Here is a 230,686-nt window from a genome sequence, read left to right as displayed (position 1 = left end):
CATCGCCCCGCAGGCGACCGAGCAACAACTGCGCGACTATCTCGGCAGCTTTGGCTTTCAGGGGGACAAAGCCCTGGAGCCGGTCGGCCCGTTCTCCGGCGGCGAAAAAGCCCGTCTGGTGCTGGCCCTGATTGTGTGGCAGCGCCCGAACCTGCTGCTGCTCGATGAACCGACCAACCACCTGGATCTCGATATGCGCCAGGCGCTGACCCTGGCCCTGCAGTCCTATGAAGGCGCGATGGTGATTGTCAGCCACGACCGGTATCTGTTGCGGGCCACCACCGATGATCTGTACTTAGTACACGATCAGAAGGTCGAACCGTTCAACGGCGATCTGCACGACTACCACAAGTGGCTGACCGAGCAGCAGCGCAACGAGCGCCGTGAACAACAGGCCGCCAAACCGGAAACCAGCAAGGACAACAGCGCCGCCTCGCGCAAGGAGCAGAAGCGGCTGGAAGCGGAGTTCCGTAAACAAACCGCGCCGCTGCGCAAGCAGATTGACAAGCTCGACCAGCAGATGGAAACGCTGATGGCCCAGATCAGCGATGCCGAGGCCCAGCTGTCGGATCCGAGCATTTATGACGCCGACAACAAAGCCCGCCTCAACGAGCAGATGCAACGCCAGGGTGATGCCAAATCGACGCTCGAAGATGTCGAGCTGACCTGGATGGAGCTGCAGGAGCAGTTGGAAGCCATGGAAGCCGAGTTTAATGGCTGACGCCAAATCCCAAACTCAACCCCGGACTCAGCACCATAGTCAGACCCGGCCCGATCCGGCCGGGTTCTGGCCCTTCTGCCTGGCGCACTATGCCCGTCCCGGCGTTGAGGCGGCCTGCCTTGCCCTGCAAGACCGCCATCACGGCAATGTCAATCTGGCTTTGCTGCTGCACTGGCTCGACACCCAAGCGCAGGCCCTGCCCGAACACGGCCTGGCACAACTTGGCGAGGCTCTGAGCGACACCGACGCGCTGCTGACCCCCTACCGGGTCATGCGCCGCGCACTCAAGCCTCAGCTCGACCCGGCTGGCTACCAGCAGCTGCTCAACTTTGAGCTCACCCTCGAGCAACGCCAGCAGCAAGCCCTGCTCAGCCGGTTGGCACAGCTGTCCCTGTGCCCGAAAATCTCAGCCAGTAACCTGCAACAGTACGGCCGCACCCTGGCCCTGCCGCTTCCCCTGCTTCGTCAGCTTCAGGGCTGCGACGCAGTCTGAGCCGCAGTTGTGCTATAACACCAAGAACTCGACTCAATCAGCCAACACCCATGACTCCTTTTGAACCGGCCAGTGGCCTGCGCAATGCCCATCTGCAAACCCTGCTGCCGCGCTTGTTGCGCCGCGCTCCGCTCTTCACCCCGCTGACCCAGCGGATTGAAACCCCGGATGGCGATTTTCTCGACCTCGCCTGGACGGGTCCCGGCAACGACTACCCGGCCGACCAGCCGATCCTGGTCCTGTTTCACGGCCTGGAAGGCAGTTTTCACAGTCCGTATGCCAACGGTCTACTTTACGCGGCAAAACGCCGGGGCTGGCTTGGGGTGATGATGCACTTTCGCGGCTGCAGCGGCGAAATCAACCGCCTGGCACGCAGTTACCACTCCGGGGAAACCAGCGATGCCGCCTTCTTCCTGCGCTGGCTGCGCCACCAGTTTCCCCGCAATCCACTGTGGGGCGTCGGTGTCTCGCTCGGCGGCAACATGTTGGTCAATTATCTGGCCAAGCATCAACAGCATAGCGAGCTTGCCGCGGCGCAGGTGATCTCCCCGCCGCTGAACCTGGCTTCCTGCTCGGCGCGGATCGAACAGGGGTTCTCACGGCTCTACCAGCAATACCTGCTCGGCTCGATGAAGAAAACCCTGAGCCAGAAGGTTCAGGCGCTGCCGGAGGAGATGCCGCTGGCGCTTGAACAGGTCAACGCCATCCGGACGCTGCGCCAGTTCGATGACTGGGTGACTGCCCCCCTGCATGGCTTCCGGGATGCCGAAGACTACTATCGCCAGTGCAGCGGGCTCGACAAGCTCCAGCACATCACGACCCCGTTGCGGATCATCCATGCCGCCGACGATCCGTTTATGACCCCGGCCGTGATCCCCACCGTACCGCTACCCGAGAATATCGACTATCACCTCAGCCCGTACGGCGGCCATGTCGGGTTCGTCACCGGATCGTGGAACAAGCCGCAGTTCTGGCTCGAGCACACCGTCCCAGCCTGGTTTGAAGCCCGGGCCGGGGGCAAAGCCTGAGCCGGGGTGCAAATCAACACAACGTGGCGCAACCGGATGAGCGCGCAACAGATGGACTCTACAAGCGATGCAATTGTCAATATAATCGACCTATCCGACATCGCCTGTAGAGTTTGCAATGATTATTCCCTGGCAAGACATTGACCCCGACACCCTGACCAACCTGATTGAACATTTCGTGCTGCGCGAAGGCACCGACTACGGTGAAAGCGAGCTCACGATGGCCGAGAAAGTCAGCCATGTACGCCGCCAGCTGCAAAGCGGTGATGCCGTCATTGTGTTCTCCGAATTACATGAAACGGTCGATATCAAACTTCGCCGCCAACTGGACGCATAACACCGCACGGCGGCGGTGACTCACCTGCAAATTTAGCAATCCGGCTTGACCTGCCCCCTGCTCGCCTGTTAATAACTCTTTCCGTTATTGTTAACGACAGGGTTTGTCATGTCTGCAAAACATCCGATTATTGCTGTTACGGGCTCCTCGGGCGCCGGTACGTCGACCACTTCCGAAGCCTTTCGCAAAATGTTCAACATGATGGGCATTAATGCGGCCTGGCTGGAAGGCGACAGCTTCCACCGCTTTACCCGACCGGAAATGGACGTCGAGATCCGTAAGGCCAAAGAGCAGGGCCGGCATATCAGCTACTTTGGTCCTCAGGCCAATGACTTTGCCCAACTGGAAAACTTTTTCCGTCAGTACGGCGATGACGGCAGCGGTAAATTCCGCCGCTACCTCCACACCTTCGATGAGGCCGTGCCCTACAACCAAATGCCGGGTACTTTTACCCCATGGCAGGATCTGCCGGAAAATACCAATGTCTTGTTCTATGAAGGACTGCACGGCGGGGTAGTGGATGGCGATATCAATGTCGCCCAGCATGTCGACCTGCTGATCGGCATGGTACCGATCGTCAACCTGGAGTGGATTCAGAAAATTGTCCGCGATACCCGCGATCGGGGTCATTCCCGCGAAGCCGTGATGGACTCCGTGGTCCGGTCGATGGATGACTACCTTAACTACATCACCCCGCAGTTCTCACGCACCCATATCAACTTCCAGCGCGTGCCGACAGTTGACACCTCCAACCCGTTTACCGCCAAGGCAATTCCGAGTCTGGATGAAAGCTTTGTGGTGATCCGCTTTCGTGGGATCAAAAATGTCGACTTCCCGTACCTGCTGGCGATGATCCAGGGCTCGTTTATGTCACGCCACAATACCCTGGTGGTGCCGGGCGGCAAGATGAGTTTCGCGATGGAACTGATCATGGGGCCGCTGATCCAGCAGCTGATCGAAACCGGCAAATTCGGCTAAACCGGCTTCCGACTCATATCAGAGCGTGACGAGAAGACTGGCTTCTCGTCACACGCGAACATCCTTACGCTGGCACTACGGCATAGGAGTGGGTCATCTCTACCCCTTCACCCAGCATCAGGCACACCGAGCAGTACTTCTCCAGCGAATCCGCCACGGTTTTGGCCACCAGCGCTTCGTCCAGATCATGGCCGGTGACGACAAAGTGTAGGTTGGCGGTGGTAAAAATGCGCGGCGCCTGCTCCCGGCGGACCGAGGTAATTTGCGCTTCACAGCCGGTGATCTGCTGGCCGGCGGATTTCAGCCCGTCCACCACATCGACCGAGCTGCAACCGCCCGCAGCCATCAGGACCAGCTCCATCGGGCTGGGTGCTGTCGCTCCGCCATTGCCGTCCATCACCACGCTGTGACCGGAGTTGGACTGCCCCAAAAATGTCATCTCTTCGACCCATTTCACCCGTGATTGCATTGCTTACTCCTTACTACTGACAGGGGTTTCAGACACTATCTCACAACTGTGTGATCATGTGCACAGTTAGAACGGCAAAATGCCAATTTCAGATAGATCAATATCAAGAAAAACCCGGCGAAAAAAGATAAACTCTCAACTAATTATTCACGTGAGCTTGCAGCCCAGCGGCTGACTGGCATATCCTAGTCGGCGAACAATGTTATTGTGATGCTCAGCCGCGAATTATAGGGATGTCATTGCTGGGCAACAAACGCAGAGGAAGTTAGTAATATGGTTCCAGGTAAACCTCAAACAGATCCAACGCTAGAGTGGTTTCTTTCGCATTGCCACATTCATAAATACCCATCAAAGAGCACTTTGATCCATGCGGGCGAGAAAGCAGAAACTCTCTACTACATCGTCAAGGGTTCTGTTGCCGTATTGATCAAGGATGAAGAAGGCAAGGAGATGATCCTGTCTTACCTCAACCAGGGCGACTTCATTGGTGAGCTGGGCCTGTTCGAAGAAGGCCAAGAGCGTACCGCCTGGGTTCGTGCTAAAACCCCATGTGAAGTGGCTGAAATCTCATTCAAGAAATTCCGTCAGCTGATCCAGGTGAATCCGGACATCCTGATGCGTCTTTCTGCGCAAATGGCAAGCCGCCTGCAAGTCACCAGCCAGAAAGTCGGCGACCTGGCCTTCCTGGATGTAACCGGTCGTATTGCCCAGACGCTGCTGAATCTGGCCAAGCAGCCAGATGCCATGACCCACCCGGACGGCATGCAGATTAAGATCACCCGTCAGGAAATCGGTCAAATCGTCGGTTGTTCGCGTGAAACCGTCGGTCGTATCCTGAAGATGCTGGAAGAGCAGAACCTGATTTCTGCCCACGGCAAAACCATTGTGGTTTACGGCACCCGCTAAGCGCCGACCCAATCCTATTTCAAAAGCCGCACTCAGTGCGGCTTTTTTCATTTCAGGCCTTGTTCCATTTCGGAGCTGATTTCATTTCTGAGCTTTTTCCATTACAGCGCTTTTCAATTATAGAGCTTTCAGTTACAGCGCTTTCTTCAATCCTGTGACCGGTACGCCCTGCCGGCCCCTCCGGCTTGCACTCTGCCAATTTAATGCTACATTGAGCATATTGCTGGATCGGTATGCCATACGAAGGCATCCCCCGGACAGGTGGCCTCTCGGCAACGAACCACCGAGCAATCAACGGACAAAAAACCGACAACGGACTCACACAAAATCGAGCAACCAACGAACTGTAACGATATGGATATCGAACGTTTTGCGCCCAACACCAGCACCACCCCACCGACGGTGCTGCAAGCTCTGCCCGCCACCATCGAAATGACCGGTTTTAGCGATCCGCGCCACTACCTGGCGCAGCAACCCCCGTTAGATCCCGAAAGCCGCCACCAGGATCAGGAAACCGCCTGGGTGCCGCCGCTCGACAGCCAGCATTAGCCCAAGACCGTTGCAAAAAAACGTTGCAAAAGTCGTTGCAAAAACCGTGGCAACGACATCGGCGAAACGCTTGCTGAGCAATCTGACGGACATAAAAATACAGCCCGGGTAATCTCTTACCCGGGCTGTTGATGGATTCAACGAAGCAGCAGTGCCTCAATGAGCGAACACGGAGGCACGGCTCCTCAGCGCGCGATCACTGATTGGTACTTTCGAAAATCTTATCCGCCGAGGCTTCAACGAAGCCGCGATACAGCTCGCCGTCCGCTGTCGGATAACGCTTGGCAAACTCATAGAACCCGCCCGGGATCTCCCGAACGCCGTCCAGGAAGTTGACCGCCACCCGATCCGCCATGGTCGATGACTGCTCCAGCAACACTTCCGGGCTGCCTTTCACTTCACCGCCCGACTCATTGATCGCAAAACCGTTATGGCGCAGCAGGTGGTTGACCTCGTGTACTTCGGTGAACTGCTCCAGCTGGTTGATGCTCACGGTAAAGTGGTTGGCACCGAAACCATGGGCCGCAACCCAGCCGGCATACTCACTTTCTGCCGACAGCAGCTCGTAAGTAGCATAATCGAGGTCCCACAACCGGCCACCATACAGGAACGCCGGATCGTTCAGAGCCGACTCCGGCACCTGGCTGACCAGATCGCGAACGGTTTGCTGCAGCAGGGATGAGAACTGCCCGACCAACAACTCACTGATAAAGACCTTCGGTGCCGCCGGATTCGGATGCTCGAAATGCTCGGCATACAGCTTCTTCGCTTCGAAGTGATACTTGCCGCACGGCTTATAGCCAATCGCAATAAACGGTGCCGCCAGACGATCCAGTCCGACCTGCGGCAGGTTAAATGTCCGCAGCGCGATATGATCGTTGAGCAGGGGTTCATCTTCCTCAAGCAGGTCATGAACCTGCGCGGCTGATGGACACAAACGCTGGGTGTAATCTTGCCACAGCGCGTTAAACAATTGTTCGACCTTTTCCATGTTGCTTGTTCCCCTTACCTAATCGCAGTGTCGCGGCCGGCGCGACTTACAGAGTGATCCCCGGCGACAGTTGTGCCGGCAATTCGGTATGCTCGCCTTCCATCGATGCCATCGGGTAGGCACAGTAGTCGGCCGCATAGTACGCGCTCGGACGCAGGTTGCCCGAAGCGCCCGGACCACCAAACGGTGCATCACCGCTGGCACCGGTCAGCTGACGGTTACGGTTGACGATCCCGGCACGGATATGGTCAATAAAGTATTGCCACTCGTCATCCTGAGTCGTCACCAGACCCGCAGACAGGCCGTAACGCGTGTTATTGGCCAGCTCAACCGCTTGGGCCAGATCATCATAGCGGGCCACCTGCAGCAGCGGACCGAAGTATTCTTCATCCGGCAGCTCAGCAATCTTGCTGACTTCAATGATCCCCGGCGTGACCACGGCGCCCTGACCACGTTTGGCCTCCAGCAGCACCTCACCACCCAGGCTCACCAGGTTTTCCTGGGCACGGATGATGTTATCCGCCGCCGTGACCGAAATTTGCGGGCCCATAAACGGCTGTGGCTCGGCAAACGGACCATCGACATTGAGCTGCGACGCCGCTTCGACCAGACGCGTCAGCACTGCATCGCCTTGCGGACCTTTCGGCAGGTACAGGCGACGGGCACAGGTACAACGCTGGCCGGCACTGATAAAGGCCGATTGAATAATAGTGTAGACAGTGGCATCGAGCTCGCCATAGTCCTTGGAGATCACCATCGGGTTGTTGCCGCCCATTTCCAGGGCCAGCATTTTATCCGGCTGGCCGGCAAACTGACGATGCAGGATATGACCGGTATTGGCACTGCCGGTAAACAACAGGCCGTCGATCCCTTGTGAGCCCGCCAGGGCTTCACCGGTAGCACGTGCGCCTTGTACCAGGTTGATCACGCCATCCGGCAGACCCGCCTGTTGCCACAGTTTCATGGTTTCTTCCGCCACTTTCGGCGTCAGATCCGATGGCTTGAAGACCACGGTATTGCCCGCCAGCAAAGCCGGTACAATGTGGCCGTTCGGCAGATGACCCGGGAAGTTGTACGGGCCGAAAACCGCCATCACGCCCAACGGACGATGGCGCAGCACGGCCTGAGTCCCATCGGCCACTTCTTTTTGCTTGAAGCCGGTACGCTCTTCGTAGGCACGCAGGGAAATGGCAATCTTGCCCACCATGGCACCAGCCTCGGTGCGGGTTTCCCACAGCGGTTTGCCGGTTTCTTCAGCAATGGTCCGGGCGATGTGCTCACTGTTCTCTTTCACCAGATCGGCAAATCGCTCGACAATTGCGCGGCGCTCGCTCAGATCAGTTTTCCGCCAGCTCACCAGCGCCTCACGGGCAGCGGCCACGGCCTGCTCTACCTGCTCGGCGGTCGCGCTCTGGCCCTGCCAGATCACTTCGCCGCTGAATGGGTTGAGCGACTGCATCGCGTCACCTTCACCCGCGAGCCATTTGCCTGCAATCCATTGTGTCATGATGTTCTCCCGTCAGTTATTGCTCAATCAGGCGAACCTGATCACCATCTTGTACTTGCAGTGCGGCGGCCATGTCGGCGCTAATCACTACCTCTTGCTGATCGTTCTGCAGCGTCGCCTTGCCGACCACGGCACGGAAGTGCTCGAACGAGGTATTACTGATAATACAATTGCGGCCTTGCGTCCCCTCGCCAATCGCAACGGTGAAACGCTTGGAGTGACGCACCGACTCAATATGGCGCACGTCACATTCAACGGTCGGGCCCGCATCGAAAATATCGACATAGCCGCGGCAACTGAAGCCTTCTTTTTCCAGCAGACGCAGCGCCGGTCGGGTCTTTTCATGAACCTCGCCAATCACTGCCTGTGCTTCCTGGCTCAGCAGGTTGACGTAAATCGGTAGTTTCGGCATCAGGTCGGCGATAAAGCCTTTCTTGCCAATCCCGGTCAGATAGTCGGCCAGGGTAAAATCAATCGAGAAGAAGTGCTCTTTGAGCCACTCCCAGAACGGCGAATGGCCACTATCATCAGAGACCCCGCGCATTTCCGCGATAATGGTTTTATCAAAACGTTCCGGGTGCTCCGCCAGCATCATAAAACGACACTTGGACAGCAGACGGCCATTGAGGCCTTTGCGCCACTGCGGACGCAGGAACAAGGTGCACAGCTCGCTCACCCCAGTATAGTCATTGCCCAATGTCAGGGTTTTCACCACATTGTGAACATTGAGACGACGGGATGAATGGACCACGGTGCTCAGATGATAAGTGTAAAACGGGGTGTCCAGTCCAACGGCAGCCTCAATGGCTGTCGTGCCGGCAATCTCTCCGGTTTCCGTATCTTCCGCCACCATCAGGTAGCCTTCCGGCCCCGGCTGGGTGACGTGTTTGGCAAAACTCTCTACCGAGTGACTGATTCGATTACTCAGGATTTCTTCGTTCACCGGTAATGACGTAAAGCCATGGCCAGACTCTTCTGCACATTGCATCAGTGCCGGCAGATCGGCTGCTGTAATAGGACGAATAACCAGCATCGCATTCCCTCCAGATGCAGGTAGCGGCATGAGGCCACTAACTTATCGTTATGAATTTATGTGGGTAACCTGTCTTCTACGCAGGCAAAAATGCAGCGGCCAGCTCCTGTCAGCCGCTGCAATTAATCAGATAGGACTTATTGGTATAGTTTGGCGATCGCACGTTCCAGACGCGCCATCCCTTCATCAATGTCAGCTTTCTCAATCACCAGCGACGGTGTAAAGCGCACCACGTTGGCCCCGGCAACCAGCACCATCAGCCCTTCTTCACCGGCAGCGACCAGAATGTCACGTGCACGGCCCTGCCACTCTTCCGTCAGGGCTGCACCCAGCAGCAGGCCTTGACCGCGTACTTCAGCAAAGATTGGGTACTTGGCATTGATTTGTGCCAGACCGTCACGGAACCATTGCTCACGCTCTTTCACGCCTGCCAGCACTTCCGGTTTGGAGATTTCATCAACCACCGCTTCTGCAACCGCACATGCCAGCGGGTTACCGCCGTACGTCGAGCCGTGAGTCCCCACTTTCAGGTGCTTGGCCAGCTCCGTCGTGGTCAGCATAGCACCAATCGGGAAACCACCGCCCAGCGACTTAGCCGTACTCAGGATATCCGGCGTCACGCCCAGGCCTTCGTAGGCATAGAATGTACCGGTACGGCTGTTACCCGTCTGAACTTCATCGAAGATCAGCAGCGCGTTGTGTTTGTCACACAGCTCGCGAACGCCCTGGATGAATTCCGCCGTAGGGGAAATGATCCCGCCCTCGCCCTGCAGCGGCTCCATCATCACCGCACAGGTACGGTCAGACATGTGCTCAGCCAGGCTTTCCAGATCGTTGTAAACCATGTGAGTAATGTCGCCTGGTTTCGGACCAAAACCATCAGAGTAAGCCGACTGGCCACCGACCGTGACAGTGAAAAACGTCCGGCCGTGGAAGCCCTGCTTAAAGGAAATAATTTCAGATTTTTCCGGACCAAACTTATCCACCGCATAACGGCGTGCTAGTTTCAGCGCCGCTTCGTTAGCTTCGCCGCCGGAGTTGGCGAAGAAAACCTTGTCTGCAAACGTCAGCTCTGTCAGCTTCTTGGCCAGGCGCAGGGCCGGCTCGTTGGTCATGACGTTACTCAGGTGCCACAGTTTGTCTGCCTGAGATTTCAGCGCATCGACCATGATCGGATGACAATGTCCCAGACAGCTCACTGCGATCCCACCGGCAAAGTCGACATACTCCCGGTCTTCCTGATCCCAAATCCGCGATCCCCGGCCTTTCACCGGAATAATCTGCATTGGGGAATAACAAGGCACCATCACCTCATCAAACAGCTCACGTCCTACTTTTTGATCCATTGCCATCATCCTTTCCTTCTGTGATTTGCTTCTACAGCATAGTATTTACATTTTATTAACCAATTCAATAGCAGAAAATTTTTTTTAACGCTGCTCTGACTTGGCCAACGCTCTGCGCGATACATATTTATGCGGGTTTGTATGAGAATTATTAACCACAGGTCGGATAAAAGTGTTTTTCCATATAGGAAATAACGATGTTCCCGGGGGCAAGCGGTGCATAAGATTGCCCGCCAGGTTAGCGCGGCAGAAATGAAGGATTTGTTAAAAATAGTGATAAAGATCGCGGAATTGAGACCCGAACCGGAAGACACAAAGGGGAAATACCAGCGGGGGCCGGATGAGTAACCCGCCAATTTCCCCCTACTGTCACGTCAGAAACAACATATTCTACTGTTGCAACCCTTTTCGTGTGTCTCAGCGGCGAAGAAAGTTAGCCAACAGCTGGTGTCCCTGCTCGGTCAGGATGCTCTCGGGGTGAAATTGCACCCCTTCCAGCGGCAGCGTTTTATGGGCAATGCCCATGATTTCATCCATCTCCCCGTCGCGCTCAGTCCAGGCGGTAATGTCGAAGCAATCGGGCAAGGTGTCCGCTTTCACGACCAGGGAATGGTAGCGGGTGACGGTGAGGGGCTGATTCAGCCCGGCAAACACGCTGCGCCCGGTATGGACCACCGGCGAGGTTTTCCCGTGCATGACCTGCCGTGCCCGTACCACTTCGGCGCCGAACACCTGCGCCAGCGCCTGGTGCCCGAGGCAAACCCCTAAAATCGGCAGCTTCCCGGTAAAATATTCAATCGCCTGCAAGGAAATGCCGGCTTCATTCGGCGTACAGGGCCCCGGCGAAATCACCAGATGGCTCGGTGCCAATGCTTCTATCCCGGCGATGTCGATCTCGTCATTGCGGACCACCTGTACATCGGCGCCCAATTCGCAAAAGTACTGGTAGAGGTTGTAGGTAAAGGAGTCGTAGTTATCGATCATCAACAGCATAGATACATCAGCTCTCGGGTAAGTCGGCGCCCTATTGTGCTATAGAGAACCAGAAAGGCAAGTCGAAAGCGCACCCGGCTCCCCTGACATCCGAAACAGTCGTCGTCACAACCGGCGGCATAAAAAAGCCGACCTGGCGGTCGGCTTCTTCCGTAAACACAACCCGTTACGGGCGCGGGACGAAACCCACCACCTCAAAGGCTTTTTTCAGGGTCTCGGCCGCGCGGGCAGAGGCTTTCTCGGCACCGGCTTTCATCACGGCATCCATATAGGCGCGATCTTCACGGATACGTCGGTACTCGGCCTGAATCGGCTCCAGCATCGCCACCACCGCTTCGCCGACATCCTTCTTGAACGGACCGTACATTTCCACGCCCTGGTACTTCGCCTCAATATCAGCAAAGCTCAAGCCTGTCGCTACCGAATACAGGCCCATCAGGTTTGAAATCCCGGCCTTACTCTCCAGATCGTGCGCAATGCGTGGCGGGGTTTCCGTGTCGGTCTGGGCCTTGTTGATCTTCTTGATGATCGATTTCGGCTCTTCCAACAGGGTGATCACATTCTTGCGATTGTCATCCGACTTCGACATTTTTTTGCTCGCATCCTGCAGGCTCATCACGCGGGCATTCACGGTCGGGATATACGGCTCCGGCACGGTGAAGATCGGGCTGTCCGGGCAGTAGATGTTGTTGAAACGAGTCGCGATATCCCGCGCCAGCTCCAGGTGCTGCTTCTGATCGCTGCCGACCGGCACCTGATGCGCACCGTAGAGCAGGATGTCAGCGGCCATCAGCACCGGGTAGTCAAACAGACCGACGTTGACGTCATTGGCATGACGCGCCGACTTGTCCTTGAACTGGGTCATCCGGCTCAGCTCGCCCATCTGGGTGTAGCAGTTCAGCAACCAGCCCAGCTGCGCGTGCTCCGGCACGTGCGACTGGACAAACAGGGTACTTTTCTTCGGGTCAACACCGACCGCCAGGCAGATCGCCAGTGCGTCCAGGGTCGCTTCGCGCAGGGCGATCGGGTCCTGACGAACGGTGATCGCGTGCAGGTCGACCACGCAGTACTGGCAGTCATAATCATCCTGCATCTGTTCCCACTGACGCAGCGCACCCAGATAGTTACCGATACTTAATTCACCAGAAGGCTGGACGCCACTCAATACAATGGGTTTGCTCATGATGCGATTATCCTATGTCACTCAAGTAAGCAGCGGCCCGGGGCCGCTGTCTGAATCAAAAAAACGGGGATCCAGTCAGTGCGGCTGACTGTACTAGCTGCCTAGTTTAACCACTTCAGCCAGTTGGCTAAAGTGATCCAGCACAATATCGGGATCACTGGCACTGATCGGCTGGCCATAGTTGTAACCATAGGTCAGACCGACAACATAACATGTGGCTGCTTGAGCTGCCAGAATGTCGTTGCGCGAGTCGCCGACCATCAGCAGCTCGCGGGCAGCGAGGCGATGTTTTTCCATCAGCCAGTGCAGGGCAAACGGATCCGGCTTTTTCTGCGGGAAAGTATCGCCGCCGATCACGTCGACAAAATAGTCGGCAATCCCGTGCTGAGCCAGCAGGTGCGGCAGAAACTGCGCCGGTTTGTTGGTCACAATCGCCATCGGGATCCCGGCGTCGCGCAACGCATCCAGCGTGTCCTTCACGCCCGGATAGAGGGCGCTCTGACGGTGGCCGCCTTCATCGTAGAAGCGGTCAAACAGCTGGCGGGCCTCGCGGTGCAGCGCAGGATCCAGATCCGGGTCCACCTCAATGCTGCGGCTCAGGGCGCGGCCGAGCATGATCTCAGCGCCGTTACCGATCCAGGTGGTCATTTGGGCAATCGTCACCTCAGGACGCCCCAGCGCCTGCAGGGTTTTGTTCACTGCATCTGCCAAATCCGGCACACTGTCCAGCAGGGTCCCGTCGAGGTCGAAGGCGACAAATTTAATCCCGTCAATCATCTTCATGCGCGTGTCACCTTCGCCAGTTCAGCCCGCATTTCATCGATCACGGCTTTATAATCCGGCTGACCGAAAATTGCCGAGCCGGCCACAAACATATCCGCTCCCGCTTCCGCAATTTCCCGAATGTTGTCGACCTTCACGCCGCCATCAATTTCCAGGCGGATGGTGCGGCCGGACGCATCGATACGACGACGAACTTCCCGCAGTTTATCCAGAGTGCCCGGAATGAAGGACTGCCCGCCAAAGCCCGGGTTGACCGACATCAGCAGGATCATATCGATCTTATCCATGATGTAATCGAGGTAGTGCAACGGCGTCGCCGGGTTAAATACCACCCCGGCCTGACAGCCATGCTCTTTGATCAGCTGCAGGGTGCGATCCAGGTGCTCAGTGGCTTCGGCATGCACGGTGATCATGGTCGCCCCGGCCTTGGCAAAGTCCGGAATGATCCGATCCACCGGCTTCACCATCAGGTGGACATCAATCGGCGTGGTGATCCCGTAGTCGCGCAGCGCTTTACAAATTGGCGCGCCAAACGTCAGGTTCGGCACATAGTGGTTATCCATCACGTCAAAGTGCACGACATCTGCACCCGCTGCCAGCACCTTCTCGACATCTTCGCCAAGACGCGCAAAATCTGCAGACAGGATCGATGGAGCGATCAAAAAATCCTTCATGTTCAGCCTCTATACGGTAATTACGGGATCAGAAATCGGCGCAATTCTACCCGATCCGTTCACGGATGTCTTATTTCAAAGGGGCGTTGAATGCTTTCTCGGTCAACGGGGTCGAGCGATTCAGTCAGGATGACTATGCTTGAAGGGGAAGCGTGGCGACGATGACGATCGCACTTCAACTGAAAGGACTGATATGGAGCAGGGACATGGACAACCGACATCCTCCGCAACACCCGGCCAAACCAACGAAAACCACACGGCCGCTCCTGAGCGCAGCCGCTGCCTTGTTCGGGGTGCAGTCAGAGCGTAACCGACAGGCCGATTTCAGCCAGGCTTCGGCCCGGCCGTTTATTGTTGCTGGGGTTGTCGGGATTTGCCTGTTTGTGGCGCTGCTGATCGTGATTGTGCGCCTGGTAACTGCATCCGCAGGCCCTTAGGCCTGCGGTGGGCGGAAAAGCGCCAGCAACTCATCGACTTTGTTACGGCCACTGCCGTTACGGCTGATGGTGCGCTTCACTTTCACCACCGAGAGCTCGGCCCCGTGGTACAGACGGCGGGTCAGCGTGGTGTCGTGGTTGGAGATCAGCACCGGAATATCGCGCTCCAGGGCGGCTCGTTCCGCAACATCAGCCAGGGCAGCCTGATCGTCCAGGCTAAAGCCGTTACCGGCATAGGAGGTAAAGTTCGCGGTGGTCGAGAGCGGTGCATACGGCGGATCGCAGTACACCACGCAGCCCTTGCGGGCCCGGGAAAACGTCTGATGGTAGCCTTCGCACACAAACGTGGCCCGCTTGGCCTTCTCGGAAAAATACCCCATTTCCTCTTCCGGAAAGTATGGCTTTTTATAGGAGCCGAACGGCACATTGAAGCCGCCTTTCTTGTTATAGCGGCACAGGCCGTTAAAACCATGGCGGTTCATGTAGAGGAAATACAGCGAGCGCAGGTATGGATCCTGAGTCTGGTTAAAGGCGGCTCGGATTTCCAGGTATGCCTCTTTACGATTGTACTCCGGGGTAAACAGATCGCGGGCATCACGGATATAACGCTCCGGCTCGGTCTTCAAAATGTTATACAGATTGATCAGATCCGGGTTGATATCAGCCAGCAGGTATTGTTCGAAATCGGTGTTGAGGAAGACAGAGCCCGCTCCGACAAAAGGCTCAACCAGTTTACGCGCAGGTGGTAAATGCCGCTCGATTTCCTCGACCAGAGAGTACTTGCCTCCAGCCCATTTCAGGAATGCACGATGCTTTTTCATTCAGCTTACCACCACCAGTACCGATATTGTTTCGAAGGGTGGCGGATTGTACCCCATTTCACCCCAACTCTGATACCGGTTCACGTAAATATCTGCCTGTCTCTGCCATTATTTCACGCGATCAAGCTCACGGTGGATTTGCGCATAGGATTTCACCCATGGCTGAACCTGCTGCAACCGGGCTGGCAAACGTGACTCCGCACGCCGGGCAGCAACCACGCTCGGATAATCGCCGGTGACAATGATGAACCACGGCTCGCCATTGCGGCGGGTTTCGTAGATCTCGGCAATCCGGGCGATATCGTACTGGGAAATAAACTGGTTCGCGGCCGTCAGCGATCGTAGCGCCGCCAGCTGCAAGGCATAATGCCGGGCATCCACCGCTTTCAGGGCCACGCCCAGTTGCGGCGTCGGTGCAACCACCGGTAACGGTGCTGGTGCCGAGACAGGGGCAGCTTCGGGCGACGACGCTGGCTCCTGTGACTCCTGCACCAGCGGTGCAGACGGTGATGCTGCCCCTGTATCCGGGGCTTGTGGCGCTGATGCCTCCGGGGCAACTGCCGGGGCTGGGGTCAATCCGGTTTCCGCTGCTGACGGCACCAAAGCTGCCGCCGCCCGCTCGCCACTGCCGCCAAGCGCCTGCTCGGTCAGCATCGCATCCACCACATCCGAGGGGACGACAACCCGGGGCGGCGTATCACTGCGCCCGACCGTCAGCCCTTCAATGGAAACAGCCGGTGGCAAATGACCGCTGTCCTCAATAATCGGCGTACTTCCCCCATTCTGTTGGGCGAACGTTGGCTGCTTCATTTCTTTCGCCGGTGATGCCACCGGTGGCAGAGAGTGCGCCTCATCAAACCGTCCGGTCGACAAGGCCGCCTGTGGCGCCTGCGTTTCACGCAAGTCGAGCACCGACAAGGCAGCGATCTCCGGTGCCACATCCAGATCGGCTTCCATCGGCGCTGGGGATTGACTGAAGAACCAGGTGCCGATGCCGGCCAAAGCCACCACCAGCAGGGCTAGCATCAGAATTAGGGGAGAAAATTGACGTGACGATCCACCGACCATAGTTGTCTGCTCCGTATTCGCTAATTGCATCAAAGCCCCTGGCAAAGGCTCAACCAGCCGGGCCTGCTCCTTCAGATTGCGCCGACGATTGGCCTCCAGCCGATCGAACGCAAGCACAACTTCGACAAATGTCAGGGCTTCCTGTTCGCTGAAATCCGCAATTTCCAGTTCCAGCGGCATGCTTCCCTGGCCATGCGAGGCTTGGCTAAGGTATTTATCCAACCGCCCCGGCTGGCTGAACAGCAATACATTAACCTGCCAACCCGGGGTCGCCTTGGCTTTCTGAACCAAGGCCCATAATTCGGCAACCAACGTGGCACTCAACAGATGCGCATCGTCGATCACCAACAACAAATTCACCGGCAACCCACCCACCAGCATATGCTCAAGACTTTGCAAAATTGGGTCTTGTTCGTTAAACACCGGCTGAGGGATCAACTGCTTGATCAAAATGGAGCGGTGCTGCGCCGGGCTCTGGGACGGGTGACACAGCAACAGGCTTTGGTTGCTTTGACCGGCCCAAAGTTCCAGGTAGCGCTGTGCGAGCCAGGTTTTTCCCGCGCCGTCACGGCCGGTGATCTGGATCAGGTTGGAACTAAAACGGGTCAGGAACTGAATTCGGGAAAGAAGCTGGATCTGGCTGTCCACATCCAGCATAGCGACAGAAGTGTCACGAGTCATGGGGGTTCACAACATCAAGATTGAATCACACGACGTAGAATATCATGCGGCACATCCGCAACAACCTCAGCGCTCCCGATCGACGTCGGCAACACCAGTCGAAGCTGGCCGGACAAGACTTTCTTATCTCGCATCATGTGTTTCATATAGCAATCGAAATCCATCTCCGCAGGCGCGGCGATCGGCAGGTTGGCCTGCGCAAGCAAACGGATAATCCGCTCAACATCCGCTGGCGCCAGCAAGCCGTGTTCACTCGCAGTTTGGGCCGCCTGGACCGTCCCGGCAGCGACTGCTTCACCGTGGAGCCAGTTGCCGTAGCCCATTTCTGCTTCAATGGCGTGGCCAAAGGTATGGCCCAGGTTCAGCAGGGCTCGCACCCCGGACTCTTTCTCATCCGCGGCCACTACATCGGCTTTGATCTGGCAGCAACGCCGGATCGCATACGCCAGGGCTTCGGTATCCAGGGCCTGAAGTTTGGCCATGTTCTGCTCAAGCCAGACGAAAAAGTCGTGATCGGCAATGATCCCGTATTTGATCACTTCCGCCATCCCGGCTGCAAATTCGCGCGGCGGCAGTGTGTGCAGGCAGTGCGTATCAATCACCACCGCTTTGGGCTGGTAAAATGCCCCGATCATATTTTTGCCCAGCGGATGATTCACTGCGGTCTTGCCGCCAACCGACGAATCGACCTGAGCCAGTAAGGTGGTCGGGACCTGAATAAAGTCCACGCCGCGCTGGTAGCACGCCGCGGCGTACCCGACCACATCCCCAATCACCCCGCCGCCGAGCGCAACCAGGACGACATCCCGGCCGTAATTGCCTTCCAGCAAAAAGGTCATGATTTGGTTAAACGTGTCCAGGGTTTTGAACTGTTCGCCGTCCGGCAGGGAAAGGAGGGAAACTTCGCAAGGCAGAGAACGGATGGTCGCCATCACCTGTTCGGCATAAAGTGGCGCCACCGTCTCGTTACTGACCACAACAACCCGTTGCCCACGCTTGATGGCAGAGGAAAACAACGCCGGGTCATCAAATAACTCGGCGCCAATTGAGATAGGATAACTTCTGTCATCAAGATTAACGTGGATCCGTTCCATGGTCAGTATCTCTGTTTCAATGAATTATCGTTCGTCCAGCATCTTGATGATTTGATTCGCCACGACTTTGGCGCTTTGATCATCAGTGCGGACAACGTAGTCTGCTACCTCTTCATACAAAGGATTACGCTCTTTTGCAAGCTCTTCCAGTACTTCACGTGGGGTATCGGTCTGAAGCAGAGGACGTTTCTTGTCACGCTGGGTACGCGCCAGCTGTTTTTCAATGGTAGTTTCAAGATATACCACGATACCGCGGGCAGACAGACGGTTGCGGTTTTCCTTGCTTTTTACAGAACCACCCCCTGTTGCCAGTACGATTCCTTGTTCTTGAGTCAGATCATCGATCACTTTCTCTTCGCGAACTCGGAAACCCTCTTCACCTTCAACATCGAATACCCAGCTGATATCGGCTCCAGTACGCTCTTCAATCACAGTGTCCGAATCCAGGAACTCCATATGCAGCTGTTGTGCAAGATGTCGACCAATAGTACTTTTGCCGGCACCCATAGGTCCGACCAGGAAAATATTTCGTTTTTCAGCCATTTTTAGCAATTTTACGCGCGGTTAATAAAACGACACCGCCCGCAGGCTATCGATTACAAAAGCCCGAGGCGCCAAGTTCCTCACTTTTCATTCGTGATAAGACCGAAAATTATCTCAGGACTCGCTATCACTTGGCAATAGCTAGAGCCATTCATTCCCAATTTAATTCCCGGTCGGAAGCCGCGCCGCAGCTACTGCATGACAATTTTTGGAGTCACGAAGATCAACAGCTCTCGCTTGGTAAACTGCTCCAGCTTATGGCGAAACAACGCCCCCAGCACCGGTAAATCCCCCAATAACGGGACCTTGCGCATGATGTTGTTGATCTGGTGCTGGTAAATCCCACCGAGCACCACGGTCTCCCCATTTTCGACCAGCACCTGGGTGCCGATCCGCTGGGTATCAATGGCAACGGCTTCGCCGGTGCCGGTCTTCACCTCGCTGCCTTTCTTGTCCTGAGTCACCATCAGATCCAGCACCAGTTTATTATCCGGCGTGATTTGCGGCGTCACCATCAGGCTCAGGACGGCCTTTTTAAACCCGACCGAGACCGCCCCGCTGGAGGACGCCTCGAGATAAGGGATTTCTGTCCCCTGTTCGATATACGCCATCTTTTTGTCCGTGGTGACCAGGCGGGGACTGGAAATAATTTCCAGCTTTTTCTCCGACTGCAGCGCCGAGAGCTCAAGGTCCAGCAGGATATCGCCCATCTTCGCCACCTGGAATGCGACCCGCGCCGCCCCAGGCTCGGTGGCCCCCAGATTCACATTAAGAAAATCGGTCACCGGTGTTTCACTGCTCTCCAGCAAGCCGGACGAGACGAGATTACTCTCGATCGAACCGCCGACCGTGGTGTCGCCATTGCTGCCCAACACACCCCACCGTACCCCGATTTCGTCAACATCGTCTTCATTGACCGACACAATCCGGGCTTCGATGTGCACCTGCTTCACAGGGATATCCAGCGCGGTCACGATGGATTTGATTTTGTCGATATGCTCTCCCAAATCATGAATAATCAACGCATTCGTCCGCTCGTCCACATGCAGTGAGCCCCGCTCCGACAGCATGCTGGAGCCTTCTTCCTTACCCCGCAGCAACTCGGCCAATTCCGTCGCTTTGGCATAGTGCACCTGAACAATGTCCGAACGTAGCGTCGCCAGTGCCAGTGCCTGTTGCTTCGCTTCCAGCGCTTGCTGCTCACTCAAAGCCAGCTCCTGCTTCGGCGCAATCAGCACCACCGAGTCTTTGACCCGCTTATCCAGCCCCTTGGCCTGCAAGATGATATCCAGCACCTGCGGCCAGGGAACGTTATCTAACCGCAAGGTGACCGTGCCGGTGACACTGTCGGACACCACCAGATTGAAATCGTTATATTCGGCGATCAACTGCAAGACATTACGGACGGGAATATCCTGAAAGTTAATTGAAATCGGCTTGCCGCTATAGCTGATTTTCCCGGCCGACGCTTCCGTCGGCAGCGCGGTCACCATCACGCTGAGCCGTGCCCCTTCCAGGCGGTAGTCATAGTGGAAAGCGTCGCTCATCGTCAATTTCAGCCGGGTCCCTTTCTCCCCGCGCAGCGTCTCCACCGATGTCACCACGGTCGCAAAGTCCGCGACATCCAGAACATAAAGCATGTCATCGTCAATCGCTGCATCAACCAGCTCCACATACAGCTGCCGTCCGACCTGGCGGACATCGACCAGCGTCCGGGTTTTGGCCAGTTCAACACTGACAATCCCCCGTCCTTCGCCATCGCGCCGGAAATCAATATCCAGGATCTTATTGTCCACCACCTCAATGGCCGACGCGGATGCCGCCACCAACCACAGCAACATCCCGGCCGCCCATACTCCAACGGCGTCCCAGCGCCAGCGTCCAGCTCTTTTCATGCTCAATTCGCGGTTCATCATGCGTACTTCTCTAATTCCATCTAACCTGTCGGTTCCGTACCAACAATTGATAACGAAACCGTGCGCGTCAGCCAGCACCCGGCGCCATCCGGCAGGGTTTCCACCAGCTCCAGACCGGTTGTTCCCACCCGGGTCACCCGACCATAATTCAAACCGAGGTAATGCCCCCGGCGTACCTTGACCAGTTGTTGTGTCGGGGTATAAACCAACGCCCAGCGCTGCTTGCCATCCCCAATCACCCCCTTCATCTCCAGTTGCTCCAGGGCAAACTGCTCCAGCGGCATCGGTTTACGCTGGTCTTCCGGCTGCCAGCATGCGGTCTCTTCCTGAGTTTCCGGCACCCGCTCTTCAGCACGCGGGCGGGCAAAAGGCACCCGCTCGTCGGCCAGCACAAACGGATCCGCCCGGTAGACATACTCCGCCGGTAAGGCTTCAGTCTTCGCCGTAGCCTGCAGCGTTGCCTGTGCAATCACCTGCTCTACCGAGCCTTCATTCGCATGACACCCCCATAGCAGCCCGGCGATAACCAATACATACCATCGTCCCATCATCCTATCCTCCCTGTTGCGGCGGTTTGAACCGATACGTACTGGCCGAAACCGTCAGCTTCAACAGCACTGAAGACGACGGCTCACTGACCAGATCCAGCTGAAAGTCACTCAGGGTGACAATCCGGGACAACGCTGCCACCGCAGCGGCGAACTGACCGATCTCCTCATAGCTGCCGGTGAGCTCAATACTGATCGGGAGTTCAAAAAACAGCGGGTGCTCGACCGTCGGCGCCCATTCAATCCGTTGAAAATCCAAACCATTGCGGATCCCGATGTCATTAATGCCGGACAACAGGCTGGCAAGCTCTTTCTCTTCCGGCAGTTGCTGAACGACCTGCTGATACCGTCCACCCAGCGCCGTCAACTGCTGGCGGATCAGCGGCAGCGCCGCGGCCTGATTGGCTCGGATCACCAGTTGCTGATGCAATCCTGTTTCCCGCTGCTTTAGCTCGGCCAGCGTGGCCTGGGAAGGTATGAGCCAAAACCAGTATCCCGCCCCCGCCAACACCAGCGCCAACAACAGCGCGGCCAGGCATTGCGGTAAACGGGGCCAGTCCGCAATTTCATCCAGTTCCAGATCCTGCCATTCGGTCACGGGTTCTCTCCTTGTACAATCGAGCCGCTGCTCCCAGCCTGCGGCTGCTTCAACACAAAAGAGACGCTGAACGCGCTGGTGGCCGGTTCATCCTCTTCGCGACCGGCCAGTATCGAGTGGATGGTCACGTCGCTAATCCAGGGAGACTGCTCAGCCCGGGACAACAACATCGCCAGTTGACCGTTGGAATCCCCGTCCCCTTCCAGGGCAACCCGACGCTCCGCCAGGCTGACCTGATTGAGATACACACCTTGCGGCACAACCGCCGGAAGTAAGTTGAGTAGATGCGTCACTTGGTTCCGCTCTTGCTGGATCTCCTCAATGACCGCCAACCGCTCATGAAACGCCAGCCGCTGCCGCTCCAGTTTGGGCAACATCGACAACTGATGCTCCAAGGCATCAATGGCCTGTTCCAACTGTTGGTTTCGCCCCTGCTGCACGCTTTGCTGCCCGGCGAGGTAGGCATTTGCGCCCACGACACCGGCAGCCACTACCAGACAAGTCGCGGCGATCAATGCATAGAAGTGCTGGCGATGCTGCTGGCGTTGCCGATCGCGCCAGGGCAGGAGGTTCAGTTTTTCCATCATGGTGCCACTCCCCGCAGTGCCAGCCCGGTTGCCACAGCGTACTGACTGTAGAGATGTTCCCCTGCAATCTCGCCCAGCTTTTTATCACTCGGCAGGCACCGAAACGGATTCAGCCACCGCACTTCCAAACCTAATAACCGTGCCAGCAGGCTCTCCGAGACCACATGCTGGCCACCACCACACAGCCAGACGCCTTCGAGCGGTGCAGTCGCATGGGTCGAGTTGTAGAGCTGGAACTGACGCCGAAGCTGATCCGCCAACTGCTTGGTAAAGGCTTCACTTTGTTCAGAATCCGGCATCGTCAGCACCGGCTCTCCCGCTGCCCGGGTCGGCGTCAGTTGGCCGGCACCCCAGGCAATTTCCCGATGATAGGCACCGCTGCCGGCCGGGTGCACCGCAAATTCAGTCAGCCGATGGCCGATATCCACCACGCCCCACTGGCCGGACAGGCCCGACTGCTCGGCCGTAAACGTCGCCAACCAGAGCAACGCATGGGTTTGCAGTTCCATCACGTCCGGCCGTAGCCCAGCCTTTTTCAGGCATTCCACCCGCGGATCCAGGGTGGCCTTGCGCGCGGCAAACACCTGATAAGGGGCTGTTGCCGACAGTTCACTCGGTCCCGGCGACACCGCCGGATAAAAATCGAGCCGCAGCTCATCGACCGGAAACGGCGAGGACGCGCTTAAAGCCTGGGTCACGGCAAACTCAGCTTCTTCATCGGTCAGATTGGTATCGAGCTGGATCACCTTACTGATCACCGCGCTGTCCGGCAGAGCCAAAATCGTGCGACGGGCCCGCCGGGGCAGGCTTTTCCGGATTTGACGTATCGCTGACAACAGCCCCCCGACATCCACGGTATGCTGATCATTTATAATCGGCGTCGTCGGCACGACTTCAGCGAACGCGACCAAGGCCAGTTGCGATTTCTTCTGGCTCAGCACAACGGCTTTGATACTATGGTGGCCGATATCAATCCCGACAGTCAGTGGGTTTTGAAACATACCGTGCTATGCTCCCAGTAGCGGACATGCAATATATTTTTCATCTAAACACCAACCTATAGCGTTAATTTTCTTTGAGTTATCTTTATACTTACTGATTGAAATAGAGTGAACGGTCAAACGATGGTGTAACAGGAATTCTCAAGTGAAGTTCATAAAGCGATTACTCATACTTGCAACGGGTTGCATATTTCTTGGGGTCGGTACAATCTTTGGTTTTTATCAATACGTAAAGCCCGAACTCCCGGATGTCGCAACACTGAAAAATGTTGAATTACAAACTCCGATGCAGGTGTTCAGTGCCGACGGCAAACTGATCTCTCAATTTGGCGAGAAGCGTCGGATCCCCCTGTCACTTGATGCCATTCCGCCGCAGATGCTCCATGCGTTCATTGCCACCGAGGACAGCCGTTACTACGAACACCCGGGGATCGACCCGATCGGGATTGCCCGTGCCGCCATCGTCGTCGCTGTCTCCGGCTCTGCCAAGCAGGGCGCCAGTACCATTACCCAGCAGTTAGCCCGGAACTTCTTTCTCACCAATGAGAAAAAGATCATGCGGAAGGTCAAAGAGATCTTCATCGCCATTCACATTGAGCAGCTGCTGAGCAAAGAAGAAATCCTTGAGCTCTATCTGAACAAAATCTACCTCGGCTACCGCGCCTACGGCGTCGGTGCTGCAGCGCAGGTGTATTTCGGCAAGGAAGTGAACCAGCTGACCCTGGGCGAGATCGCCGTGATCGCCGGTTTGCCGAAAGCGCCGTCGACCATGAACCCGCTCTACTCGATTGACCGCGCGACGACCCGTCGCAATGTGGTGCTGAGCCGGATGTTCGACGAAGGCTATATCAGCCAGGCCGAGCTAGATCAGGCCCGTTCGGAGCCGATTGTCGCCCGCTACCACGGCGCGGAAATTGAGCTGAGCGCACCGTACTTTGCCGAGCGTGCCCGGGCCTGGATGATCGAGCGCTATGGCGAGGATGCCTACACCTCCGGGATGCGGATTTACACCACAGTGGATCCGAAACTCCAGCAGGCCGCGCAGACTGCCGCGATCAACAACCTGCTGAGCTACGACCAGCGCCATGGCTACCGCGGTGCCGTGGCCACCCTGTGGCAGCCGAAACAAGCGGCCTGGCCGAGCGAGAAAATTATTGAGCATCTGCGCCAGCAACCCGGCTATGGCACGCTGCAAGCCGCAGTTGTGACCGCCGTGGACGGCAAGTCCGCGCAAGTTATGACCAAAGACGGGGCCCAGCACACCCTGGCATGGGACGGCATGAAATGGGCCCGCCGTTATATGACGGATGAGCGTCAGAGCGCCGCCCCGACCACTGCGGCAGAAATCCTCGCCCCGGGTGAGCAAATCTGGGTTGAGCAGCGAGAGCAAGACTGGGGGCTGAGCCAGGTGCCGGACGCCAACACCGCGTTTGTCGCCGTTTCGCCGCAAAACGGCGCGGTGAAAGCCATGGTCGGCGGGTTCAACTTCGTCCACAGTAAATTTAACCGGGCCACCCAGTCGGTGCGCCAGGTCGGCTCCGGGATCAAACCCTTCATTTACTCGGCCGCGCTGGATAAAGGCATGACCCTGGCGACTCTGGTCAACGATGCCCCGATCAACCGCTGGGATGAGAGTATGGGTACCGCCTGGCGACCGAAAAACTCGCCACCGACCTATAACGGTCCGACCCGGCTGCGCCTGGGCCTGGCCCAGTCGAAGAACGTGATGGCGGTACGGGTACTGCAAAATGTCGGTCTGGACGATGCCATCAGTTACCTGACCCGCTTTGGCTTCAAACGCGAAGACTTGCCGCGAGCCGAAGCGATTGCACTGGGCGCAGGCAGCCTGACCCCGCTGGAAATGGCCCAGGGCTTTTCGGTCTTTGCCAACGGCGGCTACTATGTCGAGCCTTACTTCATTGAGCGGGTCGAAGATGCCTACGGCAACCTGATCTACCAGGCCAACCCGAACCAGGTCTGCGATACCGAGTGCCAGCGCGGGCAGCAGCAAGCCGGCAACACCGTCACCGCCAGCAAGGCCGTGCTGCAAGGCATTGCCATCAGCGAGCAGGAGCTCAGTGACAACGGCAGCGCTGACGCCGAGCAGGCGCCACGCTACGCACCTCAGGTGATTTCGGAGCAAAATGCTTTCCTGATCCGCGAGATGCTGGAGAGCAATATCTGGGGTGGCGGTGACTGGCGTCACGGCACCGGCTGGAACGGGACCGGCTGGCGCGGCCAGGTCCTGAAACGCCGGGATATCGGCGGCAAGACCGGCACCACCAACGATTCGAAAGATGCCTGGTATTCCGGGTTCGGTCCGAACATCGTGGCCACCGCCTGGGTTGGTTTTGACGATCACAGCCGCAACCTGGGCCGGACCAGCTGGAACAACAACCTGGACAAAGAGCAGATTTCAGGAGCCGAATCCGGCGCCAAGACGGCACAGCCGGCGTGGGTCTCCTTTATGGAGCAAGCCCTGGTTGATGTGCCGATCCAGCGCAAACAGCTCCCGGACGGGATCATTCAGGTCCGCATCGACCGTGATACCGGCAAACTGAGCAACCGGACCGACTTCAGCTCGATGTTTGAATATTTCGAGAAAGGCACTGAGCCGACCGAGACAGCCAGCGAGAGCGGTGCCGGGGGTATTTTCGAAGCCGACAGCTCGGATGAACTGTTCTGATCCCAAGCTACGTCACCCATACGAAAGCGCCCCCTGATTTCAGGGGGCGCTTTTTTTCATCGGCCCTCGCCGACGAGTTGCCGGAATGGCCTGGTTGAAACAACCTTGCGAGAACAACCTAGCTAGAACAATCCAGGCACAATGCGACAGAACCAGCGCTAGGCCGGATCAGAGAGCACCGGCGCCGGGTGATCCGCTGTTTCCCGGGCAAACTGCGGCTGCATCTGCTCGCCAATCAGCGCCGCCAGCTTTTCATAACGGCCCCGTAACGGGGAGCCCGGCCGGTACGCCAGTACAATCTGGCGGGTCGGCACGGGATCTAAGGCCCGGATGTAGCAAATCCCGTCCCGCTGGCGCGTAGCCGGGGTCGCCAGTTGCGGCAACAATGTGATCCCGCTGCCCGCAGCGACCATATTACGCAGCGTTTCCAAGCTGGTTGCCTTAAAGCTGCTGTCTTCCTGCGCCCCGACGGCAAAACAGAAGCCCATCGCCTGATCGCGCAGGCAATGGCCGTCGCCCAGCATCAGCAGGGTCTGGCCATTGAGCTGAGCCATGGCCAGGCTCTCCCGGGCTGCCCAGGGATGTTCCTGCGGCACGGCCAGCACCATCGGCTCATGGTAAACCGGTAACTCCAGCAGGTGCTCGGTCTCCTTCACCGCCGCCAGCACAATACAATCGAGCTTGCCTTCTTCCAGCTGCTGCACCAACTGATGGGTCTGGGCTTCATGCAGATACAGCTCCAGCTGCGGAAAGGCGGCTTTGAGGTGCGGAATAATATGCGGCAACAGATACGGCCCCACCGTCGGGATAAAACCGATATGCAGCGGCCCGGCCATACTGTCTCCCTGCTGGCTGGCCAGCTCGGTCAGCACCTTCACTTCCATCAGGATCTTCCGGGCCTGGGCCACCAGGCTGAGGCCGGCGTCAGTAAACAGCACCCGGCGACTGGTGCGCTCGAGCAGTGAGACTCCCAGCTCATCTTCCAGTTTACGGATCTGCCCGCTCAGCGTCGGCTGGCTGACGAAACAAGCCTCTGCTGCCTTGCGAAAATGCTTGTGCTCCGACAATGCCACCAGATATTCAAGATCGCGGATGTTCATGGCGCCCCTTTTGTTCATAGAATAAAGCTATCAAAACCATAGCAGCAAACGATTAGAACTATCAATACATTCGCGACATAATTCTCCCATCAAAACGGAGCGGGATAAACAAAGCTCCGGTTGTTACCAACAAAACAAATTAAATATTCATCAATTTAAGGGGAAACATTATGTTTGCATCTAAAGAAGGCCAAGCCGTCCCACAAGTTACCTTCCGCACTCGCCAGGGCGATCAGTGGGTGGATGTCACCACTGCCGATCTGTTCGCAGACAAAACCGTGATTGTCTTCAGTCTGCCGGGCGCCTTTACCCCAACCTGTTCATCCAGCCACCTGCCACGTTACAACGAGCTGGCCTCGGTCTTTGCCGAGCACGGTGTCGATGACATCCTGTGTGTTTCCGTCAACGACACTTTCGTGATGAACGCCTGGAAAGCCGATCAGGAAGCCGACAACATCACCTTTATCCCGGATGGGAACGGTGAGTTCTCCCAAGGTATGGGCATGCTGGTCAGCAAAGAAGATCTGGGCTTCGGCGCACGTTCATGGCGCTACAGCATGCTGGTGAAAAATGGCGTGGTTGAGAAGATGTTCATCGAGAACGACGAGCCGGGCGACCCGTTCAAGGTTTCCGATGCCGATACGATGCTGAAGTACATTGCCCCGGAGCACCAGCTACAGGAATCGATTACGGTCTTCACCAAGCCGGGCTGCCCGTTCTGTGCCAAAGCCAAGCAGAGCCTGATTGACCACAACCTGCAGTATGAAGAAGTGATCCTGGGCAAAGATGCCACTACGGTCAGCCTGCGTGCCGTGACCGGTCGCAGCACCGTGCCGCAAGTCTTCATCGGGGGGCAGCACATCGGTGGCAGCGAAGAGCTGGACGCATACCTGAGCGCCTAACCGGGCAGCAATGTTGCAGGGTCGCAAGGCCCTGCCTTTTATCGGCAGTGTGATTGGAGAGATAAGAATGAAAACCCTGAATGTTGATGTGGCGGTGATTGGCGGCGGGACAGCCGGCCTCGGCGCTTACCGTGCGGCCAAGGCGCATACAGACAGCGTCGTGATGATTGAAGGCGGCCCGTACGGCACCACCTGTGCCCGTGTCGGCTGTATGCCGTCCAAGCTGCTGATTGCGGCAGCTGAAAGCGTTCACCAGATCGAAAAAGCGCCGGGCTTTGGCATCTACCCACAAGGCGAGATCCTGATCAACGGCCGTGAAGTGATGGATCGGGTCAAGCGCGAGCGGGACCGTTTCGTCGGCTTCGTGCTGGAAGGTGTGGATGAGATCCCAGCCGAAGACAAAATTGCCGGCTATGCCCAGTTTATCAATGACACCACCCTGATGGTGGATGACCATACCCGGATTGAAGCCAAGCGCATTGTGATTGCAACCGGCTCCCGCCCGGCCTACCCGGCGGTCTGGAACGAACTGGGCGATCGCCTGATCATCAATGATGATGTCTTCGAGTGGGACGATCTGCCCCGCGCCGTGGCGGTGTTTGGTCCGGGCGTGATTGGTCTGGAACTGGGTCAGGCACTCAAACGCCTGGGCGTTGAAGTCGTGATGTTTGGCTTAGGTGGCCAGGTCGGCCCGCTGACCGACCCGGCAATCATGGCTTATGCCAATCAGGCCTTTAATGAAGAATTCTATCTGGATGCGGATGTCAAAGTCGAAAGCATGAAACGCGACGGCGACGAAGTTGAGATCCAGTATCTGGACAAACAAGGTGAACTGGCCGTGATCCGGGTGGATTATGTGCTGGCCGCGACCGGCCGCCGTCCGAATGTCGACAAGCTGGCGATTGAAAACACCAACATGACCCTGGATGAGCGCAGTGTCCCGGTGGCGGACCACTTCACGCTGCAAACCTCGGTCGAGACGATTTTCATTGCCGGTGATGCCAGCAACCAGCTGCCTCTGCTGCATGAAGCCGCGGATCAGGGCCGGATTGCCGGGGACAACGCTGGCCGCTTCCCGGATATCCGTGCCGGTCTGCGCCGCTCGAAAATTTCTGCTGTGTTCTCAGATCCGCAAATTGCGCTGGTCGGGGAAACCTACAAAGAAGTCAGCGAGCGTCTCGGCAACTGTGGCTGTTTCGAAACCGGTGTCGTCTCGTTTGAGAATCAGGGCCGCTCCCAGGTGATGCTGCGCAACAAAGGCCTGCTGCACGTTTACGGTGAACACGGCACCGGCCGTTTCCTCGGTGCCGAAATGATGGGCCCGAATGCCGAGCACCTGGCTCACCTGCTGGCCTGGGCACACCAGAACAAAATGACTGTTGCTGAGATGCTGGACATGCCGTTCTATCATCCGGTGATTGAAGAAGGGGTTCGGACCGCGCTGCGCGATCTTAACGCCAAGCTACACCTCGGCCCGCAGATGATCAAACACTGCCTCGACTGCGGCCCGGGCTGCTAACCTGTTCCAACACTCTAGCACTGCCTTGCACTATGATTTGCCCTCCTCCGGAGGGCTTTTTTCCAGTACACTCTGAAGTCTTCCCCGTTTGAGGAGACGGACATGGGTTGTCCCCACTGCCACCACTCACAGGCCTTTCGCCGTAAACTCGGCCGTTGCCGCCGCTGTATTTTGCAACTGATCCTGCTCAGCACCCTGAGCTGGTGTGCCTGGTTCTATTACTACCTGCCGACGCCGACTCAGGTGGAATCCATCACCCTGTTATTTGCCGCCAGCGCCTTCAGCCTGTTACTGCTGGCCCATGGGGTGGCCGCTCTGGCGCGTATACGCAACCCCCATCCATCCCCATCCCGCTGAATAAAAAAACCGGCCGCGATACCAGAAGCATCGGGCCGGGGTCGGACTAGAACTAGGCGTCTAAAATTCAGTTCAATATCATGTAAGTAACCCAGCCAGCGCTCGGTCAGGCCACGTTGACCGTCGGAATCGACTGCTCTTTATCGAGCCGCACTTCCAGCGCCACCTCATCACAGGCATGCTGGCGCGGACAACGGTCGCAGTCTTTCATCACTTTCTCCGGCAACAGCGATTTCGAGGTCGGAATAAAACCCTGCTTCATAAAGAACTCCGGTACCCGGGTCAGCACGAAGACTTTCTTGATCGCCATCTGATCCGCTTTCTCAATCAGGTGATCGACAATAGCTTTCCCCTGTCCCTGATGCTGCCAGCCGGCTTCAACCCCCAGCGAGCGAATTTCCGCCAGCCCCGAGTCATACACATAGAGCGATGCGCACCCGGTCACCGTGCCATGATGCTCGGCGACCGCAAACGAGCCGATATCCCGCACCAGTTCGTTGCGCATCCGCGGCAGATTTTCCCCCAGCCCGGCCCAGTACGCGACCATACCTTCAATGGCATCGAGATCGGTCAAGCGCGCACCACGAACCTTCACGCCCGGGGTATAGCGTTTTTCCAGCCGCTTCTCAGCCTGGGAAATCGCATAATCCACCTGGTTCGGCGCGACCCCACCCAGGGCGCAGCGCTTCTCCAGACACGACTCGATGGTCAGGATCGGATAAACATCGTCATCAATCACCGCCGAGAACGACTTCATCTCGGCCAGCGACATCTCTTCCAGCGCGCAACCTTTGGCAATCGCCGCCACCACAGCGACCCCGACAATATGATGCGCTTCACGGAACGGAATGCCCTTGGCGACCAGATAGTCCGCCAGCTCGGTGGCGTTGGAATAGCCCTGCATCGCGGCTTCCAGCGTCCGCGCCTGGTTGACCTTGATCCCTTCAAAGCACAGCGCGGCCATTTCCATACAGTCATGCCAACTGTCGAGCGCGTCGAACAGGCCTTCCTTGTCTTCCTGCATGTCCTTGTTATAGGCCAGCGGCAGCGCTTTCACCGTCATCATCATCCCGGCCATCGCGCCGTAAACCCGGCCGCATTTACCCCGGATCAGCTCCAGAGCATCGGGATTTTTCTTCTGCGGCATCAGGGATGAGCCGGAGGTGACCGTATCGGCCAGCTCGATAAAGTTCGACTCACCGGAGTTGTAGAAGATCAGATCTTCTGCCATCCGGGACAGGTGCAGCATCGAGATCGACGCCGTCGACAGCAGCTCCATCACATGGTCGCGGTCAGACACCGAGTCCAGGCTGTTGCGGGTTGCCCGGTGAAAGCCCAGGCTGTGGGCCAGCGCCTCCCGATCAATCGGGTACGCCGTCCCGGCCAGTGCGCCCGAGCCGAGCGGACAGGTGTCCAACCGGTTCAGCGCATCCTGCAACCGCGAATGATCCCGCTCGAACATCTCAACATAGGCCAGACACCAGTGGGCAAACGTCACCGGCTGTGCCCGCTGCAGGTGGGTGTAACCCGGCAGCACCGTGCCCTGGTTCTCCCGCGCCACCGACACCAGCTGACTTTGCAGCTTATCGAGCATCATCAGCAGTTGCTGGCCCTGCTGGCGACACCACAGCTTCAGATCGGTCGCTACCTGATCGTTGCGCGAACGGCCGGTATGGAGTTTTTTCCCCAAATCCCCGACTTTGCCGATCAGTTGCTGCTCGACCCAGCTGTGGATGTCTTCGGCATCCGAGTGCAGGATCTGCTCCGGATCTTCCATCACCGCCAGCTTCAGCTCGTTCAGCGCCAGCTCCAACCGCTGCTGCTCGTCTTCGGTCAAAACGTTGACCTGACGCAGTGCCTTTGACCATGCAATGGAGCCAACGATATCTTGCTCCGCCAAGCGGTAATCAAAGCGCAGGGAATCGTTAAACTCTTTGAACCGTGTGTCTGCTGCCTGACTAAAACGTCCGCCCCATAATGCCATGGTACTTCTCCTATGTTTCGCTATTCGACGTGTCTCATTGCTTGCGGTGTAGGGTTATTTATTTTTCTTCTGTTCGTTCAGCGCACGGATCCGGCTGGCCAGCGAGTACAGGCGGATAAAGCCTTCCGCGTGGCTGTGATCGTACACTTCATCTTCGCCGAAGGTCGCAAACTCTTCCGAGTACAGGCTGTTGAGCGAGCGCTTCTGCACCACGGTAGCCTGCCCTTTATACAGCTTCACCACAACCTCACCGCTCACATCTTGCGCCAATGCCTCGGCTGCAGCCAACAGCGATTTACACAGCGGTGTGAACCAGCGACCGTCGTAGATCAGGTGCGAGGCTTTCAGGCCCAGCGACTCACGGAACTCAAACGATTCTTTGTCCAGCACCAGCTGCTCGACCGCACGCAGGGCTTCATTCATGATGGTGCCGCCCGGAGTTTCGTAACAGCCGCGGGATTTCATCCCGACCAGACGGTTCTCGACGATATCGATCCGGCCGACGCCATGCTCAGCACCCTTGGCGTTGAGGTAGGTCAGCGCCTGCAACGGTGACATGGCCTCGCCGTCCACGGCAACGATTTCGCCTTTATCGACCAGAATCGATACGGTTTCCAGGGTGTTCGGCGCATCTTCAGGATCTTTGGTCCAGACCCAGCACTGCTCATTCGGCTGGTTCCAGGTATCTTCCAGCACGCCGCCTTCGGTCGAAATATGCCAGGCGTTGGCATCACGGGAGTAGATTTTCTCCAGCGACGCGGTACACGGAATCTTACGCTCGGCCAGATAATCCAGCAGGGCTTCACGGCTGCGCAGATCCCACTCCCGCCACGGGGCAATCACGGTCAGTTGCGGTGCCAGCGCGGCGTAAGCACTTTCGAAACGCACCTGGTCATTGCCCTTCCCGGTACAGCCGTGGCACAGGGCATCGGCACCCACTTCCAGCGCACACTCAACCTGGGCTTTGGCGATGATCGGCCGGGCCATTGAGGTACCCAGCAGGTATTTGCCTTCGTAAATCGCGCCGGTTTTCAGGCTCGGATAAATATAATCGGCCACCATCTCATCTTTCAGATCGGCGATGTAACAAGCCGAAGCACCGGAAGCCAGCGCTTTCTCCTCAATCCCTTCCAGTTCCGCTTCACCCTGGCCGACATCGGCGACAAACGCCACCACTTCACAACCGTAGTTCTCTTTCAGCCAAGGAATGATGGCTGAGGTGTCCAGACCGCCGGAATAGGCCAATACAACTTTCGTTACCTTACTCATAATGCTCTCCTGCTTGCCTGCTCGACGGTCACCGCGCTCAGGCGTATTGAATCAATCAAAAATGATGGGGTGGAGCCAACCGGCTCACACAGCAAATTTAGTCCCGATACTTTGTCCTTCGAACAACTCGGCTAGTTTGTCGGGGTAGCGCCAGGTGGCGACTTCAATCGGTCGGCCCAGCGCCTTCGCCGCTTCAAAGGCCGCCCGGACCTTGACCACCATGCCGTCGGTGATCACCGCTTGGGCAATCAGGGCCTCGGCCTCGGATTCATTCAGGGCCGCAATCAGCCGTCCCTTGCCATCCAGCACGCCGCTGACATCCGACAGCAGTACCAGTTCGGCTTCCAGTGCCGCGGCAACCGCAACCGCCGCCTGATCCGCATTGACGTTCATCAGCTCACCGTGGCTGTCGAGGCCAATCGAGCTGATGATCGGCAGATAACCTGCGGCCATCACCTGTTTCACCAGCGTACTGTCGCCCGGCGCCGCTTTGCCGACCGAGCCCAGTGCCGGATCCAGCTCGCTCACCTGACACAATCCGCCGTCAGCCAGACTCAGGCCCACAGCCGCCACACCGGCTTTGATCGCCTGGCCCTGCAGCAGCTTGTTGGCTGTTCCGGCCAGTGCCCCGGCAATGAACGGAATCTGATCTTTCGGGGTTACCCGCAAGCCATCTTTCTTCACCGTCTCGAGCTGCATTTTCGTCATCAGCTCGTCCACCAGATACCCGCCGCCATGGACCAGCAGCAGCGGACGCTGCGCCTGCTCGCGGTAATGGCTAATCGCATTGAACAGCTTCTCCAGGGTCTCAGTACATGATAGTGCTGCGCCCCCTAACTTAATCACCAACGGAACCCGATTCATGATGCTCTCTCCTCAACCCATACCAGCCTGCCCTTACACCAGGGCAGTTAACGGCGCAAAACCATTTCGAATGTTTATGCACTGCATCGCCTGAGACGATGCGCCTTTCAATAAATTGTCAATCGCAGATGTTAAGATAATGTGCTCATCCTGTACCTGCCAGCCGATATCACAGAAACAGGTATTCACCACATCCTGAAGCCGGGCCGGTTGCTCACCGAGCAAACGCACCGCATTGGGCTCGTCCTGACCGGTATACGCCTGGGCCATCGCCGCACTGACTTCGCCCGCACCGACGCCGTCAGCCAGCTTGGCGGTAATCGTTGCCAGGATCCCGCGCTTGAAGTTGCCTAAATGCGGGGTGAAAATCACGTCGCAGTCCAGGTGGGTCGCGATTTCCGGTTGGTGACGGTGGCTGAACAGCCCGTAAGCCTGCAGGCTGACTTCGCAGAAACTGTTGACCATGCTGGCTTTACGCCCGGCTCCGGAGACACCGCTGACCGCATTGATCACCGGCCATTGGGTGGTGTCGAGCAGCTCGCCCGCCAACAGCGGTTTCAGCGCCAGTTGTGCCGCGGTCGGGTAACATCCCGGCACCGCCACCAGCTGTGCTTGGGCAATCGCGTCATGGTTCCATTCGGCCAGGCCATACACCGCCTGGGCCAGCCACTCCGGATGCTGATGTTCAAAGCCGTAGTAGCGGGTGTAAAACCCATTCCCTTCCACCCGAAATGCTCCTGAGAGATCAAACACCTGACAGCCGGCAGTCAGAAACACCGGGGCCAGGTCATGACTCACTTCGTGGGCCGTAGCCAGCAGGACGATGTCGGCCTGCGCGGCAACCGCCTGCGGGTCCGTCAACGGCTGGAGCGGCAGATCCACGATCCCTTTCAACTGACCGTGCAACTGACTGATGGGCTTGTGGGCATCCTGGCTCCCGGCGGAAACAAACAGACCGGCCAGGTGCAACTGGGGATGGCGATTCACCATGCCGGCCAGCTCCGCGCCGGTATAGCCGCTGGCACCGATAATGAAGGTGTTCAACATAACTGATTCCGTATTTTGACTTTCAGGGATTTGAAACTGGGCTGTGGTACAGCCGTGACAGGGTGCAAGCGCACCAGGCGGTGAGACTTAGCGTCGTCGGAGGGAATGTGAATATTGAATGCTCGCCTGGCTCATGTTAACAACTTCCTACAATCATTGTTGCTTTTTCGGTTCACCGACCGGGTTTCCCCCGTCGTGACCCATAAAACCCAAGTTAAATTTTTATTCATTAACTTTGCATTTGTATGTTTACCGATTCAACCTGCGTCTGTCAACCACAGCGTTAAAAAAAGTAGCAATTTCATTCGACGCGGTCAGATTGTCTGTGATAACCAGACGGGCCAGGGACTTCCCCCTACAGCACCCATCCTGTGGAGTATTTACGAAAGTTTTTTACAGTATGATTGGCTGATCATGACAAATATCAAACTCATGGCATTTAACTAGTCTGAAAAGGGATCAAAGTTGACCTTCGACCGGGATCACAGATAGATTGTCGGGTATAGACGAGTAAATTGGATGTAACAAAATTACGAGATGGATACGCTATGAACGAACTGTACAGCGCGTTAAGAAGTAACGTCAGTATGCTTGGCCACCTGCTGGGCAACACCATTAAAGAAGCCCACGGTGAGGCGCTTCTGGACAAAGTCGAGACCATCCGCAAGCTCTCGAAATCAGCCCGCGGCGGCAACCAGGCCGATCGCGAAAAACTGATCGATGAGCTGCAGAATCTGCCCGATGACCAGTTGCTGCCGGTTGCCCGGGCCTTCAGCCAGTTCCTCAACCTGACCAATATTGCCGAGCAGTATCATACGGTCTCTCGTCATTGCGAAGCCCATGTGTGCAACCCCGATGCGATTGACGACCTGTTTTCCAAGCTCAATCAGCAGCAAATCAGCCAGTTGGACTCCATCCAGGCGGTGCGCGATCTGAATATTGAGCTAGTGCTGACCGCTCACCCGACGGAAATTGCCCGCCGCACCATGATCCACAAGCTGATTCAGATTAATAAGTGCCTCTCGAAGCTGGAACTGAGCGAGCTGTCACACAGCGAGCGCCAGCGGGTGGAGCAGCGTCTGGAGCAGTTGATCGCCCAGGCCTGGCACTCCGACGTGATCCGTCAGCAGCGCCCGACCCCGCTCGATGAAGCCAAGTGGGGCTTTGCCGTGGTTGAGAACTCACTGTGGGAGGCGGTCCCGGAATTTCTGCGCCAGTTCGATGAGAAGCTGACCAAGCATCTCGGAGAAGGACTACCGCTTGATGCCGCGCCGGTGAAGTTCTCTTCCTGGATGGGCGGCGATCGCGACGGGAACCCGTTTGTCACCGCCAAAGTCACCCGTGAAGTGCTGTTGCTGTCGCGCTGGAAAGCCGCCGACCTGTACCTCGGCGACATCCAGGAGCTGGTCAGCGAGCTGTCGATGGTCAAATGCAATGACCAGGTCCGTGAGCTGGCAGGCGAAGAGCACGAACCGTACCGGGCAATCCTCAAAGGCCTCCGTACCAAACTAACCGAGACCCGGGATGTTCTGGATGCCCGTATTAAAGGCCAAAATGCCCCGAGCACCCCGATCCTGGAAGACGTCAACGAGCTGTGGGAGCCACTCTATGCCTGCTACCAGTCGTTGCACGAATGCGGCATGGGGATCATTGCTGACGGCCTGCTGCTGGACGTTCTGCGCCGGATCAAGTGTTTCGGCATTCACCTGGTCCGTCTCGACATTCGCCAGGAGAGCACCCGCCACTCGGATGTGATTTCCGAACTGACCCGCTATCTGGGCCTGGGGGATTACGATCAGTGGAGCGAGCAGGACAAGGTCGCCTTCCTGGTCCGCGAGTTGTCCTCCAAACGTCCGCTGCTGCCGCGTAACTGGCAGCCGTCGGACAACGTGCAGGAAGTCATCGACACCTGCCGGATTATTGCCGAGCAACCGCGCGAAGCGCTGGGCGCCTACGTCATTTCCATGGCCCGCACGGCCTCTGATGTGCTGGCGGTCCACCTGCTGCTGCAGGAAGCCGGCTGCCCGTTCCGGATGGATGTCTGCCCGCTGTTCGAAACCCTCGACGATCTCAATAACGCCGAATCGGTGATCAGCCAGCTGATGAACATCGACTGGTACCGCGGCTTTATCCAGAATCACCAGATGGTCATGATCGGCTACTCGGATTCGGCCAAAGATGCCGGGGTCATGGCCGCAGGCTGGGCCCAGTACCGGGCGATGGAAGCACTGGTCAACGTGTGCGAGGAAGCCGGGGTGGAATTAACCCTGTTCCACGGCCGTGGCGGCTCCCTCGGCCGCGGCGGTGCACCCGCCCATGCCGCACTGCTGTCACAACCGCCACGCAGCCTCAAAGGCGGCCTGCGCGTGACCGAGCAGGGCGAAATGATCCGCTTCAAGCTGGGACTGCCGGAAGTCGCGGTCAGCAGCCTGAACCTGTACGCCAGTGCGATCCTCGAAGCCAACCTGCTGCCGCCACCGGCACCGAAGCAGGACTGGCGCGAGCTGATGGATGTGCTGTCGGAAATCTCCTGCGACGCCTATCGCGCCATCGTGCGCGGCAACCCGGATTTCGTCCCGTACTTCAGGGCCGCAACGCCAGAGCTGGAGCTGGGCAAGCTGCCGCTGGGCTCCCGCCCGTCGAAGCGCAACCCGAAAGGCGGCGTGGAAAGCCTGCGGGCGATCCCGTGGATTTTTGCCTGGAGTCAGAACCGCCTGCTCTTGCCGGCCTGGCTGGGTGCCGGGGAAGCGATTCAGTACTCAATTGATAAAGGCCATGCCAAGCAGCTGGAAGAGATGTGTCGCGAGTGGCCGTTCTTCTCCACCCGCCTGGGGATGCTGGAAATGGTGTACACCAAAACCAATATCGAAATTGCCGAGTATTATGATCGCCGCCTGACCGACCAAAGCCTGTGGCCGCTGGGCGAGCAACTGCGCGCGCAGCTGCAACGGGATATCAAGACGGTACTAACGGTCGAAAACAGCGCTCACCTGATGGAGCAGAACCCGTGGGGTGCGGAGTCCATCCGCCTGCGTAACATCTACGTTGAACCCCTGAACATGCTGCAGGCCGAGCTGTTGTACCGGACCCGTCAGCAGGAGACCCCGTCGCCGATCCTGGAAGAGGCGTTGATGATCACCATCGCCGGGATTGCCACCGGGATGCGCAACACCGGCTAATCCGGCCCGTTACATCCCGCATCAATTCAGGCCACCGCCCGGCGCGGTGGCCTGTTGTTTTCATCCCCCGCACCACAGCCCGGCACTTTTTCCGGGTCTTCCCACCGAAATAAGTTTTTCGTTCTGTGACTCAATAATGAGACGAAATGTAACTAAGCGCATAGTCTACAGTAATTGCATGCACTGTGAACAAAGGTGAATCTAAAAGGATTGCAGTGCATCTTAAACCTTAAGATATAGACAAACATCACAAGATGAACAATTAGCCGTGACTAAAAATGGTTATTATCACAATTCAGTGTCGATAAAGATCATATTGATGTGTATGCTACGTGATCCCGATCAGGCACTGCAACAAGACGATTATAACGGACGCCAAAGAGCGACGAGTAACGTGCCCTGATTGTTTTTATATTTGTAGTATTTTAACGGATAGAAGAGATGTCACTACCACATGTAATTTTGACGGTGTTGAGCAGTCGCGACGCAACCGGTTACGATATCACCAAAGAATTTTCACACAGCATCGGCTACTTCTGGAAAGCCAGCCATCAGCAAGTGTACCGCGAGCTGAACAAGATGGCCTCCAACGACCAGGTCACCTGCAAACTGGAGCCACAGGAAGGGAAGCCGGACCGCAAAGTCTACTCCATCACCGATCTGGGCCGCCAGGCACTGTTCGAGTGGTTCCAGGAGCCAGCACGCAACCCGACCATCCGTGACGAGTTCTCCGCCAAACTGCTGGTTTGCGGCGTGTATAACTCCGTCCCGATGCAGCAGCAGCTGGAGGCCCTGATTGAAGAGTCTCACACCCTGATGAACCATTACCACGAGCTGGAAAAAGTTCACTTCGGCGATTACAAGAACATGGATCGCCAGTCCCGCCTGGATCGCCTGACCCTGCGCCGCGGTATCCATAACCGCCAGGCCTGGATTGACTGGGCAGAAGAGGTGCTGGCCGAGCTGAAAGACATGGACAGCGACAACAGCAAGGTCGCCCTGAACGACTAAGCCGAATGCAGGGTAACCCTGCATGCGATACAAAAAAGCCGCAATCGCGGCTTTTTTATTACTTTGACGTTGTGATCACTTGACCCTGTGTTGGTTTTGGCTGCTTTGGCCCGAGAAGGCCATCGCGGCAACATCTGCCCCTGAACGACCTCAGGCGATTCAGGCCGGTTGCACCTGCGCAGGACGCACACCCAGAGTGTGACAGATAGCGTACGTCAGCTCTGCCCGGTTCAGGGTATAGAAATGGAAGTCCTTCACGCCTTCGCGGCTCAGCACCCGCACCAGGTCAATCGCATTGCTCGCGCCGACCATCTGGCGGCTCAGCAGGTCATCATCCAGACCTTCATACTGCTTCTCCAGCCAGTTCGGGATTTTGACATTGTTGGCCAAGGCAAAACGTTTGGCCTGCTTCATGTTCGACACCGGCAGGATCCCCGGGACAATCTCAACATCGATCCCGGCAGCCACACAACGGTCCCGGAAACGCAGGTAGCTCTCGACATCAAAGAAAAACTGGGTGATCGCCCGGCTGGCCCCGGCGTCGACTTTGCGCTTGAGGTTGATCAGATCGGCCTGAGCGCTTTTGGCTTCCGGATGTACTTCCGGATACGCCGCGACCGAGATATCAAAGTCTGCTTCTTCGCGCAGCAGTTTGACCAGATCCACCGCATACATGTCCGGCTTCACCCCTTTCTCCGGCAGATCTCCGCGCAAGGCGACGATATCACGGATCCCGTTGTCCCAGTAATCCCGGGCAATGGCGCGCAACTCATCCCGGGTTGCATCAATGCAGGTCAGGTGCGGGGCTGCCACCAGGCCGGTCTGCTCTTTAATATCTTTGATAATGGAGTGGGTGCGGTCCCGCTCACCGGAATTGGCACCGTAGGTCACTGACACAAACTTCGGTTTGAGGTTTTTCAGGCGCTGGATCGACTCCCACAGCGTCTGCTCCATTTGCGCGGTGCTCGGCGGAAAAAATTCAAATGACACATTGATGTTCCCATTCAGATCGGCAATGTTCTGATTCAGCGCGTCAAAATGGCTTGCGTATGAATACCCCATAATCTTTTCCTTCTGCTCCGGCCCCGGCCGCGGTCCTAATCCGTGATGACGTCAAATAACCGTTTAGACGTCTATATGTCTACAGAATGTCTTGTAACCAATTTCTTGTCAACCTGCCCATCATGAAATTTACTCAACTTGATCGTGCATGATCTTCATCCACCGACGGACCGGCCAAAACACAAAAGCCCGCAGTCTGCGGGCTTTTGAATACCAGGGAGTGGTTACCGCCATCAAGACAAGTATAGGCGGCAATTTTCACTGCTCTGACGCGAAAAAACAGGATCAACGCGAACGGGTGCTTGCTATAACAAGCCCGCCAGACGATTAATATCCGACAGCAGCGCCCCGGCAGTCACATCCCGGCCGGCCCCCGGCCCGCGGATCACCAGCGGGTTATCCCGGTACCAACGGCTTTCAATCGCGAAGATGTTGTCACATGGCAACAAGTTGGCCAGCGCATGTTCCGGCGGCAGCGCCTCGACGCCGACGACAGCGCGCCCCTGCTTATCAAGCCGCGCCACGTAGCGCAGCACCAGGCCGTCTTTCTGGGCTTTTGCCAAGCGCTTGCCCAGCCGTTGGTCCAACACTTCTCCCTGCTCAAAGAAGCCGTCCAGGCTCAGCGATGCGAGCTCATCCGGCACCAGCGACTCCACCCGGACCTGCTCCGGCTCCAGCGTCAACCCGGATTCACGCGCCAGAATCACCAACTTGCGCATCACATCGCTGCCATCGAGATCATGGCGAGGATCCGGCTCTGTCAGCCCCTGCTGCCAGGCCTGCTCAATCAGCTGGGAGAACGGCACACTGCCGTCATACTGCTGGAACAACCAGGACAGGGTGCCGGAGAAAATCCCCGACAGGGCCAGGATCTCATCTCCGCTCTCCAGCAAATCGCGCACCGTGTGGTTGATCGGCAATCCCGCCCCGACGGTGGCGTTATAGAACCAGTGCCGGGTGCTTTTAGCAAAGGCATCCTGCACCGCATGGTACTGCGGCCCCGGTGCCGAGCCGGCCACCTTGTTGGCAGAGATCAGGTGCAGGCCGATCTCTGCAATTTGCGGATATTTCGCCGCCAGTGCCGCACTGGCCGTGACATCCAGCAGCACCACATCATCATAAGGATGGTTGGCCAGGGCCTGGAACAGCTCCCCTTCCCCGTATGAAACGGCTTCATCTTCAAACGCCGTCAGGGCCCGCGCCGGATCGATGCCCTGAAAATCAATCCAGTGGCGGTCGCTCCCGGCCACGCCAATCAAGGTAAAGCTCTTGCCGTGACGTTTTTCCAGGTTGGCCTGCTCTTCCTGGAACAGTTCCAGCCAGCGACTGCCGATATTGCCTTTGCCGCACAACACCAGGCCAATGCGCTTCTGGGCCTGGAACAGGCTCTGGTGGATCTGGCCAATCAGCGCCCGGGTATCGACCCGGCGCAACACCGCCACCAGGCTGAGTCCCTGCTCCGATTCACTGATAAATTCCACCGGCTGATTCTTGAGCTGATGCGAGAAACCGTAACAATGAACCGGATTACCGATCACCCCGGCGCCCACAGCCGCAACCATGGCAAAGCCTTCCCGCAGCCGCAGCTCGGCGGTGATCCCGCTGTCCTGCAGCGAGCCCAGCACCCCGTTGACCACTTCCCGGGTATAGGCGAGCCGGATCCGTCCCTTGTCGGCTTCGACACTCTGCGCCAGCGGCGGCAACTGAATCCGTTGCAGCAGTCTGGCCAGCTCGGCCTGGATCGGGGCCAGATCATGCGAGCGGGCAATATCGAGCTCAATCAGGCAGACATCATCAAGCGAAGTAATAATTTTTGCGCCGCGCCCCGAGGCCAGCACCCGCTCGACCCGGGTCGAGCCCGATTCCGGCTGATGGCTACAACGCAGGGCCAGATCAATCGCGCTCTGGGCCACCGGCTGCAGCGTCCGGCTGTGCAGCACCGGCGCTGCCAGACGGGCCAGTTCGCTGGCTTCATCCAGCCGCAACAGCGGCAACAGGCAGGCGTCCGCCACCAGCCGCGGATCGGCGCTGTACACCCCGGCAACATCGCTCCAAATCGTCACCCGCGCCACTTCCGCCAGGGCGCCGATCACCGTGGCTGAATAATCCGAGCCGTTGCGACCCAGCAGTACGGTTTCACCGGCCGCATTGCGGGCCATAAATCCGGTGATCACAATCCGGTGCTGGCTGTGCTGGGCCAGCTCAGCCGTCAGCAACGGCCAGGACTGGGCGCGATCGACTTCCGGCTGCGCGGCCCGCTCGGCCCGCAAAAACGTCCTGGAATCCAGGTACGTCGCCGGCATCGCCTGTTGCGCCAGCAACGCGGCGAGCAACCGGGCAGACCACAGCTCGCCATGACCAAGTACCGCGGCCACCGCCGCTTCCGTCAAATCCGGACCACTGAGCTTGGCCAGCGCACTGAGCTCCAGGTGGAGCTGAGTTTGCAGATCATCCGCAGCCGGGCCGGTCACGAGCTCACTGATCAGTGCCTGCTGAAACGCCCGCAGATCCTGCAACGCGTCATGGGCCTGCCGGCCATCTTTTCGCAGCAACTCGACCCAGGCGATCAGCTGATTGGTGGTCTTGCCAGCGGCGGAAACCACAATCAAATCTTCAGGACCGGCATATTCACCGATGATCTCGGCCACCCGGCGATAACACGCCGGGTCCGCCAGGCTGCTGCCGCCAAATTTGTGGAGTTGTCGTGTTATCGGCTGGCTCATCCCGTCACCTCCGCTGCCAGGGCAAACGCCTGCGCCAAATCGGCAATCAAATCATCGGCATCTTCCAGCCCCACAGACAACCGGAGCAGGGACGGCTTGATGCCCGCTTCGGCTTGCGCCTCGTCCGACATCGCCCGGTGGGTCATACTGGCCGGATGGCAGATCAGACTTTCGGTCCCGCCAAGGGACTCCGCCAGAGAAAAGCATTGCAGTTGGCGGACAAACAATTCCAGTTGTGCCTGGCTGCCGGCGATTTCAAAACTGAGCATCGCGCCGAATCCCTGCTGCTGCTTGAGCGCAATCGCATGGCCCGGATGCTCGGGCTGGCTCGGATGGTAGATTTGCCCGACCAACGGCTGGCTTTGCAGGTAAGCGAGGATCCGGGCGCTGTTCTCTTCGTGCAGCTTCATCCGGGGAGCCAGGGTCCGCAGGCCGCGCAGCGTGAGATACGCATCAAACGGCGCGCCGGTGGCACCAATGCAGTTGGCCCACCAGGCCAGGGTTTCCGCCTGCTCCGATGTTTTGGCAATCAGCACCCCGCCGAGCACGTCGGAATGGCCGTTAATGTATTTGGTGGTCGAGTGGACGACAAAATCCGCCCCCAGGGCGATCGGCTGTTGCAGGATCGGCGACAGGAAGGTGTTGTCCACCGCAACCAGCGCCCCGGCCTGATGCGCCTGTTCGCACACGGCGGCGATATCGACCACCCGCAGCAACGGGTTGGATGGTGTTTCCACCCAGACCAGCTTGGGCTGTTTGGCCAGTGCCGCCGCCAGCGCGACCGGATCGGTCTGATCGACAAAACAGACCTGAAAATCCCCTTTCTGAGCCCGGGTATGGAACAGGCGGTACGTGCCGCCATAGCAGTCATGCGGAGCCACCACCAGGTCATCCGGCCCCAACAGGGCAGTGACCAGCAAGTTGATCGCCGCCGTACCGCAGTTCGTTACCACGGCCCCGGCGCCCCCTTCCAGCGCAGCCAGCGCTTCGGCCAACGTATTGCGGGTCGGGTTGCCCGAGCGGGAATAGTCAAACTGCGGCACTTCCCCCAGTTGTGAGAAGCTATAAGTCGAAGTAAGGTAGATAGGCGGCACCACCGCATTAAATTGGGTGTCCGATTCGATCCCAGCGCGGACGGCAACGGTCGCTCGCTTCTTGTCACTCATATTTACTTTCCTTGTCTGAGGGCTGGCCCTGCGGTGCAGAACGGATTAGCACCAACATTAGCCACAAACCATAAAGACGTCAACACTTCTGGACGTCCATATGTCTTTGCTTGTGGCGGTAAATCCCGCTAAAATTCACCCATCATCTAATTTAATCAATCCAATATCGCTGAGAAGGTAGAAAATGGCAGAGTGGAATGGCGAGTACATCAGCCCATACGCGGAACACGGTAAGAAAAACGAGCAAGTCAAAAAAATTACCGTTTCGATTCCATTGAAGGTACTGAAAATCCTGACTGATGAGCGTACCCGCCGTCAGATCAACAACCTGCGTCACGCCACGAACAGTGAGCTACTGTGCGAGGCATTCCTGCATGCCTACACCGGTCAGCCGCTGCCTACCGACGATGACATCCGCAAAGACCGTCCGGATGATCTGCCGGCCGAGGCCAAAGCCCTGATGGACGAGATGGGCATCAAGTACGAAGACATCAACGAATAATCGCTGCTTTTCTGCCGCCAGATACAAAAAAACCAGCCCGTGGGCTGGTTTTTTCCTATCCGGCTGAATTATTTGTCAGCCATGTAATTGACCGGCATGTCGATTCGGGCAACGCCGGATTCAACCGCAGCCACCGCCACGGCTTTGGCCACGCGCGGCAGCAGACGCGGATCCATTGGTTTCGGAATAATGTATTCCGGACCGAAGGCCAGGCTGTCCACGCCAGCCGCTTTGAGTACTTCTGCCGGGACCGGCTCTTTGGCCAGTTCACGGATCGCCTTCACGGCTGCCAGTTTCATCTCGTCGTTAATCGCACTGGCGCGCACGTCCAGGGCACCGCGGAAGATGAACGGGAAGCACAGCACGTTGTTGACCTGGTTCGGATAGTCCGAACGGCCAGTGCCCATGATCAGATCATCACGTACGGCATGCGCCAGCGCCGGCTTGATTTCCGGATCCGGGTTAGAACACGCAAAGACCACCGGCTTGTCAGCCATCAGCTTCAGGGCTTCCGGTGACAGCAGATCCGGACCGGACACGCCGACAAAAATGTCTGCGCCTTCGATCACGTCTTCCAGCGTGCGCTTGTCGGTATTGTTGGCAAACAGCTGCTTGTATTCGTTGATGTCGTCACGGCGGGTATGGATCACGCCCTTACGGTCCAGCATGTAGATCTTCTCACGCTGCGCACCGCACTTGATCAGCAGTTCCATACAGGCCACGGCAGCCGCACCAGCACCCAGGCAGACGATCACGGCTTCGCTGATCTCTTTGCCTTGCAGTTCCAGAGCATTGAGCATCCCGGCCGCGGTTACGATCGCGGTGCCGTGCTGGTCATCGTGGAACACCGGCACCTGGCAACGCTCGATCAGACGCTTTTCAATTTCAAAGCAGTCCGGCGCTTTAATGTCTTCCAGGTTGATGCCGCCGAATGTATCGGCAATGTTAGCCACGGTATCGACGAACTCGTCAATCGTGCGGTGTTTCACTTCGATATCAATCGAATCCAGACCGGCAAAACGCTTGAACAGCAGGGCTTTACCTTCCATCACCGGCTTGGATGCCAGCGGGCCCAGGTTCCCCAGGCCAAGGATCGCAGTGCCGTTACTGATCACCGCCACCATATTGCCTTTGGCGGTGTACTTGTAAACATTGTCAGCGTTTTGGGCGATTTCACGCACCGGCTCAGCCACACCCGGGCTGTAAGCGAGGGCAAGGTCTTCAACAGTATCAGCAGGCTTGGAGAGCTCTACGGCAATTTTGCCTGGTACAGGGTAAGCATGGTAATGAAGCGCTTGTTGGCGAAAGTCTTCAGACATAGTGTTTCAGATCCTGAAAGAAAATGAGGTTCAGTTGGTGTAGTGGGAGATAAATCATATGCTATAGCGGTAGAAAATCCTAGCCGAGCCCGGCTGGTCGAGCCAATAATCTCCCACTGCTGTAGTCAGGTATCGCGAATTTATGATCCGCATACCGCAAAATGGGTGGAAATCCTCGCACTGGCCTGTAAACATCCCGGCTCCGTCCGGCAATCGCGGCAGAATAGACTAATTTGCGCGCAGGCTGCGGGAAAACAAAAAGGGGACGCCTGGCGTCCCCTTTTTTCGGAAGTCTTCTGGCAATTACTTGCTAGACAGCGCACCGAAACGCTTGTTGAACTTGTCAATACGACCACCGGTGCTCACTTGACGCTGCTTACCAGTGTAGAATGGGTGACACTTGTCACAAACATCCAGGTTGATGTCTTTGCCCAGAGTTGACTTGAATACGAACGCGTTGCCGCAAGAACATTTCGCGTTTACTTCTGTGTATTCTGGGTGGATACCTTGTTTCATGGGATAACCTCAATAGTAAGGCCGTGTCGCTCTCCCGATCCAAAGCCGGGCACCACACGTCGTTAATAACAATAGGCGTAATGGGGGTTCCAGTACACCGAATCAGGCGGCGTATAGTAATCAAACAATCCGCCCAAATCAACTGATACGCTCCCTTTTTCGCCACTTTGCGCCTGCCTCCGGGCAAGGTACACTCTCTGATCTTAGTCAATGCTGAAAATTGCGGTTTGTTATGGCCTCCAAGATTGCCCGCGTGGCACTCCCTGTTCCCCTGGATAAACAGTTCGACTACCTGATCAAGCCCGACCAGGCCCCGGTGATCGGCGCCCGGGTGCGGGTGCCGTTTGGCCGCCAGCAATTGGTGGGGGTGGTGATCGCCCTCACCGATCAGTCTGATTTCCCGCTCACCCAGCTCAAAGGGATCTCGGCCGTGCTCGATCCCGCGCCGCTGTGGCCGGATTCCCTGTTCGAGTTGCTGAGCTGGGCCAGCAGTTATTACCAGTATCCGCTCGGCGACACCCTGGCCAATGCCATGCCGACCCTGCTGCGCAAGGGGCGTGAAGCCTCGCCGGCCAGCCTCAAGGTCTGGCAACTGACCGACACCGGCCGCGATCAGCCGCTGCCGACCCGGGCCCCGCGTCAGGCCCAGGTCCTGAACCTGCTGCGTAGTGACCGCTGGAGCCACGAAGCCCTGCTGGCCGAGGAGATCAGCGCCGCGATTCTCAAAACCCTCAGTGACAAGGGCTGGATCGAAGCCTGCGAAGCCCGGCCGCCGCAACGGGCCTGGGCCGACGACTTTGCCATCACCGAGGAGAAGCCCCGACTCAACGAAGAGCAGGCCCTGGCCGTCGCGACGGTCAACGCCAATCCCGGCTTCGGCGGCTACCTGCTCGAAGGCGTGACGGGTTCCGGCAAAACCGAGGTCTACCTCAACCTGCTCGAGCCGGTGCTGGCAGCGGGAAAACAGGCGCTGATCCTGGTCCCGGAGATCGGCCTGACCCCGCAAACCATCAACCGCTTTCGCCGCCGCTTCAATGTGCCGCTGCAAACCGTCCACTCCGGACTCAATGACACCGAGCGGCTGTCGGCCTGGCTGGCCGGGCGAGACAACCAGGCGGGAATTATTATCGGGACCCGCTCGGCGCTGTTCACCCCGTGCCATAACCTCGGGATCATCATTGTCGATGAAGAGCATGACGCCTCGTACAAGCAGCAGGACAGCCTGCGCTACCATGCCCGCGATCTGGCGGTGATGCGCGCCAGTAAGGAAAACATTCCGATCATTCTCGGCTCGGCGACCCCGGCGCTGGAAAGCCTGCACAATGCCAACACCGGCAAGTACCACCACCTGACCCTGACCCGCCGCGCCGGCAATGCCCGCCAGGCCCGCCACGGGGTGCTGGATGTCAAAGGGCTGTACCTGGAAGCCGGGCTCTCCGCCCCGCTGATCGCCCAGATGCGCAAACATCTGGAAGCGGGCAACCAGGTGATGCTGTTTCTCAACCGCCGCGGCTTTGCCCCGGCCATCATGTGCCACGCCTGCGGCTGGCTGGCCGAGTGTCAACGGTGCGACGCCTACTACACCTTCCACCAGCAATCCGGTGAGCTGCGCTGCCACCACTGTGCCACTCAGCGGCCGGTGATGCCCCAGTGCCACCAGTGCGGGTCGACTCAGCTCCATGCGGTCGGAGTCGGCACAGAACAGCTTGAGCAACAGCTGGCGACCCTGTTCCCCGACTACAAAACCGTCCGCATCGATCGCGACAGCACCCGGCGCAAGGGCAGCCTGGAGAACTACCTTGAAGCGATCCGCAACAACGAATACCAGATCCTGATCGGCACCCAGATGCTGGCCAAGGGCCACCACTTTCCGGATGTCACCCTGGTCGGCCTGATTGATGTCGACAGCGCCCTGTTCAGCAACGACTTTCGCGCCAGCGAGCGGCTGGCCCAGCTGTTTATTCAGGTTGCCGGGCGGGCCGGACGGGCCAGCAAACCCGGGGAAGTGCTGCTCCAGACCCACCATCCCGAGCATGCTCTGCTGCAGGCCCTCCTCCACCAGGGCTACGATGCCTTCGCCCGCAGCGCACTGACCGAGCGCAAGCAGGTCTGGCTGCCGCCGTTCACCTACCTGACCCTGTTTCGGGCCGAGGCCAACAACAGCGAGCAGACCGAGCAGTTTTTGCAGCAGGTGCGGGGGATTTTCGAAGCCAGCCCGTTGTATGACCAATACACACCGGTCCTCGGTCCCAATCCGGCCCCGCTGGCCCGCCGGGCCGGGCGCTATCGCTGGCAGCTGCTGCTCCAGGCCCCGGATCGCAAAACCCTGCAACGCATGCTGACCGTGGCCAAACCGGCCATCCAGATGTTGCCGCTGGCCCGGAAAGTTCGGTGGTCGATCGATGTCGAACCCCAGGATTTAACTTAAAATGAACAATGCGACTTACATCACATCCCGGATGTAATTTATGCTAATTTGACCATGTTTAATCCCGGAAGGAGCGCCTACAATAGTAGGCTCGCTGGTAAAGGTATCTGCCCGGTTTGGCTAGGATCCTCCGGCAATAATGAGAGAAATAATAAATAGAGAGGAACTGCAACTATGGCGACAATGAAGGATGTTGCCCAGCTAGCCGGCGTCTCGACGGCCACGGTCTCCCGTGCCCTGATGAACCCGGAAAAAGTGTCGGCCTCAACCCGCAAAAAGGTTGAGCAGGCCGTCATGGATGCTGGCTATTCCCCCAACTCCCTGGCTAGGAATCTGCGTCGTAACGAATCAAAAACCATTGTCACAATCGTGCCGGACATCTGCGATCCTTACTTTACCGAGATCATTCGCGGGATCGAGGAAGCAGCGATGGAACACGGCTACCTGGTCCTCCTGGGTGACAGTGGGCAACAAAAAACCCGAGAAAACTCCTTCGTCAACCTGGTGTTTACCAAGCAGGCGGACGGGATGCTGCTGCTCGGCACGGATCTGCCGTTTGATGTCAGCAAGCCGGAGCAGAAAAACCTGCCGCCGATGGTGATGGCCTGCGAGTTTGCACCAGAGCTGGAGCTACCGACGGTCCACATCGACAACCTGACCGCTGCGTTTGAAGCCGTCAACTACCTGACTCAGATGGGCCACAAGCGGATCGCCCAAATCGCCGGACCGGACACGGCCGCGCTGTGCCAGTTCCGCTCGCAGGGCTACCAACAGGCCCTGCGCCGCGCCGGCGTCGAGCTCAATCCGGCCTATACCGTCAAGGGCGACTTCACCTTTGCCGCCGGTGCCCGCGCCGTCACGGCCCTGCTGTCGCTTCCGGAGCCTCCCACGGCACTGCTGTGTCACAACGATGTGATGGCAATCGGTGCCATGCAACAGGCCAAACGCCTGGGCTTCCAGGTCCCGCAGGATCTGTCGATTGTCGGCTTCGATGACATCCAGTTCGCCGAGTACTGCGATCCGCCACTGACCACGGTGTCGCAGCCACGCTATGAAATCGGTCGTCAGTCAATGCTGATGCTGCTCGATATCCTGCAAGGCAAAGACATCAGCTCCGGCTCGCGCCTGCTCGATGCCAAGCTGGTGATCCGGGAAAGTGCAGCACCGCCTGTCGCCTAAACTAGACACGAAAACCCGCTGTGGGCTTATGTTTTGGGCATAAGCTCACAAAAATCACTCAAACGCATCCCGGCTTACACGCCGGATTGACTCCCGCCACTGGTCAGTGCCGACGCAACTTTGTACCATAACGGCCATTGTTATTTCCGTTGATACAGAATCAGACTGTGGCCACAAAAGATTATGTCAAACGTGGGCGAGCGCCGAAGAAGTCGACCCGCAATTCTCGCAAGGCACCGGTATCCGGCGGCTTTCCGATCAAATGGGCGCTGATTGCGCTTTGCCTGGTCGGTGCCCTGGGCTACGGCCTGTATTTTCTGTCCACCAGCCCGGCCCCGAAGCCGGCGACCACGACGCAGCCCAAACCGGCGCTCCAATCTGCGCCCAAACCGGCGCCGAAACCGGCACCCAAGCCTGCGCCAAAACCCGAGCCGAAGCCGCAAACCACCCTGCCGCCGAAGCCGGAGGAGAAGTGGCGTTATATTGAAGAGCTGGAAAATAAAGAAGTGAAGGTTGAGGCCAAAGCACAACAGCAACCCACCCGGCCCTACCTGATGCAATGCGGTGCCTATCGCAGTGCCGATCAGGCCGAGCAGCGCAAAGCCATGATTGCCTTCCAGGGACTGACCAGCCAGATTAAGGTCAGCCAGGGTGAAAAAGGCAGCTGGTACCGGGTAATTCTCGGCCCGTACCCACAAAAGCGCAAAGCCGAGAGCGACCGCAACCAGCTGCGCCGGGCCGGTATTGAACCCTGCGCCATCTGGTTCTGGGAATAAACCGGCACGCAGCCGCCACAAGAACAGGATGCCCCGCCGGCATCCTTTTCTTTTGGCCCCTTCCTTGAAAACCGCCCCCCTGATCCCCAAATATACTTCTATACCGATACCGGCCCAGGCCGGACAGACTCAAAGAGGTAAAACCGTGACCACAATCGTATCTGTACGTCGAAACGGTAAAGTTGTTATCGCCGGTGATGGCCAGGTGTCCCTGGGCAATACCGTGATGAAAGGTAACGCTCGCAAAGTGCGCCGTTTATACAACAATAAAGTACTGGCAGGCTTTGCCGGCGGTACAGCGGACGCCTTCACTCTATTCGAGCGTTTCGAGCGCAAGCTGGAAATGCACCAGGGCCACTTAATGAAAGCCGCGGTCGAGCTGGCCAAAGACTGGCGCACTGATCGCATGCTGCGACGCCTGGAAGCCCTGCTGGCGGTGGCCGATGAAACTTGCTCGCTGATCATTACCGGCAACGGCGATGTAGTGCAGCCGGAAAATGACCTGATCGCCATCGGCTCCGGTGGCAACTTCGCCCAGGCGGCGGCAACGGCCCTGCTGGAGAACACCGATCTCGATGCCCGGGAGATTGCAGAAAAATCGCTGAAAATTGCTGGGGATATCTGTGTCTTCACCAACCAGTTCCATACCATCGAAGAACTTGAGAGCAAGTAAGGAAGCCCTATGTCTGAGATGACGCCTCGCGAAATCGTCCACGAGCTTGATCGCCACATCATCGGTCAGGACAAAGCCAAGCGCGCTGTAGCCATTGCCCTGCGTAACCGCTGGCGCCGCATGCAGCTTCCTGAAGAGCTGCGGGTCGAAGTGACCCCGAAAAACATTCTGATGATCGGCCCGACCGGGGTCGGTAAAACCGAAATCGCCCGTCGCCTGGCCAAACTGGCCAATGCGCCGTTCATCAAGGTCGAAGCGACCAAATTTACCGAAGTCGGCTATGTCGGCAAAGAAGTCGAAACCATCATCCGCGACCTTACGGATGTTGCGGTGAAGATGACCCACCAGCAGGCGATGGAAAAAGTCCGTTTCCGCGCCGAAGAGCAGGCTGAAGATCGGATCCTTGACGTGCTGCTACCACCGGCCCGCGATGCCTGGGGCCAGAATGAAGCCGCAGACAACAGTTCCGCGACCCGCCAGTCGTTCCGCAAGAAGCTGCGTGAAGGCAAGCTGGATGACAAAGAGATCGAAATCGATGTCGCGGCGCCGCAAATGGGTGTGGAAATCATGGCCCCTCCGGGCATGGAAGAGATGACCAACCAGCTGCAAGGCATGTTCCAGAACCTGGCCGGCAACACGACCAAAAAGCGCAAGATGAAAATCAAAGACGCGATGAAGGCAGCGACCGAAGAGGAAGCGGCCAAACTGGTCAACCAGGAAGAACTCAAAGAGAAAGCGATTTTCGCGGTCGAAAACCACGGTATCGTGTTCCTCGATGAGATCGACAAGATCTGTAAGCGCGGCGAAACCTCCGGCCCGGATGTCTCGCGGGAAGGGGTTCAGCGTGATCTGTTGCCGCTGGTTGAAGGCAGCACCGTGTCGACCAAACACGGCATGGTCCGCACCGACCACATCCTGTTCATTGCCTCCGGCGCCTTCCAGGTGGCCAAGCCTTCGGATCTGATCCCTGAGCTGCAAGGCCGCCTGCCGATCCGCGTCGAGTTGGAAGCCCTGAGCAGCAATGACTTCAAGCGCATCCTGACCGAGCCGAATGCCTCGCTGACCGAGCAATACCAGGCCCTGATGGCCACCGAATCGGTGAACATCGAGTTTGACGAAAGCGGGATCGACAAGCTGGCCGATGCCGCCTGGCAGGTCAACGAGCGAACCGAGAACATCGGTGCCCGCCGCCTGCACACGGTGATGGAGCGCCTGATGGAAGAGCTGTCCTTCGAGGCCACCGAGATATCCGGCGAGAAAATCGTGATCAACGATGCCTATGTCACCGAGCGTCTGGGTGAGCTGGTAGAAGATGAAGATCTGAGCCGCTTTATCCTGTAACGCCTCGCGCGAGATGCACCTGCGACACAATTCCCAAACGGTGCCAGCTGGCACCGTTTTTTGTTCTCGGACAAACATTGGGCCGATAAAGTTGCCCCACGCTGCATATCCGCCATAATAGCTCTTCGATGGTTTTCGAATTAAGCACATTATGACTCCTTCTTCATTCGCAATCTGGCTTGATGCGGCAAGACCGAAAACCTTGCCGTTGGCCGTCACCTCCATTGTCAGCGGTAGCGCCGTCGCCGCCTGGCAGGGACACTTCTCCGCGCTGATCGCCGGCCTCGCCCTGATCACCGCCCTGCTGCTGCAAATCTTGTCGAACCTGGCCAATGACTACGGCGATGCCGCCAAAGGCACCGATAACGCCGATCGTCTGGGTCCGCAGCGCGCAATTCAGTCCGGGCAAATCACGCCCGAGGCAATGCGCAATGCGATGATCCTCAACATCATCCTGACGGTCAGCAGCGGCCTGAGCCTGATTCTGATTGCCTGCAGCACCCCGCAGGATATTGTCGGCTTTCTCCTGCTCGGCCTGATGGCCATTGCCGCCTCCATTGCCTACACCGTCGGCAATAAGCCGTACGGCTACCGCGGGCTGGGCGATCTGTCCGTGCTGATGTTCTTCGGCTGGCTCGGTGTGGCCGGGACTTACTACCTGCAAGCGGGCCAGATTGACTCGGTGATCATGCTGCCGGCCACCGCCTGCGGCCTGCTGGCCGTTGGCGTGCTCAATATCAACAACCTGCGGGATATCGATAACGACCGCGCCTGCGGCAAACTGACCCTGGCGGTGCGGATGGGGCCAAGCTGGGGGCGGAAATATCACCTGTGCCTGCTGCTGGCCAGCGTGCTGTGCCTAGCGCTGTTTGCCGTGCTGGAGCTGGAATCGCCCTACGGCTGGCTGTTTGCCCTGAGCGCCCCACTGCTGTTTCGCCACGGCCAGCAGGTCTTGCAGGCCGCGGACGGTGCGGCGTTGCGGCCGATGATGGCCACCATGGTCAAATGTGCCCTGCTCACCAACCTGCTGTTTGCTGCCGGGGTGGTGCTGGCGGCATAGGGAAAGCGTCCGTGCAGTGGCCGGGCTCTGACGGCCACCGTACGACGCTTTGGACAACGAGGATTGCAATGCCCTCGCAGGTGGTTATACTTTCAACAGGTTAGCCTGTACCCGATGGTCGGCGTACCGCCGGGCAACAACTTTTCTATTGCCACAAAGAAGAAGCGAGCTTATGGAATACAATACCTCCGAACTATGCGATATTTACCTGGACCAGGTCGATGTTGTTGAGCCCATGTTCAGCTCTTACGGCGGTCGCAGCTCATTTGGCGGCCAGATCACCACCATCAAATGTTTTGAAGACAATGGTCTGATCCGTGAGGTGCTGCAGGAGTCCGGTGTCGGACGGGTATTGCTGATCGATGGCGGCGGCTCGCTACGACGGGCACTGGTTGATGCTGAAATTGCCCAGCTGGCGACCAACAACGAATGGGAAGGGCTGGTGGTGTATGGTTGCGTGCGCCACGTCGATGAGCTTGATGAGCTGGAGATCGGGATCCACGCCATGGCTTCGATCCCGGTCGGCGCCGATCAGCAAGGGACCGGGGACGTCGATGTGCCGGTCAACTTTGGCGGCGTGACCTTCCTGCCGGAAGATCACCTCTATGCCGACAATACCGGCGTGATCCTCTCACCGGAGCCGCTGGATATCGAATAGTTCGACCGGCGCGGATCGCCCCCAAACAAAAACAGAGCCGCCCGGCTCTGTTTTTTGCATCCTGATACCGTCAAACGGCGGCCAATGCATCCGCCCGGCAGGGGTAGCGCTTATTCTACGCTGTCCATTTTACCCAGCAGGTTGCGAACGCGCTCTTGCCATGCCTGATGGTCATTGCGCAGTTTGGCATTGTCCTGCTCCAGCGTTTCACGACCGGCACGCAGTTCTTGCGCTTCGCTGGCCAGAGCATCATTCTTTTCTTTCAGTTCTTCAACTTCCATTTGCAGCAGGGAAATTGTATCAACAGCCATTTGCACTTTGGCTTCTAGCTTTTCCAACATTTCTAATGACATATTGTTCACCCGGTCTCCGCCTGGCTGATTACCCTAAACCGTTAAGGTAATTTCCCTCAGGCATAATTACATTACTGTTGCACCTATTCTAACGAGGCCACTGCCGTCTGGCATCTACAAATCGGTCGCTTTGTGGCAAGTGAGCGTTTTTTGCCCAATCCTGACGCTGATTTTACTACCGCTTCCTCCCGCGTTCTTGACCCCTGTCCGGTTTCCTTCGCCGGTGCGCGAGAGCCGCGCACCGGCCCGGGCGGCGGGCTCGAACGAAAATGGGTAAAATTGCGATCGGACTCAATTTTCATGCACCAAGGGCATGCTAATTTTTAGCTTGATCGTATCTCTCTTGGAATTATCCAAGACATTGCCCCATTTGGGCGAGCCCGGCCAAAGTGTCCGGGCTTTTTACTTTTGGATCAAACAGATAAAACCATCGCTCGCCGCTTCTCCCGCAAGGCTTTGCAATCTCACCACCGCCAAGGGCGCAACCTGCGCATAAATCATACAAAACGAAACCGTTTGCGTTAGCGAACAAAATCAGCCTTATTTTATGCTCGAACGCACAGTTTTTATTTCTTAACATTTTCATCACGTTTAATTTGAGTACATTAAGAGCGAATAAGAAAAACAATGACCCAACCACTCTGACAAAAGGACTGAGCAACCATGACAACCCAAAAGCAACACACACTGCTTGGCGAATGCATCGCCGAGTTTATCGGGACCGGCTTGTTAATATTCTTCGGCGTCGGCTGTGTCGCCGCACTGGTTTTGGCCGGGGCGGAATTCGGCCAGTGGGAAATTAGCATCGTTTGGGGCTTTGGCGTCACCATCGCCATCTACTGCACCGCCGGTGTCTCCGGGGCCCACATTAACCCGGCGGTCACCATCGCCCTCGCCCTGTTCCACGGCTTCGACAAGCGTAAAGTCGGCCCGTACATTGCCGCGCAAATGCTCGGCGCATTCTGCTCGGCGGCCCTGGTCTACACCCTGTACGGCAACCTGTTTACCGACTTTGAAGCCAGCCACCAGATCATTCGCGGCAGCGAGGCCAGCCTGGCCACCGCCGGTATTTTCTCAACCTACCCGAACCCGGCCCTGTCCTTCGGCGGCGCGTTTGCAGTGGAGTTTGTGATCACTGCGGTCCTGATGTTTGCCATCCTGGCGATCGGCGATGAGAAAAACGGCGCGCCACGTGGTGCCATGGGTCCGGTACTAATCGGGATCCTGATTGCCGTGATCGGTGGCTCCCTGGGCCCACTCACCGGTTTCGCCATGAACCCGGCCCGTGACTTAGGTCCGAAGTTCTTCGCTTACCTGGCCGGTTGGGGCGATATCGCACTGACGGGCGGCAAAGATATTCCTTACCTGATTGTACCGATGCTGGCTCCGATTTTCGGCGCAGCCTTCGGCGGCTGGCTCTACCCGAAAGCAATTGGGGCCTACCTGCCGGGCAATGCACAACCTGAATCCGCACAAGGCGCAGAAGCACCTGAAACCGCACAAGCCTAAGCCGACCTCGGCTACCCTATAATGACTACAAGAGGAAAGCATCATGACTACAGAGCCAAAATACATTGTCGCCCTTGATCAAGGCACAACCAGCTCCCGCGCCGTAGTGCTGGATCACAACGCGAACATTGTGTGCTCGTCACAGCGTGAATTTACTCAAATCTATCCGAAAGCCGGTTGGGTGGAACATGATCCTCTGGAAATCTATGCCACGCAAAGCTCAACCTTAGTGGAAGCCCTGGCCAAAGCCGGGATCCGCTCTGACCAGGTCGCTGGCATCGGCATCACCAACCAGCGTGAAACCACCATCGTCTGGAACAAGCAGACCGGTAAGCCGGTGTACAACGCGATTGTCTGGCAGTGCCGCCGCACCGCCGACATCTGTAACGAGCTAAAAGCGCAGGGCCTGGAAGAGTACATCCGCGACAATACCGGCCTGGTGGTCGACCCGTATTTCTCCGGGACCAAAATCAAGTGGATCCTCGACAACGTCGAGGGCGCTCGTGAAGAAGCCGAAGCCGGCAACCTGCTGTTCGGGACCGTCGATACCTGGCTGATCTGGAAAATGACCCAGGGCCGCGTCCATGTCACCGACTTCACCAACGCCTCGCGTACCATGGTGTTCAACATCAACACCCTGGAGTGGGACGAGAAGCTGCTCAAGGCGCTGGATATCCCGTTGTCGATGATGCCGGAAGTCAAAGCTTCGTCGGAAGTCTATGGCCAGACCAACATCGGCGGGAAAGGCGGCACCCGAATTCCAATCGCCGGGATCGCCGGGGATCAGCAAGCCGCGCTATTCGGCCAGATGTGTGTCGAAGCCGGTCAGGCCAAGAACACCTACGGCACCGGCTGCTTCCTGCTGATGAACACCGGGAAAGAGAAAGTCGCGTCGCAAAACGGCCTGCTGACCACCCTGGCCTGTGGCCCGGAAGGTGAAGTGGCCTATGCGCTGGAAGGGGCGGTCTTCATGGGCGGCGCATCCATCCAGTGGCTGCGTGACGAAATGAAGCTGCTGAATGACGCCAGCGACTCTGAGTATTTTGCCGAGAAAGTCGGCAGCGCCAACGGCGTCTACCTGGTCCCTGCCTTCACCGGCCTGGGCGCGCCGTACTGGGATCCGTATGCCCGCGGCACCATTGTCGGCCTGACCCGTGGCGTCAATGCCAACCACATCATCCGCGCCACGCTGGAAGGTATCGCCTACCAGACCCGCGACGTGCTGGATGCGATGCAGGCCGATTCCGGCATTGAGCTGGCCAACCTGCGTGTCGACGGCGGCGCCGTGGCGAACAACTTCCTGATGCAGTTCCAGTCGGACATCCTCAACACCGAGGTTCACCGTCCGGTCGTCACCGAAGTCACCGCGCTGGGTGCCGCATACCTGGCCGGTCTGGCGGTGGGTTTCTGGGGCAGCATTGACGAGCTGAAAGACAAGGCCAAGCTGGATCGCAGCTTCCACCCTTGCGGCGACGAGCAGAAACGTCAGCGCCGCTACAAGGGCTGGAAACGCGCCGTCGAGTGTGCCAAAGGCTGGGCACTGAACGAAGACGAGATCTGATCCCGTTTCCACATACGATGTCACTCTCAAAGGCCTGCTCCGCAGGCCTTTTTTATCGCCATACAACCTTGATGCCCCCTCGCGCGACACGCATCAGGAAATAACGCAAACGTTTCCTTTTTGCTGTGTTAAAATCGCGCCCAGATTTTCAGCCCCAGTTTTCTAGATTCGGAGTCCCCATGAAACGCGATTTAGCAATGGCATTTTCCCGTGTAACCGAAGGCGCTGCTCTGGCCGGCTACAAATGGCTTGGCCGCGGTGATAAAAATGCCGCCGACGGCGCTGCCGTGGAAGTGATGCGCACGCTGCTGAACCAAACCGAGATTGCCGGTGAAATTGTGATCGGTGAAGGCGAGATCGACGAAGCCCCGATGCTCTACATTGGCGAGCAGGTCGGAAGCGGCGGTGATGCTGTCGATATTGCCGTTGACCCCATCGAAGGCACCCGCATGACCGCCATGGGCCAGAACAATGCCCTGGCTGTGCTGGCCGCCGGTGAGAAAGGCTCGTTCCTCAAAGCGCCGGATATGTACATGGAGAAACTGGTGGTTGGCCCTGCTGCCAAAGGGGAAATCGATCTCCACCAGCCACTGGCGGTGAATCTGGAAAAAATTGCCGCCGCCCTCGGCAAACCTATCAACGCCCTGACGGTGACCACCCTGGCCAAACCGCGTCATGACGCGGTCATTGCCGAAATGCAGGCCATGGGCGTGCGCGTGTTCGCCTTCCCGGACGGGGACGTTGCGGCTTCAATCCTGACCTGTATGCCAGACAGCGAAGTGGATGTGATGTACTGCATCGGCGGCGCGCCGGAAGGCGTGGTCTCTGCCGCGGCGATCCGTGCCCTGGGCGGCGACATGCAGGGCCGCCTGCTGCCGCGCCACCTCGTCAAGGGCGACACGGCGGACAACCGCCGCCTGGGCGACATCGAAATCACCCGCTGCCGAGAAATGGGCATTGAAGCCAACACCGTGCTGCGCATGGAAGACATGGCCCAGAGCGACAACGTGATTTTTGCCGGCACCGGGATCACCAAGGGCGATCTGCTCGACGGGATCAGCCGCCAGGGCAATATTGCGACCACCGAAACCCTGCTGATCCGCGGCAAGTGCCGCACCATCCGCCGCATCAAATCGACCCACTACTTAGATCGCAAGGACGACGCCATCAAAGGCCACATCCTGTAACGTCTTCAGGCCAGGCCCCTCCCGGGGCCTGGCTACACGCCCGCGCGCCATTCTTTCCCCCTCCTTGCCGGTTCTACCGCTATACTTAGCTTTGTAAAGCTGTTGCTTTATTTACTTGGCTGGCTACATAATAAACCGACACAGGAAAATAAAGCTGCTATGAAAACCATTGATAAAATTCTCAACCGGATGAAACGCGACGGCCCGGTCACGGCCAAGATGCTGGCAGATGAGCTCAGCCTCACCACCATGGGCGTCCGTCAGCACCTGCAGGGACTGGAGGAAGAGGGCCTGGTCGATTTCCAAGACATCAAGGCTAAAGTCGGCCGTCCGACCCGACACTGGAACCTGACGGGCAAAGGGCACCGGCGTTTTACCGATCGCCACGGTGAACTGATTATTCAAATGCTTGATTCTGTCGAGGAGATTTTCGGTGTCGACGGACTGAGCCAGGTGGTCGAACGGCGGGAGAATCAAACCTTTGAACAATATCAGCATGCCATGGCGGCCAGCACCGATTTAAAAGAAAAACTGGAAATACTGACTACACTGAGGGAACAGGAAGGCTATATGGCAGAGCTGCATCAGGACGGCGAGACATTCGTTCTGGTGGAGAACCACTGCCCGATCTGCCATGCCGCCAAACGCTGCCCTTCATTATGCAAATCGGAACTCACCGTCTTCCAGCGCCTGCTGGGAGCAGCGTATCAGATAGAACGAAACGAACACATTATTGCCGGAGAGAGGCGCTGCGCTTATCGAATACAAAAAATGTAAATTAGGAGAGAATTATGGCCGACTGGATCCCCGCAGAAGTCATCACCAACCGCCACTGGAACAGTGATTTATTCAGCCTGAAATTACAGGCCAACATTGAACCCTTTAAAGCCGGACAATTTACCAAACTGGGGCTTGAGATCGACGGTAAACTGATCCAGCGGGCCTACTCTTTTGTGAATCCGCCCAGCGACCCGCACCTGGAAATTTACGCCACCCGGGTCGCCGACGGCGAGTTATCCCCGCGTCTCCACGCCCTGGAGCAAGGCGACACCGTCTATATTTCCGCTCGTGCCAGCGGCTACTTCACCTTAGATGAAGTTCCGCCCGGTGACCACCTGTGGCTCCTGGCCACCGGGACTGCGATTGGCCCGTACCTGTCGATCCTGCGTGAGGCGCAAGTCTGGCAACGCTTTCGCAAAGTCATCCTGGTCCATGCCGTGCGCTACGCCGCAGACCTCTCCTATCAGGGAGAGATCAATGCGCTGAAAGAGCTGCACCCCGAGCAACTGATTGTGCAGCCGTTCGTCAGCCGCGAGCCCGCGCCGCTGTCCCTGACCGGACGGATCCCGCAGGCCATCGCCGACGGGATGCTCGAGCGCCATATCGGCCTGTCCTTAACCCCGGAACACAGCCAGATCATGCTGTGCGGCAACCCGGAAATGGTCCGGGATACCCGCAACATCCTAGAAACTATGGGCTTTAGCAAGAACCTACGCCGTACCCCAGGTCAGATCACGATGGAGCGCTACTGGTAAGCCCATCCTTCGGGACCGGAGTCTCATCCGGTCTCACCCGATCTCATAGCAATCTCTTGCATGGTCTCAGGAATGAGCCAGTCGCCCTCCCCCCGGCTGGCTAACTTTAAGGCATAACACATCAACCATATCCCTTGCCCGGCACGGTCTTGCGCAAGGGAACCAGCAGCGCGAGGTGCGCGACAGGGGAGCTGTTATGCAAGACTTACCATCATTTGATGAACTTAAAGCCATGGCCGAACACGATCCGCAGGCGCTGGAAACGTTGCGGCTGACGATGAGCGAAGAGATCATCCAGCACGCTAGTCCGGCCATGCAGCCGCGCCTGCGCGCCCAGATGAGCCACATCAACCAGGTCATTGCCCAGGGGAAAAACCCCAACCATACCAATGTGATGTTGATGGCAGAGCTGCAACAGCAGCTCAAGCGCTTTGCCCAGGCGCTCAATGCGCCGGAGACCCTGACCGAGCATGAAGCGGCGGTGATGCCGTTCCGCCGTCCCGAGCAAAAAACGCCGCCAACCGGCACCTAGTCGTCCGCTCTAGTTGCTGATCCGCATATAACTGTCGCGGTCCATCTCGCGGATCTCAACCGTCAGGCTGTTGATCCCGGCACCGTGTTGCTCCAGCACCGACAGCAGCCCGCGAGACAATTCACGTTTTTGCGCGGGCTCACGACCGGACAGCAGGCTCAGCTCGACATGAATAAAGGTGTTGAGATCCCCTTCCTGGCCGACCAGCCAGGCACGACACGGGTAACTGCGGGATTTGACGGCCGAGGCATCGAACAGGCCGCAGGCCAGCAGGCACTGGTGCAAGTCTTCCAGCAAGCCGGGAACATTCACCCGCTCGGCAACCGGCTCCGCATATTCCATCAATAAGTTAGGCACATTTCCCTCCATGAATTTTGCAAGGTTACGTCAGACACCCTGTCTGCCTGCCCTCACGTTACCTGATCCCCGACCGAACGCCAAAAGCACGGCAGATTTTTCTACGGCCGATCACGCTCTGATGTTGCGATCGCGCAACCCCAAACCACATTTTTTTTAAAATATTGCCTACCAGGAGTTCACTTTTCGCGGCGAAAAAGGTACAACCGGGCACAGAAATGATTTCGGACAGAAAAAATAGCACTGAAAACTGTTATATTTTTTCACTCGCGCGGATACCCAACAGCCTAGTTGTCTGGCAGCGCTCAGAGAACTACGCTTTTTGGTATTCTTTTTTACGTCAAATTGATTTGGAGAAAAGCTATGCGCCATCCTGTGGTTATGGGTAACTGGAAGCTAAACGGTAGCAAGGAAATGGTATCTAACCTGCTGAAGGGCCTTGATGCTGAACTCAACGGTGTTGAAGGTGTTGACGTAGCGGTTGCTCCACCAGCGATGTATCTGGATCTGGCCGAGCAGCTGATCGGCAAGGCAAGCAACAAAATCATTCTGGGTGCCCAGAACGTGGACATCAATGCCAGCGGTGCCTTCACCGGTGACATTTCTCCGGAGATGCTGAAAGACTTCGGCGCCAGCCACATCATCATCGGTCACTCTGAGCGCCGTGAGTACCACAACGAGTCTGACGAGTTTGTGGCCAAGAAATTCGCTTTCCTGAAAGAGCACGGCCTGACGCCGGTACTGTGTATCGGTGAGTCTGAAGCTCAAAACGAAGCCGGCGAAACAGTGGCGGTATGTGCCCGTCAAATCGACGCCGTGATCAACACCCAGGGCGTGGAAGCGCTGAACGGTGCCATCATTGCTTATGAACCAATCTGGGCCATCGGGACCGGCAAAGCAGCGACAGCTGATGACGCGCAGCGTATCCATGCCGCGATCCGTGCTCACATCGCAGAGAAAAGCGAAGAAGTCGCGAAGAACGTTGTGATCCAGTACGGCGGCTCAGTGAAGCCAGAAAACGCAGCCGCTTACTTTGCCCAGCCTGACATCGACGGTGCCCTGGTTGGCGGTGCTGCGCTGGACGCAGTCAGCTTTGCCGCTATTGCCAAAGCTGCCGCAGAAGCGAAGAAATAAGCAACCTGCTGGCATCTTCCCAGAACAACAGAAAACCGCCTCCGGGCGGTTTTTTTGTGCCAGGGAGAGCAGCGTGAGGCCATAAAAAAACCGGCGTTATCGCCGGTTTTTTCGAGATACGGCCAAGCGGTTCACCTGGCGCAGAGCATTGCGGATTTAGAACAGCTTGTTGGCCAGATCGTACAGATCGGTACGGACCGGACGCTTCATGTTCTCAATCGCATCAATGATGTCATGGTGAACCATCTTCTCATTCTGGATCCCCACACAACGGCCGCCTTCGCCTTTCACCAGCAACTCAACCGCATAGGCGCCCATGCGGGAAGCCAGAATGCGGTCAAACGCGGTCGGCTGGCCGCCACGCTGAATGTGACCCAGCACAGTCGCGCGGGTTTCACGGCCGGTTTCATCTTCAATGTACTTGGCCAGCTCAGTGGCATCGGTCATCAACTCGGTCAGGGCAATGATCGCGTGCTTCTTACCTTTGTAGATCCCTTCTTTGATCTTGGCCAGCAGCTGCTCTTTGTTCAGGCCGGTTTCCGGGGTAATGATGTACTCACAGCCACCGGCAATCGCTGACATCAGGGTCAGATCGCCACAGTGGCGGCCCATCACCTCAACAATCGAAATCCGCTGGTGAGAAGACGAGGTATCCCGCAGGCGGTCAATCGCATCAATCACGGTATTCAGCGCCGTCAGGAAACCAATGGTATAGTCGGTGCCCGCCACGTCGTTATCAATCGTGCCCGGCAGACCGATACATGGGTAACCCATTTCGGTCAGCTTCTTAGCCCCCATGTAGGAGCCGTCACCGCCAATTACCACCAGCGCATCAATGCCGTGGATTTTCAGGTTTTCAATCGCCTGGGCGCGCACTTTCTCGTCTCTGAACTCAGGAAAACGCGCCGAACCCAGGAAGGTCCCGCCCTTGTTGATCACATCCGACACGCTCGAGCGGCTCAGCTTCTCAATGCGGTTTTGGTGCAGGCCCTGATAGCCGTCGTACACCCCGTACACTTCCAGGCCTTCAGACAATGCCGCACGAACCACACCGCGGATCGCCGCATTCATTCCAGGTGCGTCACCACCACTGGTCAAAACACCAATCTTTTTAATCATGGTTACCCTCTGAACTTTGGGAATTGAAATATCAAATCCGACACGAGTGACCGAGGTTCCCCCGCTCGATCTCATCCGCCCGATACACGGCCGATGCCCGTGTAAACTGTAACTTTCCTACTAATGTAAGAGTATTACAATTTTGATAAAAACATTTGTTGATTCATGTCACGATCACCTCGGACTCCGGTACCGATATTTTCGGGCCTCGCCAAGATAAATCAAAACCAATGACATTCGGATGAACAACCAGGCCGCAAGCGCATGACCCGACATCATGCCCTAAGTATATATCCTGTCATCAGAGCCACCAGCTGTGCGTGAGGGGGAGTGACAACCGTGGGCGAGCATCTTTTTCTTCCATGATAATCACGCCAACTCCCGGGCACTCACTGGGTCATGTTGCGCAGTATAGCTTTTTTACGTTGAAAATTAATAACAAAAAAGAAAGGAATCTGATTTTCGCGAGGGAGGTTCGAGTTTGTAGGCAAGCGGGGCGACAACCGGCCGCAGCCAAGCTGCGGCCCGCGGAATCTACTGATCTTTTGCGTCACGCCAGCGCTGCTCACACTGCGCCTGACGCTCATTCATCAGCTGCTGAAACCGGGTTTTCTGTTCATCCGTCAGCATGCTGAACATCTCATGGCGGTTTTTCATCATCGCGACCCGGCGCTCGACCTGCTGATCAATCATACTCTGCGCCAGCGTGCGTGCCGCCGCTTCGTCAAAGGTATCAGCCATCATCAGGGCCTGCATTTGCTGATGGTGAGCCTGCATTTGCTCACGATTTCCGCCGGCCTTCATCGCTTCACGCTTGCTCTGACGCATGGCTTTCAACTGCTGTTGCTGCGCATCACTCAGATCCAGCTCTTGCATCAGGTGACGGCCATCCTCCATCCCACAGCCACCGCGGCCTTCCCCTTTGCCATGATGGCCGTAAGCCAGCACTGAGGCCGAACCGAGTGCCAAAGGCAGTGCAATCACCATTGCCAACATTTTCTTCGTCATTTTCATGTGTTCCTCTCCCATCTCGTGGTCATCGGGTCTGTCTTAAGCTTAACGAAACTCTGGTAAACTGCTGTCGGCAAAACGTAAAGCTGCGTAAAGCTCCGGCTGCCGACTTGGTTCAGACCACAAGTTTAGCGATACTGGGAGCATCCTGATTTTTCTCCCGCGACGGGGCGCGCGCCCTGGCACACGAAGGTAATCGCCATGACAAACATCCTGCTGGTAGATGATGATACCGAGCTGACGGCACTGCTGACCGACATTCTGGAGCTGGAAGGCTTCACGGTAATTGAAGCCAATAACGGCGAGCAGGGACTGGCGAAAGTGAATGCCGACATTGACCTGATCCTGCTCGATGTCATGATGCCGGTGATGAACGGCACCGAAATGCTGCGCCGGCTACGTGAACAACACCAGACCCCGGTGCTGATGCTGACCGCCAAAGGCGAAGAAATTGACCGGGTCCTGGGGCTGGAGCTGGGCGCGGACGATTACCTGCCCAAACCGTTCAGCGACCGCGAGTTGCTGGCCCGGATGCGGGCGATTTTGCGCCGCACCCGTCCGTCTTCGGAAGACCCGCGTGACCCGCCGGAATGCCTGCACTACCAGGATATCGACATCTACCCGGGACGCCAGGAAGTGCTGTGCGGAGGGCTGCCGCTGGTCATGACCGGGACCGAGCTTGCCCTGCTCAGCTATTTCATCAGCCATCCCGGGACCATCATCGCCAAAGAGGAGCTGAGCCTGGAAGTGCTGGGCAAGCGGTTGACGCCGTTTGACCGGGCCATCGATATGCATGTCTCGAATCTGCGCAAAAAACTGCCGCCGCGCGATGACGGCAAACCGCGGATCAAAACCCTGCGCGGCAAAGGCTACCTGCTGGTTGAGGCAACACCATGAGCCCGGCGTTGGCCCACTGGCGCGCTGCGGCAAGCCGCCACCGGGACGCCCTCATGAAATTCCCGCTATTCTCCAGCCTCTACGGCCGCATTTTTGCCATTTTCTGGCTGACCCTGCTGCTGGTGGTCTTCACTCTGGTCCTGCTGCCAATCCTGGATCCACGAACCCAGCACACCATTCCCGCGCCTGATTTGCACCGGTTTCAGGCTGCAGCGCAAAACATCGGCTCGCGGCTGACCGAAGATCGCGGCCCGGCAGCGCAACGGCTACAACAATTCACTCATGACAGCCGCCGCAAGGGATTTCAGCTCTACTTCACCTCGACCGAGGGGGAGATCATCGCCCCGGACGGCCGCAATAAAGCCTTACGCAACTTCATCACCATGGCGGACGACCCCGCCAAGCCGCGACAACGGCTCTACGGGCGCTGGATGATGGCCGGACCGTTTCAGGTCGATGCCCAGCCGACACCGGTACTGATGTATGTCGGCCGGATCTGGCACCGGCCACCGCCCTTTTTTATCCAAATCCTCGACAAGCCATTGCAGCTGCTGCTGGTTACTATGCTCGTCAGTACCCCGCTCCTGCTGTGGCTGGCCTGGGCCGTGACCATTCCGGCCCGGCGCCTGCAGCAAGCCGCCGAGCGGGTCGCGACCGGTCAGTTCGAGGCCGATCCGACGCTGGAGGCCGGTCCCCGCGAGTTTCGCCAGGCCGGGGCCAGTTTCAACCAGATGGTACGGGCGATCAACCAGACCATCAGCGGCCAGCAGCGCCTGCTGTCGGATATCTCCCATGAACTGCGCTCGCCGTTGACCCGGCTGCGGATGGCAACCGCACTGGCCAAGCGCAAGCAGGGCGAAAGCCCGGAGCTGGCCCGGATTGATACCGAAGCCGAGCGGCTGGAAAAAATGATCAGCGAGCTGCTGGAACTCTCGCGCATGCAGAGTAACGGCCAGCGGCAGCACGAGCACACCGATGCCAACAGCCTGTGGCTGGAGATGCTGGAAGATGCCCGCTTTGAAGCCGAACAGTGCCAGAAGCGACTCGATTACGGCGCGCTGGAAGCCTGGCCGCTCAGCGGTAACCCGGGACTGCTGATCAGTGCGCTGGAAAATGTAGTCCGCAATGCGATCAAATATGGCCGCGAGACCATTCAAATCCGCTTCCAGCCGGGTGACGACCACCTGGAAGTCTGGATTGATGACGATGGTGAAGGCGTGCCGGACAGCGAGCTCGGGGATATCTTCCGCCCCTTCTACCGCGTGTCGACCGCTCGGGATCGCAGCAGTGGCGGGACTGGGCTTGGTCTGGCCATTACCGACAGTGCCATCCGCCAGCACAACGGCACCGTCAGTGCCAGCCGCAGCCCGCTGGGCGGCTTGCAAATTCGCCTGACGTTACCGCTCGACAAGCCCCCGGCTTAAACGGCCACCCGGCTCAGGAGACACCACGCCCGAGCCGGGCCACCAAATTACTGACAGAGCAGATTACTGACAGAGCAGATTTCTGACAGAACAGTTTGTTGCCGGAGCTGGTTACCCGGAGCGAATTCCGGTGGCAGCACAATAGCATTTGCGCCCCGGCGCCGGACTTGCCACAATGACGCCACCTAATTTTTCGCCTGACCGATCTATGTTTGATATTGCGTTGTATGAGCCGGAAATCGCCCCCAATACCGGCAATATTATCCGCCTGTGTGCCAACTGCGGTGCCAACCTCCACCTGATTGAGCCGCTGGGCTTCGATCTGGAAGAGAAGAAACTACGCCGCGCCGGACTGGACTACCACGACCTGGCCCACGTCACCCGCCATGCCAATTTCGAGGCCTTTCTGGCCGCCGTCGGCGAGCGACGGTTGTTTGCCTGCACCACCAAGGCGACCCAGTTCCACACCCAGGCCGAATTCCGGGAAGGGGATATTCTGCTGTTCGGCCCGGAGACCCGCGGCCTGCCCGCCGAGATCATCGACAGCCTGCCCCCGGCCCAGCGATTGCGGATCCCGATGCACCCGGACAGCCGCAGCCTCAACCTGTCCAATGCCGCTGCCATTATCGGCTATGAAGCCTGGCGCCAACTGGGATTTGACGGCGCCTGCTGACACCTGCCGCGATAGCGCCCGATCAAAAAAGCGAGAGCCCGGCTCTCGCTTTTTTAATTCTCGCTTCTGGCGTGATTCCCCAGAGTGATGCTCCGTGTCCATCATGCTCCGGTATCCTTCGCGCGGCTTTAAATCCCGTCTCCGGCAATAAACGTCTGGGCCGAGCCGTTAAACTGCTGGTCCATATCCATTGATGGTTTGTCACTGCTCGGGCGTCCGACAATTTTCGCCGGCACCCCGGCCACCGTGGTATGCGGTGGTACCGGATTCAGCACCACAGAGCACGAGCCAATCTTGGCCCCTTCGCCGACCTCGATATTGCCGAGGATCTTGGCCCCGGCACCAATCATCACCCCTTCGCGGATCTTCGGATGACGATCGCCGCTCTCTTTCCCGGTCCCCCCGAGCGTCACATCCTGCAGGATCGACACATCATTCTCGATCACCGCCGTTTCCCCGATCACAATCCCGGTGGCATGGTCAAACATGATCCCCTGACCAATCCTTGCGGCCGGATGCACGTCCACCTGACAGGTAACCGAAATCTGATTTTGCAGATACACCGCCAGCGCGACCCGTTTCTGTTTCCACAACCAGTTGGCGACCCGATAGCCCTGTAGGGCATGATAACCTTTGAGGTACAACAGAGGGATCGAGTACATCTCCACCGCCGGGTCCCGCTCGACGACCGCCCGGATATCACACGCCGCCGACTCAGTGATCATGCAGTCCGCCGCAAAGGCTTCCTCAATCACTTCCCGCACGGCCATGGCCGGCATCGAAGGGGTAGCCAGTTTATTGGCCAGGATGTAACTCAACGCCGCCGCTAAATTATCATGCTTGATAATGGTGGCATGATAAAAGCTGGCCAGCATCGGCTCCTGATCCGACTGCTCTCGCGCTTCCCGCTTGATCGCCTGCCAGACCGCATGTTGTTGACATTCCCTCACATCATCCTCTGTATCGTCATCAGTTCCAAATATCCAGCTGATTTACTTCTCAGCTGGGTATAACTTTAACTCGCTCTGAAAAAAAAACAACGCGAGCCTTGCGGGCTCGCGTTGTTATATGCGTCAGCTTTATACGCACAAGCCGGAGCAGATGACGATCACTCGTCTTTCTTCTCACGCGCCAGCAAGGCTTTGGCGGCATCCCGGGCATCTTTGCCCTGATACAAGACCTGATAAATCTGCTCAGTGATCGGCATCTCCACCCCGTAGCGCTGGGCCAGAACCCAGACTTCCTTGGTGTTGCGATACCCTTCGACCACCTGGCCGATCTCAGCTTGGGCAGCGTCGACATCTTTGCCCTGGCCCAACGCCAGGCCAAAGCGCCGGTTGCGTGACTGGTTATCGGTACAGGTCAGCACCAGATCGCCCAAGCCGGCCATCCCCATAAAGGTTTCCGGTTGCGCGCCCAAGGCGGCCCCCAGACGACACATTTCCGCCAAACCGCGGGTGATCAGGGCCGTCCGGGCATTGGCACCAAAACCAATACCGTCCGACATCCCGGCACCAATCGCGATTACGTTTTTCACCGCGCCGCCCAGCTGCATCCCGATAAAATCGGTATTGCTGTACACCCGGAACGTTTTGCTGCAGTGAATTTTCTCCTGCAGATCACGCACAAAAGTCTCATCCGGCGACGACACCGCAATCGCGGTCGGCAAGCCAGCGGCCAGCTCTTTGGCAAACGTTGGCCCGGACAGCACCGCCAGCGGAATGTTCTCTCCCAGCACTTCCGTCGCCACATCTTTGAGCAAACGGCCGGTTTCCGGCTCCAGCCCTTTGGTGGCCCAGCAGATCCGCGAATCTTCCCGCAGGAAAGGTTTCACGTTCGCCAGCACGTCACCAAACACATGGCTCGGCACAACCACCAGCAGATCCCGGCTGGCTTTGACGGCCGCTTCCAGATCCGCCGAGATGATCAGCGAGTCGGGAAACGCCACCCCCGGCAGGAAGGCTTCATTGGCACGGTCCATTTCCAGCTGCGCCATATGCGCCGGCTCATGGCCCCACAAGATGACATTGGCCCCGTTACGGGCCAGCGAAATCGCCAATGAGGTCCCGTATGAGCCTGCGCCCAGGACGGTCATGGTGATGGCTTGATTGGCATTCTGATTCATATCGGCCACGCAGCGAATTAAGCTTCGCTGTTCTCAGCGTTTTCCTGCGCCTGGCTTTGCAGGTAGTTCATAAACAGCGCATCGAAGTTCACCGGTGCCAGGTTCAGTTGCGGGAACGTGCCTTTCACAACCAGGCTGGAGATCGTTTCACGCGCGTACGGGAACAGGATGTTCGGGCAGAAGGCACCCAGGCAGTGAGCCAGTTGCGGCGCTTCCATGCCAGCGACAGAGAAAATACCACCTTGCTGAACTTCACACAGGAACGCTGTGTCTTCGGCATTTTTCACGGTGACCGTCAGGCGCAGAACGACTTCGAACACACCTTCAGCCAGCTCGCGGCTTTGGGTATCCAGGTCCAGTTTCACATCAGGATTCCACTCTTTCTGGAACATTTCTGGTGAATTCGGCGCTTCAAAAGAGACGTCTTTCAGGAAGATACGCTGGATCTGGAAGTTCTGTTGCGCTTCGTTGTTTGCTGCTTCAGCCATTTTCGTGTCCTTTTTCTCTCACTCTCAACTACATGAGATTTTCAAATTCGCAGCCGCACCGATGGATCGTCACGAACTGCACAAAGGGTCAAGCGGGATGGACGCGCCACCCCGCCCGAATACTTATCGCTTGCCTTTACCTGATTTGCTGCGGATCAGCGGCAGGTTGGCTTCATTCCAGGAGATCAGGCCGTCTTTCAGCAGGCTGACCTTTTCAAACCCGGCGTTATGTAACAGGTTCGCGCTTTCGTGCGCCGTCTGGCCTGTTTTGCATACCACAATGATTGGGTCGGATTTGTGCTTTTCAAGCTCAGCAAAGTTTTGCTCTTTGATCTGGCTCGGCAAAATGTGAAGTGCGCCCGAAATATGGCCCTGACGATATTCATCGCGGCTGCGGATATCGATAAAGACACCGTTCTCACGATTGGCCAGTGCTGTCGCCTGGTTCGGGGTCACCACCGTGTAGCCGGCTGTCTTCTGTTTGACGTACGACGCGATGATCGCCACCACCAAACCAACCCAAATCAGAGATAAAATGGGATTACTTGTAACAAAATCGATATATTGCTGCATGATTTTCGCTCTATTTCTCTCAATATCAGACACCTGAGGCCAGGGCCAGACTCCAGCTTAAAAGGACCCTGAGTATACCCGTGGCAACCTTATTGTACAGTAAGCAACAGTAATTCCGCGCCATCGCTCACTGGATCCCCTTCGCAGTATACGCGCTCATCGTCTCCTGTTCGGCACGACCTTTCAATGAAATTGAAAAAAACTCTCATTTAGGGCTTACACTTCAAGGCAGAAATGAATATATTTTTACGTAAGAAGATAACAATCTATTTACAGCGTTGTTTGATCCTGACCTACATTTTTGGCCATTATCTGTAGTAAAATTACGTATCAGCCGGATCAATCACCTTAGCTGTCTGCCCGCTCAGCCCAGACGGTTAAGGTAATTGGTCTAATTGAATACTCAGATTTCTAACTTTACGAGAGGACAAGATATGTCTGCTAAGAAGCCACTGGCTTTAGTGATCCTGGATGGTTGGGGCTACCGCGAAGACAACACCAGCAACGCCATTGCCAATGCCAGCACCCCGGTTCTGGACGGACTAATCGCCAACGAGCCGAACACGCTGATCTCTGCATCGGGGATGGATGTCGGCCTGCCTGACGGCCAGATGGGGAACTCTGAAGTTGGCCACACCAATATTGGTGCCGGTCGCGTGGTTTATCAGGACCTGACCCGGATTACGAAATCCATTGCCGATGGCGATTTCTTCCAAAATGATGCCCTGGTTGGCGCGATGGATAAAGCGATCAACGCAGGCAAAGCGATCCACATCATGGGCCTGATGTCCCCGGGTGGCGTACACAGCCACGAAGATCACATCGCCGCAGCGGTTGAAATGGCAGCCCAGCGTGGCGCCGAGAAAATCTACCTGCACTGCTTCCTGGATGGCCGTGATACGCCACCACGCAGCGCCCTGGCATCACTGGAGCGTTTCGACGCCCTGTTTGCCAAGCTCGGCAAAGGCCGCACGGCATCTCTGGTTGGCCGCTACTACGCCATGGACCGGGACAACAACTGGGATCGCGTTGCGCAAGCCTACGACCTGCTGACCGCTGCCAAGGCAAACTTCACCGCCGATAGTGCCGTCGCGGGCCTGGAAGCCGCTTATGCCCGTGACGAAAACGACGAGTTCGTCAAAGCCACCGTGATCCGTGCTGCAGGTCAGGAAGATGCTGCCATGGTCGATGGCGATGTCGTGATCTTCATGAACTACCGTGCCGACCGTGCCCGTCAGATCACCCGTACTTTTGAAACCGACTTTGCCGGCTTCGAACGTGCTCAGTTCCCGCAACTGGCTGATTTCGTGATGCTGACCCAATACGCGGCTGACATTAACCTGTCGATCGCCTTCCCGCCGGAAAGCCTGGAAAATACGCTGGGTGAGTGGCTGTCAAAACAAGGCAAGAAGCAGCTGCGGATCTCTGAAACCGAGAAATACGCCCACGTGACTTTCTTCTTCAACGGCGGGGTCGAAAACGAGTTTGACGGCGAATCACGCCAGCTGGTTGCCTCACCGAAAGTCGCGACTTACGATCTGCAGCCGGAAATGAGCGCGCCGGAGCTGACCGACAAACTGGTCGCCGCAATCAAGGGCGGCGAGTTCGACACCATTATCTGTAACTACCCGAACGGCGACATGGTCGGCCACACCGGTGTTTACGATGCTGCGGTAAAAGCCTGTGAAGCCGTTGACAGCTGCATCGGCCGTATTGTTGAAGCGATCCGTGAAGTCGACGGCCAGTTGCTGATCACCGCGGACCACGGCAATGCCGAAATGATGGTGAACCCGGAAACCGGCGGCATTCACACCGCGCACACCAACCTGCCGGTACCGCTGATCTACGTCGGCAGCAAGGCCCTGAGCCTGAAAGAAGGCGGCAAGCTGTCTGATCTGGCGCCGACCATGCTGGCGCTGTCCGATATGGAAATCCCGTCAGAGATGTCTGGTCAGGTGCTGTTTGATCTGAAATAATCCCTCCTATGCGGGATCAGATCAAACGCCTCAACCAACTGCTCCGCGCCAGTGCTTTTAGCACTGGCGCTTTGCTATGCCTGGCGTTTACCCCGCCAGCCCTTTCGGCCAGCCAGCAACAGCTCGACGGCGTGAAACAAGAAATCTCCCGTCAGCAAAGTCAGCTGGGAAGCAAGCAGAAAGAAATCAATACGCTGCAACAATCGCTCAAACAACAAGAGCTGGCCATTGCCGCAACCGCCCGGAAAATTCATCAGGCTGAGACCAAGGTCAGCGCCCTGAAGCGCTCGATCCAGACGCTGCAACAAGAGCAACAGGCCCTGTTCCAGCAACAGCTGGGCCAGCAAGAGATGCTCAAAGAGCTCATCAATGCCCACTACCGGCAGGGAAAACACAGTCAGCTGGCAACCTTACTCAGCGGTATCGATCAGGATCGCCTGGATCGTATGACGGTGTATGCCGAGCGACTGAGCCAGGCCCGGGCCCGGGTACTGGATGAGCTGGCGGCGACCAAAACCGAGCTGCAGCTCAAAACCCATCAGTTGTCTCAGCAACGCCAGCAACAGCAGGATTTACTGACTCAGCTTACCGACGAAAAACGTCAGTTGGAGCGGGAACAACAGCAGCGGCAAAAAACCGTCCGCACCATTAAAGGCCAGCTCAAGTCAGATACCCAGTACCTGTCCGAGCTCAAGCAGAATGAAAAACGCCTGGTCGACGAGATCGCCAAAGCCAAAGCGGCCGCCGAGGCCGCACGCCGGGTGGCGATGAACGGCCTGGCCGGACAACAGGGGAAACTGCCCTGGCCGGTCAAAGGCACGGTCCGCCATCGCTTCGGCAGCCCGCAGCAAGGAGAACTGCGCTGGAAAGGGCTGGTGATCGACAAACCCAAAGGCAGCCAGGTCAATGCCATTTATGGTGGCAAAGTTGTCTTTGCTGACTGGCTGCGCGGCTACGGCCTGATGGTCGCCGTGGATCACGGCAAAGGGTATATGAGCTTTTACGGCTATAACCAGACCTTATTGAAAAAAGTCGGGGATACGGTACAGCCGAACGAAGCCATTGCGTTGGTGGGAGACAGCGGGGGCCAGGAAACCGCGGCGCTCTATTTTGAGATCCGCCGCAAAGGCACCGCCCTCGATCCGCAAGGCTGGCTGACGAGGTAGACGGCAAGGGAGCAGAACGAAGTGCAACGGATTGCAATATGGGTTTCTCTGCTCTGCGGACTCTGGCTACCGGGCCCGCTGGCTGCCGCACGACTGGCCATTGTCATCGATGATCTGGGCTACCAGGCAATGCCCGCTGAACTGGCCCGCCTGCCGGCCGAAGTCAGCATCTCTATTTTGCCCGATACCCCTTACGATCTGAACACGGCCTACCTGGCCCGCGGGCAACACCGGGACATTCTGCTGCACATGCCGATGGAGCCTGAACACTCCGCACCGCTTGAGCAAACCACCCTGACCCTGGCGATGTCACGGCAGCACTTACAACGCACGCTGCGCCACGCCCTGAGCCGGGTGCCTTATGCCATGGCGGTCAATAACCATATGGGCAGTGCCTTAACCCAGGATATCCGGGCCATGGACTGGGTGATGGAAGTGCTGCGCGAGCAGGGGCTGTATTTTCTCGACAGCCGAACGACAGCCAAATCAGTCGCCCTCAAACGGGCCAACCGCCAGGGCGTCGTGGCCCTGCGCCGCCATGTCTTTCTCGACCACCTCAGAACCCCGGCGTTCGTCAGTCATCAGCTCCAACAGGCCATTAAGCAGGCTCAGCGGGACGGCTATGCCATTGCGATCGGCCACCCCTACCCCGAGACCTTGAGCACCCTGGCTGAGCAACTCCCGACCCTGGCCGGCCACAATGTCCGGCTGGTCCGCTTATCCGAACTCTATCCCTAGCGCCAGGACGTCACACGTCCCGGGTCACCTGCTCACAGTAGTGTGATTCCAGCATCAGGACCTGCGCTTTGCCTTTGGCGGTGGTGAGCGGACGAACAATACTCAGCATTTGCAGCACGCCCTGGTAAATCACCGCCTTGGTAATTTGGGCCCCGACGGCCTGAGTTGTCTGGTAGCAAATCCAGCTGGAGGCCACCAGTTTCAGGGTATTGGCCAGGCTGAGCAGCTCCGCATCATCCAGATCCAGCAGCCCGCTGGCCCGGAAGCTCTTCATCATCGCCATGATGTTGCCGTGTAGGGATTCCTGGGCCGCCAGATATTTCTGCTGCAGCGCCGGATCCCGGCGCAAAATATCCGGCAAATTGGCATAGAAAAACCGGTAACGCCACATCAGCATGAACACCGCATCCAGGTAACCCAATAGATTATCGGCGGTTACGGCCGCCGCTTCCTGAGGCTGGAAACGAATCCGTAAATCCTGAGCGTATTCATCAAAAATACTGTGTATAATCTCTTCTTTATTACGAAAATGATAATACAGATTGCCGGGGCTGATCCCCAGATGAGCGGCAATATGGTTCGTGGTTACATTAGGCTCACCGCTGTCGTTAAACAGTGTCAGTGCGGCCTGAATAATTCTGTCGCGGGTCTTCATTTGCTTCTCACTATCGTCACCCGAGGGCAATAGTGTAATGTTATCACAAAGAATATTCATCGCGGTGGCAGTGATGCGGCCGTGGTCCCAATGCATCAAATACGGGAAGACGCATGATTATTGTAACTGGTGGCGCCGGCATGATCGGCAGCAACATTGTCAAAGCGCTCAATGAGCAGGGTCGTAACGACATCCTGGTGGTCGACAACCTCAAAGATGGCACCAAGTTCGCCAATCTGGTTGATCTGGATATCGCCGACTACATGGACAAAGAAGACTTCATCACCCAGATCATGGCCGGTGATGAATTCGGCACCATCGATGCGATTTTTCATGAAGGCGCCTGCTCTGCCACCACCGAGTGGGACGGCAAGTACATGATGCTGAACAACTACGAGTATTCGAAAGAGTTGCTGCACTACTGCCTGGAGCGCCAGATCCCGTTCCTGTACGCGTCTTCAGCGGCCACTTACGGCGGCCGTGACCACGATTTTATCGAAGAGAAACCGTATGAGGGCGCGCTGAACGTCTACGGCTACTCCAAGCAGCAGTTCGACAACTATGTCCGCCGCCTGTGGCAGGATGCCGAAGCCCACGGCGAAACCCTGTCGCAAATTACCGGCTTCCGCTACTTCAATGTCTACGGACCGCGTGAGCAGCACAAAGGCAGCATGGCCTCAGTCGCGTTCCACCTGCACACCCAAATCAGCAAGGGCGAGCAGCCGAAACTGTTCGAAGGCTCGGAAAACCTCAAGCGTGATTTCGTCTACGTCGGTGATGTCTGCAAAATGAACCTGTGGTTCTGGGAGCAAGGTGTTTCCGGGATCTTCAACTGCGGCACCGGCACCGCAGAGTCCTTCACCGAAGTCGCCAAAGCCGTCGTGAAACACCACGGCAAAGGGAACGTCGAAGAAATTCCATTCCCGGAGCACCTGAAGGGCCGTTACCAGAAGTTTACCCAAGCCGATCTGACCAAGGTCCGTGCCGCTGGCTACCCGCACGAGTTCAAGTCGGTCGCCGAGGGCGTTGCTGAGTATTTGACGATTTTGGATCAGTAAGACGCGCGCAGGCAGCAGGAAATAGAGTTGGCAAGCGGGCCTCCCGCTTGCTTAACTGAGGTACTTCGGAACCCGTCATGCCATCGTTTTCAACCGCTGCCTGTCACGCCGCTCATTCGAACTCAGTAAAAAATGCACGCAACTTTGTGGTATGCTGCGCCTGTTGCACAAAGCATCACGCCATCCTGGTAACAGGGGACGCGTGTCTGTTGGGCGAATAAAAATAAACAAAAGCATACCGCCCTAAGCACATATTTACGGTGACCCAAACGGCACAGCCTACGTGCTCATGACGATTTCATCCATCATCAAAAACAAACAATGACAGCCGACGGTCACAAGAGATTTCAGTACATGGCGAACAACCGAGCAGTATTACATATCTGCCTGTCAAAGGGATGGGGCGGACTGGAGATGTATCCCATTCGCACCGGCAAGCAATTGATCGAAAAAGGCTGGAAAGTACTGGGGCTGTGCATTCGGGGCACCCGCGTTGCCGAAGGAATGCGCGAACAAGGCTTTGAAGTTTTCGAAATCAACAGCAAAGCCGCAGTGCTGCCCCAGCTGGTGACCCTGAAACGCTGGCTGGCGGCCCACCACGTCGACATGATCCACTGTCACAAATCCGGCGATGTCGTTGTTGCTGCCCTGCTCGACACCGTCGGGGATTTCAAAGTCATCTTTACCGAGCACATGGGTAGCTCCAGCTCCAGAAACGATCTCTATCACCGCTGGGTCTATCGGCATGTCGACCAGGTCTTGTCGATCAGCAATTTCACCAAACAACGGAATATCAAAGCGCTTCCTGTCCCGGTGGAGAAAATCCGTCGGCTCTGGCTCGGGACCGACATCCGCCCAGCCATTGATGATCCGGCACAGATTGCCGCCATCCGTGAGGAACTCGGTATTCCACCGCATGCCATCGTGATCGGCACCGTAGGGCGAATCGACAAAGGTAAAGGACAACGCGAATTGCTCGAAGCCTTTCTCAACCTGACCCAGCAGCATCCGGCCCAGCCGTTGCACTTACTGATTGTCGGCGGGTTGAGTGCGGAGCAAGGTTCAGACGATGGCATCGTCGCCGAGATGCAACAGGCGATCGCTTCGTCCGGCATGGCATCACAGATCCACCTCGCCGGCTTTCGCCGGGATACCGGCAACATGCTTGCGGCGATGGACATTTGTGCGATTCTCTCGCACCAGGAAGCCTTTGGCCTGACGGTCATTGAAGCCATGGCCGCCCGGAAACTGATCCTGGGCGCATCCACCGGTGCGGTCCCGGAAATTCTCGGCGAGGATTACCCTTACATCACCGACCCGCTGGATATCCCCGCGATTACCGACACGCTGGCAACCATGGTCGGTAAGATCGATTCGCTCAGACCGCTGGCTCAGGCGCTCCAGCACCGCGCGGCGCAACACTTCAGTACAGAAACACATATTACGGCACTAGAATTAATTTATGATGAACGTTAATCAGGCAATCAAGACATCGATAAATGTCGCGGTGATCGAGAAAGCCCTCATTGCTTTTTTCGGGCTGTCCCTGTTTACCTCGAAAGCCGGTCTGAATATTTCTGTCGGATTACTCCTGCTGTATTTTATCTGCGCCTGCTTCACCAACCAGGAATATCGCCATCAGGTCGTGAAATGCAAAGTTTTCTTGTTAGCGATCGGACTCTATCTGGTGGGCCTGCTGTCGACTATTATCTACCCGACAACCGGCCCCGATACCCTCTACTTTGCCCGAAAGGCTGCATTTCTGCTCGCGATTCCTTGCCTGTTCCTGTTGAACCGAAAACCGGAAAATAAGCGCGTTGCCATTCACGCCATGATAGCCAGTTTTCTCATCGCCGCCCTACTCGCGCTCTATAATGCCGTGAGCTTGGAAAGCTGGCAGGGGCAACGGGTCAGCAGTTTTCTGGACGTCGGACGTTGGTCAGAAGTCTTGACCTACTTTCTAGTATTTCTGCTACCTTTATCGCTGGACTGTAAAGAAAGTGTGAAAAATCGACTTTTTTTCAAATTCTTATTGATAATCGGCTACATATGTCTAGTAATCAGTGGTTCACGTGGCCCCATGCTCGCAACATTCGGTATCAGCGTACTTTTCCTTCTTATCTCAAACCGTCAAATTTTTTATCGCGTAGCTATTGCCGCCTTAGTTATTTTACCGTTATTAACTATTGTATTTCCTTCTAAGTTTAATCTTGTCCAAGAACGAGTTGCCAGCATTGTAAACACCAAAGACCAATCGAACTCAGCCCGCCTCAATATTTGGCGTACAGGTTTATTATTTGCAGAAGAAAATCTTCACAACAACCCTAAAGCATTTTTCTTTGGCTCAGGCCCGTTGAATTTCGAGCATGAATTTAGAAGCTTTACCATAGAGCGAAATAACAATACAGATATCACTCAAACACAAATATTTTCTTATACTGACACACATAATGGTATTTTAGATTCCTCGCTAAAGCTCGGTATTATTTATGAGGGACTTTTTATCATGCTAATATTGTCAATCGCTCGCGCAATGTTACACGCGACACCTAACATCAAATATTCGGGATTATGTGTCATCGCAGCATTTTTCATTATTGGTATGTTTTATACCAATCAATTAGAATATCAGACAATCTGTTTTTTCTATTTTTTATCGATATCTCTCTGCCATAAGCAAAGGGATATATATCAATAAAAATCTTAGTTATAAAAAATATCATAATTTATCGAAGCGATTAAAATGATACGTTCCTGTTAGCAAAAACAACTTATGTTTTTTTGCTAACAGGAATTAAACTTATGACTTAACAAGCCAATACTCCAGTATCACACTGAGGGTTAATCACCTACATCAAAATCGCTACATTTATTAGTGGGATTTATTAAAACAATGTGATAATCACCATCTAATCACATATATGAATCGGGTAAAATTACTCTCTGAAAAACTCAAACAAATTTAGTCATCTCTACAATCGACGTCAATATCAATATGTAACCATCAGAATAGATATACAATTTTAACTGTAACCTATATGCCAACTATGTGTGACCCACATATCACAGTTTATGTGTCTTTCATCTATTAAATATAGACATTCTCACATTTAAACCCTACCTTTTTAATCTATTTTTCTATATGATAAAGGAAAAACAGACCAATGTGGGCGAAATGAATTTACTATTCAAATTAAGAAATAAAGTCAGAATATCTGGGAATAATTATATAGATATATCATCCAACTCCAGAATCCGACAATGTGACATTTCCATCAAAGGTTCAAATAACACACTCATCATCAAAGATGATGTCAATATCAAGGGATCCAGCTTGGAAATTAACGGTAACAATTGCACTATGATTTTTCATGAAGGGTCCGTCATCGGTGAGCGGTGTTACTTTTCCTGTCGTGAAGCTAACACCACGTTATCGGTGGGTAAAAACGCCATGTTTTCCAGAAATATTAAAATCATGACCAGTGATGGCCATGATATTTATCAAAATGGGCATCGAATCAATCCGGCCAAAGATATCTGCATTGGCGAACATGTCTGGATCGCAGATAATGTCACTGTGCTCAAAGGAACCTCTATCGGCGATCACAGTGTCATTGGTATGAATGCACTGGTCACCAAAGATATCGGCGACAACAAACTTGCTGTGGGAAGCCCGGCTAAAGCCATCAAGGATGGTATCACCTGGGATGAAAAGCTGACTTTTTAGATTCGGAGAAAACATGAAATTCTTAAAAAAGCTCTACTTTTACCTGCGAGCTATCCCAAAAACCCTATTATTTAACTTTTACTACCTGCCGCTGAATCAGGCTCTCAAGTTGCCGCTCATTGTCAGCCATCGTGTCAAAATCGAGCGCCTGTCCGGCAAAATTGAGCTCGTCGGCCAGATCAGAACCGGGAAAATCCGGATTGGCTTCGGCAAAGTTCAAATCGCCGACCCTGCCCGTTCGCGCGCGTTATGGGCCGTCTCGCCACAGGGCTGCATCACCTTCCATCCCAAAGTCAAACTGGGCACAGGGACGAAACTGGATATCCGCGGCCACCTGGAGATCGGGGAAGGGGCCAACTTCACCGGTGAGGCCACCATCGTCTGTAACCATAAAATACAGTTTGGCAGAAACTGCCTTGTTTCCTGGCAAACCCTGTTTATGGATACCGATCAGCACAGCATCGTGGATCAACATCATCAGCGCCTGAATCCGGACCAGCCCATCCAAATCGGCAACGATGTATGGATTTGCGCCAAAAGCACCATCCTCAAAGGCGTCACCATCGGCAACAACAGTATTGTGTCCGCCAATGCCAACGTCACCTGGGCATTTCCTGAATCCGATCTGATCCTCGGTGGTAATCCGGCGAAGCCAATCTCCAGCCTCGAAGGTAAAAAATTCGTTCATTAGCGCCGCCTTTCCTTATAAACTTCACAACAGATAGATTGACTCATCAGGCACGACGTGAAATGAAAATACTAATTATTGGCCCATCCTGGGTCGGCGATATGGTGATGTCGCAGACGCTTTATACCAGCCTCAAGCAGCAGCACCCACACGCCACAATTGATGTGATCGCGCCCGCCTGGTGTAAACCGCTCCTGGAACGCATGCCGGAAATCAACCAGGCGCTCGAGATGCCGATTGGCCATGGTGAATTCAACTTAACAGGCCGCTACCAGATCGGGAAATCCCTGCGTGAACACGGATATACCCATGCCTATGTCCTGCCGAATTCCGCCAAGTCTGCACTGATCCCCCTGTTTGCCAAGATTCCGTCCCGAACCGGCTGGAAAGGGGAGTCACGTTACGGGCTGCTCAATGATCTGCGCAGCAACAAAAAACAATTCGGATTGATGGTCGAGCGCTACTGCGCCCTGGCCTACAACAAGGCCCGGATGGCGGACAGCAGCTGCCTCCCGGCTATTCCGCATCCGAAACTGAATGTGGATCTCGCCCAACAAGCCGCCTCAATGGCGCGGTTAGGCCTCAGTGACGAGCGTCCTGTGCTGGGGATGTGCCCGGGGGCTGAATTTGGCCCGGCCAAACGCTGGCCTGAACACTATTTTGCCGAAGTCGCCAACGCCATGATTAAAGCCGGTTTCCAGGTCTGGCTGTTTGGCTCACAAAAAGATCAAACCGTAACCAATGACATCGTTTCGCAGCTGGCGCCGGAACATCGCCAGCATTGCGCGAACCTGGCCGGTCAAACGCAGCTGGTTGAGGCCATCGACCTGCTGGCGAAGTGCCGGATTGTCCTGAGTAACGACTCGGGCCTGATGCACATTGCTGCGGCTGTCGGCACCAAAATTGTCGCCCTGTATGGCTCTACCTCGCCCGACTACACCCCGCCGCTCGCCGAGCAGGTTGCCATCCTCCATACCGATATCGAATGCCGCCCGTGCTTCAAGCGCGAGTGTCCTTACGGCCACCTGAAATGTCTGAAAGAGCTGATGCCGTCGCGGGTTGTGGACGCGATCCACAAACTCAACGTAGAAGCACAAGCATGATGCTGAGATACCTTTATTCGGCCCTGCTGTACCTGGCCTGTCCGTTCTTTCTGATCAAGCTATACCGGGCTCATCCGGACAAGCCCGCGGTCGGTCGCCGCTGGCGGGAACACTTTGGCTTCTGTCCGCCGCTCACAGGCCAGCGGCCTGTCTGGATCCATGCGGTTTCTGTCGGCGAGGTGATCGCTGCCAGCGAGCTGATCCGCGCCTTGCACCGCCAGCATCCGAACCAGGCACTGCTACTCACGACCACCACCAGCACCGGCGCCGCTCAGGCCGCCAAGCTGGCAGATATTGCCGAACATCGCTATATGCCGCTGGATTTCGGCTGGGCCGTGCGCCGGTTTCTGAACATCACCCGGCCCCGGGCATTGCTGATCATGGAAACCGAGCTGTGGCCAAACACCCTGCACCAGGCCAAGCGTACCGGTATTCCGGTAACCGTGCTCAACGCCCGCCTGTCCGAACGCTCTTGCCAGCGCTACCGGAAAGTCCAGCCGCTGTTTGATCTCGCCCGCACAAACATTGACCTGCTGCTTTGCCAGCACCCGGATGATGCCGAGCGCTTTCAGCAGCTCGGGATCAGCCCATCACAGGTTCAGGTGACCGGCTCCCTGAAATTTGACCTCACCATCAGCGACACCATCCGCAGCCAAGGCGCCGCGCTGCGTCGGCAGCTGGGTTCACGCCCGGTGTGGATTGCCGCCAGTACCCACCAGGGAGAAGATGAACAAATCCTGGCTGCCTTCCGGCAAATCAAAACCCAATGCCCGGACGCGCTGCTGATGCTGGTGCCACGCCATCCCGAACGCTTTGCTGCCGTCGCCCAACTGTGCCGTCAGGATGGATTTCAACTGATGCGGCGCACGGATGCTGGCGATCAGCCAATCCCGGCCTCATGTGAGATTTACCTCGGCGATACCATGGGGGAAATGCTGATGATGTTTGCCGCGGCCGATATCGCTTTCGTCGGCGGGAGCCTGATCGGGGACAAGGTGGGTGGCCACAACATGCTGGAACCTGCCGCCCTGGCCAAGCCGGTATTAACCGGGCCCAGCTACTATAACTTTACGGACATTGCCCAGCAGTTGATCCATCGCGGCGGCTGCTGGGTTTGTGAAGACGCGGCGCAGTTAGCCCAACAAGTCACCACCCTATTGCGTGACACGCAGCAGTGTGAAGCCATGGGCGCCAATGCACGAGCGGTGCTGGAAGAAAACCAGGGGGCCATTGCGAAGACCCTGGCGGCTATCTCACAGACCTTAACAGCGCAATAATCCTGATAACTCAGGACCTGACAGGGGCCTCGCCCGCGAAGCCCCTGCCGGCAGTGTATTTTGGCCAGAAACAAGAAAGTCAGCCGCAGCTGACTTTCTTGGCCTAGACATGCGCCGAACTCAGGGCTTGGGTGCCCCTTTCTTGATTAAATCTTTTGCATCGGCATGGATCCACTTGCCTCGCGGCTTATCCATGTACTGAAAATACTCATTGGTAAAGCATCCCTGAATCGCGGTATAGCGGTAGCTTCTGATGTAAGCATCCTCGCCTGCCAGCGCTTGCTCAAGCACGGCCGGACCGGTCGTAAAATACACCCCTTTCTGCGCATCATAGTGTTGAATATTCTTCACCACCTGCGCGATGGTTTTCTGCAACACCGGGTTATTCGGCTTCGTCGCAATGAAAAAATTGGTGATTTGTCGGTCCTGCTTATTTGAGATAAAGACATGCTCTCTCCCCCGGGTGATCCGGGACAGCGGCCACACTAGACAGGCGTCAATGTCCATATAAATCCCCCCCAGCTTATCCAGGGTCAGCAGGCGCCATAGATCCGCCTGGGCGGCACCGTCCGTGATTTGGCAATAGCTCTGGTAGATCTCGTCAGAGGCGTTCGCCTTGATGAATTCCTGACGCGCCTCGGTGCTGACATAATAGTAGTCGTGATCCAAAGACATCAGGCGGTTGAACAGATAGTTCAGATAGACCGGCAGGGTGGATTGGTTGGAGAAATTGGTTTGCCAAATCACCTTGGGGATCCCAGCATCATTCGCCGCTTTGATCTTCGCTTTCGAATAAACCGGGATCTCAAATCGTTTTTTCGGGAACAACCAGTGGAACGGATAAGAGAGCACTTTAAAGCAGTTGCCCAATAATTTAATCCCGCGGTTGGTCAATAAAATAATAAAATTCTTCATTTGTTCGTCATAAAAATTAAAGTTGAACAGTATGGCGATAGCCAGCCATGAGTGCTTCCCAATCATCCTCAACCCACAGGATGGAGAAACGCTGAAGTTCCTTTCTTAAGGACCGTAATAGCCTATCAAGGTTTTGCTGCTTCCATACCTCTCCTTTCCGCTGGGAACACTTATCAAAGTCGATCAGCCAGCACTGTCCTTGGTTATCTAATAGTATATTGTGAATGTTTAAATCTGTGTGGCAGACGCCGAGATCATGCATCTGCCGGATCAATTGACCAACCGCGGCCCATTCCGCGGGCGCCATTGGACGCTGCTGCATCACCGCCACCAAATCCTGCGCGCCCGGCACTTTTTCGGTCAGAATATCAGCCCGGTATCCGAAACCGCAGCGCACCGCCCGGGCCGCCACCGGCCGCGGCACCCGGACCCCACCCTCAGCCAGCAATTGCAACAGTCGGAGCTCCTGCGCGCAACGGGTGTTGTCCCAGCCGGTGAAAATATATTGATCCCGAATAAGCTTTCCCAGTAAGCCGCCACGCCAGTAATGACGCAACGCCATCGGCAAGACGGGCGTCTCGATAAAATACGTTGTTCCGCGTCCTCGGGCCTGACCGCTAATCGCTCCCCGCTGCTGCCAATACTGCGGGTCAAAGCTGCGTTCCGGCTCAGCGTCAAGCAAAGCCTCATCAAACCAGATCCGGGAATTTGTTGATGATATAACTTGCATATGTGTTTAAATCTGTGGTTTTACAATTTTTTATCCCAGCTGCATAATGCAGACTTCTATTTTCCAGAGCAATGAAGTATGAGCTTATTTTTGTCTCCTCCCACATCTTTATGTGTTTTACGGCTCTCCGCCATTGGTGATGCCTGCAATGCCAGCGCGATGGTCCAAGCGATCCAGCGACAATGGCCGGAGACAAAAATTACCTGGATCATGGGCAAAGCCGAAGCCCAGCTGCTGGGCGACCTGCCCGGCGTCGAAGTGATCCCGTTTGATAAAAAGCTCGGCTGGAAAGGCTATACCCAACTCTGGCGCCAGCTCCGCGGCCGGAAATTCGATGCCCTGCTGCATCTGCAAACCGCCCTGCGGGCCAGTATTGTCAGCCTGGGGATCCGGGCCAAACACCGACTGGGCTTTGATCACACCCGCAGCAGCGACATGCAGAAATGGTTTATCAACCATCCGGTTCCTTCCCCGCGTTCGGCACATGTACTGGACGGTTTTATGGCCTTTGCCCGGGAATTAGGGATTGAGGATACCACCGCGCGCTGGTCACTGCCGCTTGCCACTGCCGAGACGGACTGGGCGTCACAATATATCACGTCCGGCCAGCCGACTCTGGTGATTGTCCCGGCCGCCAGCAAAGCCTTCAAGAACTGGACGGCGACAGGCTATGCCAAGGTTGCAGAATACGCCGCCGCCAAGGGGATGCAGGTGATTCTGGCCGGCAGCCCGGCCAAGGTCGAGGTCGAACTCGCTGAGCAGGTATGCGCGCAATGCCAAGTGCCGTTGCTCAACCTGGTCGGACAAAGCTCGCTGAAGCAAATGCTGGCCCTGCTGTCGGCAGCGGATCTGGTGATCGCCCCGGATACCGGTCCGACCCACATGGCTGTCGCCGTCAACACCCCGGTGATTGGCTTATATGCCCACCACAACCCGCAACGCACCGGTCCGTACCGGTATCTGGATTATGTGGTGAGTGCGTACCGGGAAGCGATTGAAGCTGAAACCGGCAAATCCCCGGAACAACTGAGCTGGCGAAGTCGGGTCAAAGCCGAAGATGCCATGAGCCGTATTCCGCCCGAGGCCGTCTGCGCCATGCTGGATAAAGCCCTAACCGATTTTTCTATTCTCGAGGAGACACCATGAGCACACAGAAGCCGACACTGGCCGTGGCCCTGATCGTGAAGAACGAAGCCGACAACCTCCAGGCTTGCCTGGCGTCCGTCAGTGGCTGGGTCGATGAGATCATCGTGCTCGACTCGGGCAGCACCGACCATACCGAGGCCGTCGCACGCCAGTATACCGACAAGTTTTATGTCAATGCCGAATGGCCGGGCTTTGGCCCCCAACGCCGCCTGGCGCAAAGCTATGTCACCGCGGATTATGTCCTGTGGCTGGATGCCGATGAACGGGTCACACCGGAACTCCGCGCCAGCATCGAACAGACGCTGGCCAACCCGCAGGCCAACACGGTCTACAGCATTGCCCGGCTCAGCTGGGTGTTTGGCCGTTATATCCGCCACTGCGGCTGGTATCCGGATCGGGTCAACCGCCTCTACCCGACGGCGCTGACACAGTACAACGAAGATTTGGTCCATGAAAAAGTGGAACTGAATGAAAGCATGCAGGTGGCCAAGCTGGACGGGGATCTCCTGCACTTTACCTACAATGATCTGCACCACTACCTGGTGAAGTCAGCCGGTTACGCCAAAGCCTGGGCTGAGCAGCGGGAAAAACGCGGTAAGCGCAGCAGTATCAGTCAGGGACTGCTGCATGCGCTGGGCTGTTTTCTCAAGATGTATGTGGTCAAGGCAGGCTTCCTGGATGGCAAGCAAGGCTTGCTGCTGTCAATCCTGTCCGCCCACTCGACCTTCGTCAAATATGCTGATTTGTGGATCAGGACCAGTACGGCGCCGCCCAAGTCACCGCTTGAGTAACCACATCGTCGATCTCAATCAGACTCATGTCCGTCTCGGTCTCCTTGCCCGCAGGCGGACAAAACGCCAGATGACGTCCCTCGGTATTGAGCGTTTTCCAGCGCAACGGTGTGGCCGAGCGTTTGTTCGGGAAAAAACCCAGGGTCGGAACATCCAGTGCGGCGGCAATATGTAACGGCCCGGTCGAGCCCGCCATAAACAGGGACGCACACGCCAACGAGCAGGTGAAATCCTGCAGGCCGTCATTGCGATCATAAACCACCGCACTGACATGCGGATGCACCCGTTCATACAGTGAGGCCGCCATGGCTTCCTCCCCCGGTCCGGCAGTCAGGACAAACTGGCAATCAACGGACGCGCCAACCCCTTGGATCAACGCCGCATACTGCGCCAGTGACAAGTTATTGGCCGAGCCGCCGCTCCCGGCATGCACGAAGCACCAGCGTTTGTCCGGATCCAATCCCAACTGAGCCACCAGCTTCGCCCGCTGGGCATCCAGGGCCTGCGGGCTGAAATGCAGATAAGGTCCCCGGGGCTCCTCAATCGCGAGGCATTGATCCCGGAGGAAAAACCGGATCAAATCCAGGTTGTACTCAAATTCAGGTTTCGCAGACTGCGATCGGCGCTGCTTGAGGCGGCGGTTAAACAACACTTGCGCCAGTTTGGTGGCTGGCGCCAGCCGGTACGGGATCCCGGCCCGCCACAACAACATCGCATTATAGCCGGTCGAAAACAGGCAGATCCCGGCATCGAACCGCTCGGCCATGAGCGTGTCGAGCAACGCCGCCTGTGCAGCTTTGTCCGCTTTTGGGGTCGGATCAATAATCACTTCGTCAATCCACGGACACAGCCGGGCAATCGGCGCCGTGTAGTTGGGAACCAGTGCCGTGATATGACTCTCGGGCAACGACTGCTTCAGCATCGCAAAACTGGGCCAGGCCAGCATAAAATCACCAATCTTGTCATTGCGTACAACGAGAATTTTTTTCATAGCACCTTGTTCCAACGAGTCTCAACGGTCCGGATCTTACAAGATATCGTTCACCCGCCATAGGGATTGCGGTAAAGATTAGAGAAACCGGCAGTTTTTTTGATAGCATATCGTGATTCAGAGAAAGAGGATCGCCCTGTGAGCCAAAATAAAAACACCCGTGTCATCTATCCCGGCACCTTTGACCCTATCACCAACGGCCACCTGGACCTCATCGAGCGTGCTGCCGCGATGTTTGACCATGTGATTGTCGGCATTGCCTTCAGCCCGAGCAAAAAGCCGCTGTTTGACTTAGAAGAGCGGGTCACGCTGGCGAAAGAAGTCACCGCTCACCTGAATAACGTCGAAATCGTCGGATTTTCCGGGTTGCTGGTCGACTTTGCCAAAGAATATCAGGCCAATGTCCTGGTCCGGGGACTACGCGCAGTCTCGGACTTCGAATACGAGTTCCAGCTGGCCAACATGAACCGTCGCCTGATGCCCGAACTGGAAACAGTCTTCCTGACCCCGGCCGAAGAAAACTCCTTTATCTCTTCGACCATCGTCAAGGAAGTGGCCCTGCACAAGGGCGATGTGAGCCAGTTTGTCGCTCCGTCCATTGCCGAAGCCCTGGAGCAGAAGCTGCACGGCTGACCGACGCGCCGGAAAAGCCCCCTTTTCCGGCAGCCTCCGGCGACGTCGCCCTTAGGTCTGGCAGTCGGTACAATACACCGTTGACCGCTGCCCGATTTTCATCTCACTGAGCGGCTTGTCGCAACGCGGACACGGCTGGCCCGCCTTGCCATACACCAGCAGCTCCTGGGCAAAATAGCCCGGTTTACCCTCAGCGTTCTTGAAATCTTTCAAGGTCGTACCGCCCTGCTCAATCGCAAACGCGAGCACCGCTTTAATCTGATCGACCAGCGCCGCGAGGCGCGCACGAGAAATCTGCCCGGCAGCCCGTTTCGGATGGATCCCGGCACTGAACAGCGATTCATTGGCGTAAATGTTCCCGACCCCGACCACCACCTGGTTATCCATGATGAACTGCTTGATGGCCGTCCGCTTGCCCTGGGCCTTCTCGAACAGATAGTCCGCCGAAAATGCCGCATCAAGCGGCTCCGGGCCGAGCTTGCCCAGCACCTGATGCATCTCCTCCGGCGGCTGTTGCCACAGCCAGGCCCCGAAACGACGGGGATCGTTATAGCGCAGCACCTCACCACTGGCGAGCACCAGATCAACATGATCATGCTTTTCTGCCGGGATCCCGCTCGGCAGGATCCGCAGGCTGCCCGACATGCCCAGATGCACAATGGCGTAGCCGATATCGGTTTCGAGCAACAGGTATTTGGCCCGGCGGCTGACCCGGCGGATCACCTGCCCTTCAATCTGGCAGATCGCTTCCGGCACCGGCCAACGCAGCTTCGGATTCCGGACAATGATCCGGGTCACCGTCTGGCCCACCACATGAGGAGTGATCCCCATCCGGCTCACTTCAACTTCAGGTAATTCAGGCATCTTGCGTTCCCATGGGTTTCACATTCATTCCGGTGACGCCGGAAACAGGTAGGCTTCATCGACCGTGACCGCCAGCCACTGTCCCTGCCAGTTGCGGAGCAGCCAGAACTGCGGCAGTTGGTAGCAAGTGACCCGGATCGGCTCTTGGGCCGATGCCAGCCAAATTTCGGCGGTTCTCGGGGCCGTCAGCTGCGGCTTCAGCTGTGCCATGAGGGCATCCTCAACCGGGGTACCGGCCAGGGCCTGCCAATGGGCTACCACCTGCGCGGCATCGGGCAGCGGCGGCTGGCTGCGCCAGGCACCGGATTCCTCACGCAACAGTTCGTGGGCCGGCAGCACCAGCCGGTTGATCTCGGCTGATTCCGGCAGCAGCAACGCCAGCGCCGGTGTCCCCGCAGCCTCATTCGCCGCCTGACGGTTTCTGAGCAGATCCGGAAACTGGATCACGGCAATAAAAAGGATCACGCCGATAATGATGACGTTATTCCAGCCCCGCCGCGACAATCTCACTCCCATACCGATCCCCCGCATCAACATTCAATGTCTGCATCATACCCAGCGCCCCGGTAATAATCACCTCAGTCCGGGGAAAATCCGCAGCCAATGCCCGCCACGCCCCTTGTTGCTCAAACGCCAGGTATAAAAAAACCCAGCAAATGCCGGGTTTTTATCAAAGAGGCAGAACCAATTACTTGATTTTAGCTTCTTTGTACATAACGTGCTGGCGAACTACTGGATCAAATTTTTTGATCTCGAATTTGCCTGGCATGTTACGCTTGTTTTTGTCGGTAGTGTAGAAGTGGCCTGTACCAGCAGATGATACTAGACGGATCTTCTCACGAATGCCTTTAGCCATTGTTCAAATCCTCTTAAACGTTCTCGCCGCGAGCACGCATATCAGACAGAACGACATCGATGCCTTTCTTATCAATGATACGCATACCTTTCGCAGAAAGGCGTAGTTTAACGAAGCGTTTTTCGCTTTCTACCCAGAAACGATGAGTTTGCAGGTTCGGCAGAAAACGACGCTTGGTGGCATTACGTGCGTGTGAACGGTTGTTACCCGTTACAGGACGCTTACCAGTTACTTGGCATACTCGGGACATTACTGTCTTTCTCCAAATCGTTTCAGCTCGATATCTACCATGGCCCGTTCAATGTGAAATTCAGTTCCACACTCAGCCACAGCTATCAAAGGTCGCGCATTATACTAAGTCAAAACCAGTTGCTCAAGTCCCGAGCAGATCCTTTCTCAACTTTTTGGTCAAATTGTGGCTATTTTATAGCCAACCTCGTTCAGCAAAAGAGACAGTTTCTCCGTCGCCGACAACAAAATGATCCAGGATACGAATATCAACCAAGGCCAGCGCATCGCTGATCCTCCTTGTTATTCGACGGTCTGCCTGACTCGGCTCTGCCACGCCCGAGGGGTGATTATGCGCTAAAATGAGCGCCGCTGCATTAAGTTCTAACGATCTTTTTACCACTTCACGCGGATAAACGCTGGCGGCATCGATTGTTCCTTCAAAAAGCACCTCCCCGCTCAACACCCGGTGTTGATTGTCGAGAAACAGTACATAGAAAGCTTCCCGCTGCCGATCGCGCAATTTCTGGCTCAGGTAGCGCCGGGTATGATCCGGACTGGTCAGCGCATCTTCCTTTTTCAGCGTTTCCTCAAAATGGCGGTGGCTCATCGCCATAACCGCCTGCAACAGGGCGTACTTTGCCGGTCCCAACCCTTTGTGGCGACAGAACTCCGCCTGGTTGGCGGCCAGCAGCGCCCGCAGCGAGCCGAAATCTGCCAGCAACTGGGTCGCCAGCTCCAGGGCATTCATCCCGGCGACCCCGGTGCGCAAAAAAATGGCCAGTAGTTCGGCATCGGTCAGCGCCTCCGGACCGTGCGAGAGCAACTTCTCCCGCGGCCGGCTCGCTTCCGGTAACAGTTTCAGTGACATTACAATCCCTCCCCTCAAAGTCCCTCAGCAGATGTCGCCGGGCGCGCTCAGGCAAGCCCGCCGTCGGGAAAATGGGAAATCATTCGCACTCTTTTATGCATCCCAGACCGAAGTCGCGGCCATGTTTTGCGCTTGCCGACACTCCACCGGACAAACGCAACCTCGCCTCTTTTGGGGCCTTTTTCCGCGATACCGGCGGCGGAGCTTGATCTCAAACGGTGAATCCGCCGCTGGTTGGTGCTATCTTTGGTGCCCGGAATCAACAGGCTCAGAGAGACAGAGGCACCATGCAAACATTGGCCGGAAAGAAAATACTGCTGGGGATCAGCGGCGGGATTGCCGCCTACAAATGTGCGGAACTCACCCGCAGGCTGATAGAACGCGGCGCCGAAGTACGGGTTGTGATGACCAAGGCCGCCAAAGAGTTTATCACTCCGCTAACGATGCAGGCGGTCTCGGGCAAGCCCGTCGCCGACAGCCTGCTGGATCCGGCCGCTGAAGCCTCCATGGGCCATATTGAGCTGGCCAAGTGGGCCGATCTGGTCCTGCTGGCACCGGCCACCGCCGATCTGATTGCCCGCCTCAGCGCCGGCATGGGCGATGATCTCCTGACCACTCTTTGTCTGGCCACCGACGCGCCGATTGCCGTCGCACCGGCCATGAATCAGCAGATGTACCGCAACGTCGCCACTCAGGAAAACCTGGCCACCCTGAGCCGGCGTCATTTCCCGATTTGGGGTCCGGCCAGCGGCGAGCAGGCCTGTGGCGATGTCGGCCCGGGCCGGATGCTGGAGCCGATGCAACTGGTCCACCAGGTAGAGCACTTTTTCCACCCGGCTGATATGGCCGGGATCAAACTGGCGATCACCGCCGGTCCGACCCGTGAGGCCATCGACCCGGTACGCTACCTGACCAACCACAGCTCCGGCAAAATGGGTTATGCCATTGCCGAGGCGGCTGCCAGACGCGGCGCGGACGTCACCCTGATCAGCGGCCCGGTGAACCTGGCAACTCCGGCCGGCGTTACACGGGTGGACGTCAGCAGCGCCGAGCAGATGCATCAGGCAGCCATGCGCCATGCCGAGCAGCATGACATTTTCATCGCCTGCGCCGCCGTGGCCGATTTCCGACCGGCCACCATCGCCGAGCAGAAAATGAAGAAAACCGACGACAGCGACACCATGGTGCTGCAACTGGTCAAAAACCCCGATATTGTCGCCAGTGTCGCCGCCCTGACCGAGCACCGCCCGTTTACCGTCGGCTTTGCCGCGGAAACCCAGGATGTCGCGCAATATGCTCGCAGCAAGCTGAGCCGTAAGAACCTCGATCTGATCTGCGCCAACGATGTGTCCGTTCAGGAGCAAGGGTTCAACAGCGATCACAATGCCCTGCACCTGTTCTGGCCCCAGGGCGACAAGGCCCTGCCGCTGGCCTCCAAGCACGCCATCGGCGAGCAGTTGATCGACGAAATTCTGACGCTCTACCGCCAGCAGCACCCAAGCCGATAACCCGGCGGTCCCGGATAAAAACTCGCCACCCAGTGGCGAGTTTTTCGAGCAAGATCAGGCAACAACATCACTTCCCCTTCAGAGCCCGGCTTTTTTGCCGATAAAGCGATCAGTATCTAACACCTGTGCTTTTCACAACGCGACTGCATCGCTAAGATAAGCGGGTTTTGTGCTGCCCGAGGGCAGACTCATTTCGAAAAGGAACGGTTATTCATGGCTGGCAACAAAAAAAACAATCGCCGCGAAGAAATATTGCAAGCGTTAGCGCAAATGCTGGAGTCTGCCCAGGGCAGCCAACGCATTACGACCGCCAAGCTGGCAGCACAGGTTGGTGTTTCCGAAGCCGCCCTGTATCGCCATTTCCCGAGCAAGGCCCGGATGTTCGAAGGCCTGATTGAATTTATCGAAGACTCAATCACCACGCGGATCAACCGCATCCTCGATGAGGAAAAAGACACCCTGAACCGGCTGCGGATGGTGCTGCAACTGATCCTGGGCTTTGCCGAGCGCAACCCGGGCCTGACCCGGATCATGACCGGCCATGCCCTGATGTTCGAGCAGGACCGCCTCCAGGCGCGGATCAACCAGCTGTTCGAGCGCATCGAGACCCAATTGCGCCAGATCCTGCGTGAGCGCAAGCTCCGTGAAGGGAAAGGGTTCCCGGTGGAAGAGAATATTCTCGCCGCCCAACTGCTGGGTCAGGTCGAGGGTAGCCTGAACCGCTTTGTCCGCTCCAATTTCAAATACAAGCCGACGGAAAGTTTCGACGACTACTGGCGGCTGCTGAGTGCCGAACTGGGCTAAGTCCGAGACGAACGACACCCAACAAAAAAGCGAGAGGCATCCCTCTCGCTTTTTTGTTGATTCCGGATTGGCAGCTGTTAGATACCGTATTGCGCGCGGTACGCTTTCACCGCTTCCAGATGCTGCGCCATGCCCGGTTGCTCTTCCAGGTAGCGTACCACATCGCCCAGAGACACAATCGAGATCACCGCGCAGCCGAAGTCGCGCTCGACTTCCTGAATCGCCGACAGCTCGCCCTTGCCTTTTTCCTGGCGATCGATGGCCACCAGCACCCCGGCCAGATCCGCGCCGTTCGCCTGGATGATTTCCATCGACTCGCGGATGGCAGTACCGGCGGTGATCACATCATCGACCAGCATAATCCGTCCTTCCAGTGCACTGCCGACCAGGTTGCCGCCTTCCCCGTGCGCCTTGGCTTCCTTACGGTTAAAGCAGTATGGGGTATCAACATCATGGTGATCGGCCAGTGCTACCGCCGTGGTCGTCGCAATCGGGATCCCCTTGTAAGCCGGGCCGAACAGAACGTCATACTGGATGCCGGCATCCACCAAAGCCTCAGCGTAAAAACGGCCCAGACGTGCCAGATCACGCCCGGTGTTGAACAAGCCGGCATTAAAGAAATACGGGCTTTGACGGCCGGATTTCAGAGTAAACTCACCAAATTTCAGCACCCCTTTCTCCAGGGCAAATTCGATGAACTGACGCTGATATGCTTTCATGGTTTCTCCTTATAGAGCATCTATGTGTTGGTACAATATCTTGGTGCTATTGTTTCAGGTGCTATCGTCTCAGGCGCAGCACCGTTGCGCTGCCCGCGGGGTTGCCCCAACGCCGGATATAACCGGCCGCAGGACAAATTCAGCGCAAAAAAAAGCGGCTCCAACAGGAACCGCTTCAAAATCAATTTTCCAGCGCTCGCTTCTGAACGCTGATGATGTCGGCAATGCCGTCTTTGGCCAACGCCAGCATCGACAACAGCTCTTCGTGGCTGAACGCCTCGCCTTCCGCCGTGCCCTGAATTTCAATCATCTTGCCGGCTTCGGTCATCACAACGTTCATATCGGTTTCAGCGGCTGAATCTTCGGCGTAATCGAGGTCACATACTGCCTCGCCGTTGTAGATCCCGACCGACACCGCTGCAACCATCTGTTTCAGCGGGTTAGTTTTCAGCAGACCATTGGCCAGCATATGGTTAATCGCATCAACCAGTGCGACCATCGCCCCGGTAATGGATGCCGTGCGCGTGCCACCGTCGGCCTGGATCACATCACAGTCAACCGTGATCATCTGCTCGCCCAGCACTTCAAGATCCACCGCGGCACGCAGGCTACGGGCGATCAGGCGCTGGATTTCCATGGTCCGACCGCCTTGCTTACCGCTCGCCGCTTCACGGCGGTTACGTGAGTGCGTGGCCCGTGGCAGCATGCCGTATTCGGCCGTCACCCAGCCTTTCCCTTTGCCCTTCAGCCAACGCGGCACATTTTCTTCCACACTGGCCGTACAAATCACCTTGGTGTTGCCGAACTCAACCAACACCGAGCCTTCAGCATGGGCCGTGAATTGACGAGTGATAGTGATGGGACGCACTTGATGATTTGCTCTTCCGCTTGGACGCATCGGGATTTACCTTTGGCTTGCTGACATTAACCGGCGATTATAGCCAGTTCTGCCAGCCGGTGCACGTAAAACCCACCCCGCCCCCACTGCCGCTTCATTTCCTTTATCGCCAAGGCCGCGTATAATCAAGGCACTGTCTGCGCTACGCACTGATCCAGCCTGACATTGGCTTCCTGCTCCCGGTGATCAGCAAGCCACAACGTAGCGCCACTCTTTTTCTAACTAAGGGCCATCAGCCAATGATCCACAGCATGACCGCCTATGCCCGTCGCGAAGTCAAAGGCGACTGGGGTACTGCCGTTTGGGAAATCCGTTCGGTCAACCAACGTTACCTGGAAACTTACCTTCGCCTGCCGGAGCAATTCCGCAGCCTGGAGCCGGTGCTGCGCGAGCGTTTTCGCAAACGTCTGGCCCGCGGTAAGGTCGAGTGCAGCCTGCGCTTTGAAACCAACCCGGCCGCCAGCAGTGATCTGCGGATCAATGAAGCGCTGGCCAAACAGGTCATTCAGGCTGCCAAGTGGGTTAAAGACACCGCCGGGGAAGGCAGCATCAGCCCATTCCAGGTCCTGAACTGGCCGGGTGTGATGGAAGCGCCGGAGCAGGATCTCGATACCATCAACCAGGAGCTGCTGGTCGGCTTCGATGACGCCCTGACCGATTTCATCGCCGCCCGCGCCAGCGAAGGCGACAACATGAAGGTACTGATCGAGCAACGTCTGGATGCCATTGCCGGGGAAGCCGACAAGGTGCGCCAGCAAATGCCGGAGATCATCAACTGGCAGCGTGAGCGTCTGACCAGCCGCTTTGAAGAAGCCAACGTCGAACTGGATCCGACCCGCATTGAGCAGGAGCTGATCCTGATGGCGCAGAAAGTCGACGTCGCCGAAGAGCTGGACCGCCTGGACTCACACGTCAAAGAAACCCGTAAGATCATGAAAAAAGGCGGTGCCTGCGGCCGTCGCCTCGACTTCATGATGCAGGAGTTCAACCGCGAGTCGAACACCCTGGCGTCTAAATCGATCAATGTCGACATCACCGCTTCAGCCGTTGAGCTCAAGGTGCTGATCGAGCAAATGCGCGAGCAGATCCAGAATATTGAGTAAAAGTTTCTGAGTTTACTTAAGCTGACCCATTTTTACCCAGCCCCTGCTTTAAGGGGCTTTTTGTTTTCACCAGATTTCAAATTCTTTCCTGTATTTTCCATCAATAGGTGAGTTTTCTGGTGAGTAACTTTCCCTTGCTGACGCACGCGATGCTGCCTTCCAACAACGAAAGCTTATTCAACAAGGAATCACTCCGTGACATCGCTTCTCGTGGTGTCTTCGCTGATCCAAACTGCCAAGCTCGATCTACAGATACAAAAACAGCCGCTCATGGCGGCTGCTTTATCCGTCAGAAACACAGGTTATTTCTCAACGCGGTTCATATATTTATGTTCCAGCGTATTCACGCGAATCCGATCGCCGTTTGCGATGTATTCAGGCACCTGTACGGTCAGACCCGTACTCAGCACCGCTGGCTTGGTCCGCGCACTGGCAGATGCACCCTTAATGGAAGGATCTGTCTCGACGATGTCCAGATCAACCGTTGATGGCAGTTCCAATGCCACTGGCGCACCATTCACGACCAAGACATGCAGACCTTGCGTATCTTCAGTGATAAAGAGCAGTTCTTCTTCAATTGCATCTTTATGGAAGTGATATGGGGTGTAATCTTCATTATCCATGAAGATGTACTCTTCACCGTCAATGTAAGAGAACGCCGCAGGGTGGCGACTGAAATCTGCCAGGGTGATGATGTCATCCGCTTTGAAGCTGACATCCGCTTTCGCGTTGGTCGCAACATCATACATACGCATCCGGTACAAACTGTTTCCGGCACGGCCACTTGGCGTCAACTTATTGACTTCCTTTACAAAATAAACTTTACCATCGTGTTCAATGGCTGCAGACTTTTTAATCTCACTCGCCTTTGGCATTTTCATAACTCCGATTCATCGTTGATGGCGAGAAAATAGCATGAAACCACATGAAGACAAGTAGGCAATGAAAAAATTGAGCTTTCTTATCCCTTGGCATAAGCAACCGGAACAAGGTGCTAAAAGGCATAGAAAAAGTCATCAAACGATCGTCCATCTCAGTACTTTTGCAAGCGTTTCAAACCAATATGAACCGTCCGTGCTGACTTCCCCGAATGACAGGTCAGGCCCTTGTCGTGGTCGAATGATCCCGGACACCACTTTCCGTGGAAAATTGCCACCGTAACAAGCAGTGTTTAATGACAAGAAAGCGTCGCTCATTGACTGCTGAGTTCAACTTAGAAGCCGCATTTTCGAAACGCAACCCTTGAATCCAAGCCCTGCTCCCTCAGGGCTTATTGATATCTGGACCCTCTTTATTTCCGCACCGGGGTTTCGCCCCACTCGGCGAGCAAGGCTTCCTTAAACACCCGTAGTTTGGCTGAATGCAACTTAGAGGGTTGATGGACCAGTGACAGCCGGTGCGCCGGGGGATTGAACTCGGTCAGGATCGGTTGCAGCTCGCCGCGGGCGATCGCCTCGCGGGCAAAGAAAGTCATCACCTGCACCACCCCGACCCCGAGCCGCGCGGCATCAAGCAGCGGATCGCCGTGGTCGAACACCAGGTTGCCATCCACTTCCAACATTTTCTCCTGATCGGCTTCAGTGAAGCGCCAGCGCACCGGGCGCCCGGTATGAGGATTACGCACTTGCAGGCAATTATGCGACGCCAGATCATCCGGATGCACTGGCATGCCGCGGCGGGCCAGATACTCCGGCGAAGCGACCATCTGCCAGGTTAGCGGCGCCAGCGGCCGGGCAATCAGGCGCTGATCCCGGATCTCCCCCGTGCGCAGCACGGCATCAAACCCTTCTTCCACCAAATCGACGATGCGATCGCTCATCACCACTTCGATGTTCAGTTGCGGATACGCTGCCAGCCGCTGGGCCAGGATCGGCATCAGCACCACCCGACCGAACGCCGACGGCGCACTGACTTTCAGCAACCCCGAGGGAGAACTGCGACGGTCCTGCAACTCCTGACCAAGTGCCGCCAAATCACCCAGCAGCGGGGCACTGCGCTCATAAAATACCATGCCGTCTGGTGTCAGACTCAGGCGCCGGGTATTGCGGTGCAGCAGGCGCACTCCGAGCTGGTGCTCCAACCGACTGACCGCACGGGAGACCCCGGACTGAGTCACCCCGAGCTGGGCCGCCGCATCGGTAAAGCTCAGACATTCGGCGACCTTGAGAAACTGGCGAATCGCATTGAGATCCATGATTTTATTCATTACTGAAAGGATAGTGACCGGGTTAATCAAACTTATTGCATAAGTGATACTGGTGCAAGTGACATCCACTTCATCACAAGGATTGCTTATGCACACCACCGCCAAACCGAGCATACCGGTTTCCGTTTATGTCCTGGCTCTGGGTATTTTCGCCATGATCAACTGCGAGCTGCAGGTACTCGGCATGATGCCGCAAATGGCCCGGGATCTGGACATCTCCATCTCCCAGGTCGGCTATCTGGTCTCAATTTATGCCGCCGCCATGGCGCTCGGCGGCCCGCTGCTGACGCTGGGGCTGGGAACCCAGTCGCCGAAGAGAATCCTCTACCTGCTGTTTGCGCTCTTTATTGTCGGCGAAATACTGGGGGCGCTGGCCCAGAACTATCCCCTGCTGATCGTCTCCCGACTGATCACCGGTGCCGTGTCCGGGGCCTTCTTCGGCACCGCGCTGGGCACCTGCCACCGTCTGGTCGCGCCCGAGCTGGGGATCCGCGCCGTCGCCATCGTGCTGGCTGGGATCATGGTCGGCACCATCCTGGGACTGCCGCTGGCGAGCCTGGTCGGCGAGTATTACGGCTGGCGCGCCAGCTTCTGGTTCGTGGTCGTCCTGACCGTTCTGGCAGCTGTGGGCACGGCCGCGCTGCTCCCCGCCTTACCCGCCGCTCCAAAAATCGGCCTGCGTCAGGAGCTGGCGGCGTTTGGCAGCCGACAGCTCTGGGCAGTCTTTGCCACCAGTTTCTGTGTCATCGGGACGACCTATGCCGCGTTCAGCTATTTCGTCCCGATCCTGACCCAGTTGGCCGGCTTTGCGCACCACAGCGTTACCTGGTTGCTGTTTACCTACGGGATCGCCATGCTGATCGGCAATCACATCGTCGCCCGGCTGGCCGGCCAGCGTAACCTGCGCATCCTCGCTTGCGGCCTGGTGTTACAGAGCCTGTTCCTGGCACTGCTGGCCCTGCAGGTCCATCAACCCTGGGCAGCCGTCATCGCCGTCCTCGGGCTCGGCCTGACCGGGATCAGCATGAATCCGGCGATGGTCAGCCGGGTGATGCAGGTCCCGAACGGCGAGCGGCCGCTGGTCAACACCGTGCACGCCTCGGTGATCACCCTCGGGATCATGTTCGGCAGCTATGCCAGCGGACAGGTGCTGGAATGGGGCTATAGCCTCCACGCACCGATGTGGGTCGGGATCGCCATCGCCACGCTCGGCTTGCTGACCCTGCTGCTTGACCGCTCAAACGCGGCCACAGCTGCCGCCACGGTTCAGAACGAACCAACCGACACCGCACCAGCGTAACGCAAGCCTACCTGTCGCACGATCCCACCTGTCGCGGGACACTCACCTCTCTCACCGGGCTGTCACGCCGCAGCCCGGCTACCTCCCCCTTTTTTGCCAAAAGCCATCTAGGATTAATAAGAAGCGCGTCAGATCAGAAAAAGATGATTTTTCAGGCAGGCAGAGAATTTCAATTCCCGGCGGATCATGGTAATCTGCGCGCCCTTCTAACACTGAGTGGATGAACAATGAGCAAAGGTACACTTTACATCGTGTCGGCCCCAAGTGGCGCGGGCAAATCCAGTTTGATTAACGCCCTTCTTGAGACTAACCCGACCTATGATATGAAGGTATCCGTCTCCCACACCACACGCGGCATGCGTCCCGGCGAAGAGCATGGTGTTCATTACAATTTCGTCAGTGTCGAAGAATTTACTGATCTGGTCGAGCAGGGCGCCTTTCTGGAGCATGCTGAAGTGTTCGGCAACTATTACGGCACATCCCGTCCGTGGATTGAGCAGCAACTGAACAAAGGCATTGATGTGTTCCTGGATATCGACTGGCAGGGTGCGCGTCAAATCCGCAAGCAGATGCCGCAAGCCAAGAGCCTGTTTATTCTGCCGCCTTCCAAAGAAGAGCTGGAACGTCGCCTCAATGCCCGGGGTCAGGATAGCGATGCCGTGATTGAGCGCCGGATGCAGGAAGCCCGCTCAGAGATCTCTCACTACGATGAGTACGACTATGTGATCGTCAACGATGATTTCGATGTCGCGCTGATGGACTTCAAGGCCATTATCCGTGCTGAGCGATTGAAGCAGGACAAACAAGCTGCTAAATATAACAGCATGATCACTGCCCTACTGGCGCAGCAGTAACTATTTTTGTACAATTTTCCATCTTTTATTTGTAGATAACCACTGGAGTCCTCCATGGCACGCGTAACCGTTCAAGACGCTGTTGATAAAATTGGCAATCGTTTCGATCTGATCCAAATTGCTTCACGCCGCGCTCGTCAGATGCAAACTGGCGGTAAGGATCCACTGGTTCCGGAAGAAAACGACAAGTACACCGTGATCGCCCTGCGCGAGATCGAAGAAGGTCTGATCACCAAAGACATCCTGGATGCCCGCGAGCGTCAGGAACTTCAAGAGCAAGAAGCGGCAGAGCTAGCAGCTGTGAGCGCAATTGCAGGCGACCACCGTTAATTCAGGGAACCGGGCGAATTGTATCTCTTTGATAGCCTGAAAGAAGTCGTCATCGAGTACCTGCCTGAGCCACAGATTGAAGCGCTCAGGCAGGCGTACCTCGTTGCGCGCGACGCCCACGAAGGGCAAACCCGCTCCAGCGGTGAACCTTACATCATCCATCCGATTGCCGTAGCCCGGATCCTGGCGGAAATGCGCCTGGATTACGAAACACTGATGTCTGCGCTGCTGCATGACGTGATCGAAGACACCGAAGTCACCAAAGACGATCTCGACAGCCGCTTCGGCTCAACCGTCGCAGATCTGGTCGATGGCGTCTCCAAGCTGGACAAACTTAAATTCCGCGACCGCAAAGAAGCGCAGGCGGAAAACTTCCGCAAGATGATCATGGCCATGGCCCATGATATCCGCGTGATCCTGATCAAGCTGGCCGACCGTACGCACAATATGCGCACCCTGGGTGCCCTGCGTCCGGACAAACGCCGCCGGATTGCCCGCGAAACCCTCGAAATCTTTGCACCGCTGGCCCACCGTCTGGGGATCCACAATATCAAGACCGAGCTCGAAGAGCTGGGTTTCGAAGCCCTTTACCCCAACCGCTACCGGGTGCTGAAAGAAGTCGTCGCCTCTGCGCGCGGCAACCGCAAAGAAATGATTAACAAGATCCACGCCGAAATTGAGGGCCGCCTCAAAGACGCGGGGATCGATGCCAAGGTGCTGGGACGCGAGAAGAACCTGTACTCCATCTATAACAAGATGAAGAGCAAGGAGCAGCGTTTTCATTCCATTATGGATATCTACGCCTTCCGGGTACTGGTCAAAGATCTCGATACCAGCTACCGAGTGCTGGGTCAGGTTCACAACCTGTACAAGCCGCGCCCGAGCCGGATGAAAGACTACATTGCGATCCCGAAAGCCAACGGCTATCAGTCGCTGCACACCTCGCTGGTCGGCCCGCACGGGGTGCCGGTAGAAGTGCAGATCCGGACTGAAGATATGGACCAAATGGCGGACAAAGGGGTCGCTGCGCACTGGACTTACAAGGACGGCGAAAGCTCCGGCACCACCGCCCAGGTCAAGGCCCAGCGCTGGATGCAGAGCCTGCTGGAACTGCAACAGAGCGCCGGTAGCTCGTTTGAATTTATCGAGAACGTCAAATCTGACCTGTTCCCGGATGAAATTTACGTCTTCACCCCGAAAGGCCGGATTGTTGAACTGCCGGTGGGTGCGACCGCCGTCGACTTTGCCTACGCGGTGCATACCGATGTCGGCAACGCCTGTGTCGGTGCCCGGGTCGAGCGTCAGCCTTATCCGCTGAGCAAGCCGCTGAAAAACGGCCAGACTGTCGATATTATCTGTGCGCCGGGTGCCCGCCCGAACGCCGCCTGGCTCAACTATGTGGTCACCTCCCGCGCCCGGACCAAGATCCGTCAGGTGCTGAAGACCATGCGCCGGGCCGAGTCGATCACCCTGGGTCGCCGCCTGCTCAACCACGCGCTGGGCGAGCTGAGCATCGATCAGATCAACCCGGACCTTCTGGCACAAACCCTGAGCGATCTGCGCCTGAAGTCCATTGACGACCTGCTGGCCGCAATCGGTCTCGGTGAACGGATGAGTGTGGTCATCGCCCGTCGCCTGCTCGGCAACAGCGAGGAAGGCCACGCCAAGGAAACCACGCACAGCATGCCGATCCGAGGTGCTGACGGCATCCTGCTGACCTTTGCCAACTGCTGTCACCCGATCCACGGTGACCCGATCATGGCCCATGTCAGCCCGGGCAAAGGTCTGGTGATCCACCGGGAAGAGTGTGCCAACATCCGCGGTTACCAGAAAGAGCCGGACAAATACATGCCGGTCGAGTGGAGCGAAGACTTCGAGCAGGAGTTTGTCACCAACCTCAAGGTGGACATGCAAAACCACCAGGGCGCGCTGGCCGATCTGACCAACACCATTGCCGCGACCGGCTCCAACATCCAGGGCCTGTCGACGGAAGAGAAAGATGGTCGCCTGTACACCATCACGGTGCGCCTGACGACCAAGGGACGGATCCACCTGGCCAATATCATGCGCCGGATCCGGGTGATGCCGAACGTCGTTCGGGTTTCACGCCAGAAAAACTAAGGCTGACCGCACGAGTGCGCTCTGATCTGCCTGTAGACGAACGCCCGTTATCGGGCGTTTTCTTTATTCAAAAAAGACGATAGAACAGTATGTCACCCGAACGTTTTCAACGGATCCAGTCGGTGCTGGCCACCCGCCAGCCAGATTTGACCGTCTGCATGGAAGAAGTGCACAAACCCAATAACGTGTCCGCGATCATCCGTACTGCCGATGCGGTCGGCGTCCACAAAGTTCATGCGGTGTGGCCGAAAGCAGACATGCGCGTGCTGAGCCATACCTCTGCCGGTGCCCGCAACTGGGTCGAGCTGGACACCCATGATTCCATGGTCGACGCCGTCGCCGTCCTCAAAGCCCAGGGCATGCAGGTGGTCGCCACCAACCTGTCAGATCGCGCGATTGATTTTCGTGAGGTGGATTACACCCAACCGACCGCGATTATCCTCGGCGGCGAGAAAAACGGGATCACCGCTGAAGCGCTGTCACTGGCCGATCAGGATATCATCATTCCGATGGTCGGTATGGTACAGTCTCTCAATGTCTCGGTGGCCAGCGCCCTGATCCTCTATGAAGCCCAGCGCCAGCGTCAGGCCGCCGGGATGTACGATCGCACTACCACGCCGTTACCGGACGATGTGGTCCACCGGATCCTATTTGAACGCGGCCATCCGGTGCTGGCCAAAGTAGCCCAGCGCAAGGGGCTGCCGTATCCGCCACTGGACGAGCATGGCCAGATCGTCGCAGACGAGCAGTGGTGGCAGACTATGCAGGCCATTGAGCCCAAGAAACGTAAACCAAAGCGCAACTAATCAGCGGAAAAAGCGATGAGCGGACAACTCCTTGACAGCGTCGCCCTGACCGAACTCTCCGGCGTCGGGGCCAAGATGGCCGAAAAACTGGAAAAAATCGGCCTGCACACCGTGCAGGACCTGCTGTTTCACCTGCCGCTCCGCTATGAAGACCGCACCCGGATCTGGCCCATTGCCGGGGCCCTGCCCGGCCAGCACCTCACCATCCAGGGCGAGGTGATCAGCAACAACATCAGCTTCGGCAAACGCCGGATGCTGACGGTCAAAATCAGCGATCAGACCGGCAGCGCCACCCTGCGTTTTTTCAACTTCAACGCGGCGATGAAAAACAGCCTGGGCGAAGGCAAGCAGGTCAAAGCCTATGGCGAGATCAAGCGCGGCCAGCACGGGCTGGAGATCATCCACCCCGACTACAAAGTGTTTTCCGAGCCGACCGAACTCAGCGTCGAGGAAACCTTGACCCCGGTCTACCCGACCACCGACGGCCTGCGCCAGCTCACCCTGCGCAACCTGACCGATCAGGCGCTGGCGCTGCTCGACAAGGCCGCGGTCAGCGAACTGCTGCCCGAAGGTCTCTACGATCGTCAGATGACCCTGGCCGAAGCGCTGCACCTGATGCACCGACCCACCCCGGATGTCTCCCTCGATCAACTCGAAGAAGGCAAACACCCGGCCCAGCAACGGCTGATCTTAGAAGAGCTGCTGGCGCAGAACCTGTCAATGCTGGCAGTGCGCAGCAAGGGCCAGCAACATCTGGCTCGGGCGCTGCCGCCCAGCCCTCGCCTGAAACAGCAGCTGCTCGACAGCCTGCCGTTCAGCCCGACCGGCGCCCAGCAGCGGGTCGTTGCCGATATCGAAACCGACCTCGCCCGGCCCCATCCGATGATGCGTCTGGTACAGGGGGACGTCGGCTCGGGGAAAACCCTGGTCGCAGCCCTGGCTGCCATTCGCGCCATTGAACACGGCTACCAGGTTGCGCTGATGGCCCCGACCGAACTGCTGGCCGAGCAGCATGCGCTGAACTTTGCCAACTGGCTTAACCCACTCGGCATCGAGGTCGGCTGGCTGGCGGGCAAGCTCAAGGGCAAGGCCCGCGAAACCGAACTGGCCCGGATTGAAAGCGGCGAAGCCAAAATGGTGGTCGGCACCCATGCCCTGTTCCAGGAGCAGGTGGTGTTTCAGAACCTGGCGCTGGTGATCATCGATGAGCAGCACCGCTTCGGCGTCCATCAGCGGCTGGAGCTGCGCGAGAAAGGCGCCCACAACGGCCACTATCCGCACCAGCTGATCATGACCGCCACCCCGATCCCGCGCACCCTGGCAATGACCGCCTATGCCGATCTCGAAACCTCGGTGATCGACGAGCTGCCGCCGGGTCGCACGCCCATCCAGACCGTGGCGGTGCCCGACAGCCGCCGGGCGGATATCGTCGAGCGGATCCGCGCCGCCTGCCTCAATGAAGGCCGTCAGGCATATTGGGTCTGTACCCTGATTGATGAATCCGAAGTGCTGGAAGCCCAGGCGGCCTCAGATACCGCCGACGAGCTGACCGCCCAGTTGCCGGAGCTCAACATCGGCCTGGTCCACGGCCGGATGAAAGCCGCCGACAAACAGGCGGTGATGAAACGCTTCAAGGACGGCGAGCTGCACCTGCTGGTCGCCACCACCGTGATTGAGGTCGGGGTCGATGTCCCCAACGCCAGCCTGATGATCATCGAGAACCCCGAGCGGCTCGGTCTGGCCCAGCTCCACCAGCTGCGCGGCCGGGTCGGCCGGGGCAGCGTCGCCAGCCATTGTGTGCTGCTCTACCATGCCCCGCTGTCCAAAACCGCTCAGAAACGCCTGGGCGTGCTGCGCGAGAGCAGCGACGGGTTTGTGATTGCCCAGCGCGATCTGGAAATCCGCGGTCCCGGTGAATTGCTGGGCACCAAGCAGACCGGCCTCGCCGACTTCAAAGTGGCCGATCTGGTTCGCGACCAGCATCTGATCCCACAGGTGCAGAAGCTGGCCCGCTATATTCACGACCGCTACCCGGACAATGCCAAAGCCATCATTACCCGCTGGCTCGGCCGTCGCGAGAACTACTCCAACGCCTGAGCCGTTCCCAGCACCAGCGCTGTCCCCAAAGCCCACATATGCGGCCGGAAAGTGCACTTTCCGGCCCCAGCACCGCCACCACAGCCACTCCCGAACCGCCCTGGATGGACGATAAAAAAGTCTGCCCAACCCGGCGCAAACGTTTGCTATTTTCTGTCAGATCACTACAATAGCGCACAAAATTTCACCCACACGCACTTCTCCCGTGAACCGGCGGATCTGACTAACAGCAATCACAGAATTATTCGCCCTTTACAGGCTTTGCCCATCCAGCGCAGCGCCGGGGATTTAGAAGTCCATCAAGGAAACCATGGCTATGACACGCCAACACGACGACATCGTAACACCGCAGAAATCTGATCTGATCTATCGCCTCGAAGACCGGCCGCCACTGCCGCAAACCCTGTTTGCCGCCACCCAGCACCTCCTGGCGATGTTTGTCGCGGTGATCACCCCGTCGCTGATCATCTGCCAAGCCCTTGGCCTGCCGGCCAGTGACACCAACACCATTGTCAGCATGTCGCTGTTCGCCTCGGGCATTGCCTCGTTCATTCAGATCCGCACCATCGGGCCGGTCGGCTCCGGATTGCTGTCGATCCAGGGCACCAGTTTCAACTTCCTCGGTCCGATCATCGGTGCCGGGCTGGCGATGAAAGCCGGCGGCGCAGATATTCCGACCATGATGGCGGCCATTTTCGGCACCATCCTGGCCGCCTCGCTGACCGAAGTGTTGATCTCCCGGGTGCTGCAACATGCCCAGCGCGTGATCACCCCGCTGATCTCGGGTATCGTCGTCACCCTGATCGGCCTGACCCTGATCCAAATCGGCCTCACCTCCATGGGCGGCGGCTACGCGGCAATTGAAAACGGCAGCTTCGGCAGCCTGGATAACCTGATGCTGGCCGGGACTGTGCTAGGCCTGATTGTTCTGCTGAACCGGGTGAAGAACCCGTACTTGCGCGTCTCTTCGATTGTGATTGCCATGGCCGCCGGCACTCTGCTGGCGTGGGGTACCGGGATGCTCGATACCGCCCGCGTCGCCGACACCGACCTGATCGCCGTGCCGCTACCGATGCAGTACGGCCTCGGCTTTGACTGGTCGCTGCTGATCCCGCTGGTGATTGTCTTTGCCATCACCTCGCTGGAAGCCATCGGGGACATTACCGCGACGTCCGAAACCTCCGAGCAGCCGGTTGCCGGTCCGGTGTATATGAAGCGGATCAAGGGCGGCGTACTGGCCGACGGCGTCAACTCAGCGCTGGCCGCCGTGCTGAACAGCTTCCCGAACTCCACCTTCAGCCAGAACAACGGCATTATCCAGCTGACCGGAGTTGCCAGCCGTTACATCGGCTATTTTGTGGCCGGGATGCTGGTGCTGCTTGGCCTGCTGCCAAGCGTGGCCAATTTAGTCCAGTTGATCCCCGAGCCGGTGCTGGGCGGCGCAACCATTGTGATGTTCGGGACGATTGCGGCTTCCGGGGTCCGGATTATCTCGCGCTGCAACCTCGACCGCCGGGCCATCCTGATCATGGCGCTGTCGTTTTCCATGGGTCTGGGCATTGCCCAGAAACCGGAAATCCTCCAGTTCATGCCGGAGTGGATCCAGAGCATCCTGTCTTCCGGCATGGCTGCCGGGGGGATCACCGCAATTGTGCTGAACCTGGTGCTGCCGGAAGAGAAGTAATTCGCCTCGCGGCCCGATAAAAAAAAAGCGCCGGCATCACTGCCGGCGCTTTTTAGTTTTGATCCGATTTATTTTGACCCGGCGCGCGACGCGCCCGAACCTTAATGTTTTTTACCGTTCTGCATCGGCAAGCCGATCTGCACTTTCAACCCGCCGCCGCTGCGGTTGGTTACCAGAATACTGCCGCCATGCTGATCGATGATCCGCTTCACAATAGCCAGCCCCAAACCGGTCCCTTCCGCATCACTGCCGCGGGCACTGTCGCCCCGGGTCAGCGGCTGGAACATCTTCGCCACCTGATCCGGCGCAATCCCCGGCCCGTCATCTTCGACACAGAACCAGGCGATCTGGCGATCGGCCGTCACCCCGCTGGATACCTTGACCCAGCCATGACCGTAGCGCAGCGCGTTGACCACCAGGTTGGCCACCGAGCGCTTGATCGCCACCGGATTGCCTTGCACCACCCCGGGGATCGGGCTCAGCGCCAACACAATTTCCTGCTCATAACCGCCTTCGGCTTCTGCCACTTCCTGCAGCAAACCATTCAGATCCAGCGGTTCCAGCGCCTGTTGCTTGGTCGATTTGAGGTATTCCATGAACTGGCTGATGATCTCGTTACACTCCTCGGTGTCCTTAATCATGCTCTCCGCCAGATAACTGTCTTCCGGCGACATCATCTCGGTCGCCAGCCGGATCCGGGTCAGCGGAGTGCGCAAATCGTGGCTGACCCCGGCCAACAGCAAAGCCCGGTCATCTTCCAGTTGCTGGATCCCTTCCGCCATCTTGTTGAAGGCCCGGGTCACCGCCCGGATCTCTGACGCGCCCCGCTCCGGCAAATGCGGTGGGGTGTCGCCCTGAGCCACCTGCAACGCCGCCTTCTCCAGCGCCACCAGCGGCCGGTTCTGGATCTTGATAAACAGCCAGCCCCCGGCAATCACCATCAGCGCGATGATCAGGCTGTAGTGGAACAGCGGCGAAAAATCCTCTTCCTGCAATTCCGACAGCGGGATCCGCATCAGATAACCCGGCATCGCATCACACTTCATCCACAGCACATAGCTGTCGGCCCCCAGCACCAGGCGGACCTCGGTCGGCGCGTCCAGCTCCCGGCTCATCTCCTCACTGAGATAATCAATCCGGGTCGCCTCGCGGAACTCCGCCAGCGACTCGCTGTCCTCGCTATGCAGCGTCACGCCCAGTTGTTCCAGCAACTGGCGCCGTAACGGCGTGTCGAGGTGGAACGTATGGCCATCGGCCAGCTCCACATCTTCCTTGAGCATCAGCCGGACCTCATAAGCCAAGATCCGGTTAAACTGCTTCAGGCTGGGCAGCAGGGCATAATTGAGCACTGCCAGGTACGAAAAAATCTGGCTGGCAATCAACAGGCCAGCCAGCAGGATCAGGGTGCGGGCAAATGTACTGCGCGGGGACATCCGCATGGTTGCGTCCTTCTTTACGCCTCAATCCCGTCCGGCACAAACACATAGCCCAGGCCCCAGACGGTCTGGATGTAGCGCGGACGGCTCGGGTCTTCTTCAATCATCCGGCGCAAGCGCGAGATCTGCACGTCAATTGAGCGCTCCATGGCCGAATACTCACGGCCACGGGCCATATTCATCAGCTTATCGCGGGACATCGGCTCGCGGGCATTGGTCACCAGGGCCTTGAGCACCGCAAACTCGCCTGAGGTCAGCGGCATGGCTTCCTCGCCGCGGAACATCTCGCGGGTGCCGAGGTTAAGGCGGAACTCGCCAAACTCGATGATCTTGCTGTCGACGCTCGGGGCGCCCGGTGCTTCAATGGTCTGACGACGCAGCACCGCCCGGATCCGGGCCAGCAGCTCACGCGGGTTAAACGGCTTCGGCAGGTAGTCGTCGGCACCGACTTCCAGACCGACAATCCGATCGACCTCATCGCCCTTGGCGGTCAGCATCAGGATCGGCAGCATGTTGTTGGCATTGCGCAGCCGGCGGCAAATCGACAAACCGTCTTCGCCCGGCAGCATCAGGTCCAACACCATCAGGTGAAAATTCTCCCGGGACAACAAACGGTCCATTTGCTCGCCATTGGCAACACTACGCACCTGGAACCCCTGCTCCGACAGGTAACGCTCCAGCAACGCCCGCAGGCGCATGTCATCATCAACAACCAGAATCTTGAAATTTTCCTGCATATCTCATCTCACCTGCATCGACAATCGTATCGAAATTTATTCATATCTTACTCGACAACAGTACCCAGACACGCAACCGTGCTGCTAAATCATACGCCAAATTGTTACAGAGTATGTCGTGTGTTTACCTTCCCGACGAGAAGAAGCGCATTCCCGCGAAATTCCGCCGCCACTGGCTGCGTCCGCCCCCCCAATGGTTCAAGGCGGACTCACCCGCCGAAAGGTTCATCTTTCCAGACTGATGAATTTGATAATAGGAAACCTTTCTATATAATTCAGCAAAATAAATCACTTGCACTGAGTGCGCTTGAATATATCTATCGCGCACAACAACTGTTTTGATGTGCTCAGGTGAAATCACACCAGCCCGACACAACAACAACGCTTCCGCCACTCCGTCACACAGATAAGTACCGTATGAACAAATTAACATTACCTGCACTGCTTGCACTGTTTCCGCTGAGCCTTCACGCCGCAGATTTTAAGACCATCACCAACTTCGGGGACAGCCTGTCCGATATGGGCAACAAACACCTGATCACCGTGGACATGAATCAGGCGACCGCCGGCAATATCGGTATTCGCGCCCAGGCACCCAACGTCAACGGCCGCTTCAGCAATGGTCCGGTCTGGACCGAATATCTGGCCACAATGCTCGAAATGCCAGCCCCGACACGTGCCCACGGCCAGATTAAGAGCACCGTCGTCTTAACCAGCCCGGATGGGCAGCAAGTCAGCTACCCCTACCAGGATCAGGCCCTGGCCGGCACCAACTGGGCTGTCGGCGGCGCCATGTCCGGATTGGGCCGCTTTATCGACATTGATGCCGCCAACGGCTTCTCGGCCAATGCAGGGCTGGATGTCCTGACCAACAGCGGCCTGCAGATTCAGCAACGCATCCACCACAAAGGCCCGTTCAGCGGCGATGAGCTCGTGAGCTATATGAGCGGGACCAACAACTTATGGTTTACCCTGTTCGGCGATCTCGGCCAGAGCGGAGACCAGGCGGCGGCCTTGGCGCTCAAAGATATCGCATCGCTCATTGATGCCGGCGCAACACAAATCCTGGCGGCGAATATTCCAAACTTTATCGATGCACCTTGGTTTGACGGCCAGCAGGACAAAACTACCCGCTTTATCAGTGAGCACAATCTCGCGCTGAAAGCCGGACTGGAACAGCTGGCCGCAAGCCACCCTGAGGTCGAAATCTTCCACTTCGACGCGTTTGCGACCTTTGACAAGGTGATCAACGCAGTCAAACAAAACGGCCGGTACCATGATGCCGAGCTGGCGATCACCATCACGGATGTCACCAGTGAAGCCTACAGCTACGCCACCGGCAAGGTGATTGCCCAGCCGAACCACAACCTGTACTGGGACGGCCTGCACCCGACGACCGCCATGCATCAGATCCTCGCGAAAGATGCCGCCAACCTCGTCAAAGCCGGAATCGCATTATGATGTCACTCAAATCCATCCGTCACCAAATCATTATTGGTGCGGCCAGCTGCCTGTTCTTCTCGCTGGTCGCGGTCCTGCTGGTCGGGCAGAAATACTCGACCCAGCTGGAAGGCATGGTGCACAACAAAACCTACGCGTTTGCCGACAGTACGCTGACCGAGCTCCTGGAAGAAACCAGCAAGTTTCACTCCGAGCAGATCCAGAACCAGCTCTCGGTGGCCATGAACTCGGCCGAAGCCTTGGCCAGTGTCGTGTCGGGCATGGCAAGCACGACGGACACACCAGACAGGCTGAGCCGCGAAGCGCTCTCACTGATGGTCCGGGATCTGCTGGCCGGGAACCAGAAATTCCTCGGCGCCTATATCGCGTTCGAGCCCAATGCCTGGGACGGCAAAGATGCAATGTATGAGTCCATTGACGGCAAAGGCCAGTTCAACGTCTACTGGACCCGCAGCAGCGATAACCAGCTCAAGCCTTCATCGGTGGACTCCGATCGTTTCTATCTCCATGACCGGACCAAAACCGGCACCCGGGTCAGTGAATGGTATCTGTGCCCGCTGGAAACCGGACGCAGCTGCCTGATCGACCCGTGGGCCTATGATGTCCAGGGTCAGCAAGTGCTCATGGCCAACCTGGTCACGCCGATCAAGGTCAACGGCCGGACCATCGGCATGCTCGGGATTGACCTGTCGGTAAACTTTATCAACGAGCTGGCCCTCAAGCTGCAGCGCGAAAAATTCGGCCCGAACTCCCACATCAGCATTATCACCTATCGCGGCGTTGTCGCCGGGGATACCAACCCGGTTTCACCGCTCGGCGAGGTGTTGACCGACTGGAGCCAGCGTCAAGCCCAGTTCCAGGCCGGCAAGCAGATCTGGAACTCAACCGAAGACTTCTCCAGCCTGATAACGCCGATTCGGGTCGGGAATACGGACACGCCATGGATGCTGTGGATCTCGGTTCCTAAAGCCGAGCTGCTTGAAGACATCCATGCCCTGGAGCGCGATCTGAAGACCTCGTTCGGGGAATTTCTGAACAGCCAGCTGATCGCCGGTGTGGTGATCTCTCTCTTTGCCCTGGCGGTGCTGTATATCATGGCCAAACGGATATCCACCCCGATCCAGCAGGTCGTCGATATCGTCCGCCAGCTCGGTCAAGCCGGTGGCGATCTGACCTACCGGCTGGACGTCAGCCGAAAAGACGAAACCGGCGCCCTCATGCATGGATTAAACATCCTGATGGCGTCGCTTCAGGGCATGATCCGGGATATTGCCGGCTCGGTCGACAACCTGAAAATGGCCGCCAACCGCTCGGCCGGGATCGCCGAAACTTCGCACCAGGGCGTCCAGCAGCAGCGCCAGGAGTTGGAGCAGGTCGCGACCGCCATCAATGAGATGGCCTGTACTGCCAGCGAGGTCGCCAACAATGTGGCCAACACGGCCAGCTCGGTGGAGGAAGCCAACCAGGCGATCACCCGCTGTAGCGATGTCGTCAATGACAGCGCCAGCATGATCAGCCGGCTCGGCGAGGAAATGGAACGCTCGACGGAGACTATTGTGGAGCTGGAAACCCAGAGCCACCAGATCAGCAGCATTCTCGAGGTGATCCGCAGTATTTCCGACCAGACCAACCTGCTGGCCCTGAACGCCGCCATTGAAGCCGCCCGGGCGGGCGAGCATGGCCGCGGGTTTGCAGTCGTCGCCGATGAGGTGCGCCAGCTGGCCTCCAAGACCCAAAACTCGACGCAAGAAATCCAGCAGATGATTGACCGCTTCCAGAGCCAGATCCAGCGGACGGTTGAAGCGATTTCCAACGGCCAGACCTATAGCCGCAGCAGCATCGACAGCAGCAAAACGGCCGTCATGGAGCTTGAGGCGTTGATGGCAACCACCGCCGCCATGCAGGAGATGATCTGCCAGATCGCCACTGCAGCGGAGGAGCAGCATCAGGTGACGGAAGATATCAACCGCAACATCAGTGCGATCACCGAGATCACCGTCAAGGCCGCCCAGAGTGCCGAAACCTCCAGCCAGGAGGCACAAGGGATGCTGACGCAAACCAGCGACGTGGAAGAGAAGCTCAACAAATTCAAGTTTTAACGCTTCTCGGTTCATAGCTTGATCCGACCCAGGCCACAGGGGCTACTGTCCCCGTGGCCTTTTTCATGATTTCCACCTCACTGTGCCGCTTGCCTGCCACCCCCAATTTCCTGCTGAACCGTCGCCCTGCAAGCACGGAGATTGACCTGCGAGTCAAAGCGTTAGAAGATTTATGCAGCCAACAACCAGATTCGGATCCACACCATGAAAACCAACTTAATCACGCGTGAGGGATACACCAAGCTCAGAGAGGAGCTCGATTTCCTGTGGAAAGAAGAGCGCCCGGAAGTCACCAAAAAAGTCACCTGGGCCGCCAGCCTCGGCGATCGCAGTGAAAATGCGGATTATCAGTACAATAAAAAGCGACTGCGCGAAATTGACCGCCGGGTCCGCTACCTGCGCAAGCGCCTGGAGCTGGTCCAGGTCGTCGACTACTCGCCGCAGCAGGACGGCAAAGTCTTCTTCGGTGCCTGGGTTGAAATTGAAAACGAAGACGGCGAGGTGAAAACCTTCCGCATTGTCGGCCCGGACGAGATCTACGGCCGCAACGACTACATTTCTATCGACTCACCGATGGCCCGGGCCCTGCTGAAAAAAGAAGTCGATGACGAGTTTGAGGTCAACACCCCGGCCGGTAAAAAAGAGTGGTTCGTCAACAGCATTCGCTACCGCTAACGCCGTCTCCATTCATCCCTGCCAGCCCGGCCATTCCGTACTATCTCTGCGCCGCCACCTGCCGCCGGGTTGCGCAGGGCGTTTTGCGTGTCACGCGGGAAAAAGCAGGGCAATCACGGCATCGGGGTCACACTGACAGACACCTGACGGTTCTCAACTTGCCTCCGCCCCATTCACCCGTAGAATGGAGGCACAAACGACAACAAGAGAAATAACGGATGAGCAACCCGATCAACCAGACGATTGCCCATGAACTGGCGGTACGCCCAGAGCAAGTCACGGCCGCCGTGACCCTGCTCGATGACGGCAATACAGTCCCCTTTATTGCCCGTTACCGTAAGGAAGTCACCGGCGGGCTGGATGATACCCAGCTGCGCAACCTGGAGTCCCGCCTCGGTTACCTGCGGGAAATGGAAGATCGCCGCCAGGTGATTTTGAAATCCATCAGTGATCAGAACAAGCTGACCCCGGCGCTGGAAGCCGAAATCCAGGCCGCGGACAGCAAAACCCGGCTCGAAGATCTGTACCTGCCGTACAAACCCAAGCGCCGCACCAAAGGCCAGATTGCTATCGAAGCCGGCTTAGCGCCGCTGGCCGACAGCCTGTGGACTGATCCGAGCCAGTCACCGGAAGCCGCGGCAGAAGCGTTTGTTGCTGCCGACAAAGGCGTGGCGGATACCAAAGCTGCCCTCGACGGTGCCCGCGCTATCCTGATGGAGCGTTTTGCCGAAGATGCCGCGCTGCTGGATAAAATCCGCCGCCACCTGCAACAGCAGGCCGAGCTGAGCGCCGCCGTCGTCGACGGCAAAGAACAAGAGGGTGCCAAGTTCAAAGACTACTTTGAGTACAGCGAAACCCTGAAAAACATCCCGTCGCACCGCGCCCTGGCGCTGTTCCGCGGCCGCAACGAGGGCGTGCTGCAACTGACCCTCAACGCCGATCCGAATCAGGAAGCGGGCACCCGCGGCTCCTACTGCGAAGTGATGATCGCCGATCATTACGGCATTACCCTCGGCACCCAACCGGCCGACAGCTGGCGCAAACAGGTGATCAGCTGGGCCTGGCGGATCAAAATTCTGATGCACATGGAAACCGAGCTGCTGAGCGCCCTGCGCGAAAAAGCCGAAGACGGTGCCATGCAGGTGTTTGCCGACAACCTGAAAGACTTGCTGATGGCCGCACCGGCGGGTCCGCGTGTCACCCTGGCGCTGGACCCGGGTCTGCGCACCGGCTGTAAAGTGGCTGTGGTCGATCAAACCGGTAAGCTGCTCGATACCGCGACCATTTATCCGCACCAGCCGCAGCGTCAGGTGGCCCAATCGGCCGCGACGGTACTGGCGCTGATCGCCAAGCACAACGTCGATCTGATCGCCATCGGCAACGGCACTGCGTCACGGGAAACCGATAGCTTTGTCGCCACGCTGCTGAAAGAGAACAATCTGAAAGTCCAGAGCGTGATGGTGAGCGAGGCGGGCGCCTCGGTGTACTCCGCGTCTGAACTGGCTGCCAATGAGTTCCCGAACCTGGATGTGTCGCTGCGGGGCGCGGTATCCATCGGCCGCCGCCTGCAGGATCCGCTGGCCGAGCTGGTGAAAATCGATCCGAAATCCATCGGGGTGGGCCAGTACCAGCACGATGTCAGCCAGAGCATGCTAGCCAAGCGGCTCGATGCCGTGGTCGAAGACTGTGTGAACGCCGTCGGCGTGGATGTGAATACCGCCTCGGCGGCGCTGCTGACCCGCGTCGCCGGTCTGAACGGTACCATCGCCCAGAACATCGTGAACTACCGGGATGAGAACGGCCGCTTTGATGCCCGCACCACACTGAAGAAGGTGGCGCGTCTGGGGCCGAAAGCCTTTGAACAGTGTGCCGGTTTCCTGCGCATCATGAACGGCAAGAACCCGCTCGACAGCTCCGCGGTGCACCCGGAGTCTTACGCCGTGGTGAAAAACATCGCCGCAGCAAACAACAAGGCGTTGGATGCCATTATCGGCAACAGTGACTTCCTCAAGAGCCTGAAACCGGCCGAATACACCGATGCGCAATTCGGCCTGCCGACCGTCACCGATATCATTCGCGAGCTGGACAAGCCGGGCCGCGACCCGCGTCCGGAGTTCAAGACCGCGACCTTTGCCGAGGGCGTGCATGAGGTCAAAGATCTGATCCCGGGCATGGTGCTGGAAGGCGTGATCACCAACGTGACCAACTTTGGTGCCTTTGTCGATGTCGGGGTTCATCAGGATGGTCTGGTGCATATCTCGGCGCTGTCCGACAAGTTTGTCTCGGATCCACGCGAGGTGGTGAAGGCCGGTGACATCGTTAAGGTTAAGGTGATGGAAGTGGATCTGCAGCGCAAGCGGATCGGCATGTCGATGCGCCTCAGCGATGAGCCGGGCCAGGACAAACCAGCCCGCAAGCCGCAACCGCAAGGCCAGGCCCGCCCGACCGGCTCTCGCAACTCAGGCCCTCGCAACACGGGCAAAGCGGACAACAACAGCGCGATGGGCGGTGCCTTTGCCGCGGCATTTGCCAACGCCAAGAAGAAGTAACCCGCGCCAACCACCGATATCGTCGGTGGTGAGCGATCCAAACGACAAGAGCCGGCATCATGCCGGCTCTTTTTTGGTCTCGGTTTGTCGTGCCAGTCGTGACCGGGGATGCGCTAGAGGATCACCAGATACTCCGTCGGCGGGTTCGGCACTGTCGCCTGAGCATAGCGGTGAGCCACCACCCCTTTGATCCGCTCCACTTCGCTGATTTTCTCCAGCTCTTCCAGCAGATTACGCGGCAGCTGAATGTGCATCGAATACCCCAGCTCACCCACATCCCGCAAATAGGTGTCGGCAGACAAGGCTTTGACCAGCTGCTCCAGATCATCCTGGTAGCCATACTGCTGCTCACGCACCGCCGCCTCGTGATAATCCGGATGCTCACTGGGATCCCAGGCCGGTTTTTTCAGCTGCTTCTCATCACTGCTGAGCGGTTTCTCCCGGGCCGACTCCGGGGTCTGGGTCGGAGGGACGATTTTTTCACGAACGCGGTTATCCCGCGCAGCCTGCTCGGTTGGCGGGTTCACGGAAGGCGCGATGGTCGGCACGCCGGCTTGTGTGGGGGAAACGATCATGCTGATGTACTTCTCCGGACATCAGCTGATGGGGGCATCAAATCACTGCCAGCAGTACCATCGCGACGGTCCCCAGTGCCGACAATCCCTTCCCGGCGCTGTAGTAGTCGTCATCGTATTGCTTAACCGCTTCTGGGTGATCCAATCCTAGCGCCCCATAGGCAAACGACTCGGCTTTCTTCGTCGTTTGGGCCATGTCACCAGCCTCTGTATTCTTATTGTTTGCCTCTTCTACCCGGGCTTCTGCAAGCTGAAGTCGCTTCGCCTCGCTCGACAGCGAGACCGTATCGGTGCCACGGCCCGCACGGCTGCCCTGCTCACCCGAAGGTGCCGCAGACATCGCCCGCTTCTCCGACGATGTCTGCGACATCACCGGCGTGTATCCTGTTGTCTTTGTAACTATTCCTATTGTCATTATGGCCCCTCTCCGAAACAGAGCAACTCCATTTGATCAATATCGGCACCTGACAGCAAAAATTGAATAAAAAAGCACCGACACCCACAACTGATGACACATGACACATGACGAGCAAACGCGCCCGGCTTACCCTTCCCCGACGAACGCCTTTACCGCCCGGACAAACTCTTCCGGATGCGAAATAAACGGCGCATGTGAAGCTGCGGCAAAAACCTGCCGCTCCGACTGCGGTGCCAGGCCATCGAGCACACTGGCAACCTTCACCGGCACCAAGCCGTCAAGGCGGCCATACAGGCGCAACCATGGCTGGGTGATTTGCCCCAGTTGATCGCGCAGATCCACCTCGGCCAGCACGTCCAACCCGGCGGCCAGCGCTTGCGGGCAGGGCTGCGGACGGGAAAATACGGCCTGTTTCAGTTGCTTGATGTCCTGGCGCGCGGTCGCACTGCCCATCGCCTGCAGGGCCATGAAACGCTCCACGGTTAACTGGAAATCCTCGCTCAGCTGGCGCTGAAAATCACGCAGCACCTTGGGTTGGATCCCCCGCCATGTGTCTTCGGCTGCAAACCGTGGTGAGCTGGCGACCGTCACTAACTGACGAACCCGTGCCGGGGCCAGCAAGGCCGCTTGTTTGGCGACCAGTCCCCCGAGCGACCAGCCTAACCAGGTTGCAGACGCTGGTGAATTTTCAAGCAACAGGTGTGCCATTTCTTCAAGACTCCGGGCACCCAGGTCCCGGCTGTGGCCATAACCCGGCAAATCCACCCGGTGAACCCGAAAGTGCGGCGTCAGCAGCGGCATCAGTGCCTGCCAGACGGCCCCGTTCATTCCCCATCCATGAATGAGAACCAGATCCGAACCCTGACCTTCCATTTCCCAATGCAGCTTGGCTGTCATTTACACTTCCTCTATCAACCGCGACTTCCGGCTATCATACCAAACTGGCCCCCATTCGGATCGTATGGGGTGGTCGAATCTGTTGCGTAACCCCGCACCGGAGACTCTGAATGTTTGTTTCGCATGTCCTTGGCCAATGGATGGCCCGGACCCAACGTCAATGCCAGCTGTGCCAGTTACCGCTGGACCGGAATGAGCCCTTGTGGTGCGAGCACTGCCTGGCCCGTTTTCCCCGGCTCCCCTATTGCCGCCGCTGCGGCGCTACCACGCCCGCGCCGACCAGCGCCTGCGGCCGCTGCCTCAGCGATCCGCCGCCCTGGCAGCAGTGCTATCGCCTCGGTGAATACCGTTTTCCGCTCAGCCAGCTGATCCACCAGCTCAAATTCGGCGGCAAATTCTGGCTTGCTGAGCCCCTCGGGCAACAGCTGGCAAGCGAAATCACCGCCCCGGCCCCCGTGCTGATCCCGGTGCCGCTGCACCGCCACCGTCGGCTGCATCGCAGCTTCAACCAAAGCACCTTGCTGGCGCAGGCTATCGCCCGGACGCTGGGCAGCACCTGTGACAGCGATGCACTCCGACGGGTTCGGTATACCCCGCCCCAGCACCATCTCAGCCGACGCGAGCGCCAGCAGAATCTGCGCCAGGCTTTTATACTCAAGACAAGGGATCTCCCCGACCATGTCGCCCTGGTCGATGATGTGATCACCACCGGTAGCACGCTCACCGAACTAACCCGGCTGCTGCTGGCGCAGGGATGCCGCCAGGTGGACATTTATTGCCTCTGTTATACGCCAGTACACGGCCGGACATCCCGTTAAATCCGGGTGCTGCGCAAGGCCGGGGTTAAACCGGGGGTAATTGCAGCACGGAGAAATTGTGATGCAAGCATCGCCGAAACGATTAGGGGATGATACCGAGGCTATCTCGGAGTAGAATAGAATTAAACTTACTAACTCAGTCAGGTATTACGTCGTGTCTATGATTACTATTTCTGAAAGTGCGGAGCAGCACTTCGGCAAACTGCTCGCCCAACAGGCGGAAGGGACCAATATCCGTGTATTCGTGGTCAATCCGGGGACGCAAAACGCAGAGTGCGGCGTATCCTACTGCCCACCAGAAGCGGTGGAAGCCAGTGATACCGAAATTAAGTTTGGTCTGTTTTCTGCGTTCATCGATGAGCTCAGCCTGCCGTTTCTGGAAGATGCTGAAATCGACTTCGTGACGGACAAAATGGGCTCTCAGCTGACCCTGAAAGCGCCGAATGCCAAAGTACGTAAAGTCTCGGACGATGCCCCGCTGATGGAGCGTGTGGATTACGCGATCCAAACCCAGGTGAACCCGCAACTGGCCGGCCACGGCGGTCATGTGTCTCTGGCCGAGATCACCGAAGACGGCGTGGCGATCCTGCAATTCGGCGGCGGTTGTAACGGCTGTTCAATGGTCGATGTGACGCTGAAAGAAGGGATCGAGAAAGAGCTGCTGGCGCAGTTTGAAGGCGAGCTGACCGGTGTCCGTGACGTCACCGAGCACGCCCGTGGCGAGCACTCTTACTACTAAGAGCAGCACTTCTAAGTACAACCCGTTTGATGAAACGGCTCAGGCGTCATCAGCCTCTGGCTGACGACGCCCCACCCAAGTATGAATAAGCGAGAGCCGCGCTCTCGCTCTATTCACGCTCAGCCGAAATCAGGCCCCAAGCACCGTGATCGTCACCTTGCGGCGGCCCCACTTTTTCGCCGCGCGGATATCTTTGCCCATATAGATATCGATCTTGCGCGACCAGCGCTTGTTCATCTTATCCATCACCACATATTCTCCCGGCAGGCCGGAAATCTTGATCCGGGTCCCGTGCCCGATCCCGAGGCGCAGCAGATCACGAGACACCGCAATCACTTTCATCCCGGGCTTGAGGCGGTCACCCCAGGCGGCAAGGGTGGGATTTGAATTCGTTTGTGCCCGGACCGAGTTATACGCAGTCGCGGTGACCTGCAACTTTTTCCCGACTAAACTGGCCTGAGCCATCCCGCTGCCCAACATCATGATCGTCAACAACAGACCAAGAACTACTTTCCTCATGCGCTACCATTACCTGCTCAAAAAACCACCATTTTAAGCAATTTTATGCTGCCGAGAACAGGCATTTTTTGTGTAAAATTTGGTCAGGAACGCTTGAAAAAACTTAACTCATTGTTGGATTAACAAGTTTCACCGGGAAATAAAAACGTCTTTTTTTGCCACTGGTACGCCAGCACGATCGCCAGGCCGATCCCACGCATCGCCAGGAACACCAGCATGGCCGCCCACAGGCCGTGGTTACCCCAATCCATCAGCAGCCACCAGGTCAGGAAGAAACTGCTGGTCGCCAGCACCATACTGTTGCGCATCTCCCGGCCCCGCGTCGCGCCGATAAAGATGCCATCCAACAAAAAGCACCACATCGCCACCAAAGGGACCGCCGCCAGCCACGGCAGATAGCGCGCCGCTTCCGCCCGCACCGCCGGAATATCGGAGATCAGGCTGACAATCTCGCGACCAAAGCCGACAAAGGCCAGCGTCATCAGCAGTGAAATGATCAGGCTCCAGAAGGTGGTGCCAACCAGTGAGCGGCCCAGCAGATCGCGGTTGCGCGCCCCAATTGCCTTGCCGACCATGGCTTCCATGGCATAAGCAAACCCGTCCATGGCGTAAGAGACCAGCATCAAAAAGCTCATCAGCACCGCATTGGCCGCCACCACGGTATCGCCGAGGCTGGCCCCATGGAAGGTCATAAAGGAAAACGCCAGTTGCAGGCAGAGGCTGCGCAGGAAAATATCGCGATTGAGCTTGAGCAACCGGCCCATGCCATGACGCACCGCACCGAGACGGCTTTTCAGCGCCGGCAGACCCTGGGTGCGCCACTGGCCCGCAACAAACCACAGCCCCAGCGCCAGCCCGCTATAATCGGCAATCACCGACGCCGCCGCCGCACCGCGCACCTGCCAGCCAAAGCCAAGGACAAACAGCAAATCGAGCAGAATATTGACCACATTGGTGATGATCAGCAGCCACATCGGCAGGCGGGCATTCTGGGTGCCGAGCAACCAGCCCATGATCACCAGGTTGGCCAGGGCCGCCGGAGCACTCCAGATCCGGATCGAGAAATACTGCCCGGCGTAGGTTTTGACTTCGACGCTGGCACTACTGAAGTGGAAAATCAGCTCCGCCAGCGGCTGATGCAGGACAATCAGTACCAGGGCCAGCAGCCAAGCCAGCGCCAGCCCCTGGATCAGGTAACCGGCCTGCGCGGCTTTGTCGCCGGCACCATAGGCCTGGGCACTGAGGCCGGTGGTGGCCATACGCAGAAAACCCAGCAACCAGAAGGTCACATTGATCATGGTCCCGCCAACCGCGACCCCGCCCAGAAACCAGGCATGATCCAGATGGCCAATGACTGCTGCATCCACCAGCCCGAGCAAGGGCACCGTGATGTTGGATAACACCATCGGCAGAGCCAGGGCAAACACCTGGCGATGTAACGACATATCCCGTAACGCAGTCAGCACCGTCCACCTCAAACACTTTGCCCGCCGCGCATCGGCAGGCTGTCTCAATCAGGCGGACAGTGTAGCGGCTTGCCGACCACGGCGAAACCGCCGCCTCCGGTTTCAGGCCGAAACCGGAGACATGCGGCATGGTTTTCGAGGCAGGATTCTCGCGCTCGGTGTATTGAAGCTCCCGAACGATGAAAAGCGCCCGGGCTATCGAAGCAGGGCCAGCAACCAGTGATCGCCAAGCAGCACCACAAACAACCCGAGCAGGTGCCAAATCGAATATTTGAAGGTGGCCCAGGCGTGGCCCGGCACATCGGCAAATTTGAGCTTCAGGGCATAGGCGACAAATCCCAGATTCAGGATGCTGCTGCCCGCGAGGTAAAACAGCCCGCTCATCCCGGTCAGCCAGGGCAGCAAGCCAACCAGCACCAGCATCACGGTATAGAGCAGTACCATGGTCTTGGTAAATTCAATGCCGTGGGTAACCGGCAGCATCGGGATCCCGGCCCGGGCGTAATCAGCCTTGCGGTGGATCGCCAGCGCCCAGAAATGCGGCGGGGTCCAGGTGAAGACCAGCATCACCAGCAACAGCGCATGCGGGTCGAGCTGGCCGGTGACCGCCGTCCAGCCCAGCAGGGGCGGCGCTGCACCAGCCAGACCGCCGATCACGATATTCTGCGGCGTGGCGTGCTTGAGCCACACCGTGTACACCACGGCATAGCCGACCAGACTGGCAAAGGTCAACCAGGCGGTTAAGGCATTGAGCTGCCACAGCAAGGCGAAACCAAGCACCATCAATACGGTCGCAAACCCCACGGCGCGTGTGGTCGCAATCCGCCCTTTGGCCAGCGGCCGGTGATGGGTACGGGCCATCTGGGCATCAAACCGGCGATCCAGCACATGATTGAACGCCGCCGCCGCCGCCGACTGCAAGCCGATGCCCGCCAGCCCCAGAACCACCGCCTTGATCGGCGGGATCCCGGGCACCGCCAGACACATGCCGACCAGCGCGGTCAGCAGCAGCATCGCCACCACTTTCGGTTTGGTGATGGTCAGGTAATCCTGCCATACACCGGGCCGGACCACGCTCCCTTTGACAGGCGCCCGTCCCGCGGTCTGAAATAACTTCGTCATCGGCTCAGCCCTCCCTTGCCATGTTCAAGCGCATCCCCAGCGGCACCCGGCAGCTGAAAATGGCGTAATTGGTTGCCACCAGGGTCATCAGCAGCAATCCCCCGACCAGGTTATGGCCGACGGCCACCATCAGCGGCAAACTGGCCACCACATTGGTGATCCCGAGGGTAATTTGCAATCCCAGTAGGGTGCCGACCAATAAGGCCAGCCGACGCAGCCGGACCGATTGCCATAACTGCCAGCTCAGCACTCCCAGTATCAACGCAGTGATCGCCGCGCCGAAGCGATGGGCCACATGGATCGATACTCGCTGCTCATAATTGAGCACCCCGAACTGATAACTGTCATGCGGCGGCTGGATCGGATGAAACGCAGACCAGTCAAACTGCTGGGCCCAATCCACCTCGCACACCGGCAGCTGGGTACAGACCACCGCCGCATAGTTGGCCGCGGTCCAGCCACCGAGCGCCACCTGGATCAGGGTCACCAGCAACGCCAGCGCCGCCAGCCAGGTCAATCCGCCCATATTTCTCGCCGGGGTGCCCCTGCTGAGATGGCCCCGGACCCGACGCCGGACCCGCATTGCCAGCAGCAACAGCAACCCGGCGGTGGTAAATCCGCCCAGCAGGTGCCCCATCACCACCACCGGCTTCAGGGCCATGGTGACCGTCCACATCCCGAGCATGGCCTGAAAGATCACCATCCCAAGCAGCAATGCCGGCAACCCGCGGGGCAATCCCCGGTAACGCCAGGCCACCAGGTTAAGCAGCAGGATGAGCATTCCCAACCCACCAGCAAAGTAACGGTGGATCATCTCGTTCCAGGCTTTGTGAACGACCAGCGGCGCATGGGGAAATGCAGCCTGTGCCTGCACATGCTGCTCCGGCGTCTGCGGCACCGCGGCAAACCCGTAGCAGCCGGGCCAGTCCGGGCAACCCAGTCCGGCCTCCGTCAGGCGGGTATAGGACCCCAGTACAATTACGCCGAGCGACCAGACCAACGTCAGATACACCAGGTATTGATACCGTCTCCAGTGCATAGGCCCTCCTTAGCCGATTTTGGACACTTTCAGCAGTCGTTTCAAATCGCGCAGCACATCTTTGCCCTGAGCGAGAATGGCCGGCTGATCCTTGGCCAGCGGATAGGCCATCAGAATATTGCCGAGTGGGTCGGCCAGATAGATTGCCTGCCCGCCATACTCAGAGGTTTGCAACCGCTTCAGCAGCGGCGCCGGAACCATCGACGGTTGTAATCCCTGCAGCAATTCATCTTCTTGGCCGGTCAGCTCGCTCACCAGTAGCAGGCCCGCGACCCGATCCTGATCGGCCCCGACAGCCTGAGGGATCTGGCGCAGGTGAAACAGGGCTCCGGCACAGGCCGCATCGCAGTGATCCGGCAGCACATACAGCAATTGCCAGCGCCCGGGCCGGGCGGCCCAATCCTCACGGAGCGGCGGGTCCAGCAGGATCCCGCGGTTGGTGACGCCGCCCTGATACCAGTGCATGGTCAGCATCAGCTTGGCGATCCCGACCGGCAGCGCAAATGCGGCGAGCAGCAACCATAACTTCCCGAATCTCTTCATCCCTTGCTCCGTCTCAGCCACCACAACGCGGCCACCGCGATGGCGACCGCCATCAGAAACCACTGCACCGCATAGGCATAATGCTTTTGCGGCCCCATCACCACCGGGATCCAGGTCTGTTGCAGCGCCACCGGGCTGTCCGTGTCGATTTGCAGCACCCAGGGTTTGAGTGCAACGCCCATCGATCGGCCCAGTTCGACCGGCACCAGATTCTGCACCCGCAGCGGTCCCCCGGCCCCCAGTTGCTCCGGCACCGTCGCTGCCAGCTCCGGCAGGTTTGAAGCAGGGGCAATCACGCCGGTGATCCGCATCTCGCCGTGGTGTTCCGGCAGCACCGGGATCTGATCCCGGTAAGCCGGCGCCGCAATCCAGCCCAGGTTAACCAGCACCCAGCCGTCTTCGGCGACGAACGGATACAGCAGGTGATAGCCGACCTGCCCCTGATACAGCTGGTTATCCAGTAACACGGCTTTGCTGTGATCAAAGTGGCCGCGCAGGGTCAGACGGTACCAGCGCGGGTCCGTCGGCAAACTGGCCAAACTGAAATAGGTCTGCTCACCGCGGTATTTGAGCGCCGCGCTGAGGCTTTCTTTTTCCTGTGCCCGTGACATTTGCCACATCCCCAGCTTGACCAAAGTCACCAGGACCACCACAGTAAAAAAGATGAACCCGATCCGTCGCATACTCACCTGTCATTCCATGGAGCACCGATGCTGTTAAAAGCCCTTGCTGTCTGCCTGCTAATTTTCATCATCCTCAACCTGTTCCGGGCCCTGCCGGTGATGCTCAAGGGTCGGGGCAGCCAGCCGATGAGCCGCTATCTCGGGCGTCGGTTGCTGATCTCTGTTTTGCTGTTCGCGCTGCTGCTGATTGCGCTGGCCACCGGCTATCTCACGCCCAATCCCCGTCCCTACTGACATCGGCCCGACGTCAGGTCAATCTCAGAGGATATACACGAACACGAACAACCCGAGCCAGACTACATCGACAAAGTGCCAGTACCAGGCCCCGGCCTGGAAGGCAAAGTGCTTCTCGGACGAGAAGTGACCACGCAGCACCCGCAGCCAGACCACAAACAGGATCACCGTCCCCAGCGTCACGTGCATACCGTGAAACCCGGTCAGCATGAAAAAGGTATTGCCGTAAACTCCGGCATCCAGCGTCAGACCCATTTCGTGATAGGCATGGACATACTCCACCCCCTGCAGATAAACAAACAGGGCGCCGAGCAGCACCGTCAGCAGCAGAAACAGAGTCAAGCGCGGGCGGTTATCCTGCTCCAGCGCGGTATGGGCAATGTGGACGGTGACTGAGGAGGTCAGCAGAATGAGGGTGTTGTACAGCGGCAGCCCGAGCGCGCTCATCGCCTCGGTAGTCGTGCCGCCCGGTGTAGCCACCAAGGGCCACTGGGCGATGAAATCCGGCCACAACACGGCGTGGGTCATCGCGTTGTTGCCGGCCCCGCCGAGCCAGGGAACGGCAATCATCCGGACATAGAACAGCGCGCCGAAGAAAGCGGCAAAAAACATCACTTCTGAGAAAATAAACCAGCTCATGCCCTGGCGAAAGGAGCGGTTCATCTGATGACTGTACAGCCCGCCCATCGACTCGTGGATCACATCGCGGAACCAACCCACCACCATCAGCAGCAACAAGCCGACGCCAGCCAACAGGATCCACGGTCCCTGGCCGTGAAACAGACCGCCCACCGTGGCACCTGCACCCAAGGCAATCAGAAACAGCGCCGCCGCCCCGACAATCGGCCAGATACTGGTGGCCGGCACGTAGTAAGGTTCATGGGGAGGCTGGATTGCCTGATCATGTTCGCTGTAGGGATTTGCCATCGTGCCACCTCATTGGGTTTGAGCCGTCTCACTCGACGGAGCTTGGAACAAGGTATACGCCAACGTCAGGGTATGAATGTCGGCCGGCAAGGCCGGGTCGACATAAAACACCAGCGGCAACCGGGCCGATGCCCCGGCCGCCAGCGGCTGACGGTTAAAGCAAAAACATTCAATCTTATTCAAATACTGGGCACCCAGGCCCGGCGACACCGACGGTACCGCCTGGCCGATATTCGCCTTCTGGGCCAGGTTTCGGGCAGCATAATTTACGGTCTGAGTCTGGCCGGGATGCACCACCAGTCGCCGCACCTCCGGCTCAAACGTCCACGGCATCCCGGGATTGATATAGGCCACAAACTCCACCGTCACCTGCCGCGAGGTATCGACCCGAGCGCTGGCTTCGGTCGGGGTCGAGGCCGTTTTGCCGTTGATCCCGGTGACATCGCAAAACACGTCATAGAGCGGCACCAGTGCGAAGGCGAAGCCGAACATGCCCAGCGCCAGCCCGACCAGCGACCAGATCGAGCGCCGCTGACGCTGCTCGGCCGACGCCGATTGCGTCCGTGTAGAATCCGCTTTCCTGCGCATGGATGCCTCCTATGCCCTGTACTCAATCAGTCCTGTTCTCAATCAATCCTGTTCTCAATCAATCTTAGGCGGCGTGGTAAAGGTGTGGTGCGGCGCCGGGGACGCTACTGTCCATTCCAGCCCCTCAGCGCCATCCCAGGGTTTGGCCGCTGCCGGCTGGCCGCCGCGCACGCATTTCACCACTACCGCCAGGAAGATCAGTTGCGACAGGCCGAACATAAAGCCGCCGATACTGACCACCGCATTCACATCCGCAAACTGCAGCGCGTAATCCGGGATCCGACGCGGCATGCCGGCGAGCCCTAAAAAGTGCATCGGGAAGAACAGAATGTTGACCGACACCACTGAGCACCAGAAATGCCACTTGGCCAGCTTTTCGTCGAACATATGCCCGGTCCACTTCGGCATCCAGTAATAGGCCGCGGCCATAATCGAGAAGATCGCCCCGGACACCAGCACGTAATGGAAATGGGCCACGACAAAATAGGTATCGTGATACTGGAAGTCCGCCGGGGTGATGGCCAGCATCAGACCGGAGAACCCGCCGATGGTAAACAGGATGATAAAGGCAATGGCAAACAGCATCGGCACTTCGAACGTCAGCGAGCCGCGCCACATGGTCGCCACCCAGTTGAATACCTTGACCCCGGTCGGCACCGAAATCAGCATAGTGCAGTACATGAAAAACAGCTCGGCGGCGACCGGCATACCGGTAGTGAACATATGGTGCGCCCAGACCAGAAAGCTCAGCCCGGCAATCGATGCCGTGGCGTAAACCATCGAGCTGTAGCCAAAGAGCTTTTTACGAGAAAACGCTGGGATAATGGCCGAAATAATACCGAAACTCGGCAAAATCATAATGTAGACTTCCGGGTGACCGAAGAACCAGAAGATATGCTGGAACATTACCGGATCCCCACCGCCGGCGGCATCGAAGAAACTGGTGCCGAAGAATTTATCCGTCAGCACCATGGTTACCGCGCCGGCCAGCACCGGCATCACCGCAATCAACAAGAACGCCGTGATCAGCCAGGTCCAGACAAACAGCGGCATTTTCATGTAAGTCATCCCCGGCGCCCGCAGGTTGACGATGGTAACAATCACGTTAATCGCTCCCATGATGGAGCTGATCCCCATGATGTGAATGGCAAACACGAACAGGCCGGTACTGGCGGGACTAAAGGTCGTCGAGAGCGGCGCGTAAAATGTCCAGCCGAAGTTCGGGCCGCCCCCTTCCATGAACAGCGAGGCCAGCAGCAAGGTGAAAGCGAACGGCAGGATCCAGAAGCTCCAGTTGTTCATGCGCGGCAGCGCCATATCCGGCGCACCAATCATCATCGGGATCATCCAGTTGGCAAGCCCGGTGAAGGCCGGCATCACCGCCCCGAACACCATGATCAGGCCATGTACCGTGGTCATCTGGTTAAAGAAATTCGGCTCCACCAGCTGCAATCCGGGCTGAAACAGCTCCGCACGGATCACCATCGCCATGGCGCCTCCGACCAGGAACATGGCAAAGCTGAACATCAGATACAGTGAGCCGATATCCTTGTGGTTGGTGGTCAGCAGCCAACGCTTAAACCCGGCTTGAGGATGGTCGTGATGCGCATGCTCGGTTGCCCGTTCATCCTCCACACCGGCCTGCTCACGCAACATGTCCGTCATCGTTGTTCTCCTCAGCTCTTGTCAACAAAGCCCTTACCTTGAAAGCTCTTGCCTTAAAAACACTTGTCTTGAACGCACATTACTTGAAAGCACTTACCTTGAGAACGCAGCGCTCAAAAGGTTTAGCGCTTAAAGCGATTTGCCATCCATCACGGCCTGCACTTCCGCCGCCTGCACCGTATCACCGGTGTTGTTGCCCCAGGCGTTGCGCTCGTAGGTGATCACGGCCGCCAGCTCTTTCAGGCTCAACTGCGGCCCGAACGCCTGCATCGCGGTGCCGCTCCGGCCATGGACCACCACGCTGACGTGCTCCAATTTCCGTGCCGGATCGATGGCCACCCCTTGTCCGGCCAGCGCCGGAAAAGCACCCGGGATCCCCTGACCATTCCCCTGGTGACACATAGCACAGCGCGTACCGTAAACCTGCTCGCCGAGGGCCATCAGCTCATCCATCGACATTTCCATCGCCAGTAAGCGCTGCTCTTCCTCAAAGGCGACCCGTTGGGCGGTTTTGGTCGCCTGCAGCCACTGCTGGTACTCGTCCTGCGGCTTGGCGATCACCACAATCGGCATAAAGCCATGATCCTTGCCGCACAGCTCCGCACACTGACCGCGATACACCCCCGGCTCGTCGATCCGGGTCCAGGCTTCATTGATAAATCCGGGATTGGCATCTTTCTTGACTGCAAACGCCGGCACCCACCAGGAGTGGATCACATCCTGCGAGGTGATCAGAAAGCGCACCTTCTTGCCGACCGGCAACACCAGTGGCCGATCAACTTCCAGCAAGTAATTGTCACGTTTGTCTCGTTCGTTGGCGATCTGGGCAGGAGATGTCGCCAAAAGTGAGTAAAAATCGACATCTTCATCGAAATAACGATAATGCCATTTCCATTGCGACCCGGTGATCTGGATTGTGATATCCGAATCGGTGGTATCTTCCATTGCGAGCAGGGTCTGCGTGGCCGGAATGGCCATCAGGATCAGGATCACGAACGGAATGAGGGTCCAGAGGATTTCCACTTTGGTACTTTCATGAAACGAGGCGGCGACCGCGCCTTTTGATTTCCGGTGATGGAGGATCGACCAGAACATTACCCCGAAGACGGCAATGCCGATGGCCACGCAGATATAGAGGATCGTCATGTGAAGATCGTAAACCCGCTGACTGACGTCGGTGACCCCGGCCGTCATGTTGAACCGCATCGAATCCGTTTCGGCAGCCACCGACCCAGCCAAAACAGCCGTCGGTAACCCGCAGAGCCATTTGCGTATTTTCACCGCAATCCCTCCTCATCCAACGTCCTCAACGAACGAAAGCGCAGCACACAATGAGCGGTTTGCCTGCCCGTCTGGACGGCAAACTTATGCCAAGAGAATTAACACTTTATTTACATTCAACTTAGGACAAAAAGGAAAAGAACAGCAAAAAATTGTCAGAAAAAAAATCAGCCGTCAGCAGGCCGACGGCCAGCAGGCGATCGGCAATGGATGCGGGGGAAATAGCGGAAGGTATGACCCGATACGGTGATTACAACCGAAAATGAACCAAAACCGGCGTCATGCGATATTTCAGGCTAGGCACTTTCGCCAGCCATCGTTGCCAGGGCCGCCAACGCGGACAGGCGTGATCCAACGGACTATGGCTGCCGATCAGTTCCGCCCAAGGCAGCCAACTCAGAATTTGGCGCACCGGATCTTTGTAGCCATGCTGATACGTCGCCGATCCCATTCGGGCCGCCAACCCCGAGCCACAGCGGTCTCCGGCCACGACCAGGCACACTTCAATCTGGCTGAAATGGCAGCCGAGTTGCTGCACGAAGCGAGCCAGTGCCGCATCATCGCATTGCAGCAGGGCCTGATCACACAGCAGCAGGACCGGCGCCTTGCCCATCACCGGCAACGATTTCAGCCAGGACAAATCCGTGACCGAACCCGGGCGCATGGTGTAGCGCTCGCTGCGGTGAAACAGCCGTTCACGCCAGAGTAAGTTTTCATCGGTGTCGAGTTCAAACCAGCGGCAGCGGCCGTTATCGAGGCGGTAAAACCGGGTATCAAGCCCGGCGCCAACGTTGATGATCCAGCCATTGGGATGTCGGCGCAAAAACTGCTGTACCAGGCGATCACACTGCAACGTCAGAGTGGCATGTAATAACTGGCGGGCGGGCACATTGCCGGTCAGGCAATCTGCTTTGAAATGGCATTGGTTACAGGCTGCTGCGGCGACGGGATCGTAGATCAGACCCTCATCTTCCAGGCTTTCACGACTACGAAGCCAGAGCGGTTGCAACAACGCTGTCGGGATGTGGTAGCGGGAAGTTTTGGTCATTGTCATCTCCATCTGATCATGAATGGATGATAATGACTATCATTAACTTTTGTAAAGCCCCCTGAGACAAAAAATCGCCAGGTTTCGGGCCTGACGATTTCAAAGCGAGCACTCTGCCGGGGCAGCCCGGGACGGATTACATCCAGTCGGTGTTACGGATCACCCCGACCGCAATGCCCTCAATGGTCAATTGCTGTTGGTTAAGATCGACCACAATCGGTGCAAAGGCTTCATTTTCGGCATGCAGGAACACCTGAGACCCTTTGCGTTCCAGACGCTTCACGGTCACGTCATCTTCAACCCGCGCCACAACCACCTGGCCGTTGCGGACATCCTGGGTTTTATGTACGGCGAGCAGGTCCCCATCCATAATCCCAATGTCTTTCATACTCATCCCGTTGACCCGCAGCAGGAAATCGGCGCGCGGTTTAAACAGGGCCGGGTCGACCTCATAATGGGTTTCCACATGCTCCTGCGCCAGGATCGGCTCACCGGCCGCAACCTGGCCAATCAGGGGCAGCCCTTGCTCCGATTGATCATCGTGCAGGCCCAGAACCCGGATCCCACGGGACGCCCCGGGGATAATTTCGATCACTTCTTTACGGGCCAGCGCCTTGAGATGCTCTTCGGCAGCGTTGGCCGAGCGGAAGCCCAGTTCACGGGCAATCTCAGCGCGTGTTGGCGGCATTCCGGACTCTTCAATCCTGGCTTTGATCAAATCAAAGACTTCTTGTTGGCGCGGCGTTAACGGCTTCATGGCTCAATCCTGTCTTTTTATACAGTTCACTGTGAGTATATCCAGTGTTAACAAAGTTGAAAAGACAATTGTTTACGAAAAGAGCAATTTTCCCGGCAGGCGTTTCCCAATCTGGTCCAGCCTCTGGGTTTTGTGTCACGAACGCGTCGCCTTCTTCCCCGAAATCCCCGTTACCCCTTACCTTCACCACAGAGAAACAATGAGTTAGCACAAAATTTCCTGAAATCAGATCTTTCACCGTCAAGATGTCGCATTTCAGCGTAAAATAACCGGCATTTTCTGCTATCCTTGCCACGCATTAGGATTTCGAGGCTAGTAAATATATGTCAAGTTGGCAGAAAGTTTATCGAAAATTGTTGAATTTGCCGCTTTCTCTGTTGGTTAAAACCCATTCCATACCATCAGACCCGGTCGCGGATCTGGCTCTGGATTTATCGCGTCCCATTATCTATATCCTGCCGTTCCGCTCGAACACGGATTTAATGACCCTGCGCAGCAGTGCCCTGGCGCTGGGCCTGCCTGATCCCCTGTCCCCGCTGGAGCTGGGCGGACAGTTGTTTGATCGCTATGTCTATGTCGCAGACGGGCCGAGCGTGTTCGGCTCGGACGGCGAGCTGCCCCAGGCATCGCTGGCGCTGTTCACCGCCCTGCTCGAGCAGCACAAGCAAGACACCGAGCTGGATGTCCAGGTGGTACCGGCCGCAATCCTCTGGGGCCGCAAACCGGGCCGGGAAGAGAGCCAGAAGCCGATCCTGCGCCCGCTCAACGGCCCGGAGAAATTTGTCGCCGTGCTGGGCAGCGGCCGCGACTGTATGGTGCGCCTGAGCACCCCGGTTTCGCTGCGCTACATGGCTGACCGCCATGGCACCGATGATTCCATCGCCCACAAGCTGGCCCGGGTTGCCCGGATCCATTTTTCCCGTCAGCAGCTGGCCGCATCCGGGCCGAAACTGCCGGACCGCCATGCACTGTTCAAACGGCTGCTGGCTTCCAAAGCGATTGAAAAAGTGGTCGCCGAAGAAGCCCAAAGCCGGGATGTCCCGACCGAAAAAGTCCGCAAAGAAGCCGTCGACATGATGGAAGAGATCGCTGCCGATTTCTCCTATTCGCTGATCAAGCGCGGCGATCGCTTTCTGGGCTGGCTGTGGAACAAGCTCTACCAGGGCCTGAATGTCCACAATGCCCAGCGGGTGCGCCAGTTGGCGCAGGACGGCCATGAAATCGTCTATGTGCCTTGCCACCGCAGCCATATGGACTACCTGCTGCTGTCGTACGTGCTGTATCGCGAAGGGATGGTGCCGCCGCACATTGCCGCCGGGATCAACCTCAACTTCTTCCCGGCCGGACCGATTTTCCGCCGCGGCGGGGCGTTCTTTATCCGTCGTAGCTTCAAGGGCAACCGCCTGTACTCCACGGTCTTTCGCGAGTACCTGGCAGAGCTGTTCGCCAAAGGCTATTCGGTCGAATACTTCAGTGAAGGCGGCCGCTCCCGCACCGGCCGTCTGCTGCCGGCCAAAACCGGGATGCTGTCGATGACGATCCAGGCCATGCTGCGCGGGCTGAACCGCCCGGTCACCCTGGTGCCGGTGTATATCGGTTACGAGCACGTGATGGAAGTCGGCACCTACGCCAAAGAGCTGCGCGGCAAGCGGAAAGAGAAAGAAAATGTCGGCCAGGTGCTGCGGACCCTGCGCAAGCTGCGCAATCTGGGTCAGGGCTACGTGAACTTCGGCGAGCCGATCCCGCTGAACAGCTACCTCAACGAGCAGGTGCCGACCTGGCATCAGGACATTGATCCGATTGAGCCGCAGCGCCCGCAATGGCTGAATCCGGTGGTCAATGATCTGGCCAACAAGATGATGACCCACATCAACGATGCCGCGGCAACCAATGCCCTGACCCTGTGCGCCCTGGCCCTGCTGGCCTCCCGCCAGCGCGCCCTGAGCCGGGAAGAGTTGGAGCAGCAGATCGACTGTTACCTGCAGTTGCTGCGCAACGTGCCGTATTCCTCGCAGTGTACGATTCCGACCGACGACGCCGCGGCGCTAGTTGAACATGCCCTGAGCATGGATAAGTTTCTGGTTGAGCGCGACAGCCTGGGCGATATCGTGTCACTGGATCGCCAGCAGTCGATCCTGATGACCTATTACCGCAATAACATCATCCACCTGTTTGCGCTGCCGTCGCTGATCGCCCACATCGTGGTCCAGCACCAGCAGCTGTCCGTCGAGGCTATCCGGGAGCAGGTCGAGCGGCTTTACCCGTTCCTCAAGGCCGAGCTGTTCCTGCGCTATACCAAGGCCGAGCTGGGTGAGGTCATCGAAGGGCACATTGACGAGCTGGTCCGCCAGCGGCTGATCCTGCGCGACGGCGAAACCGTGGCCCTCAACAGCGCCCGGATCGGCCCGCTGCAACTGCTGGCCCGCACCATCACCGAAACGCTGCAACGCTATGCCATTGCCCTGACCCTGCTGCGCTCTGAACCGCAGCTGATGAAGAGCGATCTGGAGCAGCAGAGCCAGATGATGGCCCAGCGATTGAGCCGGCTGCACGGCATCAATGCGCCGGAGTTCTTTGATAAGGGCGTGTTCGCAACGCTGGTCAAAACCCTGCGCAGCGAAGGCTATCTGAACGAAGATTGCCATGCCGTCTCGCGCCCGGTCGAAACCCTGGCCGATCAGCTGGCCGCGCTGGTTTCCCCGGAGGTCAAACTGACCATTCAGGCCGTGATGAGCCGGGAGGAGAAAGTCGAAGAAGTGACGCCGGAGACTTAAGACGCGCAGTTGCTTTTCACTTCAGAAATATTGAGCTGGCCTTCGGGCCAGCTTTTTTGTATCTCGCAACCCATCCGGCGTTCAGGTGTTTGAGCTTTGGGGACACGGCCGCCTAAAAGCCCTGCCCGCGCGTCCCCTCGCCCACAACACAACACAAACGGGTTGCTGACATGGTCATCATGATCACGGCGGCCACAAAAAAAGCGCCGAACGGCGCTTTTTTCAAAGGATGTCAAAAAGATATACCGTTCAGCTCAAAGCGATACTCACCGCCATCCCCAACCACACCAGCATGCCGAAGTAGTTGTTATTCAGAAAGGCTTTGAAACAAGGCTCACGCTCGCGGCCGCGGATCAGCATCTGCTGATAGACAAACAGCGCGGATGCCAGCAGCAGGAACCAGAAATAGATCGGGTGCAGTTGTTGCAAGGACCCGGCAACAATCAGCAGCAGGACCGTCCCCAGCTGCAACAGGCCGACAATCATCTTGTCAAACCGGCCAAACAGGATCGCCGTCGACTTGATGCCGATTTTCAAATCATCATCTCGATCGACCATCGCATACTGGGTATCATAAGCCACGGTCCAAAGAATATTAGCGACAAACAACAGCCAGGCCGTTTCCGGCAGCGCACCGGCCTGCGCCGCATAGGCCATCGGGATCGACCAGCCAAATGCCATCCCCAGTACCAGTTGCGGCAGGTGGGTGTAGCGCTTCATAAACGGGTAAGCGGCAGCGAGCAGCAAACCAATCACCGACAGCTGGATCGTCAGAGGGTTCATGGTCAGCACCAGCAAAAAGGACGCCACCACCAGCAACCCAAACAGACCTAACGCTTCGCGCTCAGATACCTTCCCCGACGGCATCGGCCGCTGCGCCGTGCGCTTTACGTGGCCGTCAAAATGACGGTCGGCATAATCGTTGATGACACATCCGGCCGCCCGCATCAGGAATACCCCCAGAACAAAGACCACCAGCACCCGCGGATCCGGCCAGCCGTCTGCGGCCAGGAACAATGCCCATAAGGTCGGCCATAACAGCAGCAAGCTCCCAATCGGGCGGTCAAATCGCGCGAGTTGCCAAAAGGCTTTAGCTTTGCTTAATTCCAACTTTGCGTCTCCTTTGCATAGATCGGGGCCTGTTCAAGAAACAATTCAGCAACCAACATCGGCTTGTCGTTCACCCACAACCGGGAGCGGCGTGCCCACAGAGAATGGGCCGCTTCACGAATATGGGCCACCATCAGCGCATCGCGGCGGGCACTGCGGTCGGTAAAGACCCGAAAGCCCAGCGGCATTTCGCCCAACTGCTCCAGATCCTGCTCCTGACCGGTCAGGGTGGTCTGCGGGATCAGCGTCCGGGCAAACACCCAAGGCACCCCATCGCCTTTGAGCACCACCTTGCGCAGCAGGCAATCGGCCTCGCCGAGCAAGGCCCGCTCATCGGCCTGCAACAGGTGATTGCCAATGACACGCTGCTCCAACAGCGTCACGGTGAAATGCTCGCAATAGCGCTGAAAACGTCGCGACAGCGAATCGGGTTCAAGCAACCAGGGCCCGAACGCTGTGTCTTCCACGGCAATGTCCTGCGGGCACTGCCACTGGGCACCATCCAGCAAAGGTTTGTACAACTGCTTGAATTTCGACATCTTTCTAATAAAAACCCGACCACGTCGCCTGCAAGGGCTTGGTAGAGCTCTGTTAATTGATTACCATAAGGAAACACTATTGTAGCAAGCCGTAACGGGTACGAATATCGTTACGATCGAAAGAACGCAATTCACCGCCGACCAACGGTGGTCAATCCGGAATGAGTGTCATAATGAGATCACTATTTTTTGCCCTGGCCCTGTGTACAACTGTGCTGACGGTGCCTTTTCAGGTCATGGCTGACGAGGCCGGCCCGGCTGCACCGCAATATACTTACTACACCCTGGAGCCGGACATCACGACCAACTATGTCACCCAAGGCAAAAAACTGGGTTACCTGCGCCTCCAGGTTGACCTGATGGTGGCCGACCCGTCCCTGATCAAAGACGTTGAGCACCACGCCCCGCTGATCCGCGATGCCATTATCAACATCATCGGTGAGCAGCCGGAAGCCCGGATCAAATCACTGGCCGGACGGGAGGAAATCCGCCAGGCGTGCCTGCACAAAGTGAACGAACTGTTGATCATGGAAACCCGCCAGCGCATTCTCACCGAGTTACTGTTTACCAAATACCTGTACCAGTAACGGGCCCTTGGGCATAAAAGAAAAAGGCGCTCATTTTGAGCGCCTTTTTCATGCTAATTCAGCTCAGGCCGCAGCCGAGCGGGCCAGCTGCTTTGCGGCGATATAGCCCGCCACTGCCTGCTGCTGTGCCGCGCTGAGATAAAGACCCAGTTTGCTGCGACGCCACAGGGCATCCTCGGCATCCTGAACAAACTCATGCTTCATCAGGTAATCCAGCTCCAGGGCATAGAAACCTTCCCCGAAGTGCTCGCCCATCTCAGCTTCTTCACGAATCCCTTCCAGCAGAGTCAGGGCACGGGTCCCGTAGTTGGTCGCCATGCGCTCTGCGGTAAAGCGGGACAGCCACGGGCACTGCTGCTGAAGCTGCGTTGCCAGCTGTTGGCCGTCGAAGTGTGCTTCGCCGCCCGGCAGGAACGCATCCGCCGTCCAGGCCGGTCCCATTTGCGGGAAGAACGGCGCCAGCTTGGTCATCGCCGCTTCCGCCAGCTTACGGTACGTGGTTAGCTTGCCGCCGAAAATAGACAGCAACGGCGGCTGGTTGCCGGTCTGCTCCAGCTCCAGGGTATAGTCGCGGGTGATTGCCTGCGGCGAGTCCGACTCATCATCACACAGCGGACGCACCCCACTATAGGTCCACACCACATCTTCACGGGCCATCTTGCGGGTAAAGTGGTTGTTGTAAACCTTCAGCAAATAGTCAATTTCACTGTCGTCGATCGCCACGTCGCGCGGATCGCCCTTGTACTCAACATCCGTGGTGCCGATGATCGAGAAGCGGTCCAGGTACGGGATCACAAACACAATCCGGCTGTCTTCGTTTTGCAGAATATAGGCCTGCGGCTCGTCATGGGCACGCGGCACCACAATGTGGGAGCCTTTGATCAGACGGATGTTGCGCGGGGACTGGGTCGCCAGGCTTTGATCATAAAACGCTTTCACCCAAGGACCGGCCGCATTCACCAGCGCACGGGCCCGGCGCTCAAACGTCTCGCCGGTGATCGTATCCCGCACGGTGACCTGCCACAGCTCACCGTCCTGCTCAGCTTTTTCCACTTTGCAGCGGTTACGCACTTCGCCACCGCGAGCCGCGACTTCCATGGCATTTAAAATCACCAAACGCGCATCATCGACCCAGCAATCTGAGTATTCGAAACCTTTGGTGATTTCCGGCACCAGCACCGAGTCAGCGCCAAACTTCAATCCCTGGCTTGCCGGCAACGTGGTGCGCTTGCCCAGGTGGTCGTACAGAAACAGGCCGGCGCGGATCATCCAGGCCGGGCGCAGATGCGGACGGTGCGGCAGACGAAAGCGCATCGGACGGGCAATATGAGGGATCTTGCGCAGCAGCACTTCCCGCTCTGCCAGGGCTTCCCCGACCAAACGGAACTCATAGTGCTCCAGGTAACGCAAGCCGCCGTGGATCAACTTCGAGCTGGCCGATGAGGTCGCCGAGGCAAAGTCGCTGGCTTCAAACAACCCGACTTTCAGGCCGCGACCGGCTGCATCGGCAGCAATCCCGGCACCGTTAATCCCACCGCCGACTACAATCAAATCCAGAATTTCAGATGTCGCAACCTTCATATCCCCACCTCAATCGAAAATAAAAATTTCAAAAACGCCCAAAAATGCTCGATTGCGAGCATAATAGATCATGTGTTGACGAAGATCATCATTTATATTTTCGGTTTGTTACATAAGTATGAGACAGGTAACAAGAATAGAAAAAAAACGGGCTGCCTTTTTTGAGGCAGCCCGTGAGGGGTCCGTGGTCGGGGGAAAGCGGCGGCTCAGTTGATGATTTCGAGGTGGATCTCGTTCTCAACCAGGCGCTTATTGAGCTCTTCCGGCGGTTGCTGATCAGTAAACAGCATATCGATCTGACTGATGTCTCCCAGATTAACCATGGCGTTGCGGCCAAACTTGGTATGATCCACCCCCAGCATCACACAGCGGCTGTTCTCAATAATCGCCTGCTTCACCCGCACTTCATGGTAATCGAAGTCCAGCAGCGAGCCGTCGAGGTCAATACCGCTGATCCCCATGATGCCGAAATCGAGCCGGAACTGAGAAATAAAGTCCAGCGTGGCTTCACCGACAATCCCGCCATCACGGTTGCGCACTTCCCCGCCGGCCAGGATCACCCGAAAATCATCCTTGCCGGTCAGAATACTGGCAACATTGAGGTTGTTGGTCACGATCCGCAGATCATGATGGTTGAGCAGCGCGCGTGCCACCGCCTCAGGCGTGGTCCCGATATCAATGAACAACGTCGCCCCGTCCGGAATATGCCGGACCATCGCCTGGGCAATTCGGTCTTTCTCCGCCAACTGCATGACCTTCCGAGTGCTGTATGAGGTATTGACCGAGCTGGACGGGATGGTGGCGCCACCATGATGACGACGAATTTTGTTATCTGCCGCCAGCTCATTGAGGTCACGACGGATCGTTTGCGGGCTCACGTTAAAACGCTCTACCAGATCGTCAGTGCTGACGTATCCCTGGGTTTTAACGAGATCGATGATTTCCTGATGACGTTTGCTTTGCTTCACTGCTCACGCGGCTCCTAGTTGCAACAAGGCTCCGCGAATGCGAAGCCTTGTCATATTACCTAGTGCGTTGCCAAGATGCCAATGATGGCGATCTCAATCACGCATTTTGCCCGGCCTGAGCTTGCGCAACTTCCTGATGCAGCTTGCTCTCGCCAATCAGGGCCAGAGTCAGGAAGAAGATGGCCAGACCACAAGACGCTGTCAGCACCATGAAGCCGCCGTCCCAGCCGAAGTGATCCACGGTGTAACCCAGAACCGCATTCGCCGCGACTGCGCCGCCCAGGTAACCGAACAGACCGGTCAGACCTGCAGCCGTCCCTGCCGCTTTCTTCGGTGCCAGCTCCAGTGCGTACAGACCAATCAGCATTACCGGACCATAGATCAGGAAGCCGATTGCAACCAGTGCCATCATATCAACCGCCGGGTTGCCCGGTGGGTTGAACCAGTACACCAGGACTGCGATGGTGACCAGCGCCATGAACAGGATACCCGCCGGGGCACGACGGCCCTTGAAGAATTTATCCGACATCCAGCCACACAGCAGAGTTCCCGGGATCCCGGCCCACTCGTACAGGAAGTAAGCCCAGGAAGACTTATCCACGGTAAAGTGCTTCACTTCGTTCAGGTATACCGGCGCCCAGTCCAGTACCCCGTAGCGGATCAGGTAGACGAAGGCATTAGCCACCGCGATAAACCACAGCAGCTTGTTGTTGAAGACATACTTGAAGAAGATTTCCTTCGCCGTCATCTCCTGCTCATGCGACTTGTCGTAGCTGTCCGGGTAATCATTGTTGTGCTCTTCAATCGACGGCAGGCCGCATGACTGCGGGGTGTCCCGCATCACCAGCAGGGTAAATACCGCCACCAGCAGAGCAAAGAATGCCGGCACGTAGAATGCTGCACGCCAGTCATCATTGAACGCCCACAGACCCAACAGGAACAACGGACCGATCAAGCCGCCACCCACGTTGTGGGCCACGTTCCAGATCGACACAATCTCGCCACGCTCCTTGCGCGACCACCAGTGCACCATGGTGCGGCCACAAGCCGGCCAGCCCATGCCCTGGAACCAACCGTTCAGGAACAGCAGGATAAACATGGCCGCAATACTGCCGGTTGCCCACGGCATAAAGCCAAAGCACAGCATCACCAGGGCCGACATTGTCAAACCGGCGGCCAGGAAATATCTCGGGTTGGAGCGGTCCGAAACGTTCCCCATCAGGAACTTCGACAAACCATAAGCGATCGATACCGCAGCCAGGGCCACACCCAGATCACCGCGGCTGTAGCCGTATTCTTCAATCAGGTGCGGCATCGCCAGACTGAAGTTCTTGCGCACCAGGTAATACCCGGCGTAGCCAAAGAAAATACCGAAAAAGAGCTGCCAGCGCAGGCGCTTATACACAGGATCGATCTGACTGTCCGGTAGCCGATCCGTATGCATGGCGGGTTTGAAAATGCCAAACATAAAAGTTTCCTTAAAAGTTGTCGTTCTGTTAGCGATGGTTTGCGTAAACGCAAAAAAATGATGAGCGAAAATACTCAAAGATACTCACAATGTGCAAATTATTGCTCGAAAGAAGATAATAAAATGTGAAAGGAATCAAAAACGAAGATTAATTATTAACAGATAGAGTATTAACTCTATCTTTTTTGTAAATAATAAGACGTGAGCTTACAGATCAACAGGTTCAGTGAACATGGCGGGAAAAAGAAGGATGGAGCCGGTTCGCGCGCGCCTCTTCGGGCAGCGGATGTGTCGGGTCTCGGCTCCATTCGGATCGCCACCCGGCCGGTTCAGCCGGGCAGCATTCGCCGCTCCTGGCCCAACCTAGCCCCGGGCCGGACGACGCAGCTTCCCGTCGACCAGCGCGATCGCGCAGCCGCTGAGTAACCCGAACAAATGGGCCATATTGGCAATCGACATCCCCATCGGCTGAGCAAAACCAATCACCAGCCACGCCAACATGAAGATGACGTAAGGTTTGGGGATCACCAGACCGCGCTCCGGCGCCAGCCATCCCATCCACCACAAATACCCCAGCAAGGCATACACCACGCCGGAAAGCCCCCCGAAACCCGGGCCGTAAAACCAGAATTGGGCGAATCCGGAAATCAGGGCCGAAAGCAGAAAGACCTGCAACAGCTTAGCGCTGCCGCTGTGACGCTCCAACTGACCGCCCAGCAACCACCACCACAGGCAGTTAAACAGGATATGCAAGGTCGAGAAATGGATCAGCGCATGGGAGAAAAAGCGCCAGAGCTGCCACTCATCGCCCTGCATCAGCGGAAAATGCAGCCAGCGAAACACCGGTTGCTCGAACCCGAACAGCCACAAACCGTAAATCCCCATCGCAGCAATCATCACCGCCAGGGTAAACGGCCCGGCCCGGGCGCGGATGATCGCCAGCAGATCCGGACTATGGTAGGAAAACTTAGCCGTGCGGGACTCAGCCATCGCCCACGAGGCAGCCTGATATTTGCTATCGTCGGGATTGGCCAGAAACAAACTCAGTTCAGCCTCGGCTTCCACCAGGTACTGGCTGTCTTCCAGCCAGATCGCAAACCGCCCTTCCGGCTCCGGCGCCAGACTCATGGGGATCCCCCGTGACGCCATATAGTCAATAAATGCCTGCGCCAGGCGGGGGTTGTTTAATCCGGCTAACCGATGCATCTGAGTCTCCGTTAGGATGATACCTGCTGGTGACAAGGATACGCCTGTCGACGCCAGGCTTCAAACCCGCCATCCAGGCTGTAAACCGTCTCATAGCCCTGGTTAATCAAATACTGGGCCGCGCCCTGGCTGCTGATGCCGTGGTAGCACATCACAATCACCGGCTGTTCGAAATCGACCTGATCCATAAACGCGACCATGGTCTCGTTGGTCAGGTGAAACGCCGATTCCGGGTGTGCCAGGCCAAACGACTGCGGATCGCGGATGTCGGCCAGGATGGCCCCGGCGTCCGGTTGCTGCAGCAGCTCAAACGCCTGCTCTACGGATATATGCTCGAACTGATCCATTCATTGCCTCACTAAATGACTGCTGGCCTTGCCAGCATTAGGGTTATTGAGTTGCCGATCCCGCCGAGGATCCGCTCCGGGCCAAAACTGTGATGATCCTCCGTTCGGGGATCCCCGGAGCGACGGTCCAAGGCCGTCAGCGCAGGGCGTCATTGTACCCCACAAAGTTACTCACAACCTCGTACAGATAGTAGGGCTTTGCGTTGACCACTTCCGGTCATACTAAGACAGGCCATACAAGGGTTGAAGGTCCCTCGCCAGACGTCCGTGGCCACAAGTCGAACAAATAATCACCAGCTGTGGAAAAACCTGTGAATAGCGTTGATAATGTGTTTCGCCACAAGAGGATCCACTATATGTAGATCGGATCCGATCATAATCTGTGGATAAGTTTGTCTTGCATCCTGATTTCAGGCCATAAATGTGACCTGCTCCTCAGAAAACAAGCACAAAAAAACCGGCGCTTGGCCGGTTTCTTGTGCGAATCATTGTGGATAGTTTCCGAGGATCCTCAGAGACTGTCACCCACCGCTTCTTTGAGCTTTTTCATCGCATTTTTTTCGAGCTGACGGATCCTTTCCGCAGACACCCCGTAATGCTCAGCCAGCTCCTGCAGTGTTGCTTTCTGCTCATTCAGCCAGCGAGAGCGGACAATGTGCTGACTGCGCTCATCCAGGCCGGCCAACGCCAGTGACAGGCGATTAGTGGCATGGCTTTCCCAGTTATTCTCTTCATAACTCAGGGCTACATCAGATGATTTGTCTTCCAGGAAATAAACCGGAGCGCTGAAGCCGCTGTCGCGATCATCATCATCGACCGGGCTTTCAAAGGTCGGATCCTGCGCCGCCAGACGGGATTCCATCTCGCGGACCTCGCTGGCATCGACCCCAAGCTGCTCGGCAACCATGTTGACTTCGTCGTTATTGAACCAGCCCAGGCGCTTTTTCGCCTTACGCAGGTTGAAGAACAGTTTGCGCTGCGCCTTGGTGGTGGCGACTTTGACAATACGCCAGTTGCGCAGCACATACTCATGAATTTCAGCTTTGATCCAGTGGACCGCAAACGACACCAGACGCACGCCGACTTCCGGGTTAAACCGCTTCACCGCCTTCATCAGGCCGATGTTGCCTTCCTGAACCAGATCCGCCATCGGCAGACCATAGCCGGAATACCCGCGTGCCACGTGCACTACGAATCGCAGGTGGGACATGACCAGCGACTTTGCCGCATCAATATCGCCCTCGTAATGCAGGCGCTCCGCCAGCTCACGTTCCTGCTCCGCCGACAGCATCGGGTAGCTGTTGACACTCTGAACATAGCTGTCCAGGCTGTCTGTAGAAACTAACGCCAATGAAGTCATTTCTTGTGCCATTCAACAAACCTCGTGTGTTTTGTGTACTGATGGAACATCGTCATAGCCTGCAATGATGCCCGCAAAAGGGCCAACATTGCAAGCCGTCATATAAATTCTCGCCACATGACCCATCTGTAGAGTCCGAAAATTTACACAGGTTCAATTTCTTTCAGATGACGTCCGGCCGACAACCGGGCCGCCAGCAGCCCGAGAAATGCCGCCGTCATCAGCAGGATCAGGGTTTCATCCCAACTCAGGCCGACCAGCCGGAACCCGCTGTCGTAGAGCGCAGCCAACTGCGCCACCGCGCCATCTAGCAGTATAGTGACGATTGCGGCCAGCACCCAAGCGGCGATCCCGCCCAGCAGGCCGTACCAGGCCCCGGTATAGAGATACGGGCGCAGAATGAAACTGTCGGTCGCACCTACCAGCTTCATCACCTGGATCTCATCTTTCTGGTTAAGCACCTGCAGGCGCAAGGTATTGCCGACGATCAGGAACACCGCAAACAGCATCAGACCGGAGATCAATGCCGCCAGAGTGATCGCCAGCGACTTGATCGCCGCCAGACGCTGCAGCCAGTCACTGTCGAGCCGAACTTCATCCACCGTCGGCTCGGCACGCAATTTCGCCGCCAGCTGCGCGGCCTGATCACTGCCCTGCCATGCCGCCACCGGGCGGATCACCACCACAGCCGGCAGCGGGTTTTCCTCCAGCAACGTCAGCGCCTCGGCAAACCCGGCCTGCTCCCGAAACTCTGCCAGTCCCTGCTGCGGCGAGATATAGCGCACATTCTCCACTTCCGGCCAGGCAGCCAGTTGCTCGGAAAACTGAGTGGCGGTGCCCGGCGACACCTGCGGCGCCAGATACACCGTCAGCTGCGTCGGATTCTGCCAGGCTTGGGCCACCAGGGTGATATTTTTCGCCAGCAGGTAAAAACTGGCCGGCAGCGTCAGGGCAAACGCCAACACCGCCAGGGTCAGCAGATTGCCCAACGGCCGTCGCATCAGCTCCGACAGCGCCCCGAGGCATTGCATTTTATGGACGGCAAAAAAGCCGGGGTGTTTACGCGCCACGTGCGACCTCCCGTAGGTGCCCCTGGTGCAGATCCAGACGCCGGTAATTGTGGGTGCTGAGCAAGGAGGTATCATGGGTGGCCATCAATACGCTCACTCCCACCCGGTTAAACTCTTCAAACAGCTGCATGACTTGTTGCGACAAGGCTGCGTCCAGGTTCCCGGTCGGCTCGTCGGCCAGCAACAGCCGCGGTTTGTTCACCACCGCACGGGCAATACCCACCCGCTGCTGCTCACCGCCGGAGAGCTGGAGCGGCAGGCAGCGGGCCTTGTCGAGCAGCCCGACTTTATCCAGTGCCGCCGACACCCGGCGCTTGATTTCCGCCTCCGAGGCCAGCTCGACCCGCAGCGGCAGGGCCACATTGTCGTAGACACTGCGGTCCATCAGCAGCTTGTGATCCTGGAAGATAATCCCGATATTGCGGCGCAAGAACGGGATATGCTTGTTTTCAATCCGGGTAATATCGTGGCCATTGAAGAAAATCTGGCCGTCACTCGGCCGCTCAATGGCACAGATCAGTTTCAGCAAGGTACTCTTACCAGCCCCGGAGTGCCCGGTTAAAAACGCCATTTCCGCCGGTTGAAGGTGGAAATCCACTTTTTGCAGGGCCTGGCGCCCGCCTCGATAAGCTTTACTGACCTGCTGAAACCGGATCACGATTTACTCCTCGTCGCTAAAGAGTGCTTCAATAAACTCATTGGCCGCGAATGGACGGAGATCGTCGATCCCCTCGCCGATGCCAATGTAGCGGATCGGGATATTGAACTGATCGGCAATGGCAAAAATCACCCCGCCCTTGGCGGTGCCGTCCAGCTTGGTCAGGGTGATCCCGGTCACCGGTGCCACATCACTGAACAACTTGGCCTGGCTGATCGCATTCTGCCCGGTCCCGGCATCCACCGTCAGCATGATTTCATGCGGCGCCTGCGGGTCGACTTTCTTCATCACCCGCACAATCTTGCGCAGCTCTTCCATCAGATTGCTCTTGTTCTGCAAGCGGCCGGCCGTATCGGCAATCACCACATCGACGTTTTTGGCGCGGGCCGATTCGATCGCATCGAAAATCACCGACGCACTGTCAGCCCCGGTGTGCTGGGCGACCACCGGCACATTATTGCGCTCACCCCACACCTGTAACTGCTCGACTGCCGCCGCACGGAAAGTATCCCCGGCAGCCAGCATGACGGATTTGCCCTGGCTCTGGAACTGCTTGGCCAGCTTGCCAATGGTGGTGGTTTTCCCGACGCCGTTGACCCCGACCATCAGGATCACGTAAGGCTTGCAGGAAGTGTCAATCACCAGCGGCTGCTCGACTTTCGCCAGCATCTCGCCCAGCTCTTCTTTCAGCAAACCATACAGCGCTTCGCCATCTTTCAGGGCCTTGCGATCAGCTTTTTCGGTCAGGTTCTCAATGATCTTGAGTGTGGTATCCATCCCGACATCGGACACTAACAGCTGCTCTTCCAGCTCCTCAAACAAATCATCATCGATCTGCTTGCCGCGGAATAAACCGACAAAGCCGGAACCGATATTAGATTTGGTTTTCTTCAGGCCGCGCATCAGGCGGGCGAAGAAGCCTTCACTTTTCGGCTTTTCCTGCTCGGTGCTCTGAACCGCACTGGCCTCGTCGGCAGGTGCTTCAGTTTCAGGAACCTGCACTTCAGGTGCCTTTGTTTCAGACGCTTTTGTTTCAGAAGCTTGAGCCGACGGCTGTTCGGCTGGAGCAGGCGCGACCTCCGGGCGATCCGCAGCCGCCGCTTCAGCTGAAGCGGTCTCGGCAGCCTCGCGTGGCTCAACCGGGGCTTCCGGCTCAGCGTCCTGCGCGACCTCACGGCTCGTAACAGCCGTTTCCGCCGTCGGCTGTTCCGTGGCTGGCTGCGCCGTCGACGCCTCCTGCGAGGTCAGCGTTGAGGCGTCCGCCGATGATGCTTTCTCTTCCGCCTGGGCGGCTTGTTGCTCGGTTTGCTCGGTTTGTTCTTCAGAACCAAAACCCAGCCACGAAAATAATCCGCGTTTCTTTTTTTCTGCCATTGGCAAATCCTAAAGCTTGATTGGTACAATTTGCAGCTTAAAAACTGCTGTATACTAACATTTTCTCAACGGTCGAATAAATCTATGACGAGACGCAGGCAACAATCCGGGCGAAATCAGCCCGATCACCGCCGGGAAGGGGTCGTAAGGATCATCGGCGGACGCTGGCGCGGACGCAAACTGCCAGTACACGATGTTGAAGGTCTCCGACCAACGACCGACCGGGTCAAAGAAACCGTCTTTAACTGGTTGGCCCCCGATTTGTATCAGGCGAACTGCCTGGATCTGTTTACCGGCAGCGGCAGCCTGAGCTTTGAAGCGCTCTCCCGCGGGGTCGACAGCGTCACCATGCTGGAGCTGGACCGCCAGGCGGCCACGCAACTGGAACAAAATCGCCAGACCCTGGGGGCCGACAATGCCCGTATCCATCAAACCGACAGCCTGGTTTTTCTCGACAAACCGGGCACGCCGTTTGATATCATCTTTATTGATCCGCCATTTCGCAAGCACTTACTGCCTGAGGTGATCCTGCGACTGGAAAATAATGGCTGGCTGGCGCCCCGTGCCATCATCTATATCGAGGCGGAAAAGGAACTGGGCTTACCGGAAACGCCGGCCCATTGGCATTTATACAAGGAAAAAACCGCCGGTCAGGTCAGCTACCGGCTATACGAGAGAGACGCATCATGAAAGCACTAATTTCCCTGGCGAAAGCAGCCATCGGCTTTGTCTGGCTGATTCTGCTCATCAATATTTTCTATCCCTTCCCGGGCGTGGCCGCGATGGCCCTGTACATCATGACCGGCTTCCTGCTGATGATGCACGGCCTGCAAATGCTGATTTTCCTCGGCGCCTTCGGCGACAAGATCTCCATGAGCCGCTGGGAGAAATGGTCGATCCTGATCTTCGGCATCTTCGCGCTGCTGGATATCCGTCGCAAGCACATGATGTAAACCAACGCGAGGCCCCACCGGCCTCGCGCTGTCTCTGGCCCGCCGACTAGACACCCAACTGGAAGAATTTGCGGATCCCGTCCAGGAACATCTGGGTTGAGATCATAATCAGCAACAGCCCCATCAGGCGCTCCACCGCTTTCAGGCCCCTTTCGCCCAACAGACGATTAAACACCTCATAAAACATCAAAATCACAAAGGTTGCTCCCCAGGCCAGGCACACGGCAGCCACCCAGTCCCACATCCGGCCCGGCTCCTGATTCGACAACAGCAACAGTGACGCCAGCACCGACGGTCCGGCAATCATGGGGATCGCCATCGGCACAATAAAAGGCTCCTCACCGGCCGCCAGACCGGTCACCCCACCCGGGGTCGGGAAAATCATCCGGATCGCAATCAGAAACAAGATGATGCCGCCCGAGATACTGACGGTTTCCGTGGACACATGGAGGAAGTTCAACATTTGCTGACCGCCGAACAAGAACGCCAACAGGATCACCAGTGCAATACATAACTCCCGGATCATGATAATCCGACGTCGTTTCGGTTCAATATGGCGCAGGATCGACAGCATCACCGGCAAATTGCCGAGCGGGTCCATGATCAGAAACAGCATGACCGCTGCAGAGATAATTTCCACAGAGTAGACCTCAAAAAGAGAAAATATTCAGAAGATTAGAGATAGTGAGCAGCATCGACCAGACAATCGAGCGGCGGCAGGAGAGTATAACAACTGAGCACCCGGGTGGCGACTTTTTTACCACCCGGAGCACGACGGCAGGCGTGATCCCCGCGCGGTCAGTGGCTGCACATCATGGCCGGGTTAGCCACAATAGTATCGCCTTCGCGCACCACTTTGCCGCGTTCAAGGAAAAACACCAGTAATGCTTCTAAGGTCAGGTCTTGCAGGCTGCAGGTATGAAACCGGGCGTGCTCGCCATAACTCGCCACAATGGCCTGCTGCAGAGACTGCTTGGTATACGGCGTTTCTGCCGCCAGCAACAGGTTCAGTACCGTATGGGCATGGATTGAATTCATCGTTGTCCTCATCTGAGCGTTTCACAGGAACACCGATTAAATCACACCCGTTCGCAACGGCGTTGACCCAGCGCAACAAACAGGCATTTCAAAACTATGTTTGATAGATCATCAAAGACATGTTTGATAAGTCAAAGCCATGTTGAATATTTCGATAAGTAGTTATTCTACAATCAAAATTCTAGCGCAGTTATCGAACATTTTAACAAGCTAGAATGAGCAGTTATTTACTACGATTGGTATCATACGGGTCGCTCAGGGCTGCGCTTCCCCGCACTGCCAGCAGATCTCAAAAGCGCCGCTGTTCAGCTCCCCGCACTTCGGACAACACCATTCGCGCTCCCCGGCAGATTCATACGCCTTCAATAGCACCCGCGCCCGCTCGGCCTGCGCAGCCGGAACCCACAGACTCACCTGGAGGACATCCGCGGGCAACTCTCCTGCGGCAGCTGCAAGATTTTCCCCGCTGAGCGCGACCTCGATCTGCGCATGTTCCAGCATGCCTCTGAGACTATGGGCTTCCAGGCTGTTGGCTGCCTGATACACCCGGATCCAGGATGCCACCATGATCGCTCCTTCACATCGGCCTGCCATCGCGGGCCGATCGGCCCTTGAAACGCCCCCGTGAGCGGGCGCTCGCTACACCAGTAATGTTGCCGTAAACAAGGCCTGCGCCAGGTAATAGCTGGTCATGATCACGGCGGTAGAGGCACGGAAGGGGCCCCGAAACCGATCCACAGCCAGCACCGTGTCCGAAATCATAAAGACCAGCGCGCCGATCAGCGCCAGCAACCCCGCAGTCGAACCGGCCGTCAGCCAGAACTCCCCGGCTGCCCAGGTCATTTGCACAATCATCGCAATATAGGCCATGACCGGCATCGCCATAGCCCCTAATGCCGGCAGGAGGAGTAAAAAGACAATGATCCCGCCGCCCACCAGCATGGCCGGTAACCACCAGACCATCGGGCCATCAATCTGACTCCAGAATGCCACCGAATAAGCGGTATGGGCGAGCAAAAAGCTGGCCAGCCCCTGGATAAACCGATCTTTGGGCAACATGAGAAACACATCCCCGACCGTCGACAGCAACAAGCCGATAAAAATCGCCTGCCGGTAGACCGAGTCGAGCCCGGATTGCCAGGCCAGGATCAGCAACAGCACCATCGTCAGCGGCTTGAACACATAGTACTGCCATTTCGGGCCATGATAGGCCGCCGTCATATGTAAAAGTGCAGAGAAGGAGATGGCTAACCAAACCCACATAACATCACCGAAATCATTATAGTTATAAGCAGGGACAGTTTAGGAACCCAATTCGGATTGTCTAGCAGCGAACCGTCAGAACTAGACCCCGCTTATAAAATCACGCACGACGTATTTGCCCATCGCAGTAAATCTGCTAACCGAAAAAACTGGCACCGCCTCATCGGCCAGCCCGCAGCTCGAAACAAATCGCACCGCAAGAAGAAAAAGCAAACGTTTACCACCATCACTAGCGCCGAATAACATTCACAACAATTCAATGAGACATCCAGCCCCCACCACAGTGAGGTAAACGGCCAGAAAAACCAGAAGGATAAAAAATAAATTAAGGTTGATTATCAATAAGATAAAACCAAATCAAGTCAATTAACGATGGTTTCAAGTCATAGCAACCAACCTGAACAACAATCGCGAGTTATCAGAAGAAAATTTGCTTATATGACAAAAATTCGCATATTCATGCAATAAATCTGTTCCAACACGATCAAATCGCCATCAAGTAAGATTTAAAACAAAAATAAAAACGCACGTTTTACCAGATGAAGCCAGACTACGACAAAAATGACAATAACATAAAATAAACAAACAGGATTCAGATTAACAACCAACATAAATTAATTAAAATCAATAGTTTATGATAGAACAATTTAATTGAAACACTTACCACCTAAAATAAACCCCATCAAAAACAAACAAAAACTCTCGATAAAACCTGCAAAACATCACCATTAAATTTATTTTTATAACAAAAAACAGGATGAGATTGATCAAACTCCGAATAAAGTGTTAGTATGTCGAACATATAATCAACAGCAGCAGAGTGGGGATCTTTCTTATGTTTACATCTTCTCAGAAACAAGGACTTGTGATGATTGCAGTCATTGTGGGCTTAATGACGCTGCCTGTGATCTACTAAATCACGACAGAATTCGCCGAAAAAGGTGCCTCAGGGCACCTTTTTCATTTTCAGGCAGGGTGAAACGACAGCCACGCTACGGGGCTGTCGTCGGACACGGCTCACGGCCGTTGACTGGTCGGGTAAGAATCGCCGGGCCGATCAGGGCAGCAGCCGGATATGGTGCCAGTTTTCTGAATAAAACCACACGGCCAGCGCCGTAAAGCCCAACACGACCAGCGCGGCTACGGTCCAGACAAAACGGCCACTGCGTGGCGTCAGTTCCGACTCACACGCCTTGCAAGCGGCCAGAAACCCGGCTTTGTCATCCAGCTGATAGCCATCTTCGTGAACAATTTTATTGCGCACCGTGGCCACAAAACGCAATGTCGGGATAATCTCGTGGGGCAGACGCTCCTCACAACTGGTGATGAGCTGATGCAGCCCCTTGCCTTCCGCATGGTAATGCTGGCGCAATAAGTGCTCAATTCGCCGCGTGCGTGTTACCACTAACTCAATATTCGCCATCCCCGAACTCCTGTCGACTTCTCTCTTCCCTAACATATCGTGCCCCGGACGAGATGCAAGCCTTCTGTACATTGTTAAATCATAGACTTAAAAGCCAGCCCAGATCATCCCCTCCAGGTATCAACGCCCCGAATCCGGACCCAGAAAACCAAAAGAGGTCACAGTTTCTCCGTCACGGGGTACGCCTCCGACGCCCCTTCTTTCATAATACAGCGGGTCCCCTCTTTCACGTCAGCCAGGAGTCAAACGTGCCTACCCCGCTCATTTTGATCGTCACCGGATTATTGATCCTCTCTGCTTTCTACGCCTTGCGGATCTACCGCCGCCATGTACAGGGGGATCAGGCTCCGGAAAAAACCGTGCAGGTCGAAATCCTGGACAAACAAAGCATTGCCATTGCCGGAGCACGACCGGGAGAAGACAGCGAAGCCTACTGGATCTATGTGCGGCCACTCCGGGGCGGGCCGAAACGGGAGTTCGAAGTTGGTGTTCACTACTACCATGCGCTCAACCCCGGCGATCGCGGCACTATGACCTACCAGGGACAGACATTCCGCCATTTCGCGCTCCAGCGCGACTAGCACAAACCGATCTCGGTTGTGCTCAGGGCACCAGCCACGCAGTCAGGCGGTATCTCGCCAGCAACCAGCTGGCTCCCAACGCCAGGGCGGTGATGATCAGGGTCCAAAAAGGGATCATGATGAGGGGATGGGCGAAATACCAGTCATAGGCCCGCACCGGCCAGAGAAAGATCGGATGCAGCAGATAAATGCCCAGGCTGTAGCGGCTGACAAACGCTGCGCCGCGAAGCCAGCGCGCCGACATCCGTTCACTCCAGAATCGGCACAGGGCAAAAACCAACGCCGCAATCACCGCCGTATTCAGCGTTTTATACGACAGCCAGCGACCCACGGTATATTCCCCCGCCGCCATACTGTGGCTGATCACCATGTAAGCCGTCAGCAGCAATGCCGCAATTCCCGGCAGAATGAGCCAGGGCAATGCCGGCCAGCGATAGACAAACATGCTGTATCCCAGCAACAGGTAGCCGCCGTAAAGGAGCAACTGCTCACTCCACAAGCCATCCACCGAGAGCAAATACAGCCCCGTCATCGCCAGCCAGGTCACCGTCAGCCCCAGAGTCCCGATCCGATCAGTGTGCTGAACGTAATAGCGTAAAAACGGCACCACAAAATACAGCGGCAGGAAATAATAGAAAAAACCCAGATGATAATAGGTTTCGTGATCAGGCATATGTTTCAGTGTTTCCCAGGCGTGCCCGGCATCATAACCGTCCGCGCTCAGGCCCGAGAGACCAGCATAAAGCAGGGACCAGATCAGAAACGGGATCAACACCTTGCCCAGCCGCCGCCGGACATAATAGCCGGGCTCAAACGGCCGGTGATCGGAGAGCATCAGCGCACCGGTGATCATGATAAAAATAGGCACCGCCCAGCGACTGAAACTGTTCAACACAATGGCCGTGCTCCAAGCACTGTCGCTGATCAGCCCCAGTTGCTCACGATAAGGGCCCAGCACGTGAATGGTTACCACCGCTAAGGCGGCCACACAGCGCAGCACGTCAAAAAAAACCACCTTCTCTCTCACCGGCTTCCCCTGCCTGTCACTTGTTTGTTCCACTATAGCACTGAGTCTGCCGCACGACCGGTGCTATCAGGCTATGCAAAAGACCACCGACATGTTATCAACCCGTTTCATTTTCCGCGTTCCACAGCGACAAAGATTCATTTTCGTGATGGTGATCACACCTGCCATCCACGCCACTATCTAAGTGTTTGTTTCTTCTAAAAACAGACTGCCGTTCACGCCTCAATCACTTTCATAGCGCCTATCAATATTCTGACCTCCCATCACAGAGCCAACCAGTACATTGCATCAATTTACTAACCATAATTAGACAAAAAACCACCATTTGAAACATTTAGACATACTTTTATCTTGTTTGAGGTGTTAACAATAGCGTAACCTTCGCCACCGACAAGAGATGTACCCATTGATGGGATTAATACGATAAATGGAGGTCGTGATGCACTCACCTGCTTCACAACAAACGCTACAACCAAAAAAGAAAGCCCTGTTTACCCGCTTTCTGGATACTGTGGAATGGCTGGGGAACCTGCTGCCACACCCAATCACCCTGTTTGCCCTGTTCTGTCTGGCGATTCTGATTGCTTCCGGCATTGCCGGTTATTTTGGCGTATCGGTCGTTGACCCACGTCCGGAAGGGGCACCAGGCCGCGCAGCCGACGGCATGATCCATGTGATCAGCCTGCTCAACGAAGACGGCGCGCAGAAAATTGTTGCCAACCTGGTGAAAAACTTTACCGGCTTTGCCCCGCTCGGCACCGTTCTGGTCGCGATGCTGGGGGTTGCCATTGCCGAACACTCCGGCCTGCTGTCATCCGCGATGCGCGGCCTGGTGATGGGCGCTTCACGCCGCATGGTCACCCTGGTGGTGGTCTTTGCCGGTATTGTGTCCAACACCGCATCTGAACTGGGCTATGTGGTTCTGATCCCGCTGGCAGCCATGCTGTTCCACTCGCTGGGCCGCCACCCGCTGGCCGGTCTGGCTGCGGCCTTTGCCGGGGTCTCCGGTGGCTACAGTGCCAACCTGCTGTTGGGAACGGTTGACCCGCTGCTGTCCGGGATCACCGAATCCGCAGCGCAAATGATCGACCCGACCTACACCGTAGGTCCGGAAGTGAACTGGTACTTCATGTTCGCATCGACGTTCGCCATCACCATCATGGGTGCCTTCGTCACCGAGAAAATCGTCGAGCCGAAACTGGGTCAGTACAACCCGGAAGAAGCCAGCGAAGATCTGGGCAACGACAACATGGGCAAACTAACGGCGCTGGAGAAAAAAGGCCTGAAAGCTGCCGGTCTGGCTGCGCTGGTGGTCTCGGTGCTGCTGGCCCTGACGATCGTGCCGGAAAACGGCATCCTGCGTCATCCGGAAACCGGTCTGATTGCCGGCTCACCGTTCCTGAAAGGGATCGTAGCCTTTATCTTTGTCTTCTTCGCCATTCCGGGTTTTGTCTACGGTAAAGTCGTCGGGACGATGAAGAATGACCGGGATGTGATTGACGCCATGGCGAAGTCCATGTCTTCGATGGGCATGTACATTGTGCTGGTTTTCTTTGCCGCGCAGTTCGTGGCGTTCTTCAAGTGGACCAACTTCGGCCAGGTCTTTGCCGTCGGCGGTGCAGACTTCCTGCAAACCATCGGCCTGACCGGCCCGGCCCTGTTCTTCGCCTTTATCCTGATGTGTGGCTTCATCAACCTGATGATTGGCTCCGCCTCTGCCCAGTGGGCCGTCACGGCGCCGATCTTCGTGCCGATGCTGATGCTGGTCGGCTACGCGCCGGAGACCATTCAGGCGGCGTACCGAATCGGGGACTCCGTGACCAACATCATCACCCCGATGATGAGCTACTTCGGGATGATCCTGGCCGTCGCCACACGCTACCAGAAGAATCTGGGGCTGGGCACGCTGATCTCAACCATGCTGCCGTACTCGATGGTCTTCATCGTCGGCTGGAGCCTGATGTTCTACGTCTGGGTATTTATCCTGGGGATCCCGGTCGGTCCGGGCGCTGCAACCTACTACAACGTCGGTGGTTAATCACGTGGCCGGCTAACCCCTCACACGTGGCAGACCACAGATGAAACCTTCACAAGCCGGGACCTGTCCCGGCTTGTTTCATCCCGGCCTCTCGCGGCTATTTCAGCGACACCGCCACCAGCCCGGCAGCAGCCCCGTCGTTCCCCACACAGTCGCGATCACCGGGATCAACAATCCGCCGGCCCCGAGACTGGCCACCGCGAAAAACGCCGGAGAGGGCTTGCGCGATTTTCCCAGCAAATTCCAGGCGGCATGGATCACGGCCGATAACATCACTAATCCTAAAGCGATCCCCGACACGGCACAGCCCCTAATTTGGTATAGTCCAACAAGAAAATCAGTGTAAACAAAAACGCGGCCACAGAGAAAGCCTGTGACCGCGTTTTCACCAAAGTTTCACGCGCGCTCGCTGTTGGAGCCCGCTGACAGGATCTAGCTATCCGGGGAAGCCGCCGGTGGCGGGATCCCCGCAGCGCTGACTGGGGTGTCGAGGTAATTCTGCGACCACCGCATCGCCTGCTGATAGCTTTTGGCGACCAGGGATTCCTGGATGGCCAGTGCCCGGCAGCACACGCTCACCTGATCCCAGTCGGCCTGCTCATAGGCGTCAATCAGGGCCAGCATCTGGCCCAAATCCCCCTGCCGGTGCAACAGGGCTTCCCGGACTTCCGCGGCAAGCGGCAGTACGCCGAGTATCTGCGCCAGAGTGTTATCCAGCAGCGCATCCAGCAGGGAAAACATCCCGATCAGAAAGGCTTTGTCCTTCATCGGGGCCAGACGGCTGTGGGCCGCCAGCATCTCGCACATCCGGGCCCGCAGCAGGGACAGGGCATACAGCTCCTTGGGTTTGTCGACTCCCGCATTTGCGGTGGCCACAGCGCTGACAAACATTTTAATTTTCTCTTCGCCCAGATACACCAGGGCCTGGCGAAAAGAGCTGATCGGCTCAATCGTGCGGTGCGCCGCCGTATTGACGTAACGCAGCAGCAGGTAGGACAGCGGAACATCGCCGGCAATGATCTGCTCAACCCGCTGAAAGTTGACTTCTTCACGGCAGATTTCCTGCAACAACCGCACCGTGGTCAGTTTCTCCGGCTGTACCTGGCGATTTTTCATCAATTCAGGTTTGCTGAAATAGTAACCCTGAAAGAAATGAAACCCGGCTTCCGCCGCCGCTTCAAACTCTTCCCGGGTTTCCACTTTTTCAGCCAGGAACTTGAGCTTGCGATCCTGGTGCTTGCGCACATACGCGCATGCCTTCTCGGCCCCGAGGGTCATAAAGTCCAGCTTGATCAGGTGAACATACGGCAGGAAACGATGCCATTGCGGATCCAGTTCGAAATCGTCCAGCGCAATCACATAGCCCTGGCGATAGAGGTGCTTGATTGCCGCGAACAGCTCCTCGTTCGGCGTACAGGTTTCCAGCACCTCAATGATCACCTTGCGCTTGGGCAGCAGCAGCGGCAACAGGCGTATCAGGCTTTCATGGGGAAAATTGATAAACGTGCGCTGACCGGCCGTTGCCGGGTTGTCCCCGACGGCCATATAGTTTTCAACCAGCAGGCGACATGTCGCTTTATTCGCCTCGATCACCGGAAACGCATTGCTTTCGCCGTCCCGAAACAGCAGCTCGTAGCCTACCGTACGCTGCTTGCGGTTAAAAATAGGCTGGCGTGCGACATAAGAGTACATAATGCCTTGAGTGCCTCTTGACTGGTGGAAATGTAAAGAAATAGTTCGTAATTATAACAAAAATCCGGCACCTGAGCGTGTTCATGCTTTGGCGGTGGCCAGCAAGGCGCCGCAGCCGATAAACATCGAGCCAAATACCCGGTTGAGGCCGCCCATTACTTTCCCGGAGCGTAAAAAACCGGTCAGCTGAGAAGAGAGGGTGACATAGCCCAGCATCACCAGCGCGTCGATCACCAAGGTCGTGATCCCGAGCACCATCAGTTGCCAGGACTGCGAGCCGTTGGGGTCAATGAACTGCGGAAACAGGGCCACCAGAAACACGATACTTTTCGGATTGGTCAGGTTCACCAGCACCGCGCGACGGAACAACTGCCCGGCACTGGCACCGCCTTTGGCACCAGCAGTCGCGGCCGGGGCCGGTTCACGCCATTTCTGAATGCCGAGCCAGATCAAATACACCACCCCAACCCATTTGATCATCGTGAAGGCCGTCGCTGACTGTGCCACAATCGCGCCCAGGCCAACGCCCACCAGCAAAATATGAATGCCCAACCCGACCTGCAGCCCGAGAATCGAGGCCAGGGATTTGCGCCAGCCATAGACCATGCCGTTGCTGATGGAGTTCACCGTACCTGAGCCGGGCGCCAGACTAAAGACCACAGCCGTTGCCAGATAGGCGAACCAGATTTCAACACTCATCTTTCCCTTTCCCCTGTTCACCGTCGGCGCCGAGGTCGCATCCGGCACCAACACCCATATTCTCGCAGCAGTATAAACGACCAATGTAGGATAAGGCGACAAGCAAACACCAGAGGTTAACAACAGATCACTCAATGCATATGCTTGTCACCCCGACGGAAAGAAAAGCAGGTTATAATGAAGCTAGATTTTTGCCGATTTTCTCCCCTCGGCTTCCCTGACGATTAAAATGATTTACGACGTTGAGAATAGCCATGACAGTCCAACCCCCACATTACTTTCAGTTTTCCCGGGAATCCCAGTTTGGTGAAACCATGGCCGGACCGGTGGCGACGCTGTGGCAACACCGGCGGGAAGGGATGTTCGAAGGCGTCGACCAGCTCAAGGTCGGCTGGGTCAGCCTGACCGGTTTTAATCACGATAAAGCCATTATTGTGGTCAACGGGCGGATCGAAAGTTACTGGAAATACCAGGAGCTGTTCTACGATCTGGTGCAGCAGGGCTACGATGTATTCGCCCTGGATCACCGCGGTCAGGGGGTCTCCGATCGGCTGGCCGAAGATACCGAGCTGGGCCACATCGAAGAGTTTGATGATTACGTGACCGATCTCAAAACCTTCTTCGATCGCGAAATTGCCCCGCGCGACTACCGCCAGCACTTCATGCTGGCCCATTCCATGGGCGGCACCATTGCCAGCCTGTTTCTGGCCGATCATCCGGGATTGGTTGACCGTGCCGTGCTCAGTGCCCCGATGCACGGGATCAACATCAACAACTGGATGAAACCCATCGCGTCCCCGCTGGCACGGGTGGTGGAACAATTGCAACGCCAGCCGAATTATGCCCCGGGGCAGGTCCCGTACTACCCGAAGCCGTTTTCCGATAACCCCCTGTGCCAGAGCCAGATCCGTTACCAGTGGTTCCGCGATCTGTATGAGCAAAAACCGGAACTGAAAATCGGCGGCCCCAGTGCCCGGTGGGTCTGGCAGGGACTGGCCGCGGCCCGGCGCTGTATTGCCCGCGCCCCGGATATCACCACCCCGATTTTGCTGCTCCAGGGCAGCGACGACAGTATTGTCGATAACCAGGCCCAGAACCTGTTCTGCCACACCATGCAGCAGGCCGGACGCGACTGCCAGCTCAAGATCATCGAAGGCGCCCGCCACGAGCTGCTGTTTGAGGAAGACAAGTACCGTCATCCCGTATTAAGCGCAACCATCTCCCATTTCCGGAAAGCGGAAACGATCGAACCGTAAATTAACCTCTTTTCTCGATACCAAACTGGTTTAATATTGACCGTGTTGTTCCCCCGGCGCACGGCCGGGGGGCGTGTTTCAATCAGCCGAGAGTTGCCATGTATAAAATTGTCGCATCCGATCTGGACGGAACCCTGCTCACCCCGGACCATCAAATCACCCCGTTCACCAAGGACGTCCTCACCCGCCTCCACCAGCAAGGCAAGGACTTTATCTTTGCCACCGGCCGCCACCACATTGACGTAGCCGACATGCGCGATGAGCTGGGGATCCCGGCGTACATGATCACCTCTAACGGGGCCCGGGTGCACAACTGCCAGGGCGAAGTCATCTTCCAGCAGGATTTACACCCGGAAGTGATCCAGGGCCTGATCGACCTGGCCAAGCATGATCCGGCGCTGAAAATCCATATTTACCGCAATGACGACTGGCTGATCAGCACCGAAGATGAAAACCTCAAAGAGTACCATCAGTCCTTTACCTACCAGTTGTTTGATGTCGACAACCCGCCGCTGACAGGCGTCGCCAAAGTGTTCTTTATCCGCGACGATCAGGACCATGACCAACTGGCGTTGTGGGAAGATAAATTCAAGCAGATCTTCGGCCATCGTGCCAACATCGCTTTCTCCACCCCCTGGTGCCTGGAAGTGATGGATGCCAAGGTGTCCAAAGGACATGCGCTGGAAGCCGTCGCGAAAGAAAAAGGTTACACCCTGGCGGACTGCCTGGCGTTCGGCGACGGGATGAACGATGTTGAAATGCTGACCATGGCCGGCAAAGGGCTGGTGATGGGCACTGCCCACGAGAAGGTCAAGCAGGCCCTGCCGAACAACGGCGTCATCGGCAGCAGCAGCGAGGAAGCGGTCGCCCGCTATCTAGCCGAGCACTTGCTGTGATCGGCCTGCGCTAATAGGCCCGCAGCGAAGGGCCTGTTTGAGACAGGGATTCTGAGCGCGACGGGCATCAGCCCTGTTGAAGCACGCGACTGCCACAGGTTCAGGGTTGCCTGTGGTAGTGTTGGATGACCGGTCAGAACTGACCGGTCATCGCCAAGATTTCCTGCCACTGCGCTTCTGTGACCGGCATAATGCTGAGCCGGCTACCGCGCTTCACCAGCGGCATTTCAGCCAGCGCCGGATTGGCTTTGATTCGTTTGAGCGACACCAAACGCAGGTGGCGCTGGTACTCGACATCGACCATCACCCAGCGCGGATTGTCCGGGTCCGACTTAGGATCGTAATACGCACTCTCCGGGTCAAACTGAAAATGATCCGGATAAGCTTCTTTCACCACGGTCGCAATCCCGGCCACCCCGACGTCCTTGCACGATGAATGATAAATCAACACCTGATCGCCGAGCTTGATATCATCACGCATCATGTTCCGGGCCTGGTAGTTGCGCACCCCTTCCCAGCAGGACACCGTCTGCTTTTTCAGGGTATCGATCGAAAACGTATCCGGCTCTGTCTTAAATAACCAATAGGCCATCGTTCCTCTCACTCGTTGTGGCCGGGACATCCGGCGGGTAACATACATTCAGCCGCCCAGCCTACCATAGCCGCCGGGACGCACAAGTCATCTGCCGCGCCCGGCCGATTCAGAAGATTGCACCCACAGCCGGAACTGTGCCACACTGCCGCCATCTGAAGAAAGAAGAGTCACCGCGTGTCCTGTCCCCGCTGCCATTTTCACTATAACTGTATTTGCCCGGCCGAGCCGACGCTGACCAGCGAGGCGCGGTTTGTCCTGCTTACCCATCCCCGCGAGCTGAGCAAAACCACCAATACCGGGGCGCTGATGCTGCGAACACTGCCCCACTGCCGCCGGGAGATCTGGGATCGGGTCAATCCGCCGCAGACTTTGCTGGACCAGTTGCGCCAGCCGGATCTGCAACCCTGGCTGCTGTTTCCCGCTGACGCGGAGCACCCGGCCGCCCCGTTTCAGGCCGAATCCGGTAAACAGCCGCTGTTTATTGTGCTCGATGCCACCTGGCAGGAAGCCCGAAAGATGGTGCGCAAGAGTCCCTGGCTGGCCGACTTACCGCATCTGAGCCTGTCGGTCTCCGATACCTCGACGTACACCCTGCGCCGCAATCAGCAAGCCGGCAACCTCTGTACCTGCGAAGCCGGGATTGCCCTGCTCGATTTAATCGGCGAGCCGCAGCAAGCCGCGCAACTCAGCCATTATTATCAAACCTTTATCGATACATTCCCGGCAGAGCAAAGCGGCCATCACAAAGGGTAAAAATTTCAAGCGCCATTCAGGCAACTTGGCTATACTTTCAAAACCGACTGACTAGTCGGTTTTTCATAACCATCACCCGCACCGGATGCAAACAGCACAGGGAGCCAGCCATGACCGCAATCGAGACACTGCCGATTCAAGACACCAACCGTCCCCAGATGCAGGCGATCCTGCATGCGCAGCAAGCGGCCTTTCGCGCCGATCCGATGCCTTCGCTCGAACAGCGTACTCACCAGCTGAAAGCCCTGAAAGCTGCGCTGCTAAACCACAAAACGGCCTTGTGCGAAGCCCTGAATCAGGACTATGGCCGCCGCAGCCATCACGACACCCTGATCGCCGACATCCTGCCTTGTGTCGCCCAATTGAATTACACCCTCAAGCATCTGAAAAAATGGATGAAGCCGGCCCGGCGCCATGCCGGTCTGATGCTCACCCCGGCTAAAGTCGAGGTGGTGTACCAACCGCTGGGCGTCGTCGGCATTGTCGTGCCGTGGAATTTCCCGGTCATGCTCAGTTTGGGGCCGCTGATCACCGCGCTGGCGGCAGGCAACCGGGCGATGATCAAACTCAGCGAATTTACCCCGGCCACCAACCAAGTGCTGCGCGACCTGCTGGCCAGCCTGTTCGAGCCGGAGAGCGTGGCAGTGATTGAAGGGGAAGCCGACATCGCGTCGGCGTTCAGCGCGCTGCCGTTTGATCACTTGCTCTTTACCGGCTCCACGCAGGTCGGTCGCCATGTGATGCGCGCCGCCGCCGACAACCTCACCCCGGTAACTCTGGAGCTGGGCGGAAAGTCCCCAGCCCTGATCGCACCGGATATGCCGATCCCGCTGGCCGTAGAGCGCCTGATTTACGGCAAAAGCCTCAATGCCGGGCAAATCTGCGTGGCCCCGGACTATGTGCTGGTCCCGGCGGACCAGCACGACGCCTTTGTAGCCGAATACCAGAAACAATTTCAGGCCATGTATCCCAAGGGGGTCGCCAGTAACGATTTCACTTCTGTGATTAACCGCAAACAGTATGATCGCCTGCGCGCATGGCTGGCGGACGCCGAGCAGCAAGGCGCGCAGGTGATCCCCTGCCATCCTGAGGCACGTGATGATGAGCAGCACCGGATGATCACTCACCTGGTGCTTGAGACCAACGAGCAGATGCAGTTGATGCAGGAAGAGATTTTCGGCCCCTTGCTGCCGGTGATCCCGTACCACAGCCTGGACGAGGCGCTGGCGAGGATTCGCCGCCAGCCGCGTCCGCTGGCCCTGTACCTGATGAGCCAGGATCCGGCATTGCAACAGCAGATCAAAACCACCACCCACGCCGGCGGGATGTGCATCAATGATGCCGTGTTCCACGTTGCCGCCGACGATGCGCCCTTTGGTGGGATCGGTCCGTCCGGGATGGGTCACTATCACGGCAAGGAAGGGTTTCTGACCTTTTCCAAAGCCAAAACCGTGCTCAGCCGCGGCAAATTCAGCACCGGCAAACTGATCACCCCGCCGTACGGCGGCTGGCTACAAAAGCTGATGCTGGCGTTTTTCCTCCGCTAGCACATCCCGGCCCTGCCCTGTGCGGGGCCGCCATGATAGGATCCATCGCGAGTATTCCATAATGTCCGGCAGGACCATCACTCACAACAGCATGACGAGTAAATGCATGACCAGCGGCAGCACGATGACCCACAAGAAACAGCAAATCCTCAACGCCGCGCTGACCCTGTTTGCCCGGCAGGGGATCGAGGCTACGTCCACCGCCAGCATCGCCAAACAGGCCGATGTGGCAACCGGCACCCTGTTTCACCACTTTGCCAACAAACAGGAACTGATCCTCGCCCTGTACCAGACGGTGAAAACCGAGCTCGGCCAGGCGATGCAACCCGCGCCAACCTGCGAGGAACTCCGGGACAAAGTGAATGATTGCTGGCAACAGGCCCTAGCCTGGGCCCAGCGCCATCCGGACAAGATCCGCTTTATGCAGCACATGGCCCACAGCCCTTACTGCAGCAGTGAACAACATCGCGCGCTGATGGCGACGTCGATGACTTATTTAATTGAGTTACTCACCCAGGCCCGGGCAGCAGGACAGATCGCGCCGCTGCCGGAGCCTCTGGTATTGAATTTTTGCCACAGCCATTTCCTGGCAACGGCCGCTCTGTTTGCCGAGAACCCGGCGCTGGCAGCGCAGCCAGAGTTTCAGGCGGGAGTATTTCAGATCTTATGGCAGGGCTTGTCGCCGGTCGCCCCCTAACGGGCACGTCCCGGCAACAAACTGGTGGCGGCTAAGACGCATTCGCGGCCGTGACCGCAGCCACCCACGCCTCGGCGATGGACCGGGCAAACGCCGGATCCTGGAACAGCAGGTTATCTGCCTCCAACGCAGAGCCTTCATTATTGACAATCATCAGCTCTCCGGCATCAAGCGAGGCACTGAGCGTCCATTCAGTTTCTCCGCCTAAACCGGCGCTGTTCGTCTCTGGGGGCAAGGTAATTTTCAGCCCCAAATGGGTCGAGCCCTTTAAGGCCACCATCTCCCATTGACCGCTCACCGCGGCCTCCCCTTGCGGGGTGACTGTCACTGTACCGTCCTCAGCCAATGCAAGCTTGGTCAGGATCGGCTTCATCTCCGGCGTTTTTTGTCCTAAATCACGCAGGTGATACCAGGTTTTTCCTGCAAAACGCGCCGCAGTCAGCGGGAGTATTCGCGTCTCAAAATCCTGCTCAGACCACAGACACAACCGGCCATCCTCGCTCAGACTCAAGGCCAAATCTTCCGTAGCGTGGATAAAAGTGTCACTGAACCGGAAAAATTTCAGGACATTATCCTCAACGGTATACGGGATATCTTTGCCGTACATACCCGACTTATACAGCTGATCTTCCAGGGTTATCCGGTTAAGAAGATGGTCACTATTCGACAACGGAATATACCAGAAGCTTTTGTTATCCAGATAACCGGCCAGATCCCCGGTCAGCCATTTGGTGACCGCCTGTCCCTGGTGATCAATGCGCACCTCAATGGCGTTGAGATCGGTGCCGAGGTTGACCTGGCGGTCCATCTCGGTCTTGATCAACGCTAAGTCAGTCTCCAGTGCCGTAACATTGTTTTCAGCAAGCGATTCTGCCAATTGCGGTACCAGGCTGCGCGCCATCAGGTGGGCATACACCGCATCCGGATTGCCCGCTTTCTGGGCCACAAAATCCCCGCCGATCACCGATTCCGGCAGATTCAACTGACTCGCCAGCGTCGAGAGAGAGACGTTTTTTAAGGTCGCCAACGTGGTAAACGGCGTCACCTGCGCGCTGCCGGGGGACGCATACAGCTGATACGAGGTCGCGACATACCCGATGCGATCGCTGTCTCGGGTTTCACCGGCACTGATTTGCGCGATCACCCCATACTGACTATCCGCTTCAGCGAGTTGCACTTGCCCTTGCGCATCAGTGGCCGCAGCCAACCATTCATCTGCATCACAGCTGCGATTCTGATTGCGATCGACACACACACGGGCATCACTCAGGTAACCATCAATCACCGTGACTTTGGGCGCCGCATTGTCATCTCCACCGCCACACCCGACGAGCGCCAGGCTGATCAGCAGCGGGAGGTTTAAGTGACGTTTGCTTATATTGTATTTGCTAATCTTCATATGAGACCTGTTTGTTTTTTTGAACAGACGCGTCAAATTCAACAGCAATAATTCAGCTAGCACAGAAATTTGTTTATTTTTTGTGACCCTTCACAGCCGATCGTGACATCTGTCATATCCACGGGCGGGGCCAACGGCATGGCCGCGACTTCCCGGGCCAGAATGCGTTGAACACCTTCAATACGTTGAACACCTTCAATGCGTTGAACACCTTCACCACCAACGGCTGTTGCACTGCCGGAGCCTCTGGAACTGAACTTTGCCACAGCCATTTCCTGGCGACGGCCACTTTGCTGCCGAGAACCCATTGCTGGCAGCACAGCCAGCGTTTCAGACGGGGGCATTTCAGATCTTATGGCGCCGGTCGCCCCCTAACGGGCACGTTCCGGCAACAGGACTGATTGACGGCTAAGATGCATTATTCGCAGCCGTGACCGCAGCCACCCACGCCTCGGCGACAGACCGGGCAAATGCAGTATCCTGGAACAGGAGATCATCAGCAGCCAGCCCAGAATCGTTATTGAACACCATGATCAACTCACCGGCATCGAGTACAGCACCCAGCGTCCACTCCGTTTCTCCGCCTAAGCCGGCGCTGTTCGTCTCCGGCGGTAGGGTAATTTTCAGCCCCAAATGGGTCGAGCCCGTTAACGTTACCATCTCCCAAGTGCCGACGATCGCGCCTTCCCCTTGTGGGGTGACCGTCACTGCGCCATTCTCAGCCAAGTCGAGCTTGGTCAGGACCGGCTTCATCTCTGTCACTTTTTGCCCTAAATCACGCAAGTGATACCAAGTTTGTCCGGCAAAACGCGCCGCAGTCAGCGGGAGTATTTGCGTCTCAAAATCCTGCTCAGACCAAAGGCACAGCCGGCCATATTCGCTCAAACTCAAGGCCAAATCTTCTGTCGCGAATAAAAACACGTCTCTAGCAGTAGAATAACGAAGGACGTTCTCTTCAACGATGTAGGGATGCACTTTGCCAGACATACCCGATGAATACTTCTGATCTTTCAACGTAACCTTATCGAGTACATGGTCATCATTTGACAACGGAATAAACCAGAAAACCTTGTTATCCAGATAACCGGCCAGATCCCCGGTCAGCCGTTTGGTGACCGCCTGGCCCTGGTGATCAATGCGCACCTCAATGGCGTCGAGATCGGTGCCGAGGTTGACCTGGCGATCAATCTCAGTCTTGATCAACGCTAATTCCGTCTCCAGTGCTGGGACATCATTTTCAGCAAGTGTGCCAGCCAACTGCGGTACCAGGCTGCGCGCCATCAGGTGGGCATACACCGCATCCGGATTGCCCGCTTTCTGGGCCACAAAATCCCCGCCGATAACCGATTCCGGCAGAGCCAGCTGACTCGCCAGCGTCGAGAGGGAGACGTTTTTTAAGGCCGCCAAAGTGGTAAACGGCGACACCTGCGCGCTGCCGGGGGACGCATACAGCTGATACGAGGTCGCGACATATCCGATGCGATCGCTGTCCCGGGTTTCACCGGCACTGATTTGCGCGATCACCCCATACTGGGTATCCGCTTCAGCAAGCTGCACTTGCCCTCGCGCATCAGTGGCCGCGGCCAACCATTCATCCGCATCACAGCTGCGATTCTGATTGCGATCGACACACACACGGGCATCCCCCAGATAGCCGTCAATGACCGAAATCGTCACTGTATTGGGTGTACCGCTCCCCGGCGGCGTACCCGTCCCCGGCGTTGGTGTTGTATTGTTGCTGTCTCCACCCCCACACCCGACGAGCGCCAGGCTGATCAGCAGCGGAAGAATTGTGTTGTGTTGGCTAACCTTCATATGAAACCTATTTGTTATTTTTGAACAGGCTAAAAAACAGACTCGTCAAATTCAACAGTTATAATTCATCCATCACAGTCATTTGTTTAATTTTTGTGACCCTTCACAGTCGATCGTGACATCTGTCATATCCCCGGGCGGAGCCAACGGCATGGCCGCCGCCGGGTGCGATCCCTAAAGCTCGCGCTGTAAAACCGCATGCCAGGCACTCAGCGGCAACGCCACATCCCGCTCAGCAGCGGTCAGCGCCTGCTGCAACGCCGCGATGTTTTGCGGAAAACAATACGCCGGCTTTGAACGTTCAAAACGCCAACTCTCTACCAGACTACCGGCATCGACCGCATCGTAGCCCAGCTGGTCCAGCAACCGGATCACCTGACCCTTCGCCGCCGGATCATCCCCGGCTACCGGCAAAGCGCGGCGCTCCGCATCCCCGGCCGGGCGGGCATCAACCACCACATCCCGGGCCATAATGGCGTTGAACACCTTTACCACCACCGACTGGTCCAGATGCGCTGCCAACAACGCACTGGTCGTGGTTTGACGATTCTCCAGCGCAGCGATCTGGCCATCGCGTTCCGGGTAATAATTCACAGCATCCAGGACAATCTTACCGGCCAGCTTGTCGCGCGGGAGTTGCGGATAGCTGGCCAGCGGTACCGCGACCAGAACCATCTCGCCATAGGCACAAGCCTGTTCAACCGTGCCGATTTCGCAACCCGGCACCCCGCCATACAAACTGAACAGGGTCTGCGGCCCGCGCGAGTTACTCAGCAACACCTGGTGTCCGGCCTTGAGCAACAAACGCCCGACCGCCTTACCGGATAGTGGCCTGTGCTGCCCCGAGCTATCTCGCCCGAGCGGGTACGCCGACCCATCCGGATCAGCTGACCCACCACGAATGCCTGAGCTACCTGCTGGCCAACGCCAGTACCTGCCAGATGTGGCATTTCTATCACCCGGGGCAGCCCGGCGTGAAAATCCCGATCACCTCCCGGCTGAACATCAACGAAAGTACGGCTTTACTCTCAGCAACGCTGCGTGGCACCGGGATTGCGATGGCGCCCGAGGTGATGGTCCGCGATGCCCTGGCAGACGGACGGCTGATCCGCCTGTTCCCGGAATTTGAAGGACCGGCGCGGCCGGTTCATTTACTCTATACCCGGGACCAATACCGCACGGCTAAGCTGCGCACCTTTATCGAAGACGTGCTGGCCTATTACCACGCGAGCTCCGACTGAGATGCAACCCCAACCTCGCCGCTCACTCAGGAACTGAGAGTGAGGCGGCCCGCGCGGCCACCAGCCCGGCCAGCCACACTTCCAGGCCCGCCAGCGCTTCGGTCAGCGCTGTCGGGGCATCCTCGCTGTGGGCAATCCATAGCGCGGTTTCCGTCAAACCGCCGTTGATAAAACGCGCCAACATCTGCGGGGAAGCCGGTGGGATCAACCCCTGTTGCATCATCGCATCCAGCATCCCGGCGATCGACGCCACACAGTTGAGCTGCATCGCCTGCAACTGCTCCGCCGCCAACACCGACGCAGCATCACGCAGCATGATCCGCTGTACTTCCGGCTCGGTCGCCATCTCCAGATAGGCCCGACAGCGGCGCTGGAATGCCTGCCAGGGATCCGACGCCTGCTCTGAAATATCCGCCAGACGTGCATCCATGTCAGCATCCAGAGCTTGCAGCACCGCAAGAAACAATCCCTTTTTATCCCCGAAGTGGTGATACAGCGCGCCGCGGGTCAGGCCCACCTTGGCGGTCAGATCATCCATCACCGTTTCGGCATACCCCACCGTGCCAAAGAGCTCGCGGCCGGTTGACAGCAATTTCTGCCGTGTCTCCGCCATGGTTTCTGAACGGGTTTTACGCGCCATCGTCTTTCCTCTACCAAAGATTTTTCTTCGTTATATTTGACATACGCTACGTATGTCAATTAGTTTTACATACGCCCCGTATGTGAGTTGTTGCGTAGGGCGCTTTCGATCACTTTTTGGAGGTTTTATGGCCAACCCATACCGCGCCTTATTCCACGCGCCCGGGACCGTCGCTTTTTCACTGGCGGGGCTGGTTGCCCGGATGCCGATCTCAATGACCGGGATCGGGCTGATTACAATGCTGTCACAGTTACAAGGCTCCTACTGGCTCGCCGGGACCGTTGCTGCCACGTTTACCCTGACCATGGCGGTGGCCGCCCCGCAAATTTCACGGGCCGTCGATCGCTACGGGCAACGCCGGGTACTGCCTTTCGCCACCGCCATCAGTGTGGTGGGCATGTTGCTCCTGCTCCTGAGCTCGCATTTCCAGGCACCAACATGGACCCTCTATGTCTGGGCAGCCCTGGCCGGATGTATGCCCAGTATGCCGGCAATGGTGAGAGCGCGATGGACGGCGATTTACCGCGACACACCGCAACTACAAACAGCGTATGCCTTTGAGTCGGTCCTCGATGAAGTTTGCTTTATCCTCGGTCCGCCGCTCGCCGTCGGGCTCAGCGTCGCCGTCTTCCCAGAAGCCGGTCCGCTGGCAGCCGCCCTGCTCCAGGCAGTCGGCGTCCTGGCTTTTGTACAGCAGAAACAAACGGAGCCCCCAATCCAGGCGACTGCCACACCCCATACGGGCTCAGCCTTAGCCAGCTTGCCGATGAAACTGCTGGTTCTGGCGCTCCTGGCGCTGGGGATGATTGTCGGCACCATTGATGTGATCAGCGTGGCGTTTGCCAAAGCGCAGGGGCAACCGGTCGCTGCCAGTGTGGTGCTGTCGGTCTACGCTGTCGGCTCTTGCCTGGCCGGACTGGTGTTCGGGGCGATGAACGTTCGCCTGCCGCTGTCGAAACAGCTCCTGATAGCGGCCACGGCCACCGCCGCCATGACCCTGCCGCTACTGGCAGTCAACAGCATCCTGGCACTCTCGGTGACGGTGTTTGTAGCCGGACTGTTCTTTGCGCCGACCATGATCATTGCCATGGGGCTGGCCGAGCGTCTGGTGCCGGCCTCGTAGTTAACGGAGGGACTGACTTGGATGATCACCGGCCTGGGGATCGGCGTGGCCGCCGGCGCTGCTATTGCAGGCTGGGTGATTGATATCGCCGGGGTCCAGCAGGGGTTTGGGGTCACCCTGGCTGCCGGTGCCGCGGTGCTGCTGTGCGCCTGGGGTTGCAGCCGTCAATTGTCTCCTCAAACGGCCATGCACACCGCCTGAGCCGCGGACAACGACGGAACATCCGATCAAAAATGCCCGGCCACACCGAGTGTGGCCGGGCATTCATCATTCAACAAACGAGCGCGACGAATTCAGCGCATCTGTGGCGGGACAATAAAGTTTGTACATTAGCATAAATTTGGAACAATAAAGTTTGTACACTAACACCCTCAGCATTTGATTCGTAGAAAGATTAATCCGCACCAGTATGAGTTAAGTACAGTTTAGCTACAGACATCTTGATAAATGGCACTCTACAGAAAGGTATGCATTTCGATACTGGTTGTAAATTCCAGAAAAGTGAGAACACTGGAAGTGTCATTCTCCAACTATTGGACTGCCCCCTGTATCCTTGACAGTTTTCGGCCTCATTTTGAGGCTGATTCAAACGCCTCTGGGCTGACTCCGAGGTGAGTATGTCGCCTAGTTAGATTGTAAAATAATTCGATATAGTCAAACACATCAGCACGGGCCATTTCTAAAACGTCTATGTCCCATTCCTAGTTAGAGAGCCAGCAAAAACTACTGGTTACAAACGGCTCTTCACCGTTTATGGTGGAAAGCCATATCAAGCTGTCCAAAGTGGAACAATATCGCCATTTTAAATCTGCTCTTGTTCCGGTAACCCCTAGCACACAACTTTATATATTGAATCTGTGCATTTATTGCCTCAGCAAGCCCATAGGATACGCGCATTCTCATTGCATTGAGTATTCTCGGTAGATGAGCCTTCACTGTGTTGGCAGCATTTATCATCGGCTTTATCCGGCTGGCTTGTTCGTTGAACACCCAACTTAATCCCGTATTTACCATTATCTTTGATAATTCACAGATGAGAACTCTTAGCTGTTTATTGAGGCGATCGTTTCGTTTCAGCCAACCATAACGAGTTCGGTGACACTCTCGTTTCATTGATGAAGGAAAAGATTCCGCGTCTTGCTTACGCACATCATCTACTGCTTTGGTCAGGAGTTTAGCGATATGAAAGTGGTCAATAGATATGATCTGCTTGGCTCTGTGACCAAAATAGGCTTCTGTTGCATTGATAAAAGCACGGCTCATATCCATAGACACAGAGCGGGTTTGTAATTTGGCCTTCATCGGTAACACGGCGTAACAGGCTGCAAGGCTTTCTGCGGTTTTTCCATCGGAAACAGCGATAACTTGCCCCGCTCGGTTCGACAACACAGTGACATAGTCGTGGCCTCGGCAGAGCGCTGTTTCATCAACCAACAGGTGCTCAACGTTGTCCAATTGACGTCGAGAAAGCCCTCTACTAACAGCTCTACCCATTATCGGGGCGATAGCTCCCCAACTGATTCGAAACAGCTTGGCTACAGCAAGTAGCGACGTGGTTTGGAGTGCTTCAATGATTTTCGCTTCAAACAACTCAGTATATCGACTTCCCGAAGATGCCCAGGGAACTGGAAGCGTTTGCACCCCATGCTTTGGACAGTCACAGCGAGGAATTTTGGCTTCGATGTAGGTTTCAAATTGGCATGTATCTAGGTGGCGCCAAACCCGCTTACGTGAATCATGTTTTCTGACTGTTTTCTGGCAAGTTGGGCATTGAACAGTGTCTTTGGCGTACGCAACCGTGACAGTGATTCTGTGAGAAGGTTCATCAAGCTGAACTGACGAAACGCTCCATGGTGAAACAAGCCCCAGTATGGCTTCATAAAGTGCAGTATCTTTCATTTTCAATCGAGCAGCTGAATTTCATTCTATTCTCGGGCTGATTCGATAGTTTGGAAAGAAAGACTTTCCACCATAAACGGTGAAAAGCCTTACAAACCCAGCCTTTGCCGTTTCTATGTATCCGCAAGTGTGTTCCATCTTTCGCGCCTGTATGTGAGGTTCTGGATCTGTTAACTATCTGATTGAACCCCACTATTGGAGATGTTAGCTTTAGAGTCATTAGGGAATATATGGAATAAGATGTTAGGCATCATCAAAAAGGACATACATGAGCGGACATATAAAAAAAATAGACTCAATTAAAAATATGGCGGTCTATGATGATTTTCAGTGGTCATCATCTGTGCGTGATGCTGGTAATAACATCGAAGAATTTAAGAACTTAAATATACTATATGGCCGCAACTACTCTGGCAAAACAACACTCTCACGGATATTCAGAGCTCTCGAAACCGGCACGATATCAGACAAATATAGTTCACCTGAGTTTCAGTTGTCTTTTGATGGCGGCAGCACTGCCACGCAAAGCTCATTAAGTAATCATGGTCAAATCGTACGGGTTTTCAATGAGGACTTTGTCCGGGACAACCTTCGGTTCATTGTTGATGACGAGCAGACGATCAATTCATTCGCCATCTTGGGGGAAGACAACACAAAGCTTGAGGAAGAAATCGAGAACCATGAAGCCGAACTTGGGAGCGAAGAAGACAAGTCTGGACTGCTGGGAGAACTCCTTGGGGCTGAAGAAAAATTCAACGGAGCCCAAAAAGACTATGGCGACAAGTCGTCAGAATTGGAGGGGAAGTTACGTGATAAAGCCAACAAGGCAGGCACTGGAATCAAGCACAATAAAACGTTTGGTGACGCCAACTACAATGTTCCTAAAATAAAGGCAGACATCTCGACTGTTACTAAAGACACTTACTCTCCGCTTACTGATGAGCAGGTGGGCAAGTTTCACGACCTCCTAAGAGAAGAACCCAAATCGGAAATCCTTGAATCATCAACTTTCAATCTTCAATACTCTGCTATCTCTTCAAAGGCTAAAGAGCTCATTGAAAAAAAGATTCAGGCTTCTGACCCAATTCAGGAATTACTAAACGATGCGGCTTTGGCCTCGTGGGTGAGGAGTGGTCGGGGTCACCATCAAGAGAAAAGAGATAAGTGCGCATTTTGTGGCAGCGACCTTCCTGAAGATTTGTGGGAGAAACTGGACAAGCATTTTAATCAGGAGTCTGAAGAGCTTCGTCAAGCATTGGAAACCCTGCTTGGATCGATTGAACGTGAGCGCTCCCGAGTTCCTAATCTACTGAAAATAAAAAACTCGGATTTCTACTCTAGCTTTACAGCCGATTTGGATTCATTGGCAGAACAGTTGTCGACCTTATCAGAGTCTTACAGTAAGAGTCTGGACTCGATAAAAGAACAGGTCGAAAAACGAAGAGATGACATTTTTACGCCTCTTGAGTTTAAAACATCTGAGACTATTGAAGATGCTTTGAATGCGGTCAGGGATTCGTATGAGGAGCTCCGAAACGAATCTAACCAGCTTACAGCTTCACTAAGCGCCGACCAATCTGAAGCTCGTGCGGCTCTTCGCCTCCATGAGGTCTATACATTCATAAACGACATTAAGTATGAAGACGAGTGTACGGCCATTCAGGCATTGGATCTGGCTAAGGGTGAAGCGAAGGAAGCAAAAAACACTGTAAAAGAAAAAGTTGATGTAAAACGAAAAAAGATCGCTGAACTGAAGGCTCAGTTAAAAGATGAAAGCAAGGGAGCTGATAGGGTAAACGATTATCTGAACAATTTTTTCGGCCACCAGTCTCTCTCACTAAAAGCCATTGAAGAAAATCCAGGGGACGCGTCATCTGGATATCGGTTTGAGGTAACTCGAAACGACAAAAAAGCATTCCATCTCAGCGAAGGCGAATGCAGCCTGATAGCTTTCTGTTACTTCATGGCCAAGCTTGAAGACATAGAGACTAAAGGTAACCAGCCAATCATTTGGATCGATGATCCCATTTCCAGCTTGGATGCAAACCATATCTTTTTTGTTTACAGCCTTATTAATGCAAAGATTGTAACGCCAGAGAAATATGAAGATGGCGGTGAGACCAAGGAACGTGACCGTTTTAAGCAGCTATTTATTTCGACTCACAATTTGGATTTTTTGAAGTATCTGAAGCGGCTACCCGGTGCTTTGAATAAAAAAAAGTCTCAATACTTTATCATTACCCGAACGAATCAAGTCAGTAACATTACATTGATGCCCCGCTACCTCAAAGACTACGTCACAGAATTCAACTTTCTGTTTCATCAAATTTATAAGTGCGCTCATGCCGAGGTCGAGTGTGATGAAAATCATGATTGCTACTACAACTTTGGAAACAATGCCCGCAAGTTTCTTGAAGCATTCTTGTACTACAAATACCCCAATGCCTCAGGAAAAGATGATAAGTTGTCGCGTTTTTTCGGAGGTGATGGATTGGCATCGTCACTAACGGATCGCATAAACAATGAGTTTTCACATTTAGAGGGGGTATTTGAGAGAAGTGTTTCGCCTATTGATGTGCCTGAGATGAAGACAACGGCAAGTTTTATATTGCGGAAAATTGAAGAAAAAGATCCAGACCAGTATTCGGCGCTACTTCAAAGTATTGGGGTAGAAGATGCCTAACAAACGCATATTGTCGGACTGGTTTTCCGCTTCGCTCTAAACCAGCCGCAAATGCGGGCATTACTCCCCGCTCCCATAACTCATTTATGTCCGGAAGTGTGCTGACGGATCGTGTAACACAAAAATGCCCCAAAATGAGTTGAGCATTCATTTCAGCTACACTCAGTTCACAGTTTTCACCATACAAGAACTAATGTGATAAGTGAGAGCTTAACTACCCTTCTTACTCTTAAGCAATTAAAGCGAGTGGTCTAATGTCTTAGCCGATGACTAGCCACGATTGTACGCACTAATCACTAATGTTTAGCCTTGGTTTTATCATATGTAACCTGTTGAAATAAAAACTATTAGATGATTAATATTTGGGATAAAATTTGAACGATAATATTTATACCAATAGAGGTTTGCATGGCTGACTTGCGATTGATGTCTGGCGATTCTTTAGCTAGAAAACATGTTGTGTTTATTCATGGATTAGGTGGCAATGCTGAAACCACATGGCAATCGAATAATTCAGAAAAAGTATTTTGGCCTAAGTGGTTACATGAAGATATAGAAGACACATGTATCTGGTCGATTGGTTACGAGGCACCTAAGTTCACTGTGCGAGATTCGGGAATGGGTCTCCTAGATAGAGCGCAAAACGTACTAGAGACACTCTTAACCGAACAGCAACTAAGTAAGGGCGAGCTAATACTAGTAGGTCATAGCCTAGGCGGACTAATTATTAAACAATTACTTAGATTGGCAAGCGATCAGAGTGGGCGTAAGGGTGCGGTTGAACTTGTAAATAGAGTCACTGGTGTAGCGTTTTTAGGCTCACCTCACACTGGTGCAGATCTAGCGCAAACAGGCAACTCTCTTTTGGGGCGAATGTTTCTCAAGCTGTTCTTGCATCAACCTTCAGCTGCAACTGCTTCATTAGAGCGTAATGATGCCACTCTTCGGGAGTTGAATACTTGGTATCGAGGGTGGTGTCACGATAAAGGAATTCGGCATTTAGTTTTGGTTGAAACCAAGCCATATCTGATATTTGGAAGGATTGTTAAGGCTGATAGCTCAGATCCAGGTTTAAAAGAGCGGGCAATTCCAATAGATGCTCATCATATTAATATAAGTAAGCCATTTTCAAAACAAGACGATATATATAAACATATTAAGAAGTTTGTGGCAGAAGATACTTTATCCAAACAGGCCAGTTGGTTACGGTCTAATTTTGGAAGGGATTATAGTGGCTGGGAGGAATATGGCAATTGGGCTAAGTGCCCAAAGGGCATTGAGGAAGAATACATATTAGATCAAGCTGTGCGCCTTCACCGTTCTTCCTCTAATGACTCAGAAGGTTTAGCTACAATTGATGCATTGAATTTACTTCGAAAACGCTTACTCAAAGCTGGCGCGTCTATTCGTTTAGTCGGGCTGTCAGGTGTAGGTAAAACACGCTTCGTACAAGCACTATTTGATGAGAGAATCGGGGAAAATGCTCTTGATAAGGAGAGCGTGTTCTATTCAGACATTAGCCTATCTCCTTCACCCACTCCACGAGTTTTAGCCGAGCGACTTCTTAGAGACAATATTAAGTCCATTATTGTAGTGGATAACTGTGCCCCCGACTTACATCGCGAACTTACTAATTTATGTAAAAGTAACAGCACAGCTAGAATCCTAACTGTTGAATACGACGTTAGGGAAGATCAGCCAGAGCAAACTGAAGTTTATACCTTAGAGCCAAGTTCTAGTGAGCTTATCGAAGCAATGATTTCATCAAGGTTCCCACATTTAAGTAAACAAACTGCTGGGAAAATCGCTGATTTCTCAGGAGGTAATGCAAGAGTAGCTAATGCGCTTGCCTCTACTGTTGGAAAAGATGAAAACATATCCAGATTAAAAGATGAAGAGTTGTTTAAAAGGCTGTTTCATCAGCGCCATGATTCTGATATTGGCTTAGAAAAAGCAGCCGAGGGCCTATCATTAGCTTATTCGTTTCAGTTGGAATCTGAAGATGAATTTAGTGAAGAGTTAAAGTTACTCGGTGAAATAGTAATGCTTCATCCTCATGAAATGTACAAGTTTGCTAAAGAGTTGAAGCGACGAAACTTAGCGCAAGAACGTAGCATTTGGATGGCGATATTACCTCACCCTATTGCGAATAGACTAGCCCGTTTAGCTTTGCAGAACGTCCCACATTCAAATGTTGTGAAGTTCATAAACAGCAATACACAACCAAGACTGCTCAAGTCATTTTCACGTCGTATTGGGTATCTTAATGATAGCGAAGAAGCTGTTAAGCTAGCATCATTGTGGCTAAAATCTGATGGAGTGATAGATTTACTTTTTAAAAAAGGTAATGACGACTTATCGATCTCATTGTTGGCCAATATTGCCCCAATTATTCCAAATGAAGTGCTCACCTATCTGGAGCAAAGAGCAAAATTTGATTCAACTTTCTTAAGTAGGGACAATCCTCATTACATATCAATTACAAGGCTTCTTCGCTCTCTAGCATATGAAGATGACTTGTTCAGTCAATGCTTTGATCTGCTCTGTCGTTTCGCATTATCTGAAAAAAAAGGGGAAAATAACAACTCTGTTAGAAGCTTACTTCGTAGTTTGTTTCAGCTTTATCTATCAGGTACACACGCCACATTGGAACGTCGAGTTAAATGCATTGGCAAACTCATAGATAGCACGAATGAAAGCGAAAGAGAACTGGGGTATGAGTTACTCGATAGCTCGCTAAATACTTCCCACTTTTCATCAAGTTATGGTTTTGATTTTGGTGCTAAATCAAGAGACTTTGGTTACGAGCCTCAAAGTCGAAATGATGTGCTTTCTTGGTATCGTGAATACTTATTGCTTATTCGTAATCTTGCTTCGTCAGCTAATGTTATTGATGAGCGTGTCAAAGAAGTTTTTGCTAGTCATATTAGAGCGCTATGGAAAATAGCTGAACTACATGATGATCTCGAATCCATATCCAAAAGCTTCTGTAGCAATGGGGGATGGCCACGAGGCTGGCTGGCTTTAGGGGCAACATTGCGGTTTGATTCAACATCAATGACGAAAGAGCACAAAAACCGACTTGAAATGTTAAGGGCAAATATTGCGGCTCAAGATCTAGACGGTCAAATGGAGCTATATGTATTTGCTGATAACCATGATTACTTCGGTCTTGATGAGCTAGATGAAGAAGGTGAAACGGTAAAATGGGGGTATGAAAAAGCTCAAGAACTCGCAGAAGAATTAGGCACACATGTTGCTCAAGAGCACTATGACTATCTTATAAACAAGTTAGCTCAGATTCTTACAACTATGAATACTAACAACCACCTATTTAGGTTTGGTCATGGAGTTGCGAGCGGAGTAAATGATATTGAAAAGGTATGGGGTGATATAGCCACCTGCCTAGAAAAACTAGATATCAAAAAAGTAAACTCGAACTTTGTCGGAGGTTTTGTCAGATACGTTTACGACAATGACTCAGATAAAGCACAACTGATTTTAGATTGCTTATTAAACAGCGATAAACTAAATCAGATATTCCCATTGGTGCAGTTTGGTTGCCCCCTAGATGAAGTTGCTGTAAGTAGGCTCATAACATCGTTAAAAAATAATACCTCTCCGAGCTGGATGTACCGAAATATGGCATCTGGTAGACGGCATGAATCAATATCTGACTCTGATTTAATTACTATCTTGGATTTGCTCTGGTTGCAACCAAATGGGCACAGCGCAGTTATTGAAATACTAACCATGCGGTTTCATGGATTGGAGAAACAAGCCAATTATGTTCCTAGTGTTGATTTGATTAAAAAATGCAGAGAGTTCTTACTGAAGCATGATTATAGCCGAGATCAACGAGACTATGGTGGCCGAGATTATTCTTTGACACAGATAGCTAAAGTATGTTTTTTGGAAGATAAGGCAGAGGAAGATGCTAACACTCTGTTCAAAAAACTGTTTGAAGGCATAGCTACTTATAAAGTTTATGCTTTTGACTATGGTGAGTTTCTATCAACTGTAATCGAACTACAGCCGACTCAAGCCTTAGATGTATTTCTCAAAGATGACAATGTGTTAGGTGAAATCACAACTAGTCATTTATCTAAAAAAACGAGTCCATTCTCTAAGATCCCTCTTGATAAAGCTATAGCGTGGTGCAAAGAATCACCAATATACAGATTTAAAACTCTAGCATCGTCGATCACTCCATATGAGAAGAATGGTGAACATCTTAAACTAACCAACTTGGCAAAAGCGCTAGTTAACAAAAGTCCTGAACCGTGGTTAGTGATTGAAGCTTTCGAAAGGGCTGCTATCCCAATGTCTTGGAGTGGTTCACGTGCATCTATAATTGAACAAAGAGCTGAAATATTTGAGGAGCTTCTTTCCCATGAAAACCCTGATGTTGTAGAAAGCACCAAAATAATACTTAGCAAGCTAGAAAAAAGGGTAGAACGAGAAAAGGTCGACGAAGAGTTAGAGTCAAGGCAATCAGAAGAACGGTTTGAATGGTGAATTTAGAGGAATACTGGTTAGCTTTTGCTCATTAGAGAGTTAGCCATATATTTCCTAATCCAAACCTCAAAATCTAAAGTAAAGACTCTAGCTTACTTTTGTCCAACATCGAGCTAGCTGATGTGGCTAGCTCAACTAGTATGATACTTTAATACTCAGTTGTAGATCAATTTAGACTTGGTAGTAGCAATTAGTATTAATCTTAATTATTGATCAAGTTTAACCTAAAATGGTACACACAGGGTTAATTAGCTGTTTAGTATGAGAATTTATTCCTCTCAAACATTAAGAAACCAAAAAGTCTAAATCAATGGTGATTTTTTCGCATGCTCTTGAATTAGTGTGGTATCACAGATTGGTAGCTCAGCATGAACATTAACCTGTTGAATCTTTGTTGAAAAAATCAATGACGAGTTTGGACATCTCCTTTCTACGCAACGTTGGCAACACCTGCTTGAATCAACCCAGAAAGGAGCAGATATACATGCTTTCTCACGTACTCCAAACCTGAGCTCAATACATTTTCCGTAGCACTCAATAAACGAATTGAAAGTGTCTCTCTTTACGGTAAATAAGCCTTTTAACAAGTTTCCGAGATGAACTGGGTGAGTATCCTTAAATCTGCCATCAACATGAATAAAATGGGAGGATAATGCATTCAAACTGCGATACCCAGAAGCTTCCGCCAGCTCTTCAGTGAGAAGATGGAGTCTACGTCTTATCCACTTTAATAAGCTTTGCGCTAAACAGGGAGCAGCTTTCAAACTGAATACATTTTCATCACTTTGGCATGGCAAAGCAGGACGGTCACAGACGAGTGAACCCAGTTTCTTTGAACCAAGAAAACTACCAGCTAAAACAGCTCTTAACTCAGCATAATGATTTCGTTTTAATAAAACTTTAACGAGCAAGGCTTCATTGTGAATTCTACACTTACGATCGACTAACCAGTCGTACTTAAAGTAAGCAGCACCATATTGCTTGATCTGCTCTTGTATGCAAGTTGGACAGAAGGCTATCGGGTAATCACCAAACTTTTTAGCAGTTGACCTTGCTGTATAGAATACGTCAGAGAGGCCTCTTGTAATGAGCCTTGGATCAGAAAATACCGTAGTGCTGGGTTTAGCAATACCGGAGTTTTTAACTAAAAGATAAAGGCTATGTTCACTAAATGGCTCATACCAATAGAGTGTTGATCGCAAAACTCCGGGGGTGTGTATCCATCTGCCGGAACATCCAACAATATTAGAGATGTCACAAACCCCATATATTATGTGGTGCCTAAGGATGAAGCTATGCGCAGACTCTCCGGGCAGCGGGACTATCATAAATTTAACTCATCCTCCCTCCTTCAACAGACCCATGCTCACTATTATCCCCCCCATCAACTAATGGCTCAATACATACCTTATGAGGACTATATAAACGAAAGCTCTTCTATAGTGTTGTTTTGCTTAACCATGAATACTCAATGGCTGCATAGCGTGTGAGTGCATTATCAAAAGGATCTTATGGGGATATTTCTAGAGTAGAGCATGGTGACAAACTAGGTTCGTTGTTTTCCACGCGGCCTCGGCTGTGTCGCAGGAGGTAACATGCGCTCTAACCATTCATGATCATTATGATAAAGCCAGAAAAAAGCCGCACTGCAATCTCTTTTGATTTCCCGCCTCAATGCTCTTGGGTTCATCTGTCGATAACGTAGAACTTGAACCCTACTTCGACGCCGCTTCGATTCAAAGTGGCACAGCTTGCGCCATTTAACTAGATCAGGATCTGTTGATATCAACTGTTCGACCGAGCCGACACCGATGCTACAAATTTGAGATATTCGCCGTCGGTGCACCCCAAGGCCCGCTAGCCTGAAGATTCTCTGTTGAAGTTCTTCATTCAACTGCTTTGGCTTAAGGTTTAATTTGACTCCGTATACTGCTGCCAAACGCTTAAGGTAGCATCGGCTCTTTCCTGTCATCCTGTAAACGGCTGCCAGAGAGAGGCCTTGCTTCAGTAACGTCAAACCTTGTTTTTCATCCTCCCTTTGCTTGTTGTTTGTCGCTTCATGTGAGTTGGACTCTGCAATCGGTGCAGGATATAGCAGCATATCTTCCGCTGACCTGAACAACCATGCTCCAAATAAGAGATGCCTAAACGGGTGACAACTAGCCCCGTCGGACAACAATGTTGATATGTAGTGATAGTCACTATTGTGTCGCGGAAAAAGCGACTTCTGAGGCGGGTACGTTGCTAGTCCAGATGTGAATGCCCTCATTAGAGGTTTTCTTCGAACACATCCATTTGGTGTGATATAGCCAAGTTCATATAGTCTTGTACGGTATTTCTCCGCCATATCACCGGTAGCAGGCTGCGGGCGCTTAAGCTGAAACAACAGTTCTGCACCAAACTGTGCGACATCGTTTTCAAAAGCGGTAGCAGCCTGGGCCTTACGAGGGTCTAAAGGCGGGAGCCCCTCATTTAACCGCTGCCTCGTTTTCAATTCAGTGGACATTAGCCGCACACGGTGTATCCAACATGAAGTTGTGCCAGGAATTTGATGCGCCCGATGCCAATAAGCGACACCAATTCTGAACAAGTCTTCTGAAACACAAAGAGGACACCACTTTAAGTGCAACGCCCCACCACCACAAAAAGATGGCAGTTGGCTGTGACGAATCGCCCTTGCACCATCTCCACGAAGTAAATCCTCTTTCAGTGAACTTGCATGTTGTGGAAGGTAGAAGAAAAACAATGGTGCCAATGTCTGGCATGTTAGTAACTTTCCAGCATCTTCATTGGCTAATTTAGCGATGCTGGAGATACCCGCCGTTAAGAAAGGATGTAAGGAAGAGCGGCTGGAGCCTAATACTCGTAGGCAAAAAGAACACGAAGACTCCCCACTCAAAAGAAGGTGACGTATCAAGCGTCCTAAAAGGAGTTCATCTGGAAAGGCCCGAGGCAGCTCCATACACCCCTCAAAATCTACCCAAAGATCTGCAGAGGGTCATCACAGAGAACACCTGCTTTTTTCAGTATTTCGAGCGGGTTCTTTGCATCCGATGCTCTCTGGAAAAGGTCGAAGTCCTTAATCTCCTCATAAAGGTTATCCAGATTCTTTAACTCAATTATTCGCTCAGCAAATTCAGGGTGATGTGGTTTGGTTAAATCGCCTGGAATGGTGACTAGTTTTCCTTTTGAGGTTGTCAACTGAGGCTTAGGCTTACCTGCATTTTCGTTAACTGACGGTAAGGGAGCCTTTGGCTCCGAAGACTCACTGCGCCGTTTAAGCACCGAAATTTTGCTGTCTCGTTTGATTTTATCTACTGCTGGTTTGGATAAGCGGATAACAATACTTGCGCCATGTCTCAAGGCACTTGGAGTCAACACTTCATCGCCACTGCCTATTAGTACCCGTTGCGTCGCCTGATAAATCCTTACCGCTAAATCCATATTGCCGACTGACAAATCAAACAATGTATCGCTTAGCTCGTCAGTCAAAGGTGTGGGAACATTTGTCCATTGCAACTGCCAAAGCTCCTCGATAAACAGCTCCCATTCTTCATCATTTTTCATCAACTCGACATCAAAGTATCCACTGCTTTCTGCACGACGCGCTGCTTTTAGTGTTTTGCTTAGCAGGTTGTTGAAAGGTGGGTTAGCACAGAACAGTAGGGGTATACCGAGGTTATTGACGAGATTGTGCAAAAAACCAATTAATCTATCTGCGCCTCCCGCTTTTGCTAGATTGAGGTTTTGCATCTCATCAATGACGAGAATACCCAAAAAGCTCGATTTCATCTTTGCTTCAATTTGGCTGATCAAAGCTGCGATGGTGCTTGCTGGTTTCGTCTGTGGTATGCCAAGTTTTCGATCAAGTTCTTCGAGTATCCGATAGCAAAGTCCCTTTACACTTGAATCATCAGGACAGTCGACCTTTATCCATATAACTTGACGCAGGGGAAGCAGTTTGTCTTCATAATATGAATGCTCCACTGTATCTGGAAAACACCCTAGAACTTGCTCCAGCATACAGGTTTTTCCCACTCCACTTTCTCCAATCACGGTGATGCCAGAACCTTTTGGCTTAAAGTATCCCGTGACAGGTTCTATGTCTGGACGTTCCTCTTCCGAATAATGTAGAAAGTTCATCGTAGTTGGCGACAAAGGATTTTTCGCTGAATAACCTTCCTTTATCGCCATTTCAACAGCCCGAAAAACCTCTAAGTAAACAGGCAATGGCTGTCTTAATTCTCTAAGGCGAGATACATATTCAACCCTTTCTAACGGACCCAACTGAGTCTCTTCATAGTGACAAGAGGGATAGTAGCTCAGCTTTTCTGCCAACTCGCTATCACGTAATTTGGGAGGAAGAGCCTCGATTAGAGGGTTACCACAATGCTCAGGCAGAATTGCTCTTTGATAAACGGCCGCTGCTCTATTCATTTAGACTCACCTTTCTTGCGCTTTAACAGAGAGACGACATTCTTTCTTCTTTCGTCATTGAGTTTGTCAAACTCTGGCATTTCGGGGGCATGACACATATCATCCGCCTGTTCTGCCGTTACTCGTGCCTCAAGCACAGACTGCCTGCGGCGCTCCTTCATGCCTCTTATCTTTTCTGCTTTTGATTTTAAAGGGGGCGCTTTCGCTGATTCATTTTGAGCATTTTGAGTAATTTCTTTTCGGCGTTGATGGCGCTCAACAGACTTAGCGGTAGGCTTGGCACGATGCTTTTCCAGTTTCTTCCAGTCCTCAAAAAATAAAATATCTGCGTGATGGCGCTCATCAAATGACTTCGATGCTTTACGGAGCCAACATGGGGAGAAGCCCTCATCTGGCCTAAATCGAACGAAGATAAAGGAAGAGTTGTCCTGATCTATTCTTGCTTCTAAACGCCAACTGCTTCCAGCACGAGCGATAACTTTCCAGTCTTCAAAATCGGGATGATCAGACTCATAGTACATATCGTCATTTAACCTCACCCCTTTACTCGTCATAGAAACCCAGTCAGCTGGTAGGAGACGTGCTCTTATGATTGCCTCATCGGCTGTACTCAACGCATGTCGTTGTTTTAGAAGGTGAAGGTTCCAGTAATTAATAGGGGTAGGAGCTACCCCTTCCTCGATGAGCAAACTGCATTGACCCGCTAAGCTCTCAAAAACTTGACTGTTGTGTTCAAGAACCGCATCAATCAACAACGTATTAACCTCATCAAGGGTTAATACCGCTTCCATTCTTGGATCTTTATCACCGCGAATGTAGTGACGACCTCGGGTTGTCCCCATCAAATCATGGATAAGCTTTTCGTTTAATATGTTAAAACGATGCTCCACTATGCCTTTGAGTTCAGCTCGATAAGGCGGAGCTATGCTCAGGTGTCCAATCAAAGGAACTGCAAGATTTTCTGCATCCTGACAAATAAATTCACCACGATCGCATAGAAGTCTCTGCGGTATGTGATGACATGGCCATTCACTGTCCTCAATCTCGATGCCATATCGAGCACAGTATTCCTTTTTAGATATGAACGCATTGACCAACGCCTGACGGCCAGCTCGCCAAGATGCATATTCGAGAGACACATGAATGCCAACAATCATTCGGCTTTCTTTATCAACCACACAGTAAACAGTTGGCCTACCAAGCACATGATTACGACGGAACTCAGAAACCACATGTACATCCAAAACAGTCGCATCAAGCTCAAAACAGCTGCCAGGAACAGCCGTATGATCAGTAGCGGCCCCGCGAAGACCACGGCGATTTCGTTCAAAATCACCAGGTGAAGTTTGCTTCAGAATCAACTCCTGCTGAGGAATAAGCCTTTTAATCCAATATAAAAATGCTCGATATTGAGGAACGAGTGCTACCCTACCTTCCAAATCAGCGGCAATTAGTTCCTTTGCATAGAACTCCGTTAACATCTGGTCATAAACCTTCCGGAATGTCACTTTCTTACCTTTCATTCCGAAACGCTTCATAGCCTTTAGGAATATGGTTTTATCTTTCTCGCTAGTGTTAACACTTGGCGGAGCGGCAAGGCTTGGTGTGGATAGTCTTATTGGTGCCCCGCGTTTTACTTTACCCGCCACTCGCGCTTTTCCTGCTCCTCCAGAGTTCGTGTAAGCAGGTAAGAGTGCGTTGTATTCCTGACCATACTTCCAATAGAGATTTAGAGAGCGGTATAGCGCCTGAACATAAACACCCTGTTTTTTGGCATGTTCAGCTACTATTTTTGAGCGTGAATCCGTAACAAGTTTTAAAAGAAACCAGGGATCCGATATCAAGTCTTTGATTTGCTCTAGGCGGATATCACGTTTTTGCAGATGAGCAGACGGTACGTTGCTATCATCAGACAACTGGTAATGCGGCTTCGGGTATTTTTCGAGACTGATCGCCCCTTCTTCAGCCTGTCGGAGAAAAAATGGCAAATCAACAGCAGCTGGTCTTTGTAGTTTTGAGCCTTCCACAATTTGAAAGAGGACTACCGTGGCATAATCAGGATAGCAAGCCAATACTCGGTAAAGGCCATCATCAAAACCATCTATACCTGCTAATCTCCAAACACTATTAATCTCAACCTGCATAGTTCTGCTCCGAATCATCCATATCTACGCTTGTGACTTTGATTAAGCCTGTTTCCTCAATAGAATTGTTAAGGTCAACGGTTACTAGTTTTGTGGCTAAAAGGCTCTTCAATAACATCAATGATTCGTCTGAATCGATATCTAGCGCCTCAATAAACCCCTCACAAACGTCCTCTACCAAATATGTTCCTATGCGAACTAACAACTTTGCTTTATGCATCAGTGCTCTTGGATATTGACACCCTTGCCGAAGAGGAGAGGTGAACCACTGAATGTTTTTTGACTGAATCTGATTGTCTTCAGACATGACATAAATATGAAAGGGGATACCGAGCAATTGCCACCAGACTCTCTCAATATCGAGCTTTTCAGCCGTTCTCTTGTTGACGAGATTCGCAGCTGGTTTAACGCTTACAGCCTCATACCATTGTTTAACACCATCCGATCTGGTCAATAGGAAGTCTGTTGTGATTACGTTCCATTCTTTTGGCTTTGAGTAAGCAATGACAGGATGGTCGACACCCAGTAACTGAGCGATTTTGGTAGATAAATCTAAAGGTATTAGAGGGAACTGTTCGCGGATATCAATGATGGTGTCGCTAAACTCTGCGAGATAAAAAAACGAAGATTCATGTTCAGAAAGTGTGTGATGTACACGTCCTGTTTTTATGCCTTGAATCTTGGCACTGTGCCCATATGAACTTACATCTTGGACGCGAAGCCACGGCTTGTAGGCCTCTCGCACTCCCAAGCCGTACTTCTGCTTCAATGCTCGCTGGAAATCTGATAGCGAATCTAGTTTTCTGCGCCCAGCCAAAATGACCTCTATCCATTAGGTGTTTTAAAGGTCATTATAGCTTAGTGTACAAACTTTATTATTCCGAAATGGCCTTTGTGTACAAACTTTAGCACTTGTGTACAAACTTTATTGTTCCAAAACAGCATCATACATGCTGTCCGGCAACGAAGCCGGAGCTCCAGGCCCACTGGAAGTTGTAGCCGCCGAGCCAGCCGCTGACATCCATCACTTCCCCGATAAAATACAACCCCTTCACCTGTTTGGCTTCCATGGTTTTGGAAGACAATGAATCGGTATCAACGCCGCCCAAGGTCACCTCGGCCGTGCGGTATCCTTCGGTGCCGTTCGGCGCAACCGACCACTGGTGGAAATAAGTTGCCAGAGCCGTTAGCTCTTTGGCATTGAACTGCTTCAGCGGCTTGTCCTGGATCTCGCCGCGGGCAATCAGCACTTCGATAAAGCGCTTGGGCAGCAGCCGCGCCAGTGAATTTTTCAGGCTCTGGTTCGGATGCTTGTCCCGCATAGCCTCAAGTGTCTCCTGCAAATCCAGCTCCGGCAGCAAATTGATAGTGACCGCCTGGCCCGGCGTCCAGTAGGAGGAGATTTGCAGGATCACCGGGCCGGACAAGCCGCGGTGGGTAAACAGCAGGCTTTCCTTGAAACTGGTGCCATCGGATGCTTCCACCACCACTGGGACCGAGATCCCGGACAGCTCGGCATAAGCTTCTTTCTCTTCCTTGTGCAGGGTAAACGGCACCAGCCCGGCGGTCGTCGGCACCACCGGCAGGCCGAACTGCTCGGCCACCTGGTAGCCAAACGGCGTCGCACCCAGCTTCGGCATCGACAGGCCACCGGTCGCAATCACCAGCGAGTCACATGCAACCACATCGGTGTTGAGCATCAGGCGAAAGCCGGTCTCGGTTTGTTCAATCTGGTGGACGTCGGCCTGGTAGCGCTGCTGCACCGACGGCAAGTCACATTCCGCCAGCAGCATCTTGACGATGTCTTTGGCCGAGTCTTCGCAGAACAACTGACCGTGATCGCGCTCTTCGAAAGCGATCCCATGTTTGGCAACCATGGCAATGAAGTCCCATTGAGTGTATTGAGACAGCGCAGACTTCACAAAATGCGGGTTCCGGCACAGGTAGTTCCCGGCCGTGACATCATAGTTGGTAAAATTACAGCGCCCGCCGCCGGAGATCAGAATTTTCCGCCCCGGTTTCTTGCCGTGGTCCACCACCAGCACCGAGCGGCCCCGCTTGCCCGCTTCTGCCGCGCACATCAGCCCAGCAGCCCCGGCACCGATAATTACCACATCAAACTTTTCTGCCATATCCGTCCCGCTCACTACGCCAGCCCTTTTCTCAATCACGTTCGCCTGCCAATGAAAAAGGGATGCCCGCACACTGCTTGCATCCCTCAAAATCCGGGCTATTTTACCGCGACCGGGGCGGATTACCACCCTACTTTCTCATCAGAGCGCTGTACACCCAAGCGCTTCAGACCCGACACGTCACATCAGCGTGCATTTCACGCCAGTCGCTGCCTCCCCCGCCTACAAGCGGGCAGGCGGGCGTCAGACCCGGGCCATCCGGGCAGACTTGGCCACGGCCACATGCTCCGGCTCGGGGAGATGAACCGTCGAGGTCGGAAAGGCAAACTCCGCGCCGTGGCGCTCAACAATCTCGACAATTTTGAGCATCACATCCTGTTTGATCTCGTGGAACAACACCCATTGCGTGGTCTTGGTGAAGGTATACACCAGAATATCCAGCGACGACGGGCCATAGCTGTCAAAATTCACGATCAGGGTCTGGTTGGTATCAATATCCGGGTGCGCTTGCAACATCGCCTTGATATCGGCGGCCACATCCTCAACCACCGCGGCATCCTGGTAGCGCAATCCGACCTTTTGCTTAATCCGGCGGTTGAGCATCCGCGACGGATTTTCCACCACAATCGAACTGAACACGGCATTGGGCACATACAGCGGGCGCTTATCAAAGGTGCGGATCACGGTCATCCGAAAGCCAATCCGCTCCACGGTGCCTTCAATCTCGCGGTCCGGACTGCGGATCCAGTCGCCCAGCTTGAACGGCTTGTCAAAGTAAATCATGATTGCGCCGAAGAAGTTGGCCAGCAAATCCTTGGCCGCCATACCGACAATCAGACCACCGACCCCGCCGAAGGTCAGCACCCCGGACAAGCTCAATCCGAGATTCTGCATCATCACCAGGCCACCGATCACCAACACCATCAGGCGCAGCACCTTGGAGATAGCATTGATGGTGGTGACGTCCTTGGCGGTCTCACTGATTGCATCTTCGGCGTTGGTGATCAGCCGCAGCAGCACCCAGATGAAGGTCCACACCAACATCAGGTGCCGGACGACGGAGAGAAATTGCGTCGGATAGTCTGAGGTATTTTCGATCACCACGCCCAGTGAGAACGCGGCCGGCCAGAGCCAGATCAGCCAGCTGACCGGGCGCCGGACCGCATGGACCAGCGCATCGTCCCACACCAGCCGGGTTTTCCCGACCGCGACCAGCAAATGACGGGTCAGCAGGAGCCAGGCTCCCCACAGACAGGCGCTGAGCAACAGCAACAAGCCCACATTACTCATCCAGTCCTGGCTCACCCCACGCTCCAGGGCTTCCCACCATGCATATACTCTGTTCATAGCCACCGCTTTTCAAATTCTGGAACAAACGGCGATAAATTAATCGCAACGTTTTGTTCAATCAATGAAAAACCATGATCTATGCAGCAAGTGACACATTTATGAGCAAAACATTAAATGCCCAGATAGGCCACGACAAAAATGGATACCAAAAAGACCGTCAGAAATGTGCTGGCCAGGATGAACAGCTTACGCACCTTGACACACTTCTCCATAAAAATCGGATCATGGTGATTCTGGTATTGCTGGCTGCGGATATAGTGAAACAGGCGGATCTGTTTGCTGACATTCCCCTGGGAGGAGAAAAAGCCACGCCCGTCGACCTGTTGATAGAGAAGCGGATCACATTCGCGCATCACCGCCAGCAGGGTTTTTAACGTGCTGACATAGCGGGAAATATTCACGACTGCGACAAAAAAGAGAGCTAAAAGAAGCGCATCACCACTGATCATAACAACCCCCGAACAACGTGTCATCACAAGCTGGCCGGGCGAAGATCGGGGCACCTCACAGCGCCCCGGCGGCATTAGCCAGCTGGTGTATCCATCACGGATGACGATTCCGCTTTGGCCAGTGCAGAAAGATCTTTGTCGATAAAGAACAAAGCTTTACCGTCTTCACCAACCAGCTCAATCTTATCCAGGATACCTTTAAACAATTTTTCTTCTTCGTGCTGTTCTGCAACATACCACTGCAAGAAGTTAAACGTTGAGTAGTCTTGGGAGGTAAACGCGACATGAGCCAGAGTGTTGATCTTCTGAGTAATGAACTGCTCATGCTCATACGTTTCGCGGAATACATCCCCCAGCGATTTAAACTCATGCTTCGGCGCTTCAATCGCACCCAGAATTGGCATCGAACCGGTTTCGCTCACATAGGTGAACAAACGTTGCATATGCTCCATTTCTTCGACCGCATGGGCTCGCAAAAACTCGGCGGCCCCTTCAAACCCTTTGTCTTCACACCAAGCGCTCATCTGCAGGTACAGGTTCGAAGAAAAGAACTCCAAGTTGATTTGCTCGTTAAGTTTTTCAACCATTGCCTGAGCTAGCATCGCACTACTCCTATCTATTCTAGTGTATACCAATCCCATAGATTGGTAAGAAATCGCCGATAACCCATTGTCACAATGCGACATTGAGAATGCAACTCAAAGGGTTCCTTTTCGAAGATCGCCCGCTTTGCCAGGCAACCAGGATGCGATCAGACCGATATTTTTCCATCCGGTTCAATGCTAGCATGAGTGCTAACATATGACACGGAGTGCAAATAATGGCCTATCAACACATTATGGTGGCAGTCGATCTGTCTGACGACAGCTATACTCTGGTTGCCAAGGCAGCTGAATTGGCGAAAGCACTGGATGCCAGGCTTTCGCTGATCCATATTGATGTGAATTATGCCGAACTGTATACCGGCCTGATTGATATCAACCTGGCCGAAGCCCAGCATCGCATGGCGGAAGATGCCCAGAAGCAGTTGCAATCGCTGGCTGACAAAGCCAACTACCCGGTTGCTCATACCCTGGTCGGCAGCGGCGATCTCAGCGAAGAAATCTGCCAAGCCATCAACGACATCAACGTTGAGCTGGTCGTTTGTGGCCACCACCAGGATTTCTGGAGCAAAGTGCTCTCTTCAGCCAAGCAGCTGATCAACCGCACCCCGGTCGATTTGCTGATGGTGCCGCTGAAATAAGTCAGCCTTTGCCCCGACCTGAAGCGATCTCCCGGGATCGCTTTTTTATGCCCGCTGCCACGCTTCACCAGCGCCTCTTGCCGCTCAACGCAATACCCTATTCGTACACCACCTTTTGATTTGTGATATTTCAGCACCGCAGGATCAGGTACACTGGCCGCCTTCATCATCTGGAATCGAATTGTTGCTATGGGATATTTATCTGCCGTCACCCTGCTGTGGGCGTTTTCGTTCAGCCTGATCGGGGTGTATCTGGCCGGACAGGTCGACGCCTGGTTCTCGGTCCTGACCCGGGTCAGCCTGGCTGCCCTGGTGTTCCTGCCGTTTCTGCGTAAACAGCACCTGCGCCCGGCCCTGGCCCTGAAACTGATGTTTGTCGGTGCCTGCCAGCTCGGGCTGATGTACTGCTTTTACTACCAGTCTTTCCTCTACCTCAGTGTGCCGGAAGTGCTGCTGTTTACCATTTTCACCCCGGTTTATGTCACCCTGATCTACGATCTGCTGCATAAGCAGTTCTCGGCGTGGTACCTGCTGACAGCGGCCATTGCCGTGCTGGGCGCGGCCGTCATCAAGTTTGAGGGGATCAACGAAGACTTCGTCGTCGGCTTCCTGATTGTCCAGGGGGCCAACCTGTGCTTTGCCATCGGCCAGGTCGGCTACAAGCGGATCATGGAGCAGGAGCAAGCCGATCTGCCGCAGCATACCGTATTCGGCCTGTTCTACCTTGGTGCCATCTGCGTCGCGCTGCCGATGTTCCTGCTGTTCGGCAACACCGAGAAGCTACCGACCACAGATACCCAATGGGGCATTCTGATCTATCTCGGCATCGTGGCCTCCGGTCTGGGCTATTTTATCTGGAACAAAGGGGCAACGCTGGTCAACGCCGGGGCCCTGGCCATCATGAACAATGCACTGGTCCCGGCCGGTCTGATCGTCAATATCCTGATCTGGAACCGCGATTTCGACTATCCGCGCCTGATTGCCGGCGGGGTGATCATCATTGCCTCGCTGTGGCTCAATGAAACCTGGGTCAAGCGCAAAGTCGCGACTGCGCGCGCCTGAGGCACCAGCCACTACGGCTGATATGGCGACCGCAAAAACAACAAAGGCGAGTCTCAGACTCGCCTTTTTGCGGTACAGCTTTTACTACACAGCTTTTACGGCGCGGCTTTTACATCACAGCCGCTGCGCTCCGGCAGGATCAGATGAACGCAAACGCGTCGGCAAACATCCGCTCGCGCTCGGCACCTTTCTCCGCGGTGAACTGCTCACGCGCCGCACCGGCCATTTCAAACCGGCCGCACAGATAAATGTCGTACGCCGACAGGCTGACAAAATCGTCACTGACCGCTTCAAGCACATTGCCGACTTTCCCCTGCCAGTTTGCCGGCGCAGTTTCCACCACCGGCACATAAGTCAGGTTGCGGTGTTGGGCTGCCAGGGCTTGCAGCTCCTCATGGGCATACAGCTGGCATTCATCCCGGCCACCCCAGTAGACGAAGATCGGCTGGGTGACACCGCGGCTTAAGCAGTTATCCAGGATACTGCGCACGTACGAGAATCCGGTGCCGCCGGCAATCATCAGCAGTGGTTTGTCGCTGTCTTCCCGTACCCAAGCTTCGCCATGCGGCGCTTCCACGGTAAACGGACGTCCGGCGGCCATGGCTGCTTTCATCGCATCAACCACTTCCATCGCAAACGGGTTGTGGTCGGCCGCACCGATGTGCAACTCAATCTCACCGGCACGGCACGGGCTGCTGGCGATCGAAAACGGACGCTTGTCTTTTTCACCCATCACCGCCAGCAGGTACTGGCCGGCTTTGTAGTCCAGGTGCTGTTCAGGCTGAAGCAGAATACGGTAGGTATTACATGCAAGCGGTTCAACTGACTTTACTTCGCATTGTATTGACATTGTTTTCCTCTAGTCTAACTGGAGTACCAGGTCGCTTTTGGCCGTGGCCTGACAAGGAAAGATCCAACCTTCGGCTTGCTCATTCTCAGTAAGCATAGGTTCTAGCTGGTGACTTATCTCGCCAGAGATTTTGCGGCACAGACACATGGCACACACGCCGACCTGACACCGGTTAGGAAACGCGACGCCTGCGTTGAGCGCTGCCTGCAAAACAGTCTCCTGCTCGTCGGCAAAAAACGTGATTTGATGCGGCAACAGGCGTACTTGGTGCATATCGGTCACTCATCTGGCCGGCATCACTGCCGACCGCTTTCGGTTGATCTTGCTTGTTCTTGATCTTGCTGATAGTTGATCGAGCTGTCGATCGCTCTTGCTTTCAGTGTACTGGCAATCGGTGTCGCTGGCTCGCCGCTTAACGCAGGATGCCGAGCGTCTCCCAGATCGCATCGACCTTGGCCACGACCGCCGGTGCTTTGGCGATCGGGGTGCCCCATTCACGTAGCACCTCATCCGGCCATTTATTGGTGGCATCCAGCGCCATGCGCGATCCAAGGTCGGACTCGCCCATGTGGGTATCCCGGCTCGGATCCATCCGGGTGGTCACCGCCCAGATCACATCATGCCAGTCCCGGACATTGACATCCTCATCGCAGAGGATCAGGAACGGGGTACCGAGCTGCGGCGTCAGCACCGACCATAGTCCGTCGATCAAGCGGCGGGCATGATCCGCCGCCGTCTTCTTCATGCTGACCATCACCATCCCGCCCGCGGCCGCCGGCGGCAGGTAGCAATCCACCACCTCAGGAAACTGCGCCTGAATGGCCCGGGTGATCGCCTCGCCGTCGAACGCTGCGGCATCCACAACCGCCGACCGATCAGCAGTTGGCGTGAGCGCTGTTTCAGCCTCCCATTTCCGGGTGGCATCCAGACCCATTTTCGACCCCAGCCCCACCACAGGAGAGGCAAAGTCGAGCGAATCAATCGGTGTACTGTCGATCATCAGCGTATCACGCGCCGGCGCCATCCGGGTGCTCATCGCCTGAACCACACTGTTCCAGTCCCGCGCATCGACGTCTTCGTCACACACAATCACGAACTTGGTGTACATGAACTGGCGCAGGAACGACCACACGCCCATCATCACCCGCTTGGCATGGCCCGGATACTGCTTCTTCATAGTCACCACGGCCATCCGGTACGAACAGCCTTCCGGCGGCAGATAGAAGTCGACGATCTCCGGGAACTGCTTACTCAGGATCGGGACAAACACCTCATTGAGCGCCACGCCCAGCACCGCAGGCTCATCCGGTGGACGGCCGGTGTAGGTACTGTGGTAGATCGGATCCTTGCGCATCGTGATATGGGTAATGGTGAACACATGGTGGCGTTCGACCTCATTGTAATAACCGGTATGGTCGCCATACGGCCCCTCATCGGCAAACTCATTCGGGTCGATGTAACCTTCCAGAACCATTTCCGCGCTGGCCGGCACATCCAGATCGTTACTGATGCTCTTGACCACCTCGGTTTTGCTGCCGCGCAGCAACCCGGCGAAGGCATATTCAGACAGGGTATCGGGCACCGGCGTCACCGCCCCGAGAATCGTCGCCGGATCAGCGCCAAAAGCGACCGAGACCGGGAACGGCTTGCCCGGATGGGTTTCCATCCAGTCGCGCAAATCCAGCGCGCCGCCCCGGTGGGCCAGCCAGCGCATGATCACCTTGTTTTTCCCCAGCTTCTGCTGGCGGTAAATACCCAGGTTCTGGCGTTTCTTGTTCGGACCACGGGTCACGGTGAGGCCCCAGGTTAGCAGAGGGGCTACATCACCGGGCCAGCAACTCATCACCGGCACTTTATCCAGATCAACCTCGTCACCTTGCCAGACAATCTCCTGGCACGGCGCCTTGCGCAGCCGCTTGGCCGGCATGTTCAGTACCTGCTTGAACACCGGCAGCTTGTCGATGGCATCCCGGAAACCACGCGGCGGCTCCGGCTCTTTGAGATACGCCAGCAACTTGCCGACTTCACGCAACTCCAGCACGTCCTCGCGGCCCATACCGAGCGCCACCCGTTTCGGGGTGCCGAACAGGTTGGCCAGTACCGGCATGTCGTAGCCGATCGGGTTTTCGAACAGCAGCGCCGGGCCACCGGCACGCAGGGTGCGGTCACAGATTTCGGTCATTTCCTGATCCGGATCGACCGGGTGGGTGATTCGCTTCAGTTCCCCGGCCTGCTCCAGATAGTGGATAAAATCTCGCAGATCCTTGAATTTCATAGGCTCGTGATTCTCGTTATCTTCAGCGCGCCAAATCCCGGCACCGTATCGTCACGGGCCGGGATCTGCAATAAATTGGGCGTCATTATAACGAGTTGTTAACCTGAGCACACTGGGAAAATCAACCCCAAGCCCTAGGGTTCAAGGGCTAGGGCTGCTTGTAAGTGCTTTTTGCGCAACGGATTCCGGCTATCTTCCGCCAACTGGGCCAGCCATTGACGATACCCATGGCGGGCCAGCTCCGAGGCCACCAGATGGCCGTCATCGACCTCGTCCAGTTTCTGGGTCAGGAAAGCGCGAGCCTCTGCCGGTAAAGGCTTGAGCGTGATCAGAGCCTTATAGGCCAGCGGTTTGAGGGAAGGGTTCATCGTGGCCGCCATCAGCTGGGTCACGGCCGTCGGTTCCGGTGCCTGGCTCGCCAGCCGGTTCAACTCAGCCTGGCTGTAGCGATCCGTGCGGCGCCGCCACAGCAGATGATACATGCCCGGATCACCGGATACCGCAGCCAGATGCGCGATCACCCCGTTATCCGGCAGCCACATCAGCTGGCTGTCTGCGGCAAACTGGGCCACCAGATTGGCGACCGCCTGCGCAGAGAGTTGCGGCAGGTGTTGCAAAAAGAGATCCCGACGGGTTTGCTGGGTATGGAGATCGCCAGCGAGCCAGCGTGACAACACCAGCTCACCGACTTCGGCCTGGGCTACCATCTGTTGTCCGAGCTGGGTTTCCTGCCACTGCCGGACTAAGCCACGGGCTTGGGCCGGATAATGAAAAGCAGATTGGGTAATTTGGTAGCCATCACCCTGCTCCACCACCGTAAAAGCCTGCTTGCGCTCGGCCTGCGCCTGGAGCCAGTCCGCTTTGGCCTGATCCAATGCCCCGTGGGCCATCGCATGGGCCACCAGCTGACCCCGAACCGCTTCCTGCTGCAGAAGTGGCAACTGGGATAGATTGAATTCCAGAGCCCGGAAATCGCTGCGATTGTAGAGTTTGGTCAGGGCCGTCACCCGATCCTGGACCCGGGCCGAGGCCGCCACTTGTGCCAGCTGCTGCTGGGACACTTCCTGGGCGGCCACCGCCGGGTGCAAACTGCCTGCGAACAACAGCAACATGAGACCCCATGTTTGTCGCATCATCACCACCACCTCCTTATGGTGAATAAAGAATCATCCGTCTCGCCCCCGGCCAACCGCCATCCTGGCAGCGCGCGGGCATTCCTTGCGAGTACGCGCAGTATAGTGTCTCTGTGTGTCGAAAGGATGACAGTGTCGCCATCACAACCGCTTTCCTTTGCCGCGCCGACACAGACAGACGACTCCGCCGATTATGCGACAAGCACCGATAATAAAAAACGCCACACAAGGTGGCGTTTAAATAAACTGTGAGTCAGCCGACGAAATTAAGACTTCTGGCGACGCATCGCATCGAAGAACTCATCGTTGGTCTTGGTCATCGACAGCTTATCGATCAGGAATTCCATGCTATCGGTTTCACTCATCGGGTGAACGATCTTGCGCAGGATCCACATTTTCTGCAGCTCATCAGCTTTTGCCAGCAGCTCTTCGCGGCGGGTGCCTGAGCGGTTGAAGTCAATCGCAGGGAAGACGCGTTTTTCTGCAATCTTACGCGACAGGTGCAGTTCCATGTTACCGGTACCCTTGAACTCTTCGTAGATCACTTCGTCCATCTTCGAGCCGGTATCGACCAGCGCGGTGGCAATAATGGTCAGGCTACCGCCTTCCTCAACATTACGGGCCGCACCGAAGAAACGCTTCGGACGGTGCAGGGCGTTGGCATCCACACCACCGGTCAGGACTTTACCGGAAGACGGCACCACGGTGTTGTAGGCACGGGCCAGACGAGTGATGGAGTCCAGCAGGATCACCACATCTTTTTTATGCTCAACCAGACGCTTGGCTTTTTCGATCACCATTTCTGCAACCTGAACGTGACGGGAGGCCGGCTCATCGAAAGTCGACGCGATCACTTCCCCTTTCACCAGACGCTGCATCTCGGTGACTTCTTCCGGACGCTCGTCAATCAGCAGAACCATCAGCTCACATTCCGGGTGGTTGTAAGTAATGCTCTGTGCAATATTTTGCAGCAGCATGGTTTTACCCGCTTTCGGCGGTGCCACGATCAGACCACGCTGACCTTTACCGATTGGCGATGCCAGATCCAGGACACGCGCAGTAATGTCTTTCGTCGAACCGTTGCCGCGCTCCATACGCATACGCTCGTTCGCGTGCAGCGGGGTCAGGTTTTCAAACAGGATCTTGTTACGGGCGTTATCCGGCTTATCGTAGTTCACCTCGTTCACTTTCAACAGCGCGAAGTAACGCTCGCCATCTTTCGGCGGACGGATCTTGCCGGAAATGGTGTCACCTGTGCGGAGGTTGAAGCGGCGGATTTGGCTAGGAGAAACGTAGATGTCGTCGGGACCGGCAAGGTAAGAACTGTCTGCTGAGCGGAGGAAGCCGAAGCCGTCTTGAAGGATTTCCAGAACACCATCGCCAAAAATGTCCTCACCACTTTTTGCATGCTGTTTGAGAATTGCGAAGATGATGTCTTGTTTTCTCAAACGCGCCAGGTTCTCGAGTCCTAAGCTTTCTCCAAGCGCAACCAACTTGGAAATAGGTTGGTTTTTCAGTTCTGTTAGATTCATAGTGGTGGGTTTCTTGTCAGTCAAAATCGGGGTTCTATGTTAGTTGAGATAGGGTCGACCAATGGGGCTGGTCAAGGAATGAACGAATATACAATTAACGTGCAATAAGTTAGCACTAAAGATGCTGTTCGTCTAGCATAGTCGGAAGTCAAACCATGCACAACGAGAAATTGTGCATGGTTTACTGAAAGCGGCTTACAGGTTCGCGTCCAGGAACTCTTTCAGCTGAGTTTTGGACAGGGCGCCGACTTTGGTCGCAGCCACACCACCGTCTTTCAACAACAGCAGCGTCGGAATACCGCGAATCCCAAACTTCGGCGGAGTGCCTGCATTTTGGTCGATATTCAGTTTGCCGATCGTCAGCTTACCTTCGTACTCATCCGCAATTTCGTCAAGAATCGGGGCAATCATTTTACAAGGCCCGCACCATTCAGCCCAAAAATCGACTAAAACAGGGCCCGCAGCATTAATTACATCGCTTTCAAAACTTGCGTCTGTCAGCTGCACAATCTTGTCGCTCATCTTCCACTCCAATGGTTGATTTTGTTGGCTGATTTGATTTTAACCAGCAAATCGATGCTCTATTTGAATGGAATCCGTTTCGTATTGCAACCCTAAGCTGATATTCTATACGAATGAAGACGACTCACATCACAGAGCAGAAATTTGCCGACCTGGGATTACACCCCCTGGTATTACAAGGACTGGAAGCCAAAGGATTCCATCATTGTACGCCGATCCAGGCGATGGCATTGCCGGTAGTGCTCACCGGCCGAGACATTGCTGGTCAGGCTCAGACAGGGACCGGAAAGACCCTGGCTTTCCTGACGGCGACTTTCAATCAATTGTTGCTGAATCCGGCGCCGGAGGACCGTAAGCAAAATCACCCCCGTGCCATCATTATGGCACCTACACGCGAGCTGGCCATTCAGATTTTCAATGATGCCCAGCCGTTGCTCGACAGTACCGGCCTGAAAGCCGGCCTGGCCTATGGCGGCGAAGCGTATGAGAAGCAACAGAAGACGCTGGAAGAAGGCGTCGATATTCTGATCGGCACCTGTGGCCGGATCATCGACTTTTATAAGCAGCGCGTCATTGACCTGTGCTCAATTCAGGTCGTGGTGCTGGACGAAGCCGATCGCATGTTCGATCTGGGCTTTATTAAAGACATTCGCTTCCTGTTCCGTCGTATGCCGGCACCGCAAGCACGCATGAACATGCTGTTCTCTGCCACCCTGTCCTACCGGGTGAAAGAGCTGGCATTCGAACACATGAACAACCCGGAAAGCGTTGTGGTCGAACCGGAGCAGAAAACCGGCCACCGGATCAAAGAAGAGCTGTTCTACCCGTCGAACCAGGAAAAAATGCGCCTGCTGCAAACCCTGCTCGAAGAAGAATGGCCGGATCGCGCGATCGTTTTTGCTAATACCAAGCACCGCTGTGAAGATATCTGGGCCCACCTGGCCGCCGATCAGCATCGCGTGGGCTTGCTGACCGGTGATGTGCCGCAGAAAAAACGCGTGCGGATCCTGGAACAGTTCACCCAGGGTGAAGTCGATATTCTGGTGGCGACCGATGTGGCTGCCCGCGGCCTGCACATCCCGCAGGTGACGCATGTCTTTAACTACGATCTGCCTGACGATGCCGAGGACTACGTGCACCGCATCGGCCGGACCGGACGTGCCGGGGCCAGCGGCCATTCCATCAGCTTTGCCTGTGAAGAATATGCCATTAACCTGCCGGCCATCGAGCAGTACATTGAACATTCGATCCCGCTGTCCAAGTACGACAGTGAAGCGCTTCTGACCGATCTGCCGGCACCTGTCAGCATCCCGCGCGCACCGCGCCAGGGTGGCAACCGCCGCAGTGGCTCATCGCAGCGCACAGGTCAGGGGCAATCGCGCCAGCGTAGCCGCCGTCGTCCACCACAGAAACAACAATAAGATAAGCTATGGAAAGAACCGTCTCCCCGCTGTATGCCGCCATTGACTTAGGCTCGAACAGTTTCCATATGTGGATCGTCCGGGAAGTCGCCGGCAGCGTGCATACCCTGGCAAAGATCAAGCGCAAAGTGCGCCTGGCCGCCGGGCTGAACGAACACAACGAGCTCAGCGATGACGCCATGCAACGCGGCTGGGACTGCCTGAGCCTGTTTGCCGAACGACTGCAGGATATCCCGGCGGAGCGGATTCGGATTGTCGGTACCGCAGCCCTGCGGACCGCCGTCAATGCCGATGTATTTCTTTCCAGAGCCCAAACGATTCTGGGCCATCCGATCGCCATTATTCCCGGCGAAGAAGAAGCCCGGATCATCTACCAAGGCGTTGCCCATACCTCCGGTGGCGGCGGCAAGCGCCTGGTGGTAGATATCGGCGGTGCCAGTACCGAAGTAGTGATCGGCGAAGGACTTGATGCCAGTGCCCTGACCAGCCTGAAAATCGGCTGTGTGACCTGGCTTGAGCGCTATTTCAAGGATCGCTGCCTCAACACAGAAAACTTCGAAGCGGCAATTCAGGCAGCCAAGCTGGCGATTGAGCCGATGATTGAGCACTACCAGTCACTGGGCTGGGAGACCTGTGTCGGCGCCAGCGGCACCGTGCAGGCCTTGCAGGAAATTATGCTGGCGCAGGGGATGGACGAGCTGATCACCCTGCCCAAGCTCAAACGTATGCAACGCCAGGCGATGCAATACAAGCATCTCGAAGATCTGGATATTGAAGGACTGACCCTTGAGCGCGCCCTGGTGTTCCCGAGCGGCCTGTCGATTCTGATCGCGATTTTCGAAACCCTGGGCATTGAGTCCATGACCCTGGCCGGGGGTGCCCTGCGCGAGGGCATGGTGTACGAAATGATGAATCAAATGCGCCATCATGACGTACGCACCCGAACCCTGGACAGCCTGCATGCCCGCTTCCAGCTCGACAGCCAGCATGCCGAGACGGTCACCCAAACGGCGATGGCCCTGCTGGCCAGCTGTGAGCCGCACTGGCAACTGGAGCCGCAGGCCGAGTGTCTGCTCCATGCGTGTACCTCCCTGCATGAGATTGGCACCTGTATTGAGTTCAAGCAAAGCGGTGAGCACGCTGCCTATCTGATCCATCATCTTGATCTGCCCGGCTTCACTCGGGCCCAGAAGCATCTGATTGCCGAACTGTTGCGCCGCTTCCGCGAGCAACTGAGCAGCCTGCCGGAGCAACATGCGGTCTCGGCCCAGACAGCCACCCGCCTGCTGCGCTTGCTGCGCCTGGCCGTGATCCTGTGTCACCGCCGCGACGACAGCAACCAGCCCCCCGCCACCCTGGCAGTCAAGGACAACCAACTGACCCTGACCCTCCCGGCACACTGGCTGGCCGACAACCCGCTCACCCGGACCGAGCTGCAACAGGAAGCCAACCGCCAAACCGATATGGGTTGGCCCCTGACGTTGATCGAAAGCTAACAGGCTCCAAAACAAAAAAGCGCCAAACAAAAAAAGCACCCGACCGGGTGCTTTTTTATTGGCTGAGTTCAGCGCAGGAATTTCACCTCAGAGCAAAGAGGACACGCGGCGTTGATAACTATCAATGCGCACGCTACCACACCGAACTCGCCAAGATCTAATTTGGAATTCAAACGCCGGAATTTAGCTCAGATTCAAAGAGAAAGCGCGCAGTTGATAACCATCAATGAGCACTTTCGATACAGAAGCTGAGCTAAATAACCAGTTTGAAACCTAATTACCCGGTGATGCCGGAATGACGGAGCAAAGCATCAATCTTCGGCTCCCGGCCCCGGAAGCGCTTAAACAGCGCCATCGGCTCTTCGCTGCCGCCGCGCTCTAAGATACAGTCAAGGAAATCAGCCCCGGTTTGCGGGTTGAAAATCCCTTCTTCCTCGAAGCGGGCGTAGGCATCAGAGGACAGCACTTCCGCCCACAGGTAGCTGTAGTAGCCTGCGCTGTAGCCACCGGCAAAGATATGGCTGAAGCTGTGCGGGAAACGGCCCCACTCGGGTGCCTGAACCACGGAGACCCGAGATTTCACTTTGTGTAGGGTTTCCAGCACCTGGGCACCGACTTCCGGATCGTAATCTGTGTAGAGGCTGAAATCGAACAGGCCGAATTCCAGCTGGCGCAGGATCCCCATTGCCGAATGGAAGTTCTTGGCCGCCAGCATTTTCTCCAGCATTTCTTTCGGCAATGGTTCGCCGGTTTCATAGTGACCGGAGATAAACGACAACGCCTCTTCTTCCCAGCACCAGTTTTCCAGAAACTGGCTTGGCAGCTCGACCGCATCCCATGGCACGCCGTTAATACCGGATACCGCCGGGATATCGACCTGAGTCAGCATGTGGTGAATGCCGTGGCCGGTTTCGTGGAACAGGGTGACGACTTCATCGTGGGTAAACAGCGCCGGCTTACCACCCACCGGTTTGTTGAAGTTACAGGTCAGGTAGGCAACCGGGGTTTGCAGACTGCCGTCCATACGGGTCCGGCGCACCAGACACTCGTCCATCCAGGCCCCGCCGCGCTTGTTGTCACGGGCGTACAGATCCAGGTAGAAGCTACCGCGCAGGGCACCTTTGGCGTCGAAAATATCAAAAAACTTCACCGACTCATGCCAGGTATCAACCCCCTGACGCTCCTGGACGTCCATGCCGAACACCCGCTTAAGGACTTCGAACAGTCCGGCCACGACCTTATGCTCCGGGAAATACGGACGCAGTTGCTCATCAGAGATGCTGTAGCGGTGCTGCTTGAGCTTCTCGGCATAAAAGCCCAGATCCCACGGCTCGAGCTCAGTCGCGCCGAATTCAGCGGCGGCGTACTCACGCAGCTCCGCCACTTCCCGCTCGCCCTGCGGCTTGGCCCGGGCAGCCAGATCGTTGAGAAATCCCAGCACCTGATCCGGCGTCTCAGCCATCTTGGTCGCCAGAGACTTCTCGCTGTAGCAATTGAAGCCCAGCAGACGTGCCAGCTCATGGCTCAGCTTGAGCTTCTCGGCAATAATTTCACTGTTATCCCACTTGCCGGCATTCGGGCCGCGGTCCGACGCGCGGGTGGCGAAGGCTTCATACATCTCCCGGCGCAGTGCGCGATTCTCGCAGTAGGTCATCACCGGCAGGTAAGACGGGATCTCCAGCGTCAGCAGATATCCGTCGAGATCCTTGTCTTCGGCAGCAGCTTTCGCCGCCAGCAACGCCGACTCCGGCATCCCGGCCAGCTCGGATTCATCCGTCACCAGCTTGGTCCAGCCCATGGTGGCATCCAGGACATTATTGCTGAACGTCGACGACAGCTCAGATAAGCGTTTGCTGATCTCGCCATAGCGGTGCTGCTCTGTCGCCGGCAGGCCAATCCCGGACAGTTCAAATTCTTTCAGCGCATCGGTGACTGATTTCTGCTGGGCCTGCGTCAGCTGGCTGAACCCGGCGTCGGCTTTGATCGCTTTGTACGCTTCATACAGCCCTTTGTGTTGCCCGACCCAGGTGCCGTAATCGGACAGCAGCGGCAGGCAGCTTTCGTATGCTTCACGCAGCTGATCGCTGTTTTTGACCGCGTTCAGGTGGCTGATCGGCGACCAAATCCGGCTCAGGCGATCGTCGGTTTCGGCCAGCGGCGCGCAAATGGTGTCCCAGCTCGGCGGCGCCTCATTGGCCAGCACCGCTTCAACATTGGCACGGCAGTCGGCAATCGCCTGCTCAATGGCCGGTTTGACATGTGCCGCTTCGATCTGAGAAAACGGAGGCAGATCCGTCATGGTGAGTAATGGGTTCGACATGCGCTAATCCTTAATTCGTCTGTTACTGACAAGATGTGTCTTCAAACTTATAAATTCAATCCCTTAAGGGCAGTAATTCCACCTTTATCCTTATAGTCTAACCCGGAATCCGCCCCCTGCCCGGCAAAAGCATCGACCCCGCGGCGGAGACTCCCCCCTATTGCGCCCCACCGCGATTGCGCCATAATAGGCGCCCTATTCCACCCTGACCTGTAGAGAGCCTTGCAATGCTGAGCTATCGCCACAGTTTCCATGCCGGCAACCATGCCGACGTGGTGAAACACATCGTCCAGAGCCTGATCCTCGATGCCCTGAAGCAAAAGGACACCGCCTTTGTCTACCACGACACCCACTCCGGCGTGGGCCGCTACGATCTGGAAGACGAGCGCAGCGAAAAAACCGGCGAGTTCAAGCAAGGTATTGCCCGGATCTGGCAGCGGGATGATATTCCGGCCGAGATCGCCAGCTATATTGAGGCGATCAAGACGCTGAACCAGGGCGATGAACTGCGCTACTACCCGGGCTCTCCCCGCGTTGCCCGGGCCCAGCTTCGCGAGCAGGACCGCATGGTGCTGACCGAGCTGCACCCGGCTGATTTCCCCCTGCTGCTGCAGGAATTTCGCGGCGATCGCCAGGTCAAAATTTATAAAGAAGATGCCTTCACCCGCCTCAAGGGCAGCCTGCCGCCGAAAGAGCGCCGCGGGGTGGTGCTGATTGACCCGCCCTATGAGCTCAAACACGAGTACATGGACGTGGTGAAAGCGATCAAAGAAAGCTACAAGCGCTGGGCAACCGGCACTTACGCGATCTGGTATCCGGTGGTGTACCGCGAAAATATCGACAAGATGATTGCCGGTCTGGAAGGCCTGGGGATCCGCAAAATTCTGCAAATCGAACTGGGCGTGGAGCCGGATACGACCGAGCGCGGCATGACGGCCTCGGGCATGATCGTGATTAACCCGCCGTGGAAGCTGGAGAGCCAGATGCAGGCCATCCTGCCGTGGCTGCAACAGGCTATCGCGCCGACCCACGGCTTCTATAAAGTGGACTGGATCGTCCCGGAGTAACCCGGCGACCACGCCCCCTGAACAACCTTCCACAACAGCGGGCTCCGGCCCGCTTTTTTGGGGGCATGAGTTATTCCGGACCGGCGCTCGTAACTCTCAACGTTCTTTATTACACTAGGGCCTGTTTCCCCTGCAGCGCTCAACCTGTCGCAGGCGAATATATCGAATTATCCAAGCGGAGAAAGTCATGGCGAAGCATTTTGATTACATTTGTATCGGTGGTGGTAGCGGCGGGATTGCATCGGCAAACCGTGCGGCAATGTATGGCGCCAAAGTCGCGCTGATTGAAGCCAAAGCACTGGGCGGTACCTGTGTCAATGTCGGTTGTGTGCCGAAAAAAGTCATGTGGCACGGCGCGCAAATTGCAGAAGCCATGCACCTGTACGCCAAAGATTACGGCTTTGATGTGGAAGTGAAGCAATTCGACTGGAGCAAGCTGGTTGAAAGCCGTGAAGCCTATATCAGCCGGATCCACACCGCTTACGACAACGTGCTGGGCAACAACAAGATTGAAGTGATCAACGGGTTTGCCCGCTTTGTTGATGAGAAAACCGTAGAAGTGAACGGCGAGCACTACAGCGCCGATCACATCCTGATCGCCGTAGGCGGCGAGCCGACCATCCCGAATATTCCGGGTGCCGAGCACGGGATCGACTCCGACGGCTTCTTCGCCCTGAACGAGCAGCCAAAACGCACCGCGGTTGTCGGCGCCGGCTATATCGCGGTTGAGATTGCCGGAGTGCTGCACGCACTGGGCACCGAAACCCACCTGTTCGTACGTAAAGAGTCGCCGCTGCGCAGCTTTGATCCGATGATCGTCGAGACGCTGGTCGAAGTGATGGACAACGAAGGTCCGACACTGCACACCCACTCCGTGCCAAAAGAAGTGGTGAAAGAAGCCGACGGTACCACCACGCTGCATTTTGAAAACGGTGAGTCCCACAACACGGACCTGCTGATCTGGGCCATCGGCCGTAATCCGACCACGGACAAGATCAACCTGGCGGCAGCCGGGGTGGAAACCAACGATCGCGGCTACATCAAAGTGGATGAGTACCAGCAAACCAATGTTGAGGGTATCTACTGTGTCGGCGACATCATGGAAGGCGGGATCGAACTGACGCCGGTCGCAGTCAAAGCGGGCCGTCAGCTGTCTGAGCGCCTGTTCAACAACAAGCCGAACGCCAAGATGGATTACAAGCTGGTGCCGACCGTGGTCTTCAGCCACCCACCAATCGGCACCATCGGCCTGACCGAGCCGGAAGCCATTGCCCAGTACGGCGAAGACAACGTCAAAGTGTACAAATCCGGCTTTACCGCCATGTACACCGCAGTCACCAGCAACCGTCAGCCATGTAAGATGAAGCTGGTTTGTGCCGGTCCGGAAGAAACCGTGGTCGGCCTGCACGGCATCGGCTTTACCGTGGATGAGATGATCCAGGGCTTCGGCGTTGCGATGAAGATGGGCGCCACCAAGGCGGACTTCGACAGCGTGGTGGCGATCCACCCGACCGGCTCGGAAGAGTTCGTTACCATGCGCTAAGCGCATCACAGCGACACAGGGCGCGCGATCATTGCGCCCTGTGCTTTCCCCAATCACTCCGGCTATCTCCTTGCAAATCCCCCGTAAATCACTGCTATCGCTTCCTCCTGGCGAACCTTGTTCTGCGATCGGCTTGTCCGGTAAATATCCCAATTCACCCACGGCCACTCCCCCGTAAACACCCGCCCGGCAACGCCCTGGCGCGCACCCGGCGAAAAGCTAATTCAGGCTTATCATTCAACATCTTGCTCGGGATCTCATATTTGAATCTACGGCGTGAAATATTGCGGGGATTTATCTACTCGAAACAGCACATATGAGCCTGCATGCTAATCTAGTATCAACGCATTGTTTTTCTACATTCATGGATCGAGTGATGAAGCTACAATCAAAACTGCTGTTCAGTACCACAGCCCTGGCTATTACCTTTGTCATCGCCAGTAGCCTGATCCTCGGCTCGCTGACCCTCAACGAGGCGCGGCAACTCTTGCTGGCCAATGCGCAAAACCAGCTGGTCGCCAGCCGAAATCAGGCTGCGATGCAGGTTGAGAACTATTTTTCGACGGCTTACGGCCAAATAAACACCGCCTCAGACAACCTGATGTATATCGAGGCCATGCAGGCATTTACCCAGGCCTTCTTTCAGCGGCCCATCACCCAAACCGCCGATCCGGCGCTGACGGACTACTACCAAAACCAGTTTTCCCGCCAGTTCACCGCCCTGAACCCGGGCAGTACCGCCAACGTCAGCCAGATGCTCTCCGGATTATCCGACCTGGCGCTGTCATTCCAGTCGGCTTTTATTGCCCGTAACCCGGCTCCGCTGGGTGCGAAAGATGAACTGACACAGCTCGACGAATCATCGGCCTATGCCGGGGTACATGCCAAATACCATCCGGTGATCCGCGAATTTTTACAAACCTTCGGCTATTACGATATTTTCCTGGTCGAGCCGACCTCCGGCCATGTGGTGTACTCAGTCTTTAAAGAGCTGGATTTTGCGACCTCATTGAAAAACGGCCCGTATGCCAATACCGGCCTGAGCGAAGCCTTCCGCCAAGCCCTGAATTCGCAAACCGCCTCCCTGACCGACTTTCAACCCTATTTACCATCCTACAACGCCGAAGCAGCATTTATCAGCGCACCGATTGTTGATCACGGCAACCTGATTGGCGTGCTGATCTTCCAGATGCCGGTCGAGCGGCTCAATGCCATCATGACCCACGACCATCAGTGGGAAGAGACCGGCTTCGGGGAATCCGGTGAGACCTATCTGATCGGCGATGACGAGCTGATGCGCTCGGACAGCCGTTTCCTGATTGAAGACCCGGTCGGCTATGCCACGCTCATGCAAAATACCGGACTGTCAGAGGCCACCATTGCCAAGATGACCGCCAAGAAAACCACCATGGGACTCCAGCCGATCAGCACCCAGGGCAGCCGCAATGCCCTGGCCGGACAAACCGGCTTTGATTCCTTTGTAAATTACCGAGGACACGAGGTGCTGGCTGCCTTCCAACCGCTCGATATCCCGGGGCTGAATTGGGCCATTCTGAGTGAAGTTGATGAAAGTGAGGCCCTGCTTCTGGCCACCCGCCTGCAAAGCAAAACCATGCAAACCCTGGCCGGAATGCTGGTTTGCGCAGTGATCATCAGCGGTTTGGTCGGCTGGTTACTGGCCCGGACCATCTCCTCTCCATTGCGGGAGATGGTCCACACGGTCAGCGGGCTGTCCTCCGGGACCGGCGATCTGAGCTATCGCCTGAAAGACACCCGCAACGATGAACTGGGCGTGCTGGCAAAAGGCGTCAATCACTTCATTGGCTATTTGGATAAAACCTTCTCCGGCCTGCTCGATGCCGTCGCCCGGATGAAACCGATGTCTGAGGATGTCCGGGACATCAACACCTCATTGTCCCGTTATGCCGATGAAACCCAGATCCAGTCCGAACAGGTCCGGGAGCGGCTGACCCAGTCGCTGGCCGCCAGCCGGACGGTCGAGAGCGAGCTGAGCAACATCAAAGCCGCCGCCGAGAATGCCACCAGCGAAGTCAGCAATGGCCGCAAAGCCGTCAGCACCACCGTCGCGAAAATGCAGGAGCTCAAACAGGAGATTGGCGATGTTTCCAGCGCCGTGGTCCAGTTGAAAAATGATGCCAAGGAAATTGTCCGGATCGTCGATGTGATCAGTGGCATTGCCGAACAAACCAATCTGCTAGCCCTGAATGCCTCGATTGAAGCCGCCCGAGCCGGGGAAATGGGCCGGGGATTTGCTGTGGTGGCGGATGAAGTCCGCGGCCTGGCCGCCCGAACCCGGGAGTCTACCGACGATGTCACCAATATGGTCAACAACATCAGTAACAGTACCTCCCACCTGTCGCTAATTATGGAAAAAGGCCTGGTGTCGACCGAAGACTGTACCGCCAAAGTCACCCAAACCGAATCGAACTGGGCAGATATTGAAACGGCGATGCACACAATTGAAGCGCATGTCAGCCAAATCGACCATGCCATTCATGAACAGCTCGGGGTGCTCTCCAGCGTTTCAGACAACTTCCAGCAAATGGACAGCAGTTTTGAAGAAACCCGCAATGTGATTGAGCTCTGCGCCATCTTGAGCAACGACATCACCAAACTGGGCGATAAACTGCACTCCCTGACCAACAACTTTACCGTCACGGTCGCGGAGCACTCCACCCAGCGCACCCAGCGCCGGAATATAATTCGGGCCGAGCGCGCATAACCTTGCCCGAGAACCGGCCATGGCGGGCAGCCCGGCAGATGTGCTGAATATGCCGGGTGCCATCGCCGGTTCCCCGCCTCCTTGCGGACCCGGCCTCCCGCAGATCGCACCGCCATCAGCCGCGCTGCACCGTGTGATGCACTAGACCGCCCGGGGGCTGGCGCATACTTACCCGAGCTATCCCCTTGCGTTCCCCGTCCGCCCTCAACAACTGATTGCACAAATCCGACGCTAAAACTGGCGAAGCAAATGCAAAAATGCGCATATTTCGTCCATTTCCAACAACGGCCTCCTCACCTGCGACCAGCGGTAACAAAACCTCAGCAATCGTAAAAATAACGACAAGGTTATCAAAACTATGATCTCGGTTGGATGTAATCATAAATTTCTTGTTGATCATTTGTTATCAAAAGGTCAACATTAGCGCGATGTGATTACAGTCAAATTTAGCATAAAGTGAATAAAAACACAGAAAACACCGTGAACTATTCCATTTCACCGCTAAAAAATGTAATCTTCCACTACGTGATTATGGAAAATCAGTGAATATTTATTCCACCAATAATAACAATAGTCACCACTCTGAACGAAAACAGTACGTTAAAGGTCGAATATGCAGGAACAGGCACTCACAACATCACCCTCACGCAAAGCAAACTGGCTGATGTTCTTTATTCCCTCTTTCCTGGGGGTATTTTTATTTATGGCGCCCATCCAATACCAGGATGCGCTCACCATCCCAATTGCGGTCCTCGCCAAATCCGTCCAGACGCTGTTTGACGGCATGCTGACCACCATGGTCACCTTCGTGATCACCCTGGCAGCTGTGGCAACCCTTTTCACAAAAACCCTCAAGCCACGTGCCATTCTCGACAACCGGTTCCTCAGCGGCCTGTTCAATCCGAGCCTGCCTTGGTTTGTCGTCCAGCAACTTGGCGCGCTGTTCGTGCTGATGACTTATTTCAAGGTCGGCCCGGCAATGATCCACGATGGCGCAACCGGTGGCCTGGTGCTCAATGATCTGCTGCCTGTGCTGCTGTCCGTCTTTATTTTTGCCGGACTGCTGCTGCCGCTGCTGCTGAATTTCGGCCTGCTGGAGTTTGTCGGCGCGCTGTTTACCCGCATCATGCGTCCGCTGTTTAACCTACCGGGTCGCTCGGCGGTCAACTGCATTGCCTCCTGGCTCGGTGACGGCAGTGTCGGCGTACTGATGACCAGCAAGCAGTACGAAAGCAAGATTTATACCGAACGCGAAGCGGCGGTGATCGGCACCACTTTCACCGCAGTTTCCATTACTTTCAGTCTGGTGGTCATTGCTCAGGTCAACCTGGAACACATGTTTGTGCCTTTCTACCTGACCGTGTGTCTGGCCGGTTTTGTCGCTGCCGTGATCGTGCCGCGCCTGCCGCCGCTGTCGTGGAAAAAAGATCGTTTCATTGATGGCACCGCACCGACTGAAGATTTAGAAGCCGTGCCGGCCGGCAAAAGCGTGATTGGTTTTGGTCTGGAACAAGCGCTGGAAAAAGCCAGTGAAGTCACCAGCCTGCGCAAGGTACTCAAAGAAGGTGTCCACAACGCGGTCGATATGGTGTTTGGCGTCCTGCCGGTGGTGATGGCCATCGGGACCGTGGCCCTGATAATTGCGGAAAACACGCCGGTGTTCAGCATCCTGGGCAAGCCATTCATCCCGTTCCTGGAACTGCTGCAGATCCCGGAAGCGGCTGCCGCCTCTGAAACCATTGTGGTCGGTTTTGCCGATATGTTCCTGCCGTCGATTCTGGCCTCCGGCATCGAGAGCGACCTGACCCGCTTCGTGATTGCGGCGATGTCTGTCACGCAGCTGATTTACATGTCAGAAATCGGTGCCCTGCTGATCGGCAGTAAGATCCCGGTTAAGCCGTGGGAGCTGTTCCTGATCTTCATCCTGCGGACCCTGATCACCCTGCCAGTGATTGCACTGATGGGTCACCTGATCTTCTAAGGTCACCAAACCCTTGTCCCGCCAAAGCCAGCTGCCTGCAGCTGGCTTTTTTGATCGCTGCACAAATTTGATCACCGCACAAACCTAGAGTAAACAATCCTCCGCAACTACTTAATTCAAAACACATAAAAAAAACAAAAGCAGAAATTCACTGTGGTTTATAAATTTTTTGCCCCACCTCACAGACACAAAAATGAGACATTGATCAACAAGTGACATTCATTGAATATGCATTTGCTTTATAAACCAGTCAGTCAATAAGAATAAAGATTGGGTTGGTCTTTCTCATAATGCAAATAAAGGAAATGAAATGCAGTTTAAATACTCTGTTTTAGCAACGTCTCTGGTGGCAGCGTTAACCCTCGCCGGTTGTGGCGGGAGCTCTTCATCAGCACCGAATACAACCGAGGTCACGGTTTCTCAGGGTCAGTTCATCGACGCGCCGGTGGAAGGGCTTTACTACGTTGCTAAACCAAGTGGCAAATCCGGTTTGACCGATGCCAAAGGCACCTATGAGATGGCAGAGGGCGACACCATTACCTTCTATTTGGGTGGTGAAAACGGTCTGCGTCTTGGCAGTACATCGGCCCGTGCAGTCACCTCACCGTTCGAAGTGACCGGCAACTACCAGAAAGCGCTGAACCTGGCCCGTATCCTTCAAACCATGGACAACGCCGGCGATGGTGCCATCACCCTGCCAGACAGCATCAAGAGCCCGGGCTCGCAGATGCTGGCTGCCCTCAATGACGTGCAACTTCATGACCTGGCTTCAGCTGACAAGCTGAAAAATGAGCTGTCCGCAACAGACTGGGTCAGCGAAGAGGCAGCCCTGAGCCACCTGAATAACTCCCTGGCAGGCTTAGAGCGCGGCAGTAAAGAGTTGCTGACCGACTGGCACAAAGGCTCCGGTAAATACCTGCGCACCATTGATACGACGCTAACAGCAAAAAATGCGTCCGATAGCGCCGAGCGTCTCTACGTGCAGGCCGATCAGTTGCTGAGCCCGGAGCTTTTCCACGCAACCCGCGGGATGCCGCACACGACGCTGCGCCTGGATGACGAGCAGCTCACCATGCTCAAGGGCTCAAACGATTCCACCATCAGTGAAAGCTGGGCCGCCCAATACCTGACCTGCCTGACGAATGGTGGTCAGTTTGCCGAGCAAGCGGGTAAATTGACCTGTGATGGGCAGGATAATGTTACGGCGAACCCACAGTTCGACCTCAGCAATAAGTTCAGCTATTCCCTACTGGCACCACACAAAGTTGCCGAGCAAGATGAAGCATTTCCTTGGAGCGAGCTGACAAAATTCGGTGGTATTTTAGCCTGCATGGCCGAGCAAAACTGCTCGGAAGCCAAGCTGACCGGATTTACCATCACTGGCGAATATGATGACAGCGATGCGCAGGATGGTTCTGAAATGCAGAAAGATGTCCTCTCGACCAGCTACGATGCCGTCACCGGCGTGTATACCGAAGTGAAAAAGCGCACCATGACCAAAGGCGAGCACACAGGGCGCATTTCTCACTCGCTGGCCTTCAGCTATCTGGTCGATGGCCCGGATGCCGAGCGCTATGTTGACTTCAAAGGCACCTGGAAAGTGCTGTCAACAAGCGCCAAGTGTAATGGCGTCGCCGTGGCGACCATGACCTTCAACGACCAGGGCGTGGTCAGCAGTGGGCAGGAGTTTAATGATTGCACCCCAACCGATCTGGAGAGCACCCTCTACACCTATGCGGATTTGGCGAAGATGGACTACTGGTGGTTCACCACCAATGGCGCCGGCAATGACAGAAAAGCAACCCTGGCACAGCTCAACACCACAGTTCGCTGGTGTGACAACGAAAGTAACCCGAACGTGTGCCCAGACGGTGATATCAAATTCAACCGCTGGGAATACATTCCAGCCGGCGAGAACTGGGACCAGGGCATCCTGAACCGCCGCACGCTGAGCGCAAGCGGTGAGGTGATCAGTACCATGTCCTACCAAAAACAATAAGGGACGTGATATTCAGTTGAGACTGATGAACCCCCAACAAAAAAGCGGCCATCCGGCCGCTTTTTCATGCGAAGTATCCGCTTACCCTTTATAGATTTTCGGGTTGAAGACATCCCGCAGCCAGTCTCCGAGCAGGTTAATCACCAGTACCAGCGTGACCAGCACCAGGCCCGGGAAGGCGGTGATCCACCAGGAGCCGGAGAAGATGTAGTTGAAGCCGATGCTGATCAGCGAACCCAGCGACGGCTGATCAACCGGCAGGCCCAGCCCGAGGAAGGACAGCGCCGCTTCCGACATAATGGCGTTGGCCACCTGCACGGTGGAGATCACCAGGATCGGCGACAGGCAGTTCGGCAGGATATGGCGGAACATGATCCGCGGCGCTTTAAAGCCCATCACCCGCGCAGCTTCTACATACTCTTTCTTCTTCTCCGCCAGCACGGAAGCCCGGACGGTCCGGGCGTACTGCGGCCATTCAGCCACCCCGATAATCACCACCAGCATCCCCACCGCATACTGGGCATACAACTCAGCCCCCAGCGCGGTGCGGAAAATCGCCGAGACGATAATCGCCACCATCATGGTCGAGAAAGAGAGCTGCACATCGGCCACACGCATCAGGAAACTATCGATCCGGCCGCCATAATAACCGGCACTCAGCCCGATGATAATCCCGAGAACCATCTGAAGCGCCACGGCCAGCAAGCCGATGGTCAGCGACAAGCGCGAACCGTACAGGATCGTCGAAAAGATATCGCGGCCCTGGTTATCGGTTCCCAACCAGAAACGACTGTCCCCGTCTTCCATCCAGGACGGCGGCAGCTCCGAATCCATGATATCAATGGCGGCCAGATCATACGGGTTCGTCGGTGCCAGTACCGGCGCCAACACTGCTGAAAGCACAAAGACCAGGAAGACCGCAAAGCTGGTCATCGCGACTTTGTCTCGCAGGAAATAATACATAAAGTCCGAATTTTTAAACCGCTCCCAGCGGCTCGGTGTGGTCACTGTCGTACTACTCATGACTTACTCTCCTTTGCCAGTCAGATTGACAGTCGGATTCACCAGGCCATACAGCAAGTCAACAATGGTATTGGTGACCACAAAGATCAGGCCGACAAAAATTACATAGGCGGTGATTAACGGCGTATCGGAGCGGTTAATCGCCTCCAGGAACAGAAAGCCCATTCCCGGCCACTGAAAGACGGTTTCCGTCAAAATGGTGTAGGCCACCATGGTACCGATTTGAACCCCACCCACCGTCAGCACCGGCAGCATGGTATTTTTCAGGGCATGCTGGTAATACACTTTGTTCATCGCCAGGCCCTTCGCCTTGGCAAACTTAATATATTCCGAGCTCAGTACTTCGAGCATCTCGGAGCGCACCAGGCGGATGAACAGCGGCAGCATAATCGACGCCAGGGCAATACACGGCAACACCAGGTGGCTCAGGCCATCTAAGGTGAAGAAGCCGGAGTCCCAGCCCAGGAGATTAAGGGTTTCTCCCCGGCCGTAAGACGGCAGCCAGCCAAGCTCAATCGAGAAAACGTACATCAGCATGATCGCGGTCAGAAAGACCGGAATAGAAATCCCGATACTACTGAAAGCCATCACAGCTTTGGTAAAGAAACTTTTCGGGTGAATCGCCGAATAGACGCCCAGCGGGATCGACACCAGGATGATGATCAGCGTCGCGCCGAAGACCAGCTCCAGCGTGGCCACCAGCTTGCCGAGGATCACATCCGTTGCCGGACGCTTGTAAAAGTAAGAGGTGCCCAGATCGCCCTGGACCGCATTGCCCAAAAAGCGGGTATATTTGGTGAGAAACGGATCATTGAGACCCAACTCATCCCTTAATTGTTGACGTTCAGCTTCTGATACCGACTGGCCCACAAGCTCGCGCAGCGGGTCTCCCAGGTTATCCTGAATGGCAAACGCCACCAGACTGATCACAAACATCACTATCAGTGCCTGAAACAGGCGCTTGACCAGAAACGTAAACATTCCTTGCCCCTTCTATCGTCCTAAATATCGGTGCCGGAGCAGCATCCGGCACCGAATCTCACCGGCGAGGACCGCCGGTGGGTTCCTTCTTATTTATCAACCACCAGATCACCGAAGTACGGATAGTTCATCGCATTGACAATCGGTTTGATGTGCAGCTTCTCACTGGCGCCCCATGCCAGGTTCTGCCAGTGCAGTGGGACAAACGCCGCGTCGTTGTACAGGGTTGCTTCGACTTTCTGCAGCATCTGCGACCGCTTGGCCGGATCGGTTTCGACGTTCGACGCTTCAACCAGACGATCGACTTCCGGGTTCGAGTAGTAGCCACAGTTATACTGGCCCTTACCGGTTTCTTCGTTACGGGTCATGGTCAGGAACTCAGTGAAGTTGGCAGAATCTTCGGTATCCGAGTGCCAGCCAATCATCATCATGTCCGCCGCACAGACATCAAACTCAGGCCAGTACTGCGCTTTCGGCAAGGTTTTCAGATCGACCTTGATGCCGATTTTCGACAGCATGGCAGCCACTGCCTGGGCAACTTTGGCGTCGTTCACATAACGGTTGTTCGGTGCCAGCATGGTCAGCTTGAAGCCTTTCTCGTAACCGGCTTCTTTCATCAGCTGTTTGGCTTTTTTCAGATCGTAGCGCGGCACCAGCTCAGCGTTATACCCGGCATACCCTTCCGGACCTTGCTGGCCGGCTGCCGTCGCAAAGCCCTTCATGATTTTCTTCACGATGCCTTCTTGGTTGATCGCATGCACAATGGCCTGACGCACTCGCACATCTTTCAGGGCTTCGTTGCTGCTCTGGTTCATCTGGAAGGTAATGATCCGAGTTCCCGGCAGGGTCACCAGATCGATGCCTTTGGTGTCCTTCACGCGGTTATGGTCGTTCGGCGCAACCGGATAAATCATATCGACGCCGCCGGACAGCAGCGCGGCCACACGGGTCGCATCCTCTTTGATCGGCACCAGCGTCAGCTTGTCGACATTGCCTTTTGAGTCTTTGTCCCAGTAATCGGCAAAACGCTCAAATTCGACCTTCACGCCCTGCTCACGCGCCGTCACGATAAACGGCCCCGTCCCGGAGACATGAGTCGAAGCATAGGAATTACCGTGCTTCACCAGCTCAGACTTGTCTTTGCCGTCTGCAGTTTGGCCGCTGTAGAACTTGCTGTCCATCGGGAAGATATAGGTTGCGGTTTGCAGCACCAGCGGATAAGGGCCTTTCGAGATCAGCTCAACGGTATACGCGTCGACCTTTTTCATCTCGGTGTACGGTTCGAAAATCGCTTTAAAGTCCGCAGAACGCTTCAGACGGTTAAACGTCCACACCACATCATCCGCAGTCATCTCATTGCCGGAGTGGAATTTCACCCCTTTACGCAGTGAGAAACGGAACGTTGTATCATTAATACGCTCCCAGCTCTGTGCCAGACGCGGCTCGAAATCCAGATCCTGGGTATAACGTACCAACGGGTCAAAGACCATATGAGACATTTGCAGCGTTCCGCCGGATAGCTGCTCATGCGGATCAAGCGAGACTGGGTCAGCATCATAGGCGACCTTAATATCAGCGGCAGCAGCACTAAAGCTCAGGCCTGCAGCCATGAGGGCGACAGCCAGCTTGGTCTTGATGGTTTTCATTGCATAGCTCCTTTATGCGGGGAGGTCACTCCCTTTATCATTGTGTTTGCTTTTGTCGTTTATGCTCCCTGCCACCCGGTTGCGGGCAGGGCAACAGGGTTAGGCTAATTTTAATCCTTCCTGACTCATCCCTTTAAATTCCGGCATCAGGGAGATCAGTTGTTGGCTGTATTCGTGTTGCGGCGAGTTAAACAGCTGCTCGGTCGGCGCCACTTCCAGCAAAGTCCCCATCTGCATCACGCCGATGCGATCACACATCTGGCGGATCACCGGCAAGTCGTGGCTGATGAACAGCATGGTCAGGTTCAGCTCGTCTTGCAGATCTTTAAGCAAATTGAGGATTTGAGCCTGCACCGACACGTCCAGCGCCGAGGTTGGCTCATCACAAATCAACAGACGCGGACGGGTCGCCAGAGCGCGGGCAATCGAGATCCGCTGGCGCTGGCCGCCGGAAAATTCATGGGGGTATTTCACCCCGGCAGCGCTTCCCAGACCGACGTGATCGAGCAGGTCGTTCACAATTTGCCGGGTTTGCGCATCATTTTCAGTCAGCTGATGGAAACGGATCGGCTCGGCGATAATATCGGCGATTTTCATCCGCGGGTTCATTGAAGAGTACGGGTTCTGGAACACCATCTGCATCTGACGACGCAGCGGACGCCGCTCGGCCTCGCTCTTGAGCGCCGTCAAATCAATGCCTTCAAAGACCACCTTGCCTGAGTTCGGCGGGTACAGGCCGGCAATGACCCGGGCAATGGTGGATTTGCCGGAGCCGGACTCCCCGACCAGGCCGAAGGTTTCCCCTTCAAAGATTTCAAAACTGACGTTGTTGGAAGCCTGGACATACTCGCGGCGGCTCTCAAAAAACGAATGCTTAGTGACAAAGCGCAAATTAACGTTTTCGACCTGCAGCAATGCCCCGGTATAGTGGCGCTGATCCTCGCTCTGCCCCAGCCAGTGATTCTTCACATCCAGCTTGCTCATTTCCCCGGCTTCTTCGATGTAATTCACCAGCGGGAAACGATCCAATTTCACATCAGAGCGCGGCACTGCAGAGATCAGGCTTTGGGTATAGGGATGGGAGGGTTGGCCCAGCACCTGTGCCGTCTTGCCGATTTCCACCAAATCACCGCGGTACATCACGGCAACCCGGTCGGTCACGTTCGACACCACCCCCATATCGTGGGTCACCAACATACAGCCGACGTTTTTCTTCACGCACAGCTCACGGATCAAATTGAGGATTTGATCCTGAATCGAGACATCAAGGGCGGTTGTCGGCTCATCGGCAATGATCAAATCCGGCTCACCGGCCAAGGCAATCGCAATGACCACCCGCTGACGCATACCGCCAGAAAACTGATGCGGATACTGTTTGATCCGGACTTCCGGCTGCGGAATCCCGACCTGCATCATCAGGCTGACCGCGCGGGTATAGGCTTCTTGCTTGCTGACATCCAGATTAGTCAGAATGGTTTCGGTCAGCTGCTGTTCCACCGTAAACAGCGGGTTCAGCGACGTCATCGGATCCTGGAAAATAAAGCCGATTTTGGAGCCGCGGACCTTGCGCATCTCCTCCGGTGACAAGCCGGATATTTTTTCGCCATCCAGAAAAACATCGCCACTGGCGATCTGCCCCGGCGGGCTCAGAAGATCAATCACGGCGTTGCCCACCGTTGATTTCCCCGCCCCCGATTCGCCGACCACACCCACAATTTCACCGCGCTCAATCGTAAACGACAGCGATTTCACCGCAGCATGGACCCCATGACGGGAAGGATATTCGATGCGGAGATTTTTAACTTCTAATAGTGCCATTACCAGACCCCAACTGCTTGGCAGTGCTCTGCCCTGTCTGAAAAAGTGAATCCTTTCGAAAATCAGCACAATTTGCTGAATATATGTTCAGAAGACAATTTGGCAAAGATTTCACAAAAAATCAACAAAACATGCTGAAAATCTGAAAAAATGAATATTTCACGAATAAATAATCATCCAGGCAATGTTTACCAAGCGAACAAGACAAGTGTAAATACGTAACCAAAGCCTAACAGTAACGCCACATTATCAGCCAAATACCCTCATGCGACCATCAACCCCAAGCCCCGGACACACCAACAATTTGCATAAAACAGCAAAGCAACAAACTCAGAATTTAACAAATACAACACAATCAACCACAAATACCGATTAAAACAGAGTGATTAGAAGTAAAAAAACAAAATAACCAGTAAAAAATTAATGTGAAGCCCAACAGATACGGCAAGATCCACCACCAGCAACCTTGTTGATGCGTGAAATGAAATGGCATGTTTTGACACAGATCACAAGCAATCGACCGCTGAACGCCGTCAAGTGTGAAGAAGCGCGCTTCTCATCTCAGCCTCCATCGGGTTATCCGGGGCTACCCACGCAAGAAAGCCTCATAATAAGCAACTGTTTATCTTGTCATTAAGACCGGATGACATGGCGGCCCTGCTGTATCACGCCAGATGATCTGCGGCATACATATCAGCCCATCACCCATCGTATCGACAAACGCCAGATAGAAAAAAAACCTAGCTCGAAAGCCAGGTTTCTCATGATAGTCGGTGAAGCGAGATTCGGACGGGGCGGCCTTCCGGACCCGACGCATCCCGGCCCGGCCCGTAACCAAAACAGCAAACGCCAGATAGAAAAAAACCCTAGCTCGAAAGCTAGGGTTTCTAATGGTGGTCGGTGAAGAGGGATTCGAACCCCCGACCCTCTGGTCCCAAACCAGATGCGCTACCAAACTGCGCTATTCACCGACAGTGCTTCGTCATCGAAGACTTGAAAATGGGGTGGCTAACGAGACTTGAACTCGCGACAACCGGAATCACAATCCGGGACTCTACCAACTGAGCTATAGCCACCATTGTTAGTGGTCGGTGAAGAGGGATTCGAACCCCCGACCCTCTGGTCCCAAACCAGATGCGCTACCAAACTGCGCTATTCACCGACTTTGTTCTGTATGGAGTTTTCACCCCTGGATACTGATTAGTATAAATCAATACCGCTGTAAAATGGGGTGGCTAACGAGACTTGAACTCGCGACAACCGGAATCACAATCCGGGACTCTACCAACTGAGCTATAGCCACCAATGTTACTTTTTTTACTTTGCCGTCCTAGACCGGAATGGCGCGCCCGAAAGGATTCGAACCTTCGACCTTTGGCTCCGGAGGCCAACGCTCTATCCAGCTGAGCTACGGGCGCCACGCCCTATCGGCGGAGGTGAATATTACGGATCACACCCTGTCTCGTCTAGTCTTTTTTTTAATTTTTTTCTCGTTCGCTGCAAATCTAATCAAATAACTGTTGATTCGTATCATACAAACACAGGCATCTGGTTTATCACATTAAAAATAGGGGATATAATTACCGGGTTTTTACATTTTAAACAACTTTTACATAATCACTGCCTTGTCCCAACAGTACGATTAACAACAACTTTTGCAATACGACTGTGGCAATCGCACATAAGAATCTGGAAGTGTAAGGTGAGCTCAATGGAATTATCTCTTCGACAACTAATCGTAGCCGCAGTAGCAGCATTGACTTTTGCCGGCTCAGCCGTGGCCGCAGATATGTCAAACGAAGCTATTGCAGAACGTATCAAGCCAGTTGGCTCGGTCTATCTGGAAGGGGCTGCACCGGCAGGTGAGGCCGTCGCAGCCGGCCCGCGCACAGGCGATGCTGTTTACGGTACGTTCTGTGTTGCCTGTCACGGCAGCGGTGTGATGGGTGCGCCAAAAAAAGGCAATGCCGATGACTGGGCGCCACGCATTGCTAAAGGGAAAGATGTACTGGCCGATCACGCCATCCACGGCTTCAATGCCATGCCGGCCAAAGGTTCTTGTATGAACTGTAGCGATGATGAAATCATTGCCGCGATCGACCACATGATTGAAGGCCTGTAAGCCGTCGCCCATCGGTCCAAGGATCATCTACGCAAAAGGGTTGGCTTACCGCCAACCCTTTTTTGATAGAAACATCACCAGCCTTATGCCTGCGGTACAGTGCTATTTCTTAAACATTGCCCGGATATTGGCAATGTGCGCCTGGCCTTTTTGCATTCGCTCTTGCTGGCTGATCGGTTTTTTCTCTGTTTCCCAATCCAAGTCATCCTGCGGTAGCTCATAAAGAAACCGGCTCGGCTCCGGCTTCAGCAACTCACCAAACTGGCGGCGCTCCTTACACAGGGTAAACGTCAGCTCCTTCTGTGCCCGGGTGATCCCGACATAGGCCAGACGGCGCTCTTCTTCGACATTGTCCTCGTCGATACTGGTCTGGTGCGGCAGGATGCCTTCTTCCGTCCCGATCAAGTAAACATACGGGAACTCCAGCCCCTTGGACGCATGCAGCGTCATCAGCTGTACCTGATCGGCATCATCATCGTCCTCGCCCCGCTCCATCATATCGCGCAGGGTCAGACGCTGAACCACCTCTTTAAGGCTCTTGGCTTCCTGATCATAGTTATCTCCCTCCAGGTCAGCGGTGATCCAGCTATACAGGTCGGAGACATTCTTCATGCGCATCTCGGCAGCCTTCGGACTGGCGGAACTCTCGTACAACCAATCTTCATAGTTGATATCCCGGATCAACTGACGCACCGCCGCAACGGTGTCACCGCGCTCAGCATTGTCACTCAGCTCAACCACCCAACGGGTAAAGCGACGCAGGGATTCCAGGCCACGCCCACCCAGATGCTGCTCCAGGCCGATCTCAAAGCTGGCTTCGAACAGGCTCTTGCCCCGCATGTTGGCGTAGGTGCCGAGCTTCTCCAGCGTCACCGGGCCAATCTCCCGGCGCGGGGTGTTCACAATGCGCAAGAAGGCATTGTCGTCATCCTGGTTGGTCAGCAAGCGCAGGTAGGCCATGATGTCTTTGATTTCTGACCGGGCAAAAAACGAGGTGCCGCCGGAAATTTTGTACGGGATCCGGTTTTGCATCAGCGCCTTTTCAAACAGCCGCGACTGGTGGTTACCGCGATACAAAATCGCATAGTCTTTATAGGCAGTGTTGTTGAGGAAGCGATGGGCAATCAGCTCCCCGACCACTTTCTCCGCTTCATGATCTTCATTTTTGGCAGTGATCACCTTGAGCAACTCGCCATCGGGAATTTCCGAAAACAGGGTTTTCTCGAAGAGGTGTGGGTTGTTGGCAATCAGGATATTGGCGCTGCGCAGGATGCGGCTGGTCGAACGGTAGTTCTGCTCCAGCTTTATCACCTTCAGCGACGGAAAGTCCTGATTTAGCAACGCCAGATTCTCCGGCTGCGCGCCACGCCAGGAATAAATCGACTGATCGTCATCTCCGACCACGGTAAACCGTGAGCGCTCACCCACCAGCAGCTTCACAAACAGGTACTGGCTGGTGTTGGTATCCTGGTATTCATCCACCAGCAGGTAGCGAATCCGGTTCTGCCAGCGCTGGCGCACTTCCTGGTTATCGCGCAGCAACAGCACCGGCATCAGGATCAGATCATCAAAATCCAGCGCGTTATAGGCTTTCATCTGCTTTTGATACATCTCATAGCAGTAGGCAAACAGCTGATCTTTTTCAGACTTGGCGTACCCCTTGGCGTCCGCCGGCGACAGCATATCGTTCTTCCAGTTGGAGATGGTCGACAATAACTGCTTGAGCAGATCCTTATCGCCGTCGATCTGCTTCTCGGTCAGCTCTTTGAGCAGCGCCATCTGATCCTGATCATCAAACAGGGAGAACCCGGCTTTCAGCCCCAACGCTTTGTATTCGCGGCGGATCATGTTCAGCCCCAGGGTGTGGAATGTCGATACCATCAACCCCTTGGCTTCCTGGCGGCCCAGCGTCTGCCCGACCCGCTCTTTCATTTCCCGCGCCGCCTTGTTGGTAAAGGTCAGCGCCGCAATATTGCGGGCTTTATAATCACACTGCTGCACCAGATACGCAATTTTGTTCGTGATTACCCGAGTCTTGCCCGAACCGGCACCGGCCAAGACTAAGCATGGGCCAGACACGTATTTTACTGCTTCGGTTTGCCTTGGGTTCAGTTTCATCGGCGTATCCTGTGTCATCGTTGGTCATTTAAAGATCAGCAGGCGCATTGTAGCGAGTTATCACAGCTTGTCTATTCAGTCCGGAAGCACGAGCACGGCTGACCGGAGTTCAACGGGGCGAACGTAAGAAATGGCTTGCATAAGACACTTGGCTGCTTAAAATAATGAATGAACGTTCATTCACTACCTTTTTTTACATTTGTAACCGTCTATGTGTGATAAGAAAGCCCGCATCATGCGCGCAACTGAAAAGTTATTGGCGGACTATGGGTTTCATGGTCTGTCCATGCAGATGGTCGCCAGGGAAGCCGGGGTCGCAACCGGCACCATTTATCGCTATTTCGAAGATAAAGAAGACCTGTTACATCAGCTCTACGACCATATTTTGTCCCGGGTGGCCCTGCTGGTCACCCAGAACGTCACTGATGACATGCCACTGAAAGAACGTTTCCGTACCATGTGGCTGAATATCTGGTCAATGGCTTACCAGGAAGATGCCCCGCTGATCAATCGCGGTCAGTTTGAGAACCTGCCCCGGCGCAACACCCGGGAGCAGCAGCAACTGGAACAAAAACTGTTTTCTAAAGTGCATCGCCTGTTTGAGGAAGGGAAAGCCCAGGGCCTGCTGAAGCCACTCGACAACGAAATCCTCAGTGTGCTCAGCCTTGAACCCAGTGCTTGCCTGGCACGTAAACACCTTACCGGTGTCCTGAACGTCGACGAGAAAAGCCGAGATGCGGCCCTCGAAGCCTGTTGGGATGCCATTACACAGCATCACTCAAGTAACTCCGGAGCACTAATAAAATGAAAAGATGGGTAGCATGGCTAGTCATGTTGATAATCGTGGGAATACTCTTTGGCTCTTTGTTTGTTCATAAGTATTTTGATATTAAAGACAAAATGGCAAAATTTGCCAGTATGCCAGAACCGGAGTTTCCCGTTACCGTAACTGAAACGCAATCAACCAACTGGGTACCGACGATTGAAGCGATCGGCTTTGTCGAACCGAACCAAGGGGTCACCATTACTACGGAAGTTTCCGGGGTGATTGACAGCATTGACTTTGAGTCCGGAGCCACCGTCAAAGCCGGTCAGCCGCTGGTCTTTCTGGATTCCTCGGTGGAGAAAGCGAATCTGAAAAGCTCTGAAGCCCGCTTGCCGGCTGCCAAAGCCAAATATATCCGCTATCAGGGTCTGTACAAAAAAGGCTCGATTTCCAAAGAAGCCTATGACGATGCAGAAGCGTCCTACTACTCTCTGTCCGCGGATATCGAAAGCCTGAAAGCGACCATTGAGCGCCGGACTATCAAAGCGCCGTTCGACGGTGTGGTCGGCCTGCGTAACGTCTTCCTGGGCCAGTATATCCAACCCGCCGATGACATTGTGCGCCTGGAAGACACCACCCTGATGCGCCTGCGCTTTACCGTACCGCAAACCGACATTTCGGATATTCACCTAGGCCAGGATGTAGAAATTTTTGTCGATGCTTACCCGGACACCCCATTCAACGGCAAAATCAGCGCCATTGAACCTGCGGTGAACTTCCAGAGTGGTCTGGTTCAGGTCCAAGCCGATATCCCGAACAACAACGGTCAGCTGCGCAGCGGGATGTTTGCCCGGGCAAATATCATCCTGCCGACCCAGGAAAACCAGGTGATCCTTCCGCAAACGGCGATTACCTATACCCTGTACGGCAATAACGTCTACCTGGTCAACAAAAACGAGCAGGGCGAACTGCGCGTGCGTCAGTCCGTGGTGAAAACCGGTGAACGAAAAGGCTCGACTGTGCATGTGCTTGAGGGCGTTCAAGCCGGTGATACCGTCGTCACTTCAGGCCAGCTGCGTCTGAGCAATGATGCCAAGGTACGTATCGTCGAAAGCGATGCCCTGGAAGCGCCAGCTGAAACCCCAATGCTATAATCCGGAGGATTAATGCGTTTTACTGATGTTTTTATTAAACGTCCTGTCCTGGCAGTCTCAATCAGTTTTCTGATTGCCCTGCTCGGCCTGCAAGCGATCTTCAAAATGCAGGTCCGTGAATACCCGGACATGACCAATACGGTGGTCACCGTGACCACCGGCTATTACGGGGCCAGTGCCGACCTGATCCAGGGCTTTATCACCCAGCCACTGGAGCAGGCCATTGCGCAGGCCGATAACATCGACTTCATGACGTCATCCTCTGTGTTAGGGCGCTCGACCATCACGGTCACCATGAAGCTCAATACCGATCCGAATGCCGCCCTGGCGGATATTCTGGCCAAGACCAACTCGGTGCGCTCCCAGCTACCGAAAGAGTCCGAGGATCCGACGGTCACCATGTCGACCGGCTCCACCACGGCGGTCATGTACATCGGCTTTACCAGTGACGAGCTGGCCTCAAGCCAGATCACTGACTACATGGAGCGGGTGATTAACCCACAGTTCTTCACCGTCAACGGGGTCTCCAAAGTTGATCTGTACGGCGGGATGAAATATGCCCTGCGCGTCTGGCTGGATCCGGCCAAAATGGCCGCTTACAACCTGACGGCCACCGACGTGATGAGTGTCCTGAATGCCAACAACTACCAGTCGGCGACCGGTCAGTCCATCGGTGAATATGTGCTGTACAACGGCACCGCAGAAACCCAGGTCGACAATACCAATGACCTGGAAAAACTGGTGGTCTCAACGCAGCAAGGTCAGGTGATCCGCCTCGGCGACATTGCCAAGGTCACCCTGGAGAAGAGTCACGATACCTACCGGGCTTCCGCCAACGGCCGTGAAGCCGTAGTGGCCGCAATCAACGCCGCGCCAAGTGCGAACCCGATCAACATCGCAGCCGATGTGCGCCTCCTCCTGCCGGAGCTGCAGCGCAACATGCCAAGCAACATCCAGATGGATGTGCTGTATGACTCGACGATTGCGATCAATGAATCGATCAATGAAGTCATCAAAACCATTGCTGAAGCGGCGCTGATCGTTCTGGTGGTGATCACCCTGTTCCTCGGCTCCTTCCGCGCGGTGATTATCCCGATTATCACCATTCCGCTGTCACTGATCGGCGTTGCCATGGTGATGCAGAGCTTCGGTTTCTCCTGGAACCTGATGACCCTGCTGGCGATGGTGCTGGCCATCGGCCTGGTGGTCGATGATGCGATCGTCGTACTAGAAAACGTCGACCGTCACATTAAGCTGGGTGAATCCCCATTCCGTGCCGCCATTATCGGTACCCGGGAAATTGCGGTGCCGGTCATTGCGATGACTCTGACGCTGGGTGCGGTCTATGCGCCGATAGCCATGATGGGCGGGATCACCGGCTCCCTGTTCAAGGAGTTTGCCCTGACGCTGGCAGGCGCGGTCTTCGTATCCGGGATCGTGGCCCTGACCCTGTCGCCGATGATGTGTTCTAAAATGCTCAAGGCCAATGAAAAGCCGAGCAAGTTTGAACTGTCCGTCCATAACTTCCTTGACCGCATGGCCAATCGCTACGAAAAAATGCTGAAGACTATCATGCAGCATCGACCAGTCGTGATTGTATTCGGTCTTCTGATCTTTCTCTGTATGCCGGCCTTGTTCAAGCTCATTCCAAGCGAACTGGCACCGGCAGAAGATAAAGGCGTGCTGATGTTGATGGGCAAAGCCCCGTCCAATGCCAACTTAGATTACATCCAGAACTCGATGGCCCAGGTCAACCAAATGCTGGCCGATCAGCCGGAAGTGGCTTTCTCCCAGGTTTTCTCAGGGGTTCCGGCCTCTAACCAGGCGTTTGGGATTGCCTCCATGGTGCCTTGGAGTGAACGTGAAGCCAGCCAGGCAGAAGTGGTTCAGCGAGTGACCGGACTGGTTAAAGACGTCCCTGAGATGTCGGTCACGGCCTTCCAAATGTCGGAGCTGCCGGGTGCAGGTGCAGGGCTGCCGTTGCAGTTTGTGATTACCACTCCAAACCAGTTTGAAAGCCTGTTCCAAGTCGCGAGTGATATTCTGACCGATGTTCAGTCAAGTCCAATGTTCGTCTATTCCGAACTTGATTTGAATTATGATTCGGCCACAATGAAAATTCGCATCGACAAAGACAAAGCCGGTGCATACGGTGTCACCATGCAGGATATCGGGATCACCTTGAGTACCATGATGGCTGACGGCTACGTCAACCGGATAGATCTGGATGGCCGCTCCTATGAAGTGATCCCGCAGGTCGAGCGAAAATACCGGCTTAACCCGGAATCTCTGAACGGCTTCTATGTCCGTGCTGCTGATGGCAAGTCGATTCCGCTGGGCAGCCTGGTCACCATCGACATTGTGGCTGAACCACGCGCCCTGCCACACTTCAACCAGCTGAACTCAGCAACCATTGGTGTCGTTCCGATGCCAGGTACAGCGATGGGATCGGCCATCGACTGGTTCATCAATGATGCGGCCAGCAAACTACCGGTCGGCTATCAGTATGACTTCATGGGTGAGTCTCGTCAGTACGTGACCGAAGGTAATGCCCTGTACACCACATTTGGGCTCGCGCTGGCCATTATCTTCCTGGTGCTGGCGATTCAGTTCGAATCGCTACGTGACCCGCTGGTGATCATGGTCTCGGTCCCGCTGGCAATCTGTGGTGCTCTAGTCGCTCTGGCCTGGGGGGCAGCCTCGATGAATATCTACTCTCAGGTCGGCCTGATCACCCTGATTGGCCTGATCACCAAGCACGGGATCCTGATCTGTGAAGTAGCGAAAGAAGAGCAGCTGCACCGTCAAAAAGATCGTATGGCGGCGGTCATGGAAGCGGCCAAGGTTCGTCTGCGCCCGATCCTGATGACCACGGCAGCGATGATTGCCGGTCTGATCCCACTACTGTACGCCACCGGTGCCGGAGCAGCCCAGCGCTTTAGTATCGGGATCGTGATTGTCTCCGGCCTGGCGATTGGGACGCTGTTTACCCTGTTCGTACTGCCTGTGATCTATACCTATCTGGCCAGCGTTCACAAGCCGCTGCCAATCTTTGTCGAGGACAAAGATCTGGAAAAGCTGAAACGGGCTGACGAAGCACGCAATGCATTGAAAGCCCAAAACGTTGTCTAATCAACAGCAATCAGAAAGGCCGCCTCGTGCGGCCTTTTTTATTTGCGATTGTCGACGACAACCCTGACAGATTTGCATAAAATAACGACAACAAATTCAAAGCCGTTACGGAGTTAACACCGCGATGTTTGATCCAAAGAAACTTGAGCAGGTCGCCAAACAGATCCACGATTCGATGCCGCAGCCGGTCAAAGAGCTGGGCAACGATGTTGAGCACAAAGTGCGTCAGGTCATCCAGGGCCAGCTGAGTAAACTAGATGTGGTCAGCCGCGAAGAGTTTGATGTCCAGACTCAGGTGCTGCTACGCACCCGCCAGAAGCTGACAGAATTAGAACAGAAACTGGCTGCACTCGAAGCCAAACTTGGCGAAAACGATCAGGACTAATCCCGATCCAAGGGCCAGATACAACAAAGGCTTGGTGTCTCCACCAAGCCTTTTTCATTTCCAAGATACTGTGACTGACACTGTTGTCAGCCACAGTCGATTTAGTCACCAACCGCAATGCGCTTCATGTCTGTCATGTAACCGCGCAGCTCCTGGCCAATCCACTCTACCGGATGGTTACGGATGGCTTCATTCACATCAATCAGCTGCTGGTTGTCGACCTGATTTGAAGTTTCGCCCAGGCCTTTACCAATCACATCGGTCTTCACGGACGGCATGAATTTTTCACGCAGTAACGGGGTTGCGACATTGGCAAACAGGTAGTTGCCGTACTCCGCTGTATCGGAGATCACCACGTTCATCTCGTACAGGCGCTTACGGGCGATGGTATTGGCAATTAATGGCAGCTCGTGCAGCGACTCATAGTACGCCGACTCATCAATAATCCCGGAAGCCGTCATGGCTTCGAACGCCAATTCAACCCCGGCACGAACCATGGCGATCATCAGGATGCCGTTATCAAAATACTCCTGCTCGGCAATCTTCACATCAGACTCTGGGTAGTTCTCGAACGCCGTCTCCGCCGTTTCCGCACGCCAGCCCAGCAGGTTCGCATCGTCATTGGCCCAGTCTGCCATCATGGTGGCAGAGAATTCGCCCTCGATGATGTCATCCATGTGCTTGTTGTATAGCGGACGCAGCAGGGTTTTCAGCTCTTCAGACAACTCATAGGCTTTGATTTTAGCCGGGTTCGACAGGCGATCCATCATATGGGTGATCCCCCCGAACTTCAGTGCCTCGGTAATGGTTTCCCAGCCAAATTGCAGCAGTTTCCCGGCATAACCCGGGTCAACGCCTTCGGCGACCATTTTCTCGTAGCAAACAATTGAGCCGGCTTGCAGCATGCCACACAGAATCGTCTGCTCACCCATCAGATCAGATTTTACTTCCGCGACGAAAGACGACTCCAGCACACCGGCGCGATGACCACCGGTCGCCGCTGCCCAGGCTTTGGCAATCTCCAGGCCTTCACCTTGCGGATCGTTTTCCGGGTGAACCGCAATCAGAGTCGGTACACCGAAACCACGTTTGTACTCTTCGCGCACTTCAGTACCCGGGCATTTCGGTGCGACCATCACCACTGTGATATCCGGACGGATCTGCATCCCTTCCTCAACAATGTTGAAACCGTGCGAGTAACCCAGTGCCGCCCCTTGCTTCATCAGCGGCATCACCGTTTCCACCACGTTGGTGTGCTGTTTATCCGGGGTCAGGTTCACCACCAGATCAGCTTGCGGGATCAGTTGCTCATAGCTCCCTACTTCAAACCCGTTATCTTTCGCATTCTTGTACGACTGACGCTGCTCATCAATCGCCGCCTGACGCAGTGCATACGCCACATCGAGACCCGAGTCTCGCATGTTCAGGCCCTGGTTCAGGCCCTGGGCTCCACAGCCGACAATCACAATCTTTTTGCCTTTCAGGTAATCGGCTTCCGTCGCGAACTCAGCGCGATCCATGAAGCGGCAGCGGCCCAGCTGATCTAACTGCTGGCGTAGGTTTAGGGTATTGAAGTAATTTGCCATTTTTATGCTCCATCAAGACTTTATTCCGTGGCAAAGAAATCGATTTCCTTTGCATTGATTTGATAATAGATCAGGGTATAAATTGCCTAAAGTGATATATTAACAATCACTACTTGCATTTATTGCAACATGGATGAGCAATGGATATTAAGCATCTCAATTATTTTCTGCATTTGTGTGACAGCCGGAACTTCAGCAAAACGGCTGCCGCAGTCCATATCAGCCCCTCGGCCTTGAGCCGCATTATTCAGCGGCTGGAAGATGAGATCGGTCAGGCGCTGTTTATCCGTAACAATAAAGCCGTGAGCCTGACGCCGGCCGGTGAAACCTTACTCCCGGTTGCGATGCAGATTGTCTCAGACTGGCAAACCATCAAGACAACATTGCGAGATGATGAAGCCTTACTCAAGGGTAAGCTGACGCTGTTCTGCTCCGTCACCGCCAGTTACAGTCACCTGCCCGATCTCCTGGCACGGTTTCGCCAGCAGTATCCCAACATCGAAATTCAGCTGATCACCGGTGACCCGGCCCAGGCGATTGAAAAGGTATTAGATGGCAATGCAGACATCGCCATTGCTGCGAAAGAAGACAGGATGGCGGCCTCCCTGGTCTTCAAACCCATCGACAGGGTCTCCCTGTCCGTGATCGCGCCCAAATTTAACCCAACCGGGGCAAGTTTTGTCGGCGAGAACGTCGACTGGGCCAACACGCCCTTGATCCTGCCCGAGTCCGGTACTGCCCGGACCCTGGCCAACCAATGGCTGGCAGCCAAACACATCCGACCGAATATTTACGCCCAGATTGCCGGCCATGAAGCGATTGTCAGTATGGTGGCGCTCGGATATGGCATCGGGGTGGCCCCCGATGTAGTGATCGATAACAGCCCGGTGAAGGATAAAGTAGAACGCCTTAAATCCGAATCGGTAGCCGCTATGGAACTTGGGCTGTGTTGCCTGAAAAATCGAGCCACAGAGCCCCTAACGCAAGCAATGCTGGCACTTATTGGTTAACGTACCGTCGTCGGCCGTACCGCAAATCACTCGAGACCAAAGGGCTTGCGGGAGCGTTAAACGCAAAAAAGCCCCGCTATTTCTAGCGAGGCTTTCGAAGAAGTGGCGGAGCGGACGGGACTCGAACCCGCGACCCCCGGCGTGACAGGCCGGTATTCTAACCAACTGAACTACCGCTCCACACGGCACCTAATCGAAGTCTTATTGTTGATGCTTCAATCAAGT

The 230,686-nt window shown here is 55.7% G+C and carries 210 protein-coding genes, 6 tRNA genes and 1 pseudogene (1 of these 217 cut by a window edge); 94 read left to right on the top strand and 123 right to left on the bottom strand.

The genetic code is table 11. From position 1 onward, the window contains the following. From VV869_RS11465 to VV869_RS11445, 5 genes are all read left to right on the top strand, one after another. A protein-coding gene (locus VV869_RS11465) for an ABC transporter ATP-binding protein (protein ID WP_337735060.1) crosses the window boundary here: on the top strand, positions 1 to 721 show its 3' portion. The gene continues 1,199 nt to the left of window position 1, outside the view; only the last 721 of its 1,920 coding nucleotides appear in the window; the start codon falls outside the window, past its left edge; it ends in the stop codon at positions 719 to 721. After that, positions 714 to 1,214, top strand: coding sequence for a TIGR02444 family protein (locus VV869_RS11460; RefSeq protein ID WP_337735059.1), 501 nt, complete (start codon positions 714 to 716; stop codon positions 1,212 to 1,214). The genes VV869_RS11465 and VV869_RS11460 overlap by 8 nt, the downstream gene beginning before the upstream one ends. A 50-nt stretch (positions 1,215 to 1,264) precedes the next feature. Next, entirely contained in the window at positions 1,265 to 2,242 is a 978-nt protein-coding gene (locus VV869_RS11455) for a hydrolase (protein WP_337735058.1), read from the top strand. Between the two features lie 118 nt (positions 2,243 to 2,360). Continuing rightward, positions 2,361 to 2,579, top strand: coding sequence for a YheU family protein (locus VV869_RS11450; protein WP_337735057.1), 219 nt, complete (start codon positions 2,361 to 2,363; stop codon positions 2,577 to 2,579). Between the two features lie 108 nt (positions 2,580 to 2,687). Further along, entirely contained in the window at positions 2,688 to 3,557 is an 870-nt protein-coding gene (locus VV869_RS11445) for a phosphoribulokinase (RefSeq protein WP_337735056.1), read from the top strand. A 64-nt stretch (positions 3,558 to 3,621) separates the two neighbouring features. Here VV869_RS11445 and VV869_RS11440 read toward each other — a convergent pair whose 3' ends face one another. Beyond that, positions 3,622 to 4,026 (bottom strand): OsmC family protein, encoded by a 405-nt coding sequence (locus VV869_RS11440; protein WP_261601561.1) that lies wholly within the window; start codon positions 4,024 to 4,026, stop codon positions 3,622 to 3,624. A 273-nt stretch (positions 4,027 to 4,299) separates the two neighbouring features. Between VV869_RS11440 and crp the strand changes: the two genes are divergently transcribed. Continuing rightward, the gene (gene crp, locus VV869_RS11435; protein ID WP_036801200.1) at positions 4,300 to 4,932 is read left to right on the top strand and encodes a cAMP-activated global transcriptional regulator CRP; all 633 of its coding nucleotides are present in this window, start codon (positions 4,300 to 4,302) and stop codon (positions 4,930 to 4,932) included. A gap of 354 nt (positions 4,933 to 5,286) precedes the next feature. Continuing rightward, positions 5,287 to 5,481 carry a hypothetical protein gene (locus VV869_RS11430; protein WP_261601560.1) on the top strand — a complete coding sequence of 65 codons (195 nt, stop codon included), beginning with the start codon at positions 5,287 to 5,289 and terminating at the stop codon, positions 5,479 to 5,481. Positions 5,482 to 5,677: 196 nt separating this feature from the next. Here the strand turns inward: VV869_RS11430 and VV869_RS11425 are convergent, their stop codons facing one another. The 8 genes from VV869_RS11425 to rpe form a co-directional block, all read right to left on the bottom strand. Further along, positions 5,678 to 6,472, bottom strand: coding sequence for a DUF1338 domain-containing protein (locus VV869_RS11425; RefSeq protein WP_337735055.1), 795 nt, complete (start codon positions 6,470 to 6,472; stop codon positions 5,678 to 5,680). A gap of 46 nt (positions 6,473 to 6,518) precedes the next feature. Next, complete coding sequence (astD, locus tag VV869_RS11420) at positions 6,519 to 7,979, bottom strand: succinylglutamate-semialdehyde dehydrogenase (protein WP_337735054.1); 1,461 nt, start codon at positions 7,977 to 7,979, stop codon at positions 6,519 to 6,521. A gap of 16 nt (positions 7,980 to 7,995) precedes the next feature. Beyond that, the gene (gene astA / locus VV869_RS11415; protein WP_337735053.1) at positions 7,996 to 9,012 is read right to left on the bottom strand and encodes an arginine N-succinyltransferase; all 1,017 of its coding nucleotides are present in this window, start codon (positions 9,010 to 9,012) and stop codon (positions 7,996 to 7,998) included. Between the two features lie 137 nt (positions 9,013 to 9,149). Continuing rightward, positions 9,150 to 10,364 carry an aspartate aminotransferase family protein gene (locus VV869_RS11410; protein WP_337735086.1) on the bottom strand — a complete coding sequence of 405 codons (1,215 nt, stop codon included), beginning with the start codon at positions 10,362 to 10,364 and terminating at the stop codon, positions 9,150 to 9,152. 411 nt (positions 10,365 to 10,775) lie between these two features. Beyond that, on the bottom strand, positions 10,776 to 11,351 hold the full coding sequence (locus VV869_RS11405; protein WP_337735052.1) for an aminodeoxychorismate/anthranilate synthase component II: 576 nt from the start codon (positions 11,349 to 11,351) through the stop codon (positions 10,776 to 10,778). 166 nt (positions 11,352 to 11,517) lie between these two features. Next, entirely contained in the window at positions 11,518 to 12,534 is a 1,017-nt protein-coding gene (gene trpS, locus VV869_RS11400; RefSeq protein WP_337735051.1) for a tryptophan--tRNA ligase, read from the bottom strand. A gap of 93 nt (positions 12,535 to 12,627) precedes the next feature. After that, the gene (locus VV869_RS11395; protein WP_337735050.1) at positions 12,628 to 13,317 is read right to left on the bottom strand and encodes a phosphoglycolate phosphatase; all 690 of its coding nucleotides are present in this window, start codon (positions 13,315 to 13,317) and stop codon (positions 12,628 to 12,630) included. Then, the gene (gene rpe, locus VV869_RS11390) at positions 13,314 to 13,991 is read right to left on the bottom strand and encodes a ribulose-phosphate 3-epimerase (protein ID WP_337735049.1); all 678 of its coding nucleotides are present in this window, start codon (positions 13,989 to 13,991) and stop codon (positions 13,314 to 13,316) included. The genes VV869_RS11395 and rpe overlap by 4 nt, the downstream gene beginning before the upstream one ends. Positions 13,992 to 14,197: 206 nt before the next feature. Here rpe and VV869_RS11385 point away from each other — a divergent pair, with 206 nt between their 5' ends. Then, positions 14,198 to 14,428, top strand: coding sequence for a DUF2970 domain-containing protein (locus VV869_RS11385; protein ID WP_337735048.1), 231 nt, complete (start codon positions 14,198 to 14,200; stop codon positions 14,426 to 14,428). On the opposite strand, the gene VV869_RS11380 is transcribed toward VV869_RS11385, so the two are convergent. The 9 genes from VV869_RS11380 to pilM all read right to left on the bottom strand — a co-directional run bounded on the left by VV869_RS11380 (position 14,425) and on the right by pilM (position 23,285). Next, positions 14,425 to 15,249: a Dam family site-specific DNA-(adenine-N6)-methyltransferase gene (locus tag VV869_RS11380; protein ID WP_337735047.1), complete on the bottom strand. Its 825-nt coding sequence runs from the start codon at positions 15,247 to 15,249 to the stop codon at positions 14,425 to 14,427. The two genes, VV869_RS11385 and VV869_RS11380, sit on opposite strands and share 4 nt — an antisense overlap. 108 nt (positions 15,250 to 15,357) lie before the next feature. Next, positions 15,358 to 16,998, bottom strand: coding sequence for an AAA family ATPase (locus VV869_RS11375; RefSeq protein ID WP_337735046.1), 1,641 nt, complete (start codon positions 16,996 to 16,998; stop codon positions 15,358 to 15,360). 14 nt (positions 16,999 to 17,012) lie between these two features. Beyond that, on the bottom strand, positions 17,013 to 18,092 hold the full coding sequence (gene aroB / locus VV869_RS11370; RefSeq protein WP_337735045.1) for a 3-dehydroquinate synthase: 1,080 nt from the start codon (positions 18,090 to 18,092) through the stop codon (positions 17,013 to 17,015). A gap of 24 nt (positions 18,093 to 18,116) precedes the next feature. Continuing rightward, on the bottom strand, positions 18,117 to 18,635 hold the full coding sequence (gene aroK, locus VV869_RS11365) for a shikimate kinase AroK (RefSeq protein WP_337735044.1): 519 nt from the start codon (positions 18,633 to 18,635) through the stop codon (positions 18,117 to 18,119). Between the two features lie 191 nt (positions 18,636 to 18,826). Then, positions 18,827 to 20,530: a type IV pilus secretin PilQ gene (locus tag VV869_RS11360; RefSeq protein WP_443147306.1), complete on the bottom strand. Its 1,704-nt coding sequence runs from the start codon at positions 20,528 to 20,530 to the stop codon at positions 18,827 to 18,829. Positions 20,531 to 20,571: 41 nt separating this feature from the next. Next, entirely contained in the window at positions 20,572 to 21,102 is a 531-nt protein-coding gene (locus tag VV869_RS11355) for a pilus assembly protein PilP (RefSeq protein ID WP_337735043.1), read from the bottom strand. 1 nt (position 21,103) lies between these two features. After that, positions 21,104 to 21,697: a type 4a pilus biogenesis protein PilO gene (locus tag VV869_RS11350; RefSeq protein WP_337735042.1), complete on the bottom strand. Its 594-nt coding sequence runs from the start codon at positions 21,695 to 21,697 to the stop codon at positions 21,104 to 21,106. Then, a complete protein-coding gene (locus VV869_RS11345) occupies positions 21,694 to 22,284 on the bottom strand; it encodes a PilN domain-containing protein (protein WP_337735041.1) in 591 nt (196 codons plus the stop codon). The genes VV869_RS11350 and VV869_RS11345 overlap by 4 nt, the downstream gene beginning before the upstream one ends. Continuing rightward, positions 22,281 to 23,285, bottom strand: coding sequence for a type IV pilus biogenesis protein PilM (pilM, locus tag VV869_RS11340; protein WP_337735040.1), 1,005 nt, complete (start codon positions 23,283 to 23,285; stop codon positions 22,281 to 22,283). Before pilM ends, VV869_RS11345 begins: the two co-directional genes overlap by 4 nt. Positions 23,286 to 23,430: 145 nt before the next feature. Between pilM and VV869_RS11335 the strand changes: the two genes are divergently transcribed. Beyond that, positions 23,431 to 25,971 (top strand): penicillin-binding protein 1A, encoded by a 2,541-nt coding sequence (locus tag VV869_RS11335; protein WP_337735039.1) that lies wholly within the window; start codon positions 23,431 to 23,433, stop codon positions 25,969 to 25,971. Positions 25,972 to 26,129: 158 nt separating this feature from the next. Here the strand turns inward: VV869_RS11335 and oxyR are convergent, their stop codons facing one another. Further along, positions 26,130 to 27,071 carry a DNA-binding transcriptional regulator OxyR gene (gene oxyR, locus VV869_RS11330; RefSeq protein WP_337735038.1) on the bottom strand — a complete coding sequence of 314 codons (942 nt, stop codon included), beginning with the start codon at positions 27,069 to 27,071 and terminating at the stop codon, positions 26,130 to 26,132. A gap of 170 nt (positions 27,072 to 27,241) precedes the next feature. Here oxyR and VV869_RS11325 point away from each other — a divergent pair, with 170 nt between their 5' ends. The 3 genes from VV869_RS11325 (at position 27,242) to VV869_RS11315 (ending at position 29,849) form a co-directional block, all read left to right on the top strand. After that, positions 27,242 to 27,973, top strand: coding sequence for a glutathione peroxidase (locus tag VV869_RS11325; protein WP_337735037.1), 732 nt, complete (start codon positions 27,242 to 27,244; stop codon positions 27,971 to 27,973). 67 nt (positions 27,974 to 28,040) lie between these two features. Further along, positions 28,041 to 29,492 (top strand): dihydrolipoyl dehydrogenase, encoded by a 1,452-nt coding sequence (locus VV869_RS11320; RefSeq protein ID WP_337735036.1) that lies wholly within the window; start codon positions 28,041 to 28,043, stop codon positions 29,490 to 29,492. Between the two features lie 102 nt (positions 29,493 to 29,594). Continuing rightward, positions 29,595 to 29,849 carry a DUF3624 domain-containing protein gene (locus tag VV869_RS11315; protein ID WP_337735035.1) on the top strand — a complete coding sequence of 85 codons (255 nt, stop codon included), beginning with the start codon at positions 29,595 to 29,597 and terminating at the stop codon, positions 29,847 to 29,849. 106 nt (positions 29,850 to 29,955) lie between these two features. Here VV869_RS11315 and argH read toward each other — a convergent pair whose 3' ends face one another. The 4 genes from argH to argC form a co-directional block, all read right to left on the bottom strand. Continuing rightward, positions 29,956 to 31,833, bottom strand: coding sequence for an argininosuccinate lyase (gene argH, locus VV869_RS11310; RefSeq protein ID WP_261601538.1), 1,878 nt, complete (start codon positions 31,831 to 31,833; stop codon positions 29,956 to 29,958). Positions 31,834 to 31,887: 54 nt separating this feature from the next. Next, complete coding sequence (locus VV869_RS11305) at positions 31,888 to 33,102, bottom strand: argininosuccinate synthase (protein WP_337735034.1); 1,215 nt, start codon at positions 33,100 to 33,102, stop codon at positions 31,888 to 31,890. A gap of 84 nt (positions 33,103 to 33,186) precedes the next feature. Then, complete coding sequence (gene argB, locus VV869_RS11300) at positions 33,187 to 33,966, bottom strand: acetylglutamate kinase (protein WP_337735033.1); 780 nt, start codon at positions 33,964 to 33,966, stop codon at positions 33,187 to 33,189. 33 nt (positions 33,967 to 33,999) lie between these two features. Continuing rightward, positions 34,000 to 35,013 carry an N-acetyl-gamma-glutamyl-phosphate reductase gene (gene argC, locus VV869_RS11295; RefSeq protein ID WP_337735032.1) on the bottom strand — a complete coding sequence of 338 codons (1,014 nt, stop codon included), beginning with the start codon at positions 35,011 to 35,013 and terminating at the stop codon, positions 34,000 to 34,002. A 548-nt stretch (positions 35,014 to 35,561) separates the two neighbouring features. Between argC and ppc the strand changes: the two genes are divergently transcribed. Together ppc and VV869_RS11285 are read left to right on the top strand one after the other, a co-directional pair. Further along, positions 35,562 to 38,192, top strand: a complete 2,631-nt coding sequence (gene ppc, locus VV869_RS11290; protein WP_337735031.1) for a phosphoenolpyruvate carboxylase — start codon at positions 35,562 to 35,564, stop codon at positions 38,190 to 38,192. Positions 38,193 to 38,633: 441 nt separating this feature from the next. Then, positions 38,634 to 39,203 carry a PadR family transcriptional regulator gene (locus tag VV869_RS11285; protein ID WP_337735030.1) on the top strand — a complete coding sequence of 190 codons (570 nt, stop codon included), beginning with the start codon at positions 38,634 to 38,636 and terminating at the stop codon, positions 39,201 to 39,203. Between the two features lie 159 nt (positions 39,204 to 39,362). On the opposite strand, the gene metF is transcribed toward VV869_RS11285, so the two are convergent. The 3 genes from metF to VV869_RS11270 form a co-directional block, all read right to left on the bottom strand. Further along, positions 39,363 to 40,265 (bottom strand): methylenetetrahydrofolate reductase, encoded by a 903-nt coding sequence (gene metF, locus VV869_RS11280; protein WP_337735029.1) that lies wholly within the window; start codon positions 40,263 to 40,265, stop codon positions 39,363 to 39,365. Positions 40,266 to 40,570: 305 nt separating this feature from the next. Beyond that, positions 40,571 to 42,988, bottom strand: a complete 2,418-nt coding sequence (locus VV869_RS11275; protein WP_337735028.1) for a bifunctional aspartate kinase/homoserine dehydrogenase II — start codon at positions 42,986 to 42,988, stop codon at positions 40,571 to 40,573. After that, positions 42,985 to 44,154 (bottom strand): O-succinylhomoserine (thiol)-lyase, encoded by a 1,170-nt coding sequence (locus tag VV869_RS11270; RefSeq protein WP_337735027.1) that lies wholly within the window; start codon positions 44,152 to 44,154, stop codon positions 42,985 to 42,987. Before VV869_RS11270 ends, VV869_RS11275 begins: the two co-directional genes overlap by 4 nt. Before the next feature lie 184 nt (positions 44,155 to 44,338). Here VV869_RS11270 and metJ point away from each other — a divergent pair, with 184 nt between their 5' ends. Next, a complete protein-coding gene (metJ, locus tag VV869_RS11265; RefSeq protein WP_255389194.1) occupies positions 44,339 to 44,656 on the top strand; it encodes a met regulon transcriptional regulator MetJ in 318 nt (105 codons plus the stop codon). Positions 44,657 to 44,724: 68 nt separating this feature from the next. On the opposite strand, the gene VV869_RS11260 is transcribed toward metJ, so the two are convergent. Together VV869_RS11260 and rpmE are read right to left on the bottom strand one after the other, a co-directional pair. Then, the gene (locus VV869_RS11260) at positions 44,725 to 45,975 is read right to left on the bottom strand and encodes a malic enzyme-like NAD(P)-binding protein (protein WP_261601529.1); all 1,251 of its coding nucleotides are present in this window, start codon (positions 45,973 to 45,975) and stop codon (positions 44,725 to 44,727) included. A gap of 303 nt (positions 45,976 to 46,278) precedes the next feature. Further along, complete coding sequence (gene rpmE, locus VV869_RS11255) at positions 46,279 to 46,491, bottom strand: 50S ribosomal protein L31 (protein ID WP_255389192.1); 213 nt, start codon at positions 46,489 to 46,491, stop codon at positions 46,279 to 46,281. Between the two features lie 232 nt (positions 46,492 to 46,723). Between rpmE and priA the strand changes: the two genes are divergently transcribed. The 7 genes from priA (at position 46,724) to rraA (ending at position 54,606) form a co-directional block, all read left to right on the top strand. Then, a complete protein-coding gene (priA, locus tag VV869_RS11250) occupies positions 46,724 to 48,919 on the top strand; it encodes a primosomal protein N' (RefSeq protein WP_337735026.1) in 2,196 nt (731 codons plus the stop codon). Between the two features lie 174 nt (positions 48,920 to 49,093). Continuing rightward, entirely contained in the window at positions 49,094 to 50,098 is a 1,005-nt protein-coding gene (gene cytR / locus VV869_RS11245; protein WP_337735025.1) for a DNA-binding transcriptional regulator CytR, read from the top strand. 167 nt (positions 50,099 to 50,265) lie between these two features. Continuing rightward, positions 50,266 to 50,874 carry an SPOR domain-containing protein gene (locus VV869_RS11240; RefSeq protein WP_337735024.1) on the top strand — a complete coding sequence of 203 codons (609 nt, stop codon included), beginning with the start codon at positions 50,266 to 50,268 and terminating at the stop codon, positions 50,872 to 50,874. A 145-nt stretch (positions 50,875 to 51,019) separates the two neighbouring features. Further along, positions 51,020 to 51,547, top strand: a complete 528-nt coding sequence (gene hslV / locus VV869_RS11235; RefSeq protein ID WP_261601524.1) for an ATP-dependent protease subunit HslV — start codon at positions 51,020 to 51,022, stop codon at positions 51,545 to 51,547. A gap of 9 nt (positions 51,548 to 51,556) precedes the next feature. Next, positions 51,557 to 52,888, top strand: a complete 1,332-nt coding sequence (gene hslU / locus VV869_RS11230) for an HslU--HslV peptidase ATPase subunit (RefSeq protein ID WP_337735023.1) — start codon at positions 51,557 to 51,559, stop codon at positions 52,886 to 52,888. 151 nt (positions 52,889 to 53,039) lie between these two features. Further along, positions 53,040 to 53,948 (top strand): 1,4-dihydroxy-2-naphthoate polyprenyltransferase, encoded by a 909-nt coding sequence (locus VV869_RS11225; RefSeq protein ID WP_337735022.1) that lies wholly within the window; start codon positions 53,040 to 53,042, stop codon positions 53,946 to 53,948. Positions 53,949 to 54,120: 172 nt separating this feature from the next. Further along, positions 54,121 to 54,606 carry a ribonuclease E activity regulator RraA gene (gene rraA / locus VV869_RS11220; protein ID WP_261601521.1) on the top strand — a complete coding sequence of 162 codons (486 nt, stop codon included), beginning with the start codon at positions 54,121 to 54,123 and terminating at the stop codon, positions 54,604 to 54,606. Between the two features lie 110 nt (positions 54,607 to 54,716). Here the strand turns inward: rraA and zapB are convergent, their stop codons facing one another. Next, positions 54,717 to 54,959, bottom strand: coding sequence for a cell division protein ZapB (zapB, locus tag VV869_RS11215; RefSeq protein WP_337735021.1), 243 nt, complete (start codon positions 54,957 to 54,959; stop codon positions 54,717 to 54,719). A gap of 663 nt (positions 54,960 to 55,622) precedes the next feature. On the opposite strand from zapB, the gene VV869_RS11210 reads away from it, so the two are divergent. The 6 genes from VV869_RS11210 (at position 55,623) to VV869_RS11185 (ending at position 61,283) form a co-directional block, all read left to right on the top strand. Beyond that, entirely contained in the window at positions 55,623 to 56,468 is an 846-nt protein-coding gene (locus VV869_RS11210; RefSeq protein WP_337735020.1) for an MIP/aquaporin family protein, read from the top strand. A 43-nt stretch (positions 56,469 to 56,511) separates the two neighbouring features. Continuing rightward, entirely contained in the window at positions 56,512 to 58,029 is a 1,518-nt protein-coding gene (gene glpK, locus VV869_RS11205; protein ID WP_337735019.1) for a glycerol kinase GlpK, read from the top strand. A gap of 179 nt (positions 58,030 to 58,208) precedes the next feature. Beyond that, complete coding sequence (gene glpX, locus VV869_RS11200; protein ID WP_337735018.1) at positions 58,209 to 59,216, top strand: class II fructose-bisphosphatase; 1,008 nt, start codon at positions 58,209 to 58,211, stop codon at positions 59,214 to 59,216. A gap of 159 nt (positions 59,217 to 59,375) precedes the next feature. Further along, positions 59,376 to 59,993, top strand: coding sequence for a helix-turn-helix transcriptional regulator (locus VV869_RS11195; RefSeq protein WP_337735017.1), 618 nt, complete (start codon positions 59,376 to 59,378; stop codon positions 59,991 to 59,993). A gap of 14 nt (positions 59,994 to 60,007) precedes the next feature. Beyond that, positions 60,008 to 60,751 carry a ferredoxin--NADP reductase gene (locus tag VV869_RS11190; RefSeq protein ID WP_337735016.1) on the top strand — a complete coding sequence of 248 codons (744 nt, stop codon included), beginning with the start codon at positions 60,008 to 60,010 and terminating at the stop codon, positions 60,749 to 60,751. Between the two features lie 196 nt (positions 60,752 to 60,947). Further along, positions 60,948 to 61,283: a DUF3135 domain-containing protein gene (locus VV869_RS11185; RefSeq protein WP_337735015.1), complete on the top strand. Its 336-nt coding sequence runs from the start codon at positions 60,948 to 60,950 to the stop codon at positions 61,281 to 61,283. Positions 61,284 to 61,292: 9 nt separating this feature from the next. Here VV869_RS11185 and VV869_RS11180 read toward each other — a convergent pair whose 3' ends face one another. Next, positions 61,293 to 61,640, bottom strand: coding sequence for a 5-carboxymethyl-2-hydroxymuconate Delta-isomerase (locus VV869_RS11180; RefSeq protein ID WP_337735014.1), 348 nt, complete (start codon positions 61,638 to 61,640; stop codon positions 61,293 to 61,295). Positions 61,641 to 62,003: 363 nt separating this feature from the next. Here VV869_RS11180 and tpiA point away from each other — a divergent pair, with 363 nt between their 5' ends. Then, positions 62,004 to 62,774: a triose-phosphate isomerase gene (tpiA, locus tag VV869_RS11175; RefSeq protein WP_337735013.1), complete on the top strand. Its 771-nt coding sequence runs from the start codon at positions 62,004 to 62,006 to the stop codon at positions 62,772 to 62,774. 156 nt (positions 62,775 to 62,930) lie between these two features. On the opposite strand, the gene pfkA is transcribed toward tpiA, so the two are convergent. Next, positions 62,931 to 63,893 carry a 6-phosphofructokinase gene (gene pfkA / locus VV869_RS11170; RefSeq protein WP_337735012.1) on the bottom strand — a complete coding sequence of 321 codons (963 nt, stop codon included), beginning with the start codon at positions 63,891 to 63,893 and terminating at the stop codon, positions 62,931 to 62,933. 534 nt (positions 63,894 to 64,427) lie between these two features. Next, positions 64,428 to 64,901 (bottom strand): CpxP family protein, encoded by a 474-nt coding sequence (locus tag VV869_RS11165; protein WP_337735011.1) that lies wholly within the window; start codon positions 64,899 to 64,901, stop codon positions 64,428 to 64,430. A gap of 204 nt (positions 64,902 to 65,105) precedes the next feature. Between VV869_RS11165 and VV869_RS11160 the strand changes: the two genes are divergently transcribed. From VV869_RS11160 to trmL, 3 genes are all read left to right on the top strand, one after another. Then, positions 65,106 to 65,801 (top strand): response regulator, encoded by a 696-nt coding sequence (locus VV869_RS11160; protein ID WP_337735010.1) that lies wholly within the window; start codon positions 65,106 to 65,108, stop codon positions 65,799 to 65,801. Between the two features lie 53 nt (positions 65,802 to 65,854). Further along, positions 65,855 to 67,225, top strand: coding sequence for an envelope stress sensor histidine kinase CpxA (gene cpxA / locus VV869_RS11155; RefSeq protein WP_337735084.1), 1,371 nt, complete (start codon positions 65,855 to 65,857; stop codon positions 67,223 to 67,225). A 208-nt stretch (positions 67,226 to 67,433) separates the two neighbouring features. Continuing rightward, on the top strand, positions 67,434 to 67,898 hold the full coding sequence (gene trmL, locus VV869_RS11150; protein WP_337735009.1) for a tRNA (uridine(34)/cytosine(34)/5-carboxymethylaminomethyluridine(34)-2'-O)-methyltransferase TrmL: 465 nt from the start codon (positions 67,434 to 67,436) through the stop codon (positions 67,896 to 67,898). A 128-nt stretch (positions 67,899 to 68,026) separates the two neighbouring features. Here trmL and cysE read toward each other — a convergent pair whose 3' ends face one another. The 4 genes from cysE to VV869_RS11130 all read right to left on the bottom strand — a co-directional run bounded on the left by cysE (position 68,027) and on the right by VV869_RS11130 (position 71,084). Next, on the bottom strand, positions 68,027 to 68,848 hold the full coding sequence (gene cysE / locus VV869_RS11145) for a serine O-acetyltransferase (protein WP_337735008.1): 822 nt from the start codon (positions 68,846 to 68,848) through the stop codon (positions 68,027 to 68,029). 158 nt (positions 68,849 to 69,006) lie between these two features. Continuing rightward, positions 69,007 to 70,023, bottom strand: a complete 1,017-nt coding sequence (gene gpsA, locus VV869_RS11140; RefSeq protein ID WP_337735007.1) for an NAD(P)H-dependent glycerol-3-phosphate dehydrogenase — start codon at positions 70,021 to 70,023, stop codon at positions 69,007 to 69,009. Between the two features lie 17 nt (positions 70,024 to 70,040). Continuing rightward, positions 70,041 to 70,511, bottom strand: coding sequence for a protein-export chaperone SecB (gene secB, locus VV869_RS11135; protein ID WP_337735006.1), 471 nt, complete (start codon positions 70,509 to 70,511; stop codon positions 70,041 to 70,043). Positions 70,512 to 70,634: 123 nt separating this feature from the next. Then, on the bottom strand, positions 70,635 to 71,084 hold the full coding sequence (locus tag VV869_RS11130; RefSeq protein WP_337735005.1) for a rhodanese-like domain-containing protein: 450 nt from the start codon (positions 71,082 to 71,084) through the stop codon (positions 70,635 to 70,637). Between the two features lie 434 nt (positions 71,085 to 71,518). Between VV869_RS11130 and gpmM the strand changes: the two genes are divergently transcribed. From gpmM to VV869_RS11115, 3 genes are read left to right on the top strand one after another with little or no spacing between them, the layout of a single operon-like run. Continuing rightward, positions 71,519 to 73,060 (top strand): 2,3-bisphosphoglycerate-independent phosphoglycerate mutase, encoded by a 1,542-nt coding sequence (gpmM, locus tag VV869_RS11125; protein ID WP_337735004.1) that lies wholly within the window; start codon positions 71,519 to 71,521, stop codon positions 73,058 to 73,060. Positions 73,061 to 73,068: 8 nt separating this feature from the next. Continuing rightward, the gene (locus VV869_RS11120) at positions 73,069 to 74,226 is read left to right on the top strand and encodes a peptidoglycan DD-metalloendopeptidase family protein (protein WP_337735003.1); all 1,158 of its coding nucleotides are present in this window, start codon (positions 73,069 to 73,071) and stop codon (positions 74,224 to 74,226) included. A 21-nt stretch (positions 74,227 to 74,247) separates the two neighbouring features. Continuing rightward, on the top strand, positions 74,248 to 74,964 hold the full coding sequence (locus tag VV869_RS11115; protein ID WP_337735002.1) for a divergent polysaccharide deacetylase family protein: 717 nt from the start codon (positions 74,248 to 74,250) through the stop codon (positions 74,962 to 74,964). Between the two features lie 10 nt (positions 74,965 to 74,974). Here VV869_RS11115 and VV869_RS11110 read toward each other — a convergent pair whose 3' ends face one another. Continuing rightward, positions 74,975 to 75,619: a TetR/AcrR family transcriptional regulator gene (locus VV869_RS11110; RefSeq protein ID WP_337735001.1), complete on the bottom strand. Its 645-nt coding sequence runs from the start codon at positions 75,617 to 75,619 to the stop codon at positions 74,975 to 74,977. 113 nt (positions 75,620 to 75,732) lie between these two features. Between VV869_RS11110 and rfaD the strand changes: the two genes are divergently transcribed. The 7 genes from rfaD (at position 75,733) to waaA (ending at position 83,472) form a co-directional block, all read left to right on the top strand. Continuing rightward, a complete protein-coding gene (gene rfaD, locus VV869_RS11105) occupies positions 75,733 to 76,677 on the top strand; it encodes an ADP-glyceromanno-heptose 6-epimerase (RefSeq protein WP_337735000.1) in 945 nt (314 codons plus the stop codon). A gap of 354 nt (positions 76,678 to 77,031) precedes the next feature. Further along, positions 77,032 to 78,153, top strand: coding sequence for a glycosyltransferase family 4 protein (locus tag VV869_RS11100; protein WP_337734999.1), 1,122 nt, complete (start codon positions 77,032 to 77,034; stop codon positions 78,151 to 78,153). Then, positions 78,140 to 79,375 (top strand): O-antigen ligase family protein, encoded by a 1,236-nt coding sequence (locus VV869_RS11095; RefSeq protein ID WP_337734998.1) that lies wholly within the window; start codon positions 78,140 to 78,142, stop codon positions 79,373 to 79,375. The genes VV869_RS11100 and VV869_RS11095 overlap by 14 nt, the downstream gene beginning before the upstream one ends. 468 nt (positions 79,376 to 79,843) lie before the next feature. Beyond that, entirely contained in the window at positions 79,844 to 80,404 is a 561-nt protein-coding gene (locus tag VV869_RS11090) for an acyltransferase (RefSeq protein WP_443147305.1), read from the top strand. Between the two features lie 13 nt (positions 80,405 to 80,417). Next, the gene (locus VV869_RS11085) at positions 80,418 to 81,095 is read left to right on the top strand and encodes an acyltransferase (RefSeq protein WP_337734996.1); all 678 of its coding nucleotides are present in this window, start codon (positions 80,418 to 80,420) and stop codon (positions 81,093 to 81,095) included. A gap of 59 nt (positions 81,096 to 81,154) precedes the next feature. Further along, positions 81,155 to 82,195, top strand: a complete 1,041-nt coding sequence (waaF, locus tag VV869_RS11080; protein WP_337734995.1) for a lipopolysaccharide heptosyltransferase II — start codon at positions 81,155 to 81,157, stop codon at positions 82,193 to 82,195. Beyond that, positions 82,192 to 83,472: a lipid IV(A) 3-deoxy-D-manno-octulosonic acid transferase gene (gene waaA, locus VV869_RS11075; protein ID WP_337734994.1), complete on the top strand. Its 1,281-nt coding sequence runs from the start codon at positions 82,192 to 82,194 to the stop codon at positions 83,470 to 83,472. Before waaF ends, waaA begins: the two co-directional genes overlap by 4 nt. Positions 83,473 to 83,592: 120 nt before the next feature. Here waaA and VV869_RS11070 read toward each other — a convergent pair whose 3' ends face one another. Together VV869_RS11070 and VV869_RS11065 are read right to left on the bottom strand one after the other, a co-directional pair. Continuing rightward, positions 83,593 to 84,387, bottom strand: a complete 795-nt coding sequence (locus VV869_RS11070) for a glycosyltransferase family 32 protein (RefSeq protein ID WP_337734993.1) — start codon at positions 84,385 to 84,387, stop codon at positions 83,593 to 83,595. A 16-nt stretch (positions 84,388 to 84,403) separates the two neighbouring features. Further along, positions 84,404 to 85,117 carry a 3-deoxy-D-manno-octulosonic acid kinase gene (locus tag VV869_RS11065; RefSeq protein WP_337734992.1) on the bottom strand — a complete coding sequence of 238 codons (714 nt, stop codon included), beginning with the start codon at positions 85,115 to 85,117 and terminating at the stop codon, positions 84,404 to 84,406. Positions 85,118 to 85,195: 78 nt separating this feature from the next. Here VV869_RS11065 and VV869_RS11060 point away from each other — a divergent pair, with 78 nt between their 5' ends. Both VV869_RS11060 and VV869_RS11055 read left to right on the top strand, forming a co-directional pair. Then, positions 85,196 to 86,263, top strand: a complete 1,068-nt coding sequence (locus VV869_RS11060; RefSeq protein ID WP_337734991.1) for a glycosyltransferase family 9 protein — start codon at positions 85,196 to 85,198, stop codon at positions 86,261 to 86,263. Further along, the gene (locus VV869_RS11055) at positions 86,260 to 87,054 is read left to right on the top strand and encodes a glycosyltransferase family 2 protein (RefSeq protein WP_337734990.1); all 795 of its coding nucleotides are present in this window, start codon (positions 86,260 to 86,262) and stop codon (positions 87,052 to 87,054) included. Before VV869_RS11060 ends, VV869_RS11055 begins: the two co-directional genes overlap by 4 nt. On the opposite strand, the gene VV869_RS11050 is transcribed toward VV869_RS11055, so the two are convergent. Next, positions 87,014 to 88,045: a glycosyltransferase family 9 protein gene (locus tag VV869_RS11050; RefSeq protein ID WP_337734989.1), complete on the bottom strand. Its 1,032-nt coding sequence runs from the start codon at positions 88,043 to 88,045 to the stop codon at positions 87,014 to 87,016. The genes VV869_RS11055 and VV869_RS11050 overlap by 41 nt on opposite strands. A 138-nt stretch (positions 88,046 to 88,183) precedes the next feature. Between VV869_RS11050 and coaD the strand changes: the two genes are divergently transcribed. Continuing rightward, entirely contained in the window at positions 88,184 to 88,678 is a 495-nt protein-coding gene (coaD, locus tag VV869_RS11045) for a pantetheine-phosphate adenylyltransferase (RefSeq protein WP_261601486.1), read from the top strand. A 51-nt stretch (positions 88,679 to 88,729) separates the two neighbouring features. On the opposite strand, the gene mutM is transcribed toward coaD, so the two are convergent. The 5 genes from mutM to radC form a co-directional block, all read right to left on the bottom strand. Further along, entirely contained in the window at positions 88,730 to 89,542 is an 813-nt protein-coding gene (gene mutM / locus VV869_RS11040) for a bifunctional DNA-formamidopyrimidine glycosylase/DNA-(apurinic or apyrimidinic site) lyase (protein WP_337734988.1), read from the bottom strand. A 24-nt stretch (positions 89,543 to 89,566) separates the two neighbouring features. Beyond that, a complete protein-coding gene (locus tag VV869_RS11035; protein ID WP_337734987.1) occupies positions 89,567 to 90,058 on the bottom strand; it encodes a hypothetical protein in 492 nt (163 codons plus the stop codon). A gap of 172 nt (positions 90,059 to 90,230) precedes the next feature. After that, complete coding sequence (rpmG, locus tag VV869_RS11030; protein WP_002535344.1) at positions 90,231 to 90,398, bottom strand: 50S ribosomal protein L33; 168 nt, start codon at positions 90,396 to 90,398, stop codon at positions 90,231 to 90,233. A 13-nt stretch (positions 90,399 to 90,411) separates the two neighbouring features. Continuing rightward, the gene (gene rpmB / locus VV869_RS11025; protein ID WP_261601483.1) at positions 90,412 to 90,648 is read right to left on the bottom strand and encodes a 50S ribosomal protein L28; all 237 of its coding nucleotides are present in this window, start codon (positions 90,646 to 90,648) and stop codon (positions 90,412 to 90,414) included. Between the two features lie 174 nt (positions 90,649 to 90,822). After that, positions 90,823 to 91,497, bottom strand: coding sequence for a RadC family protein (radC, locus tag VV869_RS11020; RefSeq protein WP_337734986.1), 675 nt, complete (start codon positions 91,495 to 91,497; stop codon positions 90,823 to 90,825). A 287-nt stretch (positions 91,498 to 91,784) separates the two neighbouring features. Between radC and coaBC the strand changes: the two genes are divergently transcribed. After that, on the top strand, positions 91,785 to 93,005 hold the full coding sequence (gene coaBC / locus VV869_RS11015; RefSeq protein WP_337734985.1) for a bifunctional phosphopantothenoylcysteine decarboxylase/phosphopantothenate--cysteine ligase CoaBC: 1,221 nt from the start codon (positions 91,785 to 91,787) through the stop codon (positions 93,003 to 93,005). A gap of 213 nt (positions 93,006 to 93,218) precedes the next feature. Beyond that, positions 93,219 to 93,809, top strand: coding sequence for a nucleoid occlusion factor SlmA (gene slmA, locus VV869_RS11010; protein WP_261601480.1), 591 nt, complete (start codon positions 93,219 to 93,221; stop codon positions 93,807 to 93,809). 77 nt (positions 93,810 to 93,886) lie between these two features. Here the strand turns inward: slmA and pyrE are convergent, their stop codons facing one another. Together pyrE and rph are read right to left on the bottom strand one after the other, a co-directional pair. After that, positions 93,887 to 94,528: an orotate phosphoribosyltransferase gene (pyrE, locus tag VV869_RS11005; RefSeq protein WP_337734984.1), complete on the bottom strand. Its 642-nt coding sequence runs from the start codon at positions 94,526 to 94,528 to the stop codon at positions 93,887 to 93,889. Positions 94,529 to 94,709: 181 nt separating this feature from the next. Next, complete coding sequence (rph, locus tag VV869_RS11000) at positions 94,710 to 95,426, bottom strand: ribonuclease PH (RefSeq protein WP_337734983.1); 717 nt, start codon at positions 95,424 to 95,426, stop codon at positions 94,710 to 94,712. A 239-nt stretch (positions 95,427 to 95,665) separates the two neighbouring features. On the opposite strand from rph, the gene VV869_RS10995 reads away from it, so the two are divergent. Beyond that, positions 95,666 to 96,529 (top strand): YicC/YloC family endoribonuclease, encoded by an 864-nt coding sequence (locus VV869_RS10995; RefSeq protein ID WP_337734982.1) that lies wholly within the window; start codon positions 95,666 to 95,668, stop codon positions 96,527 to 96,529. A 302-nt stretch (positions 96,530 to 96,831) separates the two neighbouring features. Here the strand turns inward: VV869_RS10995 and efpL are convergent, their stop codons facing one another. After that, positions 96,832 to 97,404 carry an elongation factor P-like protein EfpL gene (gene efpL, locus VV869_RS10990; protein WP_337734981.1) on the bottom strand — a complete coding sequence of 191 codons (573 nt, stop codon included), beginning with the start codon at positions 97,402 to 97,404 and terminating at the stop codon, positions 96,832 to 96,834. A 416-nt stretch (positions 97,405 to 97,820) separates the two neighbouring features. Next, positions 97,821 to 98,723, bottom strand: coding sequence for a LysR family transcriptional regulator (locus tag VV869_RS10985; RefSeq protein ID WP_337734980.1), 903 nt, complete (start codon positions 98,721 to 98,723; stop codon positions 97,821 to 97,823). A gap of 100 nt (positions 98,724 to 98,823) precedes the next feature. Here VV869_RS10985 and VV869_RS10980 point away from each other — a divergent pair, with 100 nt between their 5' ends. From VV869_RS10980 to VV869_RS10950, 7 genes are all read left to right on the top strand, one after another. After that, entirely contained in the window at positions 98,824 to 100,035 is a 1,212-nt protein-coding gene (locus tag VV869_RS10980) for an MFS transporter (protein ID WP_337734979.1), read from the top strand. Positions 100,036 to 100,262: 227 nt separating this feature from the next. Beyond that, the gene (gene gmk / locus VV869_RS10975) at positions 100,263 to 100,889 is read left to right on the top strand and encodes a guanylate kinase (RefSeq protein WP_337734978.1); all 627 of its coding nucleotides are present in this window, start codon (positions 100,263 to 100,265) and stop codon (positions 100,887 to 100,889) included. 54 nt (positions 100,890 to 100,943) lie between these two features. Further along, a complete protein-coding gene (gene rpoZ / locus VV869_RS10970; protein WP_036821454.1) occupies positions 100,944 to 101,219 on the top strand; it encodes a DNA-directed RNA polymerase subunit omega in 276 nt (91 codons plus the stop codon). Positions 101,220 to 101,237: 18 nt separating this feature from the next. Beyond that, positions 101,238 to 103,340 (top strand): bifunctional GTP diphosphokinase/guanosine-3',5'-bis pyrophosphate 3'-pyrophosphohydrolase, encoded by a 2,103-nt coding sequence (spoT, locus tag VV869_RS10965; RefSeq protein ID WP_337734977.1) that lies wholly within the window; start codon positions 101,238 to 101,240, stop codon positions 103,338 to 103,340. 89 nt (positions 103,341 to 103,429) lie between these two features. After that, positions 103,430 to 104,146 (top strand): tRNA (guanosine(18)-2'-O)-methyltransferase TrmH, encoded by a 717-nt coding sequence (gene trmH / locus VV869_RS10960; RefSeq protein WP_337734976.1) that lies wholly within the window; start codon positions 103,430 to 103,432, stop codon positions 104,144 to 104,146. A gap of 15 nt (positions 104,147 to 104,161) precedes the next feature. Next, positions 104,162 to 106,243, top strand: a complete 2,082-nt coding sequence (gene recG, locus VV869_RS10955) for an ATP-dependent DNA helicase RecG (RefSeq protein ID WP_337734975.1) — start codon at positions 104,162 to 104,164, stop codon at positions 106,241 to 106,243. A gap of 316 nt (positions 106,244 to 106,559) precedes the next feature. Continuing rightward, positions 106,560 to 107,927, top strand: coding sequence for a uracil-xanthine permease family protein (locus tag VV869_RS10950; RefSeq protein WP_337734974.1), 1,368 nt, complete (start codon positions 106,560 to 106,562; stop codon positions 107,925 to 107,927). Positions 107,928 to 108,028: 101 nt separating this feature from the next. Here the strand turns inward: VV869_RS10950 and envZ are convergent, their stop codons facing one another. Together envZ and ompR are read right to left on the bottom strand one after the other, a co-directional pair. Then, positions 108,029 to 109,366, bottom strand: a complete 1,338-nt coding sequence (gene envZ, locus VV869_RS10945; RefSeq protein ID WP_337734973.1) for a two-component system sensor histidine kinase EnvZ — start codon at positions 109,364 to 109,366, stop codon at positions 108,029 to 108,031. A gap of 14 nt (positions 109,367 to 109,380) precedes the next feature. After that, a complete protein-coding gene (gene ompR / locus VV869_RS10940) occupies positions 109,381 to 110,100 on the bottom strand; it encodes an osmolarity response regulator transcription factor OmpR (protein ID WP_337734972.1) in 720 nt (239 codons plus the stop codon). A gap of 417 nt (positions 110,101 to 110,517) precedes the next feature. On the opposite strand from ompR, the gene VV869_RS10935 reads away from it, so the two are divergent. The 4 genes from VV869_RS10935 to VV869_RS10920 all read left to right on the top strand — a co-directional run bounded on the left by VV869_RS10935 (position 110,518) and on the right by VV869_RS10920 (position 116,884). Then, a complete protein-coding gene (locus VV869_RS10935; RefSeq protein ID WP_337734971.1) occupies positions 110,518 to 111,561 on the top strand; it encodes an SGNH/GDSL hydrolase family protein in 1,044 nt (347 codons plus the stop codon). Beyond that, entirely contained in the window at positions 111,558 to 113,660 is a 2,103-nt protein-coding gene (locus tag VV869_RS10930; RefSeq protein WP_337734970.1) for a methyl-accepting chemotaxis protein, read from the top strand. Before VV869_RS10935 ends, VV869_RS10930 begins: the two co-directional genes overlap by 4 nt. 204 nt (positions 113,661 to 113,864) lie before the next feature. Continuing rightward, a complete protein-coding gene (greB, locus tag VV869_RS10925) occupies positions 113,865 to 114,335 on the top strand; it encodes a transcription elongation factor GreB (protein WP_337734969.1) in 471 nt (156 codons plus the stop codon). Between the two features lie 218 nt (positions 114,336 to 114,553). Beyond that, positions 114,554 to 116,884 carry a Tex family protein gene (locus VV869_RS10920; RefSeq protein WP_337734968.1) on the top strand — a complete coding sequence of 777 codons (2,331 nt, stop codon included), beginning with the start codon at positions 114,554 to 114,556 and terminating at the stop codon, positions 116,882 to 116,884. A gap of 113 nt (positions 116,885 to 116,997) precedes the next feature. On the opposite strand, the gene VV869_RS10915 is transcribed toward VV869_RS10920, so the two are convergent. The 3 genes from VV869_RS10915 to bioH all read right to left on the bottom strand — a co-directional run bounded on the left by VV869_RS10915 (position 116,998) and on the right by bioH (position 118,774). Continuing rightward, a complete protein-coding gene (locus VV869_RS10915; RefSeq protein ID WP_337734967.1) occupies positions 116,998 to 117,459 on the bottom strand; it encodes an ATP-dependent Lon protease in 462 nt (153 codons plus the stop codon). Between the two features lie 37 nt (positions 117,460 to 117,496). Then, a complete protein-coding gene (locus VV869_RS10910) occupies positions 117,497 to 117,829 on the bottom strand; it encodes a hypothetical protein (protein WP_337734966.1) in 333 nt (110 codons plus the stop codon). Between the two features lie 174 nt (positions 117,830 to 118,003). After that, entirely contained in the window at positions 118,004 to 118,774 is a 771-nt protein-coding gene (gene bioH, locus VV869_RS10905; RefSeq protein WP_337734965.1) for a pimeloyl-ACP methyl ester esterase BioH, read from the bottom strand. A 110-nt stretch (positions 118,775 to 118,884) separates the two neighbouring features. Here bioH and VV869_RS10900 point away from each other — a divergent pair, with 110 nt between their 5' ends. Next, a complete protein-coding gene (locus tag VV869_RS10900) occupies positions 118,885 to 119,592 on the top strand; it encodes a phosphoribosyltransferase family protein (RefSeq protein WP_337734964.1) in 708 nt (235 codons plus the stop codon). Between the two features lie 160 nt (positions 119,593 to 119,752). Beyond that, positions 119,753 to 120,331 (top strand): Fe-S biogenesis protein NfuA, encoded by a 579-nt coding sequence (nfuA, locus tag VV869_RS10895; RefSeq protein ID WP_443147310.1) that lies wholly within the window; start codon positions 119,753 to 119,755, stop codon positions 120,329 to 120,331. 129 nt (positions 120,332 to 120,460) lie between these two features. Here the strand turns inward: nfuA and VV869_RS10890 are convergent, their stop codons facing one another. The 6 genes from VV869_RS10890 to VV869_RS10865 form a co-directional block, all read right to left on the bottom strand. Then, positions 120,461 to 120,814, bottom strand: coding sequence for a 3D domain-containing protein (locus VV869_RS10890; RefSeq protein ID WP_443147309.1), 354 nt, complete (start codon positions 120,812 to 120,814; stop codon positions 120,461 to 120,463). Between the two features lie 155 nt (positions 120,815 to 120,969). After that, positions 120,970 to 122,316: an MATE family efflux transporter DinF gene (dinF, locus tag VV869_RS10885; RefSeq protein WP_337734961.1), complete on the bottom strand. Its 1,347-nt coding sequence runs from the start codon at positions 122,314 to 122,316 to the stop codon at positions 120,970 to 120,972. A gap of 195 nt (positions 122,317 to 122,511) precedes the next feature. After that, positions 122,512 to 123,438: a heme o synthase gene (gene cyoE, locus VV869_RS10880; protein ID WP_337734960.1), complete on the bottom strand. Its 927-nt coding sequence runs from the start codon at positions 123,436 to 123,438 to the stop codon at positions 122,512 to 122,514. Between the two features lie 4 nt (positions 123,439 to 123,442). Beyond that, positions 123,443 to 124,477: a COX15/CtaA family protein gene (locus tag VV869_RS10875; protein ID WP_337734959.1), complete on the bottom strand. Its 1,035-nt coding sequence runs from the start codon at positions 124,475 to 124,477 to the stop codon at positions 123,443 to 123,445. Between the two features lie 9 nt (positions 124,478 to 124,486). Further along, entirely contained in the window at positions 124,487 to 125,020 is a 534-nt protein-coding gene (locus VV869_RS10870) for a cytochrome oxidase (protein WP_337734958.1), read from the bottom strand. Beyond that, positions 125,017 to 125,703, bottom strand: coding sequence for an SURF1 family protein (locus VV869_RS10865; RefSeq protein ID WP_337735083.1), 687 nt, complete (start codon positions 125,701 to 125,703; stop codon positions 125,017 to 125,019). The genes VV869_RS10870 and VV869_RS10865 overlap by 4 nt, the downstream gene beginning before the upstream one ends. Positions 125,704 to 125,730: 27 nt before the next feature. On the opposite strand from VV869_RS10865, the gene VV869_RS10860 reads away from it, so the two are divergent. Continuing rightward, complete coding sequence (locus VV869_RS10860) at positions 125,731 to 125,937, top strand: DUF2909 domain-containing protein (RefSeq protein ID WP_337734957.1); 207 nt, start codon at positions 125,731 to 125,733, stop codon at positions 125,935 to 125,937. 24 nt (positions 125,938 to 125,961) lie between these two features. On the opposite strand, the gene VV869_RS10855 is transcribed toward VV869_RS10860, so the two are convergent. The 4 genes from VV869_RS10855 to coxB form a co-directional block, all read right to left on the bottom strand. Further along, positions 125,962 to 126,864, bottom strand: a complete 903-nt coding sequence (locus VV869_RS10855) for a cytochrome c oxidase subunit 3 (RefSeq protein ID WP_337734956.1) — start codon at positions 126,862 to 126,864, stop codon at positions 125,962 to 125,964. A 9-nt stretch (positions 126,865 to 126,873) separates the two neighbouring features. Next, positions 126,874 to 127,452, bottom strand: a complete 579-nt coding sequence (locus VV869_RS10850; RefSeq protein ID WP_337734955.1) for a cytochrome c oxidase assembly protein — start codon at positions 127,450 to 127,452, stop codon at positions 126,874 to 126,876. 54 nt (positions 127,453 to 127,506) lie between these two features. Next, positions 127,507 to 129,117: a cytochrome c oxidase subunit I gene (ctaD, locus tag VV869_RS10845; RefSeq protein ID WP_337734954.1), complete on the bottom strand. Its 1,611-nt coding sequence runs from the start codon at positions 129,115 to 129,117 to the stop codon at positions 127,507 to 127,509. A 129-nt stretch (positions 129,118 to 129,246) separates the two neighbouring features. Next, positions 129,247 to 130,356 carry a cytochrome c oxidase subunit II gene (gene coxB, locus VV869_RS10840; RefSeq protein ID WP_443147308.1) on the bottom strand — a complete coding sequence of 370 codons (1,110 nt, stop codon included), beginning with the start codon at positions 130,354 to 130,356 and terminating at the stop codon, positions 129,247 to 129,249. Here coxB and VV869_RS10835 point away from each other — a divergent pair. Then, entirely contained in the window at positions 130,310 to 130,648 is a 339-nt protein-coding gene (locus tag VV869_RS10835) for a hypothetical protein (RefSeq protein ID WP_337734952.1), read from the top strand. The genes coxB and VV869_RS10835 overlap by 47 nt on opposite strands. Here VV869_RS10835 and VV869_RS10830 read toward each other — a convergent pair whose 3' ends face one another. After that, positions 130,649 to 131,446: a class I SAM-dependent methyltransferase gene (locus VV869_RS10830; RefSeq protein WP_337734951.1), complete on the bottom strand. Its 798-nt coding sequence runs from the start codon at positions 131,444 to 131,446 to the stop codon at positions 130,649 to 130,651. A gap of 136 nt (positions 131,447 to 131,582) precedes the next feature. After that, entirely contained in the window at positions 131,583 to 132,203 is a 621-nt protein-coding gene (gene lexA / locus VV869_RS10825; protein WP_337734950.1) for a transcriptional repressor LexA, read from the bottom strand. 323 nt (positions 132,204 to 132,526) lie between these two features. Here lexA and plsB point away from each other — a divergent pair, with 323 nt between their 5' ends. Beyond that, positions 132,527 to 134,977: a glycerol-3-phosphate 1-O-acyltransferase PlsB gene (gene plsB, locus VV869_RS10820; protein WP_337734949.1), complete on the top strand. Its 2,451-nt coding sequence runs from the start codon at positions 132,527 to 132,529 to the stop codon at positions 134,975 to 134,977. Positions 134,978 to 135,226: 249 nt separating this feature from the next. On the opposite strand, the gene ubiA is transcribed toward plsB, so the two are convergent. Together ubiA and VV869_RS10810 are read right to left on the bottom strand one after the other, a co-directional pair. Continuing rightward, the gene (ubiA, locus tag VV869_RS10815) at positions 135,227 to 136,087 is read right to left on the bottom strand and encodes a 4-hydroxybenzoate octaprenyltransferase (RefSeq protein WP_337734948.1); all 861 of its coding nucleotides are present in this window, start codon (positions 136,085 to 136,087) and stop codon (positions 135,227 to 135,229) included. After that, positions 136,078 to 136,626 carry a chorismate--pyruvate lyase family protein gene (locus VV869_RS10810; RefSeq protein ID WP_337734947.1) on the bottom strand — a complete coding sequence of 183 codons (549 nt, stop codon included), beginning with the start codon at positions 136,624 to 136,626 and terminating at the stop codon, positions 136,078 to 136,080. Before VV869_RS10810 ends, ubiA begins: the two co-directional genes overlap by 10 nt. 173 nt (positions 136,627 to 136,799) lie before the next feature. On the opposite strand from VV869_RS10810, the gene VV869_RS10805 reads away from it, so the two are divergent. Continuing rightward, complete coding sequence (locus VV869_RS10805; protein WP_337734946.1) at positions 136,800 to 137,213, top strand: flagellar basal body-associated protein FliL; 414 nt, start codon at positions 136,800 to 136,802, stop codon at positions 137,211 to 137,213. A 63-nt stretch (positions 137,214 to 137,276) separates the two neighbouring features. Here VV869_RS10805 and glpD read toward each other — a convergent pair whose 3' ends face one another. The 9 genes from glpD to ftsY form a co-directional block, all read right to left on the bottom strand. Then, positions 137,277 to 138,794 (bottom strand): glycerol-3-phosphate dehydrogenase, encoded by a 1,518-nt coding sequence (gene glpD, locus VV869_RS10800; protein WP_337734945.1) that lies wholly within the window; start codon positions 138,792 to 138,794, stop codon positions 137,277 to 137,279. A gap of 206 nt (positions 138,795 to 139,000) precedes the next feature. Continuing rightward, positions 139,001 to 139,762, bottom strand: a complete 762-nt coding sequence (locus tag VV869_RS10795; protein WP_261601436.1) for a DeoR/GlpR family transcriptional regulator — start codon at positions 139,760 to 139,762, stop codon at positions 139,001 to 139,003. Between the two features lie 97 nt (positions 139,763 to 139,859). Continuing rightward, positions 139,860 to 141,230: a glycerol-3-phosphate transporter gene (gene glpT, locus VV869_RS10790; RefSeq protein ID WP_337734944.1), complete on the bottom strand. Its 1,371-nt coding sequence runs from the start codon at positions 141,228 to 141,230 to the stop codon at positions 139,860 to 139,862. A 363-nt stretch (positions 141,231 to 141,593) separates the two neighbouring features. Next, on the bottom strand, positions 141,594 to 142,436 hold the full coding sequence (gene glpG / locus VV869_RS10785) for a rhomboid family intramembrane serine protease GlpG (protein WP_337734943.1): 843 nt from the start codon (positions 142,434 to 142,436) through the stop codon (positions 141,594 to 141,596). Between the two features lie 11 nt (positions 142,437 to 142,447). After that, the gene (glpE, locus tag VV869_RS10780) at positions 142,448 to 142,783 is read right to left on the bottom strand and encodes a thiosulfate sulfurtransferase GlpE (protein WP_337734942.1); all 336 of its coding nucleotides are present in this window, start codon (positions 142,781 to 142,783) and stop codon (positions 142,448 to 142,450) included. Between the two features lie 511 nt (positions 142,784 to 143,294). Beyond that, complete coding sequence (gene rpoH, locus VV869_RS10775; RefSeq protein ID WP_337734941.1) at positions 143,295 to 144,155, bottom strand: RNA polymerase sigma factor RpoH; 861 nt, start codon at positions 144,153 to 144,155, stop codon at positions 143,295 to 143,297. Positions 144,156 to 144,286: 131 nt separating this feature from the next. Continuing rightward, entirely contained in the window at positions 144,287 to 145,213 is a 927-nt protein-coding gene (ftsX, locus tag VV869_RS10770; protein WP_337734940.1) for a permease-like cell division protein FtsX, read from the bottom strand. Next, positions 145,203 to 145,871: a cell division ATP-binding protein FtsE gene (ftsE, locus tag VV869_RS10765; RefSeq protein ID WP_337734939.1), complete on the bottom strand. Its 669-nt coding sequence runs from the start codon at positions 145,869 to 145,871 to the stop codon at positions 145,203 to 145,205. The genes ftsX and ftsE overlap by 11 nt, the downstream gene beginning before the upstream one ends. 3 nt (positions 145,872 to 145,874) lie before the next feature. Further along, the gene (gene ftsY, locus VV869_RS10760) at positions 145,875 to 147,245 is read right to left on the bottom strand and encodes a signal recognition particle-docking protein FtsY (protein ID WP_337734938.1); all 1,371 of its coding nucleotides are present in this window, start codon (positions 147,243 to 147,245) and stop codon (positions 145,875 to 145,877) included. Between the two features lie 84 nt (positions 147,246 to 147,329). On the opposite strand from ftsY, the gene rsmD reads away from it, so the two are divergent. Together rsmD and VV869_RS10750 are read left to right on the top strand one after the other, a co-directional pair. Further along, positions 147,330 to 147,935 carry a 16S rRNA (guanine(966)-N(2))-methyltransferase RsmD gene (gene rsmD / locus VV869_RS10755; protein WP_261601428.1) on the top strand — a complete coding sequence of 202 codons (606 nt, stop codon included), beginning with the start codon at positions 147,330 to 147,332 and terminating at the stop codon, positions 147,933 to 147,935. Further along, positions 147,932 to 148,198 (top strand): DUF1145 domain-containing protein, encoded by a 267-nt coding sequence (locus VV869_RS10750; protein ID WP_337734937.1) that lies wholly within the window; start codon positions 147,932 to 147,934, stop codon positions 148,196 to 148,198. The genes rsmD and VV869_RS10750 overlap by 4 nt, the downstream gene beginning before the upstream one ends. 46 nt (positions 148,199 to 148,244) lie before the next feature. On the opposite strand, the gene VV869_RS10745 is transcribed toward VV869_RS10750, so the two are convergent. From VV869_RS10745 to VV869_RS10725, 5 genes are all read right to left on the bottom strand, one after another. Beyond that, a complete protein-coding gene (locus VV869_RS10745; protein ID WP_337734936.1) occupies positions 148,245 to 148,838 on the bottom strand; it encodes a YhgN family NAAT transporter in 594 nt (197 codons plus the stop codon). A gap of 158 nt (positions 148,839 to 148,996) precedes the next feature. After that, positions 148,997 to 149,236 carry a YecH family metal-binding protein gene (locus VV869_RS10740; RefSeq protein ID WP_337734935.1) on the bottom strand — a complete coding sequence of 80 codons (240 nt, stop codon included), beginning with the start codon at positions 149,234 to 149,236 and terminating at the stop codon, positions 148,997 to 148,999. 255 nt (positions 149,237 to 149,491) lie between these two features. Beyond that, on the bottom strand, positions 149,492 to 149,803 hold the full coding sequence (locus tag VV869_RS10735; RefSeq protein WP_337734934.1) for a putative signal transducing protein: 312 nt from the start codon (positions 149,801 to 149,803) through the stop codon (positions 149,492 to 149,494). Between the two features lie 72 nt (positions 149,804 to 149,875). Further along, positions 149,876 to 150,499 (bottom strand): lysoplasmalogenase, encoded by a 624-nt coding sequence (locus tag VV869_RS10730; RefSeq protein ID WP_337734933.1) that lies wholly within the window; start codon positions 150,497 to 150,499, stop codon positions 149,876 to 149,878. A gap of 1,057 nt (positions 150,500 to 151,556) precedes the next feature. After that, on the bottom strand, positions 151,557 to 151,922 hold the full coding sequence (locus tag VV869_RS10725; protein ID WP_337734932.1) for a DUF4145 domain-containing protein: 366 nt from the start codon (positions 151,920 to 151,922) through the stop codon (positions 151,557 to 151,559). Positions 151,923 to 152,185: 263 nt separating this feature from the next. On the opposite strand from VV869_RS10725, the gene VV869_RS10720 reads away from it, so the two are divergent. After that, complete coding sequence (locus VV869_RS10720; protein WP_443147307.1) at positions 152,186 to 152,503, top strand: DUF2500 domain-containing protein; 318 nt, start codon at positions 152,186 to 152,188, stop codon at positions 152,501 to 152,503. 22 nt (positions 152,504 to 152,525) lie between these two features. On the opposite strand, the gene VV869_RS10715 is transcribed toward VV869_RS10720, so the two are convergent. Then, the gene (locus VV869_RS10715) at positions 152,526 to 153,530 is read right to left on the bottom strand and encodes an acyltransferase (RefSeq protein WP_337734930.1); all 1,005 of its coding nucleotides are present in this window, start codon (positions 153,528 to 153,530) and stop codon (positions 152,526 to 152,528) included. Between the two features lie 439 nt (positions 153,531 to 153,969). Here VV869_RS10715 and VV869_RS10710 point away from each other — a divergent pair, with 439 nt between their 5' ends. Beyond that, on the top strand, positions 153,970 to 155,568 hold the full coding sequence (locus VV869_RS10710; RefSeq protein ID WP_337734929.1) for an AbgT family transporter: 1,599 nt from the start codon (positions 153,970 to 153,972) through the stop codon (positions 155,566 to 155,568). 102 nt (positions 155,569 to 155,670) lie between these two features. On the opposite strand, the gene VV869_RS10705 is transcribed toward VV869_RS10710, so the two are convergent. The 3 genes from VV869_RS10705 to rhtB all read right to left on the bottom strand — a co-directional run bounded on the left by VV869_RS10705 (position 155,671) and on the right by rhtB (position 157,959). Next, a complete protein-coding gene (locus tag VV869_RS10705; protein ID WP_337734928.1) occupies positions 155,671 to 155,841 on the bottom strand; it encodes a hypothetical protein in 171 nt (56 codons plus the stop codon). A gap of 159 nt (positions 155,842 to 156,000) precedes the next feature. Further along, on the bottom strand, positions 156,001 to 157,260 hold the full coding sequence (locus VV869_RS10700; protein WP_337734927.1) for an EAL and HDOD domain-containing protein: 1,260 nt from the start codon (positions 157,258 to 157,260) through the stop codon (positions 156,001 to 156,003). 81 nt (positions 157,261 to 157,341) lie between these two features. After that, positions 157,342 to 157,959 (bottom strand): homoserine/homoserine lactone efflux protein, encoded by a 618-nt coding sequence (rhtB, locus tag VV869_RS10695; protein WP_337734926.1) that lies wholly within the window; start codon positions 157,957 to 157,959, stop codon positions 157,342 to 157,344. 254 nt (positions 157,960 to 158,213) lie between these two features. On the opposite strand from rhtB, the gene VV869_RS10690 reads away from it, so the two are divergent. Further along, complete coding sequence (locus VV869_RS10690; RefSeq protein ID WP_337734925.1) at positions 158,214 to 159,215, top strand: alpha/beta fold hydrolase; 1,002 nt, start codon at positions 158,214 to 158,216, stop codon at positions 159,213 to 159,215. A 98-nt stretch (positions 159,216 to 159,313) separates the two neighbouring features. Continuing rightward, the gene (locus tag VV869_RS10685; RefSeq protein WP_337734924.1) at positions 159,314 to 160,111 is read left to right on the top strand and encodes a Cof-type HAD-IIB family hydrolase; all 798 of its coding nucleotides are present in this window, start codon (positions 159,314 to 159,316) and stop codon (positions 160,109 to 160,111) included. 133 nt (positions 160,112 to 160,244) lie between these two features. On the opposite strand, the gene VV869_RS10680 is transcribed toward VV869_RS10685, so the two are convergent. Further along, positions 160,245 to 160,703 carry an EVE domain-containing protein gene (locus VV869_RS10680; protein ID WP_337734923.1) on the bottom strand — a complete coding sequence of 153 codons (459 nt, stop codon included), beginning with the start codon at positions 160,701 to 160,703 and terminating at the stop codon, positions 160,245 to 160,247. 177 nt (positions 160,704 to 160,880) lie between these two features. On the opposite strand from VV869_RS10680, the gene VV869_RS10675 reads away from it, so the two are divergent. From VV869_RS10675 to VV869_RS10665, 3 genes are all read left to right on the top strand, one after another. Then, complete coding sequence (locus VV869_RS10675) at positions 160,881 to 161,459, top strand: tRNA-uridine aminocarboxypropyltransferase (RefSeq protein WP_337734922.1); 579 nt, start codon at positions 160,881 to 160,883, stop codon at positions 161,457 to 161,459. A 110-nt stretch (positions 161,460 to 161,569) separates the two neighbouring features. Further along, positions 161,570 to 163,006: a coniferyl aldehyde dehydrogenase gene (locus VV869_RS10670; RefSeq protein ID WP_337734921.1), complete on the top strand. Its 1,437-nt coding sequence runs from the start codon at positions 161,570 to 161,572 to the stop codon at positions 163,004 to 163,006. 106 nt (positions 163,007 to 163,112) lie between these two features. Beyond that, positions 163,113 to 163,703 carry a TetR/AcrR family transcriptional regulator gene (locus VV869_RS10665; RefSeq protein WP_337734920.1) on the top strand — a complete coding sequence of 197 codons (591 nt, stop codon included), beginning with the start codon at positions 163,113 to 163,115 and terminating at the stop codon, positions 163,701 to 163,703. 31 nt (positions 163,704 to 163,734) lie between these two features. Here the strand turns inward: VV869_RS10665 and VV869_RS10660 are convergent, their stop codons facing one another. From VV869_RS10660 to VV869_RS10645, 4 genes are all read right to left on the bottom strand, one after another. Beyond that, complete coding sequence (locus tag VV869_RS10660; protein WP_337734919.1) at positions 163,735 to 165,102, bottom strand: hypothetical protein; 1,368 nt, start codon at positions 165,100 to 165,102, stop codon at positions 163,735 to 163,737. Between the two features lie 56 nt (positions 165,103 to 165,158). Then, complete coding sequence (locus VV869_RS10655; RefSeq protein WP_337734918.1) at positions 165,159 to 165,446, bottom strand: hypothetical protein; 288 nt, start codon at positions 165,444 to 165,446, stop codon at positions 165,159 to 165,161. A gap of 64 nt (positions 165,447 to 165,510) precedes the next feature. Further along, positions 165,511 to 166,917, bottom strand: coding sequence for a hypothetical protein (locus VV869_RS10650; protein WP_337734917.1), 1,407 nt, complete (start codon positions 166,915 to 166,917; stop codon positions 165,511 to 165,513). Positions 166,918 to 167,091: 174 nt separating this feature from the next. Next, the gene (locus VV869_RS10645; protein WP_337735082.1) at positions 167,092 to 167,820 is read right to left on the bottom strand and encodes an NADPH-dependent F420 reductase; all 729 of its coding nucleotides are present in this window, start codon (positions 167,818 to 167,820) and stop codon (positions 167,092 to 167,094) included. Between VV869_RS10645 and VV869_RS10640 the strand changes: the two genes are divergently transcribed. Beyond that, positions 167,745 to 168,158, top strand: coding sequence for a LysR substrate-binding domain-containing protein (locus VV869_RS10640; protein ID WP_337734916.1), 414 nt, complete (start codon positions 167,745 to 167,747; stop codon positions 168,156 to 168,158). The genes VV869_RS10645 and VV869_RS10640 overlap by 76 nt on opposite strands. Before the next feature lie 22 nt (positions 168,159 to 168,180). Here the strand turns inward: VV869_RS10640 and VV869_RS10635 are convergent, their stop codons facing one another. Further along, entirely contained in the window at positions 168,181 to 168,798 is a 618-nt protein-coding gene (locus VV869_RS10635; protein ID WP_337734915.1) for a TetR/AcrR family transcriptional regulator, read from the bottom strand. Positions 168,799 to 168,925: 127 nt separating this feature from the next. Here VV869_RS10635 and VV869_RS10630 point away from each other — a divergent pair, with 127 nt between their 5' ends. Both VV869_RS10630 and VV869_RS10625 read left to right on the top strand, forming a co-directional pair. After that, positions 168,926 to 169,921: an MFS transporter gene (locus VV869_RS10630; RefSeq protein WP_337734914.1), complete on the top strand. Its 996-nt coding sequence runs from the start codon at positions 168,926 to 168,928 to the stop codon at positions 169,919 to 169,921. A 21-nt stretch (positions 169,922 to 169,942) separates the two neighbouring features. Continuing rightward, positions 169,943 to 170,122, top strand: a complete 180-nt coding sequence (locus VV869_RS10625; RefSeq protein ID WP_337734913.1) for a hypothetical protein — start codon at positions 169,943 to 169,945, stop codon at positions 170,120 to 170,122. A 368-nt stretch (positions 170,123 to 170,490) separates the two neighbouring features. On the opposite strand, the pseudogene VV869_RS10620 reads toward VV869_RS10625, so the two are convergent. Both VV869_RS10620 and VV869_RS10615 read right to left on the bottom strand, forming a co-directional pair. After that, positions 170,491 to 170,601 (bottom strand): annotated as a pseudogene (locus tag VV869_RS10620) (hypothetical protein); the annotation flags it as partial. 64 nt (positions 170,602 to 170,665) lie between these two features. Further along, the gene (locus VV869_RS10615) at positions 170,666 to 171,820 is read right to left on the bottom strand and encodes an ISL3 family transposase (RefSeq protein WP_337734912.1); all 1,155 of its coding nucleotides are present in this window, start codon (positions 171,818 to 171,820) and stop codon (positions 170,666 to 170,668) included. Positions 171,821 to 172,088: 268 nt separating this feature from the next. Here VV869_RS10615 and VV869_RS10610 point away from each other — a divergent pair, with 268 nt between their 5' ends. After that, a complete protein-coding gene (locus VV869_RS10610) occupies positions 172,089 to 174,503 on the top strand; it encodes an AAA family ATPase (protein ID WP_337734911.1) in 2,415 nt (804 codons plus the stop codon). A gap of 408 nt (positions 174,504 to 174,911) precedes the next feature. Then, complete coding sequence (locus VV869_RS10605; RefSeq protein WP_337734910.1) at positions 174,912 to 179,021, top strand: esterase/lipase family protein; 4,110 nt, start codon at positions 174,912 to 174,914, stop codon at positions 179,019 to 179,021. Positions 179,022 to 179,323: 302 nt separating this feature from the next. Here the strand turns inward: VV869_RS10605 and VV869_RS10600 are convergent, their stop codons facing one another. The 9 genes from VV869_RS10600 to ftnA all read right to left on the bottom strand — a co-directional run bounded on the left by VV869_RS10600 (position 179,324) and on the right by ftnA (position 190,135). Further along, positions 179,324 to 180,349, bottom strand: a complete 1,026-nt coding sequence (locus VV869_RS10600) for a hypothetical protein (protein WP_337734909.1) — start codon at positions 180,347 to 180,349, stop codon at positions 179,324 to 179,326. Between the two features lie 218 nt (positions 180,350 to 180,567). Next, positions 180,568 to 181,983: a TnsD family Tn7-like transposition protein gene (locus VV869_RS10595; protein ID WP_337734908.1), complete on the bottom strand. Its 1,416-nt coding sequence runs from the start codon at positions 181,981 to 181,983 to the stop codon at positions 180,568 to 180,570. Positions 181,984 to 181,997: 14 nt separating this feature from the next. Next, positions 181,998 to 183,458 carry an ATP-binding protein gene (locus VV869_RS10590; protein WP_337734907.1) on the bottom strand — a complete coding sequence of 487 codons (1,461 nt, stop codon included), beginning with the start codon at positions 183,456 to 183,458 and terminating at the stop codon, positions 181,998 to 182,000. After that, a complete protein-coding gene (locus VV869_RS10585; RefSeq protein ID WP_337734906.1) occupies positions 183,455 to 185,602 on the bottom strand; it encodes a transposase in 2,148 nt (715 codons plus the stop codon). The genes VV869_RS10590 and VV869_RS10585 overlap by 4 nt, the downstream gene beginning before the upstream one ends. Continuing rightward, positions 185,592 to 186,419, bottom strand: a complete 828-nt coding sequence (locus VV869_RS10580) for a TnsA endonuclease N-terminal domain-containing protein (protein ID WP_337734905.1) — start codon at positions 186,417 to 186,419, stop codon at positions 185,592 to 185,594. Before VV869_RS10580 ends, VV869_RS10585 begins: the two co-directional genes overlap by 11 nt. A gap of 127 nt (positions 186,420 to 186,546) precedes the next feature. After that, positions 186,547 to 187,734 (bottom strand): NAD(P)/FAD-dependent oxidoreductase, encoded by a 1,188-nt coding sequence (locus VV869_RS10575; protein ID WP_337734904.1) that lies wholly within the window; start codon positions 187,732 to 187,734, stop codon positions 186,547 to 186,549. A gap of 243 nt (positions 187,735 to 187,977) precedes the next feature. Beyond that, positions 187,978 to 189,081 (bottom strand): mechanosensitive ion channel family protein, encoded by a 1,104-nt coding sequence (locus VV869_RS10570; RefSeq protein WP_337734903.1) that lies wholly within the window; start codon positions 189,079 to 189,081, stop codon positions 187,978 to 187,980. A 113-nt stretch (positions 189,082 to 189,194) separates the two neighbouring features. Continuing rightward, the gene (gene uspB / locus VV869_RS10565) at positions 189,195 to 189,533 is read right to left on the bottom strand and encodes a universal stress protein UspB (RefSeq protein WP_261601402.1); all 339 of its coding nucleotides are present in this window, start codon (positions 189,531 to 189,533) and stop codon (positions 189,195 to 189,197) included. 74 nt (positions 189,534 to 189,607) lie between these two features. Then, positions 189,608 to 190,135: a non-heme ferritin gene (ftnA, locus tag VV869_RS10560; protein WP_337734902.1), complete on the bottom strand. Its 528-nt coding sequence runs from the start codon at positions 190,133 to 190,135 to the stop codon at positions 189,608 to 189,610. Positions 190,136 to 190,353: 218 nt separating this feature from the next. On the opposite strand from ftnA, the gene VV869_RS10555 reads away from it, so the two are divergent. Further along, positions 190,354 to 190,776, top strand: coding sequence for a universal stress protein (locus VV869_RS10555; protein WP_337734901.1), 423 nt, complete (start codon positions 190,354 to 190,356; stop codon positions 190,774 to 190,776). Positions 190,777 to 190,965: 189 nt separating this feature from the next. Next, positions 190,966 to 191,838, top strand: coding sequence for a carboxylate/amino acid/amine transporter (locus VV869_RS10550; protein WP_337734900.1), 873 nt, complete (start codon positions 190,966 to 190,968; stop codon positions 191,836 to 191,838). A gap of 139 nt (positions 191,839 to 191,977) precedes the next feature. Here the strand turns inward: VV869_RS10550 and fre are convergent, their stop codons facing one another. From fre to trxA, 6 genes are all read right to left on the bottom strand, one after another. Beyond that, positions 191,978 to 192,688, bottom strand: a complete 711-nt coding sequence (gene fre / locus VV869_RS10545) for an NAD(P)H-flavin reductase (RefSeq protein ID WP_337734899.1) — start codon at positions 192,686 to 192,688, stop codon at positions 191,978 to 191,980. Between the two features lie 9 nt (positions 192,689 to 192,697). Beyond that, positions 192,698 to 192,961, bottom strand: a complete 264-nt coding sequence (locus VV869_RS10540) for a 2Fe-2S iron-sulfur cluster-binding protein (RefSeq protein ID WP_337734898.1) — start codon at positions 192,959 to 192,961, stop codon at positions 192,698 to 192,700. 139 nt (positions 192,962 to 193,100) lie between these two features. Beyond that, positions 193,101 to 194,963: a 4-hydroxy-3-polyprenylbenzoate decarboxylase gene (ubiD, locus tag VV869_RS10535; RefSeq protein ID WP_337734897.1), complete on the bottom strand. Its 1,863-nt coding sequence runs from the start codon at positions 194,961 to 194,963 to the stop codon at positions 193,101 to 193,103. Between the two features lie 134 nt (positions 194,964 to 195,097). After that, positions 195,098 to 196,099: a hypothetical protein gene (locus tag VV869_RS10530; protein ID WP_337734896.1), complete on the bottom strand. Its 1,002-nt coding sequence runs from the start codon at positions 196,097 to 196,099 to the stop codon at positions 195,098 to 195,100. 263 nt (positions 196,100 to 196,362) lie between these two features. Then, positions 196,363 to 197,628 (bottom strand): transcription termination factor Rho, encoded by a 1,266-nt coding sequence (rho, locus tag VV869_RS10525; protein ID WP_337734895.1) that lies wholly within the window; start codon positions 197,626 to 197,628, stop codon positions 196,363 to 196,365. A gap of 195 nt (positions 197,629 to 197,823) precedes the next feature. Beyond that, positions 197,824 to 198,150, bottom strand: a complete 327-nt coding sequence (gene trxA / locus VV869_RS10520) for a thioredoxin TrxA (RefSeq protein WP_337734894.1) — start codon at positions 198,148 to 198,150, stop codon at positions 197,824 to 197,826. Positions 198,151 to 198,263: 113 nt separating this feature from the next. Here trxA and rhlB point away from each other — a divergent pair, with 113 nt between their 5' ends. Together rhlB and gppA are read left to right on the top strand one after the other, a co-directional pair. Continuing rightward, on the top strand, positions 198,264 to 199,571 hold the full coding sequence (gene rhlB / locus VV869_RS10515; RefSeq protein ID WP_337734893.1) for an ATP-dependent RNA helicase RhlB: 1,308 nt from the start codon (positions 198,264 to 198,266) through the stop codon (positions 199,569 to 199,571). Between the two features lie 8 nt (positions 199,572 to 199,579). Further along, positions 199,580 to 201,067 carry a guanosine-5'-triphosphate,3'-diphosphate diphosphatase gene (gene gppA / locus VV869_RS10510; RefSeq protein ID WP_337734892.1) on the top strand — a complete coding sequence of 496 codons (1,488 nt, stop codon included), beginning with the start codon at positions 199,580 to 199,582 and terminating at the stop codon, positions 201,065 to 201,067. Between the two features lie 277 nt (positions 201,068 to 201,344). Here the strand turns inward: gppA and prlC are convergent, their stop codons facing one another. Beyond that, entirely contained in the window at positions 201,345 to 203,387 is a 2,043-nt protein-coding gene (prlC, locus tag VV869_RS10505; protein ID WP_337734891.1) for an oligopeptidase A, read from the bottom strand. Positions 203,388 to 203,614: 227 nt separating this feature from the next. Here prlC and VV869_RS10500 point away from each other — a divergent pair, with 227 nt between their 5' ends. The 3 genes from VV869_RS10500 to VV869_RS10490 all read left to right on the top strand — a co-directional run bounded on the left by VV869_RS10500 (position 203,615) and on the right by VV869_RS10490 (position 208,740). After that, positions 203,615 to 204,454 (top strand): 23S rRNA (adenine(2030)-N(6))-methyltransferase RlmJ, encoded by an 840-nt coding sequence (locus tag VV869_RS10500; RefSeq protein ID WP_337734890.1) that lies wholly within the window; start codon positions 203,615 to 203,617, stop codon positions 204,452 to 204,454. A gap of 187 nt (positions 204,455 to 204,641) precedes the next feature. Then, entirely contained in the window at positions 204,642 to 205,997 is a 1,356-nt protein-coding gene (gene gorA, locus VV869_RS10495; protein WP_337734889.1) for a glutathione-disulfide reductase, read from the top strand. Between the two features lie 376 nt (positions 205,998 to 206,373). Beyond that, positions 206,374 to 208,740, top strand: coding sequence for a methyl-accepting chemotaxis protein (locus VV869_RS10490; RefSeq protein ID WP_337734888.1), 2,367 nt, complete (start codon positions 206,374 to 206,376; stop codon positions 208,738 to 208,740). A 115-nt stretch (positions 208,741 to 208,855) separates the two neighbouring features. Here the strand turns inward: VV869_RS10490 and VV869_RS10485 are convergent, their stop codons facing one another. After that, on the bottom strand, positions 208,856 to 209,140 hold the full coding sequence (locus VV869_RS10485; RefSeq protein ID WP_337734887.1) for a hypothetical protein: 285 nt from the start codon (positions 209,138 to 209,140) through the stop codon (positions 208,856 to 208,858). Between the two features lie 213 nt (positions 209,141 to 209,353). On the opposite strand from VV869_RS10485, the gene VV869_RS10480 reads away from it, so the two are divergent. Together VV869_RS10480 and VV869_RS10475 are read left to right on the top strand one after the other, a co-directional pair. Next, a complete protein-coding gene (locus tag VV869_RS10480; RefSeq protein ID WP_337734886.1) occupies positions 209,354 to 210,721 on the top strand; it encodes a YjiH family protein in 1,368 nt (455 codons plus the stop codon). A gap of 310 nt (positions 210,722 to 211,031) precedes the next feature. Continuing rightward, a complete protein-coding gene (locus VV869_RS10475; RefSeq protein WP_337734885.1) occupies positions 211,032 to 212,720 on the top strand; it encodes a hypothetical protein in 1,689 nt (562 codons plus the stop codon). An 81-nt stretch (positions 212,721 to 212,801) separates the two neighbouring features. Here VV869_RS10475 and VV869_RS10470 read toward each other — a convergent pair whose 3' ends face one another. The 9 genes from VV869_RS10470 to VV869_RS10430 all read right to left on the bottom strand — a co-directional run bounded on the left by VV869_RS10470 (position 212,802) and on the right by VV869_RS10430 (position 219,606). Beyond that, complete coding sequence (locus VV869_RS10470; RefSeq protein ID WP_337734884.1) at positions 212,802 to 213,743, bottom strand: ABC transporter permease; 942 nt, start codon at positions 213,741 to 213,743, stop codon at positions 212,802 to 212,804. Between the two features lie 3 nt (positions 213,744 to 213,746). Beyond that, positions 213,747 to 214,724 (bottom strand): ABC transporter permease, encoded by a 978-nt coding sequence (locus VV869_RS10465; RefSeq protein ID WP_337734883.1) that lies wholly within the window; start codon positions 214,722 to 214,724, stop codon positions 213,747 to 213,749. A gap of 89 nt (positions 214,725 to 214,813) precedes the next feature. Beyond that, positions 214,814 to 216,370, bottom strand: coding sequence for an ABC transporter substrate-binding protein (locus VV869_RS10460; RefSeq protein ID WP_337734882.1), 1,557 nt, complete (start codon positions 216,368 to 216,370; stop codon positions 214,814 to 214,816). Between the two features lie 99 nt (positions 216,371 to 216,469). After that, the gene (locus VV869_RS10455; protein WP_337734881.1) at positions 216,470 to 218,188 is read right to left on the bottom strand and encodes an ABC transporter ATP-binding protein; all 1,719 of its coding nucleotides are present in this window, start codon (positions 218,186 to 218,188) and stop codon (positions 216,470 to 216,472) included. Positions 218,189 to 219,082: 894 nt separating this feature from the next. Then, positions 219,083 to 219,159 (bottom strand) — tRNA-Pro (locus tag VV869_RS10450). Positions 219,160 to 219,188: 29 nt separating this feature from the next. Next, positions 219,189 to 219,264: transfer RNA gene (locus VV869_RS10445), tRNA-His, on the bottom strand. 9 nt (positions 219,265 to 219,273) lie between these two features. Then, a tRNA-Pro gene (locus VV869_RS10440) sits at positions 219,274 to 219,350 on the bottom strand. A 65-nt stretch (positions 219,351 to 219,415) separates the two neighbouring features. Further along, positions 219,416 to 219,491 (bottom strand) — tRNA-His (locus VV869_RS10435). 38 nt (positions 219,492 to 219,529) lie between these two features. Then, positions 219,530 to 219,606, bottom strand: a tRNA-Arg gene (locus VV869_RS10430). 293 nt (positions 219,607 to 219,899) lie between these two features. Here VV869_RS10430 and VV869_RS10425 point away from each other — a divergent pair. Then, positions 219,900 to 220,310, top strand: a complete 411-nt coding sequence (locus tag VV869_RS10425) for a c-type cytochrome (protein WP_337734880.1) — start codon at positions 219,900 to 219,902, stop codon at positions 220,308 to 220,310. A gap of 102 nt (positions 220,311 to 220,412) precedes the next feature. Here VV869_RS10425 and rep read toward each other — a convergent pair whose 3' ends face one another. Then, positions 220,413 to 222,428, bottom strand: a complete 2,016-nt coding sequence (gene rep / locus VV869_RS10420) for a DNA helicase Rep (RefSeq protein ID WP_337734879.1) — start codon at positions 222,426 to 222,428, stop codon at positions 220,413 to 220,415. A gap of 235 nt (positions 222,429 to 222,663) precedes the next feature. Between rep and VV869_RS10415 the strand changes: the two genes are divergently transcribed. The 4 genes from VV869_RS10415 to ubiK all read left to right on the top strand — a co-directional run bounded on the left by VV869_RS10415 (position 222,664) and on the right by ubiK (position 227,865). Continuing rightward, positions 222,664 to 223,236 (top strand): TetR/AcrR family transcriptional regulator, encoded by a 573-nt coding sequence (locus tag VV869_RS10415; protein ID WP_337734878.1) that lies wholly within the window; start codon positions 222,664 to 222,666, stop codon positions 223,234 to 223,236. Beyond that, positions 223,233 to 224,348, top strand: coding sequence for an efflux RND transporter periplasmic adaptor subunit (locus VV869_RS10410; RefSeq protein WP_337734877.1), 1,116 nt, complete (start codon positions 223,233 to 223,235; stop codon positions 224,346 to 224,348). Before VV869_RS10415 ends, VV869_RS10410 begins: the two co-directional genes overlap by 4 nt. Before the next feature lie 12 nt (positions 224,349 to 224,360). Beyond that, complete coding sequence (locus tag VV869_RS10405) at positions 224,361 to 227,480, top strand: multidrug efflux RND transporter permease subunit (RefSeq protein WP_337734876.1); 3,120 nt, start codon at positions 224,361 to 224,363, stop codon at positions 227,478 to 227,480. A 124-nt stretch (positions 227,481 to 227,604) separates the two neighbouring features. Further along, a complete protein-coding gene (ubiK, locus tag VV869_RS10400; RefSeq protein ID WP_261601372.1) occupies positions 227,605 to 227,865 on the top strand; it encodes a ubiquinone biosynthesis accessory factor UbiK in 261 nt (86 codons plus the stop codon). A 101-nt stretch (positions 227,866 to 227,966) separates the two neighbouring features. Here ubiK and ilvC read toward each other — a convergent pair whose 3' ends face one another. Further along, positions 227,967 to 229,451, bottom strand: a complete 1,485-nt coding sequence (gene ilvC / locus VV869_RS10395; RefSeq protein ID WP_337734875.1) for a ketol-acid reductoisomerase — start codon at positions 229,449 to 229,451, stop codon at positions 227,967 to 227,969. A gap of 140 nt (positions 229,452 to 229,591) precedes the next feature. Between ilvC and ilvY the strand changes: the two genes are divergently transcribed. Further along, entirely contained in the window at positions 229,592 to 230,461 is an 870-nt protein-coding gene (gene ilvY / locus VV869_RS10390; RefSeq protein ID WP_337734874.1) for an HTH-type transcriptional activator IlvY, read from the top strand. Between the two features lie 103 nt (positions 230,462 to 230,564). Here ilvY and VV869_RS10385 read toward each other — a convergent pair. Then, positions 230,565 to 230,641, bottom strand: a tRNA-Asp gene (locus VV869_RS10385). Positions 230,642 to 230,686: the final 45 nt, after the last annotated feature.

This window comes from Photobacterium sp. MCCC 1A19761 (genome assembly GCF_037389125.1).
In the GTDB taxonomy this organism is placed as follows: Bacteria; Pseudomonadota; Gammaproteobacteria; order Enterobacterales; family Vibrionaceae; genus Photobacterium.
Note: the sequence above shows the minus strand (reverse complement) of the source record. Positions and strands in the feature narration are given on the sequence as shown.

Coding starts and splice junctions, on each gene's coding strand:
- VV869_RS11460 (WP_337735059.1), top strand. CDS start 714: ATGGCTGACGCCAAATCCCAAACTCAACCCCGGACTCAGCACCATAGT.
- VV869_RS11455 (WP_337735058.1), top strand. CDS start 1,265: ATGACTCCTTTTGAACCGGCCAGTGGCCTGCGCAATGCCCATCTGCAA.
- VV869_RS11450 (WP_337735057.1), top strand. CDS start 2,361: ATGATTATTCCCTGGCAAGACATTGACCCCGACACCCTGACCAACCTG.
- VV869_RS11445 (WP_337735056.1), top strand. CDS start 2,688: ATGTCTGCAAAACATCCGATTATTGCTGTTACGGGCTCCTCGGGCGCC.
- VV869_RS11440 (WP_261601561.1), bottom strand. CDS start 4,026: ATGCAATCACGGGTGAAATGGGTCGAAGAGATGACATTTTTGGGGCAG.
- crp (WP_036801200.1), top strand. CDS start 4,300: ATGGTTCCAGGTAAACCTCAAACAGATCCAACGCTAGAGTGGTTTCTT.
- VV869_RS11430 (WP_261601560.1), top strand. CDS start 5,287: ATGGATATCGAACGTTTTGCGCCCAACACCAGCACCACCCCACCGACG.
- VV869_RS11425 (WP_337735055.1), bottom strand. CDS start 6,472: ATGGAAAAGGTCGAACAATTGTTTAACGCGCTGTGGCAAGATTACACC.
- astD (WP_337735054.1), bottom strand. CDS start 7,979: ATGACACAATGGATTGCAGGCAAATGGCTCGCGGGTGAAGGTGACGCG.
- astA (WP_337735053.1), bottom strand. CDS start 9,012: ATGCTGGTTATTCGTCCTATTACAGCAGCCGATCTGCCGGCACTGATG.
- VV869_RS11410 (WP_337735086.1), bottom strand. CDS start 10,364: ATGGCAATGGATCAAAAAGTAGGACGTGAGCTGTTTGATGAGGTGATG.
- VV869_RS11405 (WP_337735052.1), bottom strand. CDS start 11,351: ATGCTGTTGATGATCGATAACTACGACTCCTTTACCTACAACCTCTAC.
- trpS (WP_337735051.1), bottom strand. CDS start 12,534: ATGAGCAAACCCATTGTATTGAGTGGCGTCCAGCCTTCTGGTGAATTA.
- VV869_RS11395 (WP_337735050.1), bottom strand. CDS start 13,317: ATGAAGATGATTGACGGGATTAAATTTGTCGCCTTCGACCTCGACGGG.
- rpe (WP_337735049.1), bottom strand. CDS start 13,991: ATGAAGGATTTTTTGATCGCTCCATCGATCCTGTCTGCAGATTTTGCG.
- VV869_RS11385 (WP_337735048.1), top strand. CDS start 14,198: ATGGACAACCGACATCCTCCGCAACACCCGGCCAAACCAACGAAAACC.
- VV869_RS11380 (WP_337735047.1), bottom strand. CDS start 15,249: ATGAAAAAGCATCGTGCATTCCTGAAATGGGCTGGAGGCAAGTACTCT.
- VV869_RS11375 (WP_337735046.1), bottom strand. CDS start 16,998: ATGACTCGTGACACTTCTGTCGCTATGCTGGATGTGGACAGCCAGATC.
- aroB (WP_337735045.1), bottom strand. CDS start 18,092: ATGGAACGGATCCACGTTAATCTTGATGACAGAAGTTATCCTATCTCA.
- aroK (WP_337735044.1), bottom strand. CDS start 18,635: ATGGCTGAAAAACGAAATATTTTCCTGGTCGGACCTATGGGTGCCGGC.
- VV869_RS11360 (WP_443147306.1), bottom strand. CDS start 20,530: ATGAAAAGAGCTGGACGCTGGCGCTGGGACGCCGTTGGAGTATGGGCG.
- VV869_RS11355 (WP_337735043.1), bottom strand. CDS start 21,102: ATGATGGGACGATGGTATGTATTGGTTATCGCCGGGCTGCTATGGGGG.
- VV869_RS11345 (WP_337735041.1), bottom strand. CDS start 22,284: ATGATGGAAAAACTGAACCTCCTGCCCTGGCGCGATCGGCAACGCCAG.
- pilM (WP_337735040.1), bottom strand. CDS start 23,285: ATGTTTCAAAACCCACTGACTGTCGGGATTGATATCGGCCACCATAGT.
- oxyR (WP_337735038.1), bottom strand. CDS start 27,071: ATGAACATCCGCGATCTTGAATATCTGGTGGCATTGTCGGAGCACAAG.
- VV869_RS11325 (WP_337735037.1), top strand. CDS start 27,242: ATGTTTGCATCTAAAGAAGGCCAAGCCGTCCCACAAGTTACCTTCCGC.
- VV869_RS11320 (WP_337735036.1), top strand. CDS start 28,041: ATGAAAACCCTGAATGTTGATGTGGCGGTGATTGGCGGCGGGACAGCC.
- VV869_RS11315 (WP_337735035.1), top strand. CDS start 29,595: ATGGGTTGTCCCCACTGCCACCACTCACAGGCCTTTCGCCGTAAACTC.
- argH (WP_261601538.1), bottom strand. CDS start 31,833: ATGGCATTATGGGGCGGACGTTTTAGTCAGGCAGCAGACACACGGTTC.
- VV869_RS11305 (WP_337735034.1), bottom strand. CDS start 33,102: ATGAGTAAGGTAACGAAAGTTGTATTGGCCTATTCCGGCGGTCTGGAC.
- argB (WP_337735033.1), bottom strand. CDS start 33,966: ATGAATCGGGTTCCGTTGGTGATTAAGTTAGGGGGCGCAGCACTATCA.
- argC (WP_337735032.1), bottom strand. CDS start 35,013: ATGTTGAACACCTTCATTATCGGTGCCAGCGGCTATACCGGCGCGGAG.
- ppc (WP_337735031.1), top strand. CDS start 35,562: ATGAACGAACTGTACAGCGCGTTAAGAAGTAACGTCAGTATGCTTGGC.
- VV869_RS11285 (WP_337735030.1), top strand. CDS start 38,634: ATGTCACTACCACATGTAATTTTGACGGTGTTGAGCAGTCGCGACGCA.
- metF (WP_337735029.1), bottom strand. CDS start 40,265: ATGGGGTATTCATACGCAAGCCATTTTGACGCGCTGAATCAGAACATT.
- VV869_RS11275 (WP_337735028.1), bottom strand. CDS start 42,988: ATGAGCCAGCCGATAACACGACAACTCCACAAATTTGGCGGCAGCAGC.
- VV869_RS11270 (WP_337735027.1), bottom strand. CDS start 44,154: ATGAGTGACAAGAAGCGAGCGACCGTTGCCGTCCGCGCTGGGATCGAA.
- metJ (WP_255389194.1), top strand. CDS start 44,339: ATGGCAGAGTGGAATGGCGAGTACATCAGCCCATACGCGGAACACGGT.
- VV869_RS11260 (WP_261601529.1), bottom strand. CDS start 45,975: ATGTCTGAAGACTTTCGCCAACAAGCGCTTCATTACCATGCTTACCCT.
- rpmE (WP_255389192.1), bottom strand. CDS start 46,491: ATGAAACAAGGTATCCACCCAGAATACACAGAAGTAAACGCGAAATGT.
- priA (WP_337735026.1), top strand. CDS start 46,724: ATGGCCTCCAAGATTGCCCGCGTGGCACTCCCTGTTCCCCTGGATAAA.
- cytR (WP_337735025.1), top strand. CDS start 49,094: ATGGCGACAATGAAGGATGTTGCCCAGCTAGCCGGCGTCTCGACGGCC.
- hslU (WP_337735023.1), top strand. CDS start 51,557: ATGTCTGAGATGACGCCTCGCGAAATCGTCCACGAGCTTGATCGCCAC.
- VV869_RS11225 (WP_337735022.1), top strand. CDS start 53,040: ATGACTCCTTCTTCATTCGCAATCTGGCTTGATGCGGCAAGACCGAAA.
- rraA (WP_261601521.1), top strand. CDS start 54,121: ATGGAATACAATACCTCCGAACTATGCGATATTTACCTGGACCAGGTC.
- zapB (WP_337735021.1), bottom strand. CDS start 54,959: ATGTCATTAGAAATGTTGGAAAAGCTAGAAGCCAAAGTGCAAATGGCT.
- VV869_RS11210 (WP_337735020.1), top strand. CDS start 55,623: ATGACAACCCAAAAGCAACACACACTGCTTGGCGAATGCATCGCCGAG.
- glpK (WP_337735019.1), top strand. CDS start 56,512: ATGACTACAGAGCCAAAATACATTGTCGCCCTTGATCAAGGCACAACC.
- glpX (WP_337735018.1), top strand. CDS start 58,209: ATGAAACGCGATTTAGCAATGGCATTTTCCCGTGTAACCGAAGGCGCT.
- VV869_RS11195 (WP_337735017.1), top strand. CDS start 59,376: ATGAAAACCATTGATAAAATTCTCAACCGGATGAAACGCGACGGCCCG.
- VV869_RS11190 (WP_337735016.1), top strand. CDS start 60,008: ATGGCCGACTGGATCCCCGCAGAAGTCATCACCAACCGCCACTGGAAC.
- VV869_RS11185 (WP_337735015.1), top strand. CDS start 60,948: ATGCAAGACTTACCATCATTTGATGAACTTAAAGCCATGGCCGAACAC.
- tpiA (WP_337735013.1), top strand. CDS start 62,004: ATGCGCCATCCTGTGGTTATGGGTAACTGGAAGCTAAACGGTAGCAAG.
- pfkA (WP_337735012.1), bottom strand. CDS start 63,893: ATGATTAAAAAGATTGGTGTTTTGACCAGTGGTGGTGACGCACCTGGA.
- VV869_RS11165 (WP_337735011.1), bottom strand. CDS start 64,901: ATGACGAAGAAAATGTTGGCAATGGTGATTGCACTGCCTTTGGCACTC.
- VV869_RS11160 (WP_337735010.1), top strand. CDS start 65,106: ATGACAAACATCCTGCTGGTAGATGATGATACCGAGCTGACGGCACTG.
- cpxA (WP_337735084.1), top strand. CDS start 65,855: ATGAAATTCCCGCTATTCTCCAGCCTCTACGGCCGCATTTTTGCCATT.
- trmL (WP_337735009.1), top strand. CDS start 67,434: ATGTTTGATATTGCGTTGTATGAGCCGGAAATCGCCCCCAATACCGGC.
- gpsA (WP_337735007.1), bottom strand. CDS start 70,023: ATGAATCAGAATGCCAATCAAGCCATCACCATGACCGTCCTGGGCGCA.
- secB (WP_337735006.1), bottom strand. CDS start 70,511: ATGGCTGAAGCAGCAAACAACGAAGCGCAACAGAACTTCCAGATCCAG.
- VV869_RS11130 (WP_337735005.1), bottom strand. CDS start 71,084: ATGCAGCAATATATCGATTTTGTTACAAGTAATCCCATTTTATCTCTG.
- gpmM (WP_337735004.1), top strand. CDS start 71,519: ATGTCTGCTAAGAAGCCACTGGCTTTAGTGATCCTGGATGGTTGGGGC.
- VV869_RS11120 (WP_337735003.1), top strand. CDS start 73,069: ATGCGGGATCAGATCAAACGCCTCAACCAACTGCTCCGCGCCAGTGCT.
- VV869_RS11110 (WP_337735001.1), bottom strand. CDS start 75,619: ATGAAGACCCGCGACAGAATTATTCAGGCCGCACTGACACTGTTTAAC.
- rfaD (WP_337735000.1), top strand. CDS start 75,733: ATGATTATTGTAACTGGTGGCGCCGGCATGATCGGCAGCAACATTGTC.
- VV869_RS11100 (WP_337734999.1), top strand. CDS start 77,032: ATGGCGAACAACCGAGCAGTATTACATATCTGCCTGTCAAAGGGATGG.
- VV869_RS11095 (WP_337734998.1), top strand. CDS start 78,140: ATGATGAACGTTAATCAGGCAATCAAGACATCGATAAATGTCGCGGTG.
- VV869_RS11085 (WP_337734996.1), top strand. CDS start 80,418: ATGAAATTCTTAAAAAAGCTCTACTTTTACCTGCGAGCTATCCCAAAA.
- waaF (WP_337734995.1), top strand. CDS start 81,155: ATGAAAATACTAATTATTGGCCCATCCTGGGTCGGCGATATGGTGATG.
- waaA (WP_337734994.1), top strand. CDS start 82,192: ATGATGCTGAGATACCTTTATTCGGCCCTGCTGTACCTGGCCTGTCCG.
- VV869_RS11070 (WP_337734993.1), bottom strand. CDS start 84,387: ATGAAGAATTTTATTATTTTATTGACCAACCGCGGGATTAAATTATTG.
- VV869_RS11065 (WP_337734992.1), bottom strand. CDS start 85,117: ATGCAAGTTATATCATCAACAAATTCCCGGATCTGGTTTGATGAGGCT.
- VV869_RS11060 (WP_337734991.1), top strand. CDS start 85,196: ATGAGCTTATTTTTGTCTCCTCCCACATCTTTATGTGTTTTACGGCTC.
- VV869_RS11055 (WP_337734990.1), top strand. CDS start 86,260: ATGAGCACACAGAAGCCGACACTGGCCGTGGCCCTGATCGTGAAGAAC.
- VV869_RS11050 (WP_337734989.1), bottom strand. CDS start 88,045: ATGAAAAAAATTCTCGTTGTACGCAATGACAAGATTGGTGATTTTATG.
- mutM (WP_337734988.1), bottom strand. CDS start 89,542: ATGCCTGAATTACCTGAAGTTGAAGTGAGCCGGATGGGGATCACTCCT.
- VV869_RS11035 (WP_337734987.1), bottom strand. CDS start 90,058: ATGGGAGTGAGATTGTCGCGGCGGGGCTGGAATAACGTCATCATTATC.
- rpmG (WP_002535344.1), bottom strand. CDS start 90,398: ATGGCTAAAGGCATTCGTGAGAAGATCCGTCTAGTATCATCTGCTGGT.
- rpmB (WP_261601483.1), bottom strand. CDS start 90,648: ATGTCCCGAGTATGCCAAGTAACTGGTAAGCGTCCTGTAACGGGTAAC.
- radC (WP_337734986.1), bottom strand. CDS start 91,497: ATGTCACTGAAACTGTTACCGGAAGCGAGCCGGCCGCGGGAGAAGTTG.
- coaBC (WP_337734985.1), top strand. CDS start 91,785: ATGCAAACATTGGCCGGAAAGAAAATACTGCTGGGGATCAGCGGCGGG.
- slmA (WP_261601480.1), top strand. CDS start 93,219: ATGGCTGGCAACAAAAAAAACAATCGCCGCGAAGAAATATTGCAAGCG.
- pyrE (WP_337734984.1), bottom strand. CDS start 94,528: ATGAAAGCATATCAGCGTCAGTTCATCGAATTTGCCCTGGAGAAAGGG.
- rph (WP_337734983.1), bottom strand. CDS start 95,426: ATGCGTCCAAGCGGAAGAGCAAATCATCAAGTGCGTCCCATCACTATC.
- VV869_RS10995 (WP_337734982.1), top strand. CDS start 95,666: ATGATCCACAGCATGACCGCCTATGCCCGTCGCGAAGTCAAAGGCGAC.
- efpL (WP_337734981.1), bottom strand. CDS start 97,404: ATGCCAAAGGCGAGTGAGATTAAAAAGTCTGCAGCCATTGAACACGAT.
- VV869_RS10985 (WP_337734980.1), bottom strand. CDS start 98,723: ATGGATCTCAATGCGATTCGCCAGTTTCTCAAGGTCGCCGAATGTCTG.
- VV869_RS10980 (WP_337734979.1), top strand. CDS start 98,824: ATGCACACCACCGCCAAACCGAGCATACCGGTTTCCGTTTATGTCCTG.
- gmk (WP_337734978.1), top strand. CDS start 100,263: ATGAGCAAAGGTACACTTTACATCGTGTCGGCCCCAAGTGGCGCGGGC.
- rpoZ (WP_036821454.1), top strand. CDS start 100,944: ATGGCACGCGTAACCGTTCAAGACGCTGTTGATAAAATTGGCAATCGT.
- trmH (WP_337734976.1), top strand. CDS start 103,430: ATGTCACCCGAACGTTTTCAACGGATCCAGTCGGTGCTGGCCACCCGC.
- recG (WP_337734975.1), top strand. CDS start 104,162: ATGAGCGGACAACTCCTTGACAGCGTCGCCCTGACCGAACTCTCCGGC.
- VV869_RS10950 (WP_337734974.1), top strand. CDS start 106,560: ATGACACGCCAACACGACGACATCGTAACACCGCAGAAATCTGATCTG.
- envZ (WP_337734973.1), bottom strand. CDS start 109,366: ATGCGGATGTCCCCGCGCAGTACATTTGCCCGCACCCTGATCCTGCTG.
- ompR (WP_337734972.1), bottom strand. CDS start 110,100: ATGCAGGAAAATTTCAAGATTCTGGTTGTTGATGATGACATGCGCCTG.
- VV869_RS10935 (WP_337734971.1), top strand. CDS start 110,518: ATGAACAAATTAACATTACCTGCACTGCTTGCACTGTTTCCGCTGAGC.
- VV869_RS10930 (WP_337734970.1), top strand. CDS start 111,558: ATGATGTCACTCAAATCCATCCGTCACCAAATCATTATTGGTGCGGCC.
- greB (WP_337734969.1), top strand. CDS start 113,865: ATGAAAACCAACTTAATCACGCGTGAGGGATACACCAAGCTCAGAGAG.
- VV869_RS10920 (WP_337734968.1), top strand. CDS start 114,554: ATGAGCAACCCGATCAACCAGACGATTGCCCATGAACTGGCGGTACGC.
- VV869_RS10915 (WP_337734967.1), bottom strand. CDS start 117,459: ATGATCGTTTCCCCCACACAAGCCGGCGTGCCGACCATCGCGCCTTCC.
- VV869_RS10910 (WP_337734966.1), bottom strand. CDS start 117,829: ATGTCGCAGACATCGTCGGAGAAGCGGGCGATGTCTGCGGCACCTTCG.
- bioH (WP_337734965.1), bottom strand. CDS start 118,774: ATGACAGCCAAGCTGCATTGGGAAATGGAAGGTCAGGGTTCGGATCTG.
- VV869_RS10900 (WP_337734964.1), top strand. CDS start 118,885: ATGTTTGTTTCGCATGTCCTTGGCCAATGGATGGCCCGGACCCAACGT.
- nfuA (WP_443147310.1), top strand. CDS start 119,753: ATGATTACTATTTCTGAAAGTGCGGAGCAGCACTTCGGCAAACTGCTC.
- VV869_RS10890 (WP_443147309.1), bottom strand. CDS start 120,814: ATGATGTTGGGCAGCGGGATGGCTCAGGCCAGTTTAGTCGGGAAAAAG.
- cyoE (WP_337734960.1), bottom strand. CDS start 123,438: ATGACGAAGTTATTTCAGACCGCGGGACGGGCGCCTGTCAAAGGGAGC.
- VV869_RS10875 (WP_337734959.1), bottom strand. CDS start 124,477: ATGCACTGGAGACGGTATCAATACCTGGTGTATCTGACGTTGGTCTGG.
- VV869_RS10870 (WP_337734958.1), bottom strand. CDS start 125,020: ATGAAGAGATTCGGGAAGTTATGGTTGCTGCTCGCCGCATTTGCGCTG.
- VV869_RS10865 (WP_337735083.1), bottom strand. CDS start 125,703: ATGCGACGGATCGGGTTCATCTTTTTTACTGTGGTGGTCCTGGTGACT.
- VV869_RS10860 (WP_337734957.1), top strand. CDS start 125,731: ATGCTGTTAAAAGCCCTTGCTGTCTGCCTGCTAATTTTCATCATCCTC.
- VV869_RS10855 (WP_337734956.1), bottom strand. CDS start 126,864: ATGGCAAATCCCTACAGCGAACATGATCAGGCAATCCAGCCTCCCCAT.
- VV869_RS10850 (WP_337734955.1), bottom strand. CDS start 127,452: ATGCGCAGGAAAGCGGATTCTACACGGACGCAATCGGCGTCGGCCGAG.
- ctaD (WP_337734954.1), bottom strand. CDS start 129,117: ATGACGGACATGTTGCGTGAGCAGGCCGGTGTGGAGGATGAACGGGCA.
- VV869_RS10835 (WP_337734952.1), top strand. CDS start 130,310: ATGTTGAACCGCATCGAATCCGTTTCGGCAGCCACCGACCCAGCCAAA.
- VV869_RS10830 (WP_337734951.1), bottom strand. CDS start 131,446: ATGACCAAAACTTCCCGCTACCACATCCCGACAGCGTTGTTGCAACCG.
- lexA (WP_337734950.1), bottom strand. CDS start 132,203: ATGAAGCCGTTAACGCCGCGCCAACAAGAAGTCTTTGATTTGATCAAA.
- plsB (WP_337734949.1), top strand. CDS start 132,527: ATGTCAAGTTGGCAGAAAGTTTATCGAAAATTGTTGAATTTGCCGCTT.
- VV869_RS10810 (WP_337734947.1), bottom strand. CDS start 136,626: ATGTCGAAATTCAAGCAGTTGTACAAACCTTTGCTGGATGGTGCCCAG.
- VV869_RS10805 (WP_337734946.1), top strand. CDS start 136,800: ATGAGATCACTATTTTTTGCCCTGGCCCTGTGTACAACTGTGCTGACG.
- glpD (WP_337734945.1), bottom strand. CDS start 138,794: ATGAAGGTTGCGACATCTGAAATTCTGGATTTGATTGTAGTCGGCGGT.
- glpT (WP_337734944.1), bottom strand. CDS start 141,230: ATGTTTGGCATTTTCAAACCCGCCATGCATACGGATCGGCTACCGGAC.
- glpG (WP_337734943.1), bottom strand. CDS start 142,436: ATGCATCGGTTAGCCGGATTAAACAACCCCCGCCTGGCGCAGGCATTT.
- glpE (WP_337734942.1), bottom strand. CDS start 142,783: ATGGATCAGTTCGAGCATATATCCGTAGAGCAGGCGTTTGAGCTGCTG.
- rpoH (WP_337734941.1), bottom strand. CDS start 144,155: ATGGCACAAGAAATGACTTCATTGGCGTTAGTTTCTACAGACAGCCTG.
- ftsY (WP_337734938.1), bottom strand. CDS start 147,245: ATGGCAGAAAAAAAGAAACGCGGATTATTTTCGTGGCTGGGTTTTGGT.
- rsmD (WP_261601428.1), top strand. CDS start 147,330: ATGACGAGACGCAGGCAACAATCCGGGCGAAATCAGCCCGATCACCGC.
- VV869_RS10750 (WP_337734937.1), top strand. CDS start 147,932: ATGAAAGCACTAATTTCCCTGGCGAAAGCAGCCATCGGCTTTGTCTGG.
- VV869_RS10740 (WP_337734935.1), bottom strand. CDS start 149,236: ATGAATTCAATCCATGCCCATACGGTACTGAACCTGTTGCTGGCGGCA.
- VV869_RS10735 (WP_337734934.1), bottom strand. CDS start 149,803: ATGGTGGCATCCTGGATCCGGGTGTATCAGGCAGCCAACAGCCTGGAA.
- VV869_RS10730 (WP_337734933.1), bottom strand. CDS start 150,499: ATGTGGGTTTGGTTAGCCATCTCCTTCTCTGCACTTTTACATATGACG.
- VV869_RS10725 (WP_337734932.1), bottom strand. CDS start 151,922: ATGGCGAATATTGAGTTAGTGGTAACACGCACGCGGCGAATTGAGCAC.
- VV869_RS10710 (WP_337734929.1), top strand. CDS start 153,970: ATGCACTCACCTGCTTCACAACAAACGCTACAACCAAAAAAGAAAGCC.
- VV869_RS10705 (WP_337734928.1), bottom strand. CDS start 155,841: ATGTTATCGGCCGTGATCCATGCCGCCTGGAATTTGCTGGGAAAATCG.
- VV869_RS10700 (WP_337734927.1), bottom strand. CDS start 157,260: ATGTACTCTTATGTCGCACGCCAGCCTATTTTTAACCGCAAGCAGCGT.
- rhtB (WP_337734926.1), bottom strand. CDS start 157,959: ATGAGTGTTGAAATCTGGTTCGCCTATCTGGCAACGGCTGTGGTCTTT.
- VV869_RS10690 (WP_337734925.1), top strand. CDS start 158,214: ATGACAGTCCAACCCCCACATTACTTTCAGTTTTCCCGGGAATCCCAG.
- VV869_RS10685 (WP_337734924.1), top strand. CDS start 159,314: ATGTATAAAATTGTCGCATCCGATCTGGACGGAACCCTGCTCACCCCG.
- VV869_RS10680 (WP_337734923.1), bottom strand. CDS start 160,703: ATGGCCTATTGGTTATTTAAGACAGAGCCGGATACGTTTTCGATCGAT.
- VV869_RS10670 (WP_337734921.1), top strand. CDS start 161,570: ATGACCGCAATCGAGACACTGCCGATTCAAGACACCAACCGTCCCCAG.
- VV869_RS10665 (WP_337734920.1), top strand. CDS start 163,113: ATGACCAGCGGCAGCACGATGACCCACAAGAAACAGCAAATCCTCAAC.
- VV869_RS10660 (WP_337734919.1), bottom strand. CDS start 165,102: ATGAAGATTAGCAAATACAATATAAGCAAACGTCACTTAAACCTCCCG.
- VV869_RS10655 (WP_337734918.1), bottom strand. CDS start 165,446: ATGCCCCCGTCTGAAACGCTGGCTGTGCTGCCAGCAATGGGTTCTCGG.
- VV869_RS10650 (WP_337734917.1), bottom strand. CDS start 166,917: ATGAAGGTTAGCCAACACAACACAATTCTTCCGCTGCTGATCAGCCTG.
- VV869_RS10635 (WP_337734915.1), bottom strand. CDS start 168,798: ATGGCGCGTAAAACCCGTTCAGAAACCATGGCGGAGACACGGCAGAAA.
- VV869_RS10630 (WP_337734914.1), top strand. CDS start 168,926: ATGGCCAACCCATACCGCGCCTTATTCCACGCGCCCGGGACCGTCGCT.
- VV869_RS10625 (WP_337734913.1), top strand. CDS start 169,943: ATGATCACCGGCCTGGGGATCGGCGTGGCCGCCGGCGCTGCTATTGCA.
- VV869_RS10615 (WP_337734912.1), bottom strand. CDS start 171,820: ATGAAAGATACTGCACTTTATGAAGCCATACTGGGGCTTGTTTCACCA.
- VV869_RS10610 (WP_337734911.1), top strand. CDS start 172,089: ATGAGCGGACATATAAAAAAAATAGACTCAATTAAAAATATGGCGGTC.
- VV869_RS10605 (WP_337734910.1), top strand. CDS start 174,912: ATGGCTGACTTGCGATTGATGTCTGGCGATTCTTTAGCTAGAAAACAT.
- VV869_RS10600 (WP_337734909.1), bottom strand. CDS start 180,349: ATGATAGTCCCGCTGCCCGGAGAGTCTGCGCATAGCTTCATCCTTAGG.
- VV869_RS10595 (WP_337734908.1), bottom strand. CDS start 181,983: ATGGAGCTGCCTCGGGCCTTTCCAGATGAACTCCTTTTAGGACGCTTG.
- VV869_RS10590 (WP_337734907.1), bottom strand. CDS start 183,458: ATGAATAGAGCAGCGGCCGTTTATCAAAGAGCAATTCTGCCTGAGCAT.
- VV869_RS10585 (WP_337734906.1), bottom strand. CDS start 185,602: ATGCAGGTTGAGATTAATAGTGTTTGGAGATTAGCAGGTATAGATGGT.
- VV869_RS10575 (WP_337734904.1), bottom strand. CDS start 187,734: ATGGCAGAAAAGTTTGATGTGGTAATTATCGGTGCCGGGGCTGCTGGG.
- VV869_RS10570 (WP_337734903.1), bottom strand. CDS start 189,081: ATGAACAGAGTATATGCATGGTGGGAAGCCCTGGAGCGTGGGGTGAGC.
- uspB (WP_261601402.1), bottom strand. CDS start 189,533: ATGATCAGTGGTGATGCGCTTCTTTTAGCTCTCTTTTTTGTCGCAGTC.
- ftnA (WP_337734902.1), bottom strand. CDS start 190,135: ATGCTAGCTCAGGCAATGGTTGAAAAACTTAACGAGCAAATCAACTTG.
- VV869_RS10555 (WP_337734901.1), top strand. CDS start 190,354: ATGGCCTATCAACACATTATGGTGGCAGTCGATCTGTCTGACGACAGC.
- VV869_RS10550 (WP_337734900.1), top strand. CDS start 190,966: ATGGGATATTTATCTGCCGTCACCCTGCTGTGGGCGTTTTCGTTCAGC.
- fre (WP_337734899.1), bottom strand. CDS start 192,688: ATGTCAATACAATGCGAAGTAAAGTCAGTTGAACCGCTTGCATGTAAT.
- VV869_RS10540 (WP_337734898.1), bottom strand. CDS start 192,961: ATGCACCAAGTACGCCTGTTGCCGCATCAAATCACGTTTTTTGCCGAC.
- ubiD (WP_337734897.1), bottom strand. CDS start 194,963: ATGAAATTCAAGGATCTGCGAGATTTTATCCACTATCTGGAGCAGGCC.
- VV869_RS10530 (WP_337734896.1), bottom strand. CDS start 196,099: ATGATGCGACAAACATGGGGTCTCATGTTGCTGTTGTTCGCAGGCAGT.
- rho (WP_337734895.1), bottom strand. CDS start 197,628: ATGAATCTAACAGAACTGAAAAACCAACCTATTTCCAAGTTGGTTGCG.
- trxA (WP_337734894.1), bottom strand. CDS start 198,150: ATGAGCGACAAGATTGTGCAGCTGACAGACGCAAGTTTTGAAAGCGAT.
- rhlB (WP_337734893.1), top strand. CDS start 198,264: ATGAAGACGACTCACATCACAGAGCAGAAATTTGCCGACCTGGGATTA.
- gppA (WP_337734892.1), top strand. CDS start 199,580: ATGGAAAGAACCGTCTCCCCGCTGTATGCCGCCATTGACTTAGGCTCG.
- prlC (WP_337734891.1), bottom strand. CDS start 203,387: ATGTCGAACCCATTACTCACCATGACGGATCTGCCTCCGTTTTCTCAG.
- VV869_RS10500 (WP_337734890.1), top strand. CDS start 203,615: ATGCTGAGCTATCGCCACAGTTTCCATGCCGGCAACCATGCCGACGTG.
- gorA (WP_337734889.1), top strand. CDS start 204,642: ATGGCGAAGCATTTTGATTACATTTGTATCGGTGGTGGTAGCGGCGGG.
- VV869_RS10490 (WP_337734888.1), top strand. CDS start 206,374: ATGAAGCTACAATCAAAACTGCTGTTCAGTACCACAGCCCTGGCTATT.
- VV869_RS10485 (WP_337734887.1), bottom strand. CDS start 209,140: ATGATCAACAAGAAATTTATGATTACATCCAACCGAGATCATAGTTTT.
- VV869_RS10480 (WP_337734886.1), top strand. CDS start 209,354: ATGCAGGAACAGGCACTCACAACATCACCCTCACGCAAAGCAAACTGG.
- VV869_RS10475 (WP_337734885.1), top strand. CDS start 211,032: ATGCAGTTTAAATACTCTGTTTTAGCAACGTCTCTGGTGGCAGCGTTA.
- VV869_RS10470 (WP_337734884.1), bottom strand. CDS start 213,743: ATGAGTAGTACGACAGTGACCACACCGAGCCGCTGGGAGCGGTTTAAA.
- VV869_RS10465 (WP_337734883.1), bottom strand. CDS start 214,724: ATGTTTACGTTTCTGGTCAAGCGCCTGTTTCAGGCACTGATAGTGATG.
- VV869_RS10460 (WP_337734882.1), bottom strand. CDS start 216,370: ATGAAAACCATCAAGACCAAGCTGGCTGTCGCCCTCATGGCTGCAGGC.
- VV869_RS10455 (WP_337734881.1), bottom strand. CDS start 218,188: ATGGCACTATTAGAAGTTAAAAATCTCCGCATCGAATATCCTTCCCGT.
- VV869_RS10425 (WP_337734880.1), top strand. CDS start 219,900: ATGGAATTATCTCTTCGACAACTAATCGTAGCCGCAGTAGCAGCATTG.
- rep (WP_337734879.1), bottom strand. CDS start 222,428: ATGAAACTGAACCCAAGGCAAACCGAAGCAGTAAAATACGTGTCTGGC.
- VV869_RS10415 (WP_337734878.1), top strand. CDS start 222,664: ATGCGCGCAACTGAAAAGTTATTGGCGGACTATGGGTTTCATGGTCTG.
- VV869_RS10410 (WP_337734877.1), top strand. CDS start 223,233: ATGAAAAGATGGGTAGCATGGCTAGTCATGTTGATAATCGTGGGAATA.
- VV869_RS10405 (WP_337734876.1), top strand. CDS start 224,361: ATGCGTTTTACTGATGTTTTTATTAAACGTCCTGTCCTGGCAGTCTCA.
- ubiK (WP_261601372.1), top strand. CDS start 227,605: ATGTTTGATCCAAAGAAACTTGAGCAGGTCGCCAAACAGATCCACGAT.
- ilvC (WP_337734875.1), bottom strand. CDS start 229,451: ATGGCAAATTACTTCAATACCCTAAACCTACGCCAGCAGTTAGATCAG.
- ilvY (WP_337734874.1), top strand. CDS start 229,592: ATGGATATTAAGCATCTCAATTATTTTCTGCATTTGTGTGACAGCCGG.